The organism is Micromonospora fluostatini (genome assembly GCF_050410825.1).
Taxonomy (GTDB): Bacteria; Actinomycetota; Actinomycetes; order Mycobacteriales; family Micromonosporaceae; genus Micromonospora; species Micromonospora rosaria.
Window position 1 is genome coordinate 2,236,884 of record NZ_CP191251.1, and the last position, 230,686, is coordinate 2,467,569.

A 230,686-nucleotide genomic window follows, 5' to 3' on the forward strand; every position below is an offset into this window, starting at 1 on the left:
CGGTCGGGGTCACGGGGGCCATCTGGGCCTGCTGCGGGTGCCAGTGGAACTGGCGGGGCAGATCGGCCACCTGGCTGGTCAGGTCACCGACGACCGTCGCGGTGTGGACCAGCGACATCCGGCGTTCGTAGTCGGCCAGGTCGATGTAGCCCTGTTCGAGTGCCTGCGACAGCAGGTCCAGGACCTGGGTCCGTTGTACCGTGCCCACCCGCTCGTTCAGATCCATCGATGAAACCCGTTCCTCCGTCGCTGCTGGTCGCCCCGGTGACACCGATGATCACCGGGGCCCCAGCCTAGACAGCGGGAACAATCGACCGGGAACCCCCTCGGGCGGCCTACCCGGGGCAGCAGACGGTGAGGCCCCCCGGCGCCACCTTCACCTTGAGCCGGCTCGTCTTCCCCCGGGCGCCGCCGTCCAGCTCGTACGTCTTCGGCGCGTCGAACCGTACCTTGATCTTGCGGCCACGGGTGATCCGGACGAAGGGTGACTCCTCGGACCGGCCGGCGGCCATCCGGCCCAGGGTGCGGGCCCAGTCCACCGCGCCGCTGGCGGTGGCCACCCCCACCTCCAGGGCGCCGTCGTCGGGGCGGGCGTCGTCGAAGGCGGGGATGCCGCCGGTGATCGTGCCGACGTTGCCGAAGAGCACGCAGCTCGCCTCCCCGTCGAACCAGTCGCTGCCGTCCACCCGGACCCGGGTGCGCACGCACTCGCCGCGCACGTGCCGCAGCCCGGTCAGCACGTAGGCCAGCCGGCCGAGTTTGCCCTTGAGCTTGCGGTCGGCGTCCCGGATCAGGTCGGCGTCGAAGCCGGCCCCGGCCATCACCGCGAAGTGTTCCCCGTTCAGGATGCCCAGGTCGACGGTGCGACGGTGGCCGTGCAGGCCGATCCGGACCGCCTCGGGCAGGTCGGTGGGGATGCCCATGTTGGTGGCGAAGAGGTTGGCGGTGCCGGCGGGCAGGACGGCCATCGGCACGCCGGAGCCGGCGAGGGCGTCGGCGCTGCGCTGCACCGTGCCGTCGCCGCCCCAGACGAACACCAGGTCGGCCCCCTTGTCGAGGGCCTTGCGGACCGCCTTGGGCGCCTTGCGGCTCTTCGGGACCTCGTACCAGAGCAGGTCCCGCACACCCGCGCCGACCAGTGTCGCGCGGAGTTCGTCGAGGCCACCGCCGAAGGTCTTCTTGCGGTGCGCGACGACGGCGACGGTCCCGACGGCCGGGGCGGCGTCCACCGGCCCGGCGGGGCGATCTTCCCGCGTGCTCGTGCTCATGGTGACCGCTGGTACCCCGCCGGCCGGCTCGCCACGCCTGCCGGTGAGCCGGGCGACGCCCGGCCGGGAGGAGAATCCGGCCGGGCGTCGTGGACCCCACGGACCCCGTGGTCGGTGACGGTCAGCGGCTGAGCCGCTGACCCGGGAGGATTCAGAGGCTGAGCCGCTGGCTCGGGAAGATCAGGCCCGGGTCGTCGCCGACGACCCGCTCGTTGCGCTCGTACAGGGCCTGCCATCCGCCGCGGACGTTCTTCGCCTGGGCGATCGTCGACAGCGTGTCGCCGGGCCGGACCACGTACGTGCCCCGGTCGCTGCCCCGGGTGGCCGGCTGGGCGGCACGCTGGCGGTTCTCGGCCCGCTCCGCCGTCCCGGTCGACCGCGACTGCGACCCGGACGACTTCGAGGTGGTCGACTTCGACCCGCTCGACGTCGACGCCGAGGCGGAGCCCTTCGCCGCGCCGCCCCTCTTGCCGCAGGTCGGCCAGGCGCCGATGCCCTGGCCCTTGAGGACCCGCTCGGCCACCGCGATCTGCTCGCCCCGACTGGCCAGGTCGGCCCGCTTGGCGTACCTGAGGCCGCCGTACCCCTCCCAGGTGCTCTGCTTGAACTGGAGCCCGCCGTAGTAGCCGTTGCCGGTGTTGATGCTCCAGTTCCCGCTGGACTCGCACTGCGCGATCGCGTCCCAGTTGACGCTGTCGGCCTGCGCGGGGGCGGCCGTGCCGAGCACGGCTGCGGCCCCGGTCATCGCGCCGACGGCGAGGGCGCCGACCGTCCTGCGGCGGTTGCTGGTACGGCGGTGCCGGGCGTTGTACTGAGTTGGCATTGGTTCCTCCACGCCGACGAGGTGAGCTGTCGGGTTCGGGCCGAGGAGCCCGGCCGCCGCTGGGCGGCTTCACCCCGAGGTGACCTGCACCGTGAAACGTCGGGTCCCCCGCTCCATGCCCTGGACGACTGGTGCCGCGCGGACCGGTGGCATGGATTGGGCGTACCGGGCGCGGTGTCCGCAAACGCGAACTCGTACGACGGTAGGGCGGTCTGCCCCGATCGCCCACCGTCGGTGAGGTTCTTCACCGGGCCACGCGGGGCCGCCTCCGGTCGGGTTGCGGCACCGTCCACGGCGTGCATCATGGAGCGCCGGCCCCGGGGTGCACGTCGATGTCCGACGGCCCCGCCGGACCGCCGGGTCGCAGGTCGGAGGGCAGGGCCACGTGGCGATTGTCACGTGCTGGTGGCCGGTGGTGCGGGTTCAACCCGGTGTTGACTGGTGAGGGTTAAGGGGACATCGCGTACGAGGGGGACCGCTCATGTCCGATTCCGTCCGACCTGACCGTCGGGACAACGTGCCGGAGGGCGTGACCGACCCGATGCTGTGGCGCCTCGCTGTCCGGGTCGCCGAGCAGCACCGGGGCGGCGAGCACAGGGAGTGCCGCAACCTCCAGTGCCTCGACCGGCCGCAGCCCTGCGCACCCTGGGCCTGGTCACAGCAGGCCCTGCGCCTGGCACAGCCGCCACAGCAGCAGCCGACCTGGCAGCAGCCGGCCTGGCAGCAGCCGGCCTGGCAGCAGCCGTCGGAGCAGTCCGCTCCCGTCGGGCACCCGCACCACCGGCACGACTCGCCCGCCGCCGCAGCCTGATCCGCCTCGGTCAGCACACCGCGCCGGTCACCACGACAAAATCCGGCCAGCGGGTGACCGGGGCCGACGAGGCCACCGCCGGCGGGCTCCGCGACCACGTCCACGGCGTCGCAGCCGACGACGAGCGGCGCGGGGTGGGCCCGGTGGGGCGCCACCCCGCGCCGAAGCGGTCAGCGAGCAGCCGACGCGGTCAGAGGGTACGGGCCAGCCGGTCGGCCAGGATCCGGGTGAACCGGGCCGGGTCGGTCAACTCCCCGCCCTCGGCGAGCAGTGCCATGCCGTACAGCAGCTCGGCGGTCTCGGTCAGCGCGGCGGTGTCGTCGCCACCCTGCTCGTGCGCCGTCCGCAGGCCGGTGACCAGCGGGTGGGTCGGGTTGAGTTCCAGGATCCGCTTGACCGGCGGGACCTCCTGCCCCATCGCCCGGTACATCTTCTCCAGCGTGGGCGTCATGTCGTACGCGTCGCCGACGACGCAGGCCGGCGAGGTGGTCAGCCGCGACGACAGCCGGACCTCCTTGACGCTCTCCTGGAGCTGCCCGGTCATCCAGGTCAGCAGCGCCGCGAACTCCTTGCCGCGCTGCTCCCGCTCGGCCTCGGCGCTCTTCTTCTCCTCCTCGGTGTCCAGGTCGACCTGGCCCTTGGCGATGGAGCGCAGCGGCTTGCCGTCGAACTGGCCGACCTGCTCGACCCAGACCTCGTCGACCGGGTCGGTGAGGATCAGCACCTCGTACCCCTTGGCCCGGAACGCCTCCATGTGTGGCGAGTTCTCGATCATGGTGCGGGACTCGCCGGTGGCGTAGTAGACCTCGCTCTGGCCGTCCTTCATCCGCTCGACGTAGCCGGCGAGGGTGGTCGGCTCGGCCGGGTCGTGGGTGGAGGCGAGCGAGACGATCTCGAAGAGGGTGTCCCGGTTGTCCGGGTCCTCGATCAGCCCCTCCTTGAGCGCCCGACCGAACTCGGTCCAGAGGGTGCGGTACTTCTCCTCCTGGTTGGCCTTGAGGTCCCGGATCGTGGTGAGCACCTTGCGGACCAGCCGGCGGCGCACCACCTGGATCTGCCGGTCCTGCTGGAGGATCTCCCGGGAGATGTTCAGCGACAGGTCGTGGGCGTCCACCACACCCTTGACGAAGCGCAGGTAGTTCGGGATCAGCGCCTCGCAGTCGTCCATGATGAAGACGCGCTTGACGTAGAGCTGGACGCCGCGCCGCCCCTCCCGCATGAACAGGTCGAACGGGGCGTGCGAGGGGACGAAGAGCAGGGCCTCGTACTCGAAGGTCCCCTCGCCCCGCATGTGGATGGTCTCCAGCGGGTCGGCCCAGTCGTGGCTGACGTGCCGGTAGAAGTCCCGGTAGTCCTCCTCGGCGACCTCGTCGCGCGGACGCGCCCAGAGCGCCTTCATCGAGTTGAGGGTCTGCACCTCGCTGGTGGTCGCGCCCTCCTCGCCGGCCCGCTCCACGGTCATCCGGATCGGCCACGAGATGAAGTCGGAGTACCGCTTGACGATCTCCCGGATCTTCGCCTCGGCGGTGTAGTCGAAGAGGTTGTCCTCGCTGTCCTCGGGCTTGAGGTGCACGGTGACCGAGGTGCCCTGCGGGGCGTTGGCCACCGTCTCGATCTCGTACGTGCCGGCGCCGGTGGACTCCCAGCGGGTACCCTCGCTATCGCCGGCCCGCCGGGTGACCAGGGTGACCTTCTCGGCGACCATGAAGGTGGCGTAGAACCCGACGCCGAACTGACCGATCAGCTCCTGGTTGGCCGCGGCGTCGCGGGACTCGCGCAGCTTCTGCAGCAGCTCGGCGGTGCCGGAGCGGGCGATCGTGCCGATCAGCGCGACGACGTCGTCGCGGGACATCCCGATGCCGTTGTCCCGGACGGTGAGCGTCCGGGCCTCGCGGTCGGCGTCGATCTCGATGTGCAGGTCGTCGGTGTCGGCCTGCAGATCCTTGTCGATCATCGACTCCAGGCGCAGCTTGTCCAGCGCGTCGGAGGCGTTCGAGATGAGTTCGCGCAGGAAGACGTCCTTGTTCGAGTAGATCGAATGGACCATCAACTGCAACAGCTGACGGGTCTCGGCCTGGAACTCCAACGTCTCGGTCCGGTTGCTCACGTCATCCCTCCTGCGGTCCTGCCACGGTTCCGCGGAGAAGGATACGGCGCGTCGACGACCGGTCGCTGTCCGGTCAGGCCCCGCAGCCGACACACCCGCACCGGCCGCGTCGACGCCCCGGTCGCCCCGGAGCGGAGACGCCGATCGAGGTGCCGCCGGGCCCGGGAGGGCTCCGGGTGTGAGAGGGGTTCCCTTCTCTACCGCAGGCGTTAAGAAGGGGCCCTTCCTTCCCCACGGGCGGGGGGACGCCGTGGCCGGCGTCCCCCCCGTTCGGGTCCGGTGCTCAGGCGGCGGGCAGCCCGCCGACCTGGGTGTTGATCCAGGAGCGGATCGACGGCAGGTCGCCGTAGATGGACGGGGCGGTGGCGCAGGTCGAGTTGTTGTTGCCGGCGCGGCTGGTGGCGCCGATCAGGTTCCACACCCCGTTGACCCGGCGCACCTGCGGCCCGCCGGAGTCGCCGTAGCAGGCGCCGGAGTTGCCGTTGGTGTTGTTGGTGCAGATCTCGTACGGGCCGTTGATGCCGAGGCACCGGGTGTCCGCGACGATCGAGGTGTCCAGCTCGTTGGCGACGAGCGGGGCCGAACCGCAGCCGCGCGGGGCGCAGGTCTGGCCCCACCCGATGATCCGGGTGGCGGTGCCGACCGCGCCCGAGGTGGTCGGGATCGGGGCCGGGGCGTAGCTGACCGAGCTGCCGAGCTGCAGCAGCTTGACGTCGATGGTCGGGTGGTTCACCGCCCGGATCACGCTGACCACGGTCCCCCCGCTGGAGCGGTTGTTGCTGCCCACCCGGACCGAGGCCGGGGTGCCGCAGTGCTTGGCGGTGACCGCCCAGTTGGCCTTGATCAGCGAGCCGGTGCAGCCGGAGACGTACACCATGAAGGGGTAGTTCTCGCTTGCCGGACGGCCGCCGACCACCATCGGCGTGGCGACGTCACCGGGGTCCGAGTTGCTCCAGGTGAAGCCCTGGGGGGCGATCTCGGCCAGGGCGGCGCCGCCGAACAGCCGGTCGACCTGGGCCGCCTCGGCGGCGCTGGGGTTGGCGTTGCGGCAGGACACCGGGGCGCTGCTGCCGGACATCAGGTCGGTGCAGAGGCCGGTACGCCGGTCCGGCAGGCCGAGGATGTGCCCGAACTCGTGGGTGGCGATCCGGGTGCGGTCGTACCCCTGGTCCACCGCCTGCCAGCCCATCCACACCCGGCCGGAGCCGAGCCCGGTGACCTGGGCCCGGGGCCACCCGCTGTCCACGTAGACCGTCACGTTGCCCGGGGTGCGGGCGACGAGCTGGACGTTGCTGACCGAGCTGTTCCAGATCCGGGCCGCCGCGTCGAAGTTGGTCCGGAACTCTCCGGCCCGGCTCGCGTCGTAGTACACCGTCCGCACGGCGGCCGAAGCCGTCGCGGCGGTGACGGCCTGCAGGCCGGTCGCCGCCAGTACCGCCGCGACCACGGCTGTCGCCGCCCGCAGCAGGTGTCGTCGCACCATCGCGCACTCCCTCGGTCCCGCAGCGGCACGGCCGCTGCACATCGATGTACGCTGATGCTAGATGTGTCAGTAGTCGACTGTCGAATACTGTTTTTGTCATACCTGCTCAGCGCCGTCGACCAGCGGACGGAGCCGCCCGCCGGGTCGCCGGGCCGTGCTCACCGGCCGGTGTGGGTGAGGTAGCGGTCGAGCGCGGTGGCGGCGGCGAGCATCGCCCGGCCGCGTCGGTCCAGCCGGGTCCGCCAGTCGGTCAGCGTCGCCCGCAGCGGCGCGACGCCCCCGGCGGCCCGGACCCGCGCCAGCACCTCGGCGATCTGCTCCACCGGGTACGTGCCCCGCCGCAGTTGGTGGGCCAGCAGCGCGTCGCGCACGTCGGCCGCCTCGTACACCCGGTACCCGGTGCCGGGGTCGCGCGGCGGGCGCAGCACCCCGGCCCGCTCCCACCGGCGCAGCGTGGTCGGCCGCACGCCGAGCCGGCGGGCCAACTCCCCCACCGACATCGGCGACCCGCCCGACAGGTCCGCCCCGTCCAGACCCTGCAACGCGTCCTCGACGGCGTCCAGGGTCTGCCGGTCGGCCAGCAGCCGCGCGTGCCCCCGGTCGACCAGCGTCAGCGCCAGGTCGACCCGGTCGCGATGCACCGCCTGCATGATCGCGGTCGCGTCGGCGTGCCCGTGGGCCGGCACGAGCGCGACGAACGCGCGCAAGGCGTGCGCGTGCCGGGGGCTGTAGCGGCGGTACCCCGACGGGCTGCGCTCCGCGACGGGCAGGATGCCGGCGTCGGTGTAGTTGCGCACCGCCTGCGTGGACAGCCCGTGCTCGCGGGCCAGGTCGATCGGGCGCATGACCCTACCCTTGTTTTGAAGGTTGTGGATGGTCGACCACGCGAGACCCGGGAAAAGTCTCAACAGGGTGATCAACGATAACGTGGCGGTGGGGTGCCGTTCATCCTCCGGACGGCGGCACCCCCTCCCCCGACCATGCCGGCCGTGGCCTCGGCCGGCGCCCGCCACCGGACCGTCCCGCCGAGGTCACCGCCGCGTCCCCGGCCCCGGGGCGCGACCGTCCCGGGACCGGGGACGCCGGTCAGCCGGCGGTCAACCCTTGACACAGACCACCTGCCGGAGGTGGGCGACCACCTCGACCAGGTCCGCCTGCTGCGCCAGCACCTCGGTGATGTCCTTGTACGCCCCGGGAATCTCGTCGACCACCCCGGCGTCCTTGCGACACTCCACCCCGGCGGTCTGCGCGGCCAGGTCGGCGGTGCTGAAGGTCCGCCGCGCCTGCCCCCGTGACATCCGCCGGCCCGCGCCGTGCGACGCCGAGCAGTACGCGTCCGGGTTGCCCTTGCCCCGCACGATGTACGACCCGGTGCCCATCGAACCGGGGATGATGCCCAGGTCCCCCTCGCCGGCCCGGATCGCGCCCTTGCGGGTGACCAGCACCTGCTCGCCGCCGTAGGTCTCCTCGGCGACGTAGTTGTGGTGCACCGAGATCGGCTCGTCGAAGGCGACCTGCGGCAGGTGCTCCCGCACGACGCCGCAGAGCAGGGCGAGCAGCACGGCCCGGTTGCGCCGGGCGTACTCCTGGGCCCACCACAGGTCCCGCCGGTAGGCGTCCATCTCCGGGGTGCCGGCGAGGAACACGGCCAGGTCCCGGTCGGGCAGAGCGGCGTTGTGCGGCAGCCGCCGGGCCACCGCCATGTGCCGCTCGGCCAGTTCCTTGCCGATGTTGCGGGACCCGGAGTGCAGCATCAGCCAGACCCGGCCGTCGTCCGGCCCGCCGGACTCCAGGCAGACCTCGATGAAGTGGTTGCCGCCGCCGAGGGTGCCCACCTGCCGCCGGGCCCGGGTCTCCAGCTTCGCCACCCGCGCGTCGAGGGTGTCGAACCGCTGCCAGAAGTCGACCCAGCCGCCCTGCTCCAGGCCCCGGATCCGGCGCGGGTCGACCGGCTCGTCGTGGGCGGCGAAGCCGACCGGGATCGTCGCCTCGATCGCGCCGCGCAGCGGGGCCAGGTCGTCCGGCAGATCGGCGGCGGTGAGCGAGGTCCGCACGGCGGACATGCCGCAGCCGATGTCCACGCCGACCGCCGCCGGGGAGACGGCCTGCCGCATCGCGATGACGGACCCGACGGTGGCACCCTTGCCGTAGTGCACGTCGGGCATCACCGCGACCCCCTGCACCCACGGCAGCGCGCCGATGTTGCGCAACTGCCGGGCCGCCTCCGGCTCGATGCCGTACGGGTCGGTCCAGACCCGCACCGGCGCGCGGGTGCCCGGCAGTTCGGTGAAGCTCATGGTGGTCTCCTCGGTCGTGCCGTCTCGACACCGACGGCGGGTGGAGTGGATCGGGGGGTACCGGAGGTCGGGACCCGCAGACGAGGACGCCGCCCGGTCCCGTGCGGGAGGGACGGCCGGCGGGACGGGGGTGGCGCTATCCGCGCCGGTACCCCGATCGCGGGCCCGGTCCGCCGGTGGGCCGGCGTAGGCCTGGTCGACACGTCGGCCGCCCCGGGTGTTCGCGGCCGGCGGGCAGCGACGCGCCACCGTGCGGTGTGGACCGCGTGGTGGTACGGGACTGCTGCGGCACGGCGGGCTCCCCGGACTGGTCGGGCGGGCGGTACGGGATCCACGGTAGGTGGGGCCTCCCGTGCCCGCAACGGGATTCGCCGCGCTGCGGTAGCGTCGGGGACCGTGGCCCGGATCCGCTGTGACTTCTTCTCCGAGGTGCTCGGCCTGAGCACGTCGATGACGGTGCTGCTGCCGGAACGGGCGGCGTCCCAGATCGGCCTGGCCGGCAGCGACCGACCCGGCGACCCGCCGGTGCTGTACCTGCTGCACGGCCTCAGCGACGACGACACGACCTGGTCACGCCGCACCTCGATCGAGCGGTACGTGGCCCCGCTCGGCCTGGCCGTGGTGATGCCGCAGGCCGCCCGCAGCTTCTACACCGACGAGGCGCACGGCAACCGGTACTGGACGTTCCTGAGCGAGGAGCTGCCCTCGGTCTGCCACTCCTTCTTCCGGCTCTCCCGACGCCGGGAGGACACCTTCGTCGCCGGGCTCTCCATGGGCGGGTACGGCGCCCTGAAGTGGGCGCTGCGGGAGCCGGGTCGGTTCGCCGCCGCCGCCAGCCTCTCCGGGGCCGTCGACATCGCCGCCCGGGGCGAGCACCCGCACCGTCCCCTCGACCCGGCGGTCTGGCACACCGTCTTCGGGGACCGGACCGTGCGCGGCAGCGACGACGACCTGCTGGTGCTGCTCGACCGGGCCGGCCGGGCCGGTGTCGACCTGCCCGCGCTCTGGCTCGGCTGCGGCACCGGGGACTTCCTGCACGAGGACAACGTCCGGTTCGTCGAGGCGCTCCGCCGGGCCGGCGTCCCGGCCACGGTGGACCTCGGCCCCGGCGGGCACGACTGGGCGTACTGGGACCGGGCCGTCCAGGACGTCCTCGCCTGGCTCCCGCTGCGCCCGCCCGGCGGCTGACCCCGGACGGACCGGCCCGACGGCACCGCACGGGCAACCTCACCAGCGTCAGCGCACGGCGGAGCGGCTGACCGGGAAGTCGAAGTACGTGTCGGGGTAGGGCTCGTCGGCGAGCCGGTAGTGCCACCACTCCCGGTCGTAGTTGACGAACCCGCCGTCGGTCATCAGCCGGCGCAGCAGCGCCCGGTTCGCCCGCGCGACGCGGGAGATGTCGGTGGCGGCGGTGGCCGCCAGGGGGTCGAAGCAGTCAAAGCCGGTACCCATGTCGACGCTGTCGTCCGGGTACCGCCGCTGCGGCGGGGCGGTGCACGGCACCGGCGGAGCCGCCGGCGGGTACCGGGACGGGGTGGGGGCGGGCAGGCGGACCAGGGTCAGGTCCACGGTGCTGCCCCGGCTGTGCGCGGTGGGCGCGCCGAGGTACCCCTCGGCGAACAGCTCGGACTTCGGCACCCGGGGGTGGAACTCGGCGGCGCTGGCCGACTCGCCGGGCTGCCCGGCCCAGGCGACCATGTCGTCGGCGGCACGCTGTGGGCGGTAGCAGTCGTACACCTTGAGGGTGTGCCCCTCGGCGAGCGCGGCGGCCTGCACCCGGCGCAGCGCGTCGGCCGCCGCCCGGGTGAGCAGGCACAACGGCTCCGGGTAGCCGTCCAGCGGGCGGCCGACGAAGTTGTGCGCGGTGGCGTACCGGATGTCGGTGCGGACCGTCGGGTCGACGTCGGTGAGGACCACCACGTCCGCCGGGGCGCGCGGCCCGGACGGGGTGGGGGCCGGCGGCGGTGGCGGTGGCGGTCGGTGGCAGGCGGTGAGCACGGTGGCGGCGGTCACGGCGAGCAGCGTCACGGCGACCACGGCCGGCAGGGCCGCAGCGGGCCGGGCGGGCACGGCGTGCCGGGTCACGGCGGGCACGGCGTGCCGGGTCACCCGGGGTCGCTGTCACCGGCGGGCAGCGGCCGACGGCGGGCGTAGAGCGCCACCAGCAGGCCGGCGCCGGCCAGGCCGACCGCGAGCACGGGAAGCGTCCACCACCAGCCGACCCCGGCGAGCCGGGCGGTGTGCGCGGTCCGGGCGGCGTCGGCGACCGCCAGGGTGGCCCCGGCCGACGGGGCGGCGGTGGTCGCCTCACCGGGGCGGACCAGCCGCCCCACCGAGGCGTCCCGGGGCAGCGCGAAACCCCAGTCGAGCAGGGCGGCACCCTGCTCCCAGCCGCGCCGTTCGGCGGGCCCGGGGCCGACCTCCGCGCCGAGCAGGGTCACCACCAGCCGCCGGCCACCGCGTTCGGCCGCCCCGACGTAGGTGTGGCGGGCCAGGTCGGTGAAGCCGGTCTTGCCGCCCAGCGCCCCGGGGTACCGGTAGACGAGCTGGTTGTCGTTCTGGATCTCGTAGCCCTTGCGGCGCAGGGCGGGCTGCGCCGGCACCCGGACCCGCTCGGTCAGCGCGTAGCGGCGGAAGGTCGGGTCGGCGAAGCAGGCCCGAGCGATCAGCGCCAGGTCGTAGGCGCTGGTGAACTGGCCCGGCCCGTCCAGCCCGGAGGGCGTCACCGCGTGTGTCTGCCCCGCGCCGAGGCGCCGGGCCTCCTCGTTCATCGCCCGGACCCCGCCGGGCAGGCCGTCGGCCCCGCCGCCGAGCCGGGCCAGCAGGTTCGCCGCGTCGTTGCCGGAGGTGAGCAGGAGACCGAGCCAGATGCTCCGCAGCGGGTAGTGCCCGCCCTCGACGAGCCCCATCGCGGAGCTGCCCGGCTCGATGTCCACGTCCCCGGCGGTCACCGTGACGAGTTGCCCGGGGTCCAGCCTCGGCAGCAGGGTGGCGGCCAGCAGCAGCTTCTGCACGCTCGCCGGGGTGGCGTACTCGTGCGGACCGCACCCACCCAGCACCGCACCGCTGTCCAGGTCGGCGACCAGCCACGACGTCGCGGTGACCGCGGGGGGCGCGGGCGTGCCCACGGGCGTCACCAGGCCCGGGGTCGCCAGCGCGGAGCCGCCGACGGCACGGGCGGCGGGGACGGACCGGGGCGGGCTGGGTCGCGAGGGGCGCGGCACCGGCACGCTCGGACAGGGTACGGTCGTCGACCCCCCGGCGCCCGGGGCCGCGTCGGCGCGGGCGGGAGCCCCGACCGGCGCCAGGAGCAGCGCGACGGTCACGACGGCGGCCCGGCGGCAACCTCTCACCCCCTCACGCTAGCCACGCACGGGTGTTCCGGTGGGCGGTCACGGAATCCCGCCCGCTGGGCGGCAGGTGTGGGCGCGTGGCCGCACGGGTAGCACACGGACAGGCAGACGTCGATAAGGAGGGGACCATGAGCGATCCCAGGTACGTTCCGGTGGGGCTGGCCACCGCCGGGCGGCTCACCGCGGACATGGCCGACCCCGACCTGGCCGCGCCGCCCGTGGACGACGACGGCACGCCGGTCGGCAGCGCCGACGCCGAGGCCGACCGGGCCCGGGCGGCCGGTGAGGAGCCGGAGGGGACTCCCCGCCACTGAGCGGACCCGACGGGGCGGGACGGTCGTCGACCGTCCCGCCCCGTCGGCTCAGCGTCGGCGGCGGCTGGCGCGGTGGCGGTACCCCAGGGTCAGCGCGACGGCCGCGAGCAGGACAGCCGCGCCGAGGCCGTACCAGACCGCCAGCGCACGCGGGGCACCCACCGTGTCGTCCCGGGCCGGGCGGGCGGCGGTCGGCCGGACGGTGCTCTCCGGTTCCGCCGGCGGCGGCTGCGCCGCCGTGGGCCCGGCCGCGGCGCTCGCCCGCGCCCGCTCCACCTCCCCCGGCTCGACGAGCCGGCCGACGGAGGCGTCGCGGGGCAGCGAGAACCCCCAGTCGAGCAGGGCGGCGCCCTGCTCCCAACCGCGCATCGGCCGGGGCTCGGCGCCGAGCAGGGTGGCGACCAGCCGGCGGCCGTTGCGCTCGGCGGCGCCGACGTAGGTGTGCCGGGCGTAGTCGGTGAAGCCGGTCTTGCCGCCCAGCGCCCCGGGGTACCGGTAGACGAGCTGGTTCTGGTTCTGGATCTGGAAGCCCTTGCGGTTCAGCGCCGGCTGGGCGGGGATCCGGGTCTGCTCGGTCAGCGCGTAGCGGCGGAAGGTCGGGTCGGCGAAGCAGGCCCGCGCGATCAGCGCCAGGTCGTAGGCGCTGGTGAACTGGCCCGGCCCGTCCAGCCCGGACGGGGTCACGGCGTGTGTCTGCAACGCGCCGAGCCGCCGGGCCTCCTCGTTCATCGCCCGCACCCCGCCGTCGGCCCCGTCGACGCCACCGCCGAGCCGGGCCAGCAGGTTCGCCGCCTCGTTGCCGGAGTTCAGCAGCAGTCCGAGCCAGACCGTCTCCACCGGGTACCGGCCGCCGGCGACCAGGCCGACGGCGGACGAGCCGGGCGCGATGTCCAGGTCGGCCGGGGTCGCGGTGACCACCTGCTTCGGATCCAGCTTCGGCAGCAGGGTGGCGGCCAGCAGCAGCTTCTGCACGCTCGCCGGGGTGGCGTACTCGTGCGGACCGCACCCACCCAGCACCGCACCGCTGTCCAGGTCGGCGACCAGCCACGACGTCGCGGTGACCGCCGGCGGCGCCGGTGCGGTGGGCGGGACGACCAGCCCGGCGGTGGCCAGCGCCGCCCCGCCGATGGTCCGGTCCGGCGGGACGACCGGGGGCGGGGTGGGCCGGGGTGACCGGGTCACGGCGGGCGCCACCGCCCGGGGACAGGGCACGGCCGGCCCGGTGGGGGCCACGCCGGGACCGGCCGGCGCGGGAGCCGACCCGGTGCCGACCGGCGGAGCCGGTGCCGGGCTGGCCGTGGCCGGCGCGGCGGCCAGCAGCAGAACGGCGGTCACCGTGACGGCGGGGAGCCGAACTCTCATGGAGGTGACCCTAGCTGCCAAGATTCTTCGGATCCCGGCACGCCACCCCCGTGCCGGGCCGGTGTCACGACGGCCGGCGGAGAATTTCCACCGTCGCGGTCACCGGGCCCGTCCTAGGCCAGCCCCTGGTCGGTCAGGTAGGCGTAGAGGGCGGCCGAGCCCCGCAGCCGGTGCAGGCTGCGCCGCTGCAACTCCTGCTCCCGGCGGGCGAGTTCGGCGCGGACCCGCTGCGGGCTGCCGGTGCTGCGCAACTCGTCCAGCACCGCCTGGACGATGTCGAACGGATAGCTGCCCCGCCGCAGCAGCGCCACGACCTGCGCCGCGCGCACCTCCGCCTCGTCGTAGACCCGGTACCCGGTGCCCGGCTGCCGGGTCGGCCGCAGCAGCCCCCGGGCCTCCCACACCCGTAGCTGCGAGGTGCGGACCCCGATCAGGGCCGCCACCTGCCCGATCCGGACGTCCCGACGCCGGGTCGGCGCGACGGCCGGGCCGGCCAGCACGGTGGCGAAGGCGTCGAGGACCCGGCGGATGTCGGCCCGCTCCCGGTCCAGCTCGGCGTGGCCGGCGTCGAGCGACGCCAGCGCCGCCGCCGGGTCGCCCCGGTGGACCGCCGCCATCATCTCCCGGGTACGCGCCCAGCCGTGCCCCTCGGCCAGGTGCCGCGCCACGGTCAGCGCCCGCACGTGCTCGCCGGTGAAGACGCGGTACCCGTTCGGGGTGCGCCGCACGGGTGGCAGCACTCCGAGGTCCACGTAGTTGCGCACCTGCTGGACCGAGATGCCCGCCGAGGCGGCGAGGTCCGCGCCGCGCAGCCGGCGTCCCACCACGTCCGTCACCGGCTCAGCGTACCTGCTCATGGGTGGTTGAGACTTATCCGGTTCTTTCTCCCGGCCTGCCGTGCTCAACGTCGGTGAAACCCTCCACAAGAGTTTGAATGAGACAATTGAATGCGGCCAGGCCGGTACGGAAACCGGCGGGCTCCACCCTGCCCACGATCGCCGAAGGGTTCGCATGCAGCAGCCAGTACGGTCCGCCGCCGACAGTCACGACGTGATCGAGGTACGCGGCGCGCGGGAGAACAACCTCGCCGACGTCTCGGTCGACGTTCCCAAGCGCCGGCTCACCGTCTTCACCGGGGTCTCCGGGTCCGGGAAGTCGTCCCTGGTCTTCGGCACCATCGCCGCCGAGTCGCAGCGGCTGATCAACGAGACCTACAGCGCGTTCCTCCAGTCGTTCATGCCGAACGTGAACCGCCCGGACGTCGACGCGCTGCGCAACCTCAGCGCCGCGATCGTCGTGGACCAGGAGCGGATGGGTGCCAACTCGCGGTCGACGGTCGGCACCGCCACCGACGCGTACGCGATGCTGCGGATCGTCTTCAGCCGGCTGGGCGTGCCCTCCGCCGGGTCGGCCGGCGCGTTCAGCTTCAACCTGGCCGAGGGGATGTGCCCGGCCTGCGAGGGGATGGGACGCGTCTCCGACCTGGACGTCAACGAACTGGTCGACGTGGAACGGTCGCTCAACGGCGGGGCGATCACGGTGCCGAACTTCGCCGTCGACTCGTGGTACTGGCAGACCTTCGTCGCCTCCGGGCTCTTCGACCCCGACACCAAGCTCCAGGACTACACGCCACAGCAGTGGCAGGACCTGCTGCACAAGCCGGCCACGAAGATCAAGATCGGCGGCACCAACATCACGTACGAGGGTCTGGTGGTGAAGGTCCGCCGGCTGTACCTGGCCAAGGACCGCGAGTCGATGCAGGCGCACATCCGCTCCTTCGTCGACCGGGCGGTCACCTTCACCACCTGCGGGGACTGCGGCGGCACCCGGCTGAACCAGGCCGCGCTCGCCTCCCGCGTCGCCGGGCGCAACATCGCCGAGTGCGCGGCGATGCAGATCAGCGACCTGGCCGGGTTCCTCCGCGGCGTCGACGACCCGGCCGTGGCCCCGCTGGTCGGCACCCTGCTGGACCTGCTCGACTCGCTGGTCGAGATCGGGCTGGGCTACCTCAGCCTGGACCGGGAGTCGGGCACGCTCTCCGGCGGGGAGGCGCAGCGGGTGAAGATGGTCCGGCACCTCGGCTCCAGCCTCTCCGACGTGACGTACGTCTTCGACGAGCCCACCGTCGGCCTGCACCCGCACGACATCGCCCGGATGAACGACCTGCTGCTGCGGCTGCGGGACAAGGGCAACACGGTGCTGGTGGTGGAGCACAAGCCGGAGACCATCGCGATCGCCGACCACGTGGTCGACCTCGGTCCCGGTGCCGGGCCGGACGGCGGCCGGATCTGCTACACCGGCGACGTCGCCGGGCTGCGACGCTCGGACACCCGGACCGGTCGGCACCTGGACCACCGGGTCACCCTGCGGGAGACGGTCCGCCGGCCCACCGGCCAGTTGCCGATCCGGGGCGCCGACCTGCACAACCTGCGGACGGTGGACGTGGACATCCCGCTCGGGGTGCTGACCGTGGTCACCGGCGTGGCCGGCTCGGGCAAGAGCTCCCTGATCCACGGGTCGCTGCCGCGCCGACGCGGGGTGGTGGTGGTCGACCAGTCCGCCATCCGGGGTTCCCGGCGCAGCAACCCGGCGACGTACACCGGCCTGCTGGAACCGATCCGGACCGCGTTCGCCAAGGCGAACGGGGTGAAGGCGGCGCTGTTCAGCGCCAACTCCGAGGGCGCCTGCCCGACCTGCAAGGGCATCGGGCTGGTCTACACCGACCTGGCCATGATGGCCGGGGTCGCCTCGGTCTGCGAGCAGTGCGAGGGGCGGCGGTTCACCGACGCGGTGCTCACCTACACGCTGCGCGGGAAGAACATCAGCGAGGTGCTCGGCATGTCGGTGGTGACCGCTCGGGACTTCTTCCCCAGCGGCCCGGCTCGGGTCATCCTCGACCGGCTGGCCGACGTCGGCCTCGGGTACCTGACCCTGGGGCAGCCGCTCACCACCCTCTCCGGGGGCGAGCGGCAACGCCTCAAGCTGGCCATCCACATGGCCGAGCGGGGCAGCACGTACGTGCTGGACGAGCCGACCACCGGCCTGCACCTGGCCGACGTCGACCAACTCCTGGCGTTGCTGGACCGGCTGGTCGACGCGGGCAACACGGTGGTGGTCATCGAGCACCACCAGGCGGTGATGGCGCACGCCGACTGGCTGATCGACCTCGGCCCGGGCGCCGGTCACGACGGTGGCCGGGTGGTGTTCACCGGCACGCCGGCGGACCTGGTCGCGCACGGCGACACGCTGACCGCCCGGCACCTGCGCGAGTACGTCGGCCGGGGCTAGGCGGGGCCGGTCAGGCCACCCGACGCAGCCAGCGGCGCTGCCAGGGGGTCTCCACCGCGCGGGGGTGGTAGCGAATGCGCACCCACGCCACCGCGTCCCGGGCCGGCACCCCGTCGAGGACGGCCAGCGCGGCCAACGCGGTACCGGTCCGGCCGACGCCGCCCCGGCAGGCCACCTCGACCCGCTCCCCCGCCGCCGCCCGGCGCAGCGCCTCGTGGAGGGCGTCGAGCGCGTCCGCCCGGTCGGTGGGGATCCAGAAGTCGGGCCACCGGATCCGGCGGTGCGGCCAGTCCGGCGCCGGGCCGGGCACCAGCAGCAGCGCGAAGTCGGCGGGGGTGGTGGGATCGCCGATCCGGCGTCCCCGCACCGCCGCTCCGCTCGGCAGCACGACCACACCGGACCGGTCCGTCCACGTTCGCGTCATCCAGGGATTCTCCCGCAGACGCGACTGGCCGGTGTCCCCGTCACGGGGACACCGGCCAGCCATCACGTCAGCTCTTCCAGTGCTCGGCGACCAGGTCGGCGGCCTGCTTCTCCCACTGCGCGTAGTGGTTCGGGAAGGCCGACACCTGCACCGTCTGCGCGGCCTTCGTCAACGGCATCTCCTCCCAGCCGTCGACCTGCTTCAGACCCTTCAGGAACGCCAGGGTCGAGTACTCCGGGTCGGTGATCTGCTCCACCGTCCCCCAACCACTGGACGGACGCTGCTGGAACAGACCCTGCGAGTCGTGGTCGTTACGGTCACCCAGATGACCCAGGTTCTCCAACTTCGACTCCTGCAACGCCGTAGCGATCGCCACCACCGCAGCCCGCTCGTCCATCCCGGCCTTCTTCGTCGCCGCGATGATCGCCTTCGTGTTCGCCACCTGCTCCTCGTTCAGACCGATCCGCGACTGACCCGCCGGCTCACCACGCGGCAACAGCTTGCCCATGTCAGCGCCACTCTCCTGCACCACGACCGCCGACACCGGACCGGTCACCGGGGCCGCCTGCACCGCCGCCACCGGACCACCGACCAGACCACCAGCAAAAGCCAGACCAGCAACACCCAGCACACTCTTACGAATAATCGAGTTCATGACAGCTCCATTCGGGGGATCGACACCCACACACGGGTGCACGAGCACCGTCAGGCGCCCACCGGGGGAAAAGAAAAGAAAGAGAACGGCGCGGGAACTCGCGGGGGCGGCTCACCACGCCGGAACCATGTACAACGACCGGCCGGCCACCATCATTCCGGCGACCCGGCCCCCACCTCGCCAGGCGAGAGGGCGCCCTGCTCGGTCGTACGCCAGGTATAACGACCCCACCCCACCAGCCATTCCAACCGACGAGTGCCCCCGACCACACCGACAAACCGGACACCCGACGCACGGCACGCAGTCGGGCTGATCAGGTACCGGGGACCGGGTGGCGACGACGCTCGGTCCGGTCCCCGCCGCTGCGGCGGGCGGTGGGGACCGGGACAGGTCAGGGTCGGGCGGTCAGCGCGGGGGCCAGGTGCCGCCCGGCGGGTCGTCACCGGAGGCCGCCCAGTTGCTGCGGTACACCGTGCCGGTGGGCGGCGGGCCGGCGGCGCGGCCCGGCTCGGCCGGCGGCGCGGCCTCGGACCCGAAGGCCGCGAAGAAGCCGGGTCCGGCGGGTTCGACGCCGGCGTCCACCGCCGGGTCGTCGTCGCCGCGCCGGGCGCGTCGGATGCGGGCCACCACGAACCACACGGCGGCGACCGCGCAGACGACGATGACCACCTTCTGGAAGAAGCCGGCGTACGTCTCCACGATGTGCCAGTTCTCGCCGAGGAAGTAGCCGGCGAGCACGAAGATCGTGTTCCAGATCAGGCTGCCCGCCGTGGTGTAGACGAGGAACGTCCCGATCGGCATCCGTTCCACCCCGGCCGGGATGGAGATGAGGCTCCGGAAGATGGGGATCATCCGACCGAAGAAGACGGCCTTCTTGCCGTGCTTGATGAACCACGCCTCGGTGCGGTCCACGTCGGAGAGCTTGATCAGGGGCAGCTTCTCGGCGATCGCCCGCATCCGGTCCCGGCCGAGCGCGGCACCGATGTAGTACAGGGCGACCGCACCCACCACCGCGCCCAGGGTCGTCCAGGCGATCGCGCCGAACAGACTCATCCGGCCCTGGCTCGCTGTGAAACCGGCCAGCGGCAGGATGATCTCGCTCGGGATCGGCGGGAAGAGGTTCTCCAGCGCCACCGCGAGGCCGGCGCCCGGCCCGCCGAGCTTCTCCATCAGGCCGACGACGTACCCGGTGATGCCACCGGTCGGCGGCTCACCCCCGCCGTCCGCCGCCAACAACTGCCACCCACTGATCATGTGACAACCGTATGGGTGTTCGCTGAGAGGAACCATGGAGGGGCACCGCAGAACCGCACCGGGACACCATACGGCCCGGACGCGGAAAACCCCACCCGGCGACAGCCGAAAGCCGGCGGCCAGGCCCGGTCGGGCCCGGCCGCCGGCCGGTCGTGCGCGGGTGGACCGTCAGCTCGAGTAGCCGCGCTGGGCGATCCAGTCGGCCGTCCGGGTGGCGTCCATCCAGTACTGCTCGCTCGGGGCGTACGGATCAGCAATCTTGACGGTGTCCCCGCCGTCGCGGTAGCCGACGACGGTCACGTAGTGCCCGCCCTCGTACGAGTACGGGTTGCCGTCCACGTCCACGGCGCTGCCCTTGATGTTGGCGACCACGGCGCGGCCGTCGTCGACCGCGGTGACCACGTCGGCGCGGAACCGCTCGGCCTGCGCCGGCTCGGCCCGGTCCCCGGAGATCTCCGTGGTCCGGTACCGCTCACCGGTCACCTCGCTCAGCACCCGGGTGGTCTCCACGGCCGAGTCGGTGCCGGCCTCGGTGGTGCCCAGCTTCGTCGCCACCTCGTCCTGGCTCATGGTCGTGCCCTGGGCGGACAGGGCGATCCGGGTGGCGGCCGGGCCGCAGTAGTAGAAGTTCGGCTGCGCCTCGTACTGGATGCCGAGGACCCGCTCGCCCCGGGCGGGCCGGTCGGCCGGCACCGCCGACGTGGCGGCCCGCTCGGCGGGGGTGGTCTGGGCGGCGAGCGCCGGGACGGCGACGGCGCCACCGGCGACCAGCAGACCGGCCAGGGACAGGGCGCTGTTACGGAAGATCGTATTCATCGTCACGCTCCGTTCGAGGGTGGACGTCTCCGCGCGACGCGGAGCCGCCAGCACCGGGGAAGGCACTGGACGAGGGAGAGCGCCCGCGCAGGCACCGGAGGCGGTGCCGGGGCGTCGAGGGGCACAACGGCCGACGGCGGGCGACCATTCCGCCGGGACTGCACGGTGACCTGCGGCAACGTCCGGCGGCTGCGCCAGGACGGGCGGCGGGACCGGGCGGGATCCGGTCGGCAGGGGATCAACCGGCGGTCCGGCCCGGTGTCGCCGGTGGGCGGCCGGCGCGACGGAAACCGGACGGCGGCGGACAGCGGGGACGCCCCGGGGGTCACCGTGCCAGTAGGCTGTGCCGGTGTCGAACGACGCCACTGTGCCGGGTTCGGACGGCTCGTCCCGGTCCGTCCCCGGACGCGGCCGTCGCCACCGGGTCCACCACACTCCGGTCCACCGGCCGGTCGTCGTCGGACGGCTGGCACAGGTGTGGCGGTACCCGGTGAAGTCGATGCTGGGCGAGCCGCTGGAGACCGCCGGCCTGACCTCGGCGGGCGTGGCCGGCGACCGTTGCCTGGCCCTGCTGCACCGGGACACCGGCCGGGTGGCCAGCGCGAAGGACCCCCGGCGCTGGCGGGGCCTGCTGACCCTGCGGGCCAGCGGCGGCACCCCGGAGACGGTCCGGATCGACCTGCCGGACGGCCGTCGGCTCCGTCCCGCCGACCCCGACGCCGACGCCGTGCTGTCCCGGCTGCTCGACCAGCCGGTCACGCTGGTCGACACCGCCCCGCCGGGCGCTGTGCTGGACCGGGCCCGCCCCGACGAGGTTCTCGCCGCCGGGGTCGCCGCGCCGGTGACGGTGGACGTCAGCCCGCTCGCCACGGCCGCCGCGGCGGGGACGTTCTTCGACTTCGCCCCGGTGCACCTGGTCACCACGTCCACCATGGACGCGATCGGGGCGGCGACGCCGGGCGGTGTCGAGGTGTGCCGCTACCGGCCGAACCTGGTGCTGGCGACGTCGGGGACGGGTTTCGTCGAGAACGACTGGGTGGGGCGGGACGTGCACCTCGGCCCCGAGGTGGTGCTGCGGGTGCTGGCGCGTACGCCCCGGTGCGCGGTGCCGACGCTGGCGCACGGCACGCTCCCCCGGGCGGTCGAGGCGCTACGGGTACCGGCCCGGCTCAACCGGGTCGCCCCGCTGCCCGAGCTGGCGGCGCAGCCGTGCGTGGGCGCGTACGCGCAGGTGGTACGGGCGGGACGGGTCAGCATCGGGGACCGGGCCGAGGTGCGGTAGCTAGTCGTCGTCCTCCTCGTCCTCGTCGTCGTCCCCGTCGCCGCCGCGCAGTTCGCCGTACGCGGTCACCAGGTCGCGCAGCTTGTCGGCGGTGTCCTCGCCGAGCCGTTCCCGGTCCACCTCCCGGCCGATCCGCTTGGTGAGGTCGGCGACGCGCTTGTCGACGTCCTTCGGCTTGCTCGCGACCACCTGGGTGAGCCGCTTGCGCAGGTCCTCGGCGGTCCGACCGTCGACGTCGCCCTGGATCTGGGCCCGCACCAGCACGGCCAGGAACTCGGTGATCACGGCGCGGGCGGTCCCCGGCAGGTCGGGCGCGGTGGTAGCGGGCGCGGGCGCGGGCCTCCTCGGCGTCGCGGACGCCGACGGCGACGGCGGTGCCGCCGAGGTCGGGGCGGCCGACGGCCCGGCGAGGTCGACCGCTCCGGCGACCGGTGGCTGCTCGCCGCCCGACCGGGCGGCGAGCACCCCCATCACACCGGCGAGCAGCACCAGGACGCCGACGACGCCCGCCGCGACCAGCCCGCGTCCCGACTGGCCCCGGCGGGCCCGGCCGGACACCGTGCCGGGCGCGGCGGTGAGCAGGGGCACGCCGGTCGACGCGGCGGGGGCCGGGGCCTCCCGGTCCACCAGGGTCGGTGGCTGGTCGTGCCCGGACACGACGGGCAGCAGCGCGGTCGACGTCCCGACCACCGGCACGGACGTGGTCGGCGGGTCGACGGGCCGGCCGGCACCCAGCCGGGCGGCCACCCGCGCGGCGGACGGCCGGCGGGCCGGGTCGGCGGCGAGGCAGGCCAGGGTGAGGGTGGCGAGGTCGGCGGGGAGGCCCGGCACGCCCGGCGGCGGTACGGGCACCCCCTGCCGGTGCGCCTCGGCCGCCTCGGCGAAGGTACGCACCCGCAGCGGCGGGCGGCCGGTGAGCGCCCGGTACAGCAGCACGCCGAGGGCGTACACGTCGCTGGCCGGGTCCGGTGGCCCCGGGGTCAGCCGTTCCGGCGCGGTGTACGCGGGGGTGCCCATCAGCGGGTCGCCGGGGCGGCCGGCGAGCAGGTGCGGACCGGAGAGCGCGGCGATGCCGAAGTCGAGCACCTTGGCGCCGGTCTCGGTGAGCATCACGTTGCCGGGCTTGACGTCGCGGTGCACCACGCCGAGCCGGTGCGCGGCGGCCAGGGCGGAGGCGACCTGGCCGGTCGTCCGGGCCGCCTCCGGCCAGGGCAGCGGCCCGACGGCGAGCCGTTCGGCGAGGTTCTCCCCGTCGACCAGTTCCATCACCAGGTACGGCACCACGACACCGCCGGCGAGGGTGGCCTCGCCGTAGTCGTACACCTGGGTGATGTGGGGGTGGGTGAGCCGGGCGGCGGCGCGGGCCTCGCGCTGGATCGTGGCCCGGAGCTGGGGGTCGGCGGCGAACTGCGCCACCAGGGCCTTCACCGCGACGGGGCGGTGCAGCACCTCGTCGTCGGCCCGCCACACCTCGGACATCCCGCCGAGACCGATACGGGTGCGCAGCACGTACCGGCCGTGCAGACGCAGGTCGGGGGTGAACGGCGACATGATGGGTTCAGTCTGCCCGCTCGGTGCCGCCGCCCACCAGTCACCGCGAGCGATGACCTGGCGCGGGCCGGCCCGGCGGGCGGCTCAGCGGTACAGCTCGTCCATGATCCGGGTGAGGATCTGCGGGGTACGCTCCGGCGGCTCCGCCTCCACGCAGAGCCGTTCCATGGCCACCGCGTAGAAGTCGAGATCCTCCCGCTTGTCGAGGTAGATCGCGCTGGTGAGCTGTTCGATGTAGACGATGTCGGGCAGGTCCTGGTCGCCGAAGCGCAGGATGGTGAAGGCGCCACCGGCGGCGGCGTGCCCACCCGCGTCGAAGGGGATGACCTGGACCCGGACGTGCGGCGCGCGGGTCGCCTCGATCAGCGCGGTGAGCTGCCCCCGCATCACCTCCCGGCCACCGATGGGCCGGCGCAGCGCCGCCTCGTCGACCACCGCCCACAGTTGCGGCGGGTCCGGGCGGTGCAGCAGTTGCTGGCGCTGCATCCGCAGGTCGACCCGGCGGTCCAGCTCGTCCGGGGTGGCCCGCCGGTGACCGAGGCTCACCACCGCGCGGGCGTAGTCCCGGGTCTGCAACAGGCCGGGCACGAACTGCACCTCGTAGCTGCGGATCAGCGCGGCCGCCGCCTCCAGGCCGAGGTAGGACTGGAACCAGGTGGGCAGGACGTCGCCGTACCGGTGCCACCAGCCCGGGTTGTTGGCGTCCCGGGCCAGCTTCAGCAGCGACTCCCGCTCGTGCGGGTCCTTGACCCCGTACAGGGTGAGCAGGTCGGAGACGTCGCGCTCCTTGAAGCCGACCCGACCCAGCTCCATCCGGCTGATCTTGGATTCGGAGGCGCGGATCTCCCACCCGGCGCCCTCCCGCGTGACGCCGCACCCCTCGCGCAGCCGCCGCAACTGCGCGCCGAGCAGCATCCGCAGGACGGTCGGGCCGGTCGCGGGACCGCCCTCGGCTGGAACCATCGTCACGTGCCGCCCCTCCGCCTGCCACTCGTCGGTCGGGCCACGGCCCGACCGACGTGTAAGCATGCCATGGACCGTCGGTGAGGTGAACTCCCCCGGCCGGTCCGATCACGTACCGCCCACGGTGCGGCGGTCAGTCGATGAGGTGGTCGAAGTCCCCGTCCCGGGCACCCAGCACGAACGCGGTGATCTCGTCGACCGTGTAGATCAACGCCGGACCCTCCGGGTGCCGGGAGTTGCGCAGAGCGATGCCGGCTCCCCCCGGCAGCTCGGCGAGTTCGACGCAGTTGCCGCTGGGGTTGCTGCGTCGACTCTTCTGCCACCTCAGCGGTGGAAGCTGACTGGTGGGAACGCCGTTCGGTGGTTGCTGCATGAGGCGTCTTTCTCTCCAGGAGCCTGCCGGTTGCCGTGGGGAGGAGCGGAGTCGGCGAGCGTTACGGGTGTCGGCTGGACTTGAAATGCACGTGCATCTGCTATTGCATCTGCAATGGACAGCGAGCATGATAACAACTCAGACCGGTATACGTCCGTTCACTTTGAGTTACCCCCGGATGGGGTCTGATCAGGCAAAACAAGGGCCTGGCTCGGTGCGTCGGCGCCACCCGCCAGGCTGAGCGCAGCTGCGGTTATGGGAGGGGCTCGTGCCGGATCCGTTGACCGTCGCGTCCGGCATCTCCGCTGTCGGCGCCATCGTGTCGGCCTGGCAGCTGCGTCGCCGGGCACTGCGGGCCGAGGCGGAGATCGCCCACCTGCAGGCGGAGCTGGCCGCCGAGCGGCACGCCGCCAGCCACGACCCGCTCACCGGGCTGCCCAACCGGCGCGCGTTCTACCGGCTGGCCGCCACCCTGCTCACCGACGCCGCCGGCAAGCCCCTGCTCGCCGTCGTCCTCGACCTCGACGACTTCAAGCAGATCAACGACCGGTACGGGCACGCCGCCGGTGACCACGTGCTGATCAACGTCGCCGAACGGCTGGCCACCTTCGCCGGGGAGAACCTGGTCGCCCGACTCGGCGGCGACGAGTTCGCCGGGCTCCTGGCCAGCCCCACCATGGACCGCCGGTGGATCGACCACGCCACCCGGCGGCTGTGCGAGATGATGGCCGCGCCGATCCAGCTCGGCACCCTCACCCTCCAGGTCACCGCGTCGGTCGGGCTGGCACCGGTGACCTGCCCGGCGCAGCTCTCCGACGCGCTCTGCCGCGCCGACGAGGAGATGTACCGGGCCAAGAGCCTCAGCGGCACCCGCTCGGCCCGGCAACTCGTCGCCGACTACTGACCGCCGGGCGGGCCGGACCCGGCCCCGGGGTCGTCGGGGAGCCGGTCGCGCCGCCGGGGCGACCGGCATCGCCGGGCCGGCGACGCGAGCGGGGCGGCCGGTTCCGGGGGCCGGTGGTCGTCAGTGCCAGCCGTACCCGGAGCGCAGGGCCGCGCCCACCCGGTCGAACCGGGCCCGGTCGAGCACCGCGCCCTCCCGGCGGATGCCGTCCTCGCGCATGGTGAGCACCCGGTCGAGGCGTACCCAGCTCGGGCGGTTGTCCCGGTCCCACTCCCCCGGGCCGAGCGCCAGCCAGTGCCGCTGGCCGGCCCGGTCGCTCTGGCTGGACAGCATCAGCCCGAACAGGGTCCGGCTCTGCCGCCCGACCACCAGCACCGGACGGTCCTTGCCCTGCCGGGGATCGTCCTCGTACGGCACCCAGGTCCAGACCACCTCGCCCGGGTCCGCCTGCCCGTCCAGCTCCGGCGCGTATGTCAGCTCCCGGCGTTGCAGGGCGGCGACCTGACGACGCCGGGCCACCTGGGCGGGGGTCGGCCCGCCGCGCTGCGCCGGCACGGCCCGGCCCCGGGCCATCCGGCTGATCGTCGTCGCCACGTTCCTCAACAGACCTGCCACGGCCCGCAGCCTAGCCGTTGCCCGCCCGTCTGGGCCGGCGGGGAACCGGCGGCGGGGTCAGGTGACGACGGGGCTGCGCCGCTCCAGCAGCACCACGTCGCGCCACCGCCCGTCGCGCCGGCCCACCCGCTCCCGCACGCCCACCACCCGGAACCCGAGCCGGTCGTGCAGGCCGAGGCTGGCGGTGTTCTCCGGGAAGACCCCGGACTGCACGGTCCAGATCCCGGCCGCCTCGGTGTCGGCGATGAGCGCGTCGAGCAGGGCACGGGCCACGCCCCGGCCCCGCGCGGCGGGGTCGACGTAGACGGAGTGCTCGACCACCCCGGCGTACACCGGCCGGCGGGAGGTCGGCGTCACCGCGATCCAGCCGAGGACGGTACCGGTGTCGTCGACGGCGACGAAGCGGTGCGCCGGCAACCGCGTCGCGTCGAACTCCGCCCAGCTCGGGGCCGACGTCTCGAAGCTGGCGTCGCCGCCGTCCAGGCCGAGCTGGTAGATCGCGAGCACCCGCTCGGCGTCCCGGGCCCGCATCGGGCGTACCGTCACCGTCATTTGTTCGTCCTCGCTCCGCATCACCGGCCCGGTCCGGCTCAGCATGTCACCCCGTACCGCCGTCGCGGGACGGGCCGGCCGTCGTCCCGGTCACCGCGGGACGGCGGGGCCGGGGTCGGTCGTGGCGAGCACGTCCAGCAGCAGCGCGGCGGTCCAGGCGAAGCGGGGTGAGCCGAGCCCGGCGCCGGTGTCCGGATGGAAGTACTCGTGCGCGCCGGCGCTCGCCACCAGCCGGATCATCGACGCGGCCAGGCCGGCGGCCAGCTCCGGGTGGCCGTGCCCGCGCAGCCCCCGCCAGAGCAGCCAGCCGATGTTGATCCAGCTCGGGCCACGCCAGTAGCGCACCGGCTCGAAGTCCGGGGCGGTGCGGTCGTGGCTGGGCAACGGGCGCTCCATCCGGGCGGCCAGGCCGAACCGGGCGGACCGGGCCTCGGCGACGATCGCGTCGACCTGCCGGCGCGGCAGGTCGGGCAGGATGAGCGGGAGCAGGCCGAGCACGGTCCGCGCCGGGAGCAGCGCGCCGGTGCGCACGTCGCGCGGGTGGAAGGTGCCGCTGGTCGGGTCGTACAGCCGGTCGACGACGGCGGCGGTGATCCGGGCGGCCCGGTCGCGGTGCGGCGCGGGGTCGGCCCCGACCACGGCGGCGATCCCGGCCAGCGCGTGTTCGGCCGCGCCCGCCGCCGCGTTGACCAGCGGGCACTCCACCAGGAACGGATGCCGCTGCGACAGCCCGTCGTCCCGGTACCCGTGGGCCCGGTACGACTCGGCGAGCGCGACGTACCGGGCGTAGTCGAGGTCCGTCGGGCGGTGCGTGACGTCGGCGTGGTCGGTGTCGCGCCGGCGGTACGCCCGCAGCACGGCGGTGTCGGCGGGCACCGCCGCCAACGGCGGGTCCCACGCCGGGCTGTTGTCCAACCCGGACTCCCAGGGGTGCACGATGCAGGCCAGCCCCGCGCCGCCGACGTCGCGCCGACCGGCCAGGTACCGCTGCTGGGCCACCAGGCGGGGGTAGAGCCAGCGCAGCGCGGACCGGGCCTGCGCGGTCGGGGCCCGCCGGTGGGCCAGCCAGGCGGCCAGGGCGTGCACCGGCGGCTGGAGCAGGCCGGAGGTGGCCACGGCCGGCGCACCGTCGGCCCGCGCCGAGTCCCAGAAGTCCGGCCCCGGGAAGTACGCGCCGCCGCGCCGCGCGGGGTTGAACACGATGTGCGGCACCCGCCCGTCGGCCCACTGGGCGGCGAACAGTGTCCGCAACTCCCGCCAGGCCCGGTCGGGCCGCAGGTGCGCCCAGCCGACCGCGACGAAGGCCGAGTCCCAGCTCCACTGGTGCGGGTAGAGGGTGCGCGACGGCACGGTGTGGTCGTCTTCCCAGTTGCCGTCGAGGGTGTCGGCCGCCAGGGCCCGCAGCCGGGTGACAACCACGTCGACCATGAGTCACATCCCGCAAGCACCAGAGGCCCGTCCAGGCCACGATAGCCGGATCTCCGTCCCGGGAAGGGCCATCCCGCCCGGTGCCACGGTTGGTGCCGCCCCGGGCACGGGTCGCCCGCCCGCGTGCCGTCACGGTGGCCCGACCCGGACAGGACCACGGTTGCCCGACCCCGGCGGGGCCCCTAGCATCGGGCCCGTGCGAGGCGACGGGGACCGCCGGCCGACCGGTACGCGCCGGTGAGGCTGGAGCCGCTGGGCATCGAGGGTGCCTGGAAGGTGGTGCCGCGCCAGCACGCCGACGGGCGGGGCGTGTTCGCCGAGTGGTACCGCCACGACCGGTTCGCCGAGGTGGTCGGTCACCCGCTGGATCTGGCCCAGGCGAACGTGTCGGTGTCCCGGCGGGGTGTCGTCCGGGGCATCCACTTCTCCGACGTCCCGCCGGGGCAGGCGAAGTACATCACCTGCGTCAGCGGGGAGGTCGTCGACGTGGTCGTCGACCTGCGGGTCGGCTCGCCCACGTTCGGTCGCTGGGAGGCGGTACCGCTGGACGACGTCGAGCGGGCCGCGCTGTACCTGGCCGAGGGGCTCGGGCACGGGTTCTGCACACTGAGCCCGGAGGCGACCGTGGTGTACCTCTGTTCGAGCACGTACGACCCGGAGCGGGAGCGGGCGGTGCACCCCTTCGACCCGCTGCTCGGCATCCGCTGGCCGACCACCGACCCCCGGCTGTCGGACCGGGACGCCACCGCGCCGGGCCTGGCCGAGCTGCGCGCCCGTCGCCTCCTGCCGGGCCTGCGCTGGACGGGCGCAGACTGAGCCGCGCGCCGGGGACGGGGCCCCGAGCCGCCGGCTGAGCCTCGGGCCGGGGGCGGCGGCACGTCTGGGCAGGGGCGACAGCACATCCGGCGGAGCCGGCTACCGTGGCGGGATGAGCAAGCCGACCCGCTGGGTGACCGAGACCGCCGAAGGCCACTCCCGCTGGTACGTCGACCGGTTCCGGCGGCTGGCGGCGGAGGGCGCGGACCTGGCCGGGGAGGCACGGCTGCTGGACGCCCTGGTGGCGCCGGGGTCGCGGATCCTCGACGCCGGCTGCGGTACCGGTCGGGTGGGTGCCGCCCTGGCCGCCCGGGGACACACCGTGGTCGGGGTGGACGCCGACCCGCTGCTGGTCGACGCCGCCCGCACCGACCATTCGGGGCCCCGCTGGCTGGTCGCCGACCTGGCCGGGTTGGCGCTGGCGGAGGCCGGCGAGGCGGAGCCGTTCGACGCCGCCGTGCTGGCCGGCAACGTGATGGCCTTCGTCGCCCCGGGCACCGAACGCGCCGTCCTGGCCCGGGTCGCCGCCCACCTGCGCCCCGACGGCGTCATGGTGGTCGGGTTCGGCACCGGCCGGGGGTACCCGCTCGGTGACTTCGACGCCGACGCGGTCGCCGCCGGGCTGCGGCGGGAACACCGCTTCGCCACCTGGGACCTGCGCCCCTGGCGCGACGACGCCGACTTCGCCGTGACCGTCCTGCGCCGCCCGGCCGACGGCCCCTCCCCCACCTCCTGAGCCGCCGCCGGCCTACCGGTCCCCGGAGGGGGCGGCGACGGCGCGGGCGGCGGCCGGATCGAGAGCGCTGCCGGCGGGCACCAGACTGACCAGGCCGGCGGGCAGCCGCACCGGCCGCACGTCGCGGTAGCCGAGCGTGCCGAGCACCTCGGCGCCGCCCAGCGCGTACCGGCGACCCAGGTCGGTCACCACGGAGACGGTTCCGCCGGTGGCGCCGGCGACGGCCACGGACTCCACGACCGCGCCCCGGCCGGGCTCGACCAGGACGTGGTCGGCCAGCACGCCCCGGCCCGCGCCGGTCCGCGGGGCGGCACCGAGATCGGGCAGCGGGACGCCGGTGCGGACGTCGCGCACGCCGCTGTCGTCGCCCACCCGGGCGCAGAGTCCGCCGTCCTCGACGGTGGCCAGGCGGGGCGGGACGGTGGGCGGCGCCGCCGGCCCGGTCGGGGTCAGGTCGGGCAGCTTCGGCAGGGCGGCGAACCGGCCGAGGCTGACCTGCTCCGGCTCGCCCTGCCCGGTCCGGGCGAGCAGCAGGCTGGCCTGCAACTCGGTGATCCCGGCCAGGCCCGTCCGGCCGACCACCGCGTACTGCGCGCCGCCGCCGGAGTTGCGGACCAGGAACACGTCGCCCACGGTGGCCCCGGCCACCCGCTCGGACGGCTCGCCGTGACCGGGCAACGACAGGGGGGCCAGGTCGGCCCCGGCCGGGATGGTGTTCAGCAGCGCCGGGGCGACCGGGACCGCGCGGGCCCGGGTGGCGGCCAGCGCGGCCAGCACCTGGTCGGTGTCGCGCAGCAGGTGGCGGCGGTTCTGCCAGAGCAGGTGCAGGCCCCCGTCGGGGTGCCGCAGCAGCAGCCCGGCCTCGCCGAGCGCCCGACCGCCGGCCGGGTCCGCCCCGATCAGCAGCGCGGAGCGGGGGGTGGCCCGCTCGCCGGCCGGCGGGGCGACCGAGCAGACCGTCCAGGCAGCGGTGGAGAGCCGGCCGGGGGCGGGCAGCGAGTCGGGGGCGTCGGCGATGCCGAGCGGCAGGCCGCGCGGCACCCCCTCGATCGACCGTCGGGAGACCAGCACCGTCTTGGGCCGCTCCGCGCCGATGATCAGCAGCGCGGAGGCGTAGTTCAGCACCGGGTGCAGCTTCTGCTCGCGGTAGACGAACCGGGCGCCCGACTCCCGCTCCACGATCACCGCCCCGGCGTCGCGCCAGGTGCTGCCGCCACCGGCGAACAACCCGTAGAGCGCGAAGCCGCCCAGCCCGATCACCGCGACCAGGACGCTGGCCAGCGCCGCGCCGGCCAGCCGCCGAAACGGCGACTGCGCCGGGTCGGTGTCCCGCATGACCAGGGCGGCGACCGCCCGCTGGACGGTGAACTGGTACGAGTGGAGCTGGTCCTGCCGCGACGGCATCGGAGCCCTTTCCGCCGGAGTCGGTCGGCGCACAGGATAGACGGCGCGTCGACACCCCGTTGACCCTCCGTCGTCACGTCGGGTGCCCCGGACGGCCGTACCCGGGCGGTCGCCGCCGGCCGGCGCGTCGGGTCGCACAGCCCGGTCGGCGGGCCGGTAACGTGCCCCGGCACGGGCCGCCACGACGGAATGAGGACCAGTGGGCGCACGGTTTCAGGAGCTGGCCTGGCGTCAGACCCCGATCGGCGAGATCAGTCTGCGCCGACGCCGGGACCCCTCGCTGGACACGGACGTGTACGAGGTCAAGCTCGACGACGCGTTCCTGATGTCGAGTCTCTTCCCGGTCGCCGAGATCGAGCTGGCCCGGCTGGGCCTGGCGGAGCTGACCGGCGCCGGTCTCGACGTCGTGGTCGGTGGCCTCGGCCTCGGCTTCACCGCCCGCACCGTGCTGGCCGAGCCACGGGTCGGGTCGATGGTGGTGGTGGAGGCGATCGAGGACGTGATCGAGTGGCACCGGCGGGGGCTGCTCCCGTTCGCCGCCGGGCTGGCCACCGACCCGCGGACCCGGTTCGTGCGGGCGGACTTCTTCGCCGCCGCCGAGTCCGACGCCGGTTTCGACCCGGACGCGCCGGGTCGGCGCTTCCACGCGGTGCTGCTGGACGTGGACCACTCGCCCCGGCACGTGCTGCACCCCGACCACGCCCGCTGCTACACCCCGGCCGGGCTGCGGCGGCTCGCCGCGCACCTGCACCCGGACGGGGTCTTCGCCCTCTGGTCGGACGACCCGCCGGACGAGGAGTTCGGCGACGCCCTGGCCGAGGTGTTCGCGACCTGGCAGGCACGGGTCGTCCGGTTCCCCAATCCGCTCACCGGTGGGGAGTCGGCCAACACCGTCTACGTCGCCCGCCGCTGAGCAGGCATGGTGCCGCCCGCAGCGGGAACGCGACCGGCCCCGCCCGTGGTGGACGCGGCGGGACCGGCGATCCCGGGAGGGAACATGCGGGCCATGCTGCTGGTCATCGGTGTCGTCGCGGTGGCGCTCGTCCTGCTCGGGCTGCTGCTGGAGGCGGCCCGCTGGCTGATCCTGATCGGGGCGGTCGCCTTCCTGGTGCTGGTCGTGCTGGCCTTCGTCAGGGGCCGCCGGACGGTCCGCCGCTGACGGCCCAGCCGTTGACGGCCCGCCGCCGCGCCCTCCGTCACCGGCGGCTCAGCCGGCGGTCAGCGCCGGGGCCGGGCTCTGCTCCACGGCCGGGGTGGCCCGCCGGTTGGGCAGCGAGAGCCGGATGACCTTCCACCAGGCGGAGGCGACCTGCTTCGGCAGGCTCCCCGTGGTGTACGTCAGGCCGTACCTGGCGAACAGCGCCCGGACCTCCGGGGCGATCTCCTGGTACCGGTTGCTGGGCAGGTCGGGGAAGAGGTGGTGCTCGATCTGGAAGGACAGGTTCCCGGTCATGACGTGCATCAGCCGGCTGCCGCTGATGTTGGCCGAGCCGAGCATCTGCCGCAGGTACCACTCGCCCCGGGTCTCGCCCTCGATGGAGTTCCTGGCGAAGGTCTCCACGCCGGACGGGAAGTGCCCGCACATGATCACCGAGTGGGTCCACAGGTTGCGGACCAGGTTCGCGGTGAAGGTGGCGGCCAGGGTGGACAGGAAGGAGGGCCCGGAGAGCAGCGGGTGCAGCACGTAGTCCTTGAGCACCTGCCGGCGGATCTTGCGGCCCACGGCGCGGGCCCGGGCCCGGAACTCCGGGTTGCGGTGCCGGCCCTTCTTCAGGTTGCGGCCCAGTTCGAGGTCGTACGCGGCGATGCCGTACTCGAAGAAGCAGGCGTTGACGAAGTTCCACAGCGGCTGCCCGAGGTGCATCGGGTGCCACCGCTGGTCCTCGTCGACCCGCATGATGCCGTACCCGAGGTCGTTGTCCTTGCCGATCACGTTGGTGTACGTGTGGTGCAGCTCGTTGTGCGAGTGCTTCCACTGGTCGGCCGGGGAGACGCTGTCCCACTCCCAGGTGGTGGAGTGGATCTTCGGGTCACGCATCCAGTCCCACTGGCCGTGCAGGACGTTGTGTCCGATCTCCATGTTCTCCAGGATCTTGGCCACCGCCAGGCCGGCGGTGCCGACCACCCAGGCCGGCGGGAAGAGCGAGAAGAGCAGCACCGCCCGGCTGCCCAGCTCCAGTTTGCGCTGGGTGGCGATGACCCGGCGGATGTACGCGGCGTCGCGCTCGCCCCGGCTGGCGACGACCCGGTCCCGGATCGCGTCGAGCTCCTTGCCCAGTTGCTCGATGTCGGCCGGGGTGAGGTGGGCGGTCGGGTTGTGGGACTTGTTCTGCATCGCGGTCACGTCCGCCAACTCCCTGTCAGTGCTCGATGTCGCAGGCGCCGGCCGCGGCCGACACGCAGGTCTGGATGAGGACGCCGTCGCCGGGGGCCGCCGTGGTGACCGCCCCGGTGCGCAGGTCGCGGACCGCGCCCTGGCGCAGCGGCAGGACGCAGCCGTAGCAGATGCCCATCCGGCAGCCCGAGGGCATCAGCACGCCGGCCGCCTCGGCGGCGTCGAGGATCGGGGTCGCCCCGTCGGCCGGCACCGTCACCGCCGTCCGGGTGAGGGTGACCTCGCCGCCCTCGCCGGGGGCGACGACCGTCGGGCGGAACCGCTCGGTGTGCAGCAGGTCGGCGCGGTCGTGGGCCGCCCAGTGCGCCTCGACGGCGTCCAGCAGACCGAGCGGGCCGCAGGCCCAGGTCCGCCGGTCGAGGTGGTCGGGGACCAGGGCGGCGAGCTGGTCGGCGGTGAGCGGGCCGGCGGCGTCGGTGTGCCGTTCGACCAGCCGGAACGCCCCCTGGGCGGCGAGGTCGCGCAGCTCGGCACCGAAGATCACATCGGCGGCGGTGGGGGCCGAGTGGACCAGCACCACGTCGGCGTCGCGGTGCGCCCCGGCGCGCAGCATCGCCATCACCGGCGTGATGCCGCTGCCGGCGGTGACGAAGAGGATCCGGCGCGGGACGGGCCGGGGCAGGACGAAGTCGCCCTGGGCCTGGTCGAGCTGGACGACGGTGCCGGGGCGGATCCGGCGGACCAGGTGGGTGCTGACCACCCCGTCCGGGATGGCCTTCACGGTGACCGTGATCGGCTGGTCGCGGCCCGGCACCGAGGTCACCGAGTACGCCCGCCACTGGCGGACGCCGTCGACGTCGACACCGAGCCGGACGTACTGCCCCGGGGTGTGACCCCGCCAGCCGCGCCCGGGACGGATGGTCAGGGTGGCCGCGTCGCGGGTCTGCGGGGTCACGGCGAGGATCCGGCCGCGCAGCGCCGCGCCCGAGCGCAGCGGGTCGATCAGGTCGAGGTAGTCCTCCGGCAGCAGGGGCGTGGTCACCGCCCCGGCGAGCCGGAGCAGCCGGTCCCGCAGCGCGGCCGTGCGGGACGGGCGGGTCACCGTCGAGGTCATGTGACCAGAGTGACCGCGCTGGCGGATAAAATCTTGACCGGGAGGTGTGAACACCTCGGTCAATCTTGTTCGCCAGGCACAATCATCGGGGGTGAAACCGGTGTCGGTTCGATTTCCGGAGCCGGATCCGCCCGCCCGGCTCGGTCTCGACGAGCAGGCGGCGCGGATGCTGCGGGACCGGCTGCCCCTGCTCGCCGAACGCACGGTCACCGCGATCACCGCCGAGGTGCCGAGTTACTCCGGCACCCTGACCGGCCAGATGCGGGAGAAGATCGAGAACGCGGTGCAGATCGCCCTCGGGACGTTCCTCAACCTGATGGGGCGGTCCCAGGACGGCGATCCCAGCACCCCTCTCACCCCGGCCCTGGAGGCGGCGTACGCGCTGGGCAGCGGGGAGGCGCGCGCGGGGCGGAGCATGGACGCACTGCTGGCCGCGTACCGGGTCGGCGCGCGGGTGGCGTGGCGGGAGATGTCCACCACCACCGTCCGGGGCGGGCTGCCGGCGGCCACCGTCGCCGAGTTCGCCGAGCTGCTGTTCGCCTACATCGACGAGCTCTCCGCCGCCAGCGTGGCCGGGCACGCCGACGAGTTGGCCAGCGAGGGCCGGGCCCGGCGGCGCAACCTGGAACGCCTCACCCAGCTCCTGCTGGCCGGCGAGGCCGAGGAGGAGCTGCGCGGACGGGCCGAGCGGGCCGACTGGCCGCTGCCGCAGACCCTGACCGTCGTGGTGCTGCCACGCAGCGGCGTACGGCCGGCGCTGGCCCGTCTGGAGCCGCACGCCCTGGACAGCGCCGAGGACCTGCCGGGCGTGGCGGCGGCCGAGGAACTGGCCGTGCTGCTCGTCCCGGACATGCACGCCGCCCGCCGGGCGCACCTGCTGCGGATGCTGCGCGGGCTGCGGGCCGTGGTCGGGCCGGCCCGCCCCTGGCACCGGGCCGCCTCCTCCTACCAGCGGGCGGTCCGGGCCCACCGGCTCGGCCTCGGCCGGCCCGGCGACGAGGAGCCCGTCGACACCGAACGGCACCTCACCGGGCTGCTGCTCGGCACCGACCCCGAGGGGCTGGCCGACCTGCGGGCCCAGGTGCTCGCGCCGCTGGCGGCGCTGCCGCCGGCCACCGCGCACCGGCTCGCCGAGACGCTGCGCTGCTGGGTGCTGCACCAGGGCCGCCGGGAGCACGTGGCGGCGGCCCTGTTCGTCCACCCGCAGACCGTCCGGTACCGGATGGGGCAGCTCCGCGAGCTGTACGGCGACCGGCTGGACGACCCGGGGACCATCCTCGACCTGACCGTGGCGCTGGCCTTCCTCCCGCCGCCCGGGGAGCCGACGGCCGGCGGCGGAGCCTGAGCGACGGCCCACCCGGCCGGCGGTGACCGGGCAGGCCACCGGCGAGCGCAGACGGGCCGACAGGCCGTGGGCGACAGCAGGCGGGCCGGCGGGCCGAGAGGCATGGCGGGGGCCGGGTGGCGTGGCGGGGGCCGGGTGGCGTGGCGGGGGCCGGGTGGGCCCGGCGAGGGTGGCCCGGATCTGCGCCGGGGTGGGTCAGTGGTCGGCGGGCAGGCCGGGGCGGCTGCCGAAGGCGTCGACGGCGTTGACCGTGGCCGCCCGGCGGGCCCGGGGGTCGTCCCGGCCGCCGAGGAACTCCGCCGGGTCGTCGGTGCCCATCGGGAACGGCCAGTCGCTGCCGAGCAGCAGCCGGTCCGGGCCGAAGACGTCGGCGGTGACGGCGGTCATCGACGGCTGGTGGGTCAGGCAGTCGGTCCACATCCGGCGCACCGCGTCGGCCGGGGCGAGCGACAACGGCACGAGACCGGGACGGTCCGTGGCCACGCCCCGCTCCCACCGGCCGAGCACCGCCGGGACGACGCCGCCGCCGTGCACCAGGACCAGGCGCAGCCCCGGGTACCGGGCCACCACGTCGCCGAGGACGAGTTGCGCCACGGCGACCGCCGTCTCCACCGGGTTGCCGAGCAGGTTGCCGAGGTAGAACTCGTCGAGCCGGGCGTCCGGGGAGGCGGACGGGTGCAGCAGCAGCGCCCGCCGGTCGGCGTGCAGGGCCTCGAACAGCGGCGCGAAGGCGGGATCGGCCAGCGACGGGATCCGGCCGCCGGCTCCGGCGGTCACCCCCCACCAGCGCGCGTCGGTCCGCACCCGCCGGTACTCGGCCAGCGCCACCGCGGGCTCGTGCAGCGGCAGGTACGCCAGGGGCCGCAGCCGGGGCTGGTCGGCGACCCGGGCGAGCAGCCCGTCGTTGACCGCCACCGCCCACCGCGCGCTGTCCCCGCCGGCCAGGTGCTGCCCGTGGTACGGCGGCGGGACGGTCACCACCGCGGCGTCCAGCCCGGCCGCGTCCAGGTACGCCAGCAACGCCTGCGGCCGGTGCAGGGTGAGCGGCCCGACCGGGTGCCCGGCCACCACGTGGCGTCCGTCCTCGGCGGTGGTGACCAGGTCGTCCACCTTGGCGTCGACGAGCAGCGGCGCGAGGTGGGTGTGCACGTCCACCGTCGTCACCGGCTCGGCGCTCAGGTGCGCCTCCGCCGCCGGGGCGGACAGGTTGTCGACGGCGGGGCGGTCTGCGGACATCAGTGGACTCCTTCGGGTTGCGCCGGAGCGGGGTACGGGGCCGGGACGGGCACGCCCAGGTCGCCGGCGAGGGTGGTCAGGGTGTCGAGCAGCGAACGGTCCAGGGCCACGCCCTGCCGCGCGGAGTCGCGCAGGCGTCGCGTGGAGCGCTGTCCGGGCAGGCTCACCCGGTCCACGCCGGGCGCGTACGGCCCGGCGGTGACCTCCCGGCCCAGGTCGGCGAGGCGGGTGGTGAACTCCTCCGGACCGCCGAACGCGGCCGGGTCCAGGGCCAGGAAGAAGTGCGCGCAGTTGTTGGGGACGGCGGTGTCGGCGTACAGGCCGCGTACCTGCTGGCCGTAGCCACCGCCGGAGAGCACCCCGGTCAGCGCGTCGACCACCAGGGCCAGGCCGAAACCCTTGTGCCCGCCGGTGGGCAGCAGCATACCGGCCAGGGCCGCCGCCGGATCGGTGGTGTCCCGGCCGAGGGCGTCGGTGGCCCAGCCCGGGGGGATGGGCCCACCGGCGGCCTCGGCCAGCCGGATCCGGCCGAGGGCCACCTCGGACAGGGCGATGTCCAGCACCACCGGCTCGTCCTCGGGGCCCGTCGGCAGGCCGACGGCCAGCGGGTTGTTGCCGACCACCGGGTGTCCGCCTCCGGGCGCCGGCATGAGCGGGCGGGTGTTGGACATGGCCACCCCCACCAGGCCGGACCGGGCGGCGGCGCGGACGTACCGGCCGGCCGCACCGAAGTGGAAGGCCCGCCGGACGCTCACCGCGCCGAGGCCGAACTGCCGTGCCTTGGCCACGGCCAGGTCCATGGCCTGGTCGGCGGTGAAGACGCCGAGCGCGTGCCCGGCGTCGAGGACGGCGATCGCGCCGAGGTCGACCACCGGCTCGGCACGGGTGGCGGTGCTCACCGAGCCCCGGCGCAGCCGGTCGACGTACATCGGTACCAGCATGGTGCCGTGCGACGGGACCCCGCGCCGGTCGGCGTCGACCAGCGACCCGGCGACGGTGGCGGCGGCCGGGCCGGGGACACCGGCGGCGGCGAAGATCCCGCCGACCAGTGTGCCGAGCCAGTCCGGGTCGACCCGCTTCGGATCGGCCGGGGCAGCCGCCTCGGCGCTCACGCCGGCTCCGCGACGCCGGCCAGCCGGGCCGGCATGGACTCCTGGATGCGCCGCATGGCGTTCTCCAGGTGCCGGGTCAGCGCCGTCACCGCCGCCTCCGGGTCGCCGGCCACGCAGGCGTCCAGGATGGCCTGGTGTTCGGCCTGGATGTGGGCCAGCCCGTCGGGGGTGGGGCGGGTGGCGAAGCGGTACCGCTCGCTGTTCTCCCAGACCGGCTCGATGGCCCGGGGCAGCCAGCGGGAGCCGCCGGCACGGTAGAGGGTGAAGTGGAACGCGGTGTGCGCCTGCCGGGCCGGGATCGGGTCGTCCGCGCCGGCCAGCTTGGCGTGCTCGTGCAGGGCATGGCGGGCGGCCTCGGCGTCCTGGGCGGTGAACCGCTCGGCCGCCGACCGGATGGCGAGCGTCTCCAGGGCCAGCCGGGTCTGGTGGGTGTCGAGCAGGTCGTCCAGCGACACGTCGCGGACCCAGGCGCCCTTGTGCGGAATGATCTCGACCAGGCCGAGGGCCTCCAGCCGGCGCAGCCCCTCGCGCACCGGCATGGCGCTCATGTCCAGCGCCGCGGTCAGGTCCGCCAGCCGCAGGTGGGTGCCGGCGGGCAGTTCACCCGACATGATCATTCTGTGCAGTTCGGCCGCGGCCGTCTCCGCCATCGTGCGCTGTCGCGCACCGCCCTGGGGCGTCAGGCGAAACCCTCGTTCCATGTCGGCCGTTCTCCTGTCCTGGTGCCGATCCGTCTGTGCCAGTGTGCTGCGTCCGTCCGCCTCCGGCGGTGTCGCCGGTGAGGTCACGTCCCCTGCGGACGATGGCGGAAGAGTAACCGGCCCACCAATCCCACCAGCGCGACGGAGACCAGGGCGAGGAGCACGATGAAGAGGATCACCGCGTACAGCTTGTCCATGCTGAACACGGTGCCGTACCGCTTGACCAGCCCACCGAGCCCGACGATGGCGATCAGCACCTCACCGTTGATCAGCCCCTTGACGCCCCGGGCGACCCCCAGCCGCAACCCCTCCAGCAGGTACGGCGACGCCTCCACCAACCGGATCTCGCGTAGCTGGGCCGAGCGGGAGGCGCCGAAGGAGCGGGCCATCTCCAGCAGCGCCGGGTCGCTGCGCCGGATGCCGGTGGCGGTGTTGACGATGACCACCCAGATGGAGAAGGCGACCACGGTGGCGATCCGGGTGGTGCTGCCGATGCCGAAGACCAGCAGGAACAGCGGGACGAAGGCGATGATCGGCGCGGCGAGCCCGGCCTTGACGTAGATGTCCAACGCCGCGTCGACCGCCGGGGAGAGCCCCATCGCCACCCCGATCGCGGTGCCCGCGACGATGGAGATGGCCAGCCCGATGCCGAGTGAGCGGAGGCTGTCGGCCAGCGGGTCCACCAGTTCCCCGCTGGCCAGCATGACGCCGAACTGGCGCAGCACGTCGCTCAGCGGCGGCAGGGTGATCAGGTCGGCGGTCCGCCCGGCGACCTCCCACACCCCGGCGAGCAGCACCAGTGACAGCAGGAACGGCGCGGGCCGGGTCACCGTCCGGACCACGCTCCGGCCGGTCACGCGGTGGCCCCGGCCGACTGACCGGACGCGGCCGGCGTCGGGTCGTCCGCCGTCGCGTCGGACTCCGGCCCGTCGGCGACGATCATGCCCCGGAGCCGGTCCCAGACCTGCCCGGTCAACTCGACGAAGCGGGGGTCCTGCCGGGTCCGCTCGGTCCGTGGCCGGGGCAGGTCGATGTCGATCACCTCGTGCACGGTGCCGGGCCGGGGACGCATGACGACCACCCGGTCGGAGAGGAAGACCGCCTCGTCCATCGCGTGGGTCACGAAGAGCACGGACATCGCCGTCTCGTCCCAGATCCGCAGCAGGTCGGTCTGGAGCAGCAACCGGGTCTGCGCGTCGATCGCGGAGAACGGCTCGTCCATCAGCAGCACCGACGGGTTGACCGCCAGCGCCCGGGCCAGCCCGACCCGCTGCTGCATGCCGCCGGAGAGCTGCCGGGGGTAGTGGTCGCCGAAGCCGCGCAGCCCGACCCGGGCCAGCAGGTCCCGGGCGGTCCGGGTGCGTTCGGCCCGGCCGACGCCCCGCTGTTTGAGGCCGAAGGCGACGTTGTCCACCACCGTCAGCCAGGGCAGCAGGGCGAAGCTCTGGAACACCACCGCCCGTTCCGGCCCGGGACCGCGCACCGGCGTCCCCTGCACGTCGATTCGGCCGTGGTCGAAGGGGATCAGCCCGTCGACCATCTTCAGCAGCGTGGTCTTGCCACAGCCGCTGGGGCCGATGATGCTGACGAACTCCCCCGGCCGGACGGTCAGGTTCACGTCCTGCAGGGCGGTGACCCGGCGACGGCGCTCGTCCACGTACGTCTTGCCCACGCCCCGCACGCTGATCGCGGCCGGGGCGGTCTCCTGCTCGGTCACGCCGTGCCTCCCTTCCATCGGCTGAGTCGCCGCTCGCACCAGGCGGCGAGCGACAGCAGCAGTACTCCCTCGGCCACGACGACCAGCGTCACGGCCATCACCGAGGCGACCTGGAAACGCCCCTGGAACTCGGCGATCAGGCTGCCCACACCCGCGCCGACCAGGGCCAGTTCGGCGACCACCATGCCGATCAGGGCCTGGCCGAGACCGACCCGGACCCCGGCCATCAGCCCCGGTACCGCGGCCGGCAGGATCACCTCGCGGATCGTGGCCAGTCGTCCGGCACCGAAGCTGCGGGCCATCTCCACCAGCGCGGGGTCGGTGGAGCGCACCCCGACGGCGCAGTTGACCGCCACGTACGCGACGCTGAACAGGAAGACCACCGCGACCCGGGCCGACAGGGTCAGCCCGAGGGTGGCCTGGATGACCGGGATGAAGGCGATCACCGGGACCGCGATCAGCAGGCTCAGGTACGGCCGGACCGTCCGGTTGACCAGGTCGAGCCGGCCCATCAGCAGTCCCAGCGGCAGCGCGACGGCGACGGCGAGCCCGAAGCCGAGCACCAACGCCTGGTTGGTGGCCCAGAGCGCCCGGTGGAAGGCCGGGTCGGCCAGCAGCTCGGCCAGCGCCGAGGCGGTCCGGGCGGGGCTGGGCAGCCCCACCCCGCCGGCGGTGCCGGCGACCTGCCAGGCCCCCAGCAGCACGGCGAGGGTGAGGCAGCGCAGCCCGGCCCGCCCCCAGGCCCGGTCGACCAGCCGGGTACCGGCCGGACGGGCCGGCCAGAGCGGCCGGCGGCCCGGTACGGCCTGGCTGCTCACCTCAGCCCCGCTCGGCGAGGACGGCATCGAGGATGCTCCGGTCGGTCACGTCGCCGGGTGCCGTGACCTTCTGGTACGGCTTGCCGTCGGCGTTGAAGAAGTCGATGGTGGCCTGCACGGACTCCGGCTGGAGACCGCCGTCGACCGGCCACACCTTCGCCGTGACGAAGGCGTCCACGATGGCCGGCAACGCGTCGGCGTCGATCTCGGGCAGCAGCTCGCGGCCCTTCTCCACCAGCAGGTTCGGGTTCTGGTAGATGTCGCGGTAGACGTCGAGGTGGGTGGTCACCCAGGCGGTGGCGAGGTCCTTGTGCGAGGTGAGGAACTCCGGCCGGGCGGCGAACGCGGCCCGCATGATCGGGAAGCTCTGGGTCAGGTCGGCGACCATGGTGAAGTCGCCGGGGCGCTCCCGGGACAGCAGGGTCCAGTCCTGCAGGTCGATCGGGCTGGCGTCCATCTGGCCCTGGAGCATCGCCGCGAGCCGGTTCTCCGACCCCTCCACGACGGTGTACGACGGCTCGGTACCCGGGCAGTCCTTCTTCACCCACTGGATGGCGAGCTGGCCGACGAAGGAACTCTCGGACTGGATGCCGACGTTGCGCCCGGCCAGTGACGCGCAACTGCCGTACCGTGCCTGGGCGGCCATCACGAACTCGTTGGAGTTGCCGCCGAGGAAGAACCGCAGCGGCACCCCCTCGTCGATGGCGTCCATGACCTGGGCGATGGCGCTGATGTCCACCTGCCCCTGGGCGGCGGCCTGCAACTGGTTGGCGTTGCCGCCGAGCTCGACCGCCTCGACGGTGAAGCCCTGTTCCTTGAGACGGTCGATGGCGATGGCGGTCGGTAGGTAGCCGACGGACCAGCCGCTGAAGCCGAACTTGGCGCTCGTGCCGGCCTGGGCGCTGTCGGTGTCGTCGGAGCCGCAGGCGGTGAGCGCCAGGGCGAGGGTCGTGATCAGACAGGTCAGTAGGGTGCCACGTCGCAGGTTCATATGAAGTCCCTCCCTCTGGGCGTTGATCTGATATCAAATATCTGATGCAACCAATGGCCTCCCACATTGCGGGACGACGGAGGGGGCAAACCGGCCTCCCGGCCACAATTCCGCAGCGGCACGCCGGGCAACCCCGGGGAACCGGCGGCCACCACGGCACGGTCAGGGGGCGGACCCACTTCCCCGCGCGGGCGGATGCCGTGGCGGTGGCGCGCGGGGCATCCCCGGTCGAGCCGGTGCGTCGTCGGCGACATAGCCCGACAGGGCACCCGAGCGGGCCGGACGCGCCGGCTCGGTGACCGGGCCGTTCGGGCCGTCATATTCTATTATTCATATAGGGATAGGTGGTTAACCTCTCGGCCTTAGGTTCATCGGCAACCATGACCGCTGCCGGAGGCGCCCGTGAGTGTCGTGTCCACCCCTGCCCCGCCGACGGGCGCGACCGACCCACCCACCCTGACCGTGGTGCCCGCCCGGCACCCCTGGCGCTGGGTCGGCTCGGCCGTCGCGCTGGTGCTCGCGGCACAGTTCACCCACGGGCTCGTCACCAACCCCGGCTGGGACTGGCCGACCTTCGCCGGCTACTTCTTCGAACGCTCGATCATCGAGGCCCTGCTGGTCACGCTCCACCTGACCCTGGCCGGGGCGGCCCTGGGCTTCCTCGGTGGGGTGGTGCTGGCCCCCATGCGGCTGTCCCGCAGCCCGGTGCTGCGCGGGTTCAGCTGGACCTACATCTGGGTGTTCCGCTCGGTGCCGCTCATCGTGCAGCTCCTGTTCTGGGCCAACCTGGGCTACCTCTACGACACCCTCCAGTTCGGGGTGCCCTTCGGGCCGGGCTTCGTCGAGGTGCGGACCATCGACCTGGTCAGCCCGTTCGGCGCGGCCCTGCTGGGGCTGACCCTGCACCAGGCGGCGTACTCGGCGGAGATCGTGCGGGCCGGCATCATCTCCGTCGACCAGGGGCAGGTGGAGGCCGCCGCCGCCCTCGGCATCCCCCGGCTGCGCCAGTTCCGCCGGGTCGTGCTCCCGCAGGCGATGCGGGCCATCCTGCCCAGCGCCGCCAACGAGCTGATCAACCTGTTGAAGAGCACCTCGGTGGTCTACGTCCTGGCCATCGGTGAGATCTTCTACCAGGTCCAGGTGGTCTACGGCCGCAACGGCCGGGTGGTGCCGCTGCTGATGGTCGCCACCGTCTGGTACGTCGTGCTCACCGCCCTGTTGTCGGTCCTGCAGTTCTACGTCGAGCGGCACTTCGCCCGGGGCGCCCTGCGGACCCTGCCCCCGACCCCGCTGCAACGGCTGCGGGCCGTCGTGGGTCCGCGGCCCGGCCGTCCCCCTGTCGCCGGTCGACCGGCGGGCGACGGGGGCCCGTGGTGACCCCGATGGTGCGGCTGCGCGGCGTACACAAGACCTTCGGCACGCACGAGGTGCTGCGCGGCATCGACCTGGACCTGCCGGCGGGCAGCGTCACCGTGATCCTCGGCCCTTCCGGGTCCGGCAAGTCGACCCTGCTGCGGACCATCAACCACCTGGAGAAGGTCGACCGGGGAACGGTCGCCGTCGACGGCCAGCTCATCGGGTACCGGCAGGTCGGAGACCGGCTGTACGAGCTGGGCGAGCGGCTCATCCTGCGACAGCGGGCCGACATCGGCTTCGTGTTCCAGAACTTCAACCTCTTCCCCCACCTGACCGCCCTGGAGAACGTGGCCGAGGCTCCGGTGGCCACCCGTCGGCTGACCCGGTCCCAGGCCCGGGAGCGGGCGCTGGCCCTGCTCGACCGGGTCGGGCTCGCCGACCGGGCCGGGGCCTACCCCCGTCAGCTCTCCGGCGGCCAGCAGCAACGGGTGGCGATCGCCCGCGCGCTGGCCCTGGAGCCGAAGCTCATCCTGTTCGACGAGCCCACCTCCGCGCTGGACCCGGAGCTGGTCGGCGAGGTGCTCGACGTGCTACGCGCCCTGGCCCGGGCCGGCACCACGATGGTCGTCGTCACCCACGAGATCGGGTTCGCCCGGGAGGCGGCCGACACGGTCGTCTTCCTCGACGCCGGGCGCGTCGTCGAGCAGGGCCCGCCCGGCGTGGTCCTCGACCACCCCGCCCACGAACGCACCCGCGCGTTCCTGTCCAAGGTCCTGACCTGAGGAGACTCCTTGCGTATTCGTCCCCTGCTGTTCGCCCTCGTCCTGGCGCTGCCGCTCGCCGGCTGCGCCGCGCCGGAGGAGACCCCGCGCGAGGCCGCCGCCGGCCCCGCCGGCAGCGCCACCCCCTTCACCATCAACGACGGGCCGGACCAGCAACGGATCGTGCCGGCCCGGGTGGAGGCGATCGCGGCCCTGGTACCGCCGGAGATCCGTGCCACCGGCAAGCTGACCGTCGGGGTGGGGGCAGCCGCGTCCGGCAGTCCGCCACTGATGTTCACCGCCACCGACAACCGGACGCTGATCGGCAGCGAGCCCGACATCGCGGTGGCCGTCGCCGGGATCCTCGGCCTGGAACCGGTGCTGGAGAACACCTCCTGGGAGAACCTCTTCGTCGGCATGGACAGCGGCAAGTACGCCGTCGGCGCCTCGAACATCACCGTCACCGAGGAACGCAAGCGCAAGTACGACTTCGCCACGTACCGGCTGGACAACCTGGCCTTCGCCGCGAAGAAGGGCACCACCTGGCGGATCACCGGCCCCCGGGACGTGGCCGGCCGGCGGGTCGCCGTCAGCTCGGGCACCAACCAGGAGAAGATCCTGGTCGAGTGGAGCACGGAGGCCGAACGGCTGGGGCTCGACCCGGTGGACATCCGGTACTACCAGAACAACCAGGCCACCTACCTGGCCCTGGGCTCGGGGCAGGTCGACGCGTACCTCGGTCCGAACCCGACCATCGCCTACCACTCGGCGGTGACCGGGGAGACGGAGATCGTCGGTACCCACTCCGGGGCCGGCGCCGACCTCCAGGGCAAGATCGCGCTGACCACCAGGAAGGGCAGCGGCCTGGTCGAGGCCTTCGCGGCGGCCGTCAACGAGCTGATCCGCTCCGGTGACTACGGCACCATCCTGGGCCGGTGGAACCTGGCCACCGAGGCCACCGAGACGTCGGAGGTCAACCCCCCGGGCCTGCCGATCGAGGGCACGTGAGCCCCGACTCCGTCGGCGGGGAGTTCCTGGACAACCTGGTGTGGGCCGCACTGACCGGCCCGCACCGGGTGTTCGCGCAGGTCAACGGGGCAGCCGTGCGGTACCACCCGGAGGTCGCCCCGTTCAGCGCGGTCGCCGCCGTATCCGACCCGGGGGTGTGGGCCGACCTGGCGGCGCTGGTCGGCCCGGCGGCGGTCGTGTCGGTCACCGGCGCGGCCGGGCCGCCCCCGCCGGACTGGGCGGTCGTCGACGAGATCCCCGGCGTGCAACTGGTCGACGTGGCGGTCCGCACGGCCCCGGCCCCGGAGGCGGTCCGGCTCACCGCCGCCGACGTACCGGAGATGCTCGACCTGGTGGCGCGGACCCGGCCGGGGCCGTTCCTGCCCCGGACCGTCGAGCTCGGCACCTACCTGGGGATCCGGCGGCACGGCGCGCTGGTGGCGATGGCCGGGGAACGGCTGCGCCCGCCCGGCTGGACCGAGATCAGCGCGGTCTGCACCGACCCCGCCCACCGGGGGCAGGGCCTGGCCAGCCGCCTGGTGCGGGCCGTCGCCGCCGGGATCCGGGCCCGGGGCGAGCACCCGTTCCTGCACGCGGCGGCGAGCAACACCGCCGCGATCCGGCTGTACGAGTCGATGGGGTTCCGGCTGCGCCGCCGGCCACCGTTCCGCACCCTGCGGGTCCCGGCGGCCGGGACATCGGGCTGGGCGGGCGGAACCTCGGGCTAGGGCCTGTGTCGAAGTCGGTGCCGGGGCTTGAGTGGTTGGTTGAGGATCTTGGCGTGTCGGTGTTCGAGACATAGTGAGGTCTCCGGTATCTGGTTCAGCGACCAAGCAGAACCCGAACACCGGAGACCTCGTGGACACCCTAGCGGTGACGAGGCGGCATGACCTGACCGACGCACAGTGGGTGGCGCTGGAGCCGCTGCTGCCTGTGGGGCGTAGGCCAGGTCGACCGTCGACATGGACGAAACGGCAGCTCATTGATGGGATCCGGTGGCGGATACGGGTCGGTGCCCCGTGGCGGGACGTTCCGGAGTGTTACGGGTCCTGGGCTGCGGCGTATGCGCTGTTCCGGCGGTGGCAGCGTGATGGGACCTGGGCGAGGATCCTGACCGCGTTGCAGGCCCTCGCTGACGTGGCCGGACGTGTCGTGTGGGACGTGTCGGTGGACTCGACGGTCGCCCGAGCGCACCAGCACGCCGCTGGGGCGCGTAAAAGGGGGATCTGCAGGCCGAGCCGCCGGGCGGGGTCACGGTCGAACCGGCCGATCACGCGCTCGGCCGGTCACGGGGTGGGCTGACCACGAAGGTGCACCTGGCCTGTGAGCAGGGACAGAAGCCGCTGTCGATCGTGTTGACCGCCGGGCAGCGTGGGGACAGCCCGCAGTTCATGGCGGTGCTCGACGGGATCCGGGTGCCCCGACTCGGCGGCGGCCGGCCCCGGACCCGCCCGGACCGGGTTCTCGCTGACAAGGCGTACACGTCGAAGGCCAACCGCCGCTACCTGCGCCGACGTGGCATCAGGGCGACGATCCCGTCGAAGGCCGACCAGGACGCGAACCGGCGCAAGCTGGGGTCGAAGGGCGGCCGGCCACCGGCCTTCGACCAGCAGCGGTACAAGCAGCGTCACGCCGTGGAGTGCGGCATCAACCGCCTCAAACGCCACCGTGCCGTGGCCACCCGCTTCGACAAACTCGCCGTGCGCTACGAAGCCACCGTGCACGTCGCCGCGATCAACGAGTGGCTGTGACCGACTTCGACACAGGCCCTAGGCGGCGCGGCCGAGCCGCCAGTAGCCCATGAAGGCCACCGCGCCCCGGTCGAGGCCGCACTCGACGACCAGGTGCCGGCGCAGGGTACGGATCATCCCGGCCTCCCCGGCCAGCCACGCGTACAGCGGCACCGGCGCGTCGGAGCGCGGCACCTCCCAGAGGATCTGCTGGTCGACGTCCAGGTCGACGAGCGCCGGGTCGGTGCCCGGCACGCCGGTGGGCAGCCGGTCGGCGAGCAGGTCGCCGGCCGCCGCGCGGACCGCCGGCACGAGCCGGGTGCCGTGCGGGTCCGCGCCCCGGGACAGCCAGGTCACCTCGACGCCGGGCGGCGTCACCAGCGGCAGGGCGTCGCCGGGCTCGGGCACCTCCAGCAGCACCCGGCCCCGGGCGTCCAGCGGCAGCCGTTCGAGGATCGCGCCGACCGCCGGTACGGCGGTCTCGTCCCCGGCGAGCAGCAACTGCCCGGCCGTCGGCGGGCGGAACTCCACGCCGCCGTGGTCGCCCTCGTAGCCGGCGTCGGGGCCGAGAATGGCGATCTCGTCGCCGAGCCGGGCCCGGCGCACCCAGCGGGTGGCCGGCCCGCAGTCACCGTGCCGGACCAGGTCGACGTCGACCTCGCCCCGGTGCGGGCGGACCGCCCGGACGGTGTACGTGCGGATCGGGTTGCGCCGGTGCTCGGGCAGGGCCCGCCACCGGGTGTGCCAGTCCGGACCCTGCGGCAGCTGCACCCCGCGCTGACCGGGCAGCGGGAACGCCAGCTTGATCCGCTGGTCGTACCCGTTGTCGGCGAACCGGTCCAGGTCGGGCCCGGTGAAGGTGACGCGCACGAACGACGGGCTGAGCCGACGCATCGCGTGGACCTCGACGGCGAACTGGCGCCACGGTGCGATGGGCAGGGTCTGGGTCATCGATCCTGTCTTCCTGTGCGGGGTGCGGGCGCGGGGCGCCTATCGGGGGCCGGCCGTGGTGGCGCGCGAACGCCACAGCAGCCAGACGAAGTACGGGGTGCCGATCATGGCGACGATCAGACCGGCGGGGACCTGGGCGGGGGCGATGACCGTGCGGCCGAGGGTGTCGGCGAGGCTGACCAGGGCCGCGCCGAGCAGCGCGGCGACCGGGATGACCCGGCTGTGCCGGCCACCGACGAGGGCGCGGGCGGCGTGCGGGGCGACCAGGCCGACGAAGCCGATCACCCCGACGGCGGAGACCGCGGTGGAGGTCAGCAGCGCGGCGGCGGTCAGCGCGACCAGCCGGGTGCGTTCCAGGCGGACCCCGAGCACCCGGGGAGTGTCGTCGTCGAGGGTGAGCAGGTCCAGCTCCCGCCGGGCGGCCACCACCGCCGGGGTGAACACCAGCAGCGCCACGGCCACCGGGAGCACCTGCCAGGCGGTGCGCCCGTAGGTCGAGCCGGAGAGCCAGGTCAGCGCCTTCGCGGTGTTCCACGGGTCGTAGGCGACGATCAGGAAGGTGATCACCGCCATGCCACCCTGCCAGGCCCCGAAGCCGATCAGGACGAGCCGGTCGGAACTCAGCCCGCCCCGCCACGCGGCCCCGTACACCAGGGCGAAGGCCAGGATCGCGCCGAGCCCGGCGACACCGGAGATCGCCAGGACCCCGGCGAGCGGGACGAAGGTCAGCAGCGCGACCGCGCCCAGCCCGGCACCGGCGGTGATGCCGAGGATGCCGGGTTCGGCGAGCGGGTTGCGGCAGACCGCCTGCACGGTGGTGCCGGCGATGGCCAGCGCCGCGCCGGCCAGCACGGCGGCGGCCACCCGGGGCCACCGCTGGTCCAGCACGAAGGTGTACGCCGGGCCGGTGCGGCCCTGCACCCAGTTGACGATGTCGCCGAGCAGGACCCAGGTGTCGCCGAAGAGCATGCCGGCCAGGACCGCCACGACGGTGGCCACGAGGCCGCAGCCGACCACCGTCCGGTGGAAGCCGGCGGAGCGTACGGCCGCGTGTCCGCCCGGCGGACGGCGGGTGGGGCCGGCGTCGCGGTGCCGACGGGCCAGCCAGATCAGGATGGCGGCGCCGAAGAGGGTGGTGACCACGCCGGTCGGGATGTCCACCCCGGCCTGCCCGCCCATCACGGCCCGCAGCAGCACGTCGGAGCCGAGGACGATGATCACCCCGGTGAGGCCGGAGAGCGGCAGCAGGATCCGGTGACGGTGCACGCCGGGGGCCACCGGGGCGAGCAGGCGGACGATCACCGGGGCGCAGAGGCCGACGAAGCCGACCGGCCCGGTGAGGGTCACCGCGGCGGCGGAGAGCACGACGGCCAGGACCGTGACGATCAGCCGGGTCCGCCGCACGTCGAGCCCGAGCACGGTGGCGGTGTCGTCACCGAGGGCGAGGATGTCGAGGCGGTGCCCGAGCAGCAGCAACGCGCCGACGGCGAGGGCGATCACCGGGGCGAGCTGGGTCAGCGCCCGCAGGTCGCTCTGCACCAGGGAGCCGTTGCCCCAGGCGAACAGGCCGATGGTGGCCTGCTCGAAGAGGATCAGCAGGAGCATCGTCAGGGAGCTGAGCGCCATCGCGGTGGCCGAGCCGGCGAGGATGAGCCGGGTGGTGCCGGCCTGACCGCCGGCCGACAGGGACATCACCAGGGCGGCGGCGGCCAGCCCGCCGAGCAGGGCCAGGCCACCGGCGGGCAGCGCCGGCAGGGTGATGCCGAACGCGGCGGCGGCGACGATGGCCAGGTGCGCGCCGGCGTTGACGGCGAGGGTGTCCGGGGAGGCCAGCGGGTTGCGGGCGATGGACTGCAGGGCGGCGCCGGCGAAGCCCAGGGCGACCCCGATGGCCAGCCCGGCCAGCAGCCGGGGCAACCGGGAGGCGACCAGCACCCGGGCCGTCTCGTCGTCGGTGCCGACCAGCAGCCGCAGCAGGTCCAGCGCGCCCACCGACGAGGTGCCCTGGGTCAGGTGCACGGCGGCGACGACGAGCCCGACGGCGACGGTCAGGACGAAGACGAGGACGATCCGGGGGGCCGAGACCGTCCCGGCCGGAGCCGGCCGGGTGGCCGGCTCCGGTTGGGCAGGAGCGAGGAGCTGGTTCACACCGTGTAGACCTTGACCAGCTCGTCGAGGTACTGCTTGGCGGAGAGCGGGCCACCGAAGGTCCAGATGCCGTTGGGCATCCGGTGCAGCTTGCCCTCCTTGACGAAGCTGAACGACCGCCAGATGGCGTTGCCGGCCAGGCCGTCGGCGAAGACGTCGTCGCCGTCGGAGGCGTTGTAGAAGAAGTGCAGGTCCTGGTCCTTGAGGCCGGTCAGCCCCTCGACGTCGGTCTGGCCGAGCCCCCACACCTCGTCGACCTCACCGGTCCAGGCGTTCTTGAGCCCGAGCTGGATGCCGACCTGGGAGATCAGCGCCCCCTGGCCGAACATCCGGATGGTGACCGAGCTGCCCTCCTTCCACCCGTCGGCGATGGCGAAGGATTTGCCGGCGGCGCCGGCGTCGGCGATCTTCTTCTTGCCGTCGGCGATCGCCGTGTCGAAGTCGGCGAGCAGCTTCTCCGCCTCGGCGGTCTTGCCGACGGCGGTGGCGACCATGGTCAGGTCCGACCGCAGCCGGCCGAGGTTGTCGGTGGCGTCGCTGCCCTTGGTGACCAGCACCGGGACGTATTTCTCGAGCTGGTCGAGCAGGGCGGTGGCCCGGCCGTCCCCGACCACCACGAGGTCGGGCTCCAGGGCGACGATGGAGTCGACGCTCGGCTCGGCGCGGGTGCCGACGTCCTTGACGCCCGCGTCCAGCGGGGCGGCGGTCACCCAGGTGGCGTACCCCTTGGTGTCGGCCACGCCCACCGGCATGACGCCGAGGCTGACGAGCATCTCGGCCTCGGCCCACTCCAGCGCGACCACCTTGCTCGCCGGGCCGTCGAGGTTGATCGCCTTGTTCCGGCTGTCGGTGACGCTGACCGGGCCGCTCGGGGCGGAGCTGGCCTCCGGCGGGGCGGGCGAGGTGTTCTCGGTGGTGCCGCAGGCGCCGAGCAGGAGCACGGTCGCGGCGGCCACCAGGGCGGTGACACGGGTACGGGTCATGGTCGTCTCTCTGGTCAACAGGATGGGTCGGTTCAGGCGGGGACACGGGGCAGCCGGTGCCGCCCCACGGGTCGGGTGGAGACCAGCCCGGTGGTCGGGTCGGCGAGCACCTCGATCCGGATGCCGTACGTCTCGGTGAGCGCCGGCTCGGTGAAGACCTCCTGCGGGGTGCCGGCGGCCCGGACCCGCCCGCCGTGCAGCAGGACCACCTCGTCGGCGACCGAGGCGGCCTGGTTGAGGTCGTGCAGGACGACTCCGACGGCAACGGCGTGCTCGTCGGCGAGGTCCCGCATCAGGTCGAGCAGTTCCACCTGGTACCGCAGGTCGAGGAAGGTGGTGGGCTCGTCGAGCAGCAGCACCGGCGTGTCCTGGGCCAGGCAGGTGGCCAGCCAGACCCGCTGGAGTTCACCGCCGGAGAGCTCGTCGACCGGCCGGTCGGCCATCGCGGTCACCCCGGTCACCGCCATCGCCCGGGCGATCATCTCCGGGCCGTCGGGGTCGGTGGCGCGCCAGCGGCCCCGGTACGGGTGGCGGCCGTAGCCGACCACGTCCCGTACGGTCACGCCGCTGGGGACGGGGCGGCTCTGCGCCAGCAGGGTGACCCGCCGGGCGAACTCCCGGGCCGGCAGCCCGGCGGCGGCGGAGCCGTCACCGAGGAGCACCTCGCCGTGGTCCACCGGGTGCAGTCGGGCCAGCGCCCGCAGCAGCGTCGACTTGCCGCTGCCGTTCGGGCCGACCAGGGCCGTCACCCGGCTGGGCCGCAGCGTGATCGCGGCGTCGTGCACCACGGTCGACCCGTGGTAACCCAGCCGCAGATCCCGCCCCCGCAGGCCCACCGCAGGATGGATCGGCGCTTCACCGTTGGACATGCGGTTAGGCTAGCCTAACCTTCTTGAGGCGCGTCAAGTCGGGTTCCCACCGGCCCGGCACGCGGGCCGCGTCCGGCCCCGCGCGGGGGGAACCGAGGCCCTTCCGTGGGAAGCTGGGGGCGGGCCGCACCGGCCCCGCACGGCGTCGCGGAGGGAGACCGGGCCACATGATCAAGACGCTGCGCCCCAGAAGCTACGACGAGGCGATCTACATCGGGCACTACTTCCGCGAGGGGTTCGCGGTGGTGCTGGACCTGACCGGGCTGGCCCCCGACGACGCCCGGTCGTTCGTCGACTTCGCCTCGGGCCTGGTGATCGGGCGTGAGGGCGCGATGGAGCGGGTCACCCCCGGGGTCTTCGTGCTCCACCCGCCCGCCGGCCGCACCCCGACCGGCACGGCGCGACCCGCGGTCACGTCGGCCTGACCGGCCGCGCCGGGCGACGGCCGTCGCCGGACCGATCGGAGAGGATGGGGCCCTCTCCGGCGGCCCGGCGACGTCGCTCGGCCCCTCCCCCCGACGGGCTGGCCACGGTGGACCACTCCCGCTGGCGGGCCGAGCACGCCAGCAACGAGGGCTCACGGATCTGATCCCCCCGTTGCGCCCCGAACTCGGGACGGACCCTTCCCCCACCGTTGATCCCGTTCGGACGGTCGGGCCCACCAGCTCGGCCCCCCACTTGCACAACAGGCGTTGAGCAGGAACCGAAATCGCTCAACACGTGTTGCTTAGGCAACGCGAGCATACGCGCGCCGTCGGTGGCGGTGTCAACACCTGTTTCGCGGGCACCGTCACCTGAGACACTGTCGTTAACGCCGCGGAGGGACGACAGTCATGCTCGATGGACAGTACGGGGAACAGCGACTGCCCCCACTCGACACGCTCGCGGCCCGGCTCGAGTACCTGTTCGAGAAGATCCGACCCACCCCCGAGGAACTCGGCGAGGCGGAGGAACCGGGACGCTGCTACACCAACAGGGAGATCGCCGACAAGATAAACACGGTCGCGGCGGAGACCGGTGTCACCATCAGCGCCGCGTACGTCGGCGAACTGCGCCGGGGGGTGGCCCGGGATCCCCGGATGTCCCACATCCTGGCCCTGGCCAGGGCCTTCGGTGTCCACTCCGGGTACTTCGTGGACGACGCCGCGGCCCGCCGGGTCGAGGAGCAGATCGCCCTGCTCACCGAGCTGCGTCGGATGGACGTCCGGCAGGTGGCGCTGCGTCAGGTGCTCACCGACGCCGGGCTCTCCCCCACCGACACGCAACTCGTGGAGCAGATGGTCGCCCGGTTACGGGCCGTCGCCGACCAGGGCGACCCCGGCCCGACGGGCCCGGCCGACGGTGGACGCGACCAGTGGTGCTGATCCTGCAGTGGCAGCAGGCCGACGGGCGGGAGTGCGCAGACGTGAAACTGCACCGACTTCGCAAGCACTGTGAACGGCTCCTCGCCGACCTGCGGGTCCCCGAACCGTTCGACATCCACGAGCTGTGCCGCGTGCTCGGCGCGCGGCGCGGTCGCCCGCTGCGGCTGGTCCCGATCAGCCTGCCCATGCACACGGTGTGCGGCATGTGGGTGCCCACCGGCGACTTCGACGCGATCTTCTACGAACAGGACACCTCGCCGCTGCACCAGATCCTGATCATCGGGCACGAGGTCGGGCACCTACTCGCCGGGCACCGGGCCACCGCCCTGCTCGACCCGGACGCCTCCCGGCTGCTCCTGCCCGACCTCGACCCGCAACTGGTGCGGCGGTTCCTGGGCCGCAGCAACTACGACGCCGACGCGGAACGGGAGGCCGAGATGATCGGCTCGCTGCTGCTGCGCCGCATCCGCGACGCCCACGGCGAGGTGCCCGAGTCGCCGCTGGAGCAGCACCAGGCCGAGCTGTACGGCCGGCTGCGGCAGTCGCTGGAACACCCGGACCGGTGAGCCGGTGGACGTCGTCCTCTACGCCCTGTGCGCCGTCACCGGCTGGCTCGCCTTCGGGTACATGCTGCGCCTGCAACGGCGCCGGCCCAGCCACGCCCGCCGGGCGATCTGCGTCGCCTTCGGCGCCTTCGCCGCCGGGATCACCCTGGCCGTCCCGCCGCTGGCCGCCGCGATCGACCAGGCCACCGGGCTGCCCAACCTGGCCAAGGTCGTCTCGCACGGCTGCGCGCTGACCATCGCGGCCGGCGCCGAGACCATGCTGCTGCACCTCGCGCTGCCGGCCGAGCGGGCGGCGGCCCGCGCCCGGAGGTGGATCTGGGTCACCGGCGGCACCTTCGCCGTCATGGTCGCCCTGTTCGGGTACACCCTGACCTACGACACCCCGGTCCGGCTCACCGTCGAGTACGCCACCGACCCCGTCGTCACCGCGTACCTGCTGATCTTCATGGCGATGGGCTTCCTCGCGTACTGCGTGGACATCACCCGGCTGTGCTGGCGCTTCGCCCGGCTCTGCGGGCGGCCCTGGCTGCGGCGCGGGCTGCGGGTCACCGCCGTCGGCGCGGTCTTCGCCCTGCTGTACAGCGCCAACAAGACCGGCTACCTGGTCGCCCACTGGTCCGGGCGGCGGCCCGCCGGGGAGGAGGAGATCGCCGCCGTCCTGGTCACCATCGCCGCCCTGCTGATGCTCTCCGGCCTGACCATGCCGGCCTGGGGTCCACTGGTCACCGTCACCCGGCGCTTCGCCGACCTGCGCGCCTACCGGCGGCTCGGCCCCCTGTGGGACGACCTCATCGACGCCCTGCCCCAACTCGAACTCGACGACAGCCTGCGCCGGCCGTTCACCGCCCTGCGGGACATCGACTACGCGCTGACCCGCCGGGTGGCCGAGATCCGTGACGGCCGGCTGGCCCTGCGCCCGTACCTGGACGCGGGTGTCACCGGGGTCGCCGAGCGCCTCGCCGACGCCGCCGGGCTGTACGGTGACGACCGGCGGGCCGCCGTCGAGGCCGCGCAACTGGCCTGCGCGCTGCGCGCGTACCGCAGCGGCACCCTCGCCGACGACCCCCAGCCCGCCGACGACCTGCACCGGCCGGCGGGCGGCTACGCCGGGGAGGTCGCCTGGCTGGGGCTGGTCACCGACGCGTACGCGCACTGCCCGGTGGTGGCCCGGGCGGTGGCGGCCACCGGGGCCGAGGCACGCCCGCCGGTGGGGGGTCAGCCGCGATGAGGGGCCGGTACGCGAACCTGACCCGGATCCGCAGCCTCGACCCCGAGCGGGACCACCTGGCCATCTACCAGACGATGCTGCGCCTGGAGTTCCCCTGGGACATGAAGCTGGGCCTGAACCTCGCCTTCAACCGGTCCTTCTCGGTGCCGGAGATCGCCCGGGTGCACGTCGGGACCGGTGAGCTGACCGAACGGACCCAGCAGCGCATCGACGACACCGGCCTGCTGATGTACGAGATGGTGCTGCACGGCTTCGAGCACCCCCGGGGCCGGGCGGCGCTGCGCCGGATCAACCAGATCCACCGCCGCCACGACATCGACGCCGAGGACCACCGGTACGTGCTCGGCTGCCTGGTGGTGGTCCCGACCCGCTGGCTGGACCGGTACGGCTGGCGCCGGCCCTGCTGTCACGAACGGCGGGCCACCCACGCGTTCTACCGGGAACTGGGCCGGCGGATGGGGGTCACCGGCCTTCCCGCCTCGTACGCCGAGTTCGCGTCCTGGTTCGACCGGTACGACACCGCCCGCCTGCGACCCAACGACGACGCGGCGACCATCGAGCGGGCCACCCGGGCACTCATGCGTACCCGGTTGCCCCGGCTCCTCGCGCCGCTGGGCGACGCGCTGGTCAGCGCCATGTACGACGCGCCGCTGCGCCGGGCCACCCGGGTCACCGAGCCGACCCGGCCGGTCCGGCTCGGGCTGCACCTGGCCCTGCGCGGGCGGGCCCGCCTGCTGCGCTGGTGCGGCCGGCCCCGGCGTACGCCGCTGTTCGCCGACGGCATCCGGACCCGCACCTACCCGCACGGGTACGACATCGAGCGGCTCGGCCCCCGACCGACGCCGGCCCCCGACCAGGCCGGCACCGGCTGACCGCCGGCCAGGACCGGACGTGACCTTTCCCGAGTGGCCGAAGGCCCCGATCGGCATCGACGCCGGGCACTGGATCTCCCGACCGGTACGCCGCACCGTGCTGGCCGTGGCGCACTCCATGGTGAGCTGCCAACGGCTGCTGGACGTCATCGGGCTGATCGAGGGCGACACCCGGATCCAGGTGGTGTTCACGGTCGGTCCGGACGTGTTCAACCACCGGGTGGCCGGCTACCTGGAGCGGCTGGACGCGCTGGTGCTGCCCTGGCAGCAGGCCGTCCGGGAACGGTTCGACCTCGCTGTGGCCGCCGCTCACGGGGGCCTGCGGCACCTGCACGCGCCCCTGCTGGTGATGGCGCACGGCGCCGGCCACGCCAAGCCGGTCCGGTCCGTGCCGGACGGGCTCCCGCCCGGCACGGACCCGCCCGTCTACGGCCTCGACGCCCAGCGGCTGCTCCACGACGGCAGGGTCCTCGCCAGCGCCCTCGCCCACGACCACGAACTCGACGTGCTCCGCCGCCAGTGTCCACCGGCGCTCGACGCCGCCGTGGTGGTCGGGGACCCCTGTCTCGACCGGCTCGTCGCGAGCCTGTCCCGGCGGCGGGCCTACCGGCACGCCCTGGGCGTCGACGACGACCAGCGTCTCGTCGTGGTCAGTTCCACCTGGGGCCGGGACGGCCTCTTCGGGCATCGTCCGGATCTCCTGCCCACGGTGCTGGCGGATCTGCCCGCCCGCCGGTACCGCGTGGCCGCGCTGCTGCACCCGGCCGTGTGGGACGCCCACGGGCACCGGCAGGTCCGCGCCTGGCTGCGGGACTGCCTGGCGGCCGGCCTGCTCCTGCCCGACCCCACCGTGGACTGGCGCAGCCTCGTCGTCGCCGCCGACCACGTCGTCGGCGACCACGGCTGCGTCCCCGCGTACGCCGCGGCGATCGGCCGGCGGATGCTGCTCCTGCCGGACCCACCGGCCCGGCCAGGAAGTCCGCCCCCGGTCGCGGAGGGCACGCCCCAGCACCTGGTGGGTGTCGGGGCCAGCCGCCTGGCTCCGCACCGGCCCCTGGCCCCCCAACTCGACGCGGCGCGGCGGATCGACCACCGGGCGGTGGCCGCCGCGGTGACCAGCCGGCCCGGCCGGGCCGGACCGCTGCTGCGGCGCACCATGTACCGGCTGCTCCGGCTCGCCGAGCCGGCCCGGCACCACCGGCGGGCCGAGCCCCTGCCCGCCCCCTGCCCCGCCGCCTGGCAGGCCGCACGGTGACCGGCCCCTGACCTGACCCGGGTGGCGGGGCAGGATTCAGGTCCGGCCGGATGCGCTCGCCCCGGCCGGGGCGGTCCGTTTCGGCTGCCAGGGCAGGCGCCTCTCCAACTCCACCTCGAGGGAGAAGCTGAGGAAGGTCCGGACCACCACGATCAGCGCCAGCACCCCGACGCTCTGGAAGGTCGGCTCGACCGCCACCGACCGGATGATGTCACCACCGACGAGGAGTTCCAGGCCGAGCAGGATCGCCCGACCCACCCCCTGCCGGTACGGCGGGTACGCCTCGTCCAGGTTGCGGGTCCGTCGGTAGCGGAGCAGAAACGCCACCGTGGCGACGGCCACGCCCACGGCGATGACCAGCACCCCGGCCAGGTCCAGCAGACTCCCGATCCACTGGACCACCTCCTTCGTCGACGCCACCACCCGTGCTCCCGCTGACGTTCCGCTGGCCGGTCCGGCGTACGGGGCAGGTCGACAGCGGGCCGCGCCGTCGCCGGACAGGGGCGGGCGAGGGTCGCGCCGCCGGACCCCACCATCGCGCATCCGGTCGGCCGATCCGGTGGGTTTCGCCTTCTTCGGGCGGCCACCCCGGCGGTGGTTCGGATCATCGCGCTGCCGGGGTGGCCGCTTCCCGCCGACCAGCACAGGTCCTTTGTGGTTGGTCCGGCGCGCGGCGCCGTCAGGGACATGCCATAGGCTGCCGTCCGGTTAGAGCCGGTCGAGGAGAACCATGACGAACCCTTCCCGGGCCCCGCTGCACCGGTTGGCCGAGGCGTGCGCGGCGCTGGTCGGTGCCCCCTGGTTCAACCTCGCCAGCTTCGTCGTGGTCGTCGCCAACGCGGTGGCGCTCGGGCTGGAGACCTACGGTGGCGTGGTCACCGCCGTCGGTCCCGCCCTGCGGGCCGTCGAGTACGCCTGCCTGGCCTGTTTCGTGCTGGAGTTGCTCATCCGCTTCGGGGCCCACCTGCGTGCTCCGCTCGGGTTCCTCCGGGATCCCTGGAACGTGTTCGATCTGGTGATCATCACCGCGCCGCTGCTGCCCGGCATCCGGGAGAACGTGACGATCCTGCGCCTGCTGCGCCTGGCCCGGATCGTCCGCGCGTTCCGGCTCTTCCCCAGTCTGCGGGTGATCCTCGTGGGCATCCGCCGCAGCCTCCCCGGACTCGGCAGCTTCCTGCTGGTCACCGGCCTGCTGCTGTACGGCTACGCGATGCTCGGCTGGATGCTGTTCGGCACCGCCTACCCGCAGCGGTACGGCACGGTCGGGCAGGCGATGCTGACCCTGTTCCTGCTGCTCTCCCTGGACGGCATCACCGACACGCTCCAGGCCGGCCGCGAGGTCAGCGACTGGGCGGTGCTGTACTACGTGTCGTACATGGTCGCCGCCTGCTACCTGCTCACCAACCTGCTCGTCGGGCTGGTCCTCACCGCGTTGCAGGAGGCGCACCAGGACGAGCGGGCCGCCGCCGCGCGGATCGGCCGGCCGCCCCCGCACGACGAGCCGCCCGAGCCCTCGGTCCGCGAGCAACTGGCCCAGTTGCACGCCATCATCGACGAGTTGGAACGGCAGTTGCCGCCGGCCGGTCCGCCGCCCCGGAAACCGGCCGGGCCCCGTGGTCGCGGCCGGAAACGGACGGCCGCCAGCCGCTGACCCCCGGCGGCGGGGCGGGTCAGGCGACGGCGGGCCGGCCGGGTCACCTGGCCGGCCGGTCGCCCCCGGGGTCGACGAGCAGCCGGGCGAGTTCGTCGGGTGAGCGCGGCCGGGCACCGGCCAGCCCGGGCGTGCGGTCCAGCAGCCGGTGCACCAACGGCGCCCAGGCCGGGGTCAACCGCGCGCCGGCCAGCAGGTCACCACCGGCCAACGCCGTACCGGGCACCCCGGGACTGACCCGGCCCGAGGCCACCAGCACCAACTCGTCGGCCCACCGGTAGGCCAGGTCGACGTCGTGGGTGGCGAGCATCAGGGTGGTGCCGCGCGCGTGCAAACCGTCGAGGGTACGCAGCAGCGCCTCGACCCCGTACGGGTCCAGGCCGGCGGTCGGCTCGTCGAGGATCAGCAGGGCCGGGCGCAGCGCCACCGCCCCGGCGATGGCCACCCGCTTGCGCTGCCCGTACGACAGCAGGTGCGTCGGGCGGTCGGCGAGGTCGGTGATCTCCAGGGCGTCGAGGGCCTCGGCGCAGCGCCGACGGACCTCCGGCTCGGGCAGACCGAGGTTCACCGGCCCGAACGACACGTCCTGGAACACGGTGGCGGCGAAGAGCTGGTCGTCCGGATCCTGGAGGACCAGTTGCACCCGCTGTCGCAGCGCCAGCAGCCCGGAGCGGGTGCGGCGCAGCGGCACCCCGTCGACGAGCACCGCACCGTCACCGGCGGGGAGGGCGCCGACCATCAGGCGGAACAGCGTCGTCTTGCCGCCCCCGTTGGGGCCCAGCACCGCACACCGGCGGCCGGCCGGTACGGCCAGGTCGACGTCGGTGAGCACCGGCCGGTCGGGCTCGTAGCCGAACCCCACCGACCGCAGCTCGACCAGCGGCGGGCTCACCGGTCGGCCACCGGTGGCAGGTCGGGCAGCAGCGCCGTGGCGGTGGGGAGCAGGTGGGCGGCCAGCACCACCCCGGCGAGGAGGAGCACGGTGCCGGCCACGAATCCCGCCGACGGGCGGCGCACCTCGGTCACCACGGCCAGCGAACCGGTGTACCCGCGCAGCGCCAGTCCCTCCTCCATCCGGCGCGCCCGGTCGAAGGCGCGGACGAAGACCGCCCCGGCCTGGCCGGCCAGCGACCGGTGCGCGGCGGCCCAGGTGCGGTAGCCCAGCCGCGCCGCCTGCGCCTGGCGGACCGCGCGGACGCTGTCGAGCAGCAGGAAGAGCATCCGGTAGGTCAGGGCGGCGACCTCGGTGACCGCCACGGGGACGCCGAGGCGGTGCAGCCGGGGCAGCACGTCGGCCAGCGGGGTGGTGGCGGCGAACAGCAGCAGGCACAGCAGCGCGGCCCCGGCCCGGCAGGCGGTGGCGGCGGCCGTGGCCAGGCCCTCCGGCGCCCACCGCACGCTGCCCGGCCCGGAGACCGCCACCAGCATCGGCAGGCAGCCGGTGCCGATGAACAGCAGCGGCGCCCGGACCGCCCGCAGCAGCACCCGGGGTGGCAGCCCCGCCGGCCCGAGCAGTACCGCCGCCGCCGTCAGCCCGGTCAGCGCGCCGCCGGGCCAGGCCGGCAGCAGCAGGGCGCAGCCGAGCAGCCCGACGGCGAGCAGGGCCTTCTCCCCCGGATGCCGGTACCGCCACGGGCCGGCGTACGCCGCCGCGTCGAGGGCGAGCACTAGTCGACGGGTGTCGTGCCCGGTCCCGGCGTGCCACGCAGTCGCTGCCGGGTCCGGGCGACGCCGAAGTAGTAGCCGAGGAAGCCCGCGCCGAGGGCGGCCTGGAGCGCGAACAGCGCCGACTCGATCTCCCCGGAGGGCGGTTCGTAGAGCGAGGAGAACCAGGGCTCGTAGTCCGGGTGGCTCGCCACGATCGCCTCCTCGGCCAGGGCGTCGGCGCCGGCGAACGGCTCCTCGCCACGGCCGAGTCCGAGCACGAGCGGGGCCACGGCGAGGGCCACCACGACCAGCAGCAGGATCAGGTTCGTCCGCGTGAAGCGCTTCATGCCACCGCTCCTGGGGTCGGGGCCGGCCGGCGCAGGATGCCGAGCCGGCGCAGGTCGTCCGGACTGACCCGGGTCAGCAGACGGATCACCAGCACGGTGAGCAGGCCCTCGCTGACGGCCAGCGGGATCTGCGTGAGGGCGAAGATCGACCCGAACTTGGCCAGCGCCCCGACGAAGCCGGAGTCGGGGTCCGGGAAGGCCAGCGCCAGTTGGGCACTGGTCACGCAGTAGGTGGCCAGGTCCGCCAGGGCCGCGGCGAAGAAGACCGAGACCCCGAGGCCACCGCCGAGCCGCCGCCCGAGGCGGTACACGCCGTACGCCACCCACGGGCCGACGACGGCCATCGAGAAGACGTTGGCGCCGAGCGTGCTCAGCCCGCCGTGGGCCAGCAGCAGCGCCTGGAACAGCAGCACGATCGTGCCGAGCACGCTCATCACCGGCGCCCGGAACAGGATCGCCCCGAGCCCGACCCCGGTGGGGTGCGAGCAGGAGCCGGTGACCGACGGGATCTTCAGGGCCGACAGGACGAAGGCGAACGCCCCCGACGCGCCGAGCAGCAGCTTGGCCTCCGGGTTCGCCCGGACCTCGTGGACCAGGCTGCGCGCACCGTGGACGACGAACGGTGCCGAGACCGCGAACCACGCCGCGGCCTGCACCGGTGGTAGGTAGCCCTCAGCGATGTGCATGAGGAGACCTCCCCTTCCAACACCTCGTGGACGAGATCACACCGTCGGGGTCGGTCTCCTGGCTTCCGGATCGTCGCGTACTCCGGCCTTCCCAGGCCCGGAAGGACCCAGTGGCATGCAAGTCGGAGCGTGCTCCCCGGTCACAGTGGCGAGGGCCGCGCCGGTTCCACACCGGCTTCCCGTTACCGCGACGGCGCGACGGTATCGACAATCCGGCCCCGTCGGCAAGGGGTCCCGGCCCGCCGGCCGGTGGGCGGGAGCGGCCGGGCCGGCGGGCGCGCGGCGCTGACCAGCGTCGATGACCCGAGCGCCGGGCCGACGACCGGTCGCCGGCCGACGTGTCGCGGCGACCGCCCGCGCCCTCGCCCCGTGGAGCCATCGTGGAGCTGTACGTGGAGCAGTCGACCACATAGGTTGGCTCCATGTCGATTGGCTCCAGGACCGGCCGGCGGGCGCGCGGCGAGATCGAGCGGCTGCCCAGCGGTTCGCTGCGGGTACGGGTGTACGCCGGGATCGACCCGGTGTCGCGGCGTCGGCGCTACCTCACCGAGACGGTGCCGGCGGGGCCCCGGGCGACCGAGGAGGCCGAGGCGGTCCGGGTCCGGCTGCTCGACGCGGTGGGCGGCACCCGGCCGGTGCCGTCGCGGTGGCCGGTCGACGAGCAGCCGGGCGGGCCGGCGGCCCCGAAGCCGACCGCCGGCCCCGCGACGCCGCCACCGGTCCCGACACCGCCAGCGGGATCAGCGCCGCCACCGGGACCGTTGCCTCCACCGGGTCCGGTGACGGCCCTGGGCCCGGCACCGGACCCGGTGGAGGCGCCGGTGCGGGCCCGGCGGCGGCGGGAGACGACGCTGACCACGATCGCCCGCCTGGCCGAGGTGTCGGCCCCGACGGTGTCGAAGGTGCTCAACGGCCGCCTGGGCGTGGCGGCGCAGACCCGGGCCCGGGTGGAGGCGCTGCTGCGCGAGCACGGCTACCGCCGGCCGGAGACCGTCGCCCCGAGCGCCACCCTGGAGGTCGTCTTCTACGGGATGCAGAGCAACCTGGCGGTGGCGCTGCTGCACGGGGTGGAGCAGATCGCTGGCGCGCACCGGCTGGCGGTCGGCTTCACCGACGCCCGGCAACAGGTGTCGGAGGGTCGGTACTGGGCCCGCCACCTGCTGGCCCGACGGCCGACGGGAGTGATCGTGGTGCACCTGGGCTTCACTCCCGAACAACACGCCCTGCTCGGCGCCAGCGGGATCCCGTTGGTGGCGTTGGACCCGACCGGGGAACCGCCACTGCACACCGTCCCCTCGGTGGCGTCGACCAACTGGAGCGGCGCGTTCGAGGCCGCGCGGCACCTGCTCGACCTGGGCCACCAGCGGATCGCCGTGATCAGCGGGCCGACCGAACGCCTGTGCGCCAAGGCCCGCCTGGACGGGGCCCGGGCGGCCCTCGACGCGGCCGGGACCGGGTTGGACCCGAGGCTGGTGCGGACCGGGGCCTGGTTCTCCTTCGAGGACGGTCTGCACCTCGGGCAGGAGCTGCTGCGCCTGGCCGAGCCGCCCACGGCGGTGCTGTGCGGCAACGACCTGCAGGCGCTGGGGGTCTACGAGGCGGCCCGCCTGACCGGCCGGCGCATCCCCGAGGAGCTCAGCGTCGTCGGCTTCGACGACCTGCCCGGGGCCCGCTGGTGCGGTCCGGCGATGACGACGGTCCGGCAGCCGCTGGTGGAGATGGGCGCGATGGCCGCCCGGATGGTCCTGGCGCTGGCCGCGAACGGGAGCCTCAGCCAGCCCCGGATCGAGATGGCGACCACCCTCGTGGTGCGCGAGAGCACCGCGCCTCCGGCGACCCGGTGACACGCCCCGCACCGGCCGGCGGGGTGGGCGGCGCGGAAACCTGTCCTTGTCGGGTACGACTTGTTTCTGTAACATCCGGTCCGGTCGATAGACACGGGCCCGGCCCGCCGGGGTCGGGGTCGGTCCGCGCCTCGGCAGGCCTGCCACCTGCCCGGGCGGACGAGCGTGACGCCGACGCCCCGGCGCCACCACAGCCGCTCCACGAAGGGAAAGAAGCCGACAGAGCCCTCCCGCGCCACCCCCACCACAGCCGCCCTGCGCTCGGTGATGACGAACGTCACTGACCGTACGCGGCATTCGGCCGTGCCATCCGGCACGGCCGTCGGCGTAGACTCTCGCTGATCTAGCGTTGTCCCACGACGACCGTCCCCGGCCGTACGACCCGCTCCGCTCGGACGGGTCGACCCCGGCCGCCGTCGTCAACGGATCGCGGTGACGGACGAGAGGTGGGGGTGGGATGACCGCGCGCGGTCCCGCGATGAGAGACGTGGCCCGCCTCGCCGGGGTGTCGCACCAGACCGTGTCCCGGGTCCTCAACGGGCACCCGAACGTCCGCGAGCAGACCCGGATCCGGGTGCAGGCGGCGATCACCGAGCTGGGGTACCGCCCGAACGGCGCGGCCCGCGCGCTGGTCACCGGCCGCTCGCAGGTCATGGGCGTGGTGGCGCTGAACACCACGCTCTACGGTCCGGCCTCGCTGCTGTCCGCGTTCGAGCTGGCGGCGGCGGACGCGGGGTTCGCGGTCAGTGTGGGCAGCGTCCGCAGTCTGGACCGCCGGTCCATCGTCGAGGCCGTGGAGCGCCACCTGGCGCACCGGGTCGCCGGCATCGTGGTGATCGCGCCGGTGGAGTCCGCCGGGGAGGCGCTGGAGTGCCTGCCCACCGACGTCCCGCTGGTGACCGTCGACGGCGATCCCCGGCGGCCCGTGCCGCTGGTGACCGTCGACCAGGTCGAGGGGGCCCGGCTGGCCACCCGGCACCTGCTCGACGCGGGGCACCGGACGGTGTGGCACGTCTCGGGGCCGGGTGACTGGTTCGACAGCGCCGGCCGGATCGAGGGGTGGCGTGCGGCGTTGCGGTCGGCCGGGGCCGAGGTCCCCCCGGTGCTGCAGGCGGACTGGTCCGCCGCGTCCGGGTACCGCAGCGGGCAGATGCTGGCCCGGATGCCGGGCGTGACGGCCGTCTTCACCGCCAACGACCATCTCGCGCTGGGTGTGCTGCGGGCCCTGCACGAGCACGGCCGGCGGGTGCCGCAGGAGGTCAGCGTGGTCGGCTTCGACGACGTACCGGAGGCGGCGTACTTCATTCCGCCACTGACCACCGTGCGCCCCGACTTCGACGCCGTGGCCGAGGCGAGCCTCGCCCTGCTCCTGACGCAGATCGAGTCCGGCACGGACCGCACGTTGCGGCAGACCGTCGCACCGACGTTGATCACCCGGGAGAGCGTCGCCCCACCGTCGAGCTAGGACACGGGCCGGCGGCGTCGCCGGGTGCCCGCCGCACGGGCCGCCCGGCCGCGACCAGCGTCCCCCGGGTTCAGACCGCGCGGCCTGTCGCGACTTCAGCACCGCCGGGTCCGCGCGTGGCGGCCGTGACCCGCAGCACCCGGTTCGCGGGCGGACGCGTGGGCCGGCCGCCGCCCGGGTGCGCCGCCGACGCCGCACCGGGCCGAATCCGGCCTTGCCGTCCCGTAGAGCCCGGCGTATGTTAGCGATCACATCGATACCTCTGTATCACGCTGGACGCATCCGGAGGGAGATCGACAGGCCCCGTCGGGGGCAGCACGCGCCCCACCCACCGGCCCCGGCGGCAGGCACCCCACCCCTTCCGCACCGACCCGCCGCGCGCACCACCACCCCACCCGTGGGCCCGAGCGCCCGCGCCACCGTCCCCGTCGCCAGAAAGGTCGACACCGTGCCCCTCAGCCGACGAGCGTTCGCCCTGGGCGCCCTCGCCTCCTCCGCCCTCGCCGCCACCGGCGTGGCCGCCACCCCGCGCGCCGCCCTGGCTGCCACGAACACCGCCTACGTCTGGGCCTACTTCACCGAGACGCCGACCTTCCAGGGGGCGAACTACGGCCTGCACCTGGCGGTCAGCCGGGACGGCCTGAACTGGACGCCGCTGAACCAGAACAACCCGGTCGCCACCCCGACGGCCGGCACCCTCGGCCTGCGTGACCCGTTCGTCTTCCGCAAGCAGGACGGCACCTTCGGCGTGATCGCGACCGACCTGATCGGCACCGACTTCGGCCGCAACAGCCCGTACCTGCACGTGTGGGACTCGACGAACCTGACCAGCTTCACCGGGTACCGCCTGCTGCGGATGCACTCGTACCCCACCCACACCTGGGCGCCCACCGTCTTCTGGGACGCCGCCCGGGGGCAGTACGGCATCGTGTACTCCAACAACAACGGCGGGCAGGACGTCTTCCTGGTCAACTACACGTCCGACTTCCGCACGGTCAGCGCGCCGCAGGTCTACTTCAGTCCGGGCTTCCCGGTCCTCGACGGCGACATCGTGGTCGACGGCGGCGTCACGTACCTCTACTACAAGAACCTCGCCGACGGGAACCTGTACGGGGCGCGGTCCGGCACCGGCGCGCCGAACAGCTTCACCACGTACACCAGCGGGCTGCGGCAGGGCAACGCCATCGAGGGACCGCTGCTGGTCAAGCGGAACGAGGGCACCGGGTGGTGGCTGTGGGGCGACTCCTTCAGCCCGGTCAACAACGACTTCTACGCCTGGTCGACCGGCAGCATCGGCGGCAACTCGTGGAGCGTGCTGAACCAGCGCGACTACACCCCGCCGCTGAACGTGAAGCACGGGTCGATCCTGGGCGTCACCGAGGCGGAGTACGCCGGCCTGGTCTCCCGGTGGGGCGCCCCGGCCTGGGTACGGCTGAAGTCGTCCAACTTCCCCGACCGGTACGTCCGGCACACCGGTGGCCTGGCCCGGCTCGACGCGTACCCGTTCGACCCGTACCGCGACCAGTTGTGGCGGATGGTGCCGGGGCTGGCCGACGCCGCCGGGGTCTCCTTCGAGTCGGTCAACGTCCCCGGCTCGTACCTGCGGCACAGCGGGTACGTGCTGCGGCTCGACCCGAACGACAACAGCGCCACGTTCCGGGCCGACGCCACCTTCCACCGCACCCCGGGGCTGGCCGACTCCGCGTGGTCGTCGTTGCGGTCGCACAACTTCCCGACCCACTACCTCCGGCACGCCGGCTACCAGTTGCGCATCGACCCGCTCGGCAGTGGCTCCAGCGCCAGTGACCGGCAGGACGCCACCTTCCGCCTCACGCCGTAGCGCCTGGACCGGGCGGGCCAGGGGAATCCGCGCCCCGGCCCGCCCGGTCACCGCTGCGCCCCACCCTCCACCGGCCGTCCCCGGTTCCGTGCCACCACCAGCCGAAAGGTGCTCGGTGTCCAGACCATGCCCACCGCCGACCACGTCCCCCGCCGGCCGTCGACCGACACCTTCGCCCACCGCGGCGGCGCGGTGATCGGGGTCGGCGCCGGATCGCCCCGGGCCCGTACCGGCCGTCCGTACCCGCGGCTCGCGACGCACGGTGGCCGCCACGCGGGCGGCGCGTGGGTGGCGCGCGGGTCCGGCCCCGGCGCGCCGGAGCACCTGTGGCGGTTCGCGCCCCGGGGCGCCCGCCGGCTCCAGAACCTCGCCAGTGGACTGGTGCTGGGCGTCCAGCACGGCTCCGCCGGGGAGGGTGGTGTCGTCGTCCAGCACGGCGACCCCGGCGCCGCCGACCACCTCTGGACGGCGATCGTGGACACCACCGGTTACCTGCGGCTGCGCAACGCCCACAGCGGCTGGGTCCTCGGGGTGGCGACCGCCGGCAGCGCCAACGGCGCCCGGGTCGGGCAGTGGCCCGACACCGGCGTCGCCGAGCAGCGGTGGCGGCTGCGCCACGACCCGGACGGGTACTTCCGGATCCAGTGCGTCGGTGGCGGGCGGGTGCTCGCCGTGCCCGCCGGCTCGGCCGGGCCGGGCGCTCCGGTGGTGATCTGGGACGACCACGGCGCGGACCACCAGCGCTGGCGGTTCGTCTGACGGTGCCCACCCCGCCGCGCCGGTGTGCCCCCGCGCCGGCGGGCCCGGGGTGGCGGGCGGACACCCGCTGGCCGGGAGCGGTCCGGCCCCGGGTCGGCCCGTGATCCAGGTCGGACCGCACACCGTCCGATCCGGACCGGGTCGCCCGCCGCCGGCCAGTCCGTTACGAGAACGTGACCGCTGGATTGCGGGGCTCATGTTGACCATCAACGATGTGAGCGCTAACACTAGGGCCGCGAGCACGTTTCGGTCTGGCTGACCGCACTCGTCCGGGGAAGGGGAAGCCTGTGGGCAGGAAGTTCTTGGCAGCGCTCGGCGGTGTCGTCCTGGCACTCAGCCTGGCGGCCTGTAGTGGTGAGGGTGCCGGAGGTGGCGGTGACACCGCCGGAAAGGACGCGACGGATCTGACCATCGGCGTCTCGATGCCGACCCAGACCTCCGAGCGGTGGATCGCCGACGGCAACTCGGTGAAGGAGAAGCTGACCGCGAAGGGGTACCAGGTCAACCTGCAGTACGCGGGCGACGACATCCCGACGCAGTCGCAGCAGATCGACCAGATGATCACCCAGGGCGCGGACGTGCTGATCGTCGCGGCGATCGACGGGACGGCGCTGAGCGGGCAGCTCCAGGCGGCGGCCGAGGCGAAGATCCCGGTCATCTCCTACGACCGGCTCATCCTGGACAGCCCGAACGTCGACTTCTACGTCAGCTTCGACAACTACAAGGTCGGGGTCGCCCAGGCCACCGCGCTGCTGGTCGGGCTCGGCCTGAAGACCAAGGACGACGCGAAGGGCCCCGCGACCGGGCCGTTCCACATCGAGATCTTCGCCGGTTCGCTCGACGACAACAACGCGCAGTACTTCTTCAACGGCGCGATGGACACGCTCAAGCCGTTCCTCGACGACAAGTCGCTGGTGGTGAAGTCCGGCCAGACCAGGATCGAGCAGGCCGCGACCCTGCGGTGGCAGCAGGAGACCGCGCAGAAGCGGATGGAGGACCTGCTGACCTCCAGCTACAACGACGGTACGCAGGTCGACGGCGTGCTGTCCCCGTACGACGGGATCTCCCGGGGCATCATCACCGCGTTGCAGAACGCCGGGTACGGCGCGGCGGGCAAGAAGATCCCCGTGGTGACCGGCCAGGACGCGGAGATCGCCTCGGTCAAGCTCATCAACGACGGGGTGCAGGGCTCCACCGTCTTCAAGGACACCCGGCTGCTGGCCGAGCAGGCCGTGATCGCGGCGGAGGCGTTCCTCCAGGAGAAGCAGCCGCAGGCGAACGACACCACCACCTACGACAACAAGGTGAAGGTCGTGCCGTCGTACCTGCTGCCGGTGGAGACCGTCTACAAGGAGGACATCCAGGCGAAGCTTGTCGACTCCGGCTACTGGACGGCCGAGGAGGTCGCCGCGGGTCGGGCCAAGGGCTGACCGGGCCGTCCGGGTCCGGCGGTCGTCGGGCGACGCCCGCCGGACCCGGGCGCACTGTGCGGGACCGACCGATCCGACCAGCACACGGACGAGGAAAGTGACCGTGGACGACAACATCCTCGAGATGCGTCACATCACCAAGACCTTCCCCGGCGTGACGGCGTTGCAGGACGTCTCGCTCGCCGTCCGCCGGGGCGAGATCCACGCCATCTGCGGCGAGAACGGCGCCGGCAAGTCCACCCTGATGAAGGTGCTGTCGGGGGTCCACCCGACCGGCAGCTACGACGGCGAGATCGTCTTCGACGGCACGCCGGTGCACTTCCGGGGCATCCGGGACAGCGAGTCCCACGGCATCGTCATCATCCACCAGGAACTGGCGCTGGTGCCGTACCTGTCGATCGCCGAGAACATCTTCCTCGGCAACGAGCGGCGCGGGCGCAGCGGCCTGATCGACTGGAACCGCGCCAACGCCGACGCCGGTGAGCTGCTGGCCTCCGTCGGGCTCGACGAGAACCCGGTCACGCCGATCATCCAGCTCGGCGTCGGCAAGCAGCAGTTGGTGGAGATCGCCAAGGCGTTGGCGAAGCGGGTACGGCTGCTGATCCTGGACGAGCCGACCGCCGCGCTCAACGACGTCGACTCGGCGCACCTGCTCGACCTGCTGCGCCGGCTGCGGGACCAGGGGATCACCTGCATCATGATCTCGCACAAGCTGAACGAGATCACCGCGATAGCCGACTCGATCACGGTGATCCGGGACGGTCGTACCGTGGAACGGCTCGACGTGGGCGCCGGCGAGGTGACCCAGGACCGGATCATCCGGGGCATGGTCGGCCGGGACCTGGACAGCTTCTACCCCGACCGGGTGAGCGAGCCCGGCGAGGAGGTGCTGCGGATCGAGAACTGGACGGTGCGCCACCCCACCCAGGACCGTCTGGTGGTCGACGACGCCACCCTGACCGTCCGGGCCGGGGAGGTGGTCGGCATCGCCGGGCTGATGGGGGCCGGCCGGACCGAGCTGGCGATGAGCGTCTTCGGCCGCTCGTACGGGCGGGACGTCACCGGCCGGCTGCTCCTTCGGGGCCGGGAGATCCGGGCGCGCACCGTCGCGGAGGCGATCCGCAACGGCATCGCGTACGCCACCGAGGACCGCAAGCGCTACGGGCTCAACCTCATCGACGACATCCGGCGCAACATCTCCGCCGCGGCGCTCGGCAAGCTCGCCCGCCTCGGGTGGGTGAACGACCACGAGGAGAACCGGGTCGCCGAGGCCAGCCGGCGCGACATGAGCATCCGGGCGCCCAGCGTCCGGGCCGTGGTCGGCACGCTCTCCGGCGGCAACCAGCAGAAGGTCGTGCTGTCGAAGTGGCTGTTCGCCGACCCGGACGTGCTGATCCTGGACGAGCCGACCCGCGGCATCGACGTCGGCGCGAAGTACGAGATCTACACGATCGTCAACCGGCTGGTGGCCGCCGGGAAGGCGGTCATCATGATCTCCTCCGAGCTGCCGGAGCTGCTCGGCATGTGCGACCGCATCTACACCCTGTCGGCCGGGCGGATCACCGGCGAGATGCCGGCCGGTGAGGCCACCCAGGAGAAACTCATGCAGCTCATGGCGAAGGACAAGGACCTGGTCGGATGAAGAGCACGAAGAGCCCCTCGACTGCGGACCCGGCGGCGTCGGAGAGCGCCCCCGCCCTCGCCCTGCACACCGGCAGCAGCGACCCGCGCCAGTTGATCATTCGGAACCTGCGGCAGAGCGGCATCTACATCGCGCTGGTCGTCATCGTCGCGCTCTTCGCGATCCGGACCGACGGCGTCTCGCTCAGTCCGGGCAACATCACCAACATCGTCCTGCAGTACAGCTACATCCTGGTGCTCGCGATCGGCATGGTGATCGTGATCGTCGGGGGTCACATCGACCTGTCGGTGGGGTCGGTGGTGGCGCTCACCGGGGCGGTCTCCGCCGTCCTGGTGATCCAGCAGGGTCACCCCTGGTGGGTGGGGGTGCTGGCCGCGCTGGCCGTCGGGATCGCGGTCGGCGCCTGGCACGGCTTCTGGGTGGCGTACGCCGGGATCCCGGCGTTCATCGTCACCCTCGCCGGCATGCTGCTGTTCCGTGGCCTCACCCTGCGGGTGCTGGACAACATCTCGCTGTCGCCGTTCCCGGCCGAGTACCAGCGGATCGCGGCCGGCTTCCTCAACGGGCTCCTCGGCGGCGACGGCTTCGACGCCTTCACCCTGTTCATCGGAGCCTTCGCGGTCGCCGGGTACGCGGTCAGCGGCTTCCGGACCCGGGTGGCGCGGATCCGTTACCAGCAGGCCGTGGAGTCGTTCCCGCTGTTCGTCGCCCGGGTGCTGCTGGTCGGCGCGGTCATCATGTACTTCGCCTGGCAGTTGGCCCACGCCCGGGGCCTGCCGATCGTGCTGGTCATCCTGGCCGTCCTCGTGCTGGTCTACGGCCTGCTCACCCGGCGTACCGTCTTCGGCCGCCAGGTCTACGCCATCGGCGGCAACCTGCCCGCGGCGATGCTGTCCGGGGTCAAGGTACGCACGGTCAACTTCTGGATCTTCGTGAACATGGGCTTCCTGTCGGCCGTCGCCGGGATCATCTACTCCTCCCGCTCCAACGGCGCGCAACCGGCGGCCGGCAACATGTTCGAGCTGGACGCGATCGCGGCGGCGTTCATCGGCGGCGCCGCCGTCACCGGCGGGGTGGGCACCGTCGTGGGGGCCATGGTCGGTGGTCTGATCATGGCGGTGATGAGCAACGGCATGCAGCTCATGAACGTCGACCAGTCCCTCCAGTCGGTGGTGAAGGGTCTGGTGCTGCTCGTCGCCGTCGCCTTCGACGTGTACAACAAGCGCCGCGCCGGCACGTCCCGCTGACCCGCCCCGGGTCCCCGACGGCACGACGACGCCGGGGACCCGGTGGCCGGGCGGCACAGGGCGGCACAGGGCGTACACGCCAGGCCGGGCGTGCATGGTGGCCGGGCGTGCACGGTGGACGGGCGGCGTCGGCGTCTCACCGGACGCGGGCGCGGGCCGTGAACCGGGTCCCCCGGGCGGCACCGGCCAGCCGGGCGAACGGGCCACCGGCCGTCAGCAGGTCACCGGGGCGACCCCACTCCACCACCCGGCCCCGGTCGAGCACCAGCACCAGGTCGGCGTCGGCGACGGTGGAGAGCCGGTGCGCGATCACCACCCGGGTCATGGGCAGCCCGCCCAACCCCGCCTCGACCGTCGCCTCGGTGACCGTGTCGAGCGCGCTGGTCGCCTCGTCCAGGATCAGCAGGGCGGGTTCGGCCAGCAGGGCACGGGCCAGGGCGACGCGTTGGCGTTGCCCGCCGGACAGGCCGGCCCCACCGTCACCCAACCGGGTGTGCAGCCCCATCGGCATGGCCCGCAGGTCGTCGTCGAACGCGGCGAGGTGGACCGCGCGGGCGATGGCCTCGTCGGTGGCGTCCGGACGGGACAGGGTCAGCGCGTCGCGCAGGGTGCCCGCCCCGACGTACGTCTCCTGGAGCACCACGCCGATCTGCCGGCGGACCGAGGACAGGTCCAGCGTGGCCAGGTCGAGGCCGTCGAAGCGGATCCGCCCCTGCGTCGGCGTGTGCAGCCCGGTGAGCAGGCCGACGAGGGTGCTCTTGCCGCTGCCGGAGCCGCCCACCACGGCCACCTTCGTGCCCGGCGACACCTGGGCGGTCAGTCCCCGCAGCGCCCACGGCGACCGCCGGTCGTACCGGAATCCGACGTCCTCCAGCGTGACCCGCCCGGTCAGCCGGGGCGCGGGACGGCGGGGGGCCGGTTGCTCCACCGGGGCCTGCGCGATGTCGGCCAGCCGGTCCACGGTGGGCGGCAGCAGGGTGAACGCGGGCAGCCGCTGCGCCAGCGCCACCGCCGGGGTGATCGCGGCGACCGCCAGCGCGGCCAGGCCGGCCGCCTCGCCCGGTGAGCCGGCCTGCCGGGCCGCCACCAGGAGCATCAGCACCGGGCTGGCCGCCGACCACGCGGACAGGAGCGCGTCCGACACCGCCGACAGCCGGGCCAGCCGGTGCGCGGCCGAGACGCCCCGCTGGAACGACTCCTGCCACCGGCTCAGCACCCGCCGCTGGGCCCCGGCGACCCGGACCGCCGCCATGCCCAGCAGCGCGTCGGCCAGCCGGGCCGACTCCTCACCGGAGGCGAGCAGTTCCTCCCGTTGCAGGGCACCGGCGTGGCGGCCGAGCCAGAGCGCCGTGCCGACCTGCACGCCGATGACGGCGGCGGCCACCAGGCCCAGCACCGGCGACAGCACGGCGACCACGGTCAGGTAGCCGGTGGCCAGCACCGCGTCGAGCGCCGTGGCCACGAGCGAGGAGGCCAGCAGGTCACGCAGCGAGACCGCGGCGCGGACCCGGTCGATCAGGTCCCCCGCCGAGCGGCGCTGGAAGTACCCGTACACCACCTCGAACAGCCGGGTCACCGTGTCGGTGCCGATCCGGGTACCGATGCGCCGTTGCAGCACGGTGCCGGTGAGGCCGCGCACGAGCGCCAGCGCCCCGGTCGCCACCGCCAGCCCGACGGCCGCGCCGAACCAGGACGCGTCGGGTGGGGCGGTGGCGTCGATGACGGCCGCCGTCGCCCAGGGCACGGCCAGGCCCACGGCGGTGATCAGCAGCGACGCCACCGCCAGCAGGACCAGCAGCCGGACGTGCGGGCGCAGCAGCGGCACCAGCAGCGTCCGCATCGGCGAGCGCTCCCGGACCGGTGGTGGCGCCGGCCCGGCGGGCTCGGCCAGCAGCACCACCCCGGTCGTCCCGGCCGAGAACTCCGCCGGGGTGAGCCGGCGCCGGCCGACGGCCGGGTCGACGACGTCGACGCCCCGCCGGCCGACCCGCTCCACCACCACGTAGTGGTCGCCGTTCCAGTGCGCCACCAGGGGCAGGGCCAGCTCCCGCAGGCGGGTCGCGTCCTGCCGCAGGGCCGGCAACGCGACCGCCCGGCACCGCAGGCCGCACTCCTGCGCCGCGTCGCGCAGGTCGCGCAGGCTCAGCCCGTCGCGGCCGACGTCGAGCCGGGCGCGCAGCCGGGACACCGGCACCGCCCGGCCCGCCGCCGCGAGGATCATGGCGAGGGCGGTGGGTCCGCAGTCGGTGGCGGAGACCTGGAGGATCACCGGTACCCGCCGACGGCGGCTCACGTCAGCGGCGCCGTGCGGTCCCGGGGCAGCCAGAACCACTCGATGTCCACGGCGGCGCGGGCCTGCGCCAGCCAGTCGTCGAAGATCGCCCGCTCGACGAGTGGGCGGGTGACGGCGTTGAGCACGGCCGGTTCCCGGCCCACCGGCAGCGCGGTGACCGCAACTCCTCCGACCACCGTCGGCACCGGCCCGGTGGCCGCCCGCAGCTCGGGGGCCGCCTCGGCGGCCAGCACCCGCAGCACCCCGGCGGAGCGTCCGGCGCGGACGGCGGTGGCCACGGCGGCGAGGGCGTCGTCCCGGTCGGCCGGCAGCGGCCCGTCGGCGGTCCACGCGACGACGAGGGTGTCGAACGTGGACCGGTGCGCCTCGAACCAGCGCCCGACCCGGTCGCCCACGATCTTCTCGCGGAGCCGGGCGACCGCCACCGTGTCGGCGACAAGCTCGGTGAAGTCGACCTCGGTGAGTCCCCGCTCGGCGAGCCACCGGGCGGTCGACGCCGCGTCGAGCAGCCCCTTCGCCCGACGGTACGCGTCCGCGGCGGCCTGGAGGTCGGCGTCGGAGACCGGGATCGGGCACCGTTCCAACTCGGCCCGGATCAGGCTGGTGTCGACGAGCCGGACGAGCACGTCGTGGTCGTACCAGAGGAAGTCGAGGGCGGTGAGCGCCTCCCCCACCAGCAGGGTCCGGGGTCCGACCCGGGCGAGGTGGTGCTCGGAATGCCGCAGCGCCCCGCGCAGCGGCCAGGGCAGGGCCGGTGCCGGACTGTAGGCGACGGAGACGGTGCCGGTGGGCTCGCGCAGCAGCACGTCGAAGGAGACCGAGCCGTCGCTGCCCTCCTCGTCGCGGGCCAGCGCGGGGTCGGCCTGCGGCCCACCGGGCCCGCAGGGGCGCGAGTTGTTCCGTGGCGTCGCGCAGGGTGGCGCGGGCCGTGGTCAGCTCCCGGGCCAGGGCCACGGCGGCGTCGAGCAGGGCGGGGTCGAGGGTCGTCATGCGGGGTCTCCGGGGGCGGGCGCGGCCGTGGTGAGCAGGTCGACCACGGCCGCCGTGATCGGCAGCCCGGTCTCCTCCTCGACCCACAGGTACTGGCCGGTGGGGTTGATCTCGATGAACACGTACCGGCCGTCGGGGGTGACGATCAGGTCGAGGGCGCCGTACCGCAGGCCGAGCCGGTGGGTCAGCGCCACGCACCGCGCGGCGACGTCGTCGGGGAGCGGGTACGGGCGCATCGGGGTGTTGCGGCCGTCCTGCCGCCGCCAGTCGTGGCGGGCGTGGTTGGAGCGCTGCGAGTCGATGGCGGCGGTGAAGACACGGTCGCCGACCACGGTGACCCGCAGCTCGACGTCTTTGGGCACCCGGGCCTGCGCGATGAACGGACAGTGCCGCGCGCCGTCGACGTGGGCGATGTCGCGGTGGGTGACCGGCTCGGTGAAGCGGAGCAGGTCGCCGCCGATGGTGGAGAGGCCGACCTGCTTGGAGTTGAGCCGGCCGCCGGTGTGGCTGAACAGGTCGAGCACGGCGTCGGGGTCGTTGCCGGCGACGGTCGCCGGCAGGTCGAAGCCGACCCGCAGCGCGAGCTGGAGCTGCCGGACCTTGTGCTGGGCCCGCAGGACCACCGGCCGGGGCGCCGGCAGGGCCGGCACGTCGAGGGTCTCCCAGACGTCGGTGACGAACTGCCGGCTCTCCGCGACCACGAAGTCGGCGTAGGGGCTGGTGAGGTGGGCGGGGGCGACGGGGACCCCGGGACGGCGGAACCAGACGGCGGTGACCGCGTCGAGGTCGACCCTCTCGCGGCCGGCACCGGGACGACCGGCGTCGGGATGGTCGGTGCCGCGCCGGTGGGCGTCGGGACGGTCGGCCGGCCCGCGGCCGCCCGGGGCGCGGCCGCGCACGAGGGTGCGGGTCAGCCGGCCGTCGCGGATGCCGACCGACAGCGACGCCCGCGCGGGTACGTCGGCGGGGTCGAACCGGACCCAGGTGGCGCCGCGACGGCGCAGCTCCCGCTCGGCCGCGTCGGCGTGCACGTCGTCGGGGGAGGTCAGGATGAGAATCATCGTGCTGTTCCGGCCGGACCAGCGGCGACCCGCGCGGGGGCACGGGTCGCCGGTGGTGACGGGTCAGAAGTCGCTGTCGGTGTCCGGCCGGCCGCCACCGGGGATGTCGTCGATGGTCTTGGACGACCCGGCGCCGTTGCGCGGCAGACCACCGAGCATCGTGGCGAGCTGGTCGTCGGCCAGCTCCACACCGTCGGCCGGGATGGTGTCGATCTGTACGGGCTTGCGCTTCATGGCGTACCTCTGTTCTTCGTGGTGCGACGCCCGGCGGAAGCAGCCGGGCCGTTGCAGTGTCGGGGCGCGGCGGGTGGGCCGGCACCGGGGTTATCCCTAGGCTTGGTCCCCGGTTCTACGCTCACGCCGTGTCCACCGAACTCGCGGCCGAACGCCTGCTGGCCGAGGCCGACGGCGTCGACCCGGAACAGGCGGCGCGCCTGGTCTTCCGGGCCTTCCTCGCCCTGTCCCGCACCGCCGACGGCCGGCAGATGATCCCGCTGGTGGCGCGGGCGCAACGGCTGCGCGACGCGAGCGGGTCGGCGCCGGTGGAGCTGATCTACCGGACGCTGGCCGGGGTGGTGGCCACCCGGGCCCGGCTCCCCGACGGGGCCACGCATCTCGACGGGGCCACGCATCTGGACACCGCCGTCCGGCTCTTCGACGACAACCCGTTCGGTGCCGATCCGATCCTGGTCGAGTGTGCGCTGACCAGCGTGATGACGCTGATGCGCCCCGACGAGGCGCGTCGGTTCGCCCCGCTGGTCGAGGCGCTCGACCTCGACGCCGGCGACCGGGCCCGGATGCTCGCGCTGATCGGCCTCGGCGACTCCTGGGCCGGCAACCTGGTCCGGGGGCAGGTCGAGCTGCGGGAGGCGGCGCGGCTGGCCGCGCTCTCCGGTCGGCTCGACGTGCAGGCCGAGGCGACGTCGTGGCTGGCCAAGGTGGAGGCGCTGCGCGGTGACCTGGACTCCTCGGCCGCCCGCCTGGACGAGGCCCGGAGCCTGGCCGCGCAGGTCGGTTCGGCCTGGGTGGCCCGGCACCTGCCCGAGTGCACGGCCGCGCTGGCCTTCGCCCGGGGCGACCTGGACGGCTGGGTCGGGCTGCTCGGCCTGATGGTCGCGACGGAGACCGGGGTGACGGCGGGGCTGGACCACGAGCACCGCTGGGAGCTTGCCACCCACCACGCGTTGGCCGGGCGTCCCGAGGTGGCCGCCGGGCTGCTCGCCGCCGTCTGCGACCCGCCGGTGAGCTGGCCGGGCGGGCCGGTGCTGCCGGCGTGGCGGGCCTGGATCCTCGATCCCGACGCGCCCGCCACGGTGGCCGGGCTGGCGGCGGCGCTCGACCGGCTCACCCGGCCGGTCGAGCGGTTGCTGGCGGCCCGGATCGGCTGGCTGCTCGGCGCCCACCAGGCCCGGGCCGGTCGGCGCGGCGAGGCGGCCCGGCTCCTCGAACAGGCCAGCGCGCGCTACGCGCAGACCGGAGCCGCCGGCATGCTCGCCCTGGTCCTCACCGACCTGCGGGCGCTCGCCGGGCCTCCGGCCGCGCCGCCCCGGGCCGCACTGCCCCGGGTCGCGCCACCCCGGGAGGTGGTCCCGCTGCGGGCCGGTGCGCCGGCGACGGCGTTCACGGTCCGGACGGGCGAACCGGCGCTCACCGGAGCCGAGATCCGGGTCGCCCTCGCGATCGCCGACGGGCTCAGCAACCGCGAGGCGGCCCAGCGGCTGTTCGTCTCGGTGAAGACGATCGAGTTCCACCTCGGCAACATCTTCCGCAAGCTCGGTGTCCGCAACCGGACCGAGCTGGCCGGCCGGCGGGGACACCCCGGCTAGGGTCACCCCCGCCGGTGCGCGCCCGCTCGCCCGGCGTGAGGTTCCGACGTCAGGGTGCGGTCCGGGCGGCCTGCCGGTCGAGGCTCAGGTGGTCCGGACCTTCCGCCCCTGAGCCGCCCCGAGCCGTCACCGGTTGTTCACGGTGCGGCGCGTCGAGACGGTCCGCCCTGCACCGTCACCTGGCGACATCGATGGACGAAAGATTCTTGCCGGTTCTCGTTATCCGCTGCCCATTAACACGTCTGTAACCCGAGGGGGCGCGAACCGCCCGCTCGCGTGCCGGCGCCCACCCCCGACGCCGGCCACCACCACCGATGGTGCGACCGCCGCCGCCGACGGGTCCGCGCCGTCACCGCCCGCGTCGCCGGCATGGCGACGACCGTCCCCTGAGCAGGTAGGAACCATGAGGAAACTCGTCCAGCGGTCGCGGTTGGCCGCGCTCGGCGCGGTCCTGACCGCCGTACCCGCCGCCATCATCGGCATCGTCACCACCGCCACACCATCCACCGCCGCACCCCCCGTCAACACCGGCGTCTACACCCTCACCAGCGCCTCCAGCGGCAAATGCATCACCGTCCACGGCGCCGCCACCGGCAACGCCGCCCTCCTCACCCAAGTCGCCTGCGCCAGCACCGCACGCGAACAACAGTTCCGCGTCACCACACAGAACAACGGCTACGGCCTCACCAACATCAACAGCAGCCGCTGCGCCGACGTCCCCTACTCCTCCACCACCCACGGCGAACAACTCTGGCAATGGAGCTGCCACGCCCAACCCAACCAAACCTGGACCTTCACCCCCTCCACCGCCACCACCGACCGCTACCTCATCCGCAGCGCCTCCAACGGACTCTGCATCAGCAACAAGGACGGCTCCACCGCCGGCAACAACCCCATCGTCCAAGAACCCTGCGCCGACATCGCCCGCATGCAATGGCGCTTCAACCCCACCACCGGCACCCCACCCACCAACCCACCGACGACCCCGCCGTCGGGCAGTCCGACGGTGGCGGCGGACGGTAGCGGGCAGTACCGCACGGTCCAGGCGGCCATCGACGCGGTGCCGGCGAACAACAGCCAGCGGGTCACCATCACCATCAAGCCGGGCACCTACCGGCAGGTCGTCCGGGTCCCCTCGAACAAGCCGCACATCACCCTGCGGGGTCTGGGGTCGGGGCCGGCGAACACGGTGCTGGTCTTCAACAACTCCGCCGGCACCCACGGCACCTCGGGCAGCGCCAGCATGTTCGTCGACGGCGCGAACTTCGTCGCGGAGAACCTGACGATCTCCAACGACTTCGACGAGAACTCGGCCAGCAGCGGGCACCAGGCGGTCGCGTTGCACCTCAACGCGGACCGGGCGGTGCTGCGCAACGTCCGGCTCCTCGGTGACCAGGACACCTTCCTGGTCAACGACCGGACCCGGGGGTACGTGGTCAACTCCTACGTGGAGGGCACGGTCGACTTCATCTTCGGCGGCGGCACCATCGTCTTCGACCGGTCCACCATCCACGAGAAGCGCTCGAGCGGCGGGACGATCACGGCGGCCAGCACGGACGCGGCGAAGACGTACGGGTTCCTGTTCTACCGGTCCACCATCACCGGCACCGGGAGCAACAACACCAACCTCGGCCGGCCGTGGCGGCAGGGCGCGCAGGTGCTGTACCGGGAGTCGAACCTGGGCGGGACCGTGCGCAACGCCCAGCCGTGGACCAACATGGGCGACTCGACCTGGCAGAACGCCCGGTTCCTGGAGTACCGCAACACCGGTTCCGGCGCAGCGGTCAACGGCAACCGCCCGCAGCTCAGCGACTCCCAGGCGGCCAACTACACGCCGCAGCGGTACCTGGCCGGCAGCGACGGCTGGAACCCGATGTGAGCAGCGCCCCCGGACACCAGCACCCCACCACCAACCCTCCCGGAGACTCCATGAACACGACACGTGCCCTCCGGCGGTCGCGGTTGGCCGCGCTCGGCGCGGTCCTGACCGCCGTACCCGCCGCCATCATCGGCATCGTCACCACCGCCACACCATCCACCGCCGCACCCCCCGTCAACACCGGCGTCTACACCCTCACCAGCGCCTCCAGCGGCAAATGCATCACCGTCCACGGCGCCGCCACCGGCAACGCCGCCCTCCTCACCCAAGTCGCCTGCGCCAGCACCGCACGCGAACAACAGTTCCGCGTCACCACACAGAACAACGGCTACGGCCTCACCAACATCAACAGCAGCCGCTGCGCCGACGTCCCCTACTCCTCCACCACCCACGGCGAACAACTCTGGCAATGGAGCTGCCACGCCCAACCCAACCAAACCTGGACCTTCACCCCCTCCACCGCCACCACCGACCGCTACCTCATCCGCAGCGCCTCCAACGGACTCTGCATCAGCAACAAGGACGGCTCCACCGCCGGCAACAACCCCATCGTCCAAGAACCCTGCGCCGACATCGCCCGCATGCAATGGCGCTTCAACCCCACCACCGGCACCCCACCCACCAACCCACCGAGCGTGCCGTACTCGAACACGGCGGACGGGTTCGCCGGGGCGGCCGGGACCACCGGGGGCGCGGGCGGGACCACGGTCACCGTCTCCAACCAGGCCGACCTGGAACGGTACGCCTCGGCCAGCGCCGCGCACACCATCCGGGTGAACACCGCGATCACGATCCGCCCCTACGGCAAGGAGATCCCGATCGCCTCGAACAAGACCGTCGTCGGCGTCGGCACCAGCGGCCAGATCGTCAACGGCGGGTTCTTCCTCGGCGCCGGGACCAGCAACGTCATCATCCGCAACCTCACCATCCGCGACACCCGGATGGCCGAGGACGACCCGGACGACAAGGACTTCGACTACGACGGCATCCAGATGGACACCGCCAACCGGATCTGGATCGACCACAACCACATCACCCGGATGAACGACGGCGCCATCGACAGCCGCAAGGACACCACCAACCTGACCGTGTCCTGGAACATCATCTCCGAGGCCAACAAGACCTTCGGGATCGGCTGGACCGAGAACGTCACGTCCCGCATGACCATCCACCACAACTGGTTCCGCGACGTGAACTCCCGCGTCCCCAGCACCGACAACGTCGCCTACGCCCACCTCTACAACAACTACCTCCAGAACGCCCGCTCGGGGAACCACTCCCGGGGCACCACGAAGATGGTCCTGGAGAACAGCTACTTCGACCGGGTCACCAACCCCTACTACCGCGACTCCGGGGCGGAACTGCGCCAGAGCGGCAACGTCGTGGTCAACAGCAGCGGCCGCCGCGAGTCCAGCGGCTCCGCGTTCAACCCCGCCAGCTTCTATCCCTACACCCTGCACCCCGCCGCCGACGTCCCCGCCCTCCTACGCACCCACGCCGGTCCCCAGGCCACCATCGGCCAGTAACACCGGCACCAGAACGGGTGGCCCGCCCGCGCCGACGGGCGGGCCACCCCGGGTCGATACCGCTGGTCGGGATTCTCGGCGGATTCTGGTTATGCCGGGCCGTGTCGCCCGTCTGTGAGGTGGTGGCCGCGTGCGCCCACCGCCCGACACCGACGGGTTGGCCGGCGTCCCGCAGCCCGGTGGTGTCGGGGTGGGCCGGGCCCACGGGTGCGGCCCCGTGCAGGGGTGGGGCCCGGCACTCGGGTGCGGCCGGGCCCCGGGGGCTGCGGACGCGGTACGTGCGGTCGGGTGCGTCACTCCCGGTCGGGCGCGGGGCCGTTGTCGTTGAACCGGAAGCCGCTCGACGGCTCGGCGTCCCCCAACTCTTCGAGGATCAGCCCGGACTGCGCGGAGTACCGCAGGTACGCCGACCGGTTGCTGATCTGGTAGGTGCGGTCGCCCCCGGCGGCCGGGGCGATCGTGAACTGCTGGCCCGCGTCGCCCTCGTCGCAGGTGGCACCCCGCACCGTCAGCGGTCGCGTGTCCTGCGGGTTGTGCGCCTGCCAGCAGACCGGCTCGCCGGTGCCCGGCCCACCACCGGCCCCACGGTACGACATGATCAGGAACTTCCCGCCGGTCAGCGGTGCCGGGACGAACAACTGCCGGCCGCTGTCGCCGTCCGCCTCGCCCAGTCGGCCCTCGTCGGTCAGGGTCAGTCCCGACTCGAACGCGTCCACCCGGACGATGGTGACCTGCCGGGTGCCCGACAGCACCGGGTCGGCGCCGGAGGTCGCGGTGGGCCGGGGCGAGGGCGACGCGGCGCCGGTCGGCGACGGGCTGCCGGCCGGGGGCGTGGCGGAGTCGGTAAGGGCGGGGTCGGCGGAGGTCGTGGCGGTCGGTGTCGGTGTCGAGGCGCCCGTGTCGTCGGGCGACGTGCCGTCCGCGCACGCCACCATGGGGCTGGTCAGCACCAGCACGCCCGCACCGGCGAGCCATCTACGCATCGACATCCGGCACTCCTTGTTTGTCGGCGGTCCGGTGGCGGTGGGGGCGGTTTCCGTGTCCGCGTACCCGCAGCCATTGATCCACGTACCCTCGCCGCCGCAGGTTATACCGCCCGCGCGGCACGGCCGCCGGGTGTCCACTGTCGTCACCGGTTGCGCGGTCCCGCCCGTCGACCCGGGGCCCGCCAGCGGCGGCGGCCGGCCCGGCCAGGCTCCCGGGTGCGGTCAGACTCCCGGGTGCGGTCGGACTCCCGGGTCGGGTCGGGCCAGTTCGGCGATCGCATGGCGGTGCGGGTCCTCCCGGGCGAGCCGGGCGAGCACCGCCTCGCTGATGTCCCCGAGCGTGTCGACCTGCTCGGGGGTGAGCAGGTCGAGCAGGTACGACCGGATCGCGGCGACCCGGTAACCGGCGGCGGCCGTCACGGCGGCCCGGCCGGTGTCGGTCAGCCGGACGACCGCGCCCCGCGAGTCCTCCGGGCACTCCTCACGCGACACCAGCCCACGCTGCTGCATCCGGGCGAGGTGGTGGGAGAGGCGGCTCTTCTCCCACTGCACCTCACAGCGCAGGGCGAGGCTGCGCAGCCGGTGATCGGGGGCGGCGAGCAGGGCGTCGAGGATGACGACGTCGGCGTCGGAGAGTCCCGTCTCGCTCAGCAGGTGACGGTTGAGGTGGCTGGCCAGCAGGCCCTGCATGCGCCGGTACCCCTCCCAGGCGCGCTGTTCCCGGGCGGTCAGCGGGTGGGTCTTCATGGTGTGACGATAGCCATTGGTTGACGTGTCATCCAACCGCGATATGGTTGACGCATCAACCAGGTTTCGGAGGTGCCACCATGGCCGACCACGGGCACGAGCTGCTGTTCGGTTCCTTCCTCACGCCGCAGGCCGAGCGCGCCGACGAGGTCGTGGCCCTGGCCCAGCTCGCCGAGCGGGTCGGGCTGGACCTGGTGACCGTGCAGGACCACCCGTACCAGCCGGCCTTCCTCGACACCTGGACGCTGCTGTCGGTGATCGCCGCGCGCACCGAGCGGGTGCGCGTCGCACCCAACGTCGCCAACCTGCCGCTGCGCCCACCGGCGGTGCTCGCCCGCTCGGCGGCGAGCCTCGACCTGCTCAGCGGCGGACGGGTCGAGCTGGGCCTGGGCGCCGGGGCCTTCTGGGAGGCGATCGTCGCCAACGGCGGCCCACACCGGACCCCGGCCGAGGCGGTGGTCGCCCTGGACGAGGCGATCAGGATCATCCGGGCGCTCTGGGGGCAGGCCGGCCGCACCGTCAGGGTCGAGGGCGACCACTACCGGGTCACCGGCGCGAAGGTGGGGCCGCTGCCGGCCCACGACATCGGCATCTGGGTCGGCGCCTACAAGCCCCGGATGCTCCGGCTCGTCGGCCGGCTCGCCGACGGCTGGCTGCCCAGCCTCGGCTACCTCGAGGTCGACCGGTTGCCGGAGCTGAACGCGATCATCGACGAGGCGGCGAGCCGCGCCGGCCGCTCCCCCGCCGACGTGCGCCGGCTGCTCAACATCACCGGTACCTTCGGCCAGGGCGGCTCCGGCGGCGTCAGCGGCTCACCCGAGGACTGGGCCGAGCGGCTGGCCGAACTCACGCTGGTGCACGGCGTCACCGGGTTCATCCTGGGCAGCGACGACCCGACCGACATCCAGCGCTTCGGCGCCGAGGTCGCGCCGAGGGTCCGCGAGCTGGTCGACGCGGCGCGCGCCGGCACCGTGCCGACGGCCGCCGACGGCGCGGGACCGGGCACCGCACCGGACGCCCGGCCGGACCGGGTCACGTCGTCGACCGGTACCGGGGCATCCGGGCACCCGGACGGCGGCGGGTCGGGCGGCGGGCCCGCGGACAGCGCGGTGGCGCGGGAGATCCCCGGCCTCGGTGTCACGCCGACCCCCGACGACGGCAAGCGGCACAGCGACACCGCCGCCTGGGACGAAGGCAGCCGACCCACCGGACCGGCCCCGCAGCGGGGCCGTACCTACTCGGCGCGGGAACGGGCCCAGGGCCAGCACCTCATCGACGTGCACGACCACCTGCGGCAGGAGCTGACCCAGCTCCGTGACCTGGTCGACCAGGTCGAGGCCGGCGCGCTCGACTTGGGTGTCGCCCGGTCGCACCTCAACGAGATGACCCTGCGGCAGAACAACTGGACCCTCGGCGCCTACTGCGAGTCGTACTGCCGGGTGGTGACCACCCACCACACGATCGAGGACGCCACCATGCTGCCCCACCTGCGCCGCGCCGACCCCCGCCTGGGGCCGGTGACCCGGCGTCTGGAGGAGGAGCACCGGGTCATCCACGGTGTCATCGAGGCGGTCGACCGCGCGCTGGTGGCGCTGGTCAGCGGGGACGGCGACATCCGTGGCCTGCGTTCGGCGGTCGACCTGCTGACCGACGCCCTGCTGTCCCACCTGTCCTACGAGGAGCGCGAACTCGTCGAGCCGCTGGCCCGCCTCAGCTACCACTGACCCCGGCGGCCCCCGCCGACCCGGCGTACCCTGGGCCGGGGTCACCCGGCGGCGGCCCGCAGGCGGCCCCGGGCCACCAGCTCGACGGTCAGGACGACGGCGACCGCCTCGACGGCGAGCAGGCCGACCAGGACGAACAACTGGGTGATCCCGGCGGCCAGCGGGCTCGCGCCGCCGAGCAGCACCCCGACGAAGGCGCCGGGCAGGGTCACCAGGCCCACCGTGCGGGTCTGGTCGAGCGCCGGGATCAACGCCTGGGCGGCGGCGGGCCGGCAGACGAGCAGGACCGCGTCCCGGGGCACCAGGCCCAGGGCGAGGGCCGCCTCGACCTCGCCGCGCCGGGTGGCGACCTCGTCCAGGGACCGCCGCCCGGCCAGCGAGGTGGCGGTCATCGCGCCGCCGATGAGGATGCCCGCGACCGGGATGATCGCGATCCCGCGCAGCGGGACCAGCCCCGCCAGCAGCAGCCCGCCCACCACCGACAGGCTGCCGACCAGGATCGGCACTCCCACCCACCAGTCCCGGCGGCTCCCGGTGACGCGGCGGGCGGAGGTGACCGTCGCCACCGCGCACATCACCACCACGAAGGCGGCGGTGGCCCACAGCGAGGCCACGATCGCGGCGATCAGCAGCGACACGGCGGCCAGTTGCACCGCGGCCCGGCCCGCCGCGACGGCGATCTGCCGCCCGTGCCCCAGCCGGCCGAGGGTCGTCACCGCCGCCGCGGCGGCGGTGAGCACGACCAGGGCCACCGCCAGCTTCGGACCGACCACCAGCATCGTCGAGGACATCCCGACAGTCTCTCCTCCCCCGGGCGCGGCGCGGGCCGGGACCCGACAATCGGACCAGCGGCGGGCGGCGTCCCGCGTGGACCGCACCCGCACCCGTAGGGGCGTCAGGAGTCGTGGGGCCGCCGGCCGCTGTGCGGGGTCACGCGACGATCTGGTCCCCGGCGCCTGATCGCCCGGCACCGCCTGAGCCCCGGCCGGTGTCGTACCCGGGCGGTAGGTTCCCCGCGTGACCGACATCGACAGCGGGCGGTTCGCCACGTTGCTGCACGCGTACGGCCGGGCCACCGACACCCCCGGGCACCTGGCCGCGCTCGCCGACGGCGACACGGCCAGCCGGAACGCGGCGCTGGGGCACCTCTGGTCGGCCGTGATCCACCAGGGCACACCGTGGACCGCGACGCCGCCCGCCGCTGCCGCCGTCGCCGCGCTGGTCGGCGATCCGCGCCTCTCCGGAGCCGCCGACGCGGCGCTGCGGGCGGACCTGCTCTGCTTCCTCGCGGCCGTCGCCGAGAGCGGCCGGTCGTCCCCCGAGCTCGCCGACCTCGCCGATCCGGCCGGCGTCGACGTGGACGCCGCCCTGGTCGCCGCGCTCGACGCGGGCGACGAGGACGAGGTCTTCGCCGACGAGGTGCTGGCCAACGCGCTGTACGCCCGCGCCGTGCTGGGCTGCCGGGCCGTCGTCCCCACCGTGCTCGACGCGGCCACGGCCGCGCTGTCCGACCCCGCACCGGCGGTTCGCGCGGCGGCGGCGCACACGGTGAGCGCCTGCCGCCCGGCGCTGACCGCCCCGACCGGGACGGCCACGCTCGCGGGGCGTCTCGACGCCCTGGCCGCCGGGGCGGGGCCGGACGAACGGGCCGCCCTCGTCCTGGCCATGGGCGAGCTCGGCCTCGCACCGCGCACCTACCTGGACGACCCGCATCCGGGGGTGCGGGCCTGTGCCGCGCTGGCGCCCGCGCTGGCCGACGACCCGGTCGCGACCACCGAGATCCTCACCGCCCTGGCGGACCCGGCCGCCACCGACGACTGGTTCACCCAGCGCCCGCCCCAGATCCACACCCGGATCCGGTTCGCGCTCGTCGCCGCGGCGGTCGCCCGGGTCGACGACCCCGACCGCCTGCTGCCGGCGGCGCTCGCCGTCGCCCCGATCGCCAGCCCGTACACCGTCGGTGGCGACTGGGGAGCGTTGCTGCGCGCCCTCTTCGCCGGCCGCACCGACGACCCGCTGTCCCCCGCCCAGCGTCGCTACCTCGGCGCGCTCGTCGACAACGCCGGCCTGTGGGACTCCCGCAACGGCAGCGTCGGCCTGGCCTTCCGCGACGCCGGGCTGCCCCACGACCGGGCGGCCTGCCACGCCCTGGTCACCGACAGCGCCCCGGGGCCGCCGCCCCGGTGACCCCGCCGGGGCCGGTCAACGGAACGGGGAGCGTCCCGTGGCGCGCGGGACGCTCCCCTGGCTCCGGCCGGGGCCGGTGGTCCGATCAGGTGAACTTGAAGTACGAGCGGTACTGGTAGCCGTCGTCCAGGGTCAGGACGAACTCACGGCAGGTGCCGGCCCAGCTTCCGTCGGTCTTCCAGACGAAGTTGTACTGGCCGTTGGCGTTGGCCGACAGGCCCGAGTTGCCCGGGCTGACGGCGGCGACCGGGGTGGGCCGGGGGGTGACGGAGCCGTCGGGGTTGACGGTCCGCAGGGTGTCGCAGTCGACCAGGCGGGAGTACGGCGAGTTGCTGGCCAGGATGTCCAGGCCACGGTTGGTGGCCAGCTTGAACTTCATCGGTGCGGCGCTGCCGGCCTTGACGGTGTTGAGGGCCGGCTGGGCGGCGCGGTTTAGGAAGTCACCACCGCAGGACGGGTGGGTGTCGAAGGCCTCGGTGTTGTCGTCCCGGTTGGTGGTGCCCTGGACGGCGCTGTAGCCGAGACCACGGCGGGCGAAGGAGGCCCACAGGGTGCAGGCGTTCTCGCCACCGGTGAGGGCGGCGTCGGCGGCGATGATGGCGTTGCGGCCGGTGACGAAACCGGGGCCGCAGCCCTGCATCTTCAGCCCATCCATCACCAGTTGCATGGCGAGGTTGTTGCCGCCGCTGTTCCACGGGCCGTAGACGTTGGGGTTGACCCCGTGCTTGTCGATGAGGTCCCAGGTCATGTCCCACAGCACGGCGGCCCAGCCGTGGCCGATGCCGTGCGGGGCGGCCAGGGAGGTGCCGTTCAGCCAGCCACCGGTCTTGATGCTGTCGTAGGTGAACGGCTGCTTCTCCATGTCGCGCGAGTACGGCCGGGGGCGCAGGCCGTTGCCGCTCCGGTCCTCCTGGTAGAGGACGTACGGGACCAGGCCACGGGTGCCCTCGGCGGTGTCGAGCCGCGGGTCGAGCAGCGTGTTGATCGCGAAGAAGTCGCTCCAGCCCTCACCCATCTGCTCGTTGCCGGTGAGGCAGTTGATGCCCGGCCCGCCGGTGAGCCGCAGCGAGATGCCGTGACCGTACTCGTGGATGACGATGCCGGCGTCGAGGTCGCCGTCGCGGATACCCGGGTGGCTGGGGTGCTTGCGCAGCGAGCCGGTGACGGTGCCGTCGGCGATCGCGGTCTTGAGGGCGGCCCCGTCGGCCTGGGTCACCGCGACCGCCGGGATGGTGACCGGCGCGGCCGTCATGGCGCCGGTCAGCACCGGCGCGGCCCCGGTGGCGTTGTGCGCGACCACGACCGCCTTCGCGCCGAGGGACTCGGCGACCTGGGTCCGCAGCAGGTAGGTGCAGGCGGTGGTGCCGCCGTCGACCACCGCGATCCAGCCGCCGGTCGGCAGCGGGCCGGGGTACGACGAGGCGGCGCAGCCGGTGCCGCCGTAGACGAACCGGTGTCCGGGCAGGCCGGTGGTCGTGGGGGCCGGGCTGAACCGCGCCCACGAGGCGTCGAACGAGCCCACGCCGTCGACGACGACCTGGTTCTGCGCGCCGAACTGGTTGCCCGGCCACAGGTACATCTGCATGCGCGGGGTGCCGCCGTCGGCGGCCGGGGTGGAGAAGTTGGCGTTGTTCGTGCCGGCGCCGTCGGCGGCCTCGGCGCGGACGTAGTCGCCGCCGGTGCCGCCCCGACCGTAGTTGTTCACCTGGAAGTTGCCGGACGCCTCGTCGAAGCCGTAGCGGTAGGAGACGTCGTGGATGATGTTGTTCCAGTAGAACAGGTTGGCGGTGGCGGAGTCCCGGTAGCTCTGCGCGTGCTCGCCCAGGTTGAGCGGGAAGTTGAAGGTCAGGCTCGGGCCGCCGTCCGGGCTGCTGCCGAAGTCGGGCTGGTTGTTGGCGTCCTGGTCCTGGTAGGCGTGGACGTTGTTGCCCTGGGTGGTGGTGTGCTCCGGGCCCGGGACACCGTCGGTGTCGTGCCAGCCGTGCGGCGACGCGAGGCTGTCCGCCGGGTTGGTCACCGTGGTCCGGGGGCCGTCGTTGGGGCTCTCCGTCGGGTACCCGAAGACCTGGTAGCTCGACCCGTCCTGGACCGGCGCCGGTGAGCCGAGCACGGTGCTGGGGGCGGCCAGGTTCCGGCCGGCGACGTGCTGACCGAGGGTGTCGTGCAGGTCGTGCTTCTCGTCGTGGGTGGTCCAGTCCTCGGCGTCGAGCAGGTCACCGGTCTTCGCGTCGACCGTGGCGTTCCAGAGGTGGCTGTCGGAGGAGTCGTCGATCACGACCTGCCAGGCCAGCCGCAGCCCGTCCTCGGTGGGCTGCCAGCCGAGCTTGGCGGGGATCGGCTCGTCGGAGATGCCGCTGCCGCTGACGACGGTGCGCTGGGCGGCGCCGCCCGCGCGGCTCATCACCCGCGGGTTCTTCGGCGCGGCCAGGTCGAGCGCGTCGGCGGCGGCCTCCACCGCGTCGACCGCGTCGAGGTCGGCGGCGCCGGAGGGGCTGACGGCGAGGCCGGAGACGAGGCTGTCGCCGACGAAGACGACGCTGCCGTCCCGGGCGATGTTGACCGTGGCGGCGGCGCCGAACACCTCCCGCTCCTGGTAGCGCTGGACGAGGTTGACATGGGTGACGCCGTTGTGGCGACTGGTGTAGCTGGACAGCACGGCGAGGTCACCGACGTCGGCCGTGGTCACGCCGTGCTGCGCGGGGTTCCCCCGCAGGTACCGGATGGCGATCTCCTCCGGGCTGCCCTCGTTCGGGCCGGTGAGGAAGATCGGGTTCGATGGGGCGGGATCGTCCGGGGCAGCCGCGGCCGGCGTCGCGGCCACGGATGTCAGGGACACGACGAGGGTCGTGGACAGCAGCAACGCGAGGTCGCGGCGGCCACGGAGGGGGAAGGGTCGGAGGGGCACCGCTGCTCCTTCTTGGGGGTCGGAAAAGACAGCATGGAGCGCCGATCCACCACCGCCGGAGCGGTCCGTCACGGATCGTCCCGCAACGCCCGCCCGGTCGTTACGATCCGCAATCGAGCCGGTGCGGGGTGAATTGCATCGACGCTACGGTGCAGGTCACGGGCTGATCATCCGACGGATGTTTAAATATTTCCATCTACCACCCCTACGTCTGTCGCTGGACGCCGGGCCGGCCGGCGGCGGCAGACCGCCTGGTGGCAGCACCGCCGCGCGCCGACGGCGGGGCCGTCCGGCCCGGCACCAGCACGGCAGGTCACCACCGGTCCACCCGGGCGGGACGGCCGGCCGGAGGGGCAGAACGGGGCAGAGCGGACGCGCCGGGGAGCGGAGTGGCATCATGTGGCAGGTGACCAGCACCCCCGCCGCGGCCCCGCACCTGCGCGACCTCGCCCGGCTGCGCCGCGTCCGCGACCGGATCGACCGGGAGTACGCGCAGCCGCTGAACGTCGAGGCGCTCGCCCGGGGCGTGAACATGTCGGCCGGACACCTCAGCCGCCAGTTCCGCCTCGCCTACGGGGAGTCACCGTACGCGTACCTGATGACGCGGCGCATCGAGCGGGCGATGGCGCTGCTACGGCGGGGGGACCTCAGCGTCACGGAGGTCTGTTTCGCGGTCGGCTGCGCCTCGCTGGGCACCTTCAGCACCCGGTTCACCGAACTGGTCGGGGTGCCGCCCAGCACCTACCGGAGCCTGAGCCGCCCGGCGACGGCGGAGCTGCCGTCGTGCGTCACGAAGCAGGTGACCAGACCGATCAGGAATCGAGAAGCGCAGGTCACCGGCCTGAAACTAGCCTGACTGCCATGGACGTCACCATTCACGCCAGCTTCCTGCCGCACACCGACCCGGACGCCTCCCTGGCCTTCTACCGCGACACCCTCGGCTTCGAGGTCCGCAACGACGTCGGGTACGGCGGCATGCGCTGGATCACGGTCGGGCCCGCCGGCCAGCCCGGCACCTCGATCGTCCTGCATCCGCCGGCCGCCGACCCCGGCATCACCGACGACGAACGTCGCACCATCGCCGAGATGATGGCCAAGGGCACCTACGCCAGTGTCGTCCTGGCCACCGCCGACCTCGACGGCGCCTTCGAGCGGCTCCAGGCCGCCGACAGCGCCGAGGTCGTCCAGGAGCCGACCGACCAGCCGTACGGGATCCGCGACGCCGCCGTCCGCGACCCCGCCGGCAACATGATCCGGATCCAGGAACTGCGCTGAACCGGCCGCGCCGACGGCCCGACGACCCACTTGGAGCAACGATGAGCAGGGCCCCGAGGACCACGCGGTCCCCTGAGCCGCACGCCGCCGACAGCCACGACCTGATCCGGGTGCAGGGCGCGCGGGAGAACAACCTCAAGGACGTCAGCGTCGAGATCCCGAAGCGCCGGTTGACGGTCTTCACCGGGGTCTCCGGCTCGGGCAAGAGCTCGCTGGTCTTCGGCACGATCGCCGCCGAGTCGCAGCGGATGATCAACGAGACGTACAGCGCCTTCCTGCAGGGCTTCATGCCGAACCTGGCCCGGCCGGAGGTCGACGTCCTGGACGGGCTGACCACCGTGATCATCGTCGACCAGGAGCGGATGGGCGCCAACGCCCGGTCCACGGTCGGCACCGCCACCGACGCCAACGCGATGCTGCGCATCCTGTTCAGCCGGCTCGGACAGCCACACATCGGCTCGCCCCAGGCGTTGTCCTTCAACGTCGCCTCGATCAGCGGTGCCGGCGCGGTCACCATCGAACGCGGCGGCAGCACGACGAAGGAACGGCGGAGCTTCTCCATCACCGGCGGCATGTGCCCGCGCTGCGAGGGCATGGGCCGGGTGAGCGACTTCGACCTGGCCGCGCTGTACGACGACAGCAAGTCGCTCAACGAGGGCGCGCTCACCGTTCCCGGTTACAGCGTCGAGGGCTGGTACGGCCGCATCTTCAGCGGCTGCGGCTTCTTCGACCCGGACAAGCCCATCCGCGAGTTCACCACGCGGGAGCTGGACGACCTCCTGTACAAGAAGCCGACCAAGATCAAGGTCGACAACGTCAACCTGACGTACGAGGGACTGATCCCGAAGATCCAGAAGTCCTTCCTGTCCAAGGACCGCGAGGCGATGCAGCCGCACATCCGCGCGTTCGTGGACCGGGCGGTCGTCTTCACCACCTGCCCCGACTGCGGCGGGACCCGGCTCAACGCGGGGGCCCGGTCGTCGAAGATCCGGGGGCTCAGCATCGCCGACACCTGCGCGATGCAGATCAGCGACCTCGCCGCGTGGGTCCGCGACCTGGACGAGCCGTCGGTGACGCCGCTGCTCACCACGCTGGGGCGGACCCTGGACTCGTTCGTGGAGATCGGGCTGGGGTACCTCTCGCTCGACCGGCCGTCGGGCACGCTCTCCGGCGGGGAGGCACAGCGGGTCAAGATGATCCGCCACCTCGGCTCCTCGCTCACCGACGTCACGTACGTCTTCGACGAGCCCACCGCGGGGCTGCACCCGCACGACATCGCCCGGATGAACGACCTGCTGCTGCGGCTGCGGGACAAGGGCAACACGGTGCTGGTGGTGGAGCACAAGCCGGAGACCATCGCGATCGCCGACCACGTGGTCGACCTCGGCCCCGGCGCCGGTACGGCGGGCGGCACCATCTGCTTCGAGGGCACCGTCGAGGGGCTGCGGGCCAGCGGCACCCCCACCGGCCGTCACTTCGACGACCGGGCCACGCTCAAGGAGAAGGTACGCACGCCCACCGGCGCCCTGGAGATCCGCGGCGCGACCGCGCACAACCTGCGTGACGTCGACGTCGACATCCCGCTCGGGGTGCTGACCGTGGTCACCGGCGTCGCCGGCTCCGGCAAGAGCTCGCTCGTGCACTCCTCGATCCCCGCCGGGGCGGGGGTGGTCTCGATCGACCAGGGCGCGATCCGCGGCTCGCGGCGCAGCAACCCGGCGACGTACACCGGGCTGCTCGACCCGATCCGCAAGGCGTTCGCGAAGGCCAACGGCGTGAAGCCGGCGCTGTTCAGCGCCAACTCGGAGGGCGCCTGCCCCAACTGCAACGGCGCCGGGGTCATCTACACCGACCTGGGCGTGATGGCCAGCGTCGCCACCGTCTGCGAGGTCTGCGGGGGCAAGCGGTTCCAGGCCGCGGTCCTGGAGCACCACCTCGGTGGCCGGGACATCAGCGAGGTGCTGGCGATGTCGGTGGCCGAGGCCGAGGAGTTCTTCGGGGCCGGCGAGGCACGCACCCCGGCGGCGCACGCCGTCCTCACCCGGCTCGCCGACGTCGGGCTCGGTTACCTCACCCTCGGCCAACCGCTCACCACGCTCTCCGGCGGCGAGCGGCAGCGGCTCAAGCTGGCCACCCACATGGGCGACAAGGGCGGCGTCTACGTCCTCGACGAGCCGACCACCGGTCTGCACCTCGCCGACGTCGAGCACCTGCTCGGCCTGCTCGACCGGCTCGTCGACGCCGGCAGGTCGGTCATCGTCATCGAGCACCACCAGGCGGTCATGGCGCACGCCGACTGGATCATCGACCTCGGTCCCGGCGCCGGCCACGACGGTGGCCGGATCGTCTTCGAGGGCACCCCCGCCGACCTCGTCGCCGCCCGTTCCACCCTCACCGGCGAGCACCTCGCGGCCTACGTCGGCGGCTGACCGGCCCCGGGCGGTCACCGTGCGTCGACCCCGCGTGCCCGCGCCGCCGGCGCGCGCTGCGGTCCGTCGGGGCACGGTGACCCGCTGCGGTCGGAGACCGCTTTCCCGGGCCCGATCCCGCGTCGGCGTGACAATCGCCCCGGCCGCACCGATCCGCCCGGCGTCCGTCCCCGTACTACCCGGTGGCTGCGACCGGGCAGCGGACGAGTGAGGGAGCGGTGCATGAACAGGCGAGGCGGGAGAGGCGGCCGGGCCCGGAAGGTGGTCCTGGGCGTGGCCGCGGCGGCCCTGGCCGGTGGCGCGGTGGCCGTCGGCACCGGGCTGGGCAACGCGGGCGAGAACTGCGCCGGCCTGGACACCGCGCTGCGCAACAACCTCACCTTCATCGCCGGCCAGCAGGCCGACCCGGACGCGCTCTCCGCCGACCGGATCGCCAACCGGCAGGCCGTGGTCGACCTCATCCAGCAGCGCCGGACCGCCGCCGGCTGCACCGCCGACGTCCGGGCCGCGGCCCCCGACCGGCCGGCCACCCCACCGGCCGACGCCGGAGCCGGTACCACCGCGCCGGGCGGGAACGGGGCGACCGGCGGCGGGACGGGTGACGGCGGGACCGGGGCGGGTGAGGTGGTCTGCCGGGGTTCGACGGTCACCCTCTTCAACGAGGCCGCCGGGCCGGCCGCGTCCAGCGGGACCTTCCCGGTCGGCACCAGGCTCAAGGTCACGAACCTGGACAACGACAAGAGCGTCACGGTCACCGTGACCAGCCCGTCCGGAAGCTGCGTCCTGCTCAACGACGCGGCGTTCGAGCAGGTCCGGGAGCCGGGCAGGTTCGTGGTCCGGCGGGCGGTGGTCGAGCGGATCAGCTGACCGGGGCACCCACGACGGGTCCGGGCCCGTCGTGCGCGCGGGCCGGCGCGACCGGGGTGGCGACGGGCTCCCCCGCCGGCCCGCAGGCCGGCGCGACCATCGTGGCGGGTGGGCCGAGGCGGGGCCGCACCCCGGGTCCCGGCGGCCCGGGACGACCGTGGGTGACGGCCACGGGTGGGTCGGGGCCGCGTCGACGGTTCGGGGTGCCTTCTAGACTGCGGGCAGGCCACGACGGGTGGCCGCCGCCCCTGGGCGGCGCGGACGGGGTGGTCGACCGGCGCCTGCGGGGCATGCCCGGCGGGTACGGTGAGGTGGGTGCGAGTGCGGGGCGTGGCGGTCGGTGCGGGGGACGCGAAGGAGCCGGCCCGGGTGGCGGCGGTACGCGCGACCGGGCTGGACGCGGTGCCGGACGCGGCCCTGGACCGGTTCGTGGGACTCGTCGCCCGGGTGCTCGCGGTACCGGTGGCGCTGGTGTCCCTGGTCGACGACGTCCGGCAGTTCTTCCCCGGCGCGGTGGGGTTGGCGCCGCCGTGGCAGCAGGACCGCACGACGCCCCTGACGCACTCCTTCTGCCAGCGGGTGGTCCGCACCGGGCAGCCCCTGGTCGTGTCGGACGCCCGGACCGACGCGCGGGTCTGCGACAGCCCGGCGATCGAGGACCTGCGCGTCGTCGCCTACGCCGGGATGCCGCTGATCGGCGAGACGGGCCACGTGCTGGGGTCCCTGTGCGCAATCGACGACCGGCCACGCGAGTGGAGCGACCCGGAGCTGGCGTTGTTGACGGAGCTGGCGGCGACCTGCTCGGTGCTGTTGGGGGCACGGGTCGCCTCGGCACGGGCCGAGGAGGCGCTGACCGGCCAGCGGCAGGCACAGGCGGTGGCGCGGACGTTCTCGGCGCGGGTGAACGCCGCCCTGCGGCGCAGCCAGTTGCTGCTCGCGGCGAGTCAGGATTTCACCGGCACGGTCACCGTGTCCGACGTCATCGCGGCGACGCAGCACCTGGTCGTCGGCGAGTTCACGGCGGTGCACGTCAGCGTCGCGCTGCGGGACGAGAACGGCGGGGTGACGGTGTTCGGGGCCGAGGGCCTGCCGGCGGCGGTGTCCGCGTGGGCGCGCTTCCCCGCCGACGGGCCGGGGCCCCTCGCGGACGTGCTGCGCGAGCGCCGGCTGCTGTTCTGCACGGACCGCGCCGAGTTGTTGGCGGCGTACCCGACGCTGCGGGACACGGCGGAGGCGGCGGGCTGGCAGGCGCTGGTCGTCGCTCCCCTGTTCGGCTTCGCCGGGATCATCGGGACGTTGAACATCGCCTGGGAGCAGCCCCGTCCGGCGGACGTCGAGGAGCAGGCGGTGATCGTCAGCGTCGCCGGTTACGTCAGCCAGGCGATGCAGCGCGCCCGGCACCTCACCGACCGGGTGCAGGCCGCCGCGACGCTGCAACGGGCGATGCTCACCCCGCTGCCCACCGTCGAGCGCCTGGAGATCACCACCCGGTACCAGCCCGCGCACAGCCTCGACCAGGTGGGCGGTGACTGGTACGACGTCGTGGTGACCGGTACGGGGGCGCTGAGCCTGGTCATCGGCGACGTGACCGGGCACGACCTGCACGCGGCGGCCCAGATGTCCCAGCTCCGCTCGATGCTGCGCGGCTACCTGATCGACCGGCACGAGCCGCCGTCGGCGTTGCTGCGCCGCCTCGACCAGGCCAACTTCGCCCTCGGGGCCCGCACCATCGCCACCGCGCTCGTCGCGCACCTGACCCACCACGACGGCGAGCCGGTCACGGTGAGCTGGTCCAACGCCGGGCATCCGGCGCCGCTGGTCGTGACGACCGACGGGGAGGTACGCCCGCTCACCGGCCGCGATCCGCTGCTCGGCGTCACGCGGCTCACCCACCGCACCACCCGGAGCACGGTCCTGCCGGCGGGTGCGACGCTGCTGCTGCACACCGACGGGCTGCTCGAACGCCGCGACCGGTCACCGGACGAGATGACCGTCCGGCTGCACCGGGTGCTGGCCGGGCACGCCACGGCCCCCCTGGACGACCTGGTCGACGGCGTCCTCGCCGCCGTGCCCGCCACCGACCACGAGGACGACGTGGCGCTGCTCGCCCTCCGCGTCCCCGACGAGGCGTGACCGTCGTGGTCCCCGCGACAGCCGTGGTCCCGCGTCGGCGAACCGGCGCGGGACCACAGGTGACGGTGGGTCAGGGCGTGACCTGCTGGATCAGGACCGGTACGGAGTCGGTCCCGACCAGCCCCGTCGAGTCGAAGACCTCCAGCCACACCGACCACGTGGTGGTGGTGTTGCCGCTGTCCAGCGTGTCCAACTGGGCGGTGAAGGACGCGCAGCTCTTCGGCACGACCTTGTCGTCGATCGGGCCGCCGGTGGGCACCGCGCTGCCCTGGCAGAGCACCTTCGTGACGCCGCCGTCGCCGTAGGCGGTCCACCGGTACCGGGTACCGGAGATCGCGCCGTCCTCGGCGTCGGTGCCGGAGCCGGCGAGCGCGACCGACACCCCGGACCCGATCGTCGTCATCGTCAGCGCCTGCGTCGGCTTGGTGATCGTGGCGGTCGGGCGGGACTGCCCGGCCGGCACCGAGGTGACCGTGAAGGCGCGCTGCACGCTGGTGCCGCCCGCCGTGAACGTCACCGTGTACGTCCCCGGGGTGACCGTGGCCGCCGGCAGGAGCGCCTGGTGGTGGGTCTTCTGCAGGACCACCGTGTTGCCCCGCCGGACCGTCCAGGACGCCTCCGCGTCGGGTACCGGGCCGAAGGTGTCCGGGTCGTGGGAGGTGCCGAGCAGGCCGACGGACTGTCCCGCGGCGATGGTCAGCCCGGCCGGCGGCGAGACGATGGCCGCCGTCGTCGGGCCGTCGACCACCGTGACGGTGACCGCCGCCGAGCCGGTCCGGCCGAGACTGTCGGTGGCGCTGGCCGTGATGACGTGGGTACCGGCCGACAGCGCCGGCACGAACGTCTTCGACCCGGTGGCCACCACCCCGTCGCGGCTGCTGGTCCAGGTGAGCGGGATCTCCTTGCCGAGGAAGTCGGTCGCGGTGCCCCACAGGTCCACGGACTGGCCGACACCGAACTTCTGCGCGGTCTTCGGCGTACTGATGGTCACCGTCGGCTTGCCGACCTTGACCCCCAGCGCGGCGGCGACCGCCGCCAGGGCGTCGATCCGGCGCTGGCTGCCGGTCACCTTGGCGCCGAGCCCACCGACGTGGGCGGTGTCGTTGAGCAGGTCGCGGACCTGGGTGGCGGTCAGGTCCGGGTCGGCGGCCATCACCAGCGCGGCGACCCCGCCGACGAACGGCGCGGCGACACTGGTGCCGCAGGAGTCCGGCGTCGTCGTGCCGTCCGACGGGTTGCCGGCGTCGACGAGGCCCCGCACGCACATCGGGCCGTAGATCTCCACCGAGGTGGGGACGTCGCTGGTGCCGAAGTTCGAGTCGCCCGCGACCGTGGCGTTCGACCTCATCCCACCCACGCACATCACGTGGGTGCTCTCGCAGGGCACCCAGAGGGTGCCGGTGTCGACGTTCTGGCCGTTGTTGCCGGCGGCGGCGACGATCAGCGCACCGGTGTCCCGCACGTGCTTCATCCGCCGGTCGGTCCACTTACGGGCCCAGTCCGTACCGATGTTCACGTCGCGGGTGAAGCTCAGGTTGACCACGTCCGGACGGGTCTGCTCGGCGACCTTCTCCAGCCGCCGCAGCACCGTCCAGTAGTCGAGGCCGTTGCGTACCGCGACCAGTTCCTCCACCACCGGCCCGGCCGGTCCGGCGGTGCCGTAGTCGTTGTCGACCCGGCCCATCCCGGCGAGCACCACGTTGGTGGCGTGCCACGGGCAGGGCTCGCCGTTGGTGCAGTCGTTGAGGTTGGTCTCGCCCCACTCCGCCTTGTGCAGCGACACCTTGGTCGGGAAGTCGGGGTTGTTCTGGAAGCCGCCGTCCTGCACCAGGTACTTCACCTGCTTGGTCAGCTTGCCCTTGGCCTCGAGGAGCTGCCACGCCGGTGCGACGCCGGTGTCCATCGCACCGCCGGCCCGCATGAACGACCAGTCGAAGACGTTCGTCGCGATGTCGGGCGCCTCGAACACCTCGCCGTCGGTGATGCCGGTCGGCTCCACCAGCCAGTCGAGGACCAGTTCGGTGCCGGCCCGCCACTCGGCGGCGGCCAGCGCGAGCAGGCGCAGCGCCCGCTCGTCACCGACCCGGTACGTACCGGACTGGTGCGGCTCGGCGGCGAGCAGGTCGGCGACCAGCCCCGCCGGGTCGGCGCGGGCGGCGTCCACCCGGACCAGGTGGTCCTGTCCCTGCTCGTCGGGCGGGAACGAGTCGAGCACCTGGCCGCCCCAGCGGGCCAGGAAGGCGTCCAGTTCGGCGGGTCCGCCCACCCGCACCATCACCTCGTCGAGCACCAGGCCGGCCGGCCTGCCGTCGGGTCCGGCCACCACACCGACCTGCCGGTCGGTGCCGAGCCGGCCGACGGGGTCGATCGGCAGCCTCGGCGTGGTCAGGCCCGGATCGACCCGGACGGTCAACGGCTGCGTGCTGGTGCTGCCCGGCGTCGTGCTGGTGCTGCCGGGCGTGGTGCTGGTGCTGCCCGGCGTGGTGCTGGTGCTCGGGGTCGGGGCGGTGGCGGCCGGCGCGGCGGCGTCCGCCCCGCTGGGCGGGACGAGTCCGCCGGCGAGCGCCGCCGCCACGGCGACGATCAGGAAGCGGCGCCGGCCGGTGGCCGGTCGACGGGCGGAACGGATCGGTGTCATGGGTCTGTCCTCCGGGTCGCTGTGTGTTGACACCGGTAGGAGCGCGGCCGGGTCGGCATGCCAACAGAAAGTTCCCGGGGAAATTTTTCTTCGCTTTACTGAGGACGGTCGACGAGCGGGTGGGAGTCAGGGATGGGTACGGCGGCACAGGACAACAGGACCCTCGTCGAGGCGGTCCGTCGGGGCGACCGCGCCGGTCTGGAGGGCATGTACCGGCGGTACGCCGACCGGCTGTACACGTACGCCCGGGTGATGCTGCGCGAGCCGGAGGCCGCCGCCGACGCCGTCCACGACGCGTTCCTCCTGGCCTCTCAGCGCATCGACCAGCTTCGCGACCCCGACCGGCTCCGGCCCTGGCTGTACGCGATCGTGCGCAGCGAGTGCCTGCGGCACCTGCGGGAGCGGGCCCGCGCCGCGCCGCTGGAGGAGGCCGACGAACCGGTGGCCGAGACCGGCGACCCGGCCAGCGGCGTCAACGCCGACCAGGTACGCGCCCTCGTGCACGCGGCGGCTGCCGCCCTCAACCCCGGCGACCGCGAGGTGGTCCACCTGGCGATCCGTCACGACCTGTCGTCCGCCGAGATCGGGGCGGCCCTCGGGGTGCCCGCCAACCACGCGCACGCCCGGCTGTCCCGGGCCCGCGCCCAGCTCGAACGGGCACTCGGCGCGCTGCTCGTGGCCCGCAGCGAGGGCCGGGACTGCCCGGTCCTGGCCGACCTGCTCGACGGCTGGCAGGGCCGGCTCACCCCGATCCTGCGTAAGCGGGTCTCCCGACACATCGACGGGTGCGCCGGCTGCGCCCTGCTCCGCCGCGACCAGCTCAGCCCGGCGGCCCTGCTCTCCGCGTACACCGCACCGGCGTTCCTCGTCGTCGCCGAGTCGGTGTGGCCGCGCCTGGCCGGCACCGACGGGGCCGTCGGCCCGGTGCCGGACGCCGCCGGTCCCGTGCCGGACGGCCGGGACACGGTCGACCCGCTGGCCACCGACCCGGTCGCCGGCCCGACCGGTGGACGAGCCGGGATCGAGCCGCCGGCAGAGGCGGCGACCGCACCGTCCTCCTCTGCCGAGCCGGTCGGCCCGCCCGACGGCACGGCCCCCTCCGGACCGACCGACGAATCGAAGGACGGCCGGGCCGCCGAACTGAACGACCGCCCGGGAGACGGGCCCCCGGGCCCGGAAGACGGAGCGACCGCCGGGCCAGGAGGCGGGGCGGAAGGTGGTCCCGCAGCGCAGGGCGGCGGGACCGCCGAAGCGCACGGAGCCGGGAATGCCGCAACGGTGGCAGCGGGACCGGGCGAACCGTCCGTCACGGCCGTCACGACAGACGGCGCGACGGCCCGCCGCACGCCCCGGCCGGTGCGCGCGACGGCGGCGGCTACCACGACGCGACCGGCGACGAAGCGCGATCGGCGACGACGGCGGGGGGCCGCGACCGCCGGCCTGCTGGTACTCCTCGCCCTGGCCGGCACCTGGGCGATCGGGCCCGGTCGGCCGACCGCCGAGCAGGTGCCGGCGACGTCCGGCGCACCGGCCGGCGAGCCGGTGGCCCGATCGGCGACCCCGCCGGACACCGGGCCGGCTGCCGGTCCCGTGGACCGGTCGGAGCCAGCGCCCGGCCCGGCCGACGCCAGCGGCACGCCCGCCGTCCCCGGTCCCCCGCCCGGTGCCGTGCCGAGCGACGACGGCTCGGTCCCACCCGGTCCCCTACCGGACGGCGACGGAACGGCCGCCGGGCCGCTCCCGACGGCCACACCGACCACGCGGCCGGGCACGCCCCGACCGACCGCGCCCCGACCGACTGCCACGCCGCAGCTCGCCGCCGCGTTCACGGTGGCGGCGAGCGCGCACGTCCGCTGTGGCGCGGAGACCTACAGCCTGGTCGTCCGGGCCACCGGCAGCGCCGCGTTCGACGACGCGCAGGTGCGCTGGACGCCGGCCGGGGGTGCCCCGTCGAGCCAGGCCATGACGGTGGACGGCTCGTCCGCGCGGGCCACCGTGGGGCGGCTCCGCGCCTCGGCCGTGACCTGGAGCGTACGGGCGACCGCCACCGACGGCCGGACGGCCAGCAGCCCGTCGTACACGGTCACCGATCCGTGCGTCCGACCAGGCTGACAGGTGGATTGGTGGCGACGGCGACCTGACCGTTGACGATCCTGAGTAGACCTTGGAAGGAAACGGCCCCTCCGGGGGCCGAAATCCTCCAAGGTCTTTGCACCGACGGATGCCTGCGGTAGCGCTACCCAGAGGTTGGGTGCACGACGTGGTGGTACTGCACCTCGTACATGTGTCCGGCCTTCACCATCACGGTCGCCTCGATCGGGCGGCGGCCGTCGGCGTAGACGACCCGGAACGTCCGCATGATCGAGATGTCCGGCGGTAGCTCCAGGGTGGTGAACTCCTCGGGGGTCGGCGGGCGCGTCGAGAGCTGGTCGACGAACTCGTGGGGCGTGATCCCCAGGTCGGTGAGGGCGCGCGGCGTGCCGCCCTTGATGCGCCGCGTCTCGGCGAGCGCGGTCCCGCGCGCGATGTCGGCCGGATAGTGGGAGTGCACCAGCTCGGCGGGTTCGTCGTCGAGTCGCATGAGCTGCTTGCGCAGCACCGCCACGTCGCCGTCGCCGAGGCCGAACGCGAGTCGGACCTGGGCGGGTGGGACCACCTCGGCGACGTGCAGCAGGTCGACCGATCCGGTGAGCCCGCGCCGTTCGGCCTCACTGAGCCAGGGGTACGGCTGCCCGGCCGGCGCAGGGGTGATGAAGGCGGCTGGTGTGACGACGTGCTGCGGTCGTTCCCGGACGAACACGCCCTTGCCCGGCGCGCTGTCGGCGTAGCCCTCACGCTTGAGGACGGCGACGGCGTTCTGCACGGTCTGGTTGGGGACGCCGTACTCCTGCTGTAACTGCGCGGTGCTCGGCAGCCTGCTGCCCGGCGGCAGGTCCTTGGAAAGGATCATCGCCCGCAGGTCGGCGGCGATCTGCTGGTGACGGGAACGCGGGTCCTTGCCGGGTCGGGGCATGGTCACGCCCCGGTCTGGTACCGGAGGTGCCGGCCGGCGGCGATCATGGTCATGACGCTGTACTCGAACGGGGTGCCGGCCGCGTCGACCGTGAGCCGGGTGAGCACGATCACCGGGTCCCGCGCGGAGATGCGGAGTTCATGCTGCTCCTCGGGGGTGGGCAGGCGCGCGGTGATGTCGTCCACCGCGCGGTCGGGGGTGTGACCGAGGCTGGCGAGCAGGGTGACGGAGCCCCCGGGGATCTTGGCGCGGTCGGCCAGCGGTGTGCCGGCGGCGATGCCGCTCGGGTAGTAGGAGTCGGTCAGCTCGACGGCACGGCCATCCAGCAGCATCACGCGCCGTCGGAGCACGACAGGCGCGTTCGGCGTCAGGCGCAAGGCGTCGGCGACCTCTGGCGGCGCGGGAATCTCCTCGGCGGCGGTGATGCGCTGGGTGCCCTGCTGACCTGTCGAGGCTGCCTCCTGTGCCCACGTGTCACCGCCACCAGGAGTCACGTAGCGGTCTGACGTGCTGTTCTGCTGCATCTTGCCGGCTCCGTCCCTGGATAGCGAAAGTGCCCCGGCTCCGGCGAGGGAAGTCGAGGCACGTCACGCAGGTCGGGCTAGTTGCTCTTGAGGGAGTCGACGAACGTACGCCAGCCCCGAGGGTCGAAGGCCAGCACGGGGCCAGCCTTGTCCTTGCTGTCCCGGACGGCGACCGCGTCGCGGAGATCCGCCACTTCGACGCACTGGCCGTTGCTCTGGCTCTTGCTGCTCTTGCGCCACGTCGGCTTCACGGCCGTCCCCTCCTTCTTGTTACGCCAGGCTCCTGGCCACCTCGGCCATCAGTTGACGAGACCTCGTTGAGCTGAGGGCCGAGCTGTGCAGGTGTGTGTACGCCAGGGTAACCCGCCGCATGTCCTCCGCCCGCTCCAGATACACGTCACCGGCGAAGCTCTCGACGTAGGCGACCGGGGTGTGCACGTCCTCCGGAAACTCCAGGATGGCGACCGAGCCGAGCATCCCCGGGTGGGCACCCTCGCTGTAGGGCAAGACCTGGATGTCGACGTTGTCGCGCTTGCTCATCTCGACCAGGTGGAGAAGCTGCTCCCGGAGCACCTCGCGCCCGCCCACCTCACGGTGAAGTGCGCTCTCGTCAATGATCGTCCAGAGGTGCAGCAGTGGCTCCTCGGTGAGGCACGCCTGTCGCGCCATGCGTACCTGAAGTCGCTTCTCCCGCTCGGCTGCCGCCTCGGTCATCCGCTGCTGGTCGAAGATGGCTCGGGCGTACCGCTCGGTCTGAAGGAGGCCCGGCACGGCGGCCAGCTCGAAGTTCCGCACCGCCGTCGCGGCGGACTCCAGCCCGATGTACATGCTGTACGGGTTCGGAAGCTGACCGAACTTCGCCCACCAGCCGCGCTCCTTGCCTTGCCGCTGAAGGTCCAGCGCGGTCTCCCGGATGCGGTCGTCGTCAACTCCGTACCGCGTCAGCATCACGATTACGTCGGCCCGGCTGACGCCGACGTCTCCGGACTCGATCTTGTAGACCTTGGATTCCGAGCAGCCCAGCTCTGCCGCGATCTCCTTGTGCGAGATGCGGGATGCTTCGCGGAGTCGGTGCAACTCTCGGCCGAGCTGCCATCGCGCGATCGTCGGGCCGCTTGCCCTCGCCACGTCTACCTCCAGGGTCGTGAACACCGCCAGTTTTCTCCTCTCCACCAGCGAGATCAAGGAAGGCGGGGCGAATCTTCTTCGTCCATGGAAATCTTCCATGGAAGTCTAGACTTCCCGGATATGGTTTGTCACTCTCTGAATGGAAGCGGTTACGTCTCGGGAGGTCCCATGGCTCGGCATGCGAAGCACCGGGTGCATCTGTTGCCACCGACACGACAACAGATGCACCCAACACGCGGCGGCTTGTTGCGAACGCTGTGGCGGTTCAAGCATCGGATGGGGTGCTGGTCGTGAGGGCGCGGCGGATGCCCCACCTGATCCAGCAGGCCTGGTACGTCCTGGAGTACCACCGCCATCACCGCTGCCCGCACTGCACGGACAGCGACTGGTGCCCGGACGTCAGGGTCGCACGTACCCGGATCACGGCATGGCGTCGGTACCGCCGGCAGTAGCCCGACTCAAAGCCGGTGACCTGCTCCACCTCACCCGAGCCGCCAGCGTCCAGTTCGGCACCCCGATCATGTTCCGCCTGATCCGGGTCCTCGATGAGCCGACCTACCACGGGTGGCGGTGGCTCGACGGCTACCAGATCGACCAGCACGGCGACGCGATCGCCCGACGAGAACTCTTCGTCCACCACGCCGGCGTCCGGACACTGTCCCCGCCGAGCAGCCCCGCACCTTCAGCACGGCGAACACACCAGGGGTGGCGATGATCAGACGTACCCGCGAAGACCGCGACCGGCCCACCGGAGCAGAGATCCAGGCCGCCGAGCACGAAGCCGCCAAGCAGCGGATCCTCGCCCAGGCCGAAGCCGAACGGACCCCGCTCGACGACACCACCCATGCCGTACCCGATCGGCAGCGGCGGCGGCAACGATGAACGGCGAACCATCGGTCGGCCGACGAGTGGCCTACTGGCGGACGCGGCGGAGACTGACGCAACAGATGTTCGCCGACCGACTCGGCAAGTCCAAGTCCTGGGTCGACAAGGTCGATCGAGGAGTACGCCGACTCGACAGGTGGTCCGTGCTGCGGGAGGTCGCCGACGCCCTCGACGTCACCCCGGACCTCCTCCTCGGCGAGGCCACCCCGCTCACACCCCACCACCCCGCCGACGAGCAGGCCGCCACCCTCGATCCGGTCCGGGCCGCCCTCACCCGCCACCCCGGACTGCTGCCGCCGCAGGGCTGCGCCCCGGTCGACCCGGACCGGTACCAACTCCGACTCGCCCACGCCGACGCCGCATACCAGCACGCCCGGTACCCGGCGCTGCTGCGGCTGCTGCCCGGCCTGCTCGACGACGCCCACCACCACGACATAACCGCTGACCAGCGCGTCCAGGTGTACCGGCTCACCGCCCAGGTCACCGTCAAGCTGGGCGCGACGGAACTGGCGTGGCTCGCCGCAGACCGGGCCCTGGCCGTCGCCACCGCCACCGACGATCCGATGCTGGGGGCCGTCGCGGCGGTCCCGTTCGGACAGGCGCTGAGGGCCGCCGGCCGCCCCCGCGCCGCCTTCGAGACGGCGATCACCGCCGCGCACCAGGTCGCCCCGCTCACCGACGACCCGGGTACGGCCGCCGAACGTTCAGCCTGCGCGGCGCTGCTCGTCCAGGCCGCAGCCGAACACGGCGACCCGCCGACCGCGCGGGACCTGCTCGACGACGCCATCACGCTGACCGAGCCGGACGAACCGGGACGGGCCGCAGTGGACGCCGCCAAGGTCACCGCCACAGTTGCGCTCGGCGACCACCGGGCCGCCGTCGACCTGCACGAGACCCTGACCGCACAGCCGGGATGGCGGGACCTGCCGATCGAGCACCGGGCCGCGTACCTGCTCGACGTCGCTGGCGCGTACCTGGCGGCCGGCGACCCTCGCGGGGCGTCTCGGGCGCTGCGGGACGCCGACCGGCTCGCCCCGACGGAGGTACGGGTACGACCCGCCGGGCGGGCGGTACTGGCCGACGTGCTGGCCAGGTCCCCCTCCCCGGACCCGCACCTGGTGGCACTCGCCGAAGCCGCCCGGGTGACCGGCGCATGACGACGAAGCCGTGGTGGGGAGGCACGTGACAATCGGTGGGGCGGGATAATCCGGTTTCCGGGCAGGCGCTCGTCTCCTAAAGTCCACCGCATGCGGCTGGAGCGGGTCACTCCGCGAAACTACGAGGCGGCGCTCGCGCTCTCCGTACGTCCGGACCAGCAGGACCTGGTCGCACCGGTGGTCACGTCGCTGGCCGAGGCGTACGTCTTCGCCGACCGGGCTTGGCCGAGGTTGATCTACGACGGTGACCGGCTGGTCGGCTTCCTGATGGCCTTCCTCGACATCCCGTGGAATCCCGACCGGGACCCCGACGATCTGCGCTCCGGTCTCTGGCGGCTGAACGTCGCGGCCGACGCCCAAGGGAAGGGCTACGGTTCGTTCGCCGTGGCCGCCGTCTGCGCGGAGATCGGTGCCCGTGGCGGCACCCGGGCGTACGTCACCTGGGAATCCCGCGCCGGTGGGCCCGAGGAGTTCTACCTGAAGCTGGGTTTCCGGCCGACCGGCGAGCGCAGCGGCGGCCAGATCGTCGGCGTCCGGGATCTTCGAGACCACCGTCAGCCGGACCGCTGACGCGGGCACGGCCGTCGCTTCTCTCGCCCCCGTGGTCGCCGGACCGGCCGCCCGGTCGCCGGCCGGCCGCCACGACGGTGACCGGGGCGACCACCTCGGACAGGTCGGTCTCGCTCGCGCGGGCGGGCTGCTTGTTTCCACGTTGGTGCAAATGTTTCGCAGGCGGGTCGATTCACCGTCAGGCACCACGACAACGGGGCGCCGAAATTGGACAAATTGATCAGCAATCGTCGATGCGCTTGTGACGTGGAACACACTTGCATCGACCTTGGTCGAGGTCCATCCTGATCTGCGAGCATTCCTGATTTCCGGAATTCCCTCTCCTGTTGCATTGGGCCACAACCATCAACAAGGATGCCGGGGCCACGTGGTGAAATCGAAATGCGACATCACTTTGCTGGACGTCACCTTGCGCGACGGCGGCTACGTCAACGGACACAGCTGGACCACGCGGGAGGCCGAGGCGATCGTCCGGGCCGTCGGTGCGGCCGGCGTCCCGTACGTCGAGGTGGGATACCTGCGGGAGGCCCACCAGCCGCACCGGCCCAGCGCCAGTTGTCCCCCCGGCTACCTCGACGCGCTCGCCGCCGTGGCCGACCGTCCACAGCTCACCGTGATGGTCCGACCGGGTGAGGTCCCGGTGTCCCGGATCGCCGAGCTGCCCGGCTGCGGGGTGTCGATGGTACGGGTGCTCGTGCCGAGCGGCGCGGTCGCCACGGCGGCCCCCTACGTCGAGGCGGCCCGCGCCACCGGGCTCGCCGTGGCGACCAACCTGACCCGGGTCAGCGAGCGCAAACAGGACGAGATCGCGGCCGTGATCGCCGCCTGCGTCGAGGCGGGCGCGCACCTGGTGGAGCGACTTTGTCACACGGTGGGAGCGGGCGGTCCGGGACACCGCGCTGGTGCACGTCAACCCGTTCGGCGCCCGGTACGTGGCGGAGAACAAGCTGACCCTGGCCCTCGTCCAGGAGCCCGGCTTCGCCGACCTGTTCACCCCGCAGCAGCGGGCGCTGGTCGACGCGCTGCTGCACGCCCGGCAACGAGATCGCCACGGTCCTGGCCCGGCGGGACAAGGCGGCGATGGTCGAGGCGGCGCGCGCCGCGGGGCTGGCCACCCCCACCGGCCGGGCCTTCGACACGGTAGCCGCCGCGACCGCCTGGTACGCCGCCGCGCTCGGCGGCCCGGCCGTGGTCAAGCCGGTGGACAGCGCCGGTACCGACACGGTGCGGTTCTGCCGGGACGTCGACGAGGTCCGGGCGGCCTGCGCCGAGGTGCTCGCCGCGCGCAACCTGTACCGCGTCCCCAACCGGCGGGTGCTGGTGCAGGAACGCCTCGTCGGGACCGAGTTCTACGTCAACAGCGTCTCCCGCGACGGGACGCACCGCGTCGCCGAGGTGTGGCGATACACCAAGCGGCCCGGTCCGGCGGGCGCCCCGATCTACGACTACGAGGAGCCCGTCGAGCCGGGGTCGGCGTCGGCCGCGCCGATCCGGGACTTCGTCCTCGCCGTCCTCGACGCGGTGGGCGTCCGCTCGTCGGCGGCGCACACCGAGGTCATGCTCACCGACCGGGGGCCGGTGCTGATCGAGACCGGGGCCCGCCTGGGCGGGGCGACGCTGCCCGACGTGGTGGCGAAGCTCTCCGGGGTCTCCCAGACGTCGTTGCAGGTGCAGTGCCTGGTCGACCCGGTCGGGTTCGCCGGCTTCGACGACCGGGCGCCGCGCTGGTCGGCCTCGGTCCGCAACGTCTCGCTGATCAACCCGACCCGGGTCGCCGCCCAGGCGCCCCACTGGTGCGAGCGCCTGCGCGACCTGCCGACGGCGGTGGCGGTCGCCGCGCACGGCGTGCCCGGCGCGGCGTTGCCGCAGACCGTCGACCTGATCAGCGCGCCCGGCTTCCGCTACCTCGCCGCCGAGGACCCGGCGGAGGTGGCGCGGGACTACCGGACGGTGCGCCGGTGGGAGCGCGACGGCCTGTACGGCCGCTGAGGGGGCGTCCGGCGGTCGACGGGCGGGCCGGTGTGGGCGCCGTCCCCCGCCGGTCACCGGCCCGCGCGGGTCGTCGTCGCCGACAGACGAAGCGGTCCGCGTCGATGGCGAAGATCACCGTCCATCGTGCTCGACCGGTCGCCGATCCACTCAGGAAAGGGCTATCCTGGGCGTCCGGGCGGCGCGTCGTCGCGGCCGTCGGGTCACGTCGCCGCACTCCACCCGTGCTCCGGGGGCAGCACCGCCGGTTCCCCGTGGACCGGCTCCGACGTCGGCGTCCGGTCCGGCCGGCGGCGGCCCCGACCAGTCCGATCGCCACGGGGAGTGATGAGGGTGCAGTTCCGGGTACTCGGCTCCGTCGAGATCGTCGACGACTTGGGGCACGTGCACACCCCCAACGGCCGGACCGCCAGCCTGCTCACCGCGCTGCTGGTGCAGCCCGACGTGCCGGTCGACCGGCAGGACCTCGTCCGCGCCCTCTGGCCGGCCGGCAGCCCCGCCTCGGCGGCGGCGAACCTGCGCCAGTACGCCGCCCGGTGCCGTCAGCTGCTCAACGCGTGCGCCGACGGATTCGGCTACCGGCTGCGGTCCGCGCCGGCCGGCTACCGGCTGCACGTGCGGCGCGACGAACTCGACCTGACCCTCTTCGAGGACCGCGCGGAGCAGGGCCGGCAGGCCGCCGTCCGGGGCGACCTCGAGCAGGCCCGCGACCACCTGGAGGCCGCCCTGGGCCTGTGGCGCGGCCGGCTGGGTCAGGGCGCCACCCTCGGCATGGAGATCGAGCACCGGGCCCTGTACTGGGACGAACTGCGCCTGGGCGCGCACCACCTGCTCGCCCAGACCCGGCTGGGTCTGGGCGAGTACCAGCAGGCCGTCGCCGAGCTGCGACCGCTGCTGTCGGCCCACCCCTTCCGGGAGGAGTTCGCCGGGATGCTCATGCTGGCGTTGTACCGCTCCTACCGCAAGGGAGAGGCGCTGCGCATCTACAGCCAGACCCGGCGACGGTTCGTCGAGAGCCTCGGCCTGGAACCGACGAAGGACCTCCAGCACCTCCAGCAGGGCATCCTCGCGGAGAACCTGCCGTTGGACGATCGCGGTTTCTCCTGGCTGCGGCAACCGTCCACCGACCCCGCCTGAGCACGGAGCGGCCACGCCGGCACGGCGCACCGGTGCCGGGCGCGACGGTCACCGGCCGCCCCGGTGATCACGTACCCGCTGGTGGGGCCGGGGCCGGGGCCGGCGGCGCGGGCGGGCCGGCCGCCGGACCCGGCGTGACCCGGTACGCCGGCCGGGCCCACGCCACCCCCAGCTCGGAGAAGAGGGCACCGGCGGCCACCGCGGCCCGGATCGCGTCGACGACCCCGGTGAGCACCTGACCGTCGCCGTCGGGATGCGGGCTCAGGTGCCGGCGGGGCACCAGCACCGGCTCCGGGGCCGCGTGCAGGACGCCGAGCAGGTCCACCACGGGTGCGGTGACCGGCAGCGGGGCCAGCAACGGCACCGTGCGGTCACGGCGGTGGGCGACGAGGTTCTCCAGCATCGTGACCCGGCCGGTGACGGTGCGGAACTCCGAATCGCCGGGGAGCTTCAGCCGGTCGGTCGGGAACTCCAGCCGGGCGGTGCCCCGGTCCCCGTGCACCGCCAGGTCGCCGTAGACGAAGTCGGCGGCGCAGACCGAGACGGCCACCAGGATCCGGACCCCGGTGCTGAGGGTCAGCCGCAGGCAGGCGGTGTCCTCCACCTCGATGTCGCGGGTCCGGTACCGCTCCAGTTCGACGAGGTCGATCCGGTACGGGCCGCCGACCCGCTCCGCCACGGCCAGGCACTGCATCACGGCGTGGGCGAACTGGTTGCCCAGCGCGCCGTCGGCGGTGGCCACCCCGTCGACCTCGCGCCGCCCGGCCCAGGATGAGCGCCGGTAGTACGCGTCCGGACGCCACCAGGCGCCGGCCACCGACACGAGCGCCGGGGTGCCGAGAGCCCCCCGCGCCGCGGCGGCGCCCAGCCGGGCCAGGGCCGGTGACGCCAGGGACTGGAAGTTCACCTGGCAGGCCACGCCGGTGCGGGCCAGGGTGGCGGCCAGGACGGCGTACTCGTCCGGGCTGACCACCGGCGGCTTCTCCAGCAACAGGTCGCGGCCGGACTCGACGACCGCCCGGGCGATCGGCAGGTGGGTGTGCGGCGGAGTGCAGACCACGACGATCTCGGCGTCGCTCTCCCGCAGCAGGCGGCGGTAATCGTCGAAGACGGCCACCCCGTCCAGCGGCGCGTCCGCCTCCGGGGCGACGGGCCGCCGGTTCGCCACCGCGACCAGCCGGGCGAGGCCCCGCTCCCGCAGCGACGCGATCGCGCGCCGGTGCCGCAGACCGTGCCCGAGCGCGCCGACCAGCGCGACGCGGGTCGGGTCGGGCGGGCTCGCCGGGACCCGGATCCCGGAGTCACCCGTTCGGAGGAGTTCCACGAGTCACTCCGGTGGGAATGGACGAACAGTGAATGGCGGAAATCGATCCTACGATGATGTCGGCGACGCCTTCAAGCAGCCCCGGACACCACGTCATCACCCTTCGGCGGGCCCGCATAATCGGCGCATAACGCGGCGCTCCCGCGCGCATATCCGCGCAATTTCCGAGGGCCGGTGGTCGAAATACTGATATAGAGTCCCGCCGAAACCGTCCGGGTCGTGGCGGGCCGACCGGTGACGCGCGACGGCCGGTGGCGTCGACAGGGGGTGCAGCGATGGCGGTACGCACCGGGCCACGCGTCGCCGTGGTGGGCGGGGGCGTCTTCGGGGTCACCGCCGCCCTGCACCTCGCCCGCGCCGGCTGCGCCGTCACCCTGTACGAGCAGGGCGCGGACCTGCTGCTCGGGGCCAGCAACGTCAACCAGCGCCGGCTGCACCGTGGTTACCACTACCCGCGCAGCCCGGAGACCGCCCGTGAGGTCGTCGAGGGCGTCCGGACCTTCGTGGAGGAGTATTCCGAGGCGGTCGTGGCCGACCAGCGCCACTACATGGCGATCGCGCGCACGGGCAGCCTGACCACCGCCGAGCAGTACCTGCGTTTCTGCGACGAGGTGGGCCTGGAATACCGGGAGGAGCAGCCGTCCTTTCTGCGCCGCCGGTCGGTCGAGGTGTCGCTGCGCGTGCGGGAGTACGGACTCGACGTCGACACGCTGCGCCGGATCTGCTGGCGGCGGCTGCGCCGCGCCGGGGTGAACGTCCGGCTGCGGCACCGGGTCGCCCTGGCCGACCTGCGCGACCACGACCGCGTCACGCTCGCCGCCTACGCCGGGCTCAACCACCTGGCCCGTAGCATTCCCGGGCAGGGTGACGAGTACCAGTTCGAGGTCTGCGAGAAGCCGGTGGTGCGCCTGCCCGCGCCGTACCGGGGCACCAGCGTCGTGGTGCTCGACGGCCCGTTCCTGTCCGTCGACCCGTTGGCGAACACGGACCTCTTCCTGGTCGGCAACGTCACGCACGCGATCCACGCGACGACGGTCGGGGTCCTGCCGCTGGTCCCCCGGGCCGTGGCCGGCCTGCTGGACAACGGCGTGCATCCGCCCCCGGCGCACAGCAGGTTCCGCGCCTTCGTGGCCGCCGGCCGGGAGTTCTTCGTGGGATTCGAGCAGGCGCGGCACGACGGTTCGATGTTCACCGTCCGCAGTGTGCTGCCGTACCTGGACCGGACCGACGCCCGGCCGACGCTGGTGCGGCAGCTCGACGAGCGTACCGTCTCGATCTTCTCCGGCAAGATCGCGACCTGCGTCGACGCGGCCCGGCAGGCGGTCCGGCTGGTGACCGGCGACGGCCCGGCCGCCCCGGGCCGACCACCGTCGAGCCCGGGACCGGTCGGGTTCCCGGCCGCCCCGGCCGGCCCCGGAGCCGCCGGCCGGGTCGCCCTCGCTACCGGCGGAACGGCCCCGTGATGGCGAACGTCGTCCCGGGCTCGTAGCAGTTGACGTACATCGTCCGCCGGTCGTCCGAGAAGCAGACCCCGGCGAACTCGCCGTACTCGGGCGAGGCCCCGGTGCCGATGTTCTGCCGGTTCCGGGCGAACAGGTACGGCTCACCGTCCACGGTGGTGCCCATGAGGTAGCTGTCCCCCACCCCGTCCTGGCAGAGCATCAGGCCCCCGAACGGCGTCATGCAGATGTTGTCCGGGGTCTTGAACAGATCCGTGTACGGGTCGCCGTGGAAGATCACCACCAGGGTCAGCGCCCCGGTCGACGGCTGGTACCGCCACACCTGACCCAGGTGGTCCCCGGCCGAGCCGTACGAGCGCAGCGCGAAGGAGGAGACGAAGTACGCCGCGCCGTCGGTGCCCCACCAGGCGCCCTCCAGCTTCTGGGCGTGGGTGACGCCCCGGGGGCCGTAGTCCTGCAGGCGCACCGGCTCGGTGGTCGCCAGCGGGTCCGGCACGTCGACCCACTGCACGCCCCGGAAGGTGGTGCCGGGCTCCTGGACGGCGGAGAGGTCGGCCACCCCGGGCACCCGCATCACCTGCAACCGTCCACCGGCGCGCAGGCTGCCGTACCCGCCGAGGGGCCGGCGCGGCAGGAAGCGGTAGAAGCAGCCGTGCTTGTCCCCACCGAAGGAGTCCTCGGTCTCGTACACCACGCCGGTGCGGGGGTCGACGCAGACCGCCTCGTGCGCGAACCGGCCCATCGCCGTGAGCGGGGTCGGGTCCTCGTCGCGGGCGGGCCGGAACGGGTCGACCTCGAAGATCCAGCCGTGGTCCCTCTCGTGGCCCCCCTCGCCCCGGCGGACCTCGGACTCCTCACAGGACAGCCAGGTCCGCCAGGGCGTCAGCCCACCGGCGCAGTTGGTCGACGTCCCGCCGAGGTTGATCCGCTGCTCGACGCGGTGCGCGCCGACGACCAGGGTGCTGACCCCGCCACCGGCTCCCGGGCCCGGGTCGAAGGTCAGCGCCCGGGGGGCGACGACCGGCGCGGAGTCCGGCTCCCAGATCTCGTGGTTGCGCACGAGCCGGACCTCGCGGCCGGTTCCCGCGAACGCGGCCATCCCGTCGAAGTTGCCGGCGACGGCGCCGCCGGGGATCGGATCGCCCTCCCGGGACAGCACCGTGTACCGGAAGCCGCGCGGCAGGTCCAACAGACCGGCCGGGTCCGGTACGAGGTCGCCGTACCCGCCCCGACCGGCGGCCAGGGTGGGGTCCGCCGTGAAGAGCGCGTCGACCGCGCCCGACAGGGCGACCCCCATCCCCACCAGACCCGACTGCGCCAGGAGACGTCGACGATCGAGAGTCAATGCCTGCTCCTTCGTTCGAGAGGCGGCCCATAGTAGCTGATCAATCCTGCGGCCGTCCCGGCGCGCGTACCCGTCCACCGGGCCCGGCGCGGCCGCCTCCGGTGGGTCCCCAGCGGCGCCGGCAGGCGGAGCAGAACTGTTAACACTCTTGACAATTTCGGGTGCTATCGACAGAGTTCGCTAGAAGAGAGCGCTCTCTCTGGCGCTCGTCGCTTCCTCGTACCGGGAGGATGACCATGCCTCGACCACTGCGCGCGCTCGGCACCGCCGTCGCCGCCCTCCTGCTCGTCGGCCTCTCCCCGGCGCCCGGCCACGCCGCCGGCACTCCGGGTGGGGCCCCCGCCGACGACCCGGCCGCGGTCACGGGACTCGCCCCGCAGGTGGCCGACGCCCTCCGCCGTGACCTGGGCCTGACCACCCGGCAGGTCAGCGACCGCCTGCGCGTCGAGGCCGCCGCGCCCACCGTCGAGAAGCACCTGCGCGCCCGGCTCGGCGCCGCCTTCGCCGGCGCGTGGATCCCGTCGAGCGGCCACCGGCTGACCGTGGCGGTCACCGACCCGGCGCTCGTGTCCACCGTCCGTGCCGCCGGGGCCGACGCCACCGTCGTCGCCCGGCCCGAGGCGGCCCTCGCCGCCGGCAAGGCGGCCCTCGACCGGCACCGCGCGCGGGCCGACCCGCAGCGGCTGCACGGCTGGTACGTCGACGTCCCCGGCAACAGCGTCGTCGTGACGGCCGCACCGGGCGCCGCCGCCGAGGCCCGCGCGTTCGCCGCCGCGAGCGGCGTCGCCCCCGACGCCGTCCGCGTCGTCGAGTCCACCGACGCGCCGCGCACGCTCTACGACATCCGCGGTGGCGACCAGTACGTCATCAACGGCAACACGCTGTGCTCCGTCGGCTTCGCCGTCGCCGGTGGTTTCGTCACCGCCGGCCACTGCGGCGGGGTGGGCAGCCCGACGCTCGGGTACAACAACGTCGCCCAGGGCACGGTGGCCGGCTCGTCCTTCCCCGGCAACGACTACGGCTGGGTCCGCACCACCAGCACCTGGACGCCCCGGCCCTGGGTCAACAACCACTCCGGCGGCACCGTCTCCGTGGCCGGCTCGCGGGACGCGGCGATCGGCAGCTCGGTCTGCCGCTCCGGCCGTACCACCGGGTGGCGCTGCGGCACGATCCTCGGCCGCAACGAGACCGTCAACTACCAGCAGGGCGCGGTGTCCGGCCTGACCCGCAGCAACGCCTGCGCCCAGGGCGGCGACTCCGGCGGGGCGTGGATCAGCGGCGACCAGGCGCAGGGCGTCACCTCCGGCGGGTCCGGCAACTGCTCCACCGGCGGCACCACCTGGTACCAGCCGGTGAACGAGATCCTCGGCGCCTACGGACTGTCGCTGACCACCACCGGCGGCGGCAGCACCAGCCGGGTCATCAGCACCTGGAACAACAAGTGCATCGACGTGCCGAACTCCAACTTCTCCGACGGCGTGCCGCTGCAGATGTGGAACTGCAACGGCACCAACGCGCAGGCCTGGACCTTCACCGGCGGCACCCTGCGCACCCAGAACAACAAGTGCATGGACGTGGCGTGGGGGTCGACCGCCAACGGCGCGGTGATCCAGATCGCCAACTGCAGCGGCAACCCGGCCCAGCAGTTCGTCCTCTCCGCCGCCGGTGACCTGGTCAACCCGCAGGCCAACAAGTGCGTCGACATCGTCGAGTGGAACGGGTCCGACGGCGCCCGCCTCCAGTTGTGGGACTGCGCCGGCACCGCCAACCAGAAGTGGCGGCGCGGCTGACGGCCGAGCCGCCCGCGCCCACCCCTCGCGCAAGGAGAACCCCGTGCACGGAACAACACCGGTCCGCCGGGCGCTCGCCCTGGCCACGGCCGCACTGACCACCCTCACCCTCACCCTCGTCGGCCCCGGCCAGGCCGAGCCCGCCCAGGCGGCGATCGGCGGCATCACCTGGCAGGACGAGTTCAACGCACCCGCCGGCACGCCCGTCGACCAGAGCAAGTGGCGGTTCGACATCGGCGGTGGCGGCTGGGGCAACAACGAGCGGCAGTACTACACCAACAGCACCAGCAACGCCGTGCACGACGGGCAGGGCAACCTCGTCATCACGGCGCGCCGGGAGAACCCGAACAACTACCAGTGCCACTACGGCCGGTGCGAGTACACCTCGGCGCGGCTGTTGACCGCCCAGACCTTCACCCAGACGTACGGGCGCTTCGAGGCGCGCATCAAGATTCCCCGGGGACAGGGCATCTGGCCGGCCTTCTGGATGCTCGGCAACGACATCGGCAGCGTCGGCTGGCCCAACTCCGGCGAGATCGACATCATGGAGAACATCGGCCGGGAGCCCACCACCGTGCACGGCACCATCCACGGCCCCGGCTACTCGGGCGGCGGCGGCATCACCGGCAGCCGGACCGTCGGCGCGCCGCTCGCCGACGGCTTCCACACCTACCGGGTGGACTGGGAGCCGAACTCGATCATCTGGTTCCTCGACGGCGTGGAGTTCTTCCGGGTCGACCCGAGCCGGCTCGGCGGCAACCGCTGGGTCTTCGACCACCCGTTCTTCATGATCCTGAACGTGGCCGTCGGCGGGAACTGGCCGGGCTACCCCGACGCCTCCACCCAGTTCCCGCAGCAGATGCTGGTGGACTACGTCCGGGTGTCCAGCTACGTGCCCGGCGGCAACACCGGCACCACCCGGCTGCGGCAGGCCCACAGCGGCCGGTGCGTCGACATCCCCAGCGCCAACCCGGTCGACGGCGCGAAGCTGCAGATCTGGGACTGCAACACCACCGCCGCGCAGCAGTGGACGTTCGCCTCCGACGGCACGGTCCGGGCGATGGGCAAGTGCATGGACCCGGCCTGGGCCGGCACCGCCAACGGCACCGAGGTCAACCTCGTCACCTGCAACGGTAACCCGGTGCAGCGCTTCACCCTCTCCCCCGCCGGTGACCTGGTGAACATCAGTGCCAACCGGTGCGTCGACGTCCGGGACCGGGCCACCGGCAACGGCGGCAAGCTCCACCTGTGGGACTGCACGGGCCACGCGAGCCAGAAGTGGTCCCGCTACTGACCGTCGCTCCGTCCGGGCCGGCCGCCACCACCGGGGCCGGCCCGGCACCCGCTCTCCCGCACCGGCCGGCGGTTCGCCACACTCCGTGGCCATACGTCACCCTATAGTGGGCGGATGATCACGGTATCGCCGGAGCACGCAGGCGTTTCCCGGCCCGAGGTCCATCAGGTCCGGGACCTCGCGGAGTCCTTCGGCGTCGACGCGGCGCGCTACGACCGGACCCGGCCCCGCTACCCCGACGCCCTGGTGGAGCGGATCCGCGCCGCCAGCCCCGGGCCCGAGTTCGTGGACGTCGGCTGCGGCACCGGCATCGCGGCCCGCCAGTTCCAGGCGGCCGGCTGCACGGTCCTCGGTGTCGAGCCCGACCCACGGATGGCCGACGTCGCCCGCCGTGGCGGGGTCGAGGTCGAGACGGCGACCGTCGAGAGCTGGGCACCCGCCGGGCGTACCTTCGACGCGGTCGTCGCCGGGACGGCCTGGCACTGGGTCGACCCGGCCGCCGGTGCGGCCAAGGCCGGCGAGGTCCTCCGCCCCGGCGGGCTGCTCGCGCCCTTCTGGCACGTGTTCCAGCTCCCGCCGGCCGTGGCGGCCACCCTCGCCGCCGCGTACCAGCGGGTGGCCCCCGACGCGCCGTTGACCTTCCACGCGGACCGGCAGGGCCTGGCCGCCTACCAGCCGTTGTTCACCGGCGCCGCCGAGGGGATCCGCGCGGCGGGCGGATTCGGTGAGCCGACACAGTGGCACGTCGACTGGGACCAGCCCTACACCCGCGACGAGTTGCTGGAGATGCTCGCCACCCACGGCCAGTTCACCGCCCTCGCGCCGGAGGCGGTGGCGCAGGTCCTGGCGGAGGTCGGCGCGGCCGTCGACGCGCGGGGCGGCAGCCTGACGGTGCGCTACACCACCGTGGCCGTCACCGCGGTACGGCAGTCCCCTCGACCCGACCCGAGGGGCTGACAGGGCACTCAGGACCGCCCGCGACACCGGCCACGCCCCGGCCGCCGCCGGGAAGCACCCCGACCGGGGCGCACTCGGCGACACGGACACCCCGGGCCACACCGATCCGGTGGGGAGTGCCACCTGCTCGGCCATGCCGCCCGGGGTCCGCGCCCTCTACGCTCGGGTCCGCGCCCGGTGTCCACGGGGCCGGCGGGAAGGCGGCCGGCTCGTCGGCCCACGTGGTGAGCCCCGCTCACCACGGCGGGGCGGAGGATCGGGCGACCGGAGGGCAGCATGGTAGGCACGACCGGTCCGCGGGGCCTGACAGCCCCGCGAGCGGACCAGCGCCGCGGCGGTACGGCGGCCACGGTCGGCGCGATCGTCGCCGTGGTCGTGCTCGCCGCGCTCGCCGTGCTCGTCGTCCTGGTCGGGATGTTCCTGCCGATGGCCGCCGCCGGCTGCGGCACCGGCAACGTCGTCGACGAACCGCTGATCTGCGGCACCCTCGGTCAACTGGTGGTGCTCACCGCCCCGGTGGGCGGCGCCGCGCTGGGGGTGCTCGTCGCGCTGGCCGGCTTCATCCCGTTCCCCCTGCGCCACCGGCGCGCGATCTTCATCGGCGTCGGCTACCTGATCACACTCGGCGGCCTGGGGCTGGGCTTCCTGGTCTCGTTCACCGGCTGACCCGGCCGCCCGGCGGCGGTCGGGCGGCCCCGGCGAGCCCGGGTCATCATGGTGCAGCACGAGTGTCGGGGCCACCGCCGACGACGGCCAGCGTCGGTCCGCTACGCGACAGGGGTCGCCGGAGGGGAACCCGTCCCCTCCGGCGACCGCCGATCCGCAGCGACCGCCGTCAGCCCAGCCGGGACTCGATGGCCTCGATGATCCGGGGCCGCAGTTCCGCGGCGCGGATGACGGCGTCGACGGAGCCGACCTCCACCGCGCGGTGGATGTTGTGCACCCGGTCGAACTCCGTGGCCACCTCGCCGAGCTTCTCCGCGCGCACCGACAGGCGCAGTTCGTCGAGCTCAGCGGTCAGCGCGGCGCGGTCGGCGCCGGTGGCCGCCGCCACCCGGGCCTCCAGATCCCGTACGCGCGGGTCGGCCGCGGTCCGGGCGTTGACGTCACCGGAGAACACCACCGCGGCGGCGGGGGCGCCACCGAGCACCGAGGCGAACGAGCCCTCCAGCGCCAGCACCGTCATGTTCGGGTTCAGCGCCTTGGAGAACACCACGAACGCGCCGCCGTGGTACCGCGAGATCACGCAGAACACGATGGGCCCACGGAAGTTCACGATGGCGCGACCGATCTCGGCGCCGTACTCCAGTTGCAGCTTGCGCATCGACTCGGGCGAGCCGTCGAAGCCGGACAGGTTCGCCAGCACCACCAGCGGCCGGTTGCCGCTGGCCGCGTTGATCGCCCGCGCGGCCTTCTTCGACGACTGCGGGAAGAGGGTGCCCGCGGTGTAGGTGTCCGGGCCGTCGGTGGGCGGGAAGCCCCGCCGGGGCACCGCCCGGGACTCGATGCCGATCAGGCACACCGGCGTGCCGCCGAGGTGCACGTCCTGCACGGAGACGGTCTCCGCGTCGGCCATCCCCGCCCACCGTTCCAGGACCGGGTGGTCCTGGTCGGACAGCGCCCGCATCACCGTCCGGATGTCGAACGGCTTCTTGCGGTCCGGGTTGGCCGTGGCGGAGAAGATCTCGCCGACGGTGGTGAAGTCGCTGCCCGCCACGACGTGCGGGAAGTCGGAGACGTCCCGGTCGACGGGGTCGGTGGTCGGCACCCGTCGCGGGGACGCCTCGCCGGGTGCGACGTAGGTGTGGTTGTAGTAGGACATCAGCACGTCCCGGGCGGCGGTCAGGTTCGGCGCCCAGTACTGCGCCTGGCCGTTCGGGCCCATCACCCGGTCGTAGCCGCCGATGCCGAAGTTGTCCTCGGCGGAGACGCCACCGGAGAAGTCGAGCGACTGCTTGCCGGTGAGCACCATCGCCGAGTCCGGCGTCATCACCAGGATGCCCCGGGTGTGCATGAGCATCGTCGCCTCGGCGTTCCAGTACGGCTGCGCCCCGACGGTGATGCCCGCGACCACGATGTTGATCTCGCCGCCGGCCTGGGTGAACTCGACGATCCGCTTGAGCGCCGCGGCCACCCAGTCCATGTTCTCCGTACCCGACTCCATGGAGATCCGGGCGCCGGCGGACAGCGCCCACCACTCCAGCGGCACCCGCATCCGCTCGGCCAGGTCCAGGGCGGCGACCACCCGACGGCACTCCGGCTCGGAGAGCGCGCCGAGCGACTTCGTCGGGTCGCCGAGCAGGACGACCCGGGTGACGCCCTCCGGGTGACGTGGGGTCGGCGTGCTGAGCACGCCCGCCACGATCGCCGCCCGGTTGCGGCCCCTCGGCCGGTCGACCGGTACCAGCGTGTGGGTGTCGTCGAGGTCGTGCTCGACGAAGTCGCCGAGCGCGGTGGTCAGCTCATACGGGTAGACGGTGTTGCGGCTGCTCGCCCGCAGCACCTTCTGCCGGTAGTCGTCCAGCGGCTCGATCGGCTCGTCCGACGGCTCCCCGACGGTCAGGTCGGTGCCACCGGCCGCGTCGATCGAGATCCGTACGGCGATCTTGGTCAGCTCGCCGGTCTCCGGGTCGCGCTGGCGCGCGATGAACAGGATCTCCTCCAGCCCGGCGCCCGCCGTCGTCGGCAGCACCCGGGCGGCGATCGTCTCCAGCTCGGCCCGGGTGAGGTCGCTCGGCGGCCAGACGTAGAGCACGATCCGGTTGGTGGTGAACCGCTTCTTCGACGGTCGCCGCGCCTGCGCCCGGCGGATCGAGTCGAGGCAGGTGGCGAGGGTGTCCTCGGCGGTCGGGAGGGCGACCAGGCGGCCGTCGTGCTCGCGCAGCGCGGTCAGGTCACGGACCTGCGCGAAGGCGACGAGCCGGTCGTCCGACGGGTTCTCCCGCGCCACGCACTGGAACAGGTAGACCTCCTCGTCCGCCGACGGCAGCCGGGTGAGGTCGAACTTGCTCAGCCGCTCCAACTGCATCCGCTGCGCGATGTACGGGTGCAGGCCACGGATCAGCCGTTCCTCGGTCATCCCGGTGGTGGACGGGCGGAACGTGAAGTGGTGGTGCATCACCGCGCCGCTGCGACCCGCGACGGCGACGGTGAGCCGGCGGACCGGGTGCGGCAGCGGGTGCGCGCTGACGACCTCGTGCAGCGCGGTGGCCATCGCCTCGGAGTCCGCCGGCTGGTTCTCCCAGGCGAGGTAGATGTCCGCGTCGATGGCGGCCTCGCCGTCGGCCAGGTCCGCGAGGCCGCGCAGCGCGCTGCCCAGCGCGTCGAAGCCCACCGCGCAGGAGACCACGGACGAGTCAGCCCGCTCGGCGACCACGAAGGTGCAGCCGGCGACCTCGCGGGTCCGCACGGCGGTGAGCCCCTTGTTGCCGTAGTACCGCCGGGTCAGCACCTCCAGCATGACCACGTTGTCCAGGTCCGCGCGGCCCAGCCGCTGGCCGAGCAGCCGCACCAGCGGCTCGGTGCTGCGGACCATCTCGGCGATCCGCTCGGCGCGGTCCGGGGCGTCCGGGTGCGCGTCCAGGTGCCGCAGGTGCCGGCGGACGGCGGCGTAGACGCGGGCCCGGTTGCGGCGCAGCAGCGGCTGGCCGAACCAGGCGAACACCACGCCACGGGCGAGGTCCGAGACCACCGGGAACCGGACCTGCGTCGCGGCCACCAGCCGCTCCAGCGCCAGGCCGGCGGGCTCCCGCAGCGTCTCGTCCGGCGGGGCCTCCCGCAGCCACGCGCGCAGCAACGTCGCGACGACGGCGGCGTCGGCGGACGCGCGCTGCAGGGCGAGGAAGATCCGGAACACCGCGGCTTCCAGGTCGGGGCTGCGGTCCAGCTCGGTGACGCCGTAGTGCCCGAGCGCCTTGGCGAGCTTGGCCTGGAACGTCTCCGGCAGGCCGGCCCGCTCGACGTCGAGGCTCTGCAGGTAGGTGTGGAAGTACTCGCGGGCGCTGTGCACGTGGCTGCCGTCGCCGCCGTCCTCGCCGGTGGGCCGGTTCCGGCTCAGTTCGGCGAGGTCGGCGAACATGTCGATGAGGTCGATCTCCCCGGCCAGCGGCCGGTAGCCCTGCGCGGTGGCGACCTGCCGGGCGACGAGGTAGTCGTCGAGCACCCGCCGGTCGTCGTGCGGGTCGACGTCGAAGCCCAGCAGCAGGCTGCGCAGGTCCTCCTGACCCCGCCGGGTGCGGGACCGCGCGGGGGCGTCCCCCGGCGCGGCGGGCAGGTCCAACTCCACGGACCCGGTGGCGGAGGTGTCCTCGGTGGCGTCGTCGGCGAGCGGCTCCAGCCGCAGCAGCGGCGCGCCGGTCTCCACCTGGCTGCCCACCGACACGACGCATTCCTTGAGCCGCGCCTTGAACGGCGCCCGCAGCACCGTCTCCATCTTCATGCTCTCCAGCACCAGCACCGGCGCGCCCGCCTCGACCTCGGCGCCGACCTCCAGCGGCGTGGCGACGACCAGCGCGGGCATGGAGGAGCGGATCACGCCGCCCTCGTCCCGGCTGACCCGGTGCGTCACGCCGTCCACCTCGACCAGGTGCACCGGGCCGTGCGTACCGGTGAGCAGGCGGTACCGGGTGCCGTTGACGACGATCTGCCCGGTGTGCTTGTCGAAGCGGTCCAGCTCGACGTCGGCGGTACGGACGTCGCCGCCGACCTCGACGCCGACCCGGAACCGGTGCGCGCCGATCCGGGCGACGCGTACCCGGTAACCGATCCCCCGCAGCTTGAGGTCCAGCGGCCGGCCGCTGGAGTGCTGCACCTGCGGACGGCCGCCGAACGCCGTGGAGAGCAGCCGCTGCCGCTCGACGCGCTCCTCCTCCTCGTACGCCTCGATGGCGGCGGCGGCCAGCGCGACGGCGGAGTGCCGGTGCGAGACCAGTCGGCCCTCGCCCCGGACCCGGTCGATCCAGCCGGTGTCCGCGCTGGCGTCGATCACCTCGGGCTGGTCGAGCAGGTCGAGCACGAAGCTCTTGTTCGTCGCACCCCCGTCGATGATCACCGTGGTCTCCGCCATCGCCCGCCGGAGCCGCCCGAGCGCCTCGTGCCGGTCCCGGCCGTAGGCGATGATCTTCGCGATCATGGAGTCGAAGTCGCCGGGGATGGTGTCGCCCTCGCTGACACCGGTGTCCACCCGGATGCCCGGCCCGGCGGGCAGGTCCAGCCGGGCGATCCGGCCCGGGGAGGGCGCGAAGTCGCGGTCGGGGTCCTCGGCGTTGAGCCGGGCCTCCACGGCGTGTCCGCGCTCCACCGGCGGCCGGCCGTCGAGACGCCCGCCGGAGGCCACGTGCAGTTGCGCCTTGACCAGGTCGAACCCGGTGGTCAACTCGGTGATCGGATGCTCGACCTGCAGGCGGGTGTTCACCTCGAGGAAGGCGAACAGCCGGTCGCCGGGGTGGTAGAGGAACTCGACGGTCGCCGCTCCCCGGTACCCGACCGCGACGGCCAGGCGTTCGGCCGACGCCTTGAGCTCGGCGACCTGCTCCGGGCCGAGCACCGGCGACGCCGACTCCTCGATGATCTTCTGGTTGCGCCGCTGCACCGAGCAGTCCCGGACGCCGAGCGCCCAGGCGGTGCCCTGGCCGTCGGCGATCACCTGGACCTCGACGTGCCGGGCCCCGGTGACCAGCCGCTCCAGGAACACGACGCCGCTGCCGAAGGCCCGCGCGGCCTCCTGGATGGTGCGCTCGTAGGCGTCCGCCAGCTCGGCCGCGTTGGTGATCACGCGGATGCCGCGCCCGCCACCGCCCGCGGTCGCCTTGAGCATCAACGGGTAGCCGATCTCGGTCGCCGCCGCCAGCGCCGCGTCCAGGGTGTCGACCGCGCCCCGGCTCCAGGGCGCGACCGGCACGCCGACCTCCTCGGCGATCAGCTTCGCGCCGATCTTGTCGCCGAGCTTGCGCATGGCGTCCGGGCTCGGGCCGACGAAGGTGACCCCGACCCGCTCGCACAGCTCCGCGAACGCCGGGTCCTCCGCGACGAAGCCCCAGCCGACCCACGCGGCGTCGGCCCGGGTCTCCACCAGGGCGCGTTCCAGCGTCTTCAGGTCGAGGTACGGACGCGCGGCGGCCGGTCCGAGGTCGTACGACAGGTCCGCCTCGCGGACGAAGGTGGCCGCGCGGTCGACGTCGGTGTGCAGGGCGACGGTCTCGATCCGGGTGCCGGTCTCCGCGGCCAGCTCCCGGACGGCGTGGATGAGCCGCATCGCGGCCTCACCACGGTTGACGATGGCGACACGACTGAACACCCGACCGTACCCTCCCATAGACCGACGTTGTACGCGCCGCGACTCTGCGACCCCCGGCAGTAGACAGCCTCCCTTACTACCGACGGGTAGCGCCATGTCGCAGACAGCGCACAATCCACCGCCCCCGTTGTGGGAACCAACCAAGAGTCTTTGGCGAGTCGCGCCCGACCAGATCAGGTGTGCCCCGGATTGACCGGATGCCGGGGACCGCGCGACGCACGAGGATGGTACCGGCGGCGGGTCAGGTCAGATCGGATCACCCGCCCCGGCGCCGAGTTGCGCCGCCAGGTTGAAGACCTCGTCCAGGGGCCGCATGGCGCGGTCAGCGGCCGCGCCGTCGAGGTCGAGGAAGAACGGGGCCATCTCCGCCTGCCATCGGGCGTTCACCTCGTGGTCCTGCATGGCGGCCCGCGCCGCCGCGAAGTCGTCGGTGGTCAGGAATCCCACCAGCAGGCCGTCCTCCCGCAGGAACAACGAGTAGTCGTGCCACCCGCTCGCGGCCAGCGCGGCGAGCATCTCCGGCCAGACCCGCTGGTGCCGGGCACGGTACTCGTCGAGCCGGGCCGGGTCGACCTGCAGGGTGAAGCAGATGCGGGACATCGTCGCCACCAACTCCCTGAATCGTTTCACGCATCGTCGCTCCGGACGCTAGGGGCAGCCTGCGCAGACGTCAAGAAGGTCACCCGGCTCCGGGGCCGGACCCCGGCCGCCACCCCGACGCCCCCGGCACGCCCGAGAACCCGCACTGCGGACGCCGGACGGATGAAACGTTTTACGGGCTATACACTTCGACCATCCCGGCCCGGCCCCTCCCCCACCTCGGCCCCCGCCGTCGGGACGTCAGGACCCACCGGCGAGGAGCCATGGCAGCGACCAGCATCAAGGAGGTGGCCCGGCACGCGGGCGTCTCCCTCGGCACCGTCAGCAACGTGCTCAACCGGCCGAACACCGTGGCGCCGGCGACCCGCCAACGGGTGCTCGACGCCATCGCCGCGCTCGGCTACGTCCGCAACGACTCCGCCCGGCAACTGCGCGCCGGCCAGAGCCGCACCATCGCCATCGTCGTGCTCGACGTGGCCAACCCCTTCTTCACCGACGTGGTCCGCGGCGCCGAGCAGGTGGTCGAGGAGGCCGGCGCCATGCTCGTCGTCTGCAACAGCGGCGAGGACGGCGCGCGGGAACGTCGCCACCTGGACCTGCTGGAGGAGCAGCGGGTCCGGGGGGTGCTCATCACGCCGGTCGGTCACGGACGGCACCCCGGGCTCGAACGCCTCCACGAACGCGGCATCCCGGTGGTGCTCGTCGACCGGGGATCCGGCCGGGCCAGCCGCTGCTCGGTGGCCGTCGACGACGTGCTCGGCGGCCGGCTCGCCATGGAGCACCTCCTCGACCGGGGGCACCGGCGGGTCGCCTACCTCGGCGGCCCGCTCACCATCCCCCAGGTGGCCGACCGGCACGCCGGCGCGGCGGCGGCGCTGGCCGAGCGGCACCCCGACACGCCGCTGCGGGTCGCCACCACGAACACCCTGACGGTGGCCGCCGGGCGGCGGGCCGCCGAGGACCTGTTGGCCCTGCCCGCCCGACAGCAACCCACCGCGGTCTTCTGCGCCAACGACCTGATCGCCCTCGGCGTGCTCCAGCAGTTGACCGAACGCGGGGTACCGGTGCCCGACGACATGGCGATCGTCGGGTACGACGACATCGAGTTCGCCGGGGCGGCGGCGGTCCCGCTGTCGTCGGTGCGCCAACCCCGGGAGTTGCTGGGCCGCACGGCCGCCCAGCTACTGCTGGAGGAGAGCACCGCCGGCGCGGAGCACCGGCACCGGCACGTGGTCTTCCAGCCCGAACTCGTCGTCCGCCGCTCCAGCGACCGCCGCCGCCCCTGACGCGCCCCCGGTCCTAGACGAAACGCCAGAGGTGGTCGCTGGTGCCGTTGTCGTCCCAGAGCAGGATCTGGGCGCCGCTGGCGGTGGAGGCGCCGGTGACACCGAGGACCCGGCCGCCGTTGGCGCACTGGATGCGGAAGTACCCGTTGGCACCGTGGCGCAGCCGCCACCGGTGGTCGGTGGCCCCGGTGTCGGACCACTGCACCACCCGGGCGCCGTTGGCGTTGGCGCCGCCCTCGACGCCGAGCACCTTGCCGCTGTGGGAGTTGCGCAGGCGCAGGTAGCCGCCGGTGTCCACGACCGCCGTCCAGAGGTGGTCGGCGGTGCCGGTGTCGCCCCACTGGACGACCAGCCCGCCGTCGGCGGTGGACATGTCCCGCACACCGAGCACCAGCCCGCTGGCCAGGTTCTGGATCCGGCGGGCGCCGTGGGGCACGAACCGCCACTGGTTGTCCGGGCTGCCGTTGTCCGGGTCCTGCACGGCCAGGGCACCGACGGCGGTGGAGCCCCCGGCGATGGCCAGCAGCTTGCCGGTGTGGACGTTGCGGAGCTTGTGGGAGCCGTCCCCGACGTCGACGATCGTCCAGCGGTGGTCGGCGGTACCGTTGTCGGACCACTGCAGGACCCGCGCGTTGTCCGCGGTGGACATGTTCTCGACCCCCAGCACCTTGCCGCTGTGCCGGTTGCGCAGTCGTACGGCGGTGCCGTCGACCACGAGTTCCCACCGGTGGTCGGCGGTGCCGGTGTCGTTCCACTGCAACGCGAGCCCGCCGTCGGCGGTGGACATGTCCTGGACGCCGAGGACGAGCCCGCTGGCCGCGTTCACCAGGCGGAAGCCGGCGCCGTCGCCGCTACCGGGACCGCTGCGCCAGTACACCGTGTAGTTGTGCCCGTGGGCGTCGTAGAAGGGGCCGAGGTTGACGGTGGAGCCGTTGGCGACGGCGGTGAAGCCGAGCGTGGTGGCGCTGGTCCGGGTGACCGAGGCGGGGTCCAGGGTGGGCAGGCCGCTCAGCGTGGTGTTGCCGTAGTTGCCGGACAGGACCACCGGGCCGTAGGTGACCGCCACGACGGCTGGGTTGTCGTTGGCGGCCTGTGTGGCGACCCGCATCGGCAGCCGGACGGTGACGACGTCCCCGGAGGTCCAGGCCCGGGTGAGGCTGGCGTAGCTGCCCGGCGTGGTGGCGATGTTCTGGGTGGTGCCGTTGACGCTGACGCTGGCGCCACTCGTCCAGGCCGGGATCCGGATCCGCATCGTCCAGGTCCCGCCGACCGCGCCGGTGACGGTGAGGGTGGTCAGGTCGCTGACCGGGTAGCTGGTGGTCTGCGTGACGGTGATGCCGCGTTGGGACCAGGTGAGCACCGAGGGCAGGAACAGGTTCACCGTCAGGGTGCTGCCGTTGTGGAAGTAGATGGAGTCCATCAGCTTGGTGTTGGTCTCGATGCCGGTGCCCTGGCAGCACCAGAAGGAGTTGTAGTCGGTGCTCCAGGTGCCCCCGCCCCAGGCCGGGCCCACCCCCCGGCGACTGCCCGGGTTCAGCGGCGTGAAGTAGGTGACGTGACCGTGGTTGTCGGCCGGGTTCTGCTGGCCGACGAGGTGGTTGAGCAGCGCCCGCTCGTAGTAGTCGACGTAGGCGGTCCGGCCGGGCTCCAGCAGCCACAGCTCCCGGGTGAGCTTGAGCATGTTGTAGGTGTTGCAGGCCTCGCAGGCGTCGTTCGACAGGTACCCGGCGATCGCGTGGGGGGCCCGGAAGTGCTCGCCCTGGCTGTTGCCGCCGATGACGTACGTGTGGGCGTCGACGGTCATGGCCCAGGCGTTGCTGGCGATGTCCCGGTACCGGGTGGTGCCGGTGGCCTTGAACTCCCGGGCCGCGCCGATCCACTTGGGCACCTGGGTGTTGGCGTGCAGTCCGGCGAGCCGGTCCTGGTTGGCGGCGAGCGGGTCGAACACGGCGGCGTGGTCGAACCGTTGGGCGGTCCGGAGCCAGCGGGCGTCACCGGTCTGCTGGTAGATGTCGGTCAGCACCGCGTTCATGCCGCCGAACTCGGTGGCCAGCATGGCCTGCATCTGGGCGGTGGTCAGCCGGCCGGTGCGCCAGTCGACCCAGCCGGCGAGCGCGAGCAGGACGTCGCGGGCCTGGGTGTTGCCGATGTGCCGCCACACGTCGAGCAGCCCGGCGAGGGTCTTGTCGATGCAGTAGTACGGCACGTTGCCGTTGGTCAGGGTGCGCTGCTCGACGGCGGTGAAGTCGGACTCCGGGAACCCGGAGAGGTAGCCCGCGCTGAAGCCGGCGGCGGCGTTGTTGGCCTGGCATCTGGCCAGTTCGGCCACCATCTGGTTGGCCTTGTCCCGGCAGGTGGTGTCGCCGAGCACCGCCCACGCCTGGGCCCAGGCGGTCAGGAAGTGGCCCTGCATGTGGGTGCGGAACGGGAACGTCGGGGCGTCCCAGCCGCCGTTGGCCGCCGCGCCGTTGGTGGAGAGCCGGTGGTTGGCGCGGAAGTTGTACAGCAGCCGGTCGACGTTGACGAACCGCAGGTAGGTGACGGTACGGGTCTGGTTGTCCAGCCACCGGCTGGCGGTCAGCCGGACCTGGCCGAGATCGAACGGGTAGGCGCCGACGCCGAGGTCGGGTCGGGCGGGTGGCAGCGCGGCGCTCGCTGGCGCCGCGCCGACGATCGGACCGGCGGCTGCGGCGACGGCGGTGACACCGGCGGCCTGCAGCAGACGCCGTCGGCTGAGGGATCCAGGCGACACGGTACCTCCTTGACGGACGGGCAGGGTTCCGGAGCATGACGAGCGCGCACATGGGCACGACGATGCAGGGTCACCACCTGGGCATCCGTGAATGTTAGCGCTCACATTTCGAGAGTGTTAGAAACCTATGACGAAACATAGGCCGGAGTCAATAGCGACGCCTCGTGGCGGCCGGCCGCGCAGCCTCGGGGGGGCGCGGGTCGGCCCTGGTCCCGACGGGGACGGCGGACGGGGCCGGCGACCCGGTCGACCTCAGCGCAGGATGCCCTCGTGCAGGGCCCGCAGCACCGCGTTGGTACGGTCCCGGGCCCCGAGCTTCAGCAGGATCGTCGACACGTGGTTCTTGACCGTGCCCTCGGCGAGGAACAGGAGCCCGGCGATCTCCCGGTTGGTGTACCCCCCGGCGACCAGGCGCAGCACCTCCAGCTCACGCTCGGTCAGCTCCTGCGGCGGCGGGCTGTCGACACCGACCGGCCACGGCGCGGAGCGGATGGCGCGCACCAGCCGGTCGGTGACCGACGCGGCGATCAGCGTCCCGCCCGCCGCCAGGGTCTCGACCGCCCGGGTCAACTGCTCCAGCGTGACGTCCTTGAGCAGGTAACCCCGGGCCCCGGCGCGCAGCGCGTCCAGGACGAGGGCGTCGTCGTCGAAGGTGGTGAGGACGAGCACCGGCACCTCCACCGCGCGGTCGCGGAGCTGCTGCAACGTCCAGATGCCGTCCCGGTGCGGCATGCGCAGGTCGAGCAGGACCACGTCGGGACGGACCTCGACGATCACGTCCAGCGCCGCCGCGCCGTCGTCGGCCTCCCCCACGACCGTGATGCCCGCCATGTCGAGCAGGCTGCGGATGCCCTGCCGGACCAGCGTCTGGTCGTCGACCACCACCACCCGGGTCATCGGACCGGCACCCGGGCACGTACCCGGAAACCCGACCGGCCGTCGTACGCGACCTCCCCGCCGAGGGCCGCCAGCCGTTCCGCGATCCCCCGCAGCCCGTTGCCCGGCACCACCTCGGCGGCGCCCTGCCCGTCGTCGGCGGCGGTCAGCCGGATCGTGTCGCCGTCGCGCGTGACGGCGATCCACAGCTCGCGGGCCCCGGCGTGCCGCAGCGTGTTGGTGACGATCTCCTGCACCGTCCGCACCAGCGCGGCGGTCTGCTCCTCGTCCGCCTCGACCTCCTCGCTCACCTCCACCGAGACGTCCAGCCCCGGGACGTCACGGCCGATCGCGCGCAACGCCTCGGCGAGGTCGGTGGCCGGACCGACGCGCAGCGCGCCGACCGTGGTGCGCACGTCCGCGAGCACGTCGCGGGCGACCCGGTTGGCCCGCTCGACGTGTCCGAGCGCCGTGTCGCCCGGGCGGTGCCGGGCGGCCTCCAGCTCCAGGGTGAGGACGGTGAGCTGGTGGCCGATGAGGTCGTGCAGCTCACGGGAGATGCGCAGGCGTTCCGCCGTGCGCGCCGCCCCGGCCAGCAGCACGGTCGCCGCCTGCAGGTCGACGTGGGTCCGGGCGAGCTGGCGACGCAGGTGCTTCTCCCGCCGGATGGCGGCCAGGCTGAACACCGTCGAGAGCTGGATCAGCGCGTAGAAGGCCGTGACCATGACGAGCTCGAACCCGCCGCCGTTGACCCGACCGAGGGCCAGCGCGATGACGGCGGTGTTCAGCGCGATCACCACGAAGTTGGTCGGTAGCCGGACGACCTCCGGCCCGATCGAGGCGACCACGACCAGGAGCACCGGCAGCAGGCCGGCCTGCGGGGCGGTCACCACGACGCCCCAACCGGCGACCACGGCGGCACCGTAGGCCACCCGCCGGAGGGTCGCGGAGATCGTGTCCACGGCGGCGACGAGCACCGTCACCAGCGTCGTCAGGAACAGCCCGACCCACACCAGGGTCGGCACGTCCGGGTCGACGAGGCCCAGCATGACCGGTGACGCCGTACCCAGGCAGACGACGAGCATGGCGAGGCCCGACCACTCGTCGAGTCCGATTCGTCGCACCGGTCCAATCTAGCGAGCGGGGCACCGGGGCCAGGGGTGCCGAAAGTCATGCCTCGCGGTCCTGACCTGTGGCACAGGCGCCGGGACGGGGGCGTCCCGCAGCATCGACGGCATGAGTCAGCCCGCTATCCATGCCGAGAACCTGCACAAACGGTACGGCGAGGTCGTCGCGGTCGACGATGTCAGTCTCCGGGTGGAGCCCGGTGAGGTGCTGGGCATCCTCGGCGCCAACGGCGCCGGGAAGACGACGACGGTCGAGTTGATCGCCGGCCTGCGCACCCCGGACCGGGGGCGGGTCCGGGTGCTCGGGCTCGACCCGCGTCGGGACCGCGCGGCCCTGCGCCAGGTACTCGGCGTGCAGTTGCAGCACGCCCACCTGCACGCCGCCCTGACCGTCGCCGAACTCGTCGACCTGTACCGCAGCTTCTATCCCCGCCCCCGGCCCGCCGCCGAACTGCTCGACCTGGTGGACCTGGGCAAGCAGGCCCGCACGCGCTTCGAGAAGCTGTCCGGCGGTCAACAGCAGCGGCTCTCCATCGCCCTGGCCCTGGTCGGCCGCCCGCGCGTGGTGATCCTCGACGAACTCACCACCGGGCTCGACCCGCGCGCCCGACGGCGGATCTGGGCCGGCGTCGAGGCGCTCCGCGACGAGACGGTGCTGCTGGTCAGCCACGCGATGGACGAGGTGGAACACCTCTGCGACCGGGTCGCCCTCATCGACGCCGGGCGGATCGTCGCCCTGGACACCCCGGCCGGGCTGGTCGCCCACGCCGGCGCCACGACCCTGGAGGAGGCCTTCGTCGCCCTCACCGGCAAGGAACTCACGAGGGAGGACGTGGCATGACCGAGGTGACCGCACGGCGGCCCGGACCCGCCGCCTGGCTGACCCTGGCGCGATGCGAGGCGAAGATGGTCGTCCGGGACACGGCCGGCCTGGTCGTACCGATCGGCCTGCCGCTCCTGATCATGATCATGAACGCCTCGGCGGCCGGCGACCAGCAGGTCGGCAACGGGCGCTCGGCGCTGGACGTCTTCGTGCTGCCGCTGGTCTTCACGATCGTCCTCGCCTCGATCGGCATCATCAACATGCCGAGCTTCCTGGCGTACTACCGCCGGACCGGGGTGTTGCGCCGGCTGGCGGTCACCCCGGCCTCACCGGCGATGGTGCTCGTGGCGCAGCTGGCGGTGAGCCTGGTGCAGGCGGTCCTCGGCATCGGCGTGGCCTTCGCCGTCGCCGTCCTCGCCTTCGGGGCGAAGCCGCCGGTCGACGTGGGCGTCGCGCTCGGCGTGGGCGCGCTCGCGGTCGCCGCGATGTACGGACTGGGCATGGTCGTCGCCTCGGTGGCGCCCACCCCGAACTCCGCCGTCGCGATCGGACTGATCGGCTTCTTCGCGCTCGGGGCCGTCGGTGGGATGTTCGGCAGCACCAACGCCCTGCCGGACCCGGTGGCGCAGGTCGGCTCGTGGCTGCCGTTCGGCGCGACGGTCGAGGCGCTCTCCGCCGCCTGGGTCGGGGCGTCCGTCGACGCCTCGAACCTGGTCGGCCTGGTGGTCACGGCGGTCGTCGGCACGGTCGTGGCCACGGTCTTCTTCCGCTGGAACTGACCTCCGTCGGCGACCCCGGCCGCACCCGACGGGGGATGCGGGTGCGGCAGCGGCAGCCGCCGGGTCACCCCGTCGCGGTAGTCGGTCAACTCGGCCGGGTAGCCGCCGACCAGCACCTCGAACGGCCGCCTGGTCCCAGGCGAACCCGACCAGCCCGGTGGTGCCCGCGCACGGGTCCGTCCGGCCACCGAGGACCGGACGGGCCCGTCCCCCGGGGCGCCCCGGGGACGGTGACGGTCATCCGACATCCGGGCGAGAACCGCGCCCGACGGGCCGCCGGGTGATGATGAGGTGGTGGCCGAACCCCCCGCCGCGCTCCGGCCCTTCGCCGACCGGCTCGGCGCGCTGCGCATCGCCGCCGGCGCACCGTCGTACGGACGGCTGGCCCGCCTGCACGGGGAGCTGAAGACGTCGACCATCAGCGACGTCCTCAACGCGCGGAGCAAGCCGTCCCTGGACTTCGTGATCGCCTTCGTCGGCGCCTGCGGGCGGTACGCCGCGCGGCACGGACACCGGCTCGATCCGGCGCTGCTCGACGCCGACCGGTGGCGCGCCGACTGGCAGGCGTTGCGCCGGGCACTGGACGCCCGGGGCGCGCCCCGGCAGCCGGCGCGCAGCGGCGGCCCGCCGTCGCCACCCGCCCCGGCGGCCGGGGCGGGTGTGGTCGTGTCGAACCTGCCCCGCCGGCCCGCGCCCGCCTTCCTCGGCCGCGACGACGAGTTGCGGAGCCTGGCCGGTCAGCTCGACGAGCACCCCGGCATCGTGATCGGGCAGGCCGTCCACGGTCTCGGTGGCATCGGCAAGAGCGAGTTGGCGCTCCAGTACGCGCACCGGTACCGGCGGCAGCACCCGGTCGTCTGGTGGATCAGGGCGGACACCCCGGCCAACCTGACCGCCGACCTCGCCGCGCTCGGCCCGGCGGTGGGCCTGCCCGACCGCCGGGGCAGCAGCCTGACCGACGCGGCCGACCTGGCCGTACGGTGGCTCGCGGCGCACCGTGGGTGGCTGCTGGTGCTGGACAACGTGACCGATCCCGCCGAGGTCACGTCGCTGCTCGCCCGGCTCGGCACGGGACGGGTGATCGCCACCAGCCAGCGCGACGTCGACTGGGCCGAGTTGGGGCTCGCGCCGCTGCGCCTGCGGCCGCTGAGCCGGCGGGACAGCATCGGGTTGCTCCGCGCCCGCTCGGGCCGCGACGACGACCCGGCGCAGGCCGAGGCGTTGGCCGCCGACGTCGGTGACCTGCCCCTGGCGTTGCGCCAGGCGGCCGCCTACCTGCGGGAGCGGCCCCACGTCGGGATCGTCGAGTACCGTCGGCGGCTGGCCGCGCAACCCCGCCGGATCCTCGCCAGCGGGGCGGCCCCGGGCGCCGACCACCCGGTGGTGCGCACCTGGGGCGTCACCATCGACGCGATCCGGGAGAAGGACCCGCTGGCCGTGCGGCTGCTGGACACGCTGGCCTACCTCGCCCCCGACCGGGTCGACCTGGCCCTGCTGGCGGTGCCGGGTCGGCACCCGATGGACGTCGAGGACGCCGTCGTGCTGGCCGCCTCCTACAGCATGGTCAACCGGCAGGGCGACACGATCAGCGTGCACCGGCTCGTGCAGACCGTCATCCGGGCCACCCACCGGGACTGCGGTCCGCTGACGCTCGTCGTCGACCTGCTCCACCGGGCCGCTCCGGCCGGGGAACCCGAGACCGACCTCGCCTCCTGGCCGCTGTGGAACCGGCTGGCGGCCCACGTCGACGCCGTCGCGACGTGCTTCGCGCCGCCGGGCGACGACACCGCCGGGGCGGAGACCGGCCCGCGGCCACCCCGGACCGCCGCCCTCGACCTGCGGGCCGCCACGGTGTTCGAACGGTGTGCCGTGTACCGGCGCGGCCAGGGCCAGCACTCCCCCGCCGTACGGCTGTTCACCCTGGCCCACGCGCTGCGGGAGCGGCACCTCGGGCCCGAGCACCCCGACACGGTCACCGCCCGGTACGGGCTCGCGGGGGCGTCCTGGTCCGCCGGCCGGTACCAGGAGGCGATCGTCCTCGGCGAGCAGACCCTCGCCGCCCGCCGACGGACCCTCGGGCCGGAGCATCCGGACACCCTCAGCAACGCCAGCAACGTCGCGATCGGGTACCGGGAGGTGGGCCGGCTGAGCGAGGCGATCGCGCTCAGCGAGCGCACCCTGCGGGTGCGGCGACGGGTGTTCGGCCCGGCGCACCCCGACACGCTCCAGTCCCAGAACAACCTCGCCGGCTGCTACCGGGCCGCCGGCCGGCACGACGAGGCGCTCGCGCTGTACGAGTCCACACTCGCCGGACGCGAGGCCACCCTCGGCGTCGAGCATCCGGACACCCTGCAGAGCCGCAACAACCTGGCCGGCGGGTACGCCAGCGTCGGGCGGCACGCCGATGCCATCCGCCTGCACGAGGCGACCGCCGACGCCCGGGTACGGCTGCTCGGCGCCGAGCACCCCGACTCGCTCACCTCCCGGCACAACCTCGCCGGCTGTTACCGGGCGACGGGCCGGGTCGCCGAGGCGGTGGCGCTGTACGAGCGGGTCCTCGCCGCGCGGGAGCAGGTCCTCGGTCCCGACCACCCGGACACCCGGGCCAGCCGGGACCTGCTGACGCGCAGCCGGGCCGAGGCGGCGGCCGGCGCGGACCCGGCCGCCGGCTGACCCGAGGCCCGGTCGTCCGGGACCGGCCGGGACCGGCCGGATTCCTCGCTCCCGGACGGTGGCCCGTCGAGGCTGGGCGGGCGGCACCACACCGGGTGTGCCGCACCCGCCCCGGGCGGTGCCGCCGGAGGCGGACCCGCCCCGCCCCTGTGAGGAGAACCCATGTCACGACCACGCTCCGGCCGCCTGCCCCGGGTGCTGCTGGCGATCCTGCTCGCCGTCGTGGGCGCGGTGACCTCGGCCACCGTCGCGGCCACCCCCGCGCTCGCCGCCGGGTGCTACCAGTCGAGCTGCAACGGGCAACTGCCCCAGGACAAGGGCTGCGACGCGGGCGCCACCACCATCGCCTCGTTCCGCTACGGCGGGTCGAACACGTTCCTGCAGGGCGCGTTGATGGAGCTGCGCCGCTCCACGGCCTGCGACGCGGCGTGGATCCGCACCACCGACGGCGACTGCCTGCCGATGTGGCGCAACTGCGGCGCCGTCCTGGAGGTCTCCGGCGGCTCCCCGCAGTTCTCCGACCCGAGGCCCGGCCAGCGCTGGTCGGCGATGTGGTCGTACCGGAACTACGTGCGCGGCTGTTTCATCGCCTACACCGACGACGGCGGCTACCACCGGGACGGCTGCACCGCCTGGAAGTGACCCCACGACCGGTGGCGGGGCGGAACCGGGTTCCGCCCCGCCACCGCACCACCGGCACGTCACCACCGACCCGCTTACCCCGAAGAGGTGACCGATGCGGTCCTCGGCCCTGCTGGCGGCGCTGACCTGCGCCGCCGTCCTCCTGTCCCCGCCCACCCTGCCGGTGGCCGCCGCTGCGGCGGCACCGCCGCACGACACCGTCGCGCCGGCGGCCGAAACCGGCACGGCCGGTGCGGCCGGCGGACGCCCGCCCACGTACCCCGACCGGGTCACCGAGCCGGACGCGCGGCTCGGCGCGGCGTGGCGCGGCTCCACCGACCGCGCCGTCACCACGTCGAGCGACGCGAGCGGGCTGCACCTGCTCGTCGCCGACGAGGCGCAGGCGTACGCCTGGCGGACCACGGCGACGCTCGCCGAGCCCGGCTTCGACACCGACCAGTGGATCGGGCAGGCGTGCCTGACCGGCTCCGGCCGGCGGGCCGTGGTCGTCTACGGCCCACGGACGTTCACCAACCGGGAAACCCTGCTGCAGCGCGGCGGGTTCGCCGCGGTCGTCGACCTGACCACCGGCGCGGTGACGAAGCTGCGCGAACGGGTCTCCCTGGCGTACCACAATCCGGGGTGCGGTGCCGGCGAGCACGCGGTGCTGTCCCGCCTGGAGGCGCCCGCCGGGCCGACCGGACCGGCACGGACCTGGCTCGGCACGGTCGACGCGGCCCGGCCGGCCACCCCGGTCCGGGTCCGGCGCACGCCGGGGCAGGTCACCTCGGTGCTGCCGGTACGGGACCGGCTGATCGGCGCGCGGGGTGACCAGCTCGTGTCGATCGACCGGGCGGGCGGACCGCGTCCGCTGGCGACGCTGGCCGGTACCCCGTTCCGGCTGCTCGCCGACGGCCGCGACGCGGTGGCGTTCCAGGTGGTCCGGGGCGGGCGCACCGAGTTCAAGCGGTTCGCCGCCGGCCGGGTGGCCGGACACGGGTCGGCGCCCCGTGGCGAGGTCGCGCTGCGACCGGGGGCCGGGGGCCGGGTCTTCGTCGTCGGCAGCCGGGCCGGCAGCCGCACCGCCGGCCACCTGCCGTCGGGCTGGCGGGCCGTCGACGGGCGGCCCGACAGTGACGTCTCGACCACGGGCGCGCTCGTCGTCGCGCGGGCGAGCACCGGCCGGGAGGCGGCCGGCCGGCCGGCGGACCGACCGGTACCCGGGCGGGCCGAGCCGGTCGAGATCACCTCCCGCCGGGTCGCGACCGACGCCCGCCTGACCTTCTCGGTCGTGCCGCGCCCGGCCGCCGCCGGACGGGCGCCGTCCCCGGCGCTGACCGCGCGCACCACGCCCGGCTCCGGCGGGCCGGGCACCCGCTCCGCGCGGCCCCCGGCGGACCCGGACGTCCCCCACGACCCCGACCGGTCGTGTTCCGTGCCACGCAACGACCCCGCCTCGCAGGTGTACCAGCCGACGGTCGCCCAGGTGGAGTGGGCCGCCGACCTCGCCGTCCGGGGGATGCTGACCTTCCAGCGGCCGGCGAACTGGAACAACAACGGCATGGCCGGGTACTCGCCGCAGGGCCTGTTCCCCCTCACCGCGCTGTCCGGCGGCGGTACCGTGCCCGCCCAGATCTTCCTCGGCATCCTCGCCCAGGAGTCGAACCTGTGGCAGGCCAGCCCGCACGCGGTCGACGCCTCCGTCGGCAACCCGCTGATCAGTCTGGGCTACTACGGCCTCGACCTGGCCGAGCCCGACTACGACGACATCGACTGGGACCGCACCGACTGCGGGTACGGGGCCGCCCAGGTCACCTCGGGGATGAAGCGACAGGAGGCGGGCACCACGGTCGCCGGCATCGCCTGGACCTACCCGAAGCAGCAGGCGGTGGCGCTCGACTATGCCGCCAACCTCGCGGCGGGGCTGCGGATCCTGCAGGACAAGTGGAACACCACCCGCGACGCCGGGCTGGTCGTCAACGACGGCGACCCCCGGTACCTGGAGAACTGGTGGTTCGCGATCTGGGCGTACAACACCGGCTTCTATCCGCGTGTCGCCGGGCAGCCGGCGCAGCCGTGGGGCGTGGGCTGGGCCAACAACCCGGCGAACCCGGACTACCCCGCCGACCGGCGGATGTTCCTCACCGAGCCGCTGGACGTGTACGACTCCCGCGGACGCAAGATCGTCGACGACGACACCGGGTACGACAACGCCAAGCACCCGAACCACTGGTCGTACCCGGAACGGGTCATCGGCTTCGCCTACACCTCGCTGATCCGCTTCGACTACCGGTCGGCGTCGTACCGTCCGACGTACCGGCCGGCCCTGTCCCCGCTCGCGCCGGCGCTCGCCCAGCCCGGCCGGTTCACCTTCTGCGCGCCGGCCGTCAACGACTGCGGCGAGCACCTGCCCCCGCACGCACCCGGCGACTACCCCGGCACCCCGGCCGGCGCGTGCCAGCGCGACGACCTGCGGTGCTGGTGGCACGCGCCGGTCACCTGGACGTCCTGTCCGGGCAGGTGCGGGACGGAGAACCGGGCCTACACCTCGGTCGAGCCGAGGCCGTACACGCAGCCGGGCGACAACATCCATCCCACCCCCGCCCACGCCGACGGCTCGTGCGCGGTCAGCGGCCTGCCCGCCGGCGCGCGGATCATCGACGACATCGCCACCACCGTGCCGCTGGGCGCGGAGGGCTGCACACCGACCTTCACCCGGGGCGGCACCTTCGCGCTGAACTTCGCCACCCACACCCGGCCGGACGGCTCGGTGGTCACCCCCGGAAAGGTCGACTTCCACCAGATCGGCGCCGGCTTCGGCGGGCACTTCTGGTTCGCGCACACCCACCGCCAGCAGCAACACCCGACGCTGCGGGTCACCGGCACGTGGCGCATCGACCCGACCCACGCGTGGACCCGGGTCTGGGTGCACCTGCCCGACCACGGCGCACACACCCGGCAGGCCCGGTACGTCATCCGCCGGCCGGACGGCGGCACCGAGCACCGCACCATCCCCACCCAGTGGGAGGAGAACCGGTGGGTGAGCCTGGGCGTCTTCGACTTCACCGGCCCCGGCACCCCACGGGTGGAGCTGACCAACTTCACCCTCGACGGCCGGGGTGTCCAGGACATCGCCTGGGACGCCCTCGCCGTCCAGCCGCTGCCCCGCAAGCCCGCGCACTTCGTGGTGGCGCTCGGCGACTCGTACTCCTCCGGGGAGGGCGCCGGGGACTACACCCGGGTCAGCAACCAGTACGGCGACGACGAGCAGTGGCGCAACTCGTGCCGGCGCAGCCCGCACGCCTGGTCGCAGCGGGCCACCATCCCGGGGGCGCCGGCCAGCATCGGCACCCTGTCCGCGCAGCACCATCCCGACCTCGACGCGCAGTTCCTGGCGTGCAGCGGCGCGCGGACGGTGAACCTGCTCAGCCCGAGCCTGCTGCCCGACGGCCGCTGGCAGGGCTCGCCGGCCGAGGGCCAGTACGGCGAGGTCAGCCAGCTCGACCAGGGGTCGCTGACCGCGAACACGACCGCCGTGCTGCTCTCGATCGGCGGCAACGACGCCCGGTTCGCCCAGGTGGGCCTCTCCTGCGCCACCGGGTGGGAGTGCGGCGCGCCGGGCTACGTGATGGCCGGCGACGACGAGCCGCTGCGTGACCGGCAGCAGGACCTGATCACCGGTGCCGTCCGGGCGTCGGTCCAGAAGGTGGTCGAGCAGATCCGGCTGCGGGCCCCGGCGGCGCGCATCTTCGTCATGGGCTACCCGCGCCTGTTCGACACCCCGTGCCGGTACTTCGGTCAGTACGGCGTCTCGTTCGGCTTCACCGAGGGCGAGACGGAGTTCCTCAACGAGCTGTCCGACCTGATAACCGGCTCCGCGGTGCCGTCGGATCCCGCGCGCGGCGTGCACGGCATGGACGCCCGGGGCGAGTACACCGGGCACGGCATCTGTGGCGGGTCGGAGCAGTACCTGCACGGCGTCGTCGCGGGTGACCTCTTCGGGGACGACGACGGGCACCCGCGGCAGCCGGTGGGCATGGAGACCCTGCACCCCAACCGGGCGGGCAACGACGCCTACGCCCGGGTGGTGCAACGCCGGATGAGCGAGGTCGGCTACCGCTGGTGAGCCGCCCGGCGGGCGCCCGGGCCGCGACGCCGGGCGCCCGCCGGCCGGGGGTGGCCGCCCGGTGCCCGGCGGCGCGATCCGCGTCACACCGGGCCCCTGAAATCGGCTGTTCATCCCGTTACGTCCCGAATGTTCGGCCGGGCCGGGCGACCCGCCGCACCACCCCCCACACTCACAGCTTGCTTTCAGTGGGCACGGCTACTCTCTGCAGGACTATGGATGATCTTCCGCACGACAGTCCGTGGCCCCTCGTCGTCCCGACCGCCCGTACGGCGGCCACCGCACGACAGGGGCTGACCGATGTATGAAGTAGTCATGCTGGGGATCGGGTTGCTCCTCACCGTGGGCACCGGCATGTTCGTCGCCTCCGAGTTCGCGCTGGTCAACCTCGACCGCGGGGAACTCGAGGCGCGCCAGTCCCGAGGCGAGAAGCGGCTCGGTCCCACGATCGCCGCACTGAAGATCACCTCGACCCACCTGTCCAGCGCGCAGCTCGGCATCTCGCTGACCACCCTGCTGACCGGGTACACCTTCGAGCCGGCGGTCAGCGCGCTGCTGGCCGGTCCGCTGGGCGCGGCCGGCGTACCGGAGGGGGCCGTCCCCGCGGTCGGCTCGGTCCTCGCCATCCTCCTGGCGACGCTCTTCTCGATGGTGATCGGTGAGCTCGTACCGAAGAACTTCGCCCTCGCGGTGCCCCTGCAGACGGCGAAGTTCGTGGTGCCGTTCCAGGCCCTGTTCACCACCGTCCTGAAGCCGGTGATCCTGCTGTTCAACAACACCGCCAACGCGGTGATCCGGGCGTTCGGCATCGAGCCGAAGGAGGAGCTGTCCGGTGCCCGCAGCGCCGAGGAGCTCAGCTCGCTGCTGCGGCACTCGGCGCGCGCCGGTGTCCTCGACCCCGAGCACGCCACGCTGCTGGACCGTACCCTGCGGTTCTCGGGTCGGGACGCCTCCGACGTGATGACCCCCCGGGTGCGGATGACGGCGGTGGAGGCCACCACGACCGCCGCCGAGATCATCGAACGGGCCAGCGCCACCGGCCTGTCCCGGTTCCCGGTCATCGGCCGCAACGTCGACGACATTCTCGGCGTGCTGCACGTCAAGCACGCCTTCGCCATCCCGTTGCAGGAACGCGGCGAGGTCCGGGCGAGCGATCTCGTCGTGGAGCCGTCCCGGGTGCCGGAGACGATGCACCTGGACGCGCTGCTGCCCACGCTGCGCGGCGAGGGCCTGCAGTTCGCGGTCGTCTACGACGAGCACGGCGGCACCGCCGGGATCGTCACCCTGGAGGACCTGGTCGAGGAGATCATCGGCGACCTGGAGGACGAGCACGACCGGGCCCGCACCATCCTGGTGCGCCGTGGCCGGTCGGTCTCCTTCGACGCCTCGCTGCGCCCGGACGAACTGTTCGAGCGGGCCAAGATCACCGTCCCGGAGGACGACGACTACGACACGATCGCCGGGTTCGTCACCGCCCGCCTCAACCGGTTCCCCGAGATCGGCGACGAGGTGCCGATCAAGGACGGGGTGCTGCGCGTCGAACACCTCAACGGCGTCCAGGCCGACCGGCTGCGGTTCGTGCCCACCGAGGCGCCCGCCGCCGCCGGGGCCGACCGCGCCATCGGTGACCGCACGGAGGAGAGCGTCCGGTGAGTGAGTACCTGCCAGGCATCATCTGGCTCTTCGTCCTGCTGGTCGTCAACGCGTTCTTCGTCGGCGCGGAGTTCGCGGTCATCTCCGCGCGCCGCTCCCAGATCGAGCCGAAGGCCCAGGCGGGCAGCCGCGCCGCCCAGACCACCCTCTGGGCGATGGAGCACGCCACCCTGATGCTGGCGACCAGCCAGCTCGGTATCACGGTGTGTTCGCTGCTCATCCTGAACGTCTCGGAGCCGGCGATCCACCACCTGCTGGAGATCCCGCTGGCGAACACCCCGTTGTCGCCCGAGGCGGTCACGGTGCTGGCGTTCGTCGTCGCGCTGCTGCTGGTGACGTTCCTGCACGTGGTGTTCGGTGAGATGGTGCCGAAGAACATCTCGTTCTCGGTGCCGACCCGGGCGGCGCTGATTCTCGCTCCGCCGCTGGTGGTCGTCGCCCGGATCTTCAAGCCGATCATCTGGAGCCTGAACGGCGTCGCCAACGGGATCCTGCGGCTGTTCCGGGTGACCCCGAAGGACGAGGCCACCAGCACCTACACGCTGGACGAGGTGGCGACCATCGTGGCGCAGTCGACCCGCGAGGGGGTGCTCGTCGACGGCTCGGGCACGCTGACCGCGGCCGTCGAGTTCACCGCGAAGACCGTCGGCGACGTGGCGGTGCCCCTCGACGGCCTGGTCGTCCTGCCGGCGACCGTCACCCCCGCCGACATCCAGCGGGCCGTCGCCGAGCACGGCTTCTCCCGGTACCTGCTCACCGACAACGGTGAACCGAGCGGGTACCTGCACATCAAGGACGTGATGGACCTGTCCGGCGACGCCTACACCAGCGCCGTACCGGCCAAACGCGTCCGCCGGCTGGCCACCGTCCGCCGGGACAGCGAGTTGGAGGACGCGCTGGCGACGATGCGGGGCAAGGGCGCGCACCTGGCCCGGGTCCTCGACGACGCGGGCACCACCGGCGTCATCTTCCTGGAGGACATCGTCGAGGAACTCGTCGGCGAGGTCCAGGACGCCACGACCCGCTGACCGGCGGGTACCCGGCGCGGTCGACGGCCGCACCTGTCGTGGTCGTCGACCACGACAGGTGCGGCCGTCTGCCATCGGCTCCGGGGTCGTCCCGCCGGCCCCCGGCTCCGCCCGCCGGCCCCCGGCCTCCGCCCGGCCGGACGGGGCCCCGGGGCACCGGCACCGGCCGCGCCCCGGGCGGGTCAGCCCCGGGGCGGCCGGTCGTCGACGGGCCGGCCGTCGCGCAGGTGCTCGTCGGCGATGCGGGTCGCCGTCGACCGGTCGACCCGTTCGTACCAGACGTCGTCGGGGTGCACCACGACGAGCGGGCCGAGGTCGCACGGGAACAGGCAGCCGGTGGCGGTGACCAGCACGTCGTCGTCGCCGAGGCGGTGCTCGGCCAGCCGGTCGGCCAGCGCCGCCGTCACCTCGTTGGCCCCGTACGCGGTGCAGCGGGGCCCCCGGCAGACGAGCACGTGCCGCCGGTGGCGGGTGATCCGGGACCAGGCCGGGCTCCGGAACGGACCGGGGTTGCCGGCCAGCTCGGTGAGCGGACCGGCGACGGCGGCGACGACCGCGGTGACCAGTGCGGGCTGCCCGGCCAGGGGCGCGGTGACCACGATCCGGGGGGCCCGGTCGCGGTGCTGCCGCCAGTGCGCCACCGCGCGCCGGAGCCAGGTGTCCAGGTAGCGGTCGGGGGGCAGGTGGGCCGGCACCAGCACCACCTCGTCCGCGTCGGCCGCCGCGTCGAGCGCGACGTGCAGCGACGGCGCGGCGCCGTCGAGGAAGCAGCCCCGCACCGGCTCGCCGAGGGCCCCGGCGACCGCCTCGGCGAGCCGGTGGACCGCGTCGTGGCCGCCGTGGTGGGTCACCGACCGGGCCACGAGGAGCACCTGCCGGGTCATGCGGCCGGCGGCCGGTAGTGGATCACGGTGCGGCCGTCGTGCACCCCGACCTCCGCCTCGACGCCGAACACGTCGGCGAGCAGGGGCGGGGTGAGCACCTGCCCCGGGGCCCCCGAGGCGACGACGCGGCCGGCGTCCAGGACCACGACGGTGTCGCAGAACATGGCGGCCAGGTTCAGGTCGTGCAGCGCGGCCAGGGTGGTGATCCCGGCCCGGCGGACCAGGTGCAGCAGTTGCAACTGGTGGCCGATGTCGAGGTGGTTGGTGGGCTCGTCGAGCAGCAGCAGCTCCGGCTCCTGGGCCAGCGCGCGGGCGAGCTGGACGCGCTGCCGTTCCCCACCGGAGAGGGTCTGCCACTTGCGGTGCTCGAAGCCGGTCAGGTCGACGTGGGCGAGCACCTCGACCGCCCTGGCCCGCTCGGTGGCGCTGTCCGACCAACGGGACCGCCGGTGCGGGATCCGACCGAGCAGCACCACGTCGAGCACGGTCAGGTCCAGGTCGGTCTCGGCGTGCTGGGCGAGCAGCGCGATCCGGCGGGCGACGGCGAGCCGCCGCAGCCGCGCGACGGCGTCGCCGTCGATGGTCACCTGTCCGCTGGTGGGGCGGAGCAGCCCGGCGACCACCCGCAGCAGGGTGGTCTTGCCGGAGCCGTTGGGGCCGAGCAGCCCGACCAGGCTGCCGGCCGGCGCCGTGCAGGTGACCCGGTCGAGGATGCGGGCGGCCGGCACCGCCCACGACACTCCGGAGACGTCCAGCATCAGCCCCGTACCTCCCGGCGTCGCAGCAGGATCACGAAGGCGGGCACCCCGAGGAGCGCGGTGAGCACGCCGACCGGCAGCTCGCGCGGCTCGAACAGCGTCCGCGCGGCGGTGTCCACCCAGATCAGGAAGATCGCGCCGGCCAGCGCCACGACCGGCAGCAGCCGCCGGTGGTCCGGGCCGGTCAGCAGGCGGGCGGCGTGCGGCATGATCAGCCCGACGAACCCGATCGCCCCGCTCATCGCGACCAGCACGGCGGTCAGCAGCGCGGTGGCCACCAGCAGCAGCCACCGGACCCGGGTCACGTCCACCCCGAGGGTGGCCGCGGCCTCCTCGCCGAAGGCGAAGGCGTCGAGCGCGCGGGCGTGCCAGCCGATCAGCCCCAGGACGACCACCAGCACCGGCGCCGCCCAGGCCAGCTCCGCCCAGCCGGCCCGGGCCAGCGAGCCGGACAGCCAGAACGTGATGCTCTGCGTGGCGTGCGGGTCCCCCACCCAGATGATCACGAAGGAGGTCAGCGCGGCGCAGAGCTGCGCCACCGCCACCCCCATCAGCACCACCCGGGTCGGGGCGAGCGCCGCGCGGCGGCCCGCGACCGCGACCACCGCCGCGAAGGCGGTGAGCGCGCCGACGAAGGCGCCGCCGCCCACGGCGACCACGCCGCTGCCCACCCCGGCCACGATCACCAGGACCGCGCCGAGCGACGCCCCCGACGAGACACCCAGCAGGTACGGGTCGGCCAGCGGGTTGCGGGTGACGGTCTGCATGACCGCTCCCGCCGTGGCGAGCCCGGCGCCGACGGCCGCGGCGCCGAGCACCCGGGGCAGGCGCAGGTCCCACACGATGTGCTCGCGCAGCGGCGTCACGTCGGACCGGGCCAGCCCGAGGTGGTCGGCGACGACCCGCCACACCGTACCGATGGAGAGCTCCGCCGGGCCGATCGTGACGGCCGCGCCGACCGAGGCGAGCAGCCCCACCGTGAGGACGACCAGGACCACGGCCGGGCCGGCGGCCCGCACCACCGGGGTACGGGTGGCGGCCGGCCGTGGGACGACGGCGGTCAGCTCCCGGCCCCGGCCGCCGACGCGGTCAACCCCTGCGTCAGGGCCTCCACGCCGAGCACGTTGCGCACGCCGGCGGAGGTGGCGGAGAAGGGGATGACCACGTACCGCTGCTGCCGGACCGCCGACAGGTTGCGCAGGGTGGTGTGACCGGCCAGGAAGGTCTTCTTCCGCGCGGCGGGATCCCAGCGCGCGTCGACCAGCACGATGACGTCGGGATCGCGCTCGGCGACGACCTCCCAACTGGTGTCGGCCCAGCGGCCGGTGACGTCGGCGAAGACGTTGGTCACCCCGGCCGCCGACATGATCATGTTCGGGGCGCCGCAGCACGCGCCGACGCTGGGGGCGTCGCTGCCGCCGTCCCACCACATCACCCGGGCGCTTGGCGCGGCGGCGGCGGCCGTCGTGATCCGGGCCCGGTGCTCGGCGACGAGGGCCTCGGCACGGTCGGTCACCCCGAAGATCGCGGCGATCTCCCGGATCTCGCCGAAGACGTCGTCGATCCGCAGCGTCGCGGGTCGGGTCTCCGCCGGGCAGCCCGCCGGTGAGAGGTACGTGCCGACGCCCAGGTGCTGCCAACTCTCGCGGTCGCCGACGCCCTCGGCACCGAACGCGCTGGCGAAGGAGGCGTAGACGAAGTCCGGCTCGACCTCGAGCAGCCTCTCCCGGGCCGGGTACTCCTCGGCCAGGACCGGGACCTGCGCGTACGCGGCGGCGTAGGCGGGCAGGATCTCGTCGTCCAGGTACGCCGTGCCGACCATCCGGTCCTGCAGGCCGAGGGCCAGCATGATCTCCGTGGCGGGCTGGTTCATCGTCACCACCCGGGCGGGCGGCTCCGGGATCGCGACCGGCGTGCCGCAGTTGGTCACGACCGCCCCGGCGGAATCCGAGCCGGCGGGGGCCTCCTGGTCGACGGCGCAGCCACCGAGCAGGACGACGAGAACGGACAGGGGCGCGGCAACGCGCCAGAGCATGGGGATCCGCACAGCGGGACCGCCTTCCAGCACCTCGTGGACGGGTCGAACGTGCCGTGGCCGGTCTCCTGGCTGACGGGTACCACACCGACGGCCGGCCTTCCCGAGCGTGAACGCTCAGTGACCTCCACGGAGGACAAGGGCCGTCGGCTTCCCGATCACAGTGGCGAGGGCCGCGCCGGTACCGCACCGGCTTCCCGAACACCACGGCGGCCACACCCTACCTCCCGCCCCACCTCCCCGGGAACGCCGCCGGCGGCTCAGGCGGCCGGGCGGGGCTCGCGGGTGCGGGGGTCACCGCCGTGCAGCACCTCCAGGGCGGCGAAGACGACGCCGAGCCCGGTGAGCAGGACGAGGGGCCAGACCGGGGGCAGCAGGAGGGTGAGTGGGGCCAGCGCGGCGACGACGAACGCGCCGAGCACCCGGTGCCAGCTCAGCACGTGCCACATCCGCCACCAGTACCACTGGTTGGCGGCCAGGTACAGCGCCACGCCCAGGTAGAGGGCGTAGTGCCCGTAGACGTTGACGGTCCGCCCCGGCACCAGGATCTGGCGCAGGCTGAAGGCGACCAGCATCACCCCGGCGACCATGGGCAGGTGCAGGTACGTGAAGGCGTCCCGGGCGAGCAGCGTCCGCGCCCGGCCGGTCCGGGCCTTCAGGGCCAGTCGCGCGGCGTCGATGGTGGTGAAGTACGCCCACCACAGCGTCCCGATGGCCAGCGCCCCCACCACGACGAGCGCCAGGACGGTGACCGAGACCGGCCGCCCGCTCGCGGCGAGGCCCACGGAGATGATGGCCTCGCCGAAGGCGATGAGCATGATGAGCGCGTACCGGTCGACCCAGTGCCGCACCGACTGCACCCGCCAGGTGTCGCCGCCCCACCAGTAGGCGCCGACGTACTGCACGAGCAGGGCCGCGACCCACAGCAGGGTGACGCCCAGGCTGCCGGAGACCACCACGGGCGTCGCCACCTCCAGGGCCATGATGCTCGCCAGGATCACGAGCGCGGCGCCGGAGGGCAGGACGACCCGGCGCGCGACGGAGCGCAGCACGGCGTTCGTGCGGGACACCTGCCAGAGCAGCACGCCCTGGATGGCCTGCCCGGCGACGTAACACACCACGATGAGCGAGGAGCCGTGCAGGCCACCCCGGTCGGGACCGAAGGCCTGGGGGATGGCGAACCCGAGCACGAGGATCGCCGTGGCGGTCCCGATGGTGCTGAACCGGACCAGGGCGGTCTCGGTGCGGACGATGTTGGCCAGCCAGGAGTACGAGATCCACGCCCACCAGAGCAGGGCGAGCAGGGTCAGGCCCCGGACGATGCCGAGCAGCGACGGGTGCCGGGTCATCAGCAGCGTCACCTGGATGAACGCGAAGACGAACACCAGGTCGACGAAGAGTTCCCGGGGAGAGACCCCACCGAGTCGGGCCGCCTCGGGCTCGACCAGGTGGTGCAGCGCCTCGTGCCGGCGGCGGAAGATCGTCCGGTCGGCGACCGCCATCGCGGCGACCCCGACGGCGAGCAACGCCAGCGCGCCCACGGCGGGGGCGCCGGCGGCCAGCGGAAACAGGGCCAGGAGCAGCCCGATGCCGGTCAGCGGGCTGCGGCCGATGAGCCGTGCCGTCCGCCACTCGAAGGCGACCAGCGCGAGCAGGTAGAGCAGCACCCCCCCGAAAAGGGTCAGGACGCTCGTGTCGTCCCAGAGGCGGTCGGCCTCCCCCACCGCGACGGCGACGGCGTGTTTCAGCCCGAGGGCGAAGATGATCAGACCGGCGATCATGGGCAGGTGCAGTCCGAGGTAGGCGTCGCGCGCCAGCCGGGTCCGGGCCGCGCCCCGGGTCCGCCACAGCCCGTGTTCGGCGAGCATCTTCGCCAGGTCGAAGTAGGTCCACCACAGCCCGGACACGATGATCATGCCCAGGGTGGCGGCGGCGGCAACGTCCCAGGTGACCGGCTTGTCCACGCCGACCCCCCGGCTCGCCCCGATCGAGATGATCGTCTCGCCGAGCGCCACCAGGATGATCACGGCATGCCGTTCGGCCAGGTGCCACGGCGACACGATCTGCCAGGTGCCCCGGCCGACCCCGGCGAAGATGACGAAGTCGACGCCGAGCGCGCCGGCGAACAGGACGACCCGGACGAGGTTCCCGTCGACCCGCTCGGGCAGGCTCGGTGGGAGCAGCGCGGCGACGAGCAGCATCGCCCCGGCCGCGAGGAAGGCCAGCCACACCAGCACGGTCCGCCGCCGGCCGGCCGCGCCGCCGCGCTGGTGGTAGGTGAGCACCGCCAGGACGCAGAACCGGATCAGGAGGTAGCCGCCGACCACCACGACCGGACCGGACAGGTTGCCGGGCACGTCGGCGAACGTCTCCGGTACGGCGACCCCGATCACCAGCACCGCGGTCGCCACCCCGGTCATCAGCAGCGGCATGCCGCCCCGGTCGGCGTGCAGGACGTTGCCGAGCCAGGCGCAGGACGTCCAGCAGTGCCACAGCAGCAGGATCACCAGGACCCCGCGGATCGTGCCGAGGACGCTCAGGTCGGCCGACATCAGCGTGGCCACCTTCAGGAAGGCGAACACGAAGAACAGGTCGACGAAGAGCTCCATCCAGCTCACGTCACCCTCGGCACCGGGGTCCCGGCCCACCGGCCGGACACCGCCGGCACTCGGATGCGGACGTGGGCCGTCGTCGGACACCTGTTCACTCTGGCAAGCACCACCGCCGGCCGCAGGCGGTTCGCCGGAGCGGAGGCGGCCGACCGGCGGCACCACACCCACGGGTACCGGGCTCCTCCCCGGTGGGGCGACCGGGCCGTGGTCGGCCCACCGGGTCGGGGCACCGGGCCCTCAGGCGGGCGGTGTCACGGGCGGGTCGACCCGATCGGCTCCCGGACCAGGGTCGCGTCGACGTAGCAGTAACGCCACTGCTCACCCGGCCACGGCGAACGTCCCGACGGGGTCGCCGACGACATCGACGCGTTGCTCCGCGAGAATCGCTGAGCACACCGCCGCACCCGGTCGGCGGTGCGCCCGGCGGGAGCGAGGAGCGCGCATGTCGAAGGTGTCCACGGGCCCGGCCGAGCCCGTCGTGCCGGTGTCGGCCGGGCCGCCGGCTCCGAGGTGGTCCGCGTGGCGGGTCGTGGTCGGCTTCGGGATGGTCAGCCTGGCCGCCGACATGGTCTACGAGGGCGCGCGGTCGATCACGGGGCCGCTGCTGGGCGCGCTGGGCGCCTCGGCCCTGGTCGTGGGCCTGGTGGCCGGTGCCGGGGAGGCCATGGCCCTGCTGCTGCGCCTGGCCTTCGGGCCGCTGGCCGACCGTACCGGCCGGTACTGGTCCCTGACGCTGGCCGGGTACGCGGTGACCGCCGTCTGTGTGCCGCTCCTCGCCGTGGCGCCCTTCCTCGGCGGCGCCGGCCTGCTGGTCGCCGCCGCGCTGATCCTGGCCGAGCGCGCCGGCAAGGCCGTGCGCAGCCCGGCCAAGTCGGCGTTGCTGGCCCAGGCCGCCGGAGCCGTCGGCCGGGGGCGCGGCTTCGCGGTGCACAAGGCCCTGGACCAGCTCGGCGCCTTCACCGGGCCGCTGCTGGTCGCGGCCGTCATCGCGGCCACCGGCCTGATCTGGCCGGCGCTGGCCGTCCTGGCGGTGCCGGGGGCGCTGGCCGTCGGGCTGCTGCTGTGGATCCGCCGGCGGGTGCCCCAGCCGGCCGTCTTCGACCGCGAAGCCCCGGCCCCCGCCGCCTCCGCCGGTCCCGCCACCGGCCCACCGTCGACCGCCGCGCGCCGCTGGATCGGTGCCGACCTGCCCCGTCGCTTCTTCCTGTTCGCCGCGGCGGCGGGAGCCGCCACCGCCGGGCTGGTGACCTTCGGGATCATCTCGTTCCACGCCACGCGGACCGGTGTGCTGGCCACCGCCGGGATCCCGCTGCTGTACGCCGCCGCGATGGCCGCCGCCGCCGTGGCCGCCCTGGCCAGCGGTCACCTGTACGACCGCTGGCACGCCCGGGTGCTGTTCGCCCTGCCCGTGCTGGGGGCCGCCGTGCCGGCCCTGGCGCTCTCCGGCAGCGTCGGCGCGATCGTGGTCGGCACCCTCCTGTGGGGTGCGGCGGTCGGGGTGCAGGACTCCACGGTCAAGGCCCTCGTGGCCGACCTCGTCCCGGCCGCCCGCCGCGCCACCGCCTACGGCGTCTTCGCCGCCGTCCAGGGCGTCGCGGCCCTGGCCGGCGGGGCTCTGGCGGGAGCGTTGTACAGCCGCTCGCTGCCCGCCCTGATCGCCGTCCTCGGCGCCACCCAGGTCCTCGCCCTGGGGCTGCTCGCCGCCAGCCTCGTGGCGCGCCGGGCACCCGCAGGGCGTTAGCGCCGGTGATCGTGGTCCCGGCCCGGGTCCGCCGGGCGGGTGGGGCGGGTTTCGGGCCCGGCCCACCCGGACGTGGTCAGCGTGGCACAGTGGGCAGCCGGCGCAGTGCGCGGAGCGCGAGCACGGCGAGCGGTACGCCGACCGCGAGGACGACGAGCACCTCGACGGACGCGATCGCGGTGAGGGTGCTGCGGTGGACCTGGCCGAGATGGTCGGGCAGGGTCGCGGTCCGGACGACGAACGCGGTCACCGCGAGCAGGAGGAGCGCCAGGGACCACGGCAGGGTGCGGGCCGGGTGACCGCGCCCCCGCACGGCCAGGTGGACCAGCATGGCGGCGGTGACCGTGGCGCAGGACAGGCCCGGCCAGTCCAGCACACTCAGCGCCGGCGTGGTCGCCTGAAGGGTGAACAGCGGCACGGCGAGGAGGATGCCGACCGGCAGCGCAAGCAGCCAGGGACGGCGCGGCACCGGTGGGGCACCGTGGTGGAAGGCCGACATGGCCAGCAGCAGGAGGACGTCGACGAGTCGCATCGCCCAGGGCGTCACCGACGGGGGTACGTCACCGGCGAACTGCTGCACGACGGTCGTGACGGCGGGCGGCACCACGGCGAGCAGGGCGACCGCCTGGGCCACGCGCCGGTGTCCGAGGACGAGCGCGAGGTAGGCCGGCAGCCAGGCGTAGCCGGCGAGGCCCCACACGGTGTGCCAGGTGTTCCGGGGCGGGGCGAGTACCCACTCGGCCGTGGGGGCGGGCAACCAGGCCATCTTCCCGGACAGCCACAGCGGTACGGCGATGCTGACGGTGACCGTGACGGCGTGGGTCAGCATCGCCATCAGGACCGACAGACGCACGGCCTGTCCCCACGCGAACGAACGGGGTGGCGCGTCGGGCCCACCGAGCCGTAACCGCACGGCGAGGGACAGGATGCTGGCGATCTCCGACAGGCCCGGCCGGCCATGCTCGGCGACGTACTCGGTGGTGTCGGGGTCGCCGGTTTCCATGCTGTCCAGGAAGGCGGTGACCATGTCGTCTTCCCACTCCTGCCGGTAGGCGGCGGGAAGCAGGCGGAGCAGCAGTCGGTAGCGCTTCTCCAGCCGGCTCACGACGACGTCCCCCCGATCGGGTCCGGGTGCCGGCGCAACCGGGTGGAGGCGATCCGCGCGTTGGCGGCCAGCCGTTGCGCCTCTGTGGCGAGGGCGTCGCGGCCCCGCTCGGTCAACCGGTAGTACCGGCGTAGTCGCCCTTGCCAGGCCTCCTCGCGATCCAGTTCGACCAGACCGTCACCGACGAGCCGGTCCAGGGCCCCGTACAGGGAGCCGATCTTCAGCTGCACCCGCCCCCGCGACAGCTCTGCCACCTCCGCCACGATGCCGTAGCCGTGGCGAGGCGCGTCGAGCAGCACGGTGAGGATGAAGAAGGCCGGTTCGGTCATCGCCCGAGCACTCATCCGTCCAATATAATGGAAGACAAGATATCGTGTTGGCTGGGATCCCAGTCGAGGGGTGTCGCGCTCGGGGCGCGACAGAGAGGTGTGACCATGGGTGACGGAGACGCGGCGGACGCCGCAGACCTGGGCGGACCGGACTTCGCTCCCCCGATACCGGCGGCGTGGAGCAGTGCCGTCGGCACCCCACCCGCTTACCGGCCGGCCATCGTCCTGGGCCCCGGCTACCACGGTCGCGTCACCCTGTCCCGGTCGCCACGGCAGGCCCGGTCCGAGCCGCAGCCGGCGACCCCGCCGCCACATGCGGGCAGCGCCCCTGCCGAGGTGCCCGGGACCGACGATTTGGCGGGCTGACCGACGATCCGGGCGCCCCGGCGGCCCGCATCGAGCCGATCGGCAACGCGCCTGTCGACGCGACAACCGACGCAGCGGGCGTGTCCTGCGGCCGGTCGCCCGGACACGGGCACCGGTCGGACGGACTCCGTGGACCTGACGGGGCATGGCACGATGACCGGTGTGCTCCGCCGAGTGGGACAGACGCTGATGGGGTCGGGATGACAGGACTGGCCGGTGGCCCGCCGGGGCTCGCCCCGCTGTGGGCGCACGATCCGCCCACCGCCGGTCCGTACCGCCTGCTCGGCCGGCTGGGCGCCGGCGGCCAGGGCGTGGTGTACCTCGGCGAGGACGAGCAGGGCGACCGGGTCGCGGTCAAGATGATCAACATCGACCTGCGGGACCCCCGGGCCCGGTCGCAGTTCATGAAGGAGATCGCCGCGGCCCGCCGGGTCGCCCCGTTCTGCACCGCGCAGGTGCTCTTCGCCGACGTGGACGGCGAGCGGCCGTACGTGGTCAGCGAGTTCATCGAGGGCCCCACCCTGTTCCGCCACGTCCGCGAGCAGGGCCCGGTGACCGGTAACGCGCTGCACCGGCTCGCCATCGGCACCGCCACCGCGCTCGCGGCGATCCACCGCTCGCACGTGGTGCACTGCGACCTGAAGCCGGACAACGTGGTCCTCGGCCGCGACGGCCCACGGGTGATCGACTTCGGCATCGCCCGCGCGGTGGGCGTCACCGAGACGGTGACCAGCCAGGTGGTGGGGACCACCGCGTACATGGCGCCGGAACGGTTCCGCAACGACGGCGTCGGCCCGGCCTGCGACGTCTTCGCGTGGGCCGCGACGATCGCCTTCGCCGCCGGCGGTCGGCCCCCGTTCGGCAACGACTCCCTGTTCGCGGTGATGCACCGGGTGGTGAACGAGCCGCCCGACCTGCCACCGCTCCCGCCCGACCTCGACGATCTCGTGCGTCAGTGCCTGGCCAAGGACCCGGCGGACCGGCCGGAGGCCGAGCACGTGCTGATGCGGCTGCTCGGGCAGGACGCCACGGCCGTCGGCCCGCACCGGCGGGAGGTCATGCTCGAGGTGGGGCACGAGACCGCCGGAGCGCCGACACCGGACCAGCCGTTGCCGATCCCCACGCCGACGATCCCGGTGCAGGCCCGTACCGGCGGGCAGGACGCCCCACCGGCGCCCGCCGCCGCGCAGGACCGGCCCGTCGCCACCGACGACGGCTGGGGGCGGCGGCTGCGCCGGGAGTCCACCGACGCCTGGGGCGTCTCGACGGCGATCTTCCTCGGGTCGGTCGGCGCCGCCGCCGGTTACGTCGCCTCGGGCCTGGTCGGTGACGCCGCCGCGGCCGGCGCGGCGACCTTCGTCGTGGTGTACCTGGTCCGGCTGCTGCTCGCCGTGGCGCTCGGCGGTCGCTCCCACCGGACCTAGCCGACGGTCCGTGGGACCGATCGACCGGGTGGCGGGCGACCGATAGGTTGACTGCCACCGGTCGACCACCAAGGAGGCTCCCGCATGGCCGCAACCCCGACGGGTCCGCGACGGTGGCTGCCGTACACGGCGGCCGTCAGCGCCGGGCTGGTGGTCATCGCCGGAGCGTTCGTCCTCGTCGAGCAGCGGGCGGCCGACACCGACCAGTCCCGGGCGTCCTGCACCGTGACCCTGGAGGTCAACTCCTCGACGGAGAAGGCGGAACTGCTGGTCGGGTTGGCCCAGCGGTACAGCGCCAGCGCCCGGCCGCTGCCCGGCGGCGGCTGCGCCACGGTCCACGTCAGCGCGTTGAACTCGGGCCGGGCGGCCGAGGCCCTGGCCACCGACTGGCGCGGCACCGGCCTGCCGCCGCCGCAGGTCTGGTTGCCGACGTCCAGCCTGTGGACCGGTCAGCTCCACCTGCTCGACCGGGCCGCCGGACGGACGCCGCAGACCCCGGACCGGTACCCGTCGATCGCGAACAGCCCGCTGGTGATCGCCATGCCGCAGCCCAAGGCCGACGTCGTCCGCCAGCGCGGGCCCCTGGGCTGGGGCGACCTGCTCGGCCTCTCCGGCCGCGAGGGCTGGAAGAGCTTCGGCAAGCCGGAGTGGGGGCGCTTCACCTTCGGCAAGGACAACCCCAACCTGTCCACCTCCGGGCTGGCCGCGACCATCGCGACCTACTACGCCGCCATCGAGCGCGCCAGCGACCTGACCCGCGCCGACCTGGCCAACCCGGCGGTGACCCAGTTCGTCCGGCGCATCGAGGCCAACGTGTCGCACTACAGCGACGACTCGGTGGACCTGCTGCGCGACCTCGCCGAGGTCGACCTGGCCGGCGGCACGAGCGACATGAGCGCCATCGTCCTGCAGGAGGAACTGGTCCACCTCTACAACGAGGGCGAGCTGAGCCCGAGGACGGACGGTCAGCAGGGCCGCCGGCCGACCGTGCCCCTGGTCGCCGTGCACCCGAAGGAGGGCACGTTCAACCTGGACCATCCGTTCGTGGTGCTCCCCTCCGCCGACGAGCGGCAGCGCGCGGCGGCGGCCGACTTCCTGGACTTCCTGACCGAGGACGCCCAGCAGGAGAGCTTCACCCGTCTCGGCTTCCGCGACCACGAGCACCGGGCCTCGGCGGAGCTGCTGGACAGCGTCGGCACCGAGCCGCCGGGCGGGCTCACCTACTTCTCCCCGCCGGAGCCGCAGGTGGTCGAGGCGATGTTGGACGGGTGGAGCACGCTGCGGAAGAAGGCCAACGTGCTGATCGCCCTCGACACGTCCGGGTCGATGGAGGCGGCGGTCGGTGACCGTACCCGGTTCCAGGTCGCCGCCACGGCGGCGGGCAAGGGCCTCGCGTTGCTCAACTCGGAGGACCGGGTCGGCCTCTGGTCGTTCTCGTCGGACGACCCGGGGCGGGCGCCGCGGCCGTACCGGGAGGAGGTCCGGCTCGGCGACTTCGACCAGAAACGGATCACCAGCCGCATCGAGGGGCTGCACGTGGAGGGGGGCACCGCCCTCTACACGACCGTCCGGGCCGCGCACCGGCACCTGGTCGACCGGTACGACCCCGAACGCATCAACGCCGTGGTCGTGCTGACCGACGGCAAGAACGAGTACAGCAAGGACAACGACCTGGCCCGGCTGCTCGCCGACGTCGAACTGGACCCGCAACGCCCGGTGAAGGTGTTCTGCATCGCCTTCGACCAGGACTCGGACTTCCCCACCCTCGACCGGATCGCCAAGGCGTCGGCGGGCAAGGCGTTCGACGCCACCGACCCCGCGACGATCGACGAGGCGTTCGTCAAGCTGGTCAGCAGTTTCTGACGGTGCCGCGCCACGACGGGCCGCCCCGGTCAGAGCTGGTCGGGGTGGTCAGGTGAGCAGGACGGCGCCCGCCGCGGCGAGACCGGCGAGCGCGGTGGTCGCCGCCAGGAGGGCGAGCAGCGCGGGGGCGGGGCGGGGCGGTCGTGGGGAGACGCCCACGGCGGCCGGCGGGCGGGCGGCGGACGCCCGGCGGGGCAGCACCCCGATCACCGCCACCAGGGCCCCGGCGGCGACCGGGGCGGTGACGGCCAGCGCGGCGTACCCGAGGTGGGGGGCCAGGATCCGGCCCGCCACGAGCGCGGCGAGCACGGCCGCGGCGGCGGTCCGGCGCCAGGCCAGGGTGGTCCGCTCGACGTGCAGGCCGGGTCGGCTCACCGCAGCAGTCCGGCGACGATCAGGGCGCCGACGGTCAGCAACCCGACGGCGAGCGGTACCGCCATGGTGGTCGGTGGCGGCAGTCCCCGGTCCAGGCGCAGCGCCCGTTCGGTGCGCAGCCAGCCGTACCAGGCGTGGGCCGGGGTGAGGGTGCCCAGGGCGATCAGAACGACGGCGGCGGCCAGCCGGAACCCGGGATGGATCGGGAGGTTCAAGCCCTCCAGCGCGATCCCGGCCGCGAAGAGCGCCAGCGAGGTGCGGATCCAGGCGAGGAAGGTGCGTTCGTTGGCGAGGCTGAACCGGGGGTCGGGGTCGGTGCCCTCGGCGAACAGGCGCTCGGGCCGGCGGACCGGGCCGGCGTCGTCCGGTTCCTCGGCTCCGGCGCTGCGGCGGCCACGACGCGGGACGGTCACAGGGACGTCACCCCCTTGGCGACGGCGAGCAGACTCCCGCCGAGGGCGAGCAGGAGCATGGCCCGACGGGCGTGGGCGTCGCTGACCCGGTGGACGAGGAACTGTCCGCCGGTGAGACCGGCGGCCATCGCCACGCCGCAGGCCGCGACGAGTGGCCAGGAGACCGCGGGGGTGCCCTTGACCACCACGGAGAGCGTGTTGCTGACCAGCCCGACGAGTTGCACGCTGGGCACGAAGGCGCGTTGCGGCCAGCCGGTGCTGGCCGCGTAGACGGCCAGCGGCGGCCCGCCGGTCGCGGCGGTGGTGTTGCAGAAGCCGGAGGCGATACCGGCGAGGACGGCGCCGCCCCGGCGGCGCAGCAGGGGCAGCGCCCGGCCGGTGACGACCCAGAGCACCGAGCCGGCGGTCAGCGTGCCGACGCCGATCAGCAGCGCCGGGGTGGGCAGGGTCCGGACCACCAGCGCGCCGACCGGTACGGCGAGCGCCGCACCGCCGACCAGCGCGACGGCCAGCCGGCGGTGCAGGTGCCGGAAGGTGCTGGCGAGCACGATCAGGCAGAGCACGATGGACAGGACGTTGGCGAGGGTGACGCCGGTACGCGGGCCGAGCAGCACCACCAGGAAGGGGGCCGCCACCAGGGCGAACCCCAGGCCGGTGAGGCGCTGCGCCGTGGCACCGAGCGCCACGGCGGCCACCGCGAGAACGTCGCCGACCGGCACGGTGTCAGCGGGTGACGGCGTCGTCGACGATGTCGGCGAGCCGGCGCAGCCGGTCGACGGAGACGGCGTCGAGGTCGGCCTCCAGGGTGGGGCTGCCGACCACCGACGCCCAGACGGCCCGACCGGCGAGGAAACCGGACGCGCCGCCCCGGCAGGCGGTCCGCACGGCCTGGCCGAACAGGTCGGCCGGGACACCGGAGGAGAGGACGACCCAGGGGCCGGTGATGGCCTCGGTGAGCCGTTCGCAACCGGCCAGGATCTCCGCCTCGGTCCCCTTGCCGTGGGTGGGGACCTCGGCCTTGTACAGGTCGGCGCCGAGCGAGCCGAGTTCCCGGGCGGCGGCGTGGATGCCGGCCTCGTGGTCGTACGCGCCGCCGTCGCGGGGGCCACGGCTGACCGGTTCGATGATGCTGACCAGGCCTTGCTCGCGGCAGCGCGCGATGAAGTCGGTGGCCAGCGCGATCCGGCCGTCGGGAGCCTCGTCCGGACGCCAGAGGACGAGCAGCTTGAGGGCCTTGGCGCCCTGCGCCCGGACGGTGGCGGGGTCGACCGTGGGGTCGATGGCGACGTCGGCGACGAATTCGGTGGCGCTGCCGGTGAAGGCGTCGGCGGCGGCGATGAGGGCGCAGCCGGGGTCGGTGACGCCGGCCTCGACGACGGCGTCCCAGCCGAACTGCTTGTCGACCAGGACGGCCGAGGCGTACGGGCTGAGCGTCCGGGTGGCGGCGACCTTGAAGTCGGTGAGCTGCTGGTCGGTGACGGGTGTCGACTGGTGGGCGGCGAACATGGCCCGCAGGGCCTCGCGTTGGTCGACGGCGAGCATGGCGTAGCCGCCGGAGGGGCGGGCGAGGGCGGAGGCGGGGAAGGTCGTCACGGGTCATCCTCCCGGAAACGGAACAACGGGTGACCGAAGCTAACATCCTTTGTTAGAAATCAACCAGATAGGTCGGGTGGTTTAGACTTTCCGCACATCCGCCGCACAGAGAGAGGTCCCCGGCGTGACCCTGGAGTCCCTGCGCTACGACGGCGCTCCGCAGCGCCGGACCCAGATCATGGCCGCCCTGCGGCGGTCGGGCTTCCTCTCGGTCACCGACCTCGCCGAGCAGCTCGGCGTCTCCCCCATGACGGTCCGCCGGGACCTGCGGAGACTGGCCGAGACCGGCGAGGCGATGCTGGTCCACGGTGGGGTCAGCCTGCCCCCGGACGGGCCCGCCGGCCCCACCTTCGCCCTGCGCGCCCAGGCCCACCCGGAGGCCAAACGGGCCGTCGGCCGGGCCGCTGCCGGCCTCGTCAGACCGGGTGACACGATCGGCGTGGACAGCGGTACGACCGCCGTCGCGGTGGCGCACGCCCTGCCCGACGAGTTCGACGGCTGCCTGGTCACCCACTCGGTCCCGGTGCTGGCGCACATGCTGGGCCGGCCGCGCGCCCGGGTCATCGGCATCGGCGGCGAGTTACTGCACGAGAACCAGGCGATGGTCGGCTTCGCCGCCCTCGACCTGCTGCAACGGATGCGGGTACGGATGCTCTTCCTGGGCGCCAGCGCGGTGGACGAGCGCGGCGTCTACGCCCGTTCCGAGGTCGAACTGACCGCCAAGCACGCGGTGATGGACATCGCCGACGAGATCGTCCTGGTCGTCGACGGCAGCAAGTTCACCGCCAGCGCCCCGGTACGGGTGTGCGCCTTCGACCGGATCGACACCCTGGTCACCGACGTCGACCTGCCACCGGCCGTCGCCGACGCCGCCCGTCGCAGCGGAACCCGGCTGGTCCGCGCCTGACCCCGCCCGGCGACGGTCGCCCGGCCGCACCCTGACCAGGCCGGTGCCCCGGCCCGGGCCGGGCTGAGGCCAGACCGGGTCCAGGGCCGGGCCGCAGGCAGGGGCGGGCCGGGCGACCGCCCGGGCTCGGGCCGCGAACCGGGGTCGGCGGCCGGGCGTCGACCCCGGCACCCGGTCCCCCGCCGGGCGTCGACCCCGGCCCGCAGTCCCCCGCCGGGCGTCGAACCCGCATCGACCTGCGGTTCCATCAGTCGTCCACCGGGGCCACCCCGACCCGGGGTGCCGCCGGCCCGATTCGTCACGCGGGACCCGCCGGTCTCGGACACGTGTTTGTTACAGGCTCTTGACGAGCACGACACTGGCGTTCAAGACTGCATGCAACTTCGCCAGGTTGTGAGAGAGGGAGCAGATGCGCCGGACGTCCGCAGCCGTCGGGAACACCGCCGCCGTGCCGCCTGCCCGGCCCGACTCCCCCAGCACCGCGACGGACGGCGTCGCCCCCGGCACCGCGACGGACGGCGTCGCGCCCACCCCCGTCGCGCTGCCGGACGCGCCGGTGACCGCCGTCCGCTGCCGGGTGCTGCGGGCCCGGCCGGCCGAGGACATCGCGATGTCCTTCGCCCCGCTGACCCACCGGGTGATGCTCCTGGTCGAGGTCGAACTCGCCGACGGCTCGGTCGGGGTCGGCGAGACCTGGGCCAACTACCCGTCCTGGGCCTGGCGGGAGCGGGTCGCCACGATCCGTGAGGGGGTCGCCCCGCTGCTGGTCGGCCGGCGGTTCGCCGACCCCGCCGAGGCGCACCACGCCCTGCTGCGCCGGCTGCGCCCGCTCGGCCGGCAGTGGGGCGCGCCCGGCCCGATCCACCAGGCGGTCAGCGGCGTCGACCTGGCCCTGTGGGACCTGGCCGCCCGGCACGCCGGTGTCGGCCTGACCCGGCTGCTCGCCGACCACCCCGACGTCCGCGCCGAACTGCCGGTGTACGGCTCCAGCCTCGGCCCGACCGGCGTCGCCGAGACCGCGCAGCGGTGCGCCGCCCTCGGCCTCACCGCGGTGAAGGTCAAGGTCGGCTTCGGCACCGAGACCGACCTGGCGAACGTACGGACCGCCCGGACGGTGCTCGGGGACGACGCGCAGATCTTCGCCGACGCCAACCAGGCGTGGTCGCTGGACGAGGCGCTGGCGGCCACCCCCGCCCTGGTCGACCTCGGGGTGGCCTGGCTGGAGGAGCCGCTCGCCGGTGACCACCCGGCGGAGCTGGCCGAGCTGGCCCGGCGGACCGGCATGCCCCTGGCCACCGGGGAGAACCTGTACGGCGCGGCGGCCTTCGCGCCGTACCTGCGCGGCGACGGGGTGCGGATCGTCCAACCGGACCTGAGCAAGGTCGGCGGGATCACCGAGTTCCTCGCCGTCCGCGCGGCGGCCGCCGCCACCGGGCACACCGTCAACCCGCACCTCTACAACGGCGCCGTGGCCACCGCCGCGACGGTCTGCGCCGCCGCCGCCACCCGGGCCACCCGGCTCGTCGAGTGGGACATCCGCTCCAACCCGCTGCGCGCCGCCGCCGACGCGCTGCTCACCGACCACGGCACCGTCCGGGTTCCCGCCCGCCCCGGCTTCGGCGTCGACCTCGACCCCGACCAGCTCGACCGCTACGAGGAGCAGATCCCGTGACCGACCCCATCGTCCCCCAGGTCCTCGCCGCCGCCACCGCCGTGCGGGTCGCCGGCCACGCCGGCGCGGGCGGCGCCCCGCTGGCCGTGCACGACCCGGCGACCGGGGCCGCCGTCACCGAGGTCGCCACCGGCGGTCCGGCGGAGGCCGCCGCCGCCCTCGCCGCCGCGAAGCGGGCCGCCGCCGGCTGGGCTGCCACCCCGGTCACCGACCGGGCCGCCGCGCTGCGGGCCGTCGCCGACACCGTCGAGCAGCTCGCCGGCGGGGACGAGTGGCCGGCCCTGATCACCCGGGAGACCGGCAAGCGCCTCGCCGAGGCCCGCGCCGAGCTGGGGCTCACCGTCGCGTACTTCCGGATCACCGCCGACCTGCTGGAGCGGCAGCGGACCGAGCGGTTCGACGTGGTGCCCGGCATCCGGCACGAGGTCGACGTCCGGCCGCTCGGGGTGGCCGCCGTGCTCACCCCGTGGAACTTCCCGGTCTCCATCCCGGCCCGCAAGATCGCCCCGGCGGTGGCGGCGGGCTGTCCGGTGCTGTTCAAGCCGTCCGAGCTCGCCCCGCTGTCGTCGATGGTGCTGGCCGACGTCTGTGCCCGGCACCTGCCCGCCGGGCTGCTCTCCACCGTGCTCGGCACCCCCGGGGACGTGGTGACCCCGTGGCTGACCGACCCGGCCGTCCGGGTCGTCTCGTTCACCGGCTCCACCCGGGTCGGGCGGCTCGTCGCCGCCCAGGCCGCGCCGCACTTCCTGCGGACGGTGCTGGAGCTGGGCGGCTGCGCGCCGTTCGTGGTGCTCCCCGACGCCGACCCGCAGGCGGCGGCCGAGACCCTGGTGGTGGCCAAGTACCGCAACAACGGCCAGTCCTGCATCGCCGCCAACCAGGTCTTCGTCGCCGCCGAGGTGGCCGGCGACTTCGTCGACGCGTTCGTCGCCGCCACCCGGGCGCTGCGCGTCGGTGACCCCACCGACCCCGCCACCGACCTGGGGCCGCTCGCCCCGGCCGGCGACCCGGCCCGGATGGCCGCGATCGTCGCCGACGCGGTCGACCGGGGCGCCCGGGCCGTCACCGCCGACGCGCCACTGCCCGCCGCCGGGCACTACGCCGCCCCCACCGTGCTGCTGGACGCCCCGGCCGGCAGCCGGGCGATGACCGAGGAGATCTTCGGACCGGTCGCCCCGGTACACGTCTACCGGGACCTCGCCGAGGTGCTCCGGCTGCACCACGCCACCGGGTACGGCCTGGCCGGGTACGTCTGCGGCACCGACCTCGACGCCGCCCGCGCCGTCGCCGGCCGGCTGCGCGCCGGGATCGTCGGGATCAACACCGGCACGCCGAACACGCCCTGGGTGCCCTTCGGCGGACTGGGCGAGTCCGGTCTCGGGTACGAGGGCGGCCGGCCCGGCCTGGAGACGTTCCAGAGCTTCGCCAGCGTGGCCGCCCGACCGGTCCAGGGCTGACGATGCGGCTGCTCATCGGACAGACCGGCGCGCCGACCGCCGTGGTCAACGCCAGCCTGCACGGCTTCCTGTCGGCCGCCGCCGGGCACGAGGTGCTGGCCCTGCGCGGCGGCCCCGACGGTCTGGTCGCCGGGTCCTTCACCCCGGTCACGCCGGCCGACGTGCCGGCGGCGGCGACCCGGCGGGGCGGCTCCTGGCTGGGCGCGGGCCGACGGGCGGTGACCGTCGACGACCTCGACGCGGCGCTGGACTCCCTCGACCGGCACGAGGTCGACGGGGTGTCGCTGATCGGCGGCAACGGCACGATGGCGCTGCTGCACGCGCTCGGCGAGCGCGCCGCCGCCCGGGGCCGGCCGCTGGTCACCGTCGGCATCCCGAAGACCGTCGACAACGACCTGGCCGGTGTCGACCACAGCCCCGGGTACGCCTCGGCGGCCCGGTACCTGACCCGGGTGGTGCCGGACCTGGCCCGCGACCACGCGGCGATGGCCGGGGTGGAGCCGGTCCGGATCGTGGAGACCCTGGGCCGCTCCGTCGGCTGGCTGGCGCTGGCCGCCACCTGGCACGCGGACGACCCGGCGCACGCGCCCCACCTGGTGCTGCTGCCGGAGGTGCCGTTCGACCGGACGGTCTTCCTCGACCGGGTCGCCGACGCGCTGGCCACCCACGGCCGGGCCTTCGTGGTGGTCAGCGAGGGGGCCGCGCCGGGGCTGACCGACGAGCCGTTCCACGCGGGCAACCACACCCGGATCCTGCTCGGCGGCGTGTCCCGGGTGCTGGCCGGCACGGTCGGCACCGAACTGGGCGTCGCCGCCCGGGGCGAGGTGCTCGGGATGACGCAGCGCAGTGCCGGCGCGCTCGCCTCCGAGGTCGACCGGCGCGAGGCCACCGAGGTCGGGCGGCAGGCCGCCCGGCTGCTGCTGGACCGCGCCGGCGGTGTCCTGGTCGGGCTGCACCGCCGGCCCGGCGATTCGTACGACGTCGGGTACGACCCGGTGCCCCTGGCCGACGTGGCCGGGCGGACCCGGACCGTACCCGAGCAGTGGCGCACCACCCACCCCACCGAGCTCGACGACTTCCACCGCTGGCTGGAACCCCTGCTCGGCTGAACCGAGAAACACGGAAGGGCAAGACCATGCGCAGATATCTCACCGCCGGGGTCGTCCTGGCCATGGCCGGCGGGCTGCTCGTCGGCTGCGGGGGCGGCGATGCGGGCGGGTCGTCCAACGAGATCAACCTCATCATGTCCAACCACCCCTGGCAGCGCGCGATCGAGCCGCTGATCGCCGACTTCGAGCAGGAGTCGGGCGTGACGGTCAGGGTGCAGACCTTCGCCGAGCAGCAGATGCGTGACAAGGTGCAGCTCAACCTCCAGTCGCGCAGCTCCGCCATGGACGTCTTCATGGCGCTGCCGTCGCGGGAGGGGCCGCAGTTCGCCAAGGCCAACTACTACGAGCCGCTGGACCCGTACGTCTCCGGGGCCGCCGACTACGACGCCGAGGACTTCCCCGAGGCGGTACGGGCCGGCATGGTCGTCGACGGTACGCAGATCGCCGCGCCGATCAACGTCGAGGCGGTGGTGCTCTACTACCGCAAGGACCTGTTCCAGGAGTACGGCCTGACCCCCCCGACCACCCTGGACGAGCTGACCAGCACCGCGGCGGCGATCAAGGAACGCTCCGGCGGTCGGGTCACCCCGATCGCGCTGCGTGGCCAGTCGGCGGCGCTGCCGTTCACCTTCGGCCCGTTCCTGCACTCCCGGGGTGTGGCGTGGACCAAGGAGGACGGGGTGACCCCCAACTTCGACGACCCGCGGGCCGTCGAGGCCATCGACCAGTACGCCACCCTGGCCCGCGAGTACGGCCCGGACGGGGTGGTCAACAACACCTTCACCCAGTCGTCGGCGCTGATGGCCGCCGGCAACGCGGCGATGATGCTGGAGTCGAGCAACGAGGTCAGCAGCATCGCCGACCCGAAGACCTCGAAGGTCGCCGACAACCTGGGCGTGGTCGCGTTCCCCGCCGGTGCGGCCGGGTCGCGGACCACGATCCTGTCCTGGGGCCTGGCGATCTCGTCGTTCTCCAAGAAGAAGGACGCCGCCTGGAAGTTCGTCGAGTGGGCGACCAGCGCGCAGACCCAGCAGAAGCTGACCGAGTCGGGTATCGCCCCGCCGCGCACGTCGGTGGCCGGCTCCGAGGCGTACACCGCCTCGCTCGGCACCGACCTGCTCACGGAGTGGAACGAGGTGCTGACCTCCGCGCAGACCACCGGCTCGACCGAGGTCGGCCCGGTCGGCGTGGCCGCACCGGAGATGCGCAAGATCATCGGTGACGCGGTCGGCCTGGTGATCCTGGACCGGGCGTCGCCCGCCGAGGCGGCCACGCAGATCCAGGACGGCCTCGCCCCGCAGTTGGCCAAGAACGAGGGGTGACGTCGTGGTCACCACAACACCGTCGGCCGTCTCCCGCTCCGCGCAGCCGGAGCGGGGGGCGCCGACCCCACCTCGGCGACGGCGCCGGCGTCGGGTCGACCCGACCGCGCGGGGCATCCTGCCGTTCGTCCTGCCGGCGCTGCTCGCCACCGCCGCCCTGGTCCTGGTACCGATCGTCTACACCCTCTGGCTGTCGATCAGCGACCGGCAGCCGGACGGCACCAACGCCGGCCTGCTCGGCCTGGGCAACTACCGGGAGATGCTCGCCAACCCCGAGTTCTGGAACGCGCTGCGGGTAACGATCTTCCTCTTCGTCGTCTGCCTCGTCGTCGAGACGGTGCTCGGCCTGGTGCTCGGGTACGTGATGAGCCTCGACGTGCCCGGCCGGCGGATCTTCCAGGGCATGATGCTGATCCCGGCGATCACGGCGAGCGTGGCGGTCGGCCTGCTCTGGCTGCTGATCATGGATCCGACGCTCGGCGCGGCCAACCAGATCCTCGGCGCGGTCGGCATCGACCCGGTGGTGTGGCTCGGCGACCCGGACATCGCCCCCTGGTCCATCGCGCTGGTCGACATCTGGCAGTGGACACCGTTCATGGCGCTGATCATCTCGGCCGGTATCCGGGCGCTGCCCGAGGAGCCGTTCGAGGCCGCCGCGATCGACGGGGCGAGCGCCTGGCGGACCGCCTGGAACATCGGCCTGCCGCTGCTGCGTCCGGTGCTGACCGTGGCGATCCTGCTGCGCACGGTCGACCTGGTCCGCTTCTTCGACACCATCTACATCATGACCCAGGGGGGTCCGGTGAACGCCACGAACACCCTCAACGTGTACGGCTACCGGGCCGCCTTCATCGACCAGGCCCCCAGCTACGCGGCGGCGCTGCAGATCACGCTGCTCGTCCTGGTCATCGGGATCGCCGGGCTGTTCACCTGGCTGCGCGGCCGGGAGGCGAAGTGAGTACCGTCGTCGGAACGGGTCCCGCCCAGCGCTCCCGCCGCCACAACCTCGGGGTGTACGCCGCGTACGCGGTCTTCACCGTGGTCTTCTTCGGCCCGGTGCTGTTCATGCTCTGGTCGTCGCTGCGGCGCAACGTCGACATCACCGGCTCGCTGTTCGCGGTGACCTCGGCGCTGACCCTGGAGAACTACACCGCCCTGTTCGAGCGGTTCGAGTTCGGCCGGTACATCGTCAACAGCCTCGTCGTGGCCGGCGGCTCGACACTGCTCGGCCTGCTGCTGGGGGTGCCCGCCGCGTACGTGGTGGTCCGGCGCAACCTGCCCGGCCTGGGCTTCCTGACGCTGCTGGCCCGGATGGCGCCCGGCGTGCTGTTCGTGCTGCCGCTGTTCATCCTGTCGGTACGCATCGACGCGCCGTCGAACACCGCGCTGAACTACGGGCTGCTGATCGTCGCGCACCTGATCATCACGATGCCACTCTGCATCTGGCTGTTGATCCCCTTCTTCGAGGAGATCCCGATCAGCATCGAGGAGTCGACGCTGATCGACGGCGCGAACGCCTGGCAGCGGTTCACCCGGATCGCCCTGCCGCTGGCCCTGCCGGGCCTGTCGGTGGCGTTGATGCTGAGCTTCGTCTTCTCGTGGAACTACTTCCTGTTCGCCCTCGCCCTGGCCACCACCGAGACGCTGCCGTTGACCGTCATCGCGTTCAACTTCATCGGCCAGGGCTCCAACGACTTCGGTGGCCTGATGGCCGCCAGCACGCTGATCTCGGCCCCCGCGCTGCTGCTCACCGTCTTCGCGCAGCGCTGGCTGGTCCGGGGCATCACCGGAGGTGCGGTCAAGTGACCATGACCAGTTCCCGGGCCCGGTTCACCGGCGACGGGCGGATCGACGTCGAGCGGGTGGACCTCGGCCCGGTCGCGCCGGGCGAGGTCCGGCTGCGGGTCGACGTCTGCGCGCTGTGCGGGTCCGACAAGCGGCTGCTCGCCGCCGGCTCGCCCGTCGTGCCGGGCCACGAGATCGGCGGCACCGTCGTCGCCGGCGGCGAGGGCGTCACGGTGCCCGCCGGCACCCGCGCCATCGTCTACATCCCGGTCTACTGCGGCACCTGCGTGCGCTGCGCCGCCGGGCTGACCAACCAGTGCCTGGCGCTGGGGCAGCTCGTCGGCTGGCAACGCGACGGCGGGTTCGCCGAGCACGTGGACGTGCCGGCCCGCTGCGTCCTGCCGGTGCCCGACGACGTCCCGCTGGACGTCGCCGTGCTCGGGCTGGACACCGTGGGCACCGCCGCGCACGCCCTGCGGCTGGCCCGGCGCACCCGCGACGGCGACGTCGCGCGGGCCCTCGTGGTGGGGGCCGGCCCGCTGGGGCTGGGCGTCGTCGCCGTCGCGCCGCACCTGGGCGTCGGCGAGGTGCACGCGTACGACCCGCATCCCGGGCGGCTCGCCACCGCCGTGCGCCTCGGCGCGTCCGCCGCCGGTGACCTGACCCGGGAGAACCAGTACGACCTGGTGGTCGAGGTCTCCGGGGCCGCCGCCGCCCGGGAGACCGCCCAGCGGGTGGTCACCCCGGGCGGCACGGTGGTCGCGCTCGGCGAGTCGAACGAGCCGTACACCATGCCGGCGACCCCACGCTGGCGGCGCACCGACTGCTTCACCGTGCGCTCGTTCTACTTCCCCACCAGCGAGGTGCCGGAGAACTGGGCGCTGCTGCGCGCGGTCGGCGCCACGCTGCGCGACAGCCTGATCCACCCGCTGCCCCTCGCCGACCTGCCCGAGGCGTTCGCCCGCTTCGTCGCCGGGGACCACGTCAAGCCCTGCATCGTCACGGAGGACGCCCGATGAGCCTGCTGATCCTCGCCATGGACCAGCGCCCCTGGTTGACCAAGGCCCTGTACGGCCACACCGGCCCGGCCACGGTCGCCGAACGGTCCGCCGTCGCCGACGGCAAGCACATGGTCCTCGACGGCCTGCTCGCCGCCCTGACCGACGCTCCCGCGCTGCGCGAGCACGCCGCCGTGCTGGTCGACGACCTGCTCGGCCCGGGGGTGCCGGAACGCGCCCACGCCCACCGGGTCACACTCAGCATGCCGCTGGAGCGCGGCGGCCTCGACGTCTACGAGACCGAGCCGGCCGACCTGCCCGGGTTCCTTCGGCACCACGCGCCCGCGCTGCCGAAGGTGCTGATCCGGTACAACGTGGACGGCGACCGCGACGGCAACGCCGTGCAGCGCGAGCGGCTCGCCGAGGTCGCCGCCGCGGCCCGCGACGCCGGCGGCCGGTTCCTGGTCGAGGTGCTGGTGCCGCCGACCCCGGCGCAGCTCGCCGCGGTCGGCGGGGACACCGCCGCGTTCGACCGGCGCCTGCGGCCCGAGCTGATCCTGCGCGCGATGGCGGAGCTGTCGGCGCGGCTGCCGGTCGACGTGTGGAAGCTGGAGCACCTCGCCGAGGTGGCGCACTACCGGGCCGCCGCCGACCTGGCCGCCACGACCGGCGGTGAGTGCATCCTGCTCGGGGCGAACGCCCCGGCGGAGACGGTGGACGGTTGGTTGCGCGACGCGGCGGCCGGCGGCTTCACCGGCTTCGCCATCGGCCGTAGCATCTGGTGGGACGCGCTGCGTGGGCTGCTCTCCGGCGCGGTGACCCGCCCGGACGCGGTCGCCACGGTGGCGACCACCTACCGCCGGTTCGCCACCTGCTTCCTCACCGCCGCCGGTCAGGTCGCGTCCACCGCCACGGCCGGCACCGGGTCGGCCGGCACGCTCACCAAGTGAGGTCAGCCGTGACGTCCACGTCGATCCCCCCGCAGCAGTCCGGCGTGACCGACGCGCCGGCCCGACCGCCGGTCGAGGAGTCGGTCCGGGCCGGCGAGGTGATCTACCGGGCGATCCGGGACCGGATCGTCGCCGGGGAGCTGCGGCCCGGCGCCCGGCTCAGCGTGCCGGCGCTGGCCGAGGAGTTCTCGGTCAGCCGCAGCCCGGTACGCGACGCGGTGATCCGGCTGGTGCAGGACGGCCTGGCCACCGAGACGATGAACCGGGGCGCCGTGGTCGCCCGGATCGGCGGAGCGGAGCTGGTCAGCCTCTACGAGGCCCGGGAGGCGCTGGAGTGGGCGGCGGCCCGGCTCGCCGCGCAGCGGTACACCCCGGCGCTGCGGCGGACGTTGCTCGGCCTGCTGACCGAGCACCGGACGGTCGCCGAGGCCGGCGACTTCGCCCGCCACCTGGAACTGGACGCGGCGTTCCACCAGGAGATCCGGCAGGCCGCGCAGAGCCCGGTGCTGGCCCAGATGCTCGACGGGGTGCAGGGCCGGGTCCGCCTGGCGATGCGGTCCACCAGCGTCCGGGGCGGCATGATGCTCGCCGTCGACGAGCACCAGGCCATCTTCGAGGCGATCTGCGCGGGCGACCCGGAGGGCGCGGCCGAGGCGGCGCTGGCCCACATCCGCCGGCTCAAGGAGGTGCTGCATGACAGCCTCTGACCCGCCGCAGACGCCGGCTGCGGGCCCACCGCAGACGTCGACGCCGGCTGCGGGCCCACCGCAGACGTCGACGCCGGCTGCGGGCCCGGTGCCGGCGGCGAGCGCCGGCACGGTGCCGGCGGTCCGGTTCCACGGTCCCGCCGACGTCCGGCTGGAGGAGGTGCCGGCCCGTGACCCGCTGCCGCACGAGGTGGCGCTCGCCCCGCTGGCCGTCGGGGTCTGCGGCACCGACGGCCACATCGTGGCGGGCGACTTCCCGGCCGCCCGTCCGGTCGTGCTCGGGCACGAGGTCTGCGGCCGGGTCACCGCGATGGGGTCGGCGGTCGACGGGCTCGCCGTCGGCGACCTGGTGACCGTGGAGCCGCACCACTACTGCACCGGTTGCGTGTACTGCCGGCTCGGCCAGGAGCACCTGTGCGACCACCGGCGCGGGTACGGGGTGCGGCTCGACGGCGGGATGACCCGGCGGCAGATCGTGCCGGGGCGGATCGCGTACCGGCTGCCGGCGGGCACGGTGCCGTGGATCGGGGCGCTGACCGAGCCGCTGGCCTGCTGCGTGCACGGGATGGACCGGCTCGCCCCCGTCTCGGGGCTGCCGCTGCTGGTGTACGGCGCCGGGCCGGCCGGGGCGATGATGGTGGCGCTGGCCCGCGCCGCCGGGCTCGCCCCGGTGGTGGCCATGGACCCCCGACCGCAGCGGCGCGACCTGGCCCTGGCGATGGGCGCGCACGCGGTGTTCGACCCCACCGACCCGACGGCGGAGGCGACGGCGCGGGCACTGACCGGCGGGCACGGGTTCCCGTACGTGATCGACGCGGTCGGTTCGGGGCGGGTGCTGCGCGCGGCGGTGGACCTGGCGTCCCGGGGCGGACGGATCCTGGTGTTCGGGGTCGCCCACCCCGACGACGAGGTGCCCATCCGGCCGAACGAGATCTTCTCCCGGGAGTTGTCGATCGTCGGCGCGCTGATCAACCCGTACACCCACCACCGGGCGGTGGGGCTGCTGCCCACGCTGCCGCTGGACCGGCTGACCCCGGCGTTCTTCGGGCTCGACGCGCTGCCGGCGGCGTTGGCGGAGCAGCGGTCCGGCACCGCCGACAAGGTCTTCCTCGCCCCGTACGGGGTGGACCTCGCCACCGGCGTCGGCGACCTGGCCGGGGTGGGCCACGGCTGAGCCCGCCGCGCCGGCCACCGGCGGAAACCCCGGCGGCCGGCCCGGTCAGCGCGGCAGGTGGGTCGGCATGCTGGTGACCACGATGCCGGGCACCCGGCGGACCGCCCGGCGCAGGCGGCGTTCCGTGCGGTGGTGCAGCACCCGCTGCCAGGGGTGCTGCACCACCACCTCGGGCACGACGACCGTGACGGTGACGTCGGGCCGGCCGCGCCGCAGCGCGCGGACGTACCGGGCCAGCGGGGCGACGGTCACCCGGTGCGGGGACAGGATCGTCTCCAGCGGGATGTGGTTGCCCCAGGTGTTCCACTGGTCGTGGAAGCGGCTGGCCTCCTGCTCCTCGGGGCTGACGTGGACGGCGAGGGTCGGCTGCCCGAGTGAGCCGACGTACGCGAGGGTCCGCAGGGCCGCCTGGTTGAGCCGGACCACCGGGACGACGAACAGGTGCCGGACCTGCTGCGGGAGGACGGCGGCCGGGTCGGCGGCGGCGCCGGGTGGCGGCGGATGCGCCGGGAGCGCCGCCTGTGGGCTCAGCGCGTCGCGGACCCGGTCGTAGTGCCGACGGACCCGGAGGAACAGCCAGACCAGCAGCGGTACGGCGAGCACCACCAGCCAGGCGCCCTCGACGAACTTGGTGACCGCGGCGGTCACCAGCACCACGGCGGACAGCAGCGCCCCGACGCCGTTGAGGCAGGCGCGGCGGCGCCAGCCGGCACCCCGGTGGCGGCGCCAGTGGGTGACCATGCCGGCCTGGGAGAGGGTGAAGGCCAGGAAGACGCCGACCGCGTAGAGCGGGATCAGCGACTGGATGTGCCCGCCGAACGCGACGACGATCAGCGCGGCGCAGGCCGCGAGGGTGACCAGCCCGTTGCTGAAGGCCAGCCGATCGCCCATGTGCAGGAAGCCGGCGGGGGACGTAGCTGTCCCGGGCCATGAAGTACAGCAGGCGCGGCAGGTCGTTGAAGGCGGTGTTCGCCGCGAAGAGCAGGACGAGTGCCGTGGCGGCCTGGATGATCGGGTACCACGGGCCGTGCGGGAAGGTGCGGTGGGCGAGCTGCGACAGCAGGGTCTCGTCCCGCCGGGGCACCAGGCCGTTGAGGTGGATCAGCAGGGTAAGGCCGACGAAGAGCACGACGAGGATGCCGACCATCCAGGTGAGGACCGTGCGCGCGTTGCGCCACTCGGTGGGCCGGAAGACCGGCACCGCGTTGGAGACCGCCTCGATGCCGGTCATCGAGGTGGCCCCCGAGGCGAAGGCCCGCAGGACCAGCAACAGGCTCAGCCCCTGCACCGCGGGGGTCGGTGCGGGCGCGACGGGGGTGAAGCCCCGGGCCGCGGCCTGGCCGAGCCCGACGGCGACCAGCCCGACGACGGCGGCCAGGAAGAGGTACGTCGGCGCGGCGAAGACGTTGCCGGCGACCCGGACGCCCCGGAGGTTGCCCGCCAGCAGCAACCCGATGACCGCCAGCGCCAGCGGCACCGCGAGCGGCGTCAGGGTGGGCAGCGCGGAGGTGATCGCGGCGACCCCGGCCGCCACCGACACCGACACGGTCAGGACGTAGTCCAGGATCAGGCCGGCCGGCCGCGGCCAGGCCCGCCCGGGGGCCGATGCTGTCGCTGGCCACCAGGTACGACCCCGCACCGTGCGGGTAGGCGTAGACGGTCTGCCGGTACGACACACCGACCGTGATCATCAGTACCACCAGGGCCGCCGCGATCGGCAGCGACAGCCCGAGCGCGCCGCCGCCGGCGAGGAGCAGCACGGTCAGCATCGCCTCCGGCCCGTACGCCACCGAGGACAACAGGTCGGAGGAGAGCACCGGCAGGGCGACGAGCTTCGGCATCCGTTCCCGCAGCACGGCCGCGCTGGCCAGCGGCGGACCGAGCAGCAGCCGGCGCAGCCGCCCGGCGGCCCGAACCGGCGGGGTGTCCCCCCGCTCCGCGCCGGCGGTGGCGGCGAGGTACCCGGGTCGCTCCGGCTGGAACGGGCCCGGGGGGCCGGTTCCGGAGCCGGTGGTGCCCGCCGGCCGCCGCGCCTCGCTGACCCCGGGGTCCACCGGCAGCGCCCGGACCCGGTCGTTGAGCCGCCACTGCCGGCCGAGCCGGCCGAGGGCGGCGAGGTCACCCGCGGACAGCGGTGGGAACTCCGCAGAGGGGCTGAGGGTCGTCGAGGGGGCCGGGGTCGTCTCCTCCCGATCATCCCTCGGCGTGCCCACCGCACCTCCGCGTTGCCACCGCGACGCCCGCACCACCGACGATCGCAGGAACCGCGGCGGCGCAGGCGGCGTTCGGCGAAGTACCCCGAACGGTGTGGGTCCGGGGCGGGTGCGTGGCGCCCTCGCCGACCTGCGGGTGCCCTGTCCCGTCGTCGGCTTCGGCCAGGACGCCGACACCTTCGTCACCCGGGACCGCGAGGTCGCCGAGGCGATCCCGCACAGCCGGGCCGGGTCCGGCCGCCGCGCCGTCACCGCCCGCGCCACCACCGCCCGCCCCGCCGGGGCAGCGAGGTCACCGGCCGGATGCGCCACCTGCCACCCGTCCCACGGGCGACAATCCCGGGGTGGACCGGCTGCTGACCCTGCTCGCGGGCCTGCCGCCGCTCGTGGTGCTGACCGTGGCCCTCGTGCTGCCCGCGCTGGAGTCCTCGACGCTGGTGGGGCTGGTGGTGCCCGGCGAGGCGGCGGTCCTGGTCGGCGGGGTGGCGGCCCACGCGGGTGGGTTGCCGCTCGGGGCGGTGATCGGCGCCGCGGCGCTCGGGGCGTTCCTGGGTGACCAGGTCGGCTACCTGGTGGGCCGGCGGTTCGGGCCGGCGGCGCTGGCGCACAGCCCACGGTTCCTGCGCCGCCGGGCCGACCTGGGCCGGGCCCGGCGGCTGCTCACCCGGTGGGGTGCGCTGGCCGTCCTGCTGGGCAGGTGGGTGGCGGTCCTACGCACGGTGGTGCCGCTGGTCGCCGGGGCCAGCAGGATGCCCCGCACGTCGTTCACCTGGGCGAACCTCGTCGGGGGGACGCTCTGGGCCACCGGCGTGGCCCTGGTGGGCTACCTCGGGGCCGCCTCCTGGCGGTACCTGGACCAGCGGCTGGGTGTCGGGCAACTCGCCCTCTTCGGCCTGGTCGTGCTCGGCGTGCTGGTGGTGTCCTGGTACCGCGGCGGCACCGCTGACCGCCCCCGGCCGGTGAACCGGGCCGTCACCCGTCGGTGGGGGCCCGGCCGTCGCAGCGTACGTCCGGGTCGGCGACGGGTCGTTGCGGCATCATCCAGTCCAGGACGGTCGCCTCCACCGGCCAGCCGTGCACCGCCACCGCGCTGTACGGCACGCCGGCGACCTGTGGGCAGAGCGCCTGCGACCGGACCCGGCCGTTGGGCAGGAACCGCACCACGCCGGTCTCGTCCAGCATGATCGTCGACGTGTCGGTGACCGTGATGAGGGCACCGACCAGCACCTCCGGGGCCGCCGGATCGGCCGACGCCGGCTCCACCCCGTCGTCCGGGGGACCGTCGGCCGGCTCCGCCGCGCCCAGCTCGACCGCCGCCGTCGGCAGCACCGGCACCCGGAGGAAGACCGCCCCCATCACCAGGGGGAGCAGGGCGGCGACCGTGTAGGCCAGACCGTGGGTCAGCGTCGGGGCGGCGCGGGCCGGAACCGGGCCGGTGAGCAGCACGGACGCGGCGGGCGGCACGGCCAGCAGGGCGGCCGTGGTCACCTCACCCCGCTGCGCCGCCGCCCAGATCGCCGGGCCGAGCACGGCGTACGCGAGCACCGCCGCCGCCACCGGCAACCCGACGCTGACCAACAGGATCCGGGTCGGCTGGTCCGGGAACAGGTAGCGGGTGCGCAGGGCGAGCAGCCAGAGCCCGAGCATCAGCAGTGTCGGCAGGAACCGGAGTTGCCAGGTGAGCGCCCCCAGGGCGACCCCGGCGGTGAGCACCCAGCCCGGGGTACGCGCCGTCCAGGAGGCCAGCAGCGACCGCTCCGGCTCGAACCGGTCCGGCGCGCTGAGCCGCAGCAGCCGCCCCAGCACGCCGAACGTGAGCACGGCGAGCGGGAGCGCCCAGAGCAGGGCGATCAACAGGGCGCTGAGCAGGCCGAGGGGGGTGACGTACTGCACCAGCAGCAGCATGGTGGACATGTCCTGCCGGCTGAGCTGCCACAGCCGCAGCACCAGGAGCAGGACGGGGAACGCCGGCAGGAGGGTCAGCAGCCACTGCTGCGCCTGCCGCGCCCCCGCCATCCGACGCGGCCGGCCCGGGTGACCCGGTCTGGCGACGATCCGGGGTGCGCCGGGACCGGTAGCGCGATCCTCTCCCACGGCCACTGCCGTACCTCCACCTTCCTCGGCTCGGGCTGCTGCTGTTCCGCGACCGACTGCGGGAGGTTGTAGCGCTGCTGCCACCGGAGGTTGGCGTCGTACGCGTCCTCCCAGGCGGTGTCCTTCTCGTCCTTGGCCGAGGCGTAGAGCGCGAGGTCGACCAGATCCCGCAGCGCCTGGTTGGAACCGGTGTTGACCCCCCACATCTCCTGGGCGGACGAGCCGATGTCCCAGTGCCGCAGCGGCTTGGCGTTGCGGAGGCCGACCGTGAAGCGCTGGCCGTCGTCGTCCGGCTGGTCGCCGGTGACGAAGCCGGCGAGGATCGCCGCGTCGGTCGTGACCGCGTACGCCTGCCCGTCGTACAGCATCTGGATGCACTCGCTGATCTTGTTCCGGCCGATCGGCGTCGCGCCCGCCTCCCGCAAGCGCTGGGAGGACGTCGAGGTGGTGAGCGTGCAGACCCGCTGCCCGGCGAGGTCCTCCAGGCTGCTCACCTGGTCCCGTCCCTCGACGCTCTTGAGCGTCACCACCGACTGCTCGGTCGCGAGGTACGGGGCGGAGAAGACGGCGCCTTCCTCCTCCTCCCGCTGGCGGGTGATGCTGTAGGAGGCGATCACCAGGTCGACGGTGACGAACCCGTCGCCCTCGCGGGCCTGGCGGCGGGCCCGGTCCTCGCTCTCGATCGGCAGGAAGCGCACCCGGGACCGGTCGATGCCGAGATAGCCGGCGATCATGTAGGCGATCTCGATGTCGAAGCCCTTCCACACGTTGTTCGAGAACTGCTGGGCGATGCCGGGCTGGTCGTCCTTCACGCCGATGCGGAGGTACTGCCGACCCTTCAGGCCGGCCTCTTCCAGCAGTTCGTCGCGGGTCGGTGGGCCGACCGCGACCACGATCGGGATCACGGCCGCCACCAGGACGGCCAGCACGACCACCAGTCCCACCAGCCGGATCTGACGGATCCGGGTGGCGCGCGACGGTGGGGGCACCGCCGATGTCGGTCCGGCCGGACCCGGCTCGCTTGCCTGACTCAACTGCACCCTCCCCGCTCGCTGTCCGGTGCCTGGCCATCCATTGTGGGGTCGCCGGCAGGTCCGTGACGACCCACCAGGACGGCGGCGAGCGGGTCGTGACCCGCCCGCCGCACAAGGGGCGGGACGACGCCCGGCCGCCTCGACGACCGGCCGGGCGCTCCCGCGTCCTACTTCGGTACCGGTGAGGTGAAGCCGCCGGCGGAGGCCGCGCGGTTGGCGGGGCTGATCGACGCGGCGGCCCGAGCCCGTGCGGAGGGCCCGTCCGGTCGGCGCAAGCCGGCCGGCGACGGTGCGCACGACCCGGCCGGCGGCGATACATAGGAGAACACCGGATTCGCCGCAACCTGCGACGCCCTAGCGTCGGAGCATGACCAGACCTGCGGTGTGGCGCGGGCGAGCCGGTGGCGCAGGCGGCCCGGCCCGCTGCCGGCTCGCCGGCGTCACGGCGCTGACCTGCCTCGTCGTGCTGTCCACCGGCTGCGGCGCCATCGACCTCGGCGGCTCCGCCGCCGGCGACGACCGGTACGGGTTCGGCCCGAGGCCGGACGACTCGGTGGTGTACCAGCCGGACGTGGTGCTCGTCGACGGGGGCAGCCGGGCCGTCCGCTCGGTCAGTGCGGACGGGTTCACGTACGTCGTCGACGGCGACGCGCGGGGCGTGGACGACCTGCGCCCCGGCGCGATCATGTTCGCCACGAGCGAGGCGGTCGGCCGGGTGGTACGGGTCGACCGCTCGGGCGGCGACGCGGCGGTCACGCTGGCCCCGGTGCGCCTGACCGACGTGGTCCGGGACGGTCACTTCGCCGTCGACCAGGCGCTCGACCTGGAGTCGCAGACCTTCGGCGCGCTGCCGTCCCTGCTCGGCGAGGCCGTCGAGGAGACCCCCGCCGGGGCCACCCCGGCGGTGCCCGACGCCGGACAGGCGACCGGGGTCGGCACGAACGCGATCGGGCTTCCCGATCTCCGGCTCGCCGCGCCGCCGATCGTCCTCGCCCCCGCCCGGGGTCCGGCGGCCGACCCGGCGACCAGGCGTATCGACCGGAAGATCGGCGACTGGGCCGTCACCGCGTACAAGGACAGCGGGAAGCTGGGCCTGACCGCCCAGCACGGCACGGCCGTGTCCCGCCTCAAGGTCGACTTCGACATCCGGTTGCTCGTCCGCGACCTGCGGGTGTCGGGCGACATCCGGGTGACCGACGGCGTGATCCCGCACCCGAGGTTCCGCGTCGACGGGATCGAGGCGCTGGCCGTCACCATCGCGGCGGGCGCCGAGGGCGGGCTGAGCGACAACAAGAAGGCGAAGATCGAACTCCCGATCGAGGTGAAGCAGCCCATCGTCATCGGCGGTCTCCCGGCGACCCTCAAGCAGACCTTCACGTTCCTCGTGCAGACGGCGTTCACCGCGAAGAACGGCAACATCTCCGCCACCGGCCGCTGGGGGCTCGACGGACCGATCGGGTACGACGGCTCCGCCGTCCTGACGCCCGCCTTCTCGGTGCAGGAGAGCATCATGCAGTCGCTGCGGGGCGTGTCGATCGGCGTCGAGGGCATCGTCGTGGCCGCGGAGTTCCGGTTCGGCCTCCTGCTCGGCCTGCCGGTCGCGGGCGCCGGGCCGTTCGTCGGTGTGGTGGCCTCGCTCGGCCTGACCAACGGCTCGGCGGCGGGCCGGGTGGGGCTGCCGCTGGCCGGGCCGGCGGCGAAGTGCCGGGGGTCCACGCTCGTGCTCACCGTCCGGGCCGGCGAGGGAATCAGTCTGTCCAGGACCCTGTCGGAGGCGATCGAAGAGGTGCTGAAGGTCAGCATCCCGGCGGAGGCCGCCTTCGTCAGCAAGGACATCGTCAACCGCAGCGTCGTCGAACCCGACGTACCGCTCTGCCGGGGCTGAGCCCGCCCGCCCCGCTCCGCAGGCTCCCGCCGGCCCGCCGCCCTGCCGGTGAGGTCCGTCCCGCAGCGGCGGCGCCCCACCCCGTGGGGCGCCGCCGGTCACGGCGCCGGGATCACGGTGAACGGTGCCCGCAGCAGGGCCGCGTCCCGGGAAGACGGCCCGACCAGCAGTTCGAAGTCGCCGGGTTCGACGACCCGGCGGCCCCGGCCGTCGACGACGGTGCAGTCGGCCACCGGGATCCCGATCCGCACCGTGCTGCGCTCCCCCGGCGTCAGGTCGACCTGGCGGAAGCCCTTGAGCTCCTTCTCCGCCCAGCTCGCGGAGGTCACCGTGTCACTCACGTACACCTGGACGGTCTCGCGGACCGGCCGCGACCCGGTGTTGTGGACCGTCACCTCGGCGCGGACGGTCTCCGCCGGCCCCAGCTCGGCGGAGTCGATCCGCAGGTCGGTGTACTCGACCGTGGTGTACGACAGGCCCTCGCCGAAGGCGAAGGCGGGGCTCTGGGTCAGGTCGGCGTAGCGGGTGCCGTGCTGGCCACGGATCTGGTTGTAGTAGGTCGGCTGCTGGCCGACGTGGCGGGCGAAGGAGATGGGCAGCCGGCCGCTGGGCTCGACGAGGCCGAGGAGGAGTTCGGCGACGGCCCGGCCGCCCTGCATGCCCGGGTTCGCCACCCAGAGCAGGGCGGCGGCGGTCAGCGCCGAGTCCGGCAGGACCAACGGCTTGGAGGCGAGCAGCACGACGACCAGCGGGGTGCCGGTGGCCGCGAGGGCGTCCAGCAGCGCGACCTGGCCGCCGACGAGGTCGAGCGTGGCGGTGGACTTGCCCTCACCGACCAGCTCGATGCGGTCGCCGACGACCGCCACCACGTAGTCGGCCGCCTCGGCCGCCGCGACGGCCTCCGCGATCATCGCCTGGTCCGGTGGGCACGGTACGACCACCTGCGGGCGGGGTTGGCCGTCGGGGAAGAACGCGCCCTCCGGGTCGGTGTCCAGGGTGAGGATGTCGGCGCCCCGGGCGTACGTCACGGTCCACTCCGGCGGGGTGACCGCGCGCAGCCCGTCGAGCACCGTCGTGATCAGGTCGCGGGGCTGGCCGTCGGCGAGCCAGGGCGCCTGCCCGGAGGAGCCCGCCCAGTCGCCGAGCTGGGTCTGCGCGTCGTCGGCGAGGGGCCCGACGACGGCGACGGTACGCGCGGTGCCGTCCCCGCCACGGGCCCGGCCGGTCTCGTCGGCGGTCAACCCGCCCGCGAACGGCAGGACGCCGTCGTTGCGCAGCAGCACCAGGGAGCGCCGGGTGACCTCCAGGTTGAGCGCGGTGTGCGTGGGGTGGCCGATCACCGCCCGCTGCCGTTCGACGTCCGGGCGGCGGGGGTCCTCGAAGAGGCCCAGCTCGAACTTGAGGGTGAGGATGCGGGCGACGGCCGGGTCGAGGTCGGACTCGGCGAGCAGGCCCTTGTCGATCGCGTCCAGCGCGCCCTGGAAGAACTGCGGCGTGGTCATGACCATGTTGTTGCCGGCCCGGACGGCCGCCGCGGCGGCGTGCGCGTGGTCCGGCTGGACCTGCTGCTCCCAGACCATCCGGCCGACGTTGTCCCAGTCGGTGACGAGCATGCCGGTGTAGCCCCACTCGCCGCGCAGGACGCCGTCGAGCAGCCAGTCGTTGACCGTGATCGGCACCCCGTCGATGGTCTGGTACCCGAGCATGAAGGTCCGGCAGCCCTCCCGGGCCACCCGCTCGAACGGCGGCAGGAACCAGGCGCGCAGCTTGCGCCGGGAGATGTCCGCCTCGCTCGCGTCGCGCCCGCCCTGGGTCTCCGAGTAGCCGGCGAAGTGCTTGGCGGTGGCCAGGATCGCCGTCGGGTCGGTCAGGCCCTCGCTCTGGTAGCCCCGCACCATGGCGGAGGCGTACTCACCGATCAGGAAGGGGTCCTCGCCGAACGTCTCGTCGACCCGGCCCCAGCGCAGGTCCCGGGCGATGCACAGCACCGGGGAGAAGGTCCAGTGCACGCCGGTGGTGGAGACCTCGACCGCGGTGACCCGGGCGACCCGTTCGACCAGGCCCGGTGACCAGGTGGCAGCCATGCCGAGCTGGGTCGGGAAGATCGTCGCGCCCCGGAAGAACGAGTGCCCGTGGATGCAGTCCTCGCCCACCAGCAGCGGGATCCGCAGCCTCGTCCGGGCGGTCAGGTCGTGGGCCTCGCGCAGGCCGTCCGGGGAGGTGTGCAGGATGGAGCCGACGTGCGTGGCCAGGATGTGGTCGGCCAGGTCACCGCCGGCGTCGAGCTGCATCATCTGCCCGACCTTCTCCGCCGGGGTCATGCGGGCCAGCAGGTCGGCGACCCGCTCCGCGACGGGACGGGTCGGGTCGAGATAGGGCAGGTCGTGGGTCATGTCCGCGCTCTCCGTGTCGGGGGGACGCCGTCCTCGGGCCGGCTCCGGTCGTGGCTGTCGGCCGGTGGGGACGGGCCGGTGCCGGTGGCGCGGCCGCAGCGCCGCCCCACCACCGTTTCCGCGACCCGGCCGGCGGAGGTCACCCGCTCCCGGCGATCCGGCACCGTCCGTGGTCACGTACCGGCATTCTGGTCGCCGTGGTGTCCCGGCGGCAACACGCGCCCACCCATCGCCGTCGATCGCCCGCCGGTGCCCGGCGGCGGGCCGGTGGTCGACGGGCGGCGGGCCGGTGACCGCCCGGCACGGCGGCCGCCCGCCCGGCGGGAGCCGGGACCAGCGGCGCGGCGGGCCGGGGGCAGGGCGGTCAGCGGTGGCGGGTCAGGTAGGCGCGGGCCTTGGCACGGTTGCCGCAGACCGCCATGCTGCACCAGCGGCGGCGGCCCCGGGTGTCGAGGAAGAGCCATCCACAGTCGTCGCCGGGGCAGGCCCGCACCCGGGCCCGGTCGGGCGTGCCGAGCAGGTCGGCAGCGGCCCGGGCGCAGGCGAGCAGCGGCAGCGCCAGCCCCGCGTCCGCAGGCAGCGTCCACCGGGCGACGCCCGCCGCGTCGGCCCGCAGCCGCGCGGTGGCGGCGGCACGTTCGGCGTACCGCGCGACGACCCGGAAGGCGGCGTCCGCGCCCGGGTCGAGCAGGACGGCGTACAGGGCCGCCCGCAGCTCCCGGGTCGCGGCGAGGACCTCCCCGGCCTCGTCGGGCCGGTCCCGGGCCGCCGCCCGGAGCCGGTCGGTCACGACGGCGTCGAGCAGGCCGGCGTGCCGGGCCCAGACGGCCAGCCGCTGGTAGTCGCGCAGCCACTCCCGGTGCGGCTCCGGGGGCGCGTCCCAGCCGGCCCAGGTGTTGCAGAGTTCCAGCCCGGGGTGCCCGGCGAGCAGGACCGGCATCGGGTACCCGTCCACCTCGACCCAGTGCATGGGCCGAGTATGCCTTGACGGCCGCCGATTAACCGGTAAACCTTCTCTCACCGGTTAATCGACGATCGTGCTGAGGAGACGACGATGCGCAGACGGGCGACAGCGGCGCTGACGGCCACCATGCTGGTCACGGCCGCCATGCTGGTCACACTCACCGGGACGGCGGCCCTCGCTCGGGCGACCGAACCGGCCCCACCACTGACCGCGTCCGGCAGCGCGCCGGGGCACGGCGGCCCGGCCGGCGGCCACCCACTGCTCGGCGGCTACCGGCCGGAGCCGTGGCGCACCTGGGTGCAGCCGGAGTGGAGCGCCCCGGCGGGTCGGTACTGCTCCTTCCCGCTCCAGGTCCGCGTGGTCACCCAGGACGTCCGGGTGCGGGTCGTCGCCCGGCACCCCGACGGCACGGTCCGCCGGGAGGAGTTCACCGGCCCGCTGGTCGTCGACTTCGTCAACGGCGACACCGCGGCGACCGCGCGACGGGACGCGGGCGGGTCGGGTGCCGCCGACTACCGGCCCGACGGCACCTGGTCGCGGTACACCATCGTCGGCCCGGCGGGTTTCGGGTTCCGGCCCGGCGACCACCACCCCCGGGGCTACTACCTGCTCGACGGCCTGCACGTCGTCACCATCGACGCCGACGGCACCCGCCGGCTGGCCGTCGGCGTTGGTGAGCAGGAGAACGTCTGCCTCGCCCTGGGCGACTGAGTCGCCGCCCGGTCCGCCGAAATGCGGTTGCCCGGCACCCCGGCGTCGCGGGAGGGTGGGCCCATGACGTTCTGACGGACAGCACCCGTGACGACCCGGTCGGTCCCGGCGCCGATGCGCGCCGGGACGCCGTACACCCCTGTCCTGTCCACGGAAGAGAGCGTCCGTGTCCCTGCGCCACGGGCGGCAGGAGTCCCTGCCGCCGTCCACCCCCGCCACCGTCACCGTCTTCGCGGCCCCGACGAGCTGGATCGAGTCCGACGCGGTCGCGCAGTGCCGACAGGTGGCCGCCCTCGCCGGCATGGTCCACGTCGCCGGCATGCCGGACCTGCATCCCGGCAAGGGCGCCCCGATCGGTGCCGCCATGGCGTCGACCGTGCTGTACCCGTTCCTGGTGGGCTCCGACATCGGGTGCGGCATCGCCGTGTTCCCGATCGCCCTCAAGCGGGCCGTGCCGGAGCGGCTCGCCGCCCGGTTCCCCGACCTCGACCGCGCGCTGCACCCCGGCCGGGACGCCGACGACCCGGCCTGGTCCGTGCTGGACGGTGACGTCCCCGCCGGCCACCTCGACGGCCTCGGCACCGTCGGGCGGGGCAACCACTTCGTCGAGCTGGCCCGGATCGGGTCCGTCGTCGAGCCGGCGCACGCGACCCGGCTCGGGATCGCCACCGGCGACCTCGTGCTGGTGGTGCACAGCGGGTCCCGGGGATTGGGCGAGCGGATCCTGCGCGAGCACACCGAGGTCCACGGCGCCGGGCCGGCCCCCGACCCGGCCGGGTACCTGGCGCGGCACGACGAGGCCGTCCGGTGGGGGTCGCTCAACCGGCGGCTGCTGGCCGCGCGGGTCGCCCACGCCCTCGGGGCCGAGCCCACCGAGCCGATCGTGGACCAGTGCCACAACCTGGTCGAACGTCGCGACGGCCGGTACCTGCACCGCAAGGGAGCGGCGCCGGGCGACGACCGGGACGTGCTGGTCGCCGGCACCCGGGGCACCCCGTCGTACCTGGTGGCCGCCCACTCCGGCCCGGCGGCCAACCACTCCGTGGCGCACGGTGCCGGCCGCAAGATGTCCCGGGCCGACGCGCTGCGCCGGGGCCGGGCCAAGCACACCGTCGAGGAACTGCGGCGGACACCGGTGGGTTCACTGGTGGTGTGCGGCGACCGTCAGTTGCTCTTCGAGGAGGCGCCCACCGCGTACAAGCGCATCGAGCAGGTGATCGGCGACCTCGTCGAGCACGGCCTGGCCACCCCCGTGGCCACCACGGTGCCGCTGGTCACGTACAAGACCCCGGACGCCGGGCCGGCGCGCCGACCAGACCGGCGCCGGGCACGGGGGCGGCGGTGACCGACCTGCTGGTCTCCGCCGGGCGGGGCCGGCAGGAGTGCCCCGGGCCCGTGGCCCGGCTGCCCCGGTACGTCACCGCCCGGCCCGTCCCCCGCTCCCGCCGGTGAATGCGGTGTCGACGGCTCCGGGGAGTTGCTAGGCTGGTGGCCGCGTGCGACGCGGACCACGCGCTGAGGGACCGAAGCACCAGAGCGCCAGAGCACACCAGAGCGCCAGAGCACTGAGGGAGAGCACCCTGAAGACGGGGGACGACGACATCTCGGGGTGAGCGGCCCCGCCGCCCGCCGGGGCGGCCTGTCTCGTCGTGATCCTTTCTCCCACCGGGTGCCAGTCGCGCCCCGGCCCCCTTTGCCGAGGATGTCTCCCGCATGTCCGACACCTGCATCGTCTGTACGAATCTGTCCTTCTCCTGGCCGGACCAGACGCCGGTCCTCCACGACCTCACCGGCACCGTGCCGGCCGGGCGGACCGGCCTGGTCGCCCCCAACGGCGCCGGCAAGACCACCCTGCTGCGCCTGATCGCCGGCGAGCTCACCCCGACCGGCGGCAGCGTGCACGTCGACGGGGTGCTCGGCTACCTGCCGCAGGACCTGCCGCTGGCCGGCGACCTGACCGTCGCCCGGGTGCTCGGCGTCGACGCCACCATCACCGCCCTGCGCGCCATCGAGGCGGGCGATCCGGCGGAGGAACACTTCACCGCCGTCGGGGACGACTGGGACGTCGAGGAACGCAGCCACGCCGAACTCGACCGGCTCGGCCTGGGGGACGTGGCGCTGGACCGTCGCCTGGACACCCTCAGCGGCGGCCAGGTGGTCGCGCTCGGGCTGGCCGCGCAACTGCTCCGGCGCCCGGACGTCCTGCTGCTGGACGAGCCGACCAACAACCTCGACGTCGACGCCCGGCACCGGCTGTACGCGGTGCTGGAGAGCTGGCCCGGCTGCCTGCTGCTGGTCAGCCACGACCGGGCGCTGCTGGACCGGATGGACCGCATCGCCGAACTCGACCGGGGCGGCCTCCGCCTCTTCGGCGGGAACTTCACCGCGTACGAGCAGGCCGCGAAGACCGCCCGCGAGGCGGCGGAGCGGACCGTGCGCAGCGCCGAGCAGGAGGTGAAGCGGGAGAAGCGGGAGATGCAGCAGGCCCGCGAACGGGCCGACCGCCGGGCCAGCAACGCCGCCCGTAACCTCGGCAACGCCGGCCTGGCCCGGATCGTCGCCGGTGGCCTCAAGCGCAGCGCCCAGGAGTCCGCCGGCCGGGCGCAGCAGGCGCACGCCAACCGGGTCAGCGAGGCCCAGACCCGCCTCGACGAGGCGAGCCGGGCGCTGCGCGACGACCAGGTCCTCACCCTCGACCTGCCGGACACCCTCGTCCCCGCCGGGCGGACGGTGGTCACCGTCGAACGGGTCCGGATCCGCCACGGCGACCACGACGTCTTCGCCGGCGACGGCGTCGACCTGAGCGTCCGGGGCCCGGAGCGGATCGCGCTGACCGGCCCGAACGGCGCGGGCAAGTCCACCCTGCTCCGCCTGCTGCACGGCGACCTGAACCCCGACGACGGGCAGGTACGCCGCGCCGACGGGCGGGTCGCGTACCTGTCGCAACGGTTGGACCTGCTCGACCTCGACCGGACGGTCGCGGAGAACCTCGCCGCCTCCGCGCCGGACCGGCCGCAGGCCGAACGGATGAACCTGCTCGCCCGGTTCCTGTTCCGGGGGGCCCGCGCGCACCTGCCGGTCGGGGTGCTCTCCGGCGGTGAGCGGCTGCGCGCCACCCTCGCCTGCGTTCTCTCCGCCCAGCCCGCACCCCACCTGCTCCTGCTGGACGAGCCCACCAACAACCTCGACCTGGTCAGCGTGGCGCAACTGGTGAGCGCGCTCGACGCCTACCGGGGGGCCTTCGTGGTGGTCAGCCACGACGAACGCTTCCTCGACGACATCGGCGTGCAGCGCTGGCTGCGCCTCGACGGCGGCGTGCTGCGGGAGGTCCCCGCCCCCGAGGCCACCTGAGGCGGCACGCCGCGCCGTCCCCGCCCGGCCACCGGTTAATCGGTGGCCGGGCGGCGGCGCGGCGGCCACAATGCCCACAGTGGAACACAAGCAACTCGTCAGCCTGAGCAAACGCATGTCCAAGGTGCTCCGGCACGACCCCGAGCGGGTCGGCCTCCGCCTCGACGCGGCCGGCTGGGTCCGGCTCGACGCCTTCCTCACCGCGCTGCGGATCCCCCGCGCCGACCTCGACGCGGTGGTCGCCGGCAACAACAAACAGCGGTACGCCGTCCGCCGTGACGCCGACGGCGTCGAGTGGATCCGGGCCAGCCAGGGCCACTCCGTCCCCGTCGACCTCGGCCTGTCGCCGCTGCCGCCCCCGGCCCGGCTGTACCACGGCACGGGCGCCGCCGCGTGGCCGTCGATCCGGGCGACCGGGCTGCACCGCGCCGGCCGGCATCACGTGCACCTCAGCGCCGACACGGAGACCGCCCGACGGGTCGGTGCCCGACGGGGCGGACGGGTGGTCGTGCTCACCGTCGACGCCGAGGCGATGGCCGGCGACGGTCACCTCTTCTACCGCAGCGACAACGGGGTCTGGTTGACCGAGGCTGTCCCGCCGGCCTACCTGCGCGAGGGGGCCGACGCCGGCTGAGCGGTGGCAGCGGAGCGTGCCGCTGTCTCAGGTGCGGGGCGGCAGGACGGACGCCGCGACGACGGTGTTGACGATGGTCGCGGTGACGGTGCGGGTGACCGCTTCGGCGGCGGCGCCGGCCCCCCAGTTGCCCTGCTCGAGTTCCTTGGCGCGGGCGATCACCGGCGCGGTCCAGGGGATCTCGCGGTGGAACTGGGGCAGCGTGCCGCTGCCCGACAGCAGTCCCACGAGCGCGGCGACCCGGGGCTGCCGCTCGGCCCCCTCGACGAGCACGTCGCGGACGTCGTCGAGCAGCCGGGCTCGACGCCCGTTTCCGCCGTCCCCGAGGACGGTCGTCCGGAACAGACCGAGCGCCGTGCGGGCTTCCCGGCGGATGTCGCCGCGCTCGACGAGCCTGTCCAGCAGCGGGCTCCGCAGCGTCGGTCCGATCGCCGCGAGCACCGTCTGGACGCCTCGGGGCTTGGCGAGGAGGTAGTCCCAGGCCGAGCGCAGGATGTCATCCGCCGGCGGGTGATCCGCGACGGCCTCCACCCGCGTCGACCCGCCCCGACCGGCACCGGTTCGTACGTGGTCGCCGAGCCCGAGATCCGCGAGCACCGCGCCGGCCAGGGTGTGGAAGAGCGTGTTCTCGCCGGCGATGGTCCCGGTGCCCGCCCGGCCGCCGGAGTTCGGCTGGAACAGCAGGAGCAGGAGGTCCTCCGCCAGGGTCGGCGCCTCGGTTCGCGTGGTCATCGGTCCCACCTTTCCGTGGTGAACTGATCTCGGGGCGGTCGGTCGCGGCCGAGGGCGTCCGCTGTGGTCGACGCCGCCGGCCCACGGCCCGTGCCTTGATCCACACGACTATCGTGCGCGGCATGGGGCGACGACGTGTGACGACCGCGATCCTGCTGATCCTCGGGCTGGCCGCCGCCGGTTGCGGTGGCGACGACGGGGGTGGCGGCGGGGCCGGGAACGACGCCCCCCGTCCGGTCGGTGGCTCGTTCGTCGACCGGCTCGCCCTGCTGCCCGGCTCGCTCGCCGACGGTGACGGCGGCATCCTGGTCACCGTCGCCGACGTCGACGCGGCGGCGAAGGCGGCCGGGGTGAGCCCGCCGGGCGACGTCACCGACCAGGACGCGGTCACCGCCTACCTCAAGGCGTTGCAGGGGGTCAGGACGCCCGGTGAAGCCGCCCCACCGGTCGTGACGCCCCTGCCGGAGCGGATCGGGCCCGCGGGGCTCAGCCGGGCCGGGGAGTTCGACGCGGAGCTGGGCTGGTCGGTGCTGGACGTGCGCTGGTTCGTGGAGTACCCGACGCCGCCGGCCACGCTGACCGTGCTCGGTGGCACGTTCACCGAACAACGCCTGACCGCCGCCATGGGAGCCCCCGCCGACGGGCGGTGGCGGGTCGGCGCCGGCGAGGACCTGTCCGCCAACCTGAAGGAGCGTACCGTCGCCCGGCCGCTGGGCCAGCCGCTGACCGTGGCCCTGGACTCGGGCCGGTTGGTCGTCTCCCCCTCCGCCGGGCAGGTCGACGCGGCGGTCGGGGCGGGCGGCGGCACGCTCGCGGACGTCCCCGAGCTGCGGGCGCTGGCCCAGGCGATGACCACCGAGGGGGCGTACGCGACGATGCTGAGCGCCCGGGGCCGCTACCAGGTCGGGCCGGACGCCTCTCCCCTGCGGCCCTTCGGTGGGGTCGCCACCGGACTGGTCCTCGACGGCCAGCCGTTCCTGGTGCTCGCCTACGCGCACGCCGACGCCGCCACGGCCGAGGCCAACGCCACCGCGCTGCGGACCCACCTCGCGCAGGGGCGCTCGCTGGCGACCCGCCAGCCCTGGTCCGAGCTGCTGACCGCCGCCGAGATCCGGGTCGACGGCACCACCCTGGTGGCGCGTCTGGCGCTGGGCGACACCCCGCCCGCGATGGCGTGGCAGCTGCTGACCACCCGGGACTCCCTGGTCCAGCACGGGCGGTGACGGCGGGTCAGCCGACCGGTACGCCACGCGCGCCGGCCACGCGCCGGGCCGCACCGGCCGGCCGCCGGACGATCCACTCCGCCACGAGCACGTTGATCAGCCAGGCTGCGGCCAGGGCGCCGGTCTTGCCGGACGCCGTGAGCGGGTCGACCGCGCCCACCCAGACGGCCTGGGTGACGACCTGGGTGCCGGCGCCCAGGCCGATCGCGTAGCCACGGATCAGCCACGCGCGGTGCCGGGCGATGTCGCGCCGCCGCACCGCGACGAAGCCGAGGAGGAGGGCTGTCGCCATGGCCACGCCCACCACCACCCGGAGCACCACCAGCGCGTCACTGTCGACAGCCGACCGGGGCAGGAACACGGCCAGCCACACCCCGCTGAGCGCGGCGACCAGCCCGCACGGGATCAGGACCCGGCCCGCCGCGCGGTGCCAGCCCCGGTGGCGGCGGCGCACGCGGGGCGCGAACTGGAAGGCGCCGAGCACGCTGAAGACCGTGACGCCGACGATGTGCACCGCCACGGGTACGGGTGCCGAGCCGATCCGCTCGCCGTCGGGCAGCACCGGCCCACCGCCGGCGAGTTCGGCCAGGCGGAGGCTGCCGGCGACCACCGGTACGGCGCTGAGCACGAGCAGGCCGGCGGGGATGAGCCAGTCCGACGCGGTGGTGGACTTCACGGGTGCCCCTTCCCGATGCGCACTCGGTCCGTCGTGACGCCTCGATCCTCGCGCCGGGCGTGACGGAACTCATCGGCGCAACGGCCGCCGCCGACCCGGTCGGTGGGCGGGGGTCGGAGCCGTACTTTGGGCCGGTCCGGTGGCCGGGTCCGCTGCGTACCATCGGATGCGTGCGCGAGCTTGTCCGCTCCGTGTGGGTCGAGCCCCGGGCCCCCGACCCGCCGGGGCGGGTGTGGCGCGACCGGGCGCTGGTGGGCGTACTCGTCGCGCTGGTGCTCCTCGAAGGGTTGCTCCGGCCCGAGGTGCCGGCACGGGCCTTCGCGGTGTTCGTCGCGCTGGCGCTGGTACCCACGGTGTGGTGGCGCCGGAGCAGACCGCTGCTGATGGTCGCGGTCGCGTTCACCACCACCGGCGTCACCCCGCTGCTGATCGGGCACGAGCCGGACCTGGCCACCATGGTGTACCTGTTACTCCTGCCCTACGCGCTGGTCCGCTGGGGCTCCGGGCGGGAGGCGGTGGCCGGCGCGGCGCTCATCCTCGCCGAGATGGGCCTGTCGGTGGCGCTGGGGCAGCTCAGTCCCGCCGACGCCGTCCTCGGGACGGTGGTGATGGTCGCGGTGTTCGCCCTCGCCACCGCGTTCCGGTACCGGGCGGGCCTGTGGGCCCGCGGCCTCGACCAGGCCAAGCTGCGCGAGCGGGAGCGGCTCGCCCGCGACCTGCACGACACGGTGGCCCACCACGTCTCGGCGATGGCGATCCGCGCCCAGGCGGGCATCGCGGTGGCGCAGACCCGGCCGGAGGCCGCGGTGGACGCGCTTCGGGTGATCGAGGCCGAGGCGACGCGCGCCCTGGCCGAGATGCGCGCGATGGTGCACACCCTGCGCCGGAGCCACCCGGTGGACCTGGCCCCCAGCCCGGGGATCCCGGACCTCGTCGGGCTGGCGGACCGGTCACCGCCCGGGCCGGTGGTCGACGTGGAACTGCTCGGCGACCTCGACGACGTCCCGTCGACCGTCGGGTCCGCGATCTACCGGCTCGCCCAGGAGTCGGTGACCAACGCGCGACGGCACGCCCGGCACGCGACCCGCATCGAGGTCCGGGTCGCCGCCGACGCCGGGGCGGTCCGCCTGCGGGTCAGCGACGACGGCGACACCCGGTCGGCCCGCCCCGCCGGTCCCGGCGGCTTCGGCATCGTCGGGATGACGGAGCGGGCGGGGCTGCTCGGCGGCACCTGCGAGGCCGGTCCCGACCCCGACCGGGGGTGGACCGTGGCCGTGGCGCTGCCCCGGACCGGAACCGCCGGATGACCGGCGGCCCGCTCATCCGGGTGGTCGTCGCCGACGACCAGGAGATCGTCCGTACCGGACTGACGATGATCCTCGACGCCCAGCCGGACATCGAGGTCGTGGGCGAGGCCGGCGACGGCCACCGGGCCGTCGAACTGGCCCGCCGGCTGCGCCCGGACGTGTGCCTGTTCGACATCCGGATGCCCGGGATGAACGGCATCGACGCCACCCGGCACCTCGCCGGGCCGGCCGTCGCCGATCCCCTCGCCGTGGTCGTCATCACCACGTTCGACCTCGACGAGTACGTCTACGCCGCGCTGCGCGCCGGAGCACGCGGGTTCCTGCTCAAGGGCTCCGGTACGGCCCTGCTCACCCAGGCCGTCCGCGCCGCCGCCGCTGGCGACGCCCTCATCGCGCCGAACATCACCACCCGGCTGCTCACGGCGTTCGCCGAGCTGGGGCCGGGCGCTCCCCCGAGGCAGCCGGTCGACGCGCTCACCGGCCGGGAGGAGGAGGTGCTCGCCGCCGTGGCGGGCGGTCGGACCAACACCGAGATCGCCCGCGAGCTGCACATCAGCCTCAGCACCGTGAAGACCCACGTCGCGAGCCTGATGGCCAAGCTGGCCGCCCGCAACCGGGTGGAGATCGCCATGTGGGCGTACGAGACGGGCCGGGTCGGGAGGGGCCACGGCGGCGCGGGGTAGCGCCCGTGAGCGCCGCGCCCTCATCAGGATCATCGCCGAGGGCCGGTACGGCCCTGTCAGCGGCCGACGTCGGGTGACCCGGCCGGCGGCAGCGGCAGTTCGACGGCGGTGGCCGCCCCGACCCGCCCGGCGGAGTGCGCCGGTGGCGGCATGCCGGCCAGCGGCGAGCGGCTGTGCACCCGACCCCGGCCGGTGGGATCCGGCCGCCGGTCGACTTCGCAGGTCACCATCCGGATCGGCGGAGGTGGCGCGGTGAACCGGCCCGCGCCCCAGCGCACCCAGAGCGGGATCCGCCCCGCGTCCGCCTCGGCGAGCAGCTTCTCCCAGGTACGCCGCCGGCTGCCGTGGTCGACCTCGACGACGACGGGCGGCCCGTCCGGACGGGCGCAGGCCACGTCGAGCACCGACTGCTGCCCGGCCATCGGCGGGGGCAGCGGCACCACGCTGGGCGCCCGCCGGTAGACCCGCCAGCCACGCTCCCCCGCCCAGCCGACCACCGCGTCGATCAGCCGGGCGGTGACCTGGTCGGTGGTCAAATCGGTGAAGGCGAGCGCGTCGAGACGGTCGGCCAGTGACGCCGCCAGCCGTTCCCCGTCCCCGCCAACCGTCATCGCCGCAGGGTAGCGACGCGGCCGGACCGCCGTCACCGCGGGGCGACGCGCCGGTGGCGGGGAACGGCGGGCCGACGTCTCCGCCACACCCGGCGGCGCGGCGCGCCGGACGCCAATACACCCATTTGCATACATTCATCAGCGCCAATGAAATTGGCGCGCTATCTCCCTCTGGGCGGACAACCGGAAGCCCGGTACGCGAGCTTGCGATCATCAACGAATCGGCACTAGCATTTCACGCATCGTCACCGCATTGTTCACGACTCCTCCGGCGAAAACATCGACTGCGTTTGCAACGCACCCTCCGGTGCCCGGATTCTACAGGAGAAACGCATGGGCAAAGACGTGTCAATGAGCCGCCGGCAGGGCCTCACCGCCCTGGGCCTGACGCTCGGCGCAGCCGTGCTGGGCAGCGCGGCGACACCCGCGTCAGCCGGCCCGGCAGGCACGGCCACGCCAGGCCGGAGGCGGGCCGCGCTCACCGGCACGCCGTACAGCGTCATGATCGTCAACAATTCCAAAATCGACGACGAGAACGCGATCGTCTTCCAGCAGCAGCCCAGCCAGCCGGCGGACATGTACTCGTTGGCCTGGCTGTCGAAGATGTGCCACGCCGGCACCAGCATCACCTTCAAATGGACGATCGACTACAACTTCGTCTGGGGTCAGACCGGAACGCTCAAGCCCGGCGTCGACTACGAGGCGGGCCAGATCATCCCCGCCGACCTCCAGAACCAGAACATGGTCACCCTCTCGTACATCGACGACGGTTTCGAGTTCGGGACGCCGACCTCGGGCGCCGCCCCCGGGTCACTGCTCATCACCGAGGACGAGACGGTGCCCGGCCCCGGACTGGCCACCCAGGGCAGCGTCGGGATCGGGATGTCCGGCGCGGGCACGTTCGTGGTGCCGACCCAGCCCAAGGCCGGCGCGCAGTTCCTGCTCACCCCGACCTACTGGCTGGCGTTCGGCAGTTACAAGGCCGGCACGGTCGTCACCGAGGACATCCTGACCGAGCCGTACCAACTCCAGTACCCCGACGGCGAGACCGACGCGACGGCGGTCTTCGACGGCGAGAACTGGACGGTCACCTTCGGCTGACGACCAGGCCGGGACCACCCTTCCGGCCCCACCGGTCGGACAGCGGCCCGCCCGCACCCGTCGCCGCTCGTTCCCCAGCTCACACCCGAGCAGGCCAACAAGTTAGCCTATCCTAACTTGTTGAGAGTGGGGCGGGGATGACACAGACCACGGCGCGAGCCAGCCGGGCCGACCAACGATCGCTCGGGGTGGTCGCCACGCACCCGCGCCGGCGACCGGCGGTGTGAGGATGCGCGCCGTGTCACCGGCCGGTCGGCTGATCCGTGGAATGTTCTGGCGCCAGCGGCGCGACACCGCCCTGTGCGCCGCCTTCTGGTCCCTGCACCAGGTCTGCGAGGCGCTCGTCCCGGTGGCGATCGGGCTGGTCATCGACCAGGCGGTCGGCACCGGGTCGACCACCGCGATGCTCTGGTCGGTCCTGGGGATCTTCGGGCTGTTCACCGCGCTCACCATGGGCTGGCGGTCGGGGTTCTGGTTCCTGTCCAAGGCGATGGTGGAGGAGTCGCACGCCCTGCGGATGCGGGTGGTCCGGCGGGTCGTCGCCGGGCAGGGCATCCGCACCCGCCGCCAGAGCGGGGAACTGCTCTCGATCGCCACCTCCGACACCGAGGCCTCCGCCGAGCTGCTCGAACTGGGCAGCCGCGTCGTGTCCGCGCTGCTGGGTCTGACGGTCGCGACGGTCGTGCTGCTGCGGATCGACTGGTCCCTCGGCCTCGGCCTGGTGGTGGGCATCCCGGTGCTGGTGCTCGGGCTCAACGCGCTCGGGCCGCTCGTGGGCCGCCACACGGCGGCGCAGCAGCAGGCCATCGGTCGGGCCGCCGCGACGGCGGCGGATCTGCTGCACGGGCTCCGGCCGCTGCGGGGCTTCGGCGGCGTCGACGAGGCCGCGCGTCGGTACCGGTCCGCCAGCCGCACCTCGCTGCGTGCCAACATCGGGGCGGTCAAGGCCGGAGCCGTGTTCGTCGGCGCGTCGACGTTCACCACCGGTCTGCTGATCACTGTCGTCGCCGCGTTGGCGGGCTGGTTCGCGCTCCAGGGACGCATCACGTTCGGGGAACTGATCACCATCGTCGGGCTGGCGGCGTTCATCACCGACCCGGTGCTCAACCTCGCCGACTGCGTCTTCAAGCTGGCCACCGCGCGGGCCAGCGCCGCCCGGGTCGCCGAGGTCCTCGACGCGCCGGAGCGCGTCTCGTCCGGTACCCGGACGGCGCAGCCGGGCACCCTGGTCCTCGACGACGTCCACGCACCGGGCCTGGACGGCGTCAGCCTCGCCGTCGAGCCCGGTGAGCTGCTCGGGGTCGTCACCGGGGAGACCGCGACCGCGGACGCCGTCACCGACCTGCTCACGGGCGCCCGTCCGCCGGAACGGGGGGAGGTCACCCTGGCCGGCACGCCGGTGCGGGACCTCGACATCACCTCGCTGCGCCGGGTCGTGCTCGTCGAGCCGCACGCGGTCGACCTGTTCGGGTCCTCGATCCGCGAGGCGCTGCACACCGGCGCCGACCACGACGAGGCGACGGTGGACCGGGCCCTGGCGGCGGCGTCCGCCAGCGACCTGCGCACCGACGGCGGCACGGGCCTGGACCGGGAACTGCTCGACCACGGGCTCAACCTCTCCGGTGGCCAGCGGCAGCGGCTCGCCCTGGCCCGGGCGCTGCTCGCCGACCGTCCGGTCACCGTGCTGCGCGACCCGACGACAGCCGTCGACGCGGTCACCGAGCACGCCATCGCCGACGGGGTGCGCGCGTACCGCGACGGGCAGGCGACGGTGCTGGTCACCACCAGCGCGCCGCTGCTCGACCGCTGCGACCGGGTGGTGTTCGTCCACGGCGGGCGGGTCGCGGCCGTCGGACGCCACCGCGACCTGCTCGCGCGGCCCCCGTACGCCGAGGTGGTGCTGCGATGACCGGCCCGGTCCCCACGATCCTGCCCGTCGCGACCGGCCGGGTGACCGCCGCCGCCTTCTGGCGGGCGCTGCGCCGCCATCCGGTGCTCGCCTGGACGTCGGCCGCCACGGCGACCGCGGCCAGCGGCGCCGCCGTCGTGGTGCCGATCCTGCTCGGCCGGCTGGTCGACCTGGTGGTCGCCGGCGGCACCGTCCGGTCGCTGCTGCTGATCTCGGGGTGGATCCTCGCCGCCGGCCTCGCCGCCGCGGCGCTGACCGGGGTGTCCCGGTGGCTGGTCACCGAGTGGGGTACGCGGGCCTGCGCCGACCTACGCGAGCAGGTGCTCGACCACGCGCTGCGGATGGACGCGGCGCGGCTGGAGGCCGTCGGCTCCGGCGACGTGGCCTCCCGGGTCACCGAGGACGTGGAGCAGGTCACCGACTCCGTCCAGTTGGCCGCCGGGGTCTTCACCTCGCTGGTCACCGTCGTGATCACCTTCGCCGGCTTCGCGACGCTCGACTGGCGGATCGCCGCCGCGTTCCTGGTCGTCTTCCCGGTGTACGTGCTGAGCCTGCGCCGGTTCGTGCCGCGGGCCGCCCGGCTCTACGCCGCCGAGCGTCAGGCCGCGGCGGTCCGGACGCAGAGCCTGCTCACCACCTTCACCGGTGCCCGGACGGTGCACGCCTACGGGATGCAGGAGCCGCAGGGCCGGCGGGTCGACGAGGCGTCGCGCGGTGCGGTGGTCGCCCGGCTGCGGGCCGTCCGGGGCTTCCTCTGGTTCGCGAACATGATGAACTACGCCGAGGCGATCGGGCTCACCGCCGTGCTGCTCACCGGGTTCCTGCTGGTGCGCGGGGAGGTCAGCACGGTCGGCGACGTCACGGCCGCCGCGCTGCTGTTCCACCGGCTCTTCGGCCCGCTCGGAATGCTGCTGATCTCGTTCAACGACGTCCAGTCGGCGGGCGCGGCGCTCGCCCGGCTCGTCGGCATCGCCGGGCTCGACGTGCCGGCGGCGCGGGTGGTCGACCCGGCCGGCTCCCGGGCGCCGGCCGGGGTCGTCGCCACGTCGGTGTCGCACCGGTACCCCGACGGCCCGACCGTGCTGCACGACGTCTCGATCGAGGTCGCCCCGGGCGAGTCGCTGGCGATCGTCGGGGAGAGCGGGGCGGGCAAGACGACCCTCGCGGCCATCCTCGGTGGGGTCTTCCCCGCCACCGGCGGCAAGGTGTGGCTGGGTGACCTGCCGATCGACGACCTGCACCCGGACGAGTTGCGCCGCCTCGTCGGCGTGGTCACCCAGGAGGTCCACGTCTTCGCCGGGACGCTCGCCGACGACCTGCGGCTGGCCGCCCCGCACGCCGACGACGCGCAGTTGCACGCCGCGTTGGCGCTGGTCGGGGCCGACACCTGGGTCGCCGCGCTCCCCGACGGGCTCCAGACCGTGGTCGGCGACGGCGAGCACCACCTCACTCCGAGCCAGGCGCAACAGGTCGCGCTGGCCCGGATCGCCCTGCTCGACCCGCCGATCGTCGTCCTCGACGAGGCGACCGCCGAGGCGGGCAGCGCGGGCGCCCGGCAGCTCGAACTGGCCAGCGCCGCCCTCGTCCGGGGGCGGACGGCGATCGTCGTGGCCCACCGGCTCACCCAGGCGCAGGCCTGTGACCGGATCGCCGTGATGGCGCACGGCCGGATCGTCGAACTGGGCAGCCCGGAGGAGCTCGTCGCCGCCGGCGGCACCTACGCGACGCTCTGGTCCGCCTGGCACCGCTGACCCCGGTACCCCCCGCCCATCGGCGCGTCGGGCCCGAGGCGCGGGGCGGGTCGACCGTCGGCTAGGCGGTCGACGCCGCGCGCAGCGCCCGGGCCAGGCGGCGGACGGCCTCGTCCATCAGCTCGACCGGAGCCGCGGCGTACGTGAGACGCAGGTGGGGGGCGGGGGGCTCGGCGGCGTACCAGGGGCGGCCGGGGAAGACGATGACGCCTTCGGTGGCCGCGGCGGCCGACAGCGCGACGTCGTCGGTGCCCTCGGGCAGACGGACCCAGAGGTGCAGGCCGCCGCGCGGCACCGGCTGCTGGCCGAGGTCCGGCAGATGCCGGCCGAGCGCGGCGGACAGCGCGGCGCGGCGGGCCCGCAACGCGACGCGCAGGGCGCGGAGGTGGCGGGCCCAGGCCGGGGCGGTGACGATGTCGAGGGTGGCCTGTTGCAGGGGGCCGGAGACGAAGAAGTCGTCGAGCAGCCGGGCCCCGCGCAGCCGGGCACCGGCCGGGCCACGGGCGCCGATCGCGGCGACGCGCAGCCCGGGAGCGGCCGACTTGGTCAGGGAGCGCAGGTAGACGACGTGCCCGTCGGGGTCGTCGGCGGCCAGGGGTGGCGGGGCGTCCCCGTCGAGGGTGAGGTCGCGGGCGTAGTCGTCCTCGATCAGGAACGCCCCGGCGGCGCGGACGGCCTCGGCGACCGGGCGCCGGCGGTGGACGGCCAGGGTCGCGCCGTGCGGGTTGGCGTGCAGCGGCTGGCAGTAGAACAGCCGGGAGCCGGTCCGGGCGAACGCGTCGGCGAGGTGGTCGGGCCGGACGCCGTCGGCGTCGGCGGGGACGGGCACCACCCGCAGTCCGGCGGCCCGGGCGGCGGCCAGCGCGCCCAGGTAGGTCGGTGACTCGACGAGCAGGGTGTCGCCGGGGGCGCCGAGCGCCCGCAGCGCCGTCGACAACGCGGACTGCCCGCCGGGGCAGATCACCAGGTCGTCGGTGCGCAGCCCGGCCCCGGACTCCCGGGCGAACCAGGCGCGCAGGTCCTCACGGCCCTCGGCCGGGCCGCGCTGCCAGGAGGCGGGCTGCCGGGCGGCGCGGGTGAGCGCGGCGGCGAGCGCGGCGGCCGGCTGGAGGTCCGCGTCCAGGTAGCCGCCGGAGAGCGGGATCGCGCCGGCGGGCGGGAGCGCCAGCAGTGCCCGCATCTCCTCCTCGCCGGGCCGGCGGGGACCGAGCGCGACCGTCTGCCAGGACAGGTCGGCGGCGGGTCGCTCGCCCGGCGCGGTGGCCACGAAGGTGCCCCTGCCGGATCGCGTCTCGACCAACCCCTGGGCCACCAGGTGCCGGATCGCCTCGGCGACGGTGACCGGTGAGGCCTGGTGCCGGGCGGTCAGCTCGCGGACCGAGGGCAGCCGCGAGCCGGGAGCCGCGCCGGCCACGAGGCCACGCAGGTGTTGGATAACGCGGTCGGCTGCGTTACCGTCATTCATGACAGGTAATAGTAGCGTTATCGCCCGCCCCACGGTGACAGCGGATCGGGTGACCGGCCTCGCGCTCGGCGCGCTCGGTGTGCTCGCCTTCAGCGCCTCCCTGCCGGCCACCCGCGTCGCCGTGCAGCAGCTCGACCCGTGGTTCGTCGCGTTCGGCCGGGCCGTCGGCGCGGCGCTGCTGGCCTGGGCGTACCTGCGCCTCACCGGCGCGCCCCGGCCCACCCGCGACCAGTGGCGACGGCTGTCGGTCGTCGCCCTGGGCGTCGTCGTCGGCTTCCCGCTGTTCACCTCGCTGGCGCTGCTCACCCAGACCGCCGCGCACGGCGCGGTCGTCATCGCCCTGCTGCCCGCCGTGACCGCCGTCTGCGCGGTGCTGCGGGCCGCCGAGCGGCCACCGTTGCTGTTCTGGGTCGCGAGCGCCGGTGGGCTGGTGGCGGTACTCGCCTTCCTCGGCGCCAGCGGCGCGGTACACGGCGCGCTGGCACTGCCCGACCTGTTCCTGCTCGCGGCGGTGGTGCTCTGCGGTCTGGGGTACGCCGAGGGGGGTGCGCTCGCCCGGGACCTGGGCGGGGCGCGCACGATCTGCTGGGCGTTGCTGCTCGCGCTGCCCGTCACCGGGCCCGTCACCGTCGTCGCCACGGTCGCCACCAGCCCGCGCGCCGACGCCGTGACCTGGTCGGCGTTCGGTTACCTCACCGTGGTCTCCATGTTCCTGGGCTTCTTCGCCTGGTATGCGGGCCTGGCCCGGGGCGGTGTCGCGCGGACCGGTCAGGTGCAGCTCGCCCAGCCGGTGCTGACCCTGCTCTGGTCGGCGCTGCTGCTCGGCGAGACCGTCGCCCCGGCCTCGGTCGCGACGGCGCTGCTGGTGCTGGCCTGTGTCGTGCTGACGCAACGCACCCGGGCCGCCGCACGGACACCTGCGTCGGGTACGGCCTGACCGGCCCGGGTCCGCTCGCTCCTGGCGGGCACCGACGCTGCTCTGCCTGGTCAGCGTGGTCGCCGCAGCGACGGCTGCGACGCCCGACTGCGCGGGCGGCGAGCGCGGTGCCCTCGATGCGGGCGCGCACCGTGGCCCAGGCGGCCTCCCGGGAGGTCGCCACGTCGTCGCCGAACGGCGCGGGGCCGCAGTCGTCGCAGGCGCCGAGGCGGTCCGGCGGCAGGTGCTCGGCGGCGCGCAGGACCCGGTCCCGGACCTGCTCGGGGGTCTCCACGACGGGGTCGATCGGGTCGGTGACACCGACGGTGACACCGGTCAGGCGGGGAGGCTGCCGGACGTGCCCGCCGGCGAACGGGATGAGGACCCCGTCGGGGGCGAGGTGTCCAGGCCGTCGACCGGAGGCCGGCAAGGAGCTCCGGCGAACGGGGCATGCCGCCGATCGGTTCGGTGGGGATTCCCATGAGCCAGGAGGTCAGGCGACGTCGGTGGTCGATTGAACGGCGTCGGACCGCGACGCGGCGCGGGGGCCGTCCGGCGGACGGGCAGAGGACGATCGAGCTCGTTTGATACACATTACAGGCTTGTTTCTCCGATGTTGTTCACCGCACTCCGGGAATCACCCCCTCCCCGACAAAGAGGGACACACCAAGCAATTGAATTTTTTGCTTGTTTCATTGCCGTTCGTCGCTGGATAAGGTGTCCCTACGAGCGTGCCTCACACCTCTGCGGCACCCCGACACCCGGGCTCCTACCTGCATTGGACAGGTGATTTCCGCATGTCTGCTGGGCGTGGAAGAGAAGGCGGAGACAATGCCTACCGACTGCCGCCGTCGGTGGCCGCCCGGCTGACCGCCGACGGCTGGCGGACGGAGTCCCGGCGACCGTGGACCCACGTCCGGCCGGCCGCGACGATGTCCCGCCTCCAGGGCTGGAAACTGCACGTCTCGGCCACCGTCCACTCTGCCGAACGGGTCCTCGCCGCCTGCGCCCCGGTGCTGGTCGAGGCCGGCTGCGAGTTCAAGTACGCGGCCACCGGCGACATCCTGCGCCAACTCAACGACGTCCGCGCCCCGCGCGGCTCGTCCGGAAAGTTCCTGACCGCCTACCCGGTCGACGACGAGCAATTCCGTACTCTCGCCGAACGCCTCGACGAAGCGACGGAAGGACTGGCCGGGCCGCGCATTCTCTCCGACGCCCGACTCCGTTCGGGCAGTCTGGTCCACTACCGTTACGGCGCCTTTATCGGCCTGCGCGAGCTCGACCACGACGGCAGTTACCGGTACCTGATCCTCGACCCGGAGGGCAACCCGGTCGTCGACCGGCGGGAGGCCTTCCACAGCCCACCGCCCTGGGCCGCGCCCCCGGTGCCGAGCCCGGCGGCCCCGCCGCGCCCGGCCGAGGCGGTCCTGCACTCCCGGTACCGGATCACCGGCGCGATCCGGCACGCGAACAAGGGCGGCGTGTACCTCGCCGACGACCGGGAGACCGGCTCGGTCGTGGTGGTCAAGGAGAGCCGGCCGCACGTCGCCACCGACGACCACGGCCGCGACGTGCGGGACGTACTGCGGCACGAGGCCGCCGTGCTCCGCCGGCTCGGTCACCTGGGCAGCGTCCCCCGGCTGGTCGATCTCTTCACCGACCAGGAGCACGTGTTCCTGGTCGAGACCCACGTGCCCGGTGTCCCGCTGGCCCGGTGGGTCACCGACCGGCTGCACCGGGGCGACGGGTTGTCGCTGGACGAGTGGTGGCGGATGGCCGACCGGCTGACCCGGCTGCTCGGCGCCGTCCACGGCTGTCACGTCGTGATCCGCGACCTGAGCCCCAACAACATCCTGGTCGGCGAGGACGGCACGATGACGCTCGTCGACCTGGAGATGGCCCACTTCGACCACGGCGGGCCCCCGATCCACGAGCACGGCGGCACCCCGGGTTTCAGCGCGCCCGAACAGTTCCGGGCCGCCGCCCCCGATCCCAGCGCCGACCTGTACTCCCTCGGCGCGGTCCTGTTCTACCTGGCCACCTGCACCACGCCGGAGCTGCTGCGGGACAGCCCCGGCGGGCGCGGCCACGACGAGTTGGTCGCGGCGCGGCTGGGCCCACCGCACCGCGCCGTGGCACCACCGGAGCCGGTGACGCGCCTGCTGCTGGCCCTGCTCAGCGAGGACCCGGCCCGGCGGCCGGGCCTCGACGAGGTCACCACGACCATCGCCGCCCACCGGCCGACCCCGGCCCCCGGCCCGGTCGACCTGTGGCGTCCGCCGAGCGCCGAGCAGGCGTACGGTCGGCTCCGCACGCTGCCCGCCGCGCACCTCGACGCCCTGCTCGACGGTGCCGTGGCCCACCTGGCGGCCACCGTGGACACCGCAGCGGGACGGCTCTGGCGCAGCACCGCCTTCGGCGACGACACCGAACCCTGTGCCGTCCAGCACGGGGCCGGGGGCGTGCTCGCCGTCCTGTCCCGGCTGCACCGGCACCGACCGTCCCCGGTGGCGAGGCGGCTGGTCGGCGAGGTCGCCGACTGGACCATCGACCATCTGCGGACGCAGGAGCACCGGCTGCCCGGCCTCTACTTCGGTGCCGCCGGCACCGCGCTGGCCCTGCACGACGCCGGTACGCTGCTCGACCGCCCCGGCACCAGGCAGCTCGCCCGGGCGCTCCTGGCGGACCTGCCCCGGCGGTGGCCCAACCCGGACATCACGCACGGGGCCGCCGGGCTCGGCACCGCCCTGCTCCTGCTCTGGCGCGACACCGGGGACAGCCGGCTCGCCCAGGCGGTGACCGACGTGGCGGACGGCCTGGTCGACAGCGTCGACCCCGACCGGGACCTCGTCGGCTGGACCATCCCCCGGGACTTCGACTCGGCACTGGCCGGCTACCGCTCGTACGGCTTCGGCCACGGCACCGCCGGGATCGGGACGTTCCTGCTCGCCGCCGGCCAGCGCCTGGGCCGCCCGGACCTGACGGAGCTGGCCGAGCGCTGCGGACAGACCCTCGTCAAGCTGGCCGAGCACCGCGACGACACGGCGGTCTGGTACGAGGCGGCGGGCAAGCCCGGCCTGCTCCACCACTGGTGCAACGGCTCCTCCGGGGTCGGCACCCTGTTCGCCCGCCTGTACCCGGCCACCGGCGACCCCGAGTACCTGCACCTCGCCGACCGGGCGGCGCGGGCGGTGCTGCGGCAGCGGTGGCGATCCGGCACGGCGTACTGCCACGGCCTGGCCGGTGACGGGGACTTCCTGCTCGACCTGGCCGAGGCGAGCGGGGATCCCCGGCACCGCGCCTGGGCGCAGGAGATCGCCTGCACGCTGTACGACCGGCGGACCTACCGCGACGGCCACGCGGTGCCGCCCAACGAGACGGGCGGGCAGGTCACCGCCGAGTTCGGCGCGGGGCTCGCCGGTCACCTGGCGTTCCTGCTCCGGCTGCGGTACGGCGGCCCGAGGATCTTCCACCCGCCGGTCGCCGCGACGGCAGGGGTGGCGTCGTGAGCGCGGCGACCCGGGCCCCGGCACGCTTCGGCGTGCACCTGGCCGCCGACGCGAGCTGGGCGGCGACGTCCCGCCTCGACGGGGACGCCGTCACGGTGGAGCTGTGGGAACGCGACGGGGCGACGTTCACGCCCCGCCCCACCCCGCTGGCCGTGGAGCCGGTCGACCAGTTGGTGCCGACGACCGGGCGGCGGCTGCTGATCTGCGGCGGGGGCGGCAGCCGGCACACCGTCTGGACGGTCGACTGCGCCACCCTGACCCGCACCCGGCTCACCACCCGGGCCGGCCAGGCGGTCCGGCTGCTGGCCCCGGCGCCCGGTGACCCGGACCGCCGGCCGTGGGTCCTGGCCTACGACGGCACCCGGACGACCCTGGCCCGGCTGGTCACCCACGGCCCCACCCCGACCGCCGTCATCGCGCTGCCCGGCGCGTACACCGGCGGGGTGTGGACCGACCGGGCCGGCCGCCGGCTGGGCCTGGGCCGCAGCCGGTCCGGCGAGCCGCACACCGCCGTCGAGGTGGACCTGGTCACCGGCGCCGACCGGACCCTGTTCGAGGTCACCGGCCACAGCAACGACACCCTCCAGGCCTGGCACCCGGGCGCCGGCCTGGGCGTCGTGCACACCGACGTCGGCGGCGTACAACGGCTGGGGTACGCCCGGCCCGGCCGGGGCGAACGGTGGGCCTTCCCGGACGACCTCGCCGCCCCCGACGGGCTCGTCGAGGCGGTCGCCGTCGACCCGGACGGGCACCGGATCCTCGCCCACGAGCGGCGCGGGGTGCGGTCCCTGCTGCACCGCTACGACGTCGTGCGCCACCGCCGGGACACCCTGGCGGTGCCACCGGGCGCGCTCGCCGGCCGGCCCGTGTGGACCCGGCGACGCCTCGTCGTGCCGTGGACCACCCCACGGGTACCACTGACCTTCCTCGACCTGGGACCGGCCGGCGACCGGCCCGCCGACACCGACACCGACGCCGGGTCGGGCCCCCGGTGGGAGGCACGGGTGGTGACCGTGCCCGGGGCGGCCGGGCCGATCGAGGCGATCGCCTACGGCGGGGACCGGTGGTGGCAGCGGCCCCGGGTGGTGGTGGCCCTGCACGGCGGCCCGTCCAGCGCCTGGCAGCTCGCCTACCACCCGTTCTTCGCCCAGCTCGCCGCCGAGGGCGTGGCGGTGCTCGCGATCAACCCCCGGGGCAGCGTCGGCTACGGCCACGCCTTCGCCGCGGCGATCCGTACCGGTTGGGGCGGGCCGGACCTCGACGACGTCCTGGCGGTGGGCCGGCACCTGCGCGCGCTGCGCGGGGACGGGTCCGGGGTGGCCCTGGTGGGCAGCAGCTACGGCGGCTTCCTCGCGCTGCTGGCCGCCGCCGCCGGACCGCGGCTGTGGCAGCGGTGCGCCGCCGTCGCGCCGTTCTCCTCGGCGGCCCGGCTGCACCGGCAGGCGGAGCCGACGGTACGGCGGATGATCGAGCAGTTGGGCGGTCTCACCGACCCGCCGCACGCCGGTCTCGGCCCCCGGGACCTGCTCCGCCTGGGCCACCGGACCCGCGCCCCGATCCTGCTCCTGCACGGCCGCCACGACGAGCAGATCCCGGTCGGGCACGTCCGGGAGTTGGCGGCGGCCCTCGTCGCGGCGCGCGGGCCGGCGGTGCGGTACCGGGAGTACGACGTCGGGCACGACGTCGACGGCCCCACGGCCTGGGACGCGATCGCCGACTTCCTCCGGGAGCCGCACCACGACCCGGTGGTCCGGGAGCAGGGGCACCTGGACCATGCCGATGCCTGACCCCGCGCCGGTCCCGGCACCGGACCGGTCGCGACCGCCCCACCCCGGCCTCCCGTCGGTCGCCGGACCGAGGTGACCGACGGGTGTTTCCGCTCCGAGCCCCGGAAGGAGGTGATCAACCATGATGGACGTCGCGGATCTCCAGCAGCTGCCGGCGCTCGAGCCGGTCTCCTCGGAGGTCGGTCTGAGCATCGTCTCGCCGTGCACCGTGACCTGCAGTGACAGCTGCGGTTACACCTGTGGTGCGGCCAGCTGCGCCCGTACCACGGTCAGCCCCAAGTGACCGACCGTGGTGGCTGCCGACCCGGTGACGACCGGGCCGGCAGCCACCACCCGCCGGATCGAGGAGCAGCACCATGCGTCGCCTCTTCTGGCAGGCGGTCGGCGCGGCACCCGGCCCCGCCATGGTCCACGTCGGACTGGCGGTCACCGCCGGTGTGCTGACCGTGGCCGAACCGGCGGCCTTCGCCGCCGCGGTCAACGCCACCATCGCGGGCCAGCCGGCAGGTACGCCGCTGCTGGTCCTCGCCCTGGTCCTGGTCGGGGGCACCCTGGTCCGGGCCACCAGCGCGGTGGCCGCAGGTGTGGTGGCGGTGCGGGCCACCCGGCTGCTGCGGACCCGGCTGCTGCGCCACGCCCTGCGGCTCGGCACGCCGCACCGGCAGCCGTTCCCGGTCGGCGACCTCGTCTCCCGGGTCAGCACCGACGCCGGGCAACCCGGCGCGCTGCTGCCGGTGGCGGTGCAGGTGGGCCTGAGCGTGGCGGTGGGCCTCGCCGGGTTCGTCGCGCTGGCCGTCGTCGACGGCCCGACCGCGCTGGTCCTCGCCGCCGGGGTCGCCGTGAGCGCGGTGGTGGTGCGCGCCTTCGTCCTGGACCTCGCCGGGCCGCTGCTGCGGTACCGGGAGGCCGCCGCCGACCTGGCCGCCCGCTTCGTGGACGCCTGCCGGGGCGCCCGCACCATCCGGGCCAGCGGCACCGTGCAGCGGGAGACCGACCGGGTGCTGCGCCCGCTGGCGGAGCTGCGGGCCGCCGCCACCGCGCAGTGGACGGCGCAACGACGGCTCGTCTTCCGGGTGTCCGTGCTCCAGCCCCTGCTGGAGGCGACGGTCCTGGCGGTGGCGGGCATCCGGCTGTACCAGGGCCACATCGCGGCCGGGGACCTGGTGGCCGTCCTCGGGTACACCAGCCTGGTGCTCGGCCTGCTCGACGAGGTCGACACGGTCGGCGGCATCCTGCACGTACGGGCCGGGACCCGCCGCGTCCACGAGGTGCTCGCCCACCCGGAGGCGGTGCCGGAGCCGGCCGTACCGCAGCCGCCACCGTCGGGCCCGGCGGCCCTGCGGCTGGTGGGGGCGACCGTACGCCACGACGCCGGCACCGTCCTCGACGCGGTGACGCTGGAGATCCCGCCGGGCGGCCGGGTGGCCGTGGTCGGCCGCTCCGGGGCCGGGAAGTCCGCGCTCTGCGGGCTGGTCGGCCGGCTCGCCGACCCCGACGCCGGGCAGGTCCTGCTCGGCGACGTCGACCTGCGCGCCATCGCGTCGGCGGAGCTGCGCAGGCGGGTGGTGTACGCGTTCGAGCGGCCGGAACTCTTCGGTGCCACCGTCCACGAGGCGCTCTCGGCGTGCCGGCCGTCGGCGGGCCGGGCCGAGGTGGTCGCGGCGGCCCGCGCGGCCCGCGCCGACCACTTCGTCCGCTGCCTGCCCGACGGCTACGACACACCGCTGTCCGGGCTGGCCCTCTCCGGCGGCGAACTGCAACGCCTCGGCATCGCCCGGGCGCTGGTCGGCGACGCCGACCTGGTCGTGCTGGACGACGCGACCAGCAGCGTCGACACGGCCACCGAGGCCGAACTGCACACCGCCCTGCGGCGGGCGTGGGCGGGCCGGACGGCGGTGCTGGTCGCCCACCGGGCCGCCACGGCGGCGGCGGCCGACCTGGTCGTGTGGCTCGACGGGGGCCGGCTGCGGGCGTACGGGCCGCACCGGTCGCTCTGGCGGGACGAGGAGTACCGGCGGGTCTTCGGTCAGCCCGTCCGCCCCGAGCCGGAGCGGATCGGCTGATGGCCACCACCGGTACCGTGCCGTCGGGTGACGGCTGCGCCCCGGCCACCCCGGCCGCCGGCCGGCGGCTCCTGGTCGGGCAGCTCCGTCCCGCCCGCGCCGACCTGCTCCGGCTGGCCCTGGGCTCGGTGCTGGCCGGTGCTCCGGCCTTCTTCTCCGGCCTGGCCGTGTCCCGCGCGGTCGACGCCGGTTTCCTGGCCGGGGCCCCGGCGACCGGGGTGCTCTGGCTGGCCGGGCTCGCCCTGCTCGGGGTGGCCGGCGCGTACGTGGCGCAGGCGCTGCTGCCGGTCATGGCGCGGGTGGCCGAGCCGCTGCGGGACCGCCTCGTCACCCTGGTCATCGGCGCCGGACTCGCCCGCGTGGTGGCCGAGGAGACGGCCCGGGACGGGGCCGGGGCGGTGGCCGTGCAGGCCACCGAGCACGTGGAGGCGGTGCGCCGGCTGGTCGTCGCGCTGCTGCGGACCGCCTTCTCGACGACCGTCACGATGGTGCTCGCGGTCGCCGGCCTGGCCACCCTGGTACCGGTGGTCACCCTCGCGGTCCTGCCCTTCCTCCTGCTCGGCGGGGCGCTCTGGCTGACGGTGCTGCGGCGGCTGATCCGTCGGCAGCGGCACCTGCTGCTGGCCGGGGAACGGTTGGGCGAGACCAGCCGGCAGGTGCTGGCCGCCGCCCGGGACGTCGCGGCGTGCGGCGCGCGGGAGCAGGCGCTGCGGCCGGCGGTGGCGGCCGTCGAGGCGACGGCCGCGGCTACGGCCGGGGTCAACCGGCTCGGCTGGTGGCGGTCGGTCCTGCCGATGCTCACCGTCCAGGCGCCGGTGCTGGTGTTGCTGCTGCTCGCCCCGTGGCTGTCCCGGACCCTCGGGCTGACCTCCGGTGACCTGGTCGGCGCGGTGGTGTACCTGGTCCACGGCCTGGCGCCGGCGGTGGGGTTCATGGTCTCCGGCGGCGCGGGGTGGCTGGTGCAGCTCGGGCTGGTTGGGGAACGCCTCGCCGCCGCCACCTCGGCCGGGCCGGACCGGACCGGGCGGGCCCCGGGCGGCGCCGCCCCGGTGGGGCCGCCCGACCTGCGGGCCACCGGCCTGACCTTCGCCTACTCGGCAGGGGCCGCCCCGGTGCTGGCGGACGTGGCGCTGACCGTACCGGCCGGCACGCACCTGGCCGTGGTGGGGCCCAGCGGCGCCGGGAAGTCGACGTTGGCCGCGCTGTTGACCGGTCTGCGTCACCCCCGGGCGGGTCAGGTGACCCTCGCCGGCACCGGGCTGGACCGGTGGCCCCCGGATATGCTCCGGCGGGTCGTCGCCGTGGTGCCGCAGGAGAGCTACGTCTTCGCCGGCACGGTCCGGGAGAACCTCGCCTACCTGCGGCCCGAGGCGACCACGGCGGAGCTGGCCGACGCGGTGCGCCGCTTCGGGCTGGCCCCGGTGGTGGCCCGGTCGGGGGGCCTCGACGGGGAACTGCCGCCCGGCGGCGGGGGGCTCTCCGCCGGGGAACGGCAGCGGATCGCGCTCGCCCGGACGTGGCTCTCGCCCGCCTCGGTCGTCGTCCTCGACGAGGCCACCTGCCACCTCGACCCGATGGCGGAGGAGGCCGCGGAGGCCGAGATGCGCCGCCGGGGCGGCACGCTGATCGTCGTGGCCCACCGGATCAGCAGCGCGCTGCGCGCCGACCTCGTCACGCTGGTCGACGACGGGCAGGTGCGGATCGGTACCCACGACCAGCTCCTGGCACAGCACCAGCGCTACGCCGACCTGGTCGGCTACTGGCAGCAGGGGTGACGGGCCGGTGGCACCCACCGGCCGGCGCCGGGCCGGGGCCGGGAAAGGGTGACGGTCGGCGGTGGACAGCGCAGGGGCGGGGGCCGGCGTGTCGACGGCCCCCGCCCCTGCGCGGACGGTCAGGTGTGGATGGTGGTCACCGTGCCGGGTCGGACGGATCGTGGTGCGGTGTCCCGGCGTGGTGCTCGGCGGTCAGGAGTAGGTCTCGAACTCCGCGATGCGCGGGGTGCCGCTCGCGGCGGTGATGTCGAAGGTGATCTTGCGCAGCGAGGTCGCGGCGAACGAGATGACGCCGCCCGCGCCGCTGCCGCTGGCCAGCACGGCCCCGGTGTCGTTGTTGAGGACCCGCCAGGACCCGATGGTGCCGCCGCCGGACGCCGGGCGGATGTTGATCCGGGAGACCCGGGTGGCGGTGCCCCACTTGACCGAGATCTGGCCGGTCGAGCCGCTCGGCGACCAGTAGGTGTTCAGGTTGCCGTCGATCACGTTGCCGTAGCTGGTCCCGCTGCCCTTGCTGGAGCCGTCGGCGCCGGCGCCGAGGCTGAGGTTGGTGCCGCCGGGGTTGCTCGGGCCCGGGGTGGGCGTGGTCGGCCCCGGGGTGGGGGTGGTCGGGCCGGGGGTGGGGGTGGTCGGGCCGGGCGTCGGGGTGGTCGGCGTGCAGTTGCCGTCCGACACCCGGTTGCCCTTGTTGGCGCCGGCCGTCTGGCTGACGATGTTCGGCACGCAGTTGGCCCCGTCGAGCCGGTAGGAGTACGGGATGCTGACGGTGGTGTTCGACGTCGGGTTGGGGCCGGCCGGGTTGGTGTCACCGCTGCGGCTGGACCAGGTCACGTTGTCGAAGATGTTCCCGGCGACCTGCCAGTAGCCGGCCTCACTGGTGTAGAACGTGCCCAGGACGTCCTTGGAGTTCCGGAAGTAGTTGTTCTCCACCTTGGCGCGGGCCCCGGCACGGGAGTTGATGCCGGACTCGTGGAGGCTCACGTAGTGGTTGTTGTAGATGTGCGCGATGCCGCCGCGCAGCAGGGGCGTACGGGAGTCGATGTTCTCGTACAGGTTGTTGTGGTAGGTGATGAAGCCGTTGGAGCGGTCGCTCTCGCTGGAGCCGACGAGGCCGCCGCGCCCGGAGTTGCGCAGGATGCTGTAGGACAGGGTCACGTACTGGACGTTGTCCTTCAGGTCGAACAGGCCGTCGAAGCCCTCCGACTCACCACCGGAGGCCTCCAGGGTGACGTGGTCGACCCAGACGTTGCGGACGGTGCTCTCCATGCCGATGGCGTCGCCGCCGTTGGAGGTGGGCGAGCCCGACTTCTTGACGTTCCGGACGGTCACGTTCTGGATGATGATGTTGCTGGAGTCCCGGATGTGGATGCCGATCTGGTCGAAGACGGCACCGCTGCCGACCCCGACGATCGTGATGTTGCTGATCTCCTTCAGCTCGATCACGCCGGCGGCGGTGTTGCAACTGCTCCCGGAGACCTTGGTGGTGTTGCCGTGGTTGATGGTGCCCTGCACCTCGATGATGATCGGGGTGCTGCTGCTGGCCCGGCTGCACAGGGCCGCGTGGATCTGGGTACCCGTGGTGGCCCGGACCGTCTGCCCGCCCGCGCCACCCCGGGTGCCCCCGTTCTGGGTGGCGTAGCCGGTGGCGCTGCCGGTCGCTGCCGACGCCTGGGGGGTCTGCATCGTCAGGCCGATCGCGGCCCCGACGGCCACGGTGGCCAACCCCGCCTGCACTCGCAGGGCGACTGGTCGTCTCATCCTCGCCTCACCTTCGTCGTTGAACGCTGGATGGTGCTGCCACATCCCGGGGTGGGTGCGGCGGTCGCCGCCGCCGTCGCCTGTCGCCGGGCAGGTCGCTGGTCGACCCGGGTGTGGGGCTCGTGTGTTCGATGTGGGTCGGTCGGTGGTGCCGCCGACGCCCCGGTGCGTCGCGTCGCCGGCCGCGCGGCCCCGCCGGGCCTGCTGCCGTCCGCTCCCCCGCTCGCGCCGTCGCCGGAGGGCAGGCGGGAGCTGCCGCGGCGGCCCGCAGCGGTGGAGTGGGTGGGTGCCGGGGTCGCCCGAGCAGCGGGCGTCACCCCGGACGGTGGTCGCCGGAGCCGGCGCAGTGCGCGCCCGCCACGGCGTCGTCGACTACGAGGAGTCGTCGCCGGCGACCCGGCGGTGAGCGGCGCGACGGGACCCTGATCCGGGACGTGCGTGGGGTCGGTGGCGGCTCGACCGCCCCGTCGTGGCGGCGGTCGGGGTGGTCGCCGAGGCGGGGACCGCGTCGAGCGCGTAGGCGGTGTCCACCCCGAACGGTTTGCGTCTCATCAGTCTCTCCCCTGCTGTGGTAGCGGCGCGGACACCACCCTCCGACCCGCACCAGCCAGTGGCATCGCTCGATGAACTCCTACCTGACCCCACAATGAAACATCAATGTAACCCAATGGTAGGAAAGCGTTTTCCGAGATGGCAAGACCTAGTGTTTGCAGGTTTTTTGCAGTGCTCAGGGCGGTGACCCGGTCACTGTTCGGAGCCGGACCGGGACCCCGCCGACCCGGCACCGACGTGCCGGCAACGGCCACCGGACGGCCCCATTGCGGGCGGGGTCGAGCCGGTCAGGCGGGGCCGCCGGCCGCCCGGTAGGCATCGACGGCGGCGGATCGCGAGTGGACCTTCAGTCGCGCGTTGATCCCCCGGAGGTGGGCGTGCACGGTCCGCACGCTCACACCCAACTCCACCGCGATGGCGGCGTCGGACAGGCCGCGCGCCACCGCCCGGAGGATCGCCGCCTGCCGGGCCGTGAGCAGCCCACCGGCGGTCGGGTCCGCCGCCACCTGCGTCGCGCGACGCCTGCTCAGCGCCGCCTGCCGGGCACGCAGCCGGCGCCCCGGGTCGACGCACCCGTCGAGGAGCAGCGCCGCCTCCCCCAACCAGCACCGGGCGGCCTCCGCCCGGCCGGTGTCGAGCGCCACCTCCGTGAGGCCGAGGACGGCGTCGGCGGCGGTGATCCGGTCCGCGGCGGCGGTCGAGAGGTCGCGGGCCCGCGTGTACCCGGTCACCGCCGCCTCGAGAGCGCCCGACCGGTGGTCCACCACGGCGCGACACAGGGCCAGCACCCGCGCCGCGAACGGCGCGACCGCGAACCGGGACCCGAGCAGGGCGTCGGCCCGCGCGAGATGCTCCCGGGCCGCCCCGAGGTCGGCCCGGTCGGCACGGACGCGGGCGAGCATCGCGCGCCCGGCGACCTCGGCGACGGTGTTGCGCATCGGGGTGGCCGACTGCACGATCGCGGTCAGCCGGTGCTCGGCGTCGGCGTCGGTGCCGGCGTAGTAGGCCAGCCCGGCGAGGATGATCTCGCAGTTCGCCCGCTGCGTGACGTGCTCCGGCCCGTGCATCGAGTGGGCCCGCCGCGCCCCGCGCACCGCCCCGCCGACGTCGCCCCGCAACGCGGCGAGGGTGGCCCGGCCGAGGGCGATGCCGGCGTCGACCGACGGCAACCCGTCGGGCAGCGCGCCCGCGCGGGGTGGCGCCGCCGCGGCGAGGGCGAGGGCCCGGTGCACGTCCCCGGTACGGCCGGCGTAGAGACTCGCCGAGGCGTGCGCGAGCAGGAGCCGGGCGTCGGCGTGCAGGTGCTCCGGGGACAGCCGGTCGAGCCAGCCCAGCACGGTCGAGGTGTGGCCGGTGTCGAGCATGCGCCAGTACGCGGTCGCGATCAGGTCGCCGGCGTCGGCCCCGTCACCGGCCGCGAGCAGGTGCGCCACCGCGTGGTCCGGCATGCCGTGGTCGACGAACCACCGGGCGGCCCGACGGTGGGCCCGGACGAGGTCCACGCCGTCGAGCGTCGCGGCCCGGCACAGCGCCTCCCGGAACAGGCGGTGGTACCGGAACCAGCCGCGACGCCGGTCGAGCGGCACGACGAAGACGCCCGCCCGGTCGAGGCGGGCCAGGTGCGCCGCGCCGCCCCCGCCGCCGGTGACGGCGTCGCAGAGGTGGCCGCCCAGCCGGTCGAGCACGGCGGTGTCGAGCAGGAACCGCCGCGTGTCCGGTGGCAGCGGGTCGAGGACCTCCTCGACGACGTAGTCGTACAGGTGGGGGTGGTCGCCGCCGAGCCGCTGGTGTGGCGGCGTGGCGGCGAACCGCAGGGCGACCGGCCAGCCCTCCGCGCGCCGGACCGTCTCCTCGACGTGGCCGGTGGGTGCGCCGTCGAGCAGCGCGCGTGCCTCGTGGTCCGAGAAGGCGAGGTCCTCGACGCCGATCTCGGCGAGCGTGCCCGCCGCCCGCAGACGCGCGAGGGCGAGGCCCGGCCGGGTACGGCCCGCGAGCAGGAGCCGTAGCCGGGAGCGTCCGTACAGGAGCAGACCGAGGTCCGCGCAGACGGTCGGGGTGTCGGCGTGCTCGAAGGCGTCGAGGACCAGCACGACGTCCACCGGTGCGGCCCGGCCCACCGCGGCCAGGGCCGCCAGCCACGCCCGGCGGTCGGTCGCCCCGGCGGGTGGCGGGGGCGATGCGGCGACCCGGTCGTCGACCTCGGCCAGCGCCTCGGTCACCCGGGACCAGAACGCCGTCGGGTCGGCGCACCACGGGTCGAGGTCGACCCGGGCGATCCGGTCGCGCCGCGACGACGAGGCGATCCAGTCGTCCAGCCCGCGTGACTTGCCCCAGCCGGCGGGGGCCCGGACGACGGTCAGCCGGTGCCGCCAGGCGGCGGTCTCGAGCCGCCGGGCGAGCACCGGGCGGGGGCGGGCCGGGCCGGTCATCACGAGGCAGCCTACGAGGAGGCACGGCCCCCGTGGACCGTGCCTCGACGCTGCCTAGGCAGTGCCGCCGGCCCGGCCGGAGCGCCTTGTCGGGCCGACCGGTGGGGACGACGCTGTGCCGGGCGGTGACCCCACGCCGGTTCACGGCCGAGCCGGCGGCACCGGCCCGGCGAAAGGACATCATGGACGACGTCACCTGGCTCGACGCGACCGGACAGGCCCAGCTCGTACGCGCGGGTGAGATCAGCGCCCGGGAGCTCGTCGAGCACGCGATCGGGCGGATCGAGAGGCTGAACCCCGAGGTCAACGCCTTCATCCACACGAGCTTCGAGAAGGCGCGCACGGTCGCCGCGCGCGGCCCGACGGGGCCGTTCGCCGGGGTGCCCTTCGCCGTCAAGGACCTGTTCCAGCAGAGCGAGGACGATCCCTACCACTACGGCACCCGGTTCCTGAAGGACCTCGACTGGCGGGCCCCCGCCGACACCTGGCTGGTGTCGAAGCTGCGGCAGGCCGGGTTCGTGCTCGTCGGTCGCACCAACACGCCCGAGATCGGCGCGTGGACGACGACCGAGCCGGACTCGTACGGCCCCACCCGCAACCCGTGGGACCTCACCCGGTCCCCCGGCGGCTCCAGCGGTGGCTCCGCCGTCGCCGTCGCGACCGGCATGGTGCCGGCGGCACACGCCAACGACGGGGGCGGTTCGGTCCGCATCCCGGCCAGCGCGACCGGCCTGGTCGGGCTGAAGCCGACCCGGGCGCGGATCTCGCTCGGCCCGGAGATCGGCGAGGCGTGGGCCGGCATGACGCACGAGTCCGCCCTCACCCGCTCCGTCCGCGACATCGCCGGCATCCTCGACGCCGTCGGCGGCATGGCCCCCGGTGACCCGTACACGGCACCGCCGCCGACGCGCCCGTACGCGCACGAGGTCGGCGCGCCGGTCGGCCGGCTGCGCGTCGGTGTCCAGCTCGACCACCCGTCCCGCACCCTCGACCCGGAGGTCGTCGCGGCGGTCACGGCGACGGCCGGGCTGCTCGACGAGCTCGGGCACATCGTGGAGGTCGCCCGCCCGGCCGCCCTCGACGAACCGCCGGCCGAGGCGCAGGTCCTGATGCCGGTGTTCCAGCACCTCGACATCGTGCGCTGGGGCCGGGCGATCGGCCGTCCGCTCACCGCCGACGATCTCGACCAGGACAACTGGGCGCTCGCCGGGTACGGCAGGGACGTGTCGGCCGTCGCCTACCTCGACGGGCTCCACGCGCTGCACGCGTGGTGCCGGCGGGTCGCCGCCTGGTGGAACCACGACGGGGACGGCACCTGCGGCGGGCGGCGGCCCGGCTACGACCTCCTGGTCACCCCGACCCTGCCCCGGCTCCCGGCGCGCCTCGGCGAGCTGCGGCCGGTACCGGGCCGGCCGCTGGCCGGTTTCCTGGCCTCGGGCGAGTACGTGAGCTTCACCTCCCCGTTCAACGCGACCGGGCAGCCGGCGATGTCGTTGCCGCTGCACTGGTCGGCCGACGGGCTGCCGGTCGGCGTGCAGTTCGTGGCCGCGTACGGCCGGGAGGACCTGCTCATCCGGCTCGCCACGGTGCTGGAACAGGCCCGGCCGTGGGCGGACCGGCACCCGGCGTGCGCCGGGTAGCCGGGGTGGCGGCTCCGGTGCGGGGACGGTGCCGTGGCCGGGGCCACGGCACCGTCGCGCGTCACCGGGGGCTGCCGGTCACCGAGGTACCGGACTTGGTGAACCGGTAGGTGGTCTTCGCTCCGCTCCAGAAGTGGAAGGTCAGGTCGACCGTCCCGTCGGTGACCTCGGCGAAGAACTCCGGCTTCAGGATGATGGTGTTGGCGGTGTAGTCGGGCTGGAAGTGCTGCCAGAACTCCTTGTAGGTGGTCCAGTTCGCGGGCCCGGCCGGCGTGCCGTCGGCGTACACGGCCTCCATGGTGGCGAGCTGGCCGCCCCGGAACTGGGTGGGGACGGCGAAGGAGCCGGTGGTGCCGGTGGCGTTCGCCTGGGTGGGCGGGTCGTGGCTGGTGATGCCGATCCGCCAGGGAACCCCCTGGGAGAAGTGGGCGTGCACGGCCGTCCCCTTCGTCGTCCTCGACCCCACCGTCGAACTGCCCGACGACTTCCCCTTCGTCGGGGCCACGAACTGGGCCGGCGGCCGGTCGGCCACCCGCCATCTGATCGAGTTGGGGCACCGGCGGATCGGCATCGTCGCCGGACCGGACCGGATCCTGTGCTGCCGGGCCAGGCTCGACGGGTACCGCTCGGCGCTGGAGGCCGCCGGCCTGCCCGTCGGCCCGGACCTCGTCGCCCGGGCCCGGCTCACCACGGCCGACGGGCAGACGGCGGCCCGCGCCCTGCTCCGCCGCCCCGACCGGCCCACCGCGGTCTTCGCCAGCAACGACCTGCAGGCGCTCGGCGTCTACCAGGCCGCCCGCGAGCTGGGGCTGCGGATCCCGACGGAGCTGAGCGTGGTCGGCTTCGACGACCTGCCCATCGCCACCCTGGTCGACCCGCCCCTGACCACCGTGCACCAGCCCCTCGTCGAGATGGCCGTCGCCGCCACCGAACTGGCGCTCGGCCTCGGCCGGGGTGACCACGCACCGCAACGCCGCGTCGAACTCGCCACCACGCTCACCGTCCGGGCCAGCACCGCCCCGCCGCCGCGCACCTGAGGGGACAGCGACCGGCCCCACCGGTCGCCGTGATCAGGATTACCGCCGGAACTTCCGCCCGCACCGCGCCGACCACCCCTACGACACCACCGTCCGAGGGGAACCGTCATGCCCAGCACCACCGTCCGCCGACCGCTGCGCCCCGCGGTCCTGCTCGCCGCCGCCGTCCTGGCGGTCTCCGTCGCCGGCTGCGGGTCGTCCGACGACGGGGCGCCCGCCGCGCCCGGATCCGCCCCGGCGGCGACGTCCGCCGCCCCGGGCGCCGCCGCCGGTGTGCTCGGCGTCCGGGACCCGTGGGTGAAGGCCGCCGACACGGGCATGACGGCGGCCTTCGGCACCCTCGTCAACGACGGCGACACCGACGTGACCCTCACCGCCGTGACGACCGAGGTGTCCCCGATGGAGCTGCACGAGATGACCATGAAGGACGGGAAGATGGTCATGCAGGCCAAGGAGGGCGGCATCGTCATCAAGGCGAGGAGCGAGCACCTCCTGGAGCCCGGCGGGGACCACCTGATGCTCATGGATCTCCGGGAGCCGGTGCGGGCCGGTGACGAGTTGACCTTCACCCTCACCTTCGCCGACGGCCGCACCCAGACGTTCACGGCGGTGGCGAAGCCGTTCACCGGCGCGCAGGAGAGCTACGCCCCGGGTCACGGTGAGCCGATGCCGGGCACGAGCGCCACCCCCGGGCCGAGCACGAGCCCGCACGCATGACCGGCACCTCCCCCGCCCGGCCGGTGAGCAGGCGGCGCCTGCTCACCGGTGGGGCACTGGCCGCCGGCGGCGCGCTGTCCGGCGCCGCCGCGGTCACCGCGCTGCGCGCCGACGACGCCGACGTACGCGCCGTCCGGGCGGAGCCGGTGGCGCGGATCGGCACCGCCGTCGAGCCGTTCCACGGCCCCCGTCAGGCGGGGGTCGCCACCGAGGCGCAGGCCCACGCCGCGTTCGTCGCGTTCACCCTGCACCCCAACACCGACCGGGCCGCGCTGGGCCGGATGCTGCGGCTGCTCTCCGACGACGCCGCCCGCCTCACCCAGGGCCGGCCCGCCCTCGCCGACACCGAACCGGAACTCGGCCTGCTGCCGGCCCGCCTCACGGTCACCTTCGGGTTCGGCCCCGGCCTCTACACCGCCGCCGGGGTCGACGACCGCCGGCCGCCGTCGGTGGCCGACCTCCCGGCCTTCCCCGTCGACCGGCTCCAGACCCGCTGGTCCGGCGGCGACCTGCTGCTGCAGATCTGCGCCGACGACCCGCTCACCGTCGCCCACACCCAACGGGTCCTGGTCAAGGACAGCCGTCCCTTCGCCACCGTCCGCTGGGTGCAGCAGGGCTTCCGCCGGGCCGCCGGCGCCGAACCCGGGCACACCCAGCGCAACCTGTTCGGCCAACTCGACGGCACCGCCAACCCCAAACCCGGCGGACCGCTCGACACCGCCGTGTGGGTGCCCGACGGGCCGGACTGGCTACGCGACAGCACCACGCTGGTGGTACGGCGGATCAGCATGGACATGGAGACCTGGGACCTGCTCGGGCGCACCGACCGGGAACTGGCGGTCGGCCGCCGCCTGGACACCGGTGCGCCGTTGACCGGCACCGACGAACACGACGAACCCGACTTCGCCGCCGTCGGCCCCACCGGGCTCACCGTCATCCCCGACTTCGCGCACCTCACCCGGGCCCGGGTGGGCGAGGACCGGCTACGGATCCTGCGCCGCCCCTACAACTACGACGGGGTACCCGCCGCCGACGGCACCGCCGACAGTGGGCTGGTCTTCGCCTCGTACCAGGCCGACATCGCCCGGCAGTTCCTGCCCATCCAACGCCGGCTGGCCGAGCGGGACCTGCTCAACGAGTGGACCACCCCGATCGGCTCGGCCGTCTTCGCCATCCCGCCCGGCTGCCCCGAGGGGGGCTGGGTCGGGCAGCAGCTACTCGCCTGACCAGGAGAACCGCTCCGAGATGCGTACCCGTGCCCGCCGTCCGACCGTGCGTGGCGTCGTCGTCGCCGCGCTGGCCGCCACGGCGCTGACGCTGGCGCCGGCCTCCCCCGCCGCCGCGCACAACACCCTGCAGTCCTCGACCCCCACCAGGGACGCCCGGCTCACCACCGCGCCGGCACAGGTCACGCTCCGGTTCCTGCAACCGCTGAACCCGGCCTTCACCACGATCGTGCTCAGCGACGCCGGCCAGCGCCGGGTCGCCACCGGCGAGCCGGCCGTCACCGGGCCGACCGGCAGCATCACCATCGACCAGCCGCTGGGCAACGGCACCTACACCGTCGCGTACCGGGTCGTGTCCGCCGACGGGCACCCGGTGCAGGGGGCGTACCGGTTCACCGTGGCCGACCCCACCGCGCCCGAGCCGGCGGACGCCGCCCCGCCGCCGGCCAGCCCCGCCGCCGCGTCCGGGGCGGCCGGCGGCGGCCCCCCGGCCCCGGCCCTGGTGGCCGGCCTCGTCGGGGTGGCCGGCGTCGGGGCCGTGGTCACGGCCGTGGCGCTGCGGCGTCGACGCCTCCGCACGCCCTGACCGCCGCCTCCGCAGCCACCGCCCGGCATCCCCGGCCCGGTCGCGCGCACCGCCCGTCCTCCCGAATGCCAGGACCCGCCATGCCGCACACCCGTCACCGCCCCGCGCCGGCTGGCCCCACCGCCTCCGCCCCGGACATCGGCCAGCGCAGCGGCGGGGCTGGGCCGGCTGGGGTACCGGACTGCTGGCGGGAGCGCCGGGGTTGGCCGTCCTGGTGCTGGCCGGGCGGGCCGGTGGCGCCCTGGCGGCGGTGATCCCGGCCCGGCCACCACCTGGGCGCTGCCGGTGGCCCGGTCGACGACCTCCCCTCTCGATGGAACTTTGTCGATCGCCGGCGCGACCTATGGTGGGCGGGCTCTCGGGCCGACCGGCGACCGGTCCACCGGGGAGGCCGGACGGCCGGGTGCCGGTCCGGCCCGGTGGTCGGCCGGACGTGCCCGCACGGCGACCGCACCCTGTCACGAGAGAGGACAGCCGATGAGCTCTGGACCGCACCGGGCCGGCCGGGTGGCCGGGGAGGCGGCGGCACCTCCCCGACCGGCTGCTGCGGCGGCTCCCGGAGCGGGTGGCGCCCCGGCGGGCCGCCCCCTGCTGCCGATGGTCCTGGTCCTGACCCTGGTGCTGGTCGCCTCGGTCCTGCTGGGTATCGCCCTCGGGCCGACGAGTGTGCCGTTGCCGGACACGGTCCGCTACCTGGGCGCGGCGCTGACCGGGGGGTCGATCCGGGCCGACGAGGTGACCGCGTACTCGATCGTGTGGGACGTCCGGGCGCCCCGGGTGCTGCTGGCGGTGGTGGTGGGCGGTGGCCTGAGCATGGTCGGCACGGCCACCCAGGCGATGGTCCGCAACGCGCTGGCCGACCCGTACGTGCTGGGCATCTCGTCCGGGGCGTCGGTCGGCGCGTGCCTGGTGGCGGTGTTCGGGATGTTCGCCGCGCTGGGCGTCTACGCCCTCTCGGTGGCGGCCTTCGGCGGGGCGCTCGCCGCGGCGACGCTGGTCTTCGTGGCGGCCCGCAGCGCCGCCGGCCTCACGCCGCTGCGGCTGGTGCTGACCGGCATCGCCATGGCGTACGCCTTCCAGGCGGTGACCAGCCTGATGGTGTTCCTCTCCCCGCGCGGTGACGCCGCCCGGACCATCCTGTACTGGACGCTGGGTGGTCTGGGGACCGCCAACTGGACCTCGCTGCCGGTGGCGGCCGGGGTGACGGCGGTGGCCTTCGTGCTGCTCTGGCGCAGCAGCCGGTCGCTGGACGTGCTCTCGATGGGCGACGAGACCTCGGCCAGCCTCGGCATCGACAGCACCGCGTTCCGGCGGCGGCTGTTCGTCCTGACCGCCGCGGTGACCGGGGTGCTGGTGGCGGTCAGCGGGGTGATCGGCTTCGTGGGGCTGATCATGCCGCACCTGGTCCGGATGCTGGTGGGCTCCGGCCACCGGCGGGTCCTGGTCGTCGCGCCCCTGGTGGGGGGCGTCTTCCTGGTCTGGGTGGACCTGCTCTGCCGGGTGATCGTCGCCCCGCTGGAACTGCCGATCGGGGTGGTCACCGCCCTGGTGGGGGTGCCCGTCTTCGTCACCCTGATGCGGCGTCGGGGTTACCTGTTCGGAGGACGCTGATGGAGCTCGTACTCGACGACCTGACCGTCACGGTCGACGGCCGGGACCTGGTGGCGGCGCTGGGCCTGCGGGTCGGCCACGACGAGGTGGTGGGGTTGGTGGGGCCGAACGGCAGCGGCAAGTCCACCACCCTGCGCTGCGTGTACCGGGCCCTGGCCCCCACCGTGGGCCGGGTCCTGCTCGACGGCGAGGACCTGCACGGGATGCCGCGGCGTCGGGCCGCCCGCCGGGTGGCCGCGCTGACCCAGGAGCAGCGGGCGGAACTCGACTTCACCGTCTTCGAGGTGGTCGCCATGGGCCGGGCGCCGCACCGCCGTGACCACCAGCAGGTGACCGGTGCGGAGCGGGAGCTGTGCCAGCAGGCCCTGGACCGGCTCGACGTCGCGCACCTGGCGCACCGCAGTGTGCTCACCCTCTCCGGCGGGGAACGCCAACGGGTCCTCATCGCCCGCGCGCTGGTGCAGCAACCCCGGGTGCTCGTCTTGGACGAGCCCACCAACCACCTCGACATCCGCCACCAGCTCGCCCTGCTGGGCCTGCTCCGGCGGGCCGGGCTGACCACGCTCGTGGCGCTGCACGACCTGAACCTCGCCGCCGCGGTCTGCGACCGGATCGCCGTGCTGGACCAGGGCCGCCTGGTCGCGGTCGGGCCGCCGACGCAGGTGCTCACCCCCGACCTGGTACGCGCCGTCTTCGGGGTGACGGCCGTGGTGGTCACGCACCCCCGCACCGGGGCGACCCAGTTGCTGTACGACATGCCGGGCGGGTGAGCCGACGGTGCGGTCCGGGACGCCGGTCGGGGCGCGCCGGACCGCACCGGTCACTTGCCGACGGACCGCAGGTACGCGGCGAGCTTCTCGGCCGAGGTGGCGACCCGGGGACCGGCCATCACGTCGGCGAACTCCAGGCGGAAGATCCGTCCCTCCCGGACGGCGGTGACGTTGCGCATCGACGGGGTGTTCATCAGGGCCTTCTTCTTCTCCTCGTACGGCACGCCGTAGTCGACGATCACGATCACCTCGGGGTCGGCGGCGACCACGGTCTCCCAGCCGACGCTGTCCCAGGTCCGGGTGATGTCGTCGGTGACGCTGCGACCGCCGGCCTGTTCGACGATCGCGGTGGCGATGCTGGCGGCCCCGGCCACGTACGGCTTGTCCTCGTAGACGTCGGAGACCAGGACCCGGGCCGGGGTGGCGGGTTTCCCGGCGGAGGCGGCGGCGAGCCGCCGTCGCATGTCGGCGATCGTCTGCTCGGCCCGGTCGGCGACGTCGAAGATCCGCCCGAGGTTGCGGTAGTCGGTGTAGACGCCGTCGACCGGGGCCATCGCGCCGGCCGAGTCGGCGGTGTTGGCGCAGGTCTCGGTGAGGACGTAGCTGGCGACGCCGTGGGTGGCGAGGATCGCCGGGGTGATCCCCCGGGACTCGACGAAGCCCTGGTTGTTGCCGGCGAAGACCCAGTCAGCCTTGGCGTTGAGCACGATCTCCAGGCTGATCCGGCTGTCGCCGAGGCGGTCGACCCGGTCGAAGTCGGCCCGGTAGGCGGAGGTCTCGATGCCGCCGTAGACCTTGTTGGCCACCCAGCCCCGGGTGCGGGGGGCCAATCCCAGCGAGAACATCATCTCCGACATGCCGACGTCGTAGACGACGGCCTGTTCGGGCACCTTGTCGTAGGTCACCTCCCGGCCGCAGTTGACCACGGTGACCTGCCGGGGCGCGGCGCCGTCCGGGGTGGCCGCCGGTTCGACGGTGGCGCCGCAGCCGGCGGAGGCCAGCGTCACGACGGTGATGCCGAGCGCGGCGCGGAGCCGCGCGGTCGATGGTCGTCTCATCTGGTTCTTCTCGTTTCCCTCGGTCAGGACGCCGGTCGGGCGGGCTTCTCGTACACGGTGACGTGGGTGCCGGTGCCGAGGTAGGGCTCGTGGCGCCAGCCGCCCCACCGGTGCCGGCGCTCGAGCCCGGCCAGGCGGGCCATCAGGTCGAGTTCGGACGGCCAGGCGTACCGCATGGCGACCGGGGCCAGCCGGATGCCGTCGTTGGTGATCAGGATGTGCTGGCCGGCGAACCGCTGCTCGACGGGGTCGTGACGGACGGCGACCAGGCGGACGTGGTCGAGGTCGACGCGGTGCGCGTCGACGCTCTGCTGGCGCTGGTAGCGGGCCAGGTCCGGCACGAGGCACTCCAGCACGAACCGGCCGCCGGGCAGCAGCCGTCGGGCGACGTTGGCGAAGCAGCGCACCTGGTCCTCCTGGCTCATCAGGAAGAAGAAGGTGGTGAAGACCACGAAGATCATCGCGAAGTCGTCGTCGGTGCCGGGGTCGACGTCGACCATGTCGCCGATCGTGACGGGGATCGTCGCGCCGCCGGGTTTGGCGCGCAGCCGCTGCACCATCTCCTCGGAGGCGTCGATGCCGCGCAGGTCGACGCCGCGGGCGGCGAGGGGGATGGTGACCCGGCCGGTGCCGACGGCGAGTTCGAGGACGGGTCCGGCCGGGCCCTGGTCGATCAGGTCGGCCAGGCGGTGCACGGCGTCGGTCGGGTCGAGGTCGGCGTGCCACTCGTCGTAGACGTCGGCGTTGAGCCGGCCGTAGGTGTCCGGTCCGTCGGTGTTCACGCGGTGGCTCCTGTCGTCGGTGTGTCCAGCGGTCGGAGGTCGTGGCCGACGGTGCCGGCGGCGGCCAGCGAGTGGTACAGGCCGAGTTCGGCGGTGGGCCCCTCGGCCAGCACCAGGGCGGTGCAGCCACGCTGGTCGGCGAGGTGGACGATCGGGTCCCCGACCCGGGCGGTCGGGAAGAACTCGGGGTGGCCGGGGAAGAGCGTGAGCCGTTCGGTCCCCCGCCAGCCGGCGAGCCGGCCGGGGGCGGGCGGGTGCAGGAAGGTCATCCCGAAGCCCCGGCGCGGGGTCACCGGGGTGTCCAGCAGCCGGGGGCGACGGCCGAGGGCGGTGTCCACGACGGCGGTGTACACGTTCGTCTCCAGGCTGCGGCACATCATCTCGCCGATGACCGCCCCGGCGATACGGCCGTTGACCTCCACCACCTCGGGACCGTCGGGGGTCCGGGCGAACTCGGTGTGGGCGACGCCGGCGCGGAACCCGACGGTGGCCAGGACCGCGCCGATCCAGCTCCGGAGGTGGTCGAGTTCGGCGGCGGGGAGCGCGACCGGGAAGGCGACGGCCTCCTCCCGGCGGACCGGCTCCGGGGTGTGGACGTGCACGGCCACCCCGAGCAGCGTCGTGCGGCCCTGCCAGGTCACCGTCTCGGCGCTGTAGACCGGCCCGGGGAAGTACGGTTCGGCCACCAGGTGCCGGCCGAGCAGGGTGGCGTCCGGCACCTCCCGGACGGCACGGTCGCGTTCGGTGTCGTCACGGATCAGCCAGACGCCCCGGGACGAGGTGCCGGCCGAGTCCTTGACGATCACCGGGTAGCCGACGGCGGCGACCGCGTCGGTGAGGGCCCGCGCCGTCGGCGGCACCCGGATCGCGCCGGCCCGGCTCAGCCCCGCCCGGTGCAGCCGGGTCCGGACCTCGACCTTGTCCCGCAGGGTACGGGCGGTGTCGAGGCCGAGGGTGGGCAGGCCGAAGCGGTCGGCCAGCTCGGCTCCGGTCAGCATCCAGGTGTCGGTGGAGTTGACCAGTGCGGCGAGGTCGTCGAGGCGGTCGAGGGCCTCGGCGCAGGCCCGGACGTCGGTGGTGTCGACGTCGACCACCGTCAGGTCGTGCGGGGCGAGGCGGTCGAGTTCCCAGGCGTACCACGAGCGGTCGCGGGTGAGCAGGCAGAGCCGGTGACCGGCCTCGGCGGCGGCGTCGCGCAGCCGGGCCAGCCCGAAGGTCAGGGACTCGATCAGCGCGATGGTCACGGCGTCACCTCCGGCTGCCCGGCCCGGGTGGCCTCGACGACCAGCCGGGTGGCCCGGTGGTCGTACGGCTCACCGGCGAGGCCACCGAAGCAGCGGATCCCGGTGAAGCCGGCGGCGGCGAGCATGGCGCGGATCTCGGCGGCGCTGTAGACGAACTGTTCGAAGTGGCCGTGGCGGGCGGTGTCGCCGCGCACCAGGGTCCAGTCGCTGCGGAAGCGGGTCCAGTCGTCGAGGATGGTGTCCCGCATGAACAGGGTGCCGCCGTCGACGTCGACCACCTTCGGGGTGCCGGCCCAGCGGGCGAAGACCTCCTTGCTGAACAGGTCCAGCAGCAGGCGACCGCCCGGCACCAGGCTGCGCCGGACGTTGTGCAGCACGAGCTGGTTCTGCGCCGGGTCGGTGAAGTAGCCGAACGAGGTGTACATGCTGACCACCAGGTCGTAGGTGTCGGGTTCGACGAAGGTCCGCATGTCGGCGCGGACCAGCCGGACCGTCGCCCCGGCGGCCTCGGCCGCCGTCCGGGCTTGGTCCAGCAGCACCGCGCTGAGGTCCACCCCGGTCACCCGCGCGCCGCCGGTGGCCAGCGGCACGAGATAGGTGCCGGGCCCGCAGCCCAGGTCCAGCACGGTGGCCCCCGCCGGCAGGCGCAGCAACGGGGACGTGCGCACCCACCGGCGCGCCTCGGCCTGCCGCCCGGGGCTGAACAGCGCCCCCGCGAAGTCCACCCAGAACGTGTCGTCCTCGTACCACTGCACCGGCAGCTCCGATTCGTCCGACGGCTGTCGCAGTACAGGTCGGGCCCGAGCGCGGAGAAGTTCCCCGGTCGTGGTCGGAGAATCGTCGACCAGCGCGCCGCCCCGTATCGCGTCGACGCCACTCAACCGATCGACGCAGGTCTTAGCGTTTCCGGCGGCGTCGCGGCGGGACACGGGGAACCAGAGCCACCGGGCAGGCGACCAATCCGTCGAACGAGGAGAACGGCGACGCGCACCCGCGAGAAGAAGCCACGCCCAGCCGGACCGGGAAACACCTCTCCGAGCCAGCCAGTAGATCGACCAGAGACTATGCGCAAACGGCTCCGACTCGGGTTCCCCGCCGTACCGGGGCCGCCGCCCGGCACCACGGCCAGCACCCACCCCGACCGTATCGAGGAGCGACCCGCATGCCCTCCAGGGACCCGTCGACGAGCCTGCCGCTGCACTCCCACGTCACCGACGCGCTCAAGGCGCCCAGCCTCATCCGGCTGTCGGACAACCTGGTCCTCGCCCGTTTCGAGACGCTGAAGATCTACGCCGCGCTGGGGGCGGTACGGTCCCTGGTGGAGGCCGGCACCGTCCGCCCCGGCGACACCCTCGTGGACAGCTCCAGCGGCATCTACGCCCTCGCGCTGGCCATGGTCTGCCACCGGTACGGGCTGCGTTGCCACATCGTGGCCTCCACGACGGTCACGCCGACCATCCGCTCGCAGTTGGAGATCCTCGGCGCCACCGTGGACCAGATGCCGGCCGAGCAGGACCTGCGCCTCGACCAGCACCGGCGGGTGGCCCGGGTCCAGGAGTTGCTGCGGCGCCACCCGGGGATGCACTGGATGCGCCAGTACCACGACCCGGTGCACCGGCTGGGGTACGCGGAGATGGCGGCGCTGGTGCGCGCGGCGCTGCCCGGCGCGCCCCTGGCCGTGGTGGCCAGCGTCGGCACCGGCGCGTCGAGCGCCGGCCTGATCGGGCCGATCCGGCAGGACGACCCCTCGGCCCGGCTGGTCGGGGTCCAGCCGTTCGGCAGTGTGAGCTTCGGCAGCGACCGGTTCCAGGACCCGGAGGCCATCATCGCCGGGATCGGCAGCGCCATCCCCTTCGACAACGTCCGGCACGAACTCTACGACCAGGTGCACTGGCTGACCTTCCGGTACGCCATGGCCGGCACCGTGGCGCTGATGCGCCGGCACGCGGTCTTCGCCGGGCTGTCCACCGGGGCGGCGTACCTGGTCGGGTGCTGGGAGGCCGGGCGGCACCCCGAGCGGGTGCACCTCGTGGTCGGCGCCGACACCGGGCACCGGTACGTCGAGAAGGTCTTCGCCCGGCACCGCGACGCCCTGGACCCGGCGGGGCTGGCGCCCGTCGAGATCGCCTCCCTGCACACGCTCTCCCCGCCCTGGTCCAGCATGTCGTGGCAGCGGCGTGGTTTCCCGCTCCCGGACCCGCCCACCGGGCAGCCGGCCGGGCCGCCGCCGGCGGCCGGCACGCCGGTGACCGGGTAGGCGCGGCGGCCCGCGTCAGGTGGTGGCCCGACCGGGGCGCAGCCGTCGCCCCAGCACCCAGACCAGCGGCGGGAGCAGGACGCACTGCGCGGCCACGACCAGCCAGAACACCGGCAGGTGCGCGGTGTCCTCGAAGAAGCCGTAGGCGGTGCCGCCGAGCACCCCGCTGAGGAAGGAGCCGGCCCCCACCGCCAGCCGCTGCTGGCCGAAGACCACGGTCGCCGACCGCCGTGAACCGGCCAGCGCCTCCAGGTCGTTCTTGAGGAACAGCACCGCGCTGCCGACGCTGATCGCGGCGACCCCGGCCGCCACGGCGACGCCGGTGCCGCCGGCGAAGGCGACCATGCCCGCGCCGAGGCAGCCGAACCCGACGGCCATGGCCCTCGGGTAGCTGGCCGCCGCGACCCGCCGCGCCACCAGGGGCTGCACGAGCACCAGACCGAGGGAGTACCCCATCATGGCCGCGCCGTAGAGCAGGGTGGCGACGCGGCCCTGCGCGTAGCTGGACAGGTACTGGTAGAACTGCATGTGCACGTAGAAGGAGAGCGCGGTCACCAGGAACGGCAGCACCGCGAGGCCGTGCAGCATCCGCCGGAACGGCTCCACCGGCGGGGCGTCCCCGGTGCGCTGTTCCCGGGGCAGGAACAGGTGGCCGACCGCGACACCGACGTAGACCGCGGTGACGACGGTGAACATCGTGGCCGGGTGCCGGACGAGCAGGGCCCCCACCACCGGACCGAGGGCGATGCCGAGGTTCCCTGCGGCGTTGCCGGCGGAGACCAGCCGGGGCCGGTGCTCCGGCCCCGCCCCGTGCACCAGGTAGCTGCGGTACGCCGGGGAGTACAGCGACCCGCCCGCTGAGACGAGCAGCAGGCCCGCCACGGTGAGCGCCGGGCTCCCCGCTCCCGCGAGGAAGGCGCCGCCGCCGAGGCTGTACAGGACCAGGGCGCCGACCAGGGACCGCTTCAGCCCGATCCGTTCGGCCAGGGCCGCGGTCAGCGGCGCGCTGGCGAACTGCACCAGGGTCGCCGCGCCGAGCACCACCCCGACCTGCGCCATGCCCACGCCCAGCCGCTCGCGCAGCAGGACCGCCAGGTACGGATAGACCGAGAACGACCCGACGTTGACCAGGAGCCCGCCTGCCAGCACGGCGAGCTGGGGGCCGGTGAACCGGGGCGCGCGGCGGGCCCGCCGGCGCAGCCCGGCGAGCGGGTTCGGCCGGGGTGGGACCGGTGCCGCCACCATCAGCGGCTGGCCTCGGGGGCGCGGGGGGCCGGCGGGTGGGGCAGGACCCCGAGGCCGGGGGCGTCGCCCAGGACGATCCGCCCCCGGTCGAGCCCGAGGCCCCGGAAGGGGGGATCCCGCAGGAGGAACTGGCTGTCGAGGTCGATCCGGTGGGCCAGGGGCGCCAGCAGGGCGGCCTGGCTGAGCGCCAGCTCCGACTCGCAGTTGCAGCTCAGCATCACCGCCAGGTCGAGTCGCCGGGCGGCCCGCATCACCCGCCCGGTGGCCCGGACGCCGCCGGACTTGGCCAGCTTGACCACCACCCCGTCGGCGAGGTGCCGGGCGGTGTGGACGCTGGCCACGTCGGTGCAGCCCTCGTCGAGGAAGACCGGCAGCCGGTCGGGCAGTTCCCGGTACCGGCGGTAGGCGTCGACGTCCGCCGTGGGGAAGGGCTGCTCGACGAGTTGGATGTCCAGCTCCCGCAGGCGCGGGGTCAGGTCCCGGGCCGTGTCGAAGTCCCACGCCTCGTTGGCGTCGATCCGGATCGGCAGGGTCGTCGCGGCCCGGACGGCGACGAGCCGCGCGAGGTCCCCGGCGTCGCGGACCTTCATCTTGAGCGCCCCCACCGGCGGCGCGGCGGCCACCGCCGCCAGGGTCCCGGCGGTGTCGGCGATGCCGATGGTGTGGCCGGTGGGCTGCGCCAGGGTGCGGGGCTGGCCGAAGAGCTGCCAGGTCGGTCGCCCGGCGACCCGGCCCAGCCAGTCGTGCACCGCGCCGTCGAGGGCCATCCGGGCGCCGACGGGGGCGTCCCAGTCCGCCACCCGGTCGAGGACCCGGTCGGGGTCCGACAGGTCGTCACCGAGAACCGTCGCCCCCTCGGCGTCGACCGCCTCGACGACCTCGTCGAGGTGCTCGCCGTGCGCCCAGGCCGGCGTTCCCTCGCCCTGGCCGGCGACGCCACGGTGCACGATCGTGGCGACGCAGGTGTCGATCGAGTCGTAGGCGAGGCGGGAGCTGCGGAAGGTCGTCAGCAGGCGCAGGGTCGTCCGGCGGACGCGCACTTCCATGGGTGTCAGCATGCCACGACACCCCCCGTGAATCCACCATTGTCGATCACCAACCGGAGTGGCCCCGGCACCACCTCCGATCAGGGGCGGAGCGGCACCGACGGCCGGGAACTTCCGGTGGATCTCCCCCGACCCATCACGTGCATGCCCAGGTCGGGCCTGTGCGCGACCGGCACCAGCAGGGAGGATCGTCCTTTGTCGCCGACCGCCCCGCCGTGGCTCTTGCCACCGGTTCGCGCCGACCACCACACTGATGACCTTGACGATCCGGTACCGGAGCCACTCCCCGGGCCACTCGACGAGCGCCGCCCCGTCGACCCCGACCAGCAGGACCCGACTCCCCCATCGACCGCTCCGTCGGCACCTCCACCGGTACGTGGGGACACCGCCGACATCCGGCCGGAACCGCCAGGTCACCGGTCCTGTTCCAGGAGGTACCGCACCGTGTCACCACGTACCCGCCGCCGAGGCACGTCCACCCTGGGGCTCCTCGCGGCGGGAATGCTGCTCGCCGTCGCCGGCTGCTCCGGCGGCGGGGACGAGGCTCCGGCCGTGGACCAGCCCCGGACCGCCCCGGCGGTGACCATCGCCGTCGCCGGTGACGAGGGGACCCTGACCCCGTACACGTACACGACCGGGTATCCCGGCTACAACCTGCTGACCCTGGTCTTCGACACCCTGCTGACGCTGGACACCGGCAACCAGGTCACCCCGCTGCTGGCCACCGGGCTGACGACCAGCCCCGACAGCAGGGTCTTCACCCTGCCGCTGCGCGGCGACGTCACCTGGCACGACGGCAGACCGTTCACGGCCGACGACGTGGTGTTCACCATCGACTACTACCGCCAGCACGACACGGTGCGGTTCGCCGCCCCACTGGCCGGGGTGGACACCGTGCAGGTCCGCGACGGCGCGGTGGTCGTCACGCTCAGCCGTCCGGACCCGGAGTTCCCGGTCCGGCTCCTGGCGGACATGCCGATCCTGCCCCGGCACGTGTGGTCGACGATCACCGACCCGGAGCAGGCGCCGGTCACCGCGGCGGTCGGCACCGGTCCGTACCGGCTGACCAGCTACGAGCCGGACCGCCGGTACGAACTGACCGCCCACACCGGCTACCCGATCGGTACGCCGCGCGTCGGGAAGCTCACCGTGTCGGTCGTTCCGGAGCAGCAGACCGCGCTGGCCGCGCTGCGCACCGGTGAGGTGCAGATGGTCGCCGGCACCGTACCGGCGAACTTGAAGGACCAGCTCGCCGGCCAGCGGGGCGTCACGGTGGCCACCGGATCCCACTTCGGCAGCACCCTGCTGGTCTTCAACGACGGCAGGGCCCCGTTCGACCGGGTCGAGGTGCGCCGCGCCATCGCCACGGCGATCGACACCACCGACCTGGTCGACACCATCCTGCTCGGCCAGGGCACCGTCGGCAGCCCCGGCTTCTGGCACCCGGAGGCCCCGGGCGCGGACACCAGCCTCCGGCACACCCACGATCCCGCCGCGGCCACCGCCGCCCTGGACGCCCTCGGCGCCGTCCCCGGCGCCGACGGGGTCCGCGTCCTCGACGGCCGGCCCCTCGCCTTCGACCTGCTCGTCTACGCCAACAGCCCGGACCGGGTCCGGGCCGCGGAACTCATCAGCGAGATGCTCGGCAGGGTCGGCGTCAAGGCGACCGTCCGGGCCATGGACGCCGACTCGGTCGACGCGAAGGTGTGGCCGGACTTCGACGTCGCCAAGGGACGTGACTTCGACCTCGCCCTGTGGGGCTGGTCCGCCCCGACGATGACCGACTACACCCGGCTCGCCGGGTTGGTCGCCAGCGATCCGAAGGTGGGCCGGCTGAACGTGACCGGCATCGTCGACCCCGAACTCGACGCCGCCGCCGCGGAACTGAACGCCACCACCACCCTGGCCGACCGGCAGGCCGCCGCCGGACGGCTGCAGCAGCTCATCGCGGCGAAGACCCCGTTCGTGACCCTGTACTACCCGGCCGGGGCCTACGCGTACCGCAGCGACGTCTTCGCCGGCTGGACCTACCAGCAGGGGGCGGGGCTGCTGCACCGGCACTCCCTCGTCGCGGGGAACGACTGAGATGACCACGACGTCGCGCCCGGCCCGTACCCGGACCGGGGCCACCCGGGCCGTGCTGGGCCGGGCCGGCGGGTACCTGGCCGTGCTGGCGGCCGCGCTGACCATCACGTTCCTGCTGCCCCGGGCCCTGCCGGGCGGTCCGCTGCGGACCATCGGCGGCGCCGACGTCGGCGACCTGGACCCGGCCGCGCGGGCGCAGGTCGTCGCCGCCTACGGGCTGGACCAGCCGCTGCACGTCCAGTTCGGCCACTACCTGGCAGACCTGGTCCGGCTCGACTTCGGCACGTCGTTCAACGGCGGCCGTCCGGTCGTGCAGGCGATCGCCGACGCGCTGCCCTGGACGCTGCTGCTCGTGGGCACCAGCGTGCTGCTCACCGCCACCATCGGGGTGCTGCTCGGGGTGGTCGCCGGGCTGCGCCGACGCCACGGCCGGGGCAACCTGCTGCTGGCCGGGGTGCTGCTGCTCGACGCCGCGCCCGCGTTCTGGGTCGGCATGCTCTGCATCCTGTTCTTCGGCGTCCACCTCGGGGCGCTACCCACCTTCGGCGCCAGCACGCCGGGCCACACCGGGCTGGCCGCGGTCGGTGACCTCGCCGCCCACCTGGTGCTGCCCGTCGGGGTGCTGGTGGCCACCGGCATCGGGCAGTTCTTCCTGGTGACCCGCTTCTCGGTGGCCTCGGCCCTGCACGCCCCGCACGTCGAGCACGCGCACGCCCGGGGCGTCCCGCACCGGCGGGTGGTCACCCGGCACCTGCTCCGGCCGGCCCTGCTGCCGGTCCACACCCAACTGATGATGGAGCTCGGCTGGCTGGTCGGTGGCGCGCTCGTCGTCGAGACCGTCTTCGCCTATCCCGGCCTGGGCCGGCTCACCTTCGACGCGATCCAGGGGCGTGACTACCCCATGATGCAGGGCACCTTCCTCACCCTCGTCGTCACCGTCCTGGCGATGAACGCCCTCGCCGACCTCACCTACCCGCTGCTCGATCCGCGCGTCCGCGCCCGGAGCCGGTCGTGAGGGCGGGCCGGATGGCCGGCGGGACCGGCATCGTGCTGCTGGGGGCCCTGGCCGTGGTCGCGGCCGTCGGGCCCTGGCTGCTGGGCACCGACGGCCGGGAGCGCGTCACCCGGCCCTACGCGCCACCCTCGGCCGAGCACTGGCTCGGCGCCGACGACCTCGGCCGGGACCTTTTCGCCCAACTCGTGATCGGCGCCCGGGGGTCGCTCGGCATCGCCCTGCTCGTCGCGGTGGCGGCCACCACCGTCGCGGCGCTGGTGGGAGGGCTCGCCGGGCTGGCGCCGCCGTGGGCCTCGGCGCTCGTCATGCGAAGCGTCGACCTGGTCCTGGCACTGCCCTTCCTGCCCCTGCTGATCCTCGCGGCGGCCTTCCTGGGGCCGAGCCTCGGCGTGCGGGCGGTGGTGGTGGCCGCCCTGCTCTGGGCCGGGCCCGCCCGGCTGATCCGGGCCGGGGTCCTCGCCGCGTGGTCACGCGGCCACCTCCAGGCCGCCCGCGCGATGGGCGCGGCCGCCTGGTACCTGCTGTGGCGGCACGCCTCGCCGGTCGTCGCTCCGCTGCTCGTGCCGGTCTTCGTGCGGGCCGCGATGACCGCCATCGTCCTGGACGCCAGCCTCGCCTTCCTCGGGCTGGGCGACCCGACGAGCCCGAGCTGGGGCACCATGATCCACTGGGCGTCGGTGCGGGGCG

Annotated in this window: 192 protein-coding genes, 4 pseudogenes and 3 riboswitches (2 of these 199 only partly in view); of the genes and pseudogenes, 103 read left to right on the top strand and 93 right to left on the bottom strand. The window is 74.1% G+C overall.

All coding sequences use genetic code 11. The features are described 5' to 3' along the window. The 3 genes from ACQUFX_RS09600 to ACQUFX_RS09610 form a co-directional block, all read right to left on the bottom strand. Positions 1-226, bottom strand: partial view of a DUF1707 and DUF4190 domain-containing protein gene (locus ACQUFX_RS09600; RefSeq protein WP_428965651.1) — the start only. Its footprint begins 269 nt before the window's first position; 226 of the gene's 495 nt are visible here — the first part of the coding sequence; it begins with the start codon at positions 224-226; its stop codon lies off the left edge, out of view. Positions 227-335: 109 nt separating this feature from the next. Further along, the gene (locus tag ACQUFX_RS09605; protein ID WP_428965652.1) at positions 336-1,268 is read right to left on the bottom strand and encodes a diacylglycerol/lipid kinase family protein; all 933 of its coding nucleotides are present in this window, start codon (positions 1,266-1,268) and stop codon (positions 336-338) included. 151 nt (positions 1,269-1,419) lie between these two features. Further along, positions 1,420-2,091: a LysM peptidoglycan-binding domain-containing protein gene (locus tag ACQUFX_RS09610; protein ID WP_428965653.1), complete on the bottom strand. Its 672-nt coding sequence runs from the start codon at positions 2,089-2,091 to the stop codon at positions 1,420-1,422. Further along, a riboswitch (cyclic di-AMP (ydaO/yuaA leader) is annotated at positions 2,088-2,228 on the bottom strand. Its footprint overlaps the gene before it by 4 nt. 344 nt (positions 2,229-2,572) lie before the next feature. Here ACQUFX_RS09610 and ACQUFX_RS09615 point away from each other — a divergent pair. Then, positions 2,573-2,902, top strand: a complete 330-nt coding sequence (locus ACQUFX_RS09615) for a hypothetical protein (RefSeq protein WP_428965654.1) — start codon at positions 2,573-2,575, stop codon at positions 2,900-2,902. A gap of 190 nt (positions 2,903-3,092) precedes the next feature. Here ACQUFX_RS09615 and htpG read toward each other — a convergent pair whose 3' ends face one another. The 5 genes and pseudogenes from htpG to ACQUFX_RS09640 all read right to left on the bottom strand — a co-directional run bounded on the left by htpG (position 3,093) and on the right by ACQUFX_RS09640 (position 8,789). Then, complete coding sequence (htpG, locus tag ACQUFX_RS09620; protein ID WP_428965655.1) at positions 3,093-5,009, bottom strand: molecular chaperone HtpG; 1,917 nt, start codon at positions 5,007-5,009, stop codon at positions 3,093-3,095. Positions 5,010-5,292: 283 nt separating this feature from the next. Continuing rightward, positions 5,293-5,994, bottom strand: coding sequence for a S1 family peptidase (locus ACQUFX_RS09625; RefSeq protein ID WP_428966917.1), 702 nt, complete (start codon positions 5,992-5,994; stop codon positions 5,293-5,295). Between the two features lie 5 nt (positions 5,995-5,999). After that, a pseudogene (locus ACQUFX_RS09630) lies at positions 6,000-6,492 on the bottom strand (snapalysin family zinc-dependent metalloprotease); the annotation flags it as partial. A 158-nt stretch (positions 6,493-6,650) separates the two neighbouring features. Further along, entirely contained in the window at positions 6,651-7,337 is a 687-nt protein-coding gene (locus ACQUFX_RS09635) for a TioE family transcriptional regulator (protein ID WP_428965656.1), read from the bottom strand. A gap of 252 nt (positions 7,338-7,589) precedes the next feature. Continuing rightward, complete coding sequence (locus ACQUFX_RS09640) at positions 7,590-8,789, bottom strand: RtcB family protein (RefSeq protein ID WP_428965657.1); 1,200 nt, start codon at positions 8,787-8,789, stop codon at positions 7,590-7,592. A 450-nt stretch (positions 8,790-9,239) separates the two neighbouring features. Between ACQUFX_RS09640 and ACQUFX_RS09645 the strand changes: the two genes are divergently transcribed. Next, on the top strand, positions 9,240-9,977 hold the full coding sequence (locus ACQUFX_RS09645; protein WP_428966918.1) for an alpha/beta hydrolase: 738 nt from the start codon (positions 9,240-9,242) through the stop codon (positions 9,975-9,977). A gap of 48 nt (positions 9,978-10,025) precedes the next feature. On the opposite strand, the gene ACQUFX_RS09650 is transcribed toward ACQUFX_RS09645, so the two are convergent. Next, positions 10,026-10,898, bottom strand: a complete 873-nt coding sequence (locus ACQUFX_RS09650; protein ID WP_428965658.1) for a M15 family metallopeptidase — start codon at positions 10,896-10,898, stop codon at positions 10,026-10,028. Further along, the gene (locus tag ACQUFX_RS09655; protein WP_428966919.1) at positions 10,895-12,115 is read right to left on the bottom strand and encodes a D-alanyl-D-alanine carboxypeptidase family protein; all 1,221 of its coding nucleotides are present in this window, start codon (positions 12,113-12,115) and stop codon (positions 10,895-10,897) included. The genes ACQUFX_RS09650 and ACQUFX_RS09655 overlap by 4 nt, the downstream gene beginning before the upstream one ends. 155 nt (positions 12,116-12,270) lie before the next feature. Between ACQUFX_RS09655 and ACQUFX_RS09660 the strand changes: the two genes are divergently transcribed. After that, complete coding sequence (locus tag ACQUFX_RS09660; protein WP_428965659.1) at positions 12,271-12,456, top strand: hypothetical protein; 186 nt, start codon at positions 12,271-12,273, stop codon at positions 12,454-12,456. A 48-nt stretch (positions 12,457-12,504) separates the two neighbouring features. Here ACQUFX_RS09660 and ACQUFX_RS09665 read toward each other — a convergent pair whose 3' ends face one another. Together ACQUFX_RS09665 and ACQUFX_RS09670 are read right to left on the bottom strand one after the other, a co-directional pair. Next, the gene (locus ACQUFX_RS09665; RefSeq protein ID WP_428965660.1) at positions 12,505-13,818 is read right to left on the bottom strand and encodes a D-alanyl-D-alanine carboxypeptidase family protein; all 1,314 of its coding nucleotides are present in this window, start codon (positions 13,816-13,818) and stop codon (positions 12,505-12,507) included. Between the two features lie 113 nt (positions 13,819-13,931). Next, positions 13,932-14,654 (bottom strand): MerR family transcriptional regulator, encoded by a 723-nt coding sequence (locus tag ACQUFX_RS09670; RefSeq protein WP_428965661.1) that lies wholly within the window; start codon positions 14,652-14,654, stop codon positions 13,932-13,934. 175 nt (positions 14,655-14,829) lie between these two features. On the opposite strand from ACQUFX_RS09670, the gene ACQUFX_RS09675 reads away from it, so the two are divergent. Next, complete coding sequence (locus ACQUFX_RS09675; RefSeq protein WP_428965662.1) at positions 14,830-17,106, top strand: ATP-binding cassette domain-containing protein; 2,277 nt, start codon at positions 14,830-14,832, stop codon at positions 17,104-17,106. 10 nt (positions 17,107-17,116) lie between these two features. Here ACQUFX_RS09675 and ACQUFX_RS09680 read toward each other — a convergent pair whose 3' ends face one another. The 4 genes from ACQUFX_RS09680 to ACQUFX_RS09695 form a co-directional block, all read right to left on the bottom strand. Then, complete coding sequence (locus tag ACQUFX_RS09680; protein ID WP_428965663.1) at positions 17,117-17,530, bottom strand: protein-tyrosine phosphatase family protein; 414 nt, start codon at positions 17,528-17,530, stop codon at positions 17,117-17,119. A gap of 67 nt (positions 17,531-17,597) precedes the next feature. Next, positions 17,598-18,185, bottom strand: a complete 588-nt coding sequence (locus tag ACQUFX_RS09685) for a hypothetical protein (RefSeq protein WP_428965598.1) — start codon at positions 18,183-18,185, stop codon at positions 17,598-17,600. 405 nt (positions 18,186-18,590) lie between these two features. After that, positions 18,591-19,439: a DedA family protein gene (locus ACQUFX_RS09690; protein ID WP_428965664.1), complete on the bottom strand. Its 849-nt coding sequence runs from the start codon at positions 19,437-19,439 to the stop codon at positions 18,591-18,593. A gap of 168 nt (positions 19,440-19,607) precedes the next feature. Further along, positions 19,608-20,255: a C39 family peptidase gene (locus ACQUFX_RS09695; RefSeq protein ID WP_428965665.1), complete on the bottom strand. Its 648-nt coding sequence runs from the start codon at positions 20,253-20,255 to the stop codon at positions 19,608-19,610. A gap of 367 nt (positions 20,256-20,622) precedes the next feature. Between ACQUFX_RS09695 and ACQUFX_RS09700 the strand changes: the two genes are divergently transcribed. Then, on the top strand, positions 20,623-21,537 hold the full coding sequence (locus ACQUFX_RS09700; RefSeq protein ID WP_428966920.1) for an MOSC domain-containing protein: 915 nt from the start codon (positions 20,623-20,625) through the stop codon (positions 21,535-21,537). Here ACQUFX_RS09700 and ACQUFX_RS09705 read toward each other — a convergent pair whose 3' ends face one another. From ACQUFX_RS09705 to ACQUFX_RS09715, 3 genes are all read right to left on the bottom strand, one after another. Next, on the bottom strand, positions 21,538-23,088 hold the full coding sequence (locus tag ACQUFX_RS09705) for a serine/threonine-protein kinase (RefSeq protein WP_428965666.1): 1,551 nt from the start codon (positions 23,086-23,088) through the stop codon (positions 21,538-21,540). A gap of 84 nt (positions 23,089-23,172) precedes the next feature. Further along, positions 23,173-24,057, bottom strand: coding sequence for a helix-turn-helix domain-containing protein (locus ACQUFX_RS09710; RefSeq protein WP_428965667.1), 885 nt, complete (start codon positions 24,055-24,057; stop codon positions 23,173-23,175). A gap of 127 nt (positions 24,058-24,184) precedes the next feature. Then, entirely contained in the window at positions 24,185-24,424 is a 240-nt protein-coding gene (locus ACQUFX_RS09715) for a DUF397 domain-containing protein (RefSeq protein WP_067371457.1), read from the bottom strand. Between the two features lie 268 nt (positions 24,425-24,692). On the opposite strand from ACQUFX_RS09715, the gene ACQUFX_RS09720 reads away from it, so the two are divergent. Continuing rightward, positions 24,693-25,328 carry a GGDEF domain-containing protein gene (locus tag ACQUFX_RS09720; RefSeq protein ID WP_428965668.1) on the top strand — a complete coding sequence of 212 codons (636 nt, stop codon included), beginning with the start codon at positions 24,693-24,695 and terminating at the stop codon, positions 25,326-25,328. Between the two features lie 120 nt (positions 25,329-25,448). Here the strand turns inward: ACQUFX_RS09720 and ACQUFX_RS09725 are convergent, their stop codons facing one another. From ACQUFX_RS09725 to ACQUFX_RS09735, 3 genes are all read right to left on the bottom strand, one after another. After that, the gene (locus ACQUFX_RS09725) at positions 25,449-25,943 is read right to left on the bottom strand and encodes a type II toxin-antitoxin system PemK/MazF family toxin (RefSeq protein WP_067371462.1); all 495 of its coding nucleotides are present in this window, start codon (positions 25,941-25,943) and stop codon (positions 25,449-25,451) included. Between the two features lie 57 nt (positions 25,944-26,000). Next, the gene (locus ACQUFX_RS09730) at positions 26,001-26,495 is read right to left on the bottom strand and encodes a GNAT family N-acetyltransferase (RefSeq protein WP_428965669.1); all 495 of its coding nucleotides are present in this window, start codon (positions 26,493-26,495) and stop codon (positions 26,001-26,003) included. A gap of 90 nt (positions 26,496-26,585) precedes the next feature. Next, positions 26,586-27,923 (bottom strand): MGH1-like glycoside hydrolase domain-containing protein, encoded by a 1,338-nt coding sequence (locus ACQUFX_RS09735; RefSeq protein WP_428965670.1) that lies wholly within the window; start codon positions 27,921-27,923, stop codon positions 26,586-26,588. A gap of 237 nt (positions 27,924-28,160) precedes the next feature. On the opposite strand from ACQUFX_RS09735, the gene ACQUFX_RS09740 reads away from it, so the two are divergent. Both ACQUFX_RS09740 and ACQUFX_RS09745 read left to right on the top strand, forming a co-directional pair. Further along, positions 28,161-28,739 (top strand): dTDP-4-dehydrorhamnose 3,5-epimerase family protein, encoded by a 579-nt coding sequence (locus tag ACQUFX_RS09740; RefSeq protein WP_428965671.1) that lies wholly within the window; start codon positions 28,161-28,163, stop codon positions 28,737-28,739. A gap of 112 nt (positions 28,740-28,851) precedes the next feature. Continuing rightward, the gene (locus ACQUFX_RS09745; RefSeq protein ID WP_428965672.1) at positions 28,852-29,475 is read left to right on the top strand and encodes a class I SAM-dependent methyltransferase; all 624 of its coding nucleotides are present in this window, start codon (positions 28,852-28,854) and stop codon (positions 29,473-29,475) included. 12 nt (positions 29,476-29,487) lie between these two features. Here ACQUFX_RS09745 and eccB read toward each other — a convergent pair whose 3' ends face one another. After that, positions 29,488-30,879, bottom strand: coding sequence for a type VII secretion protein EccB (gene eccB / locus ACQUFX_RS09750; RefSeq protein WP_428965673.1), 1,392 nt, complete (start codon positions 30,877-30,879; stop codon positions 29,488-29,490). A gap of 199 nt (positions 30,880-31,078) precedes the next feature. Between eccB and ACQUFX_RS09755 the strand changes: the two genes are divergently transcribed. Both ACQUFX_RS09755 and ACQUFX_RS09760 read left to right on the top strand, forming a co-directional pair. Continuing rightward, positions 31,079-31,792 carry a polyamine aminopropyltransferase gene (locus ACQUFX_RS09755; protein WP_428965674.1) on the top strand — a complete coding sequence of 238 codons (714 nt, stop codon included), beginning with the start codon at positions 31,079-31,081 and terminating at the stop codon, positions 31,790-31,792. Between the two features lie 84 nt (positions 31,793-31,876). After that, positions 31,877-32,038 carry a hypothetical protein gene (locus ACQUFX_RS09760; RefSeq protein ID WP_428965675.1) on the top strand — a complete coding sequence of 54 codons (162 nt, stop codon included), beginning with the start codon at positions 31,877-31,879 and terminating at the stop codon, positions 32,036-32,038. A gap of 48 nt (positions 32,039-32,086) precedes the next feature. Here ACQUFX_RS09760 and ACQUFX_RS09765 read toward each other — a convergent pair whose 3' ends face one another. Further along, a complete protein-coding gene (locus ACQUFX_RS09765; RefSeq protein ID WP_428966921.1) occupies positions 32,087-33,214 on the bottom strand; it encodes a fatty acid desaturase family protein in 1,128 nt (375 codons plus the stop codon). Positions 33,215-33,239: 25 nt separating this feature from the next. After that, positions 33,240-34,328 carry a ferredoxin reductase gene (locus ACQUFX_RS09770; protein WP_428965676.1) on the bottom strand — a complete coding sequence of 363 codons (1,089 nt, stop codon included), beginning with the start codon at positions 34,326-34,328 and terminating at the stop codon, positions 33,240-33,242. 100 nt (positions 34,329-34,428) lie between these two features. On the opposite strand from ACQUFX_RS09770, the gene ACQUFX_RS09775 reads away from it, so the two are divergent. Continuing rightward, positions 34,429-35,673: a PucR family transcriptional regulator gene (locus ACQUFX_RS09775; RefSeq protein WP_428965677.1), complete on the top strand. Its 1,245-nt coding sequence runs from the start codon at positions 34,429-34,431 to the stop codon at positions 35,671-35,673. Between the two features lie 195 nt (positions 35,674-35,868). On the opposite strand, the gene ACQUFX_RS09780 is transcribed toward ACQUFX_RS09775, so the two are convergent. From ACQUFX_RS09780 to ACQUFX_RS09810, 7 genes are all read right to left on the bottom strand, one after another. Further along, positions 35,869-36,909, bottom strand: a complete 1,041-nt coding sequence (locus ACQUFX_RS09780) for an amidohydrolase family protein (RefSeq protein WP_428965678.1) — start codon at positions 36,907-36,909, stop codon at positions 35,869-35,871. After that, entirely contained in the window at positions 36,909-38,021 is a 1,113-nt protein-coding gene (locus tag ACQUFX_RS09785; RefSeq protein ID WP_428965679.1) for an Ldh family oxidoreductase, read from the bottom strand. Before ACQUFX_RS09785 ends, ACQUFX_RS09780 begins: the two co-directional genes overlap by 1 nt. Then, positions 38,018-38,671: a GntR family transcriptional regulator gene (locus tag ACQUFX_RS09790; protein ID WP_428965680.1), complete on the bottom strand. Its 654-nt coding sequence runs from the start codon at positions 38,669-38,671 to the stop codon at positions 38,018-38,020. The genes ACQUFX_RS09785 and ACQUFX_RS09790 overlap by 4 nt, the downstream gene beginning before the upstream one ends. Positions 38,672-38,805: 134 nt before the next feature. Further along, a complete protein-coding gene (locus ACQUFX_RS09795; protein WP_428965681.1) occupies positions 38,806-39,579 on the bottom strand; it encodes an ABC transporter permease in 774 nt (257 codons plus the stop codon). Next, a complete protein-coding gene (locus ACQUFX_RS09800; protein ID WP_428965682.1) occupies positions 39,576-40,439 on the bottom strand; it encodes an ABC transporter ATP-binding protein in 864 nt (287 codons plus the stop codon). Before ACQUFX_RS09800 ends, ACQUFX_RS09795 begins: the two co-directional genes overlap by 4 nt. Continuing rightward, positions 40,436-41,257 carry an ABC transporter permease gene (locus ACQUFX_RS09805; protein WP_428965683.1) on the bottom strand — a complete coding sequence of 274 codons (822 nt, stop codon included), beginning with the start codon at positions 41,255-41,257 and terminating at the stop codon, positions 40,436-40,438. Before ACQUFX_RS09805 ends, ACQUFX_RS09800 begins: the two co-directional genes overlap by 4 nt. Position 41,258: 1 nt before the next feature. Continuing rightward, positions 41,259-42,248 carry an ABC transporter substrate-binding protein gene (locus ACQUFX_RS09810; RefSeq protein WP_428965684.1) on the bottom strand — a complete coding sequence of 330 codons (990 nt, stop codon included), beginning with the start codon at positions 42,246-42,248 and terminating at the stop codon, positions 41,259-41,261. Positions 42,249-42,650: 402 nt separating this feature from the next. Here ACQUFX_RS09810 and ACQUFX_RS09815 point away from each other — a divergent pair, with 402 nt between their 5' ends. The 5 genes from ACQUFX_RS09815 (at position 42,651) to ACQUFX_RS09835 (ending at position 47,124) form a co-directional block, all read left to right on the top strand. Further along, entirely contained in the window at positions 42,651-43,625 is a 975-nt protein-coding gene (locus ACQUFX_RS09815) for an amino acid ABC transporter permease (RefSeq protein WP_428965685.1), read from the top strand. A 5-nt stretch (positions 43,626-43,630) separates the two neighbouring features. Beyond that, positions 43,631-44,386, top strand: a complete 756-nt coding sequence (locus ACQUFX_RS09820; RefSeq protein ID WP_428966922.1) for an amino acid ABC transporter ATP-binding protein — start codon at positions 43,631-43,633, stop codon at positions 44,384-44,386. 9 nt (positions 44,387-44,395) lie between these two features. Continuing rightward, a complete protein-coding gene (locus ACQUFX_RS09825; protein ID WP_428965686.1) occupies positions 44,396-45,373 on the top strand; it encodes an ABC transporter substrate-binding protein in 978 nt (325 codons plus the stop codon). Continuing rightward, positions 45,370-46,101 (top strand): GNAT family N-acetyltransferase, encoded by a 732-nt coding sequence (locus ACQUFX_RS09830; protein ID WP_428965687.1) that lies wholly within the window; start codon positions 45,370-45,372, stop codon positions 46,099-46,101. Before ACQUFX_RS09825 ends, ACQUFX_RS09830 begins: the two co-directional genes overlap by 4 nt. Positions 46,102-46,246: 145 nt before the next feature. After that, a protein-coding gene (locus tag ACQUFX_RS09835) for an IS5 family transposase (protein WP_428966897.1) occupies positions 46,247-47,124 on the top strand; the annotation gives its coding sequence in 2 pieces (ribosomal slippage) (positions 46,247-46,643 and positions 46,643-47,124; 879 coding nt in all). An 18-nt stretch (positions 47,125-47,142) separates the two neighbouring features. Here the strand turns inward: ACQUFX_RS09835 and ACQUFX_RS09840 are convergent. The 4 genes from ACQUFX_RS09840 to ACQUFX_RS09855 are packed head-to-tail and all read right to left on the bottom strand — an operon-like array spanning position 47,143 to position 52,054. Beyond that, entirely contained in the window at positions 47,143-48,054 is a 912-nt protein-coding gene (locus ACQUFX_RS09840) for a siderophore-interacting protein (RefSeq protein WP_428965688.1), read from the bottom strand. 39 nt (positions 48,055-48,093) lie between these two features. Then, the gene (locus ACQUFX_RS09845; RefSeq protein ID WP_428965689.1) at positions 48,094-50,202 is read right to left on the bottom strand and encodes an iron ABC transporter permease; all 2,109 of its coding nucleotides are present in this window, start codon (positions 50,200-50,202) and stop codon (positions 48,094-48,096) included. Then, a complete protein-coding gene (locus ACQUFX_RS09850; RefSeq protein ID WP_428965690.1) occupies positions 50,199-51,185 on the bottom strand; it encodes an ABC transporter substrate-binding protein in 987 nt (328 codons plus the stop codon). The genes ACQUFX_RS09845 and ACQUFX_RS09850 overlap by 4 nt, the downstream gene beginning before the upstream one ends. Positions 51,186-51,217: 32 nt before the next feature. Further along, entirely contained in the window at positions 51,218-52,054 is an 837-nt protein-coding gene (locus tag ACQUFX_RS09855) for an ABC transporter ATP-binding protein (RefSeq protein WP_428965691.1), read from the bottom strand. Positions 52,055-52,221: 167 nt separating this feature from the next. Between ACQUFX_RS09855 and ACQUFX_RS09860 the strand changes: the two genes are divergently transcribed. The 6 genes from ACQUFX_RS09860 to ACQUFX_RS09885 all read left to right on the top strand — a co-directional run bounded on the left by ACQUFX_RS09860 (position 52,222) and on the right by ACQUFX_RS09885 (position 57,339). Next, a complete protein-coding gene (locus ACQUFX_RS09860) occupies positions 52,222-52,479 on the top strand; it encodes a cell division protein SepF (RefSeq protein ID WP_428965692.1) in 258 nt (85 codons plus the stop codon). 408 nt (positions 52,480-52,887) lie between these two features. Beyond that, the gene (locus ACQUFX_RS09865; protein ID WP_428965693.1) at positions 52,888-53,418 is read left to right on the top strand and encodes a hypothetical protein; all 531 of its coding nucleotides are present in this window, start codon (positions 52,888-52,890) and stop codon (positions 53,416-53,418) included. Next, on the top strand, positions 53,409-53,984 hold the full coding sequence (locus ACQUFX_RS09870; RefSeq protein WP_342671933.1) for a hypothetical protein: 576 nt from the start codon (positions 53,409-53,411) through the stop codon (positions 53,982-53,984). The genes ACQUFX_RS09865 and ACQUFX_RS09870 overlap by 10 nt, the downstream gene beginning before the upstream one ends. A gap of 4 nt (positions 53,985-53,988) precedes the next feature. Next, positions 53,989-55,212 carry an MAB_1171c family putative transporter gene (locus ACQUFX_RS09875; RefSeq protein WP_428965695.1) on the top strand — a complete coding sequence of 408 codons (1,224 nt, stop codon included), beginning with the start codon at positions 53,989-53,991 and terminating at the stop codon, positions 55,210-55,212. Next, positions 55,209-56,084, top strand: coding sequence for an oxygenase MpaB family protein (locus tag ACQUFX_RS09880; protein ID WP_428965696.1), 876 nt, complete (start codon positions 55,209-55,211; stop codon positions 56,082-56,084). The genes ACQUFX_RS09875 and ACQUFX_RS09880 overlap by 4 nt, the downstream gene beginning before the upstream one ends. A gap of 19 nt (positions 56,085-56,103) precedes the next feature. Then, the gene (locus tag ACQUFX_RS09885; protein WP_428965697.1) at positions 56,104-57,339 is read left to right on the top strand and encodes a hypothetical protein; all 1,236 of its coding nucleotides are present in this window, start codon (positions 56,104-56,106) and stop codon (positions 57,337-57,339) included. 36 nt (positions 57,340-57,375) lie between these two features. On the opposite strand, the gene ACQUFX_RS09890 is transcribed toward ACQUFX_RS09885, so the two are convergent. Beyond that, a complete protein-coding gene (locus ACQUFX_RS09890) occupies positions 57,376-57,762 on the bottom strand; it encodes a DUF1622 domain-containing protein (RefSeq protein WP_428965699.1) in 387 nt (128 codons plus the stop codon). A 307-nt stretch (positions 57,763-58,069) separates the two neighbouring features. Between ACQUFX_RS09890 and ACQUFX_RS09895 the strand changes: the two genes are divergently transcribed. Continuing rightward, positions 58,070-58,990 (top strand): ion transporter, encoded by a 921-nt coding sequence (locus ACQUFX_RS09895; protein ID WP_428965700.1) that lies wholly within the window; start codon positions 58,070-58,072, stop codon positions 58,988-58,990. Between the two features lie 43 nt (positions 58,991-59,033). Here ACQUFX_RS09895 and ACQUFX_RS09900 read toward each other — a convergent pair whose 3' ends face one another. Genes ACQUFX_RS09900 through ACQUFX_RS09915 form a run of 4 tightly spaced genes read right to left on the bottom strand, consistent with a single transcriptional unit; the run spans position 59,034 to position 61,670 of the window. After that, entirely contained in the window at positions 59,034-59,882 is an 849-nt protein-coding gene (locus tag ACQUFX_RS09900; protein WP_428965701.1) for an energy-coupling factor ABC transporter ATP-binding protein, read from the bottom strand. Further along, complete coding sequence (cbiQ, locus tag ACQUFX_RS09905; protein ID WP_428965702.1) at positions 59,879-60,658, bottom strand: cobalt ECF transporter T component CbiQ; 780 nt, start codon at positions 60,656-60,658, stop codon at positions 59,879-59,881. Before cbiQ ends, ACQUFX_RS09900 begins: the two co-directional genes overlap by 4 nt. Then, complete coding sequence (locus ACQUFX_RS09910) at positions 60,658-60,984, bottom strand: energy-coupling factor ABC transporter substrate-binding protein (RefSeq protein ID WP_428965703.1); 327 nt, start codon at positions 60,982-60,984, stop codon at positions 60,658-60,660. The genes cbiQ and ACQUFX_RS09910 overlap by 1 nt, the downstream gene beginning before the upstream one ends. Then, positions 60,981-61,670 (bottom strand): energy-coupling factor ABC transporter permease, encoded by a 690-nt coding sequence (locus tag ACQUFX_RS09915; RefSeq protein ID WP_428965704.1) that lies wholly within the window; start codon positions 61,668-61,670, stop codon positions 60,981-60,983. Before ACQUFX_RS09915 ends, ACQUFX_RS09910 begins: the two co-directional genes overlap by 4 nt. Positions 61,671-61,701: 31 nt before the next feature. Further along, a riboswitch (cobalamin riboswitch) is annotated at positions 61,702-61,875 on the bottom strand. Positions 61,876-62,092: 217 nt separating this feature from the next. Here ACQUFX_RS09915 and ACQUFX_RS09920 point away from each other — a divergent pair. The 7 genes from ACQUFX_RS09920 to mmsB all read left to right on the top strand — a co-directional run bounded on the left by ACQUFX_RS09920 (position 62,093) and on the right by mmsB (position 71,897). Next, positions 62,093-63,514 carry a LacI family DNA-binding transcriptional regulator gene (locus ACQUFX_RS09920; protein WP_428965705.1) on the top strand — a complete coding sequence of 474 codons (1,422 nt, stop codon included), beginning with the start codon at positions 62,093-62,095 and terminating at the stop codon, positions 63,512-63,514. 478 nt (positions 63,515-63,992) lie between these two features. Next, on the top strand, positions 63,993-64,979 hold the full coding sequence (locus ACQUFX_RS09925; RefSeq protein ID WP_428965706.1) for a LacI family DNA-binding transcriptional regulator: 987 nt from the start codon (positions 63,993-63,995) through the stop codon (positions 64,977-64,979). A gap of 448 nt (positions 64,980-65,427) precedes the next feature. After that, complete coding sequence (locus ACQUFX_RS09930) at positions 65,428-66,819, top strand: glycoside hydrolase family 43 protein (protein WP_428965707.1); 1,392 nt, start codon at positions 65,428-65,430, stop codon at positions 66,817-66,819. A gap of 108 nt (positions 66,820-66,927) precedes the next feature. Continuing rightward, the gene (locus ACQUFX_RS09935) at positions 66,928-67,578 is read left to right on the top strand and encodes an RICIN domain-containing protein (protein ID WP_428965708.1); all 651 of its coding nucleotides are present in this window, start codon (positions 66,928-66,930) and stop codon (positions 67,576-67,578) included. Between the two features lie 422 nt (positions 67,579-68,000). Further along, positions 68,001-69,008, top strand: coding sequence for a multiple monosaccharide ABC transporter substrate-binding protein (gene chvE, locus ACQUFX_RS09940; protein WP_428965709.1), 1,008 nt, complete (start codon positions 68,001-68,003; stop codon positions 69,006-69,008). Positions 69,009-69,111: 103 nt separating this feature from the next. After that, complete coding sequence (mmsA, locus tag ACQUFX_RS09945) at positions 69,112-70,650, top strand: multiple monosaccharide ABC transporter ATP-binding protein (protein WP_428965710.1); 1,539 nt, start codon at positions 69,112-69,114, stop codon at positions 70,648-70,650. Next, positions 70,647-71,897 carry a multiple monosaccharide ABC transporter permease gene (gene mmsB / locus ACQUFX_RS09950; protein WP_428965711.1) on the top strand — a complete coding sequence of 417 codons (1,251 nt, stop codon included), beginning with the start codon at positions 70,647-70,649 and terminating at the stop codon, positions 71,895-71,897. Before mmsA ends, mmsB begins: the two co-directional genes overlap by 4 nt. Before the next feature lie 136 nt (positions 71,898-72,033). On the opposite strand, the gene ACQUFX_RS09955 is transcribed toward mmsB, so the two are convergent. From ACQUFX_RS09955 to ACQUFX_RS09970, 4 genes and pseudogenes are all read right to left on the bottom strand, one after another. Then, positions 72,034-74,190 (bottom strand): peptidase domain-containing ABC transporter, encoded by a 2,157-nt coding sequence (locus ACQUFX_RS09955; RefSeq protein WP_428965712.1) that lies wholly within the window; start codon positions 74,188-74,190, stop codon positions 72,034-72,036. Further along, positions 74,187-75,047: pseudogene (locus ACQUFX_RS09960) on the bottom strand (TIGR04500 family putative peptide maturation system protein); the annotation flags it as partial. The pseudogene ACQUFX_RS09960 and the gene ACQUFX_RS09955, both read right to left, overlap by 4 nt. 129 nt (positions 75,048-75,176) lie before the next feature. After that, positions 75,177-76,241, bottom strand: coding sequence for an ATP-grasp domain-containing protein (locus ACQUFX_RS09965; protein ID WP_428965713.1), 1,065 nt, complete (start codon positions 76,239-76,241; stop codon positions 75,177-75,179). A 63-nt stretch (positions 76,242-76,304) separates the two neighbouring features. Next, on the bottom strand, positions 76,305-76,475 hold the full coding sequence (locus tag ACQUFX_RS09970) for a putative ATP-grasp target RiPP (protein WP_083979189.1): 171 nt from the start codon (positions 76,473-76,475) through the stop codon (positions 76,305-76,307). A gap of 128 nt (positions 76,476-76,603) precedes the next feature. Here ACQUFX_RS09970 and ACQUFX_RS09975 point away from each other — a divergent pair, with 128 nt between their 5' ends. The 3 genes from ACQUFX_RS09975 to ACQUFX_RS09985 all read left to right on the top strand — a co-directional run bounded on the left by ACQUFX_RS09975 (position 76,604) and on the right by ACQUFX_RS09985 (position 81,472). Continuing rightward, positions 76,604-78,067, top strand: coding sequence for a helix-turn-helix transcriptional regulator (locus ACQUFX_RS09975; RefSeq protein WP_428965714.1), 1,464 nt, complete (start codon positions 76,604-76,606; stop codon positions 78,065-78,067). 403 nt (positions 78,068-78,470) lie between these two features. Then, positions 78,471-79,946 (top strand): pectinesterase family protein, encoded by a 1,476-nt coding sequence (locus ACQUFX_RS09980; protein ID WP_428965715.1) that lies wholly within the window; start codon positions 78,471-78,473, stop codon positions 79,944-79,946. A gap of 50 nt (positions 79,947-79,996) precedes the next feature. Continuing rightward, on the top strand, positions 79,997-81,472 hold the full coding sequence (locus ACQUFX_RS09985; RefSeq protein ID WP_428965716.1) for an RICIN domain-containing protein: 1,476 nt from the start codon (positions 79,997-79,999) through the stop codon (positions 81,470-81,472). A gap of 293 nt (positions 81,473-81,765) precedes the next feature. Here ACQUFX_RS09985 and ACQUFX_RS09990 read toward each other — a convergent pair whose 3' ends face one another. Both ACQUFX_RS09990 and ACQUFX_RS09995 read right to left on the bottom strand, forming a co-directional pair. After that, complete coding sequence (locus tag ACQUFX_RS09990) at positions 81,766-82,461, bottom strand: hypothetical protein (RefSeq protein ID WP_428965717.1); 696 nt, start codon at positions 82,459-82,461, stop codon at positions 81,766-81,768. Between the two features lie 219 nt (positions 82,462-82,680). After that, positions 82,681-83,205 (bottom strand): MarR family winged helix-turn-helix transcriptional regulator, encoded by a 525-nt coding sequence (locus tag ACQUFX_RS09995; protein WP_428965718.1) that lies wholly within the window; start codon positions 83,203-83,205, stop codon positions 82,681-82,683. An 80-nt stretch (positions 83,206-83,285) separates the two neighbouring features. Between ACQUFX_RS09995 and ACQUFX_RS10000 the strand changes: the two genes are divergently transcribed. After that, positions 83,286-84,929 carry an LLM class flavin-dependent oxidoreductase gene (locus ACQUFX_RS10000; protein ID WP_428965719.1) on the top strand — a complete coding sequence of 548 codons (1,644 nt, stop codon included), beginning with the start codon at positions 83,286-83,288 and terminating at the stop codon, positions 84,927-84,929. 41 nt (positions 84,930-84,970) lie between these two features. On the opposite strand, the gene ACQUFX_RS10005 is transcribed toward ACQUFX_RS10000, so the two are convergent. Continuing rightward, on the bottom strand, positions 84,971-85,720 hold the full coding sequence (locus tag ACQUFX_RS10005; RefSeq protein WP_428965720.1) for an ABC transporter permease: 750 nt from the start codon (positions 85,718-85,720) through the stop codon (positions 84,971-84,973). A gap of 226 nt (positions 85,721-85,946) precedes the next feature. Here ACQUFX_RS10005 and ACQUFX_RS10010 point away from each other — a divergent pair, with 226 nt between their 5' ends. After that, positions 85,947-87,116 (top strand): hypothetical protein, encoded by a 1,170-nt coding sequence (locus ACQUFX_RS10010; RefSeq protein ID WP_428965721.1) that lies wholly within the window; start codon positions 85,947-85,949, stop codon positions 87,114-87,116. 85 nt (positions 87,117-87,201) lie between these two features. Here the strand turns inward: ACQUFX_RS10010 and ACQUFX_RS10015 are convergent, their stop codons facing one another. Further along, positions 87,202-90,021, bottom strand: coding sequence for a M36 family metallopeptidase (locus ACQUFX_RS10015; RefSeq protein ID WP_428965722.1), 2,820 nt, complete (start codon positions 90,019-90,021; stop codon positions 87,202-87,204). Positions 90,022-90,427: 406 nt separating this feature from the next. Between ACQUFX_RS10015 and ACQUFX_RS10020 the strand changes: the two genes are divergently transcribed. The 5 genes from ACQUFX_RS10020 (at position 90,428) to ACQUFX_RS10040 (ending at position 96,725) form a co-directional block, all read left to right on the top strand. Continuing rightward, complete coding sequence (locus tag ACQUFX_RS10020; protein WP_428965723.1) at positions 90,428-90,877, top strand: helix-turn-helix transcriptional regulator; 450 nt, start codon at positions 90,428-90,430, stop codon at positions 90,875-90,877. A 5-nt stretch (positions 90,878-90,882) separates the two neighbouring features. Continuing rightward, positions 90,883-91,296 (top strand): VOC family protein, encoded by a 414-nt coding sequence (locus tag ACQUFX_RS10025; protein ID WP_428965724.1) that lies wholly within the window; start codon positions 90,883-90,885, stop codon positions 91,294-91,296. 41 nt (positions 91,297-91,337) lie between these two features. Continuing rightward, positions 91,338-93,725, top strand: coding sequence for an ATP-binding cassette domain-containing protein (locus ACQUFX_RS10030; RefSeq protein WP_428965725.1), 2,388 nt, complete (start codon positions 91,338-91,340; stop codon positions 93,723-93,725). Positions 93,726-93,998: 273 nt separating this feature from the next. Next, positions 93,999-94,592 carry an RlpA-like double-psi beta-barrel domain-containing protein gene (locus ACQUFX_RS10035; protein WP_428965726.1) on the top strand — a complete coding sequence of 198 codons (594 nt, stop codon included), beginning with the start codon at positions 93,999-94,001 and terminating at the stop codon, positions 94,590-94,592. Positions 94,593-94,907: 315 nt separating this feature from the next. Continuing rightward, positions 94,908-96,725, top strand: coding sequence for a SpoIIE family protein phosphatase (locus tag ACQUFX_RS10040; protein WP_428965727.1), 1,818 nt, complete (start codon positions 94,908-94,910; stop codon positions 96,723-96,725). A 70-nt stretch (positions 96,726-96,795) separates the two neighbouring features. On the opposite strand, the gene ACQUFX_RS10045 is transcribed toward ACQUFX_RS10040, so the two are convergent. Next, a complete protein-coding gene (locus ACQUFX_RS10045) occupies positions 96,796-99,363 on the bottom strand; it encodes a S8/S53 family peptidase (RefSeq protein WP_428965728.1) in 2,568 nt (855 codons plus the stop codon). A 132-nt stretch (positions 99,364-99,495) separates the two neighbouring features. Here ACQUFX_RS10045 and ACQUFX_RS10050 point away from each other — a divergent pair, with 132 nt between their 5' ends. Further along, entirely contained in the window at positions 99,496-101,475 is a 1,980-nt protein-coding gene (locus tag ACQUFX_RS10050; protein ID WP_428965729.1) for a sigma-70 family RNA polymerase sigma factor, read from the top strand. A gap of 124 nt (positions 101,476-101,599) precedes the next feature. Here the strand turns inward: ACQUFX_RS10050 and ACQUFX_RS10055 are convergent, their stop codons facing one another. From ACQUFX_RS10055 to ACQUFX_RS10075, 5 genes are all read right to left on the bottom strand, one after another. After that, positions 101,600-102,376, bottom strand: a complete 777-nt coding sequence (locus ACQUFX_RS10055) for a GntR family transcriptional regulator (RefSeq protein WP_428966923.1) — start codon at positions 102,374-102,376, stop codon at positions 101,600-101,602. A gap of 2 nt (positions 102,377-102,378) precedes the next feature. Continuing rightward, positions 102,379-102,900, bottom strand: coding sequence for a GntR family transcriptional regulator (locus ACQUFX_RS10060; RefSeq protein WP_428965730.1), 522 nt, complete (start codon positions 102,898-102,900; stop codon positions 102,379-102,381). A gap of 77 nt (positions 102,901-102,977) precedes the next feature. Further along, complete coding sequence (locus ACQUFX_RS10065) at positions 102,978-103,151, bottom strand: DUF397 domain-containing protein (protein WP_428965731.1); 174 nt, start codon at positions 103,149-103,151, stop codon at positions 102,978-102,980. 19 nt (positions 103,152-103,170) lie between these two features. Continuing rightward, entirely contained in the window at positions 103,171-104,085 is a 915-nt protein-coding gene (locus tag ACQUFX_RS10070) for a helix-turn-helix domain-containing protein (RefSeq protein ID WP_428965732.1), read from the bottom strand. A 298-nt stretch (positions 104,086-104,383) separates the two neighbouring features. Continuing rightward, positions 104,384-104,668 (bottom strand): hypothetical protein, encoded by a 285-nt coding sequence (locus ACQUFX_RS10075; protein ID WP_428965733.1) that lies wholly within the window; start codon positions 104,666-104,668, stop codon positions 104,384-104,386. 71 nt (positions 104,669-104,739) lie between these two features. Here ACQUFX_RS10075 and ACQUFX_RS10080 point away from each other — a divergent pair, with 71 nt between their 5' ends. The 6 genes from ACQUFX_RS10080 (at position 104,740) to ACQUFX_RS10105 (ending at position 109,766) form a co-directional block, all read left to right on the top strand. Further along, positions 104,740-104,910 (top strand): hypothetical protein, encoded by a 171-nt coding sequence (locus ACQUFX_RS10080; protein ID WP_428965734.1) that lies wholly within the window; start codon positions 104,740-104,742, stop codon positions 104,908-104,910. Continuing rightward, positions 104,907-106,070, top strand: coding sequence for a helix-turn-helix domain-containing protein (locus tag ACQUFX_RS10085; RefSeq protein ID WP_428965735.1), 1,164 nt, complete (start codon positions 104,907-104,909; stop codon positions 106,068-106,070). Before ACQUFX_RS10080 ends, ACQUFX_RS10085 begins: the two co-directional genes overlap by 4 nt. Positions 106,071-106,160: 90 nt before the next feature. Beyond that, entirely contained in the window at positions 106,161-106,640 is a 480-nt protein-coding gene (locus tag ACQUFX_RS10090) for a GNAT family N-acetyltransferase (protein WP_428965736.1), read from the top strand. Between the two features lie 370 nt (positions 106,641-107,010). Then, entirely contained in the window at positions 107,011-107,784 is a 774-nt protein-coding gene (locus tag ACQUFX_RS10095; RefSeq protein ID WP_428966924.1) for a beta/alpha barrel domain-containing protein, read from the top strand. Next, a complete protein-coding gene (locus tag ACQUFX_RS10100) occupies positions 107,721-108,629 on the top strand; it encodes an ATP-grasp domain-containing protein (RefSeq protein ID WP_428965737.1) in 909 nt (302 codons plus the stop codon). Before ACQUFX_RS10095 ends, ACQUFX_RS10100 begins: the two co-directional genes overlap by 64 nt. 327 nt (positions 108,630-108,956) lie before the next feature. Continuing rightward, a complete protein-coding gene (locus tag ACQUFX_RS10105) occupies positions 108,957-109,766 on the top strand; it encodes an AfsR/SARP family transcriptional regulator (protein WP_428965738.1) in 810 nt (269 codons plus the stop codon). A 67-nt stretch (positions 109,767-109,833) separates the two neighbouring features. Here the strand turns inward: ACQUFX_RS10105 and ACQUFX_RS10110 are convergent, their stop codons facing one another. Then, positions 109,834-111,090 carry a Gfo/Idh/MocA family protein gene (locus ACQUFX_RS10110; protein WP_428965739.1) on the bottom strand — a complete coding sequence of 419 codons (1,257 nt, stop codon included), beginning with the start codon at positions 111,088-111,090 and terminating at the stop codon, positions 109,834-109,836. Between the two features lie 275 nt (positions 111,091-111,365). Here ACQUFX_RS10110 and ACQUFX_RS10115 point away from each other — a divergent pair, with 275 nt between their 5' ends. Next, on the top strand, positions 111,366-112,553 hold the full coding sequence (locus ACQUFX_RS10115; protein WP_428965740.1) for an FAD-dependent oxidoreductase: 1,188 nt from the start codon (positions 111,366-111,368) through the stop codon (positions 112,551-112,553). Here ACQUFX_RS10115 and ACQUFX_RS10120 read toward each other — a convergent pair. Then, positions 112,531-113,895, bottom strand: coding sequence for an alkaline phosphatase PhoX (locus ACQUFX_RS10120; protein ID WP_428965741.1), 1,365 nt, complete (start codon positions 113,893-113,895; stop codon positions 112,531-112,533). The two genes, ACQUFX_RS10115 and ACQUFX_RS10120, sit on opposite strands and share 23 nt — an antisense overlap. Positions 113,896-114,131: 236 nt before the next feature. On the opposite strand from ACQUFX_RS10120, the gene ACQUFX_RS10125 reads away from it, so the two are divergent. From ACQUFX_RS10125 to ACQUFX_RS10140, 4 genes are all read left to right on the top strand, one after another. Beyond that, positions 114,132-115,685 (top strand): ricin-type beta-trefoil lectin domain protein, encoded by a 1,554-nt coding sequence (locus ACQUFX_RS10125; RefSeq protein ID WP_428965742.1) that lies wholly within the window; start codon positions 114,132-114,134, stop codon positions 115,683-115,685. 43 nt (positions 115,686-115,728) lie between these two features. Beyond that, positions 115,729-116,979 carry a family 16 glycosylhydrolase gene (locus tag ACQUFX_RS10130; protein WP_428965743.1) on the top strand — a complete coding sequence of 417 codons (1,251 nt, stop codon included), beginning with the start codon at positions 115,729-115,731 and terminating at the stop codon, positions 116,977-116,979. Positions 116,980-117,093: 114 nt separating this feature from the next. Next, a complete protein-coding gene (locus ACQUFX_RS10135) occupies positions 117,094-117,936 on the top strand; it encodes a class I SAM-dependent methyltransferase (RefSeq protein ID WP_428965744.1) in 843 nt (280 codons plus the stop codon). Positions 117,937-118,212: 276 nt separating this feature from the next. Continuing rightward, complete coding sequence (locus tag ACQUFX_RS10140) at positions 118,213-118,602, top strand: hypothetical protein (RefSeq protein ID WP_428965745.1); 390 nt, start codon at positions 118,213-118,215, stop codon at positions 118,600-118,602. Positions 118,603-118,771: 169 nt separating this feature from the next. Here ACQUFX_RS10140 and ACQUFX_RS10145 read toward each other — a convergent pair whose 3' ends face one another. Next, on the bottom strand, positions 118,772-124,231 hold the full coding sequence (locus ACQUFX_RS10145; protein ID WP_428965746.1) for an ATP-binding protein: 5,460 nt from the start codon (positions 124,229-124,231) through the stop codon (positions 118,772-118,774). 246 nt (positions 124,232-124,477) lie between these two features. Then, on the bottom strand, positions 124,478-124,861 hold the full coding sequence (locus tag ACQUFX_RS10150; protein WP_428965747.1) for an L-rhamnose mutarotase: 384 nt from the start codon (positions 124,859-124,861) through the stop codon (positions 124,478-124,480). 233 nt (positions 124,862-125,094) lie between these two features. Here ACQUFX_RS10150 and ACQUFX_RS10155 point away from each other — a divergent pair, with 233 nt between their 5' ends. Then, on the top strand, positions 125,095-126,117 hold the full coding sequence (locus ACQUFX_RS10155; RefSeq protein ID WP_428965748.1) for a LacI family DNA-binding transcriptional regulator: 1,023 nt from the start codon (positions 125,095-125,097) through the stop codon (positions 126,115-126,117). Positions 126,118-126,130: 13 nt separating this feature from the next. On the opposite strand, the gene ACQUFX_RS10160 is transcribed toward ACQUFX_RS10155, so the two are convergent. The 3 genes from ACQUFX_RS10160 to ACQUFX_RS10170 form a co-directional block, all read right to left on the bottom strand. Continuing rightward, positions 126,131-128,869 (bottom strand): beta-L-arabinofuranosidase domain-containing protein, encoded by a 2,739-nt coding sequence (locus ACQUFX_RS10160; RefSeq protein WP_428965749.1) that lies wholly within the window; start codon positions 128,867-128,869, stop codon positions 126,131-126,133. A 252-nt stretch (positions 128,870-129,121) separates the two neighbouring features. Continuing rightward, positions 129,122-129,766, bottom strand: a complete 645-nt coding sequence (locus tag ACQUFX_RS10165) for a response regulator (RefSeq protein WP_428965750.1) — start codon at positions 129,764-129,766, stop codon at positions 129,122-129,124. Continuing rightward, positions 129,763-130,869, bottom strand: coding sequence for a sensor histidine kinase (locus ACQUFX_RS10170; RefSeq protein WP_428965751.1), 1,107 nt, complete (start codon positions 130,867-130,869; stop codon positions 129,763-129,765). Before ACQUFX_RS10170 ends, ACQUFX_RS10165 begins: the two co-directional genes overlap by 4 nt. Positions 130,870-130,981: 112 nt before the next feature. On the opposite strand from ACQUFX_RS10170, the gene ACQUFX_RS10175 reads away from it, so the two are divergent. The 7 genes from ACQUFX_RS10175 (at position 130,982) to ACQUFX_RS10205 (ending at position 142,575) form a co-directional block, all read left to right on the top strand. After that, a complete protein-coding gene (locus ACQUFX_RS10175; RefSeq protein ID WP_428965752.1) occupies positions 130,982-131,713 on the top strand; it encodes an ABC transporter ATP-binding protein in 732 nt (243 codons plus the stop codon). Further along, positions 131,710-132,474, top strand: a complete 765-nt coding sequence (locus tag ACQUFX_RS10180; protein ID WP_428965753.1) for an ABC transporter permease — start codon at positions 131,710-131,712, stop codon at positions 132,472-132,474. Before ACQUFX_RS10175 ends, ACQUFX_RS10180 begins: the two co-directional genes overlap by 4 nt. Before the next feature lie 294 nt (positions 132,475-132,768). Next, on the top strand, positions 132,769-135,147 hold the full coding sequence (locus tag ACQUFX_RS10185; protein ID WP_428965754.1) for a tetratricopeptide repeat protein: 2,379 nt from the start codon (positions 132,769-132,771) through the stop codon (positions 135,145-135,147). A 162-nt stretch (positions 135,148-135,309) separates the two neighbouring features. Beyond that, positions 135,310-135,789: a hypothetical protein gene (locus tag ACQUFX_RS10190; RefSeq protein ID WP_428965755.1), complete on the top strand. Its 480-nt coding sequence runs from the start codon at positions 135,310-135,312 to the stop codon at positions 135,787-135,789. 94 nt (positions 135,790-135,883) lie between these two features. Further along, positions 135,884-139,894 (top strand): SGNH/GDSL hydrolase family protein, encoded by a 4,011-nt coding sequence (locus ACQUFX_RS10195; protein ID WP_428965756.1) that lies wholly within the window; start codon positions 135,884-135,886, stop codon positions 139,892-139,894. Positions 139,895-140,194: 300 nt separating this feature from the next. After that, complete coding sequence (locus ACQUFX_RS10200) at positions 140,195-141,547, top strand: hemolysin family protein (RefSeq protein WP_428965757.1); 1,353 nt, start codon at positions 140,195-140,197, stop codon at positions 141,545-141,547. Further along, positions 141,544-142,575, top strand: a complete 1,032-nt coding sequence (locus ACQUFX_RS10205) for a hemolysin family protein (protein WP_428965758.1) — start codon at positions 141,544-141,546, stop codon at positions 142,573-142,575. The genes ACQUFX_RS10200 and ACQUFX_RS10205 overlap by 4 nt, the downstream gene beginning before the upstream one ends. A gap of 182 nt (positions 142,576-142,757) precedes the next feature. Here ACQUFX_RS10205 and ACQUFX_RS10210 read toward each other — a convergent pair whose 3' ends face one another. The 5 genes from ACQUFX_RS10210 to ACQUFX_RS10230 form a co-directional block, all read right to left on the bottom strand. Continuing rightward, positions 142,758-143,459, bottom strand: a complete 702-nt coding sequence (locus tag ACQUFX_RS10210; protein WP_428965759.1) for a (2Fe-2S) ferredoxin domain-containing protein — start codon at positions 143,457-143,459, stop codon at positions 142,758-142,760. After that, positions 143,456-144,217, bottom strand: coding sequence for an ABC transporter ATP-binding protein (locus ACQUFX_RS10215; protein WP_428965760.1), 762 nt, complete (start codon positions 144,215-144,217; stop codon positions 143,456-143,458). The genes ACQUFX_RS10210 and ACQUFX_RS10215 overlap by 4 nt, the downstream gene beginning before the upstream one ends. Continuing rightward, positions 144,217-145,239 carry a FecCD family ABC transporter permease gene (locus ACQUFX_RS10220; protein WP_428965761.1) on the bottom strand — a complete coding sequence of 341 codons (1,023 nt, stop codon included), beginning with the start codon at positions 145,237-145,239 and terminating at the stop codon, positions 144,217-144,219. Before ACQUFX_RS10220 ends, ACQUFX_RS10215 begins: the two co-directional genes overlap by 1 nt. Before the next feature lie 38 nt (positions 145,240-145,277). Further along, positions 145,278-146,252: an ABC transporter substrate-binding protein gene (locus tag ACQUFX_RS10225; protein ID WP_428965762.1), complete on the bottom strand. Its 975-nt coding sequence runs from the start codon at positions 146,250-146,252 to the stop codon at positions 145,278-145,280. A 41-nt stretch (positions 146,253-146,293) separates the two neighbouring features. Further along, positions 146,294-146,476: riboswitch (cobalamin riboswitch) on the bottom strand. A gap of 36 nt (positions 146,477-146,512) precedes the next feature. Then, on the bottom strand, positions 146,513-148,861 hold the full coding sequence (locus ACQUFX_RS10230; RefSeq protein WP_428966925.1) for a low temperature requirement protein A: 2,349 nt from the start codon (positions 148,859-148,861) through the stop codon (positions 146,513-146,515). Between the two features lie 445 nt (positions 148,862-149,306). Here ACQUFX_RS10230 and ACQUFX_RS10235 point away from each other — a divergent pair, with 445 nt between their 5' ends. After that, a complete protein-coding gene (locus ACQUFX_RS10235) occupies positions 149,307-150,605 on the top strand; it encodes an MFS transporter (protein ID WP_428965763.1) in 1,299 nt (432 codons plus the stop codon). A gap of 76 nt (positions 150,606-150,681) precedes the next feature. Here ACQUFX_RS10235 and ACQUFX_RS10240 read toward each other — a convergent pair whose 3' ends face one another. Both ACQUFX_RS10240 and ACQUFX_RS10245 read right to left on the bottom strand, forming a co-directional pair. Next, the gene (locus ACQUFX_RS10240; RefSeq protein ID WP_428965764.1) at positions 150,682-151,710 is read right to left on the bottom strand and encodes a hypothetical protein; all 1,029 of its coding nucleotides are present in this window, start codon (positions 151,708-151,710) and stop codon (positions 150,682-150,684) included. Then, positions 151,707-152,054, bottom strand: coding sequence for a PadR family transcriptional regulator (locus tag ACQUFX_RS10245; protein WP_428965765.1), 348 nt, complete (start codon positions 152,052-152,054; stop codon positions 151,707-151,709). The genes ACQUFX_RS10240 and ACQUFX_RS10245 overlap by 4 nt, the downstream gene beginning before the upstream one ends. 551 nt (positions 152,055-152,605) lie before the next feature. Here ACQUFX_RS10245 and ACQUFX_RS10250 point away from each other — a divergent pair. Both ACQUFX_RS10250 and ACQUFX_RS10255 read left to right on the top strand, forming a co-directional pair. Further along, entirely contained in the window at positions 152,606-153,829 is a 1,224-nt protein-coding gene (locus tag ACQUFX_RS10250) for a serine/threonine-protein kinase (RefSeq protein WP_428965766.1), read from the top strand. Positions 153,830-153,913: 84 nt separating this feature from the next. Further along, positions 153,914-155,692 (top strand): vWA domain-containing protein, encoded by a 1,779-nt coding sequence (locus ACQUFX_RS10255; protein WP_428965767.1) that lies wholly within the window; start codon positions 153,914-153,916, stop codon positions 155,690-155,692. 48 nt (positions 155,693-155,740) lie between these two features. On the opposite strand, the gene ACQUFX_RS10260 is transcribed toward ACQUFX_RS10255, so the two are convergent. The 4 genes from ACQUFX_RS10260 to ACQUFX_RS10275 are packed head-to-tail and all read right to left on the bottom strand — an operon-like array spanning position 155,741 to position 158,073. Continuing rightward, on the bottom strand, positions 155,741-156,067 hold the full coding sequence (locus ACQUFX_RS10260) for a DUF202 domain-containing protein (protein WP_428965768.1): 327 nt from the start codon (positions 156,065-156,067) through the stop codon (positions 155,741-155,743). Next, the gene (locus ACQUFX_RS10265; RefSeq protein WP_428965769.1) at positions 156,064-156,480 is read right to left on the bottom strand and encodes a YidH family protein; all 417 of its coding nucleotides are present in this window, start codon (positions 156,478-156,480) and stop codon (positions 156,064-156,066) included. The genes ACQUFX_RS10260 and ACQUFX_RS10265 overlap by 4 nt, the downstream gene beginning before the upstream one ends. Next, positions 156,477-157,199 (bottom strand): TSUP family transporter, encoded by a 723-nt coding sequence (locus tag ACQUFX_RS10270; RefSeq protein ID WP_428965770.1) that lies wholly within the window; start codon positions 157,197-157,199, stop codon positions 156,477-156,479. The genes ACQUFX_RS10265 and ACQUFX_RS10270 overlap by 4 nt, the downstream gene beginning before the upstream one ends. A 4-nt stretch (positions 157,200-157,203) precedes the next feature. Beyond that, positions 157,204-158,073, bottom strand: a complete 870-nt coding sequence (locus ACQUFX_RS10275) for a hypothetical protein (RefSeq protein ID WP_428965771.1) — start codon at positions 158,071-158,073, stop codon at positions 157,204-157,206. 124 nt (positions 158,074-158,197) lie between these two features. On the opposite strand from ACQUFX_RS10275, the gene ACQUFX_RS10280 reads away from it, so the two are divergent. The 11 genes from ACQUFX_RS10280 to ACQUFX_RS10330 all read left to right on the top strand — a co-directional run bounded on the left by ACQUFX_RS10280 (position 158,198) and on the right by ACQUFX_RS10330 (position 170,154). Continuing rightward, positions 158,198-158,980, top strand: a complete 783-nt coding sequence (locus ACQUFX_RS10280; RefSeq protein ID WP_067361069.1) for a DeoR/GlpR family DNA-binding transcription regulator — start codon at positions 158,198-158,200, stop codon at positions 158,978-158,980. Positions 158,981-159,389: 409 nt separating this feature from the next. Then, positions 159,390-160,652, top strand: coding sequence for a mandelate racemase/muconate lactonizing enzyme family protein (locus tag ACQUFX_RS10285; RefSeq protein WP_428965772.1), 1,263 nt, complete (start codon positions 159,390-159,392; stop codon positions 160,650-160,652). After that, positions 160,649-162,109 (top strand): aldehyde dehydrogenase family protein, encoded by a 1,461-nt coding sequence (locus tag ACQUFX_RS10290; protein WP_428965773.1) that lies wholly within the window; start codon positions 160,649-160,651, stop codon positions 162,107-162,109. The genes ACQUFX_RS10285 and ACQUFX_RS10290 overlap by 4 nt, the downstream gene beginning before the upstream one ends. 2 nt (positions 162,110-162,111) lie before the next feature. Next, a complete protein-coding gene (locus tag ACQUFX_RS10295; RefSeq protein WP_428965774.1) occupies positions 162,112-163,218 on the top strand; it encodes a 6-phosphofructokinase in 1,107 nt (368 codons plus the stop codon). 26 nt (positions 163,219-163,244) lie between these two features. Then, positions 163,245-164,540: an ABC transporter substrate-binding protein gene (locus ACQUFX_RS10300; RefSeq protein ID WP_428965775.1), complete on the top strand. Its 1,296-nt coding sequence runs from the start codon at positions 163,245-163,247 to the stop codon at positions 164,538-164,540. A 4-nt stretch (positions 164,541-164,544) separates the two neighbouring features. After that, positions 164,545-165,498 carry a carbohydrate ABC transporter permease gene (locus tag ACQUFX_RS10305; protein WP_428965776.1) on the top strand — a complete coding sequence of 318 codons (954 nt, stop codon included), beginning with the start codon at positions 164,545-164,547 and terminating at the stop codon, positions 165,496-165,498. Beyond that, on the top strand, positions 165,495-166,346 hold the full coding sequence (locus tag ACQUFX_RS10310; protein ID WP_428965777.1) for a carbohydrate ABC transporter permease: 852 nt from the start codon (positions 165,495-165,497) through the stop codon (positions 166,344-166,346). The genes ACQUFX_RS10305 and ACQUFX_RS10310 overlap by 4 nt, the downstream gene beginning before the upstream one ends. A 2-nt stretch (positions 166,347-166,348) precedes the next feature. Continuing rightward, positions 166,349-167,344, top strand: coding sequence for an alcohol dehydrogenase catalytic domain-containing protein (locus tag ACQUFX_RS10315; RefSeq protein WP_428966926.1), 996 nt, complete (start codon positions 166,349-166,351; stop codon positions 167,342-167,344). Next, positions 167,341-168,273, top strand: coding sequence for a 2-deoxy-5-keto-D-gluconate 6-phosphate aldolase domain-containing protein (locus ACQUFX_RS10320; RefSeq protein WP_428965778.1), 933 nt, complete (start codon positions 167,341-167,343; stop codon positions 168,271-168,273). The genes ACQUFX_RS10315 and ACQUFX_RS10320 overlap by 4 nt, the downstream gene beginning before the upstream one ends. Before the next feature lie 8 nt (positions 168,274-168,281). Beyond that, positions 168,282-168,980: a GntR family transcriptional regulator gene (locus ACQUFX_RS10325; RefSeq protein WP_428965779.1), complete on the top strand. Its 699-nt coding sequence runs from the start codon at positions 168,282-168,284 to the stop codon at positions 168,978-168,980. Further along, entirely contained in the window at positions 168,967-170,154 is a 1,188-nt protein-coding gene (locus tag ACQUFX_RS10330; protein WP_428965780.1) for a zinc-binding dehydrogenase, read from the top strand. The genes ACQUFX_RS10325 and ACQUFX_RS10330 overlap by 14 nt, the downstream gene beginning before the upstream one ends. Positions 170,155-170,199: 45 nt before the next feature. Here ACQUFX_RS10330 and ACQUFX_RS10335 read toward each other — a convergent pair whose 3' ends face one another. The 3 genes and pseudogenes from ACQUFX_RS10335 to ACQUFX_RS10345 form a co-directional block, all read right to left on the bottom strand. Beyond that, the gene (locus tag ACQUFX_RS10335) at positions 170,200-171,045 is read right to left on the bottom strand and encodes a hypothetical protein (RefSeq protein ID WP_428965781.1); all 846 of its coding nucleotides are present in this window, start codon (positions 171,043-171,045) and stop codon (positions 170,200-170,202) included. A gap of 67 nt (positions 171,046-171,112) precedes the next feature. Beyond that, positions 171,113-171,832, bottom strand: a pseudogene (locus ACQUFX_RS10340) (amino acid permease); the annotation flags it as partial. Between the two features lie 783 nt (positions 171,833-172,615). Then, positions 172,616-172,861 (bottom strand): hypothetical protein, encoded by a 246-nt coding sequence (locus tag ACQUFX_RS10345; RefSeq protein WP_428967160.1) that lies wholly within the window; start codon positions 172,859-172,861, stop codon positions 172,616-172,618. Between ACQUFX_RS10345 and ACQUFX_RS10350 the strand changes: the two are divergent. Next, a pseudogene (locus ACQUFX_RS10350) lies at positions 172,850-173,137 on the top strand (DedA family protein); the annotation flags it as partial. The gene ACQUFX_RS10345 and the pseudogene ACQUFX_RS10350 overlap by 12 nt on opposite strands. A gap of 202 nt (positions 173,138-173,339) precedes the next feature. Here the strand turns inward: ACQUFX_RS10350 and ACQUFX_RS10355 are convergent. Together ACQUFX_RS10355 and ACQUFX_RS10360 are read right to left on the bottom strand one after the other, a co-directional pair. After that, positions 173,340-174,383, bottom strand: a complete 1,044-nt coding sequence (locus ACQUFX_RS10355; RefSeq protein ID WP_428965782.1) for a hypothetical protein — start codon at positions 174,381-174,383, stop codon at positions 173,340-173,342. Then, positions 174,347-175,450 carry a transporter substrate-binding domain-containing protein gene (locus tag ACQUFX_RS10360; RefSeq protein ID WP_428965783.1) on the bottom strand — a complete coding sequence of 368 codons (1,104 nt, stop codon included), beginning with the start codon at positions 175,448-175,450 and terminating at the stop codon, positions 174,347-174,349. Before ACQUFX_RS10360 ends, ACQUFX_RS10355 begins: the two co-directional genes overlap by 37 nt. Before the next feature lie 412 nt (positions 175,451-175,862). On the opposite strand from ACQUFX_RS10360, the gene ACQUFX_RS10365 reads away from it, so the two are divergent. After that, positions 175,863-177,380 (top strand): hypothetical protein, encoded by a 1,518-nt coding sequence (locus ACQUFX_RS10365; RefSeq protein WP_428965784.1) that lies wholly within the window; start codon positions 175,863-175,865, stop codon positions 177,378-177,380. A 98-nt stretch (positions 177,381-177,478) separates the two neighbouring features. Here the strand turns inward: ACQUFX_RS10365 and ACQUFX_RS10370 are convergent, their stop codons facing one another. After that, positions 177,479-179,773 carry an exo-beta-d-1,3/1,6-glucosidase gene (locus ACQUFX_RS10370; protein ID WP_428965785.1) on the bottom strand — a complete coding sequence of 765 codons (2,295 nt, stop codon included), beginning with the start codon at positions 179,771-179,773 and terminating at the stop codon, positions 177,479-177,481. Positions 179,774-180,137: 364 nt separating this feature from the next. Then, entirely contained in the window at positions 180,138-180,743 is a 606-nt protein-coding gene (locus ACQUFX_RS10375) for a CGNR zinc finger domain-containing protein (protein ID WP_428965786.1), read from the bottom strand. An 84-nt stretch (positions 180,744-180,827) separates the two neighbouring features. On the opposite strand from ACQUFX_RS10375, the gene ACQUFX_RS10380 reads away from it, so the two are divergent. The 4 genes from ACQUFX_RS10380 (at position 180,828) to ACQUFX_RS10395 (ending at position 185,433) form a co-directional block, all read left to right on the top strand. After that, the gene (locus tag ACQUFX_RS10380) at positions 180,828-181,448 is read left to right on the top strand and encodes a hypothetical protein (protein WP_428965787.1); all 621 of its coding nucleotides are present in this window, start codon (positions 180,828-180,830) and stop codon (positions 181,446-181,448) included. 166 nt (positions 181,449-181,614) lie between these two features. Next, complete coding sequence (locus tag ACQUFX_RS10385) at positions 181,615-182,793, top strand: RNA ligase RtcB family protein (RefSeq protein WP_428965788.1); 1,179 nt, start codon at positions 181,615-181,617, stop codon at positions 182,791-182,793. A gap of 368 nt (positions 182,794-183,161) precedes the next feature. Next, the gene (gene abc-f / locus ACQUFX_RS10390) at positions 183,162-184,799 is read left to right on the top strand and encodes a ribosomal protection-like ABC-F family protein (RefSeq protein ID WP_428965789.1); all 1,638 of its coding nucleotides are present in this window, start codon (positions 183,162-183,164) and stop codon (positions 184,797-184,799) included. Between the two features lie 79 nt (positions 184,800-184,878). Beyond that, a complete protein-coding gene (locus tag ACQUFX_RS10395; RefSeq protein ID WP_428965790.1) occupies positions 184,879-185,433 on the top strand; it encodes an RNA 2'-phosphotransferase in 555 nt (184 codons plus the stop codon). 27 nt (positions 185,434-185,460) lie between these two features. Here the strand turns inward: ACQUFX_RS10395 and ACQUFX_RS10400 are convergent, their stop codons facing one another. Continuing rightward, the gene (locus ACQUFX_RS10400; RefSeq protein WP_428965791.1) at positions 185,461-186,165 is read right to left on the bottom strand and encodes a GOLPH3/VPS74 family protein; all 705 of its coding nucleotides are present in this window, start codon (positions 186,163-186,165) and stop codon (positions 185,461-185,463) included. A gap of 122 nt (positions 186,166-186,287) precedes the next feature. Here ACQUFX_RS10400 and ACQUFX_RS10405 point away from each other — a divergent pair, with 122 nt between their 5' ends. Beyond that, a complete protein-coding gene (locus ACQUFX_RS10405; protein ID WP_428965792.1) occupies positions 186,288-187,388 on the top strand; it encodes a hypothetical protein in 1,101 nt (366 codons plus the stop codon). A gap of 7 nt (positions 187,389-187,395) precedes the next feature. Here the strand turns inward: ACQUFX_RS10405 and ACQUFX_RS10410 are convergent, their stop codons facing one another. Continuing rightward, positions 187,396-188,064 (bottom strand): DUF2306 domain-containing protein, encoded by a 669-nt coding sequence (locus ACQUFX_RS10410; protein WP_428965793.1) that lies wholly within the window; start codon positions 188,062-188,064, stop codon positions 187,396-187,398. 170 nt (positions 188,065-188,234) lie between these two features. Here ACQUFX_RS10410 and ACQUFX_RS10415 point away from each other — a divergent pair, with 170 nt between their 5' ends. Together ACQUFX_RS10415 and ACQUFX_RS10420 are read left to right on the top strand one after the other, a co-directional pair. Then, the gene (locus tag ACQUFX_RS10415) at positions 188,235-189,371 is read left to right on the top strand and encodes a sensor histidine kinase (RefSeq protein WP_428965794.1); all 1,137 of its coding nucleotides are present in this window, start codon (positions 188,235-188,237) and stop codon (positions 189,369-189,371) included. Next, entirely contained in the window at positions 189,368-190,054 is a 687-nt protein-coding gene (locus ACQUFX_RS10420; protein ID WP_428965795.1) for a response regulator transcription factor, read from the top strand. The genes ACQUFX_RS10415 and ACQUFX_RS10420 overlap by 4 nt, the downstream gene beginning before the upstream one ends. Positions 190,055-190,110: 56 nt before the next feature. On the opposite strand, the gene ACQUFX_RS10425 is transcribed toward ACQUFX_RS10420, so the two are convergent. Further along, on the bottom strand, positions 190,111-190,665 hold the full coding sequence (locus tag ACQUFX_RS10425) for a hypothetical protein (RefSeq protein ID WP_428965796.1): 555 nt from the start codon (positions 190,663-190,665) through the stop codon (positions 190,111-190,113). A 333-nt stretch (positions 190,666-190,998) separates the two neighbouring features. Here ACQUFX_RS10425 and ACQUFX_RS10430 point away from each other — a divergent pair, with 333 nt between their 5' ends. The 3 genes from ACQUFX_RS10430 to ACQUFX_RS10440 all read left to right on the top strand — a co-directional run bounded on the left by ACQUFX_RS10430 (position 190,999) and on the right by ACQUFX_RS10440 (position 195,426). Further along, positions 190,999-191,766: a hypothetical protein gene (locus ACQUFX_RS10430; protein ID WP_428965797.1), complete on the top strand. Its 768-nt coding sequence runs from the start codon at positions 190,999-191,001 to the stop codon at positions 191,764-191,766. Between the two features lie 229 nt (positions 191,767-191,995). Then, on the top strand, positions 191,996-193,675 hold the full coding sequence (locus ACQUFX_RS10435) for an ABC transporter transmembrane domain-containing protein (RefSeq protein ID WP_428965798.1): 1,680 nt from the start codon (positions 191,996-191,998) through the stop codon (positions 193,673-193,675). After that, positions 193,672-195,426 carry an ABC transporter ATP-binding protein gene (locus tag ACQUFX_RS10440; protein ID WP_428965799.1) on the top strand — a complete coding sequence of 585 codons (1,755 nt, stop codon included), beginning with the start codon at positions 193,672-193,674 and terminating at the stop codon, positions 195,424-195,426. The genes ACQUFX_RS10435 and ACQUFX_RS10440 overlap by 4 nt, the downstream gene beginning before the upstream one ends. 61 nt (positions 195,427-195,487) lie before the next feature. Here the strand turns inward: ACQUFX_RS10440 and ACQUFX_RS10445 are convergent, their stop codons facing one another. Next, positions 195,488-196,891, bottom strand: a complete 1,404-nt coding sequence (locus ACQUFX_RS10445; protein WP_428965800.1) for an aminotransferase-like domain-containing protein — start codon at positions 196,889-196,891, stop codon at positions 195,488-195,490. A gap of 49 nt (positions 196,892-196,940) precedes the next feature. Here ACQUFX_RS10445 and ACQUFX_RS10450 point away from each other — a divergent pair, with 49 nt between their 5' ends. From ACQUFX_RS10450 to ACQUFX_RS10475, 6 genes are all read left to right on the top strand, one after another. Beyond that, complete coding sequence (locus tag ACQUFX_RS10450) at positions 196,941-197,828, top strand: DMT family transporter (RefSeq protein WP_428965801.1); 888 nt, start codon at positions 196,941-196,943, stop codon at positions 197,826-197,828. 833 nt (positions 197,829-198,661) lie between these two features. Further along, the gene (lanL, locus tag ACQUFX_RS10455) at positions 198,662-201,316 is read left to right on the top strand and encodes a class IV lanthionine synthetase LanL (RefSeq protein ID WP_428965802.1); all 2,655 of its coding nucleotides are present in this window, start codon (positions 198,662-198,664) and stop codon (positions 201,314-201,316) included. Next, entirely contained in the window at positions 201,313-203,103 is a 1,791-nt protein-coding gene (locus ACQUFX_RS10460; RefSeq protein ID WP_428965803.1) for an alpha/beta hydrolase family protein, read from the top strand. The genes lanL and ACQUFX_RS10460 overlap by 4 nt, the downstream gene beginning before the upstream one ends. A 121-nt stretch (positions 203,104-203,224) precedes the next feature. Next, positions 203,225-203,386 (top strand): hypothetical protein, encoded by a 162-nt coding sequence (locus ACQUFX_RS10465; protein WP_428965804.1) that lies wholly within the window; start codon positions 203,225-203,227, stop codon positions 203,384-203,386. Positions 203,387-203,459: 73 nt separating this feature from the next. Then, entirely contained in the window at positions 203,460-205,166 is a 1,707-nt protein-coding gene (locus ACQUFX_RS10470; RefSeq protein ID WP_428965805.1) for an ATP-binding cassette domain-containing protein, read from the top strand. Next, complete coding sequence (locus ACQUFX_RS10475; RefSeq protein ID WP_428965806.1) at positions 205,166-206,941, top strand: ATP-binding cassette domain-containing protein; 1,776 nt, start codon at positions 205,166-205,168, stop codon at positions 206,939-206,941. Before ACQUFX_RS10470 ends, ACQUFX_RS10475 begins: the two co-directional genes overlap by 1 nt. 192 nt (positions 206,942-207,133) lie before the next feature. Here ACQUFX_RS10475 and ACQUFX_RS10480 read toward each other — a convergent pair whose 3' ends face one another. Continuing rightward, a complete protein-coding gene (locus ACQUFX_RS10480) occupies positions 207,134-208,699 on the bottom strand; it encodes a pectate lyase family protein (RefSeq protein ID WP_428965807.1) in 1,566 nt (521 codons plus the stop codon). A gap of 839 nt (positions 208,700-209,538) precedes the next feature. Beyond that, positions 209,539-211,680, bottom strand: coding sequence for a helix-turn-helix transcriptional regulator (locus ACQUFX_RS10485; protein ID WP_428965808.1), 2,142 nt, complete (start codon positions 211,678-211,680; stop codon positions 209,539-209,541). Between the two features lie 125 nt (positions 211,681-211,805). Here ACQUFX_RS10485 and ACQUFX_RS10490 point away from each other — a divergent pair, with 125 nt between their 5' ends. Then, entirely contained in the window at positions 211,806-213,320 is a 1,515-nt protein-coding gene (locus ACQUFX_RS10490; protein ID WP_428965809.1) for an amidase, read from the top strand. Between the two features lie 61 nt (positions 213,321-213,381). Here the strand turns inward: ACQUFX_RS10490 and ACQUFX_RS10495 are convergent, their stop codons facing one another. Then, positions 213,382-213,756: a hypothetical protein gene (locus ACQUFX_RS10495; protein WP_428965810.1), complete on the bottom strand. Its 375-nt coding sequence runs from the start codon at positions 213,754-213,756 to the stop codon at positions 213,382-213,384. Between ACQUFX_RS10495 and ACQUFX_RS10500 the strand changes: the two genes are divergently transcribed. From ACQUFX_RS10500 to ACQUFX_RS10525, 6 genes are all read left to right on the top strand, one after another. Then, on the top strand, positions 213,713-214,357 hold the full coding sequence (locus ACQUFX_RS10500; RefSeq protein ID WP_428965811.1) for a substrate-binding domain-containing protein: 645 nt from the start codon (positions 213,713-213,715) through the stop codon (positions 214,355-214,357). The genes ACQUFX_RS10495 and ACQUFX_RS10500 overlap by 44 nt on opposite strands. A 108-nt stretch (positions 214,358-214,465) precedes the next feature. Beyond that, on the top strand, positions 214,466-215,074 hold the full coding sequence (locus tag ACQUFX_RS10505) for a copper chaperone PCu(A)C (RefSeq protein ID WP_428965812.1): 609 nt from the start codon (positions 214,466-214,468) through the stop codon (positions 215,072-215,074). Next, positions 215,071-216,300: a Dyp-type peroxidase gene (locus tag ACQUFX_RS10510; RefSeq protein WP_428965813.1), complete on the top strand. Its 1,230-nt coding sequence runs from the start codon at positions 215,071-215,073 to the stop codon at positions 216,298-216,300. Before ACQUFX_RS10505 ends, ACQUFX_RS10510 begins: the two co-directional genes overlap by 4 nt. Positions 216,301-216,319: 19 nt before the next feature. Continuing rightward, the gene (locus ACQUFX_RS10515) at positions 216,320-216,886 is read left to right on the top strand and encodes a copper resistance CopC family protein (protein WP_428965814.1); all 567 of its coding nucleotides are present in this window, start codon (positions 216,320-216,322) and stop codon (positions 216,884-216,886) included. Positions 216,887-217,363: 477 nt separating this feature from the next. Beyond that, the gene (locus ACQUFX_RS10520) at positions 217,364-218,497 is read left to right on the top strand and encodes a FecCD family ABC transporter permease (protein WP_428965815.1); all 1,134 of its coding nucleotides are present in this window, start codon (positions 217,364-217,366) and stop codon (positions 218,495-218,497) included. Next, positions 218,497-219,267, top strand: coding sequence for an ABC transporter ATP-binding protein (locus tag ACQUFX_RS10525; RefSeq protein WP_428965816.1), 771 nt, complete (start codon positions 218,497-218,499; stop codon positions 219,265-219,267). The genes ACQUFX_RS10520 and ACQUFX_RS10525 overlap by 1 nt, the downstream gene beginning before the upstream one ends. A gap of 50 nt (positions 219,268-219,317) precedes the next feature. Here ACQUFX_RS10525 and ACQUFX_RS10530 read toward each other — a convergent pair whose 3' ends face one another. The 4 genes from ACQUFX_RS10530 to ACQUFX_RS10545 are packed head-to-tail and all read right to left on the bottom strand — an operon-like array spanning position 219,318 to position 223,106. Further along, entirely contained in the window at positions 219,318-220,325 is a 1,008-nt protein-coding gene (locus tag ACQUFX_RS10530) for an ABC transporter substrate-binding protein (protein WP_428965817.1), read from the bottom strand. A 23-nt stretch (positions 220,326-220,348) separates the two neighbouring features. Continuing rightward, on the bottom strand, positions 220,349-221,107 hold the full coding sequence (locus ACQUFX_RS10535; RefSeq protein ID WP_428965818.1) for a class I SAM-dependent DNA methyltransferase: 759 nt from the start codon (positions 221,105-221,107) through the stop codon (positions 220,349-220,351). Continuing rightward, a complete protein-coding gene (locus ACQUFX_RS10540; RefSeq protein ID WP_428965819.1) occupies positions 221,104-222,351 on the bottom strand; it encodes an ATP-grasp domain-containing protein in 1,248 nt (415 codons plus the stop codon). Before ACQUFX_RS10540 ends, ACQUFX_RS10535 begins: the two co-directional genes overlap by 4 nt. Further along, on the bottom strand, positions 222,348-223,106 hold the full coding sequence (locus ACQUFX_RS10545) for a class I SAM-dependent methyltransferase (RefSeq protein ID WP_428965820.1): 759 nt from the start codon (positions 223,104-223,106) through the stop codon (positions 222,348-222,350). The genes ACQUFX_RS10540 and ACQUFX_RS10545 overlap by 4 nt, the downstream gene beginning before the upstream one ends. 407 nt (positions 223,107-223,513) lie before the next feature. On the opposite strand from ACQUFX_RS10545, the gene ACQUFX_RS10550 reads away from it, so the two are divergent. Then, complete coding sequence (locus ACQUFX_RS10550) at positions 223,514-224,608, top strand: pyridoxal-phosphate dependent enzyme (protein ID WP_428965821.1); 1,095 nt, start codon at positions 223,514-223,516, stop codon at positions 224,606-224,608. A gap of 15 nt (positions 224,609-224,623) precedes the next feature. Here the strand turns inward: ACQUFX_RS10550 and ACQUFX_RS10555 are convergent, their stop codons facing one another. Together ACQUFX_RS10555 and ACQUFX_RS10560 are read right to left on the bottom strand one after the other, a co-directional pair. Continuing rightward, positions 224,624-225,853: an MFS transporter gene (locus ACQUFX_RS10555; protein ID WP_428965822.1), complete on the bottom strand. Its 1,230-nt coding sequence runs from the start codon at positions 225,851-225,853 to the stop codon at positions 224,624-224,626. Beyond that, positions 225,853-226,899: an enolase C-terminal domain-like protein gene (locus ACQUFX_RS10560; protein WP_428965823.1), complete on the bottom strand. Its 1,047-nt coding sequence runs from the start codon at positions 226,897-226,899 to the stop codon at positions 225,853-225,855. The genes ACQUFX_RS10555 and ACQUFX_RS10560 overlap by 1 nt, the downstream gene beginning before the upstream one ends. Before the next feature lie 444 nt (positions 226,900-227,343). Here ACQUFX_RS10560 and ACQUFX_RS10565 point away from each other — a divergent pair, with 444 nt between their 5' ends. The 3 genes in view from ACQUFX_RS10565 to ACQUFX_RS10575 are tightly spaced (at most 11 nt apart) and all read left to right on the top strand, a layout consistent with a single transcriptional unit that may run on beyond the window. Continuing rightward, a complete protein-coding gene (locus ACQUFX_RS10565; RefSeq protein ID WP_428965824.1) occupies positions 227,344-228,984 on the top strand; it encodes an ABC transporter substrate-binding protein in 1,641 nt (546 codons plus the stop codon). Position 228,985: 1 nt separating this feature from the next. Beyond that, entirely contained in the window at positions 228,986-229,999 is a 1,014-nt protein-coding gene (locus ACQUFX_RS10570) for an ABC transporter permease (protein ID WP_428965825.1), read from the top strand. Between the two features lie 11 nt (positions 230,000-230,010). After that, positions 230,011-230,686: the 5' portion of an ABC transporter permease gene (locus ACQUFX_RS10575; protein WP_428965826.1), read on the top strand. It continues 134 nt past the right edge of the window; 676 of the gene's 810 nt are visible here — the first part of the coding sequence; it begins with the start codon at positions 230,011-230,013; its stop codon lies beyond the right edge, outside the window.

What these genes read in the sequence shown, in the direction of transcription:
- ACQUFX_RS10255 (WP_428965767.1), top strand. Translation starts at nt 153,914, where the DNA reads ATGGCCGCAACCCCGACGGGTCCGCGACGGTGGCTGCCGTACACGGCG.
- ACQUFX_RS09760 (WP_428965675.1), top strand. Translation starts at nt 31,877, where the DNA reads ATGCGGGCCATGCTGCTGGTCATCGGTGTCGTCGCGGTGGCGCTCGTC.
- ACQUFX_RS10440 (WP_428965799.1), top strand. Translation starts at nt 193,672, where the DNA reads ATGACCGGCCCGGTCCCCACGATCCTGCCCGTCGCGACCGGCCGGGTG.
- ACQUFX_RS10435 (WP_428965798.1), top strand. Translation starts at nt 191,996, where the DNA reads ATGCGCGCCGTGTCACCGGCCGGTCGGCTGATCCGTGGAATGTTCTGG.
- ACQUFX_RS10530 (WP_428965817.1), bottom strand. Translation starts at nt 220,325, where the DNA reads ATGAGACGACCATCGACCGCGCGGCTCCGCGCCGCGCTCGGCATCACC.
- ACQUFX_RS10550 (WP_428965821.1), top strand. Translation starts at nt 223,514, where the DNA reads ATGCCCTCCAGGGACCCGTCGACGAGCCTGCCGCTGCACTCCCACGTC.
- ACQUFX_RS09680 (WP_428965663.1), bottom strand. Translation starts at nt 17,530, where the DNA reads ATGACGCGAACGTGGACGGACCGGTCCGGTGTGGTCGTGCTGCCGAGC.
- ACQUFX_RS10000 (WP_428965719.1), top strand. Translation starts at nt 83,286, where the DNA reads ATGGCCGACCACGGGCACGAGCTGCTGTTCGGTTCCTTCCTCACGCCG.
- ACQUFX_RS10400 (WP_428965791.1), bottom strand. Translation starts at nt 186,165, where the DNA reads ATGACCACGCGAACCGAGGCGCCGACCCTGGCGGAGGACCTCCTGCTC.
- ACQUFX_RS10295 (WP_428965774.1), top strand. Translation starts at nt 162,112, where the DNA reads ATGCGGCTGCTCATCGGACAGACCGGCGCGCCGACCGCCGTGGTCAAC.
- ACQUFX_RS10370 (WP_428965785.1), bottom strand. Translation starts at nt 179,773, where the DNA reads ATGACCCACGACCTGCCCTATCTCGACCCGACCCGTCCCGTCGCGGAG.
- ACQUFX_RS09645 (WP_428966918.1), top strand. Translation starts at nt 9,240, where the DNA reads ATGACGGTGCTGCTGCCGGAACGGGCGGCGTCCCAGATCGGCCTGGCC.
- ACQUFX_RS10425 (WP_428965796.1), bottom strand. Translation starts at nt 190,665, where the DNA reads ATGACGGTTGGCGGGGACGGGGAACGGCTGGCGGCGTCACTGGCCGAC.
- ACQUFX_RS10245 (WP_428965765.1), bottom strand. Translation starts at nt 152,054, where the DNA reads ATGAGTGCTCGGGCGATGACCGAACCGGCCTTCTTCATCCTCACCGTG.
- ACQUFX_RS09695 (WP_428965665.1), bottom strand. Translation starts at nt 20,255, where the DNA reads ATGAATACGATCTTCCGTAACAGCGCCCTGTCCCTGGCCGGTCTGCTG.
- ACQUFX_RS10570 (WP_428965825.1), top strand. Translation starts at nt 228,986, where the DNA reads ATGACCACGACGTCGCGCCCGGCCCGTACCCGGACCGGGGCCACCCGG.
- ACQUFX_RS10250 (WP_428965766.1), top strand. Translation starts at nt 152,606, where the DNA reads ATGACAGGACTGGCCGGTGGCCCGCCGGGGCTCGCCCCGCTGTGGGCG.
- ACQUFX_RS09770 (WP_428965676.1), bottom strand. Translation starts at nt 34,328, where the DNA reads ATGACCTCGACGGTGACCCGCCCGTCCCGCACGGCCGCGCTGCGGGAC.
- mmsB (WP_428965711.1), top strand. Translation starts at nt 70,647, where the DNA reads ATGAAGAGCACGAAGAGCCCCTCGACTGCGGACCCGGCGGCGTCGGAG.
- ACQUFX_RS09895 (WP_428965700.1), top strand. Translation starts at nt 58,070, where the DNA reads ATGACGAACCCTTCCCGGGCCCCGCTGCACCGGTTGGCCGAGGCGTGC.
- ACQUFX_RS10285 (WP_428965772.1), top strand. Translation starts at nt 159,390, where the DNA reads ATGCGCCGGACGTCCGCAGCCGTCGGGAACACCGCCGCCGTGCCGCCT.
- ACQUFX_RS10125 (WP_428965742.1), top strand. Translation starts at nt 114,132, where the DNA reads ATGCCTCGACCACTGCGCGCGCTCGGCACCGCCGTCGCCGCCCTCCTG.
- ACQUFX_RS09925 (WP_428965706.1), top strand. Translation starts at nt 63,993, where the DNA reads ATGAGAGACGTGGCCCGCCTCGCCGGGGTGTCGCACCAGACCGTGTCC.
- ACQUFX_RS10445 (WP_428965800.1), bottom strand. Translation starts at nt 196,891, where the DNA reads ATGAATGACGGTAACGCAGCCGACCGCGTTATCCAACACCTGCGTGGC.
- ACQUFX_RS10005 (WP_428965720.1), bottom strand. Translation starts at nt 85,720, where the DNA reads ATGTCCTCGACGATGCTGGTGGTCGGTCCGAAGCTGGCGGTGGCCCTG.
- ACQUFX_RS10470 (WP_428965805.1), top strand. Translation starts at nt 203,460, where the DNA reads ATGCGTCGCCTCTTCTGGCAGGCGGTCGGCGCGGCACCCGGCCCCGCC.
- ACQUFX_RS09980 (WP_428965715.1), top strand. Translation starts at nt 78,471, where the DNA reads ATGAGGAAACTCGTCCAGCGGTCGCGGTTGGCCGCGCTCGGCGCGGTC.
- ACQUFX_RS09990 (WP_428965717.1), bottom strand. Translation starts at nt 82,461, where the DNA reads ATGTCGATGCGTAGATGGCTCGCCGGTGCGGGCGTGCTGGTGCTGACC.
- ACQUFX_RS09790 (WP_428965680.1), bottom strand. Translation starts at nt 38,671, where the DNA reads ATGGCGGAGACGGCCGCGGCCGAACTGCACAGAATGATCATGTCGGGT.
- ACQUFX_RS10085 (WP_428965735.1), top strand. Translation starts at nt 104,907, where the DNA reads ATGAACGGCGAACCATCGGTCGGCCGACGAGTGGCCTACTGGCGGACG.
- ACQUFX_RS09810 (WP_428965684.1), bottom strand. Translation starts at nt 42,248, where the DNA reads ATGAACCTGCGACGTGGCACCCTACTGACCTGTCTGATCACGACCCTC.
- ACQUFX_RS09610 (WP_428965653.1), bottom strand. Translation starts at nt 2,091, where the DNA reads ATGCCAACTCAGTACAACGCCCGGCACCGCCGTACCAGCAACCGCCGC.
- ACQUFX_RS10475 (WP_428965806.1), top strand. Translation starts at nt 205,166, where the DNA reads ATGGCCACCACCGGTACCGTGCCGTCGGGTGACGGCTGCGCCCCGGCC.
- ACQUFX_RS09640 (WP_428965657.1), bottom strand. Translation starts at nt 8,789, where the DNA reads ATGAGCTTCACCGAACTGCCGGGCACCCGCGCGCCGGTGCGGGTCTGG.
- ACQUFX_RS10365 (WP_428965784.1), top strand. Translation starts at nt 175,863, where the DNA reads ATGACCAGACCTGCGGTGTGGCGCGGGCGAGCCGGTGGCGCAGGCGGC.
- ACQUFX_RS10180 (WP_428965753.1), top strand. Translation starts at nt 131,710, where the DNA reads ATGACCGAGGTGACCGCACGGCGGCCCGGACCCGCCGCCTGGCTGACC.
- ACQUFX_RS09715 (WP_067371457.1), bottom strand. Translation starts at nt 24,424, where the DNA reads ATGCAGCAACCACCGAACGGCGTTCCCACCAGTCAGCTTCCACCGCTG.
- ACQUFX_RS10235 (WP_428965763.1), top strand. Translation starts at nt 149,307, where the DNA reads ATGTCGAAGGTGTCCACGGGCCCGGCCGAGCCCGTCGTGCCGGTGTCG.
- ACQUFX_RS10320 (WP_428965778.1), top strand. Translation starts at nt 167,341, where the DNA reads ATGAGCCTGCTGATCCTCGCCATGGACCAGCGCCCCTGGTTGACCAAG.
- ACQUFX_RS09635 (WP_428965656.1), bottom strand. Translation starts at nt 7,337, where the DNA reads ATGCGCCCGATCGACCTGGCCCGCGAGCACGGGCTGTCCACGCAGGCG.
- ACQUFX_RS10525 (WP_428965816.1), top strand. Translation starts at nt 218,497, where the DNA reads ATGGAGCTCGTACTCGACGACCTGACCGTCACGGTCGACGGCCGGGAC.
- abc-f (WP_428965789.1), top strand. Translation starts at nt 183,162, where the DNA reads ATGTCCGACACCTGCATCGTCTGTACGAATCTGTCCTTCTCCTGGCCG.
- ACQUFX_RS10520 (WP_428965815.1), top strand. Translation starts at nt 217,364, where the DNA reads ATGAGCTCTGGACCGCACCGGGCCGGCCGGGTGGCCGGGGAGGCGGCG.
- ACQUFX_RS10555 (WP_428965822.1), bottom strand. Translation starts at nt 225,853, where the DNA reads ATGGTGGCGGCACCGGTCCCACCCCGGCCGAACCCGCTCGCCGGGCTG.
- ACQUFX_RS10135 (WP_428965744.1), top strand. Translation starts at nt 117,094, where the DNA reads ATGATCACGGTATCGCCGGAGCACGCAGGCGTTTCCCGGCCCGAGGTC.
- ACQUFX_RS09735 (WP_428965670.1), bottom strand. Translation starts at nt 27,923, where the DNA reads ATGGTCGACGTGGTTGTCACCCGGCTGCGGGCCCTGGCGGCCGACACC.
- ACQUFX_RS10300 (WP_428965775.1), top strand. Translation starts at nt 163,245, where the DNA reads ATGCGCAGATATCTCACCGCCGGGGTCGTCCTGGCCATGGCCGGCGGG.
- ACQUFX_RS10030 (WP_428965725.1), top strand. Translation starts at nt 91,338, where the DNA reads ATGAGCAGGGCCCCGAGGACCACGCGGTCCCCTGAGCCGCACGCCGCC.
- chvE (WP_428965709.1), top strand. Translation starts at nt 68,001, where the DNA reads ATGCCGACCCAGACCTCCGAGCGGTGGATCGCCGACGGCAACTCGGTG.
- ACQUFX_RS09675 (WP_428965662.1), top strand. Translation starts at nt 14,830, where the DNA reads ATGCAGCAGCCAGTACGGTCCGCCGCCGACAGTCACGACGTGATCGAG.
- ACQUFX_RS10480 (WP_428965807.1), bottom strand. Translation starts at nt 208,699, where the DNA reads ATGAGACGACCAGTCGCCCTGCGAGTGCAGGCGGGGTTGGCCACCGTG.
- ACQUFX_RS10335 (WP_428965781.1), bottom strand. Translation starts at nt 171,045, where the DNA reads ATGGGCGATCGGCTGGCCTTCAGCAACGGGCTGGTCACCCTCGCGGCC.
- ACQUFX_RS10330 (WP_428965780.1), top strand. Translation starts at nt 168,967, where the DNA reads ATGACAGCCTCTGACCCGCCGCAGACGCCGGCTGCGGGCCCACCGCAG.
- ACQUFX_RS10430 (WP_428965797.1), top strand. Translation starts at nt 190,999, where the DNA reads ATGGGCAAAGACGTGTCAATGAGCCGCCGGCAGGGCCTCACCGCCCTG.
- ACQUFX_RS09780 (WP_428965678.1), bottom strand. Translation starts at nt 36,909, where the DNA reads ATGTCCGCAGACCGCCCCGCCGTCGACAACCTGTCCGCCCCGGCGGCG.
- ACQUFX_RS09705 (WP_428965666.1), bottom strand. Translation starts at nt 23,088, where the DNA reads ATGTCGCCGTTCACCCCCGACCTGCGTCTGCACGGCCGGTACGTGCTG.
- ACQUFX_RS09765 (WP_428966921.1), bottom strand. Translation starts at nt 33,214, where the DNA reads ATGCAGAACAAGTCCCACAACCCGACCGCCCACCTCACCCCGGCCGAC.
- ACQUFX_RS09985 (WP_428965716.1), top strand. Translation starts at nt 79,997, where the DNA reads ATGAACACGACACGTGCCCTCCGGCGGTCGCGGTTGGCCGCGCTCGGC.
- ACQUFX_RS10210 (WP_428965759.1), bottom strand. Translation starts at nt 143,459, where the DNA reads ATGACCCGGCAGGTGCTCCTCGTGGCCCGGTCGGTGACCCACCACGGC.
- ACQUFX_RS10420 (WP_428965795.1), top strand. Translation starts at nt 189,368, where the DNA reads ATGACCGGCGGCCCGCTCATCCGGGTGGTCGTCGCCGACGACCAGGAG.
- ACQUFX_RS10515 (WP_428965814.1), top strand. Translation starts at nt 216,320, where the DNA reads ATGCGTACCCGTGCCCGCCGTCCGACCGTGCGTGGCGTCGTCGTCGCC.
- ACQUFX_RS10405 (WP_428965792.1), top strand. Translation starts at nt 186,288, where the DNA reads ATGGGGCGACGACGTGTGACGACCGCGATCCTGCTGATCCTCGGGCTG.
- ACQUFX_RS10055 (WP_428966923.1), bottom strand. Translation starts at nt 102,376, where the DNA reads ATGCCCCGACCCGGCAAGGACCCGCGTTCCCGTCACCAGCAGATCGCC.
- ACQUFX_RS10375 (WP_428965786.1), bottom strand. Translation starts at nt 180,743, where the DNA reads ATGCACTGGGTCGAGGTGGACGGGTACCCGATGCCGGTCCTGCTCGCC.
- ACQUFX_RS10155 (WP_428965748.1), top strand. Translation starts at nt 125,095, where the DNA reads ATGGCAGCGACCAGCATCAAGGAGGTGGCCCGGCACGCGGGCGTCTCC.
- ACQUFX_RS10105 (WP_428965738.1), top strand. Translation starts at nt 108,957, where the DNA reads ATGAGGGTGCAGTTCCGGGTACTCGGCTCCGTCGAGATCGTCGACGAC.
- ACQUFX_RS10560 (WP_428965823.1), bottom strand. Translation starts at nt 226,899, where the DNA reads ATGGAAGTGCGCGTCCGCCGGACGACCCTGCGCCTGCTGACGACCTTC.
- ACQUFX_RS09605 (WP_428965652.1), bottom strand. Translation starts at nt 1,268, where the DNA reads ATGAGCACGAGCACGCGGGAAGATCGCCCCGCCGGGCCGGTGGACGCC.
- ACQUFX_RS10090 (WP_428965736.1), top strand. Translation starts at nt 106,161, where the DNA reads ATGCGGCTGGAGCGGGTCACTCCGCGAAACTACGAGGCGGCGCTCGCG.
- ACQUFX_RS10500 (WP_428965811.1), top strand. Translation starts at nt 213,713, where the DNA reads ATGCCGATCCGCCAGGGAACCCCCTGGGAGAAGTGGGCGTGCACGGCC.
- ACQUFX_RS09820 (WP_428966922.1), top strand. Translation starts at nt 43,631, where the DNA reads ATGGTGCGGCTGCGCGGCGTACACAAGACCTTCGGCACGCACGAGGTG.
- ACQUFX_RS10355 (WP_428965782.1), bottom strand. Translation starts at nt 174,383, where the DNA reads ATGGCGGGGGCGCGGCAGGCGCAGCAGTGGCTGCTGACCCTCCTGCCG.
- ACQUFX_RS09730 (WP_428965669.1), bottom strand. Translation starts at nt 26,495, where the DNA reads ATGACGGTGACGGTACGCCCGATGCGGGCCCGGGACGCCGAGCGGGTG.
- ACQUFX_RS10465 (WP_428965804.1), top strand. Translation starts at nt 203,225, where the DNA reads ATGATGGACGTCGCGGATCTCCAGCAGCTGCCGGCGCTCGAGCCGGTC.
- ACQUFX_RS10195 (WP_428965756.1), top strand. Translation starts at nt 135,884, where the DNA reads ATGCGGTCCTCGGCCCTGCTGGCGGCGCTGACCTGCGCCGCCGTCCTC.
- ACQUFX_RS10200 (WP_428965757.1), top strand. Translation starts at nt 140,195, where the DNA reads ATGTATGAAGTAGTCATGCTGGGGATCGGGTTGCTCCTCACCGTGGGC.
- ACQUFX_RS09690 (WP_428965664.1), bottom strand. Translation starts at nt 19,439, where the DNA reads ATGATCAGTGGGTGGCAGTTGTTGGCGGCGGACGGCGGGGGTGAGCCG.
- ACQUFX_RS10140 (WP_428965745.1), top strand. Translation starts at nt 118,213, where the DNA reads ATGGTAGGCACGACCGGTCCGCGGGGCCTGACAGCCCCGCGAGCGGAC.
- ACQUFX_RS10060 (WP_428965730.1), bottom strand. Translation starts at nt 102,900, where the DNA reads ATGCAGCAGAACAGCACGTCAGACCGCTACGTGACTCCTGGTGGCGGT.
- ACQUFX_RS09840 (WP_428965688.1), bottom strand. Translation starts at nt 48,054, where the DNA reads ATGACCCAGACCCTGCCCATCGCACCGTGGCGCCAGTTCGCCGTCGAG.
- ACQUFX_RS10080 (WP_428965734.1), top strand. Translation starts at nt 104,740, where the DNA reads ATGATCAGACGTACCCGCGAAGACCGCGACCGGCCCACCGGAGCAGAG.
- ACQUFX_RS10165 (WP_428965750.1), bottom strand. Translation starts at nt 129,766, where the DNA reads ATGACCCGGGTGGTGGTGGTCGACGACCAGACGCTGGTCCGGCAGGGC.
- ACQUFX_RS09860 (WP_428965692.1), top strand. Translation starts at nt 52,222, where the DNA reads ATGATCAAGACGCTGCGCCCCAGAAGCTACGACGAGGCGATCTACATC.
- ACQUFX_RS10510 (WP_428965813.1), top strand. Translation starts at nt 215,071, where the DNA reads ATGACCGGCACCTCCCCCGCCCGGCCGGTGAGCAGGCGGCGCCTGCTC.
- ACQUFX_RS10215 (WP_428965760.1), bottom strand. Translation starts at nt 144,217, where the DNA reads ATGCTGGACGTCTCCGGAGTGTCGTGGGCGGTGCCGGCCGCCCGCATC.
- ACQUFX_RS09850 (WP_428965690.1), bottom strand. Translation starts at nt 51,185, where the DNA reads ATGACCCGTACCCGTGTCACCGCCCTGGTGGCCGCCGCGACCGTGCTC.
- ACQUFX_RS10230 (WP_428966925.1), bottom strand. Translation starts at nt 148,861, where the DNA reads ATGGAGCTCTTCGTCGACCTGTTCTTCGTGTTCGCCTTCCTGAAGGTG.
- ACQUFX_RS10100 (WP_428965737.1), top strand. Translation starts at nt 107,721, where the DNA reads ATGGTCGAGGCGGCGCGCGCCGCGGGGCTGGCCACCCCCACCGGCCGG.
- ACQUFX_RS10115 (WP_428965740.1), top strand. Translation starts at nt 111,366, where the DNA reads ATGGCGGTACGCACCGGGCCACGCGTCGCCGTGGTGGGCGGGGGCGTC.
- ACQUFX_RS09615 (WP_428965654.1), top strand. Translation starts at nt 2,573, where the DNA reads ATGTCCGATTCCGTCCGACCTGACCGTCGGGACAACGTGCCGGAGGGC.
- ACQUFX_RS09855 (WP_428965691.1), bottom strand. Translation starts at nt 52,054, where the DNA reads ATGTCCAACGGTGAAGCGCCGATCCATCCTGCGGTGGGCCTGCGGGGG.
- ACQUFX_RS09995 (WP_428965718.1), bottom strand. Translation starts at nt 83,205, where the DNA reads ATGAAGACCCACCCGCTGACCGCCCGGGAACAGCGCGCCTGGGAGGGG.
- ACQUFX_RS09880 (WP_428965696.1), top strand. Translation starts at nt 55,209, where the DNA reads ATGAGGGGCCGGTACGCGAACCTGACCCGGATCCGCAGCCTCGACCCC.
- ACQUFX_RS09920 (WP_428965705.1), top strand. Translation starts at nt 62,093, where the DNA reads ATGTCGATTGGCTCCAGGACCGGCCGGCGGGCGCGCGGCGAGATCGAG.
- ACQUFX_RS09665 (WP_428965660.1), bottom strand. Translation starts at nt 13,818, where the DNA reads ATGAGAGTTCGGCTCCCCGCCGTCACGGTGACCGCCGTTCTGCTGCTG.
- ACQUFX_RS09970 (WP_083979189.1), bottom strand. Translation starts at nt 76,475, where the DNA reads ATGAAGCGCAAGCCCGTACAGATCGACACCATCCCGGCCGACGGTGTG.
- ACQUFX_RS09915 (WP_428965704.1), bottom strand. Translation starts at nt 61,670, where the DNA reads ATGCACATCGCTGAGGGCTACCTACCACCGGTGCAGGCCGCGGCGTGG.
- eccB (WP_428965673.1), bottom strand. Translation starts at nt 30,879, where the DNA reads ATGCCGTCGCGGCAGGACCAGCTCCACTCGTACCAGTTCACCGTCCAG.
- ACQUFX_RS10175 (WP_428965752.1), top strand. Translation starts at nt 130,982, where the DNA reads ATGAGTCAGCCCGCTATCCATGCCGAGAACCTGCACAAACGGTACGGC.
- ACQUFX_RS09965 (WP_428965713.1), bottom strand. Translation starts at nt 76,241, where the DNA reads ATGATTCTCATCCTGACCTCCCCCGACGACGTGCACGCCGACGCGGCC.
- ACQUFX_RS10315 (WP_428966926.1), top strand. Translation starts at nt 166,349, where the DNA reads ATGACCAGTTCCCGGGCCCGGTTCACCGGCGACGGGCGGATCGACGTC.
- ACQUFX_RS09660 (WP_428965659.1), top strand. Translation starts at nt 12,271, where the DNA reads ATGAGCGATCCCAGGTACGTTCCGGTGGGGCTGGCCACCGCCGGGCGG.
- ACQUFX_RS10050 (WP_428965729.1), top strand. Translation starts at nt 99,496, where the DNA reads ATGGGTACGGCGGCACAGGACAACAGGACCCTCGTCGAGGCGGTCCGT.
- ACQUFX_RS10025 (WP_428965724.1), top strand. Translation starts at nt 90,883, where the DNA reads ATGGACGTCACCATTCACGCCAGCTTCCTGCCGCACACCGACCCGGAC.
- ACQUFX_RS10045 (WP_428965728.1), bottom strand. Translation starts at nt 99,363, where the DNA reads ATGACACCGATCCGTTCCGCCCGTCGACCGGCCACCGGCCGGCGCCGC.
- ACQUFX_RS09865 (WP_428965693.1), top strand. Translation starts at nt 52,888, where the DNA reads ATGCTCGATGGACAGTACGGGGAACAGCGACTGCCCCCACTCGACACG.
- ACQUFX_RS09910 (WP_428965703.1), bottom strand. Translation starts at nt 60,984, where the DNA reads ATGAAGCGCTTCACGCGGACGAACCTGATCCTGCTGCTGGTCGTGGTG.
- ACQUFX_RS09745 (WP_428965672.1), top strand. Translation starts at nt 28,852, where the DNA reads ATGAGCAAGCCGACCCGCTGGGTGACCGAGACCGCCGAAGGCCACTCC.
- ACQUFX_RS10225 (WP_428965762.1), bottom strand. Translation starts at nt 146,252, where the DNA reads ATGCTCTGGCGCGTTGCCGCGCCCCTGTCCGTTCTCGTCGTCCTGCTC.
- ACQUFX_RS10380 (WP_428965787.1), top strand. Translation starts at nt 180,828, where the DNA reads ATGCGCAGACGGGCGACAGCGGCGCTGACGGCCACCATGCTGGTCACG.
- ACQUFX_RS10485 (WP_428965808.1), bottom strand. Translation starts at nt 211,680, where the DNA reads ATGACCGGCCCGGCCCGCCCCCGCCCGGTGCTCGCCCGGCGGCTCGAG.
- ACQUFX_RS10190 (WP_428965755.1), top strand. Translation starts at nt 135,310, where the DNA reads ATGTCACGACCACGCTCCGGCCGCCTGCCCCGGGTGCTGCTGGCGATC.
- ACQUFX_RS09685 (WP_428965598.1), bottom strand. Translation starts at nt 18,185, where the DNA reads ATGAACTCGATTATTCGTAAGAGTGTGCTGGGTGTTGCTGGTCTGGCT.
- ACQUFX_RS10505 (WP_428965812.1), top strand. Translation starts at nt 214,466, where the DNA reads ATGCCCAGCACCACCGTCCGCCGACCGCTGCGCCCCGCGGTCCTGCTC.